Genomic DNA, 230,686 nt, shown 5'->3' with positions numbered 1-230,686 from the left:
ACTGACGCCACCGGCTTCTTCGATGAAGGTCCAGGCCCAGTCACTGGTATTGGCTTTGGTTATATCAGCCCCGGTATAATAGACAACCTTGCGCTCACTCTCCGGTACCTTGGCCAGCATTGTGTCCAGCGCAGCCAGTTTTTCGTCCCAGTAAGCCACCAGCTTTTTGGCCTGCTCTTCGTTGCCCATGATTGCCCCGATATTGAGAAATTCCTGCTTCAGAGTATCGATGGCTGCCCAGCCAATCCACATGGTATAGGTGGGAAATCCGGCTTCTTCAATCTTTTTGTTCCCCTCCGGAGAGCTGACTCCTACAAAGACCATATCCGGATCAGCCTTGATGATCTCTTCAATATTGACTTCATTGAAGGAGCCCGGGTCGATCACTGTTTCATATTGAGGGAACATCTTTTTCAGCTGAGGAAAACTCTTCATGGTGGGTTGGGCGACAATAGCGTCGGCAAAGCCGAGGACTGTCATTTCATGGGTGGCGCCTCCGTAACAGGTAATAGCTATCTTCTCCACCTTATCCGGGATCTTGACTTCTCTCCCTTTGGCATCGGTTGCGGTTCTTTCAGCTGCGGCGGGGGCTGGATTCCGGGCAGAATCCCCTGCCGGGCTGCATCCGGCTAAGGTGCTGACCATCAATAAGACGGTCACCAGCAAAACGGCAAAATATTTCCTCACACTCCACACTCCTTGTCTACTTGTTCTAAAACATCCTGATGGTGTACTTATAGGTACCGGACTCCCCCTCTCCTGCATACGGATTGCTCAACACCTGATAGAATCTGTCCCCATCCGTGATGCCGGAGGTTGTAATATAATTAATGCCACCTCCTTGCAAAAATTCCGGAATCAGCTGGGCACTGGGACCAAACATGCCGATCACCCGTGCTTTCCGGGCATAACGAATCAAATCCCTGTAAGTGCCGTTCACCAAGGTGGAGCCGCTTATCAGCACGATATCCGCATCCGCCAGCAAGGTTTGATTTTCCGCCGCCCCGTGAAAGCGGATTCCCGGCGGCCCATAGTCAATCGTCCTGCCAATGGACACGGTCCGCAGGCTGCTTAAGAAACGCATATCACAGATATCTATGACCGGGCAGCGGGCCAGGGTTTCTTTGATCAGTGCGCCATAGCCTACCAAAACCACCCGATCCTCAGCATTAATAAATTCCAAATTGTCGAATTCCACAGGTTGGAACCCCCGCTTTTTTAACTGTTCCGCCTGATTAAGGGGATAGGAAAGGGTATTCAGTACGGCCAGGCAGGCAGCCCGCATTTGAATATCTGTTTTCGCCAGAAGCTCTTCCGCTAAGGCCAACAAGCTTTTGCCCACGAAGCGCTGGAGAGGCAGCAAAACATCCGGATCGCGCAATGGGTAGACCGCATGCTCGCCGTCAAAATGAAAGGCCCTTCCGATTTGCCCATTATCCCCCATAGCTACCGTCCATTTAGGGAAGTAGCCCAGTTGGGTTAATCTGCCCGGCTTTAATCCCTCCTGCCTGTATAAGTCCAGAATTTGCAAGTATGCTTTCTCCATAATGAACTCCCTTCAAGCTGATCGATTCTCCTCCAGAAGTTTCTCAGTTTATAAGCGGGCCAGACAAGCATTGCGGGAAATCTGTTCAACATAGGGAATCTTGACCTCGGTTTGATACAATTCGGTCAAGGTCTCTTCATTGATTATTTCCTGGGCTTTGCCCACTGAAAAACGCCCGTTTTTCTCCAAGATTCCCACCAGCCCTTCCAGCATCATGGCCTGGTCGGGGTTATGGGTGGTCATGATGATGGCATAGCCCCGTTCCGCCAATTCCTTAATCATCCGGACAGTTCTTAATTGGTTGCCAAAGTCCAGGGCTGAAGTGGGTTCGTCCAGCATAATGATTTGGGGCTCCTGCACAATCACCCGGGCAATGGTGGCCTGCTGCCGCTCCCCTCCGCTCACATCGGTGTATGGCCGCTGAGCCAGATGGGAAATCCCCATGGCCGCAATGGCCGCATCCGCTTTGGCGAAGTCTTCCCGGCCCGGCATGCGGAAGGTGCTGATATAAGGAGCACGGCCCATCACCACAAAATCCCGTATGGAATAACCATAGGCCGGGTTATGGATCTGGGGAACATAGCCAATATAGCGGGCTATGGCTTTGCGGTTCATTTTCGGCAAAGGTATCCCTTCGATGCGGATACTGCCCCGATTCAAGGTATTAAACCCGGCGATACAGTTCAGCAGCGTCGATTTGCCGGCACCGTTAGGCCCGATAATGGACAGTATCTGCCCCGGGGAGATCGTAAAGTTAACATCTTTGAACACAGTCTTGCCGCCAGGGTAAGCGAAGGCTGCCTGATTGACTTCCAATAAGCTGTTCATTTTATTTTCATCCTCTGCTTAAATAATAGCCAACCGTAGAGAGGTGCACCGATGAATCCGGTGAGAATGCTCAGGGGGATTTCACCGCTGGTCACAGTGCGGGCAACCGTATCGACCACCAGCATAAATGAGGCTCCCACGAAGATGGATAAGGGAATGACCCGGGTATTATCCGGCCCAACCAGCATACGGCAGAGATGGGGAACAACCAGGCCAATCCAGCCTACAGTACCGCTGATGCATACCGCACAAGCCGTAGTGATGGTGGAACAGACAATGGCCAGGCCGCGGATCACCCTGATATTAATCCCTAAGGAACCGGCCTCTTCATCTCCTAGAGAGAGAATATTGATGCGCCACCGTACGGCTATCAATAAGGCCATGCTGATCAGCATCGCCGGCACAATCATCATGACGTCACCCATGGAGGTGGTGGCCAAGCTGCCCATTTGCCAGAAAACGATCTCCGGCAGCTGGGTTTCCGGGTCTGCCACATATTTCAGCAATCCTAGAGCGGAGCTCATAAAGCCGGCGACAATAATTCCCGCCAGCACAAGAATTAAGTTGGAGCTGTTTCTCAGCAACTTGGGAATGGTTGTGGTAATGGCCACGGCCAGCAGCCCGCCCAGGAGGGCACAGATCTGAATTCCCCCTGCATCCAGGCCGTTTAAGATGGCCAAGGCCGCTCCCACACAAGCGCCGGAGGACACCCCCAAAAGATCGGGAGAGACCAGGGGATTTTTGAATATTCCCTGATAGGTTGTCCCGGAAATGGAAAGACCGGCTCCTACTAATAAAGCGGCGAAAACCCGCGGCAACCGCACCTGAAAGACCACATCCGCCATGGCGTCGGTCCAGGTCTGCTGCAAATCCCCAAAGGCGGAAAGCAGTATTTTCACCACATCAATTATGGACAATTCATATCGGCCCAGGCAAAGAGCGGTCAGGCTTAAGGCAACGGTCAAAACACCGGTCCCCAGAATGGCACCCAGCTGCCAAGGCTGATTATTGGTTCCCTTCAATTCGATGATCAGCACCCCACATCAAATAGCTTTCAAAAAAGTAGTCATCTTATCCTGTGCCGGTGATTCCCTTTTGACTTCGCAAGACAGCATCTCAAAATAGTTCCGGTCAAAGCGCAGCAGACCGTCATCCCGCATCTTGCCCAGCTCTTTGGACATGGCACTGCGGTTTAAACAAAGAAAATCCGCCAATTCCTGTCTGGAAAAACGGATAGTGAAGCTGTTTTCTCCCTTTTCCTGAACACAGTAAGAGAAAAAAGCCAGCAATTTTCCCCTGATACTCCGTTGTGATAAGCATTTGAGTTTGCGGCTCTGAGTGACCGCCTCCGCCGCAATAATTTTCAGGAGATTTTCCAGCATCTTGCCGCGAATACTGCAGCTTTTATTGCAGTTCGTATAGATCGTTCCGCAATTCAGCAATAGAATCTCCGACGGCTCCGCGGCGATAAAGGAGGTGAGATAACTGGGCCTTTGGGCACAGACACAGCTGCCGGCCATGGTATCCCCCTGGTGCAGTTCCGCCAGAATGCTCCTGTTCCCGAAAGCATCATCATCCTCGATATACACCCTTCCCTGCAGAATAACGCCCATGGAAACAGCGGGTTGACCCGCCTCAAAAACTTTTTCACCCTTTTTGTACCTCTGCACCCTGGTCAGCAGGCATTTGCCAATCTCCTGGAGCTCATCATCGGAAAAATGACTCAGAAATTCCACCGAACGCATTGCGGAAAGACAGTCTGCCATCCTTTTTCCCCCTTCTTCTCCTCTAAGGCCTCTACGGAACCCTTGGTTACCAAAAGCAAAAACAATAGCAAAAGCGCACTTTCGCTCACAATCGAAAATGCGCCTAAAATCCCATCATTCTGGGTCTTTGCACCTTTCTTTCCTGAGGCATCCCAGACAGGATACCCCTTTGCGGGAGGCCGGTACATTTCTATGCCGACCCTGTGAGCCTTTGCTCAGATCGCCCCCGCATAGCATGGCTTTAGCGGGAAACGATTCGAAAGATTTCACTATTCTGTTGGGTCTCTATTCAATGGATTATGACACAACCGCTCATAACATAAATAATTATAACAGGAATGGTTATAAAGCTAACAAACTCAACACAATATTCTCTGATATAAGCAAGTATAACACAACTCCCGGTCCATGTCGGTTGCATTTCCAACAGATTTCCAGCAAATACCCCTGCATCCCTAAATATATTGCAAAATAAATTTAGCGATGCGCAGGGGCATTGAGAGCTAATCCTTCTCTCTTTTAAGGAACTCTTTCATCTGCTGTTCGCTTTCGGCAGATAAGGCATCCTTCAGATAATGCCGGGTCGGCGTTTGTTGTGCCTGATAAGCCTCGATGACCTGTTTATTGGCCATTATGACTTCTTCCTTCAAATCTCGGGCGGATAATAAGGCGCACCCTGCCCCTCTGATAATGATCTGCTGCAGGCCATCGGAGGTAGCCACGGTGATCTTATACTTTTTCTGATGATCATAAGCAAACCTTTCAATATATTGATCCGCGGTTTGCGCTTCTTTGGTATAGACCATCAGGATATTATGATAATCGATGGCTTCCTCGGGATGCCCCTGAACACGATAAGCATCGAAGACGACGATAATCCGGCACTTGCGAATCCCCTGATAATTGCTTAGGATATCAAGCAGCCTTATCCTGGCTCCATCCATATTATCCTGGGCAAGCTCTTTCAGTTCCGGCCAGTCAAAGATAATATTATAGCCGTCCACAAGAAGATATTCTTCCTGGCTTTCTTTAGGTTTGTTTAAATCGGCAGGTGGTCTATAATAGCTTTCCACAGCTTTTTTCCGTTTCTGCCAAAGGGATTTTTTGCCTTGGTTGGCATAATAGGTCTGGTTGAGGATCCTGTCGATCTCCTCCGGGTCGATCCACCTTTCCTCGGCATAGGGTATCTGCAGATGAGACTCTGCATCTATGAATTCACTCTCTTTGGCGAAATAGCTTTCCACATGCATATATTCCTTGACTTGATACCAGGGGACCAAATAGCCGGAACCCTGGGCACAAAATACGGAATCGGCAGGATTATCCACATCCCTTTCCGGGTCGTACCCGGCCATAGCTATGACCTCATCCGGATTATGGCAGGGTTCATAACCCTTCAGGCTGCAAAAAAGCCTGCCCAGACCTTTGCTGTAAGCCATGACCTCCTGCTGATAGTTTCTCATTGTCGCCACGGGGGCACTGCCGGTAAGAGTTGCCCGCTCCCCTTCTATCCGGGCAAGCTGGCAGGTTCCATGCATTTTTTCCACATCGTTCATGGCCCGTCCCACCATTTTTTCCGGCAATTCCAGCTGAAAAGCATAATAAGGCTCCAACAGGATGGACTCCGCTTCCATTAACCCCTGACGCACCGCGCGGTAGGTGGCCTCTCTGAAGTCGCCGCCGTCTGTATGCTTGGTATGGGCCCGGCCTGACACTAAAGTGATTTTTAGATCGGTAATCGGTGACCCTGTGAGAACACCCTTATGAACTTTTTCTTCCAGATGAGATAAAACGAGTCTTTGCCAGCTTTTGCTTAAGCTATCCTCACTGCATTGCGCTCCGAACTGAAGGCCGCTTCCCCGCTCACCCGGCTCCATTAATAGGTGGACCTCCGCATAATGCCGCAAGGGTTCAAAATGCCCTACTCCTTCCACAGCATTGCCAATGGTTTCTTTATAAACAATCCTCCCTGATCCGAAGGACACCTCCAGGCCAAACCGGCTCCGGATCAGGCTTTGCAGGATTTCCAGCTGGACCTCACCCATCATCTGCACCTGGATCTCCCTGAGCTCTTCGTCCCAGACCACCTGCAGGCCCGGATCCTCTTCCTCCAGCTGGCGCAGCTTAGGCATCATCACCCGGGGATCACAGCCTTCCGGAAGGATCATCTGATAAGCCAATACGGGTTCCAATAAAGGGGAGTGGGCGGCGGTCTCTGTGCCTAAGCCTTCTCCCGGTTTGGTTAGCGTAAGCCCTGTTACCGCACAGACCGAACCGGCTTCCACTTCATTGACTGCCTCGAATTTCTTCCCGGAATAGATGCGAATCTGGTTAACCTTTTCTTCCCATACACCATTGCTTAAACTCTCCCTTACCTTGAGCCTTCCGCCGGTGATCTTCAGATAGGTAAGGCGATTGCCCTGTTCGTCCCTGCCTATTTTGAATACTTTAGCCCCAAAGCTTTCCGGATAGGCCGGCAGATGAGCATAGTCCACAATACCCTGAAGCAATTCCTCTACACCCTCCAGCTTTAAAGCGGAACCGAAAAAGCAGGGGTACACTTTACGCTTCCTAATCCCTTCCCTGATCAGGGGAAGCTCAATATGTCCCGTATCCACATAGGCGTCCAGCAGCATTTCATCACACATGGCCAATTGATCATAAAAATCAGTGGATTCAGGTTGTCCAAAGTCAATGCAGCCGTCGCTGAGTTGGCTTTTTAATTCATTGATCAGCTTTTCTCTGTCTGTGCCCACCTGATCCATTTTATTGATGAATAAAAAGACCGGTGTCTGATAAATATCCAGCAAGTGCCATAAGGTTCTGGTATGACCCTGTACCCCATCGGCCCCGTTGATCACCAAAACGGCATAATCCAGCACCTGGAGGGTTCTTTCCATCTCCAGGGAAAAATCCACATGACCGGGGGTATCCAATAAAGTGATTTGAGTATGAGCCACTTCCAGTAGGGCCTGTTTGGAAAAGATGGTAATCCCTCGGGCCCGTTCCAGTTCGAAGGTATCCAGATGAGCGTCTTTATTATCCACTCGGCCCATTTTGCGAATGGCACCGCTCAAGTAAAGCATACTTTCCGATAGGGTTGTCTTGCCCGCGTCCACATGGGCACATAGGCCAATGACCAATTTTTTCATCTATATTTATACCCTTCGCTGTCCATAGTGTTATCTATATAATAACAGCAAGCGGGAATTAAATAAATTGTCTATTAGTCGCTAATATTTGGGGGAAGTTTCAAAGAGAGGCTATGCTAAACTTCAAGGCTTATGGGGATTTAGAGGTTTGGACGCTGTTTGCGTGGCAATCGGCATGCAGGCACTTTCCTGAATCAATAAGCATACGAATATTAGTGAATTCGTAATCACCTCGTTGAAAGGAGCCTACGGCAGATGAATGACAAGTATACTTCCAGGTTTATTACTACCTCCGATGCTCAAACTGACTCCATGATTTTCAAACTGCGTTCAACATGGTGGAGCCGGTTTTATGAATATGCCTGGGCGGCATCCTTTGCCGAACCGGAAGCAACCGTGCTCGATGCCGCCTGTGGTATCAGCCACCCTTTTAAGTTTTTCTTATCCGAAAATTGTGCCCATGTCTACGCCTGTGATATCGATGAACGCATTCTTCATCCTGGATCGATCATTCAGGAAATCACGGCTGACCTGGGCTATGAAGCTGCTCAAGCCATCCACCCCGGATATTTTGAACGTATTCACTTTAGTCAGGCAAACCTGGCTCAACTACCCTACTCTGAAAGCATGTTCGATACAATATTCTGTATTTCGGTTTTGGAACATCTTGATCTTCCTACCCTTCGGTCAGCACTGCAGGAATTCAAGCGTATATTAAAACAAGATGGTCTCATTATCCTGACCTTTGATTACCCTGTAATTAACCTGACCCTACTGCAAACTGAGATCCAGCAGCAAGGACTATCCTTTTATGGTTCCGTGGATTTCACCCTCCCTGCTGATGCTATCACCGGATATGACTTAAACTGTTTCCGGGCTGTTTTGACCAAAAGCCGCTGACAATCAGCGGATAACCTTCAGAGGCTTTTTCGGGGGCGGCCACACCTTAATCGTCTCGGCAATTGTCTCAAGCAGCTTCTGAGCCTCTTTTCTTTTTTGCTCTTTCAGATTCCCGTCAAGATAATGCAGATTGGTAAGGGCTGTGGTCAGGTCAAAAAAGGCGGTGCTAATGGTTTTACAGCAGGTGTCACAACGCTCCACATATTTAGCTGGAGCATTGGGATCTATTTCTGTTTTGAGGTTATGCGTCGGCATGGCGGCATTACTTTCCAGGGGAGCACTGCCGGTACTGCCGACTGAGGAGGATGCACCGGCAGCGGGGGATTCCCTTTGGGCATTCTCCGGAAGAAGAGACTGGACCATCAAACTGGAGATTGCATTGTTGATCCCCTCCAGCCCTTTTTTGAGGGCTTTATTTTCCTGCTGGATCTCCTCACTCTCCTGCTTGGCCAGATCTCTGTCTTTTAGAGCCTGCTGCAATTCCAGCTTGGTCATGCCGGTCACATCGTTCTGGGCCAGGAATTCTTCCCGTTCCTCTCCCGGCAGACCCAAGAGGAGGAGGGCCTGAGTGTAAGTCAAATCGCGCACTGGTGCGTGATTTGACAGACCCGGCTCGTCCGGGAAGCTTGCCCCATACTCTTCGTAGAGCTGCATCAGCCTTCTGGCAGTACTCAGGGAATATCTCACCGACTCCTCCAGCCACTTCTCCCATTCCCCGTGGTTGACCAAACTCTTCGCTTCCTTGAGCCGACGGCCGATTTCCACGGCGCTGGCCAGCAGAATTTTCCGGGTTTGCCGGGTAATCATAGTTATTTCAGCCGCGATCACCTGCGGCGTCCGTTCAGTGGATAAATCATTCACGATCCATTTCCCGCCCTTTCATCAATCAATCTAATCCAGAATATGCCAGGCGGTAATAAATCGTGAAGTTCATGGGCGAAAAGCAGGGCTCATCAGCCACTATGGCTGGGGCTGATTTTTTCTGCCGAGACCTTGTCCAGAATGTCCCAGATGGCTGCCGGCTGGGCCGGTTTAGTCAAGACGCGGAGCGGCGACACGGCTTTAAAATCCTCCTGCTCCTCCGACGCTGTTATAAAAACGATGTGACACACTTTATTGCGCTTCCTTATATAAGAGGCAGTCTCAAGACCGGTGATGTTTTTCATCCGGTGATCGAGAAAGAAAAGGTCAAATAGCTTAGGGTTCTGGTTGAATTTCTCCAGCAGTTCTTCCCCGCTGCTGAATTCATAAAGGTTAAACTTGATTCCGAATCTGCTTTCATAGTCCTGAATGATAAGTTTTACATACGCTCGCTGAAGTGCACCATCATCACATAGGCTAATAGTCAACCCGGCGCTCAGCATGGCTTCCGCCGGGCCTTTCTCCTTGGCCCTTGGCCGGTTCCTGCTCTGCTATCCATAACTCTATTTCCCCCTTTTCCGCCCAGCGCCGGACCGGACCCCCATCATGGGCCCGCTTCCGGCAGCCTGGCGGTGATCAGGGGAAATTAAAAGACGCATGCAAGGGTTTATCCCTACACATGCGCCTGAAATCATACTGTCTCATGTTTACTGCTCTCAAGTCGCACACAATCAGCACTCCCCTGAGCGGCAGTCCGATTATACCCCCTGGCCAACCGTACTGTTGTACTGGAGCGAAGGGCATTGTATAATGGATCTGTCGTCGCGGACAGCTTGCTGTTACGTGTAGGTGCTCCGACACCTTGCGCGTGCCTGGAAGTGTTGGTAGCACTTTCGGGCCGCGGCGGCCTTTTAATTTCCACCTGTATCCATTATAGGGGTATTGGGAGGGAATTACAAGCCACGTGATGGTGAGGCAGGAACTTTATATCTGCTTGCTTCATACCGGATAGCTCAGGCCCTTGCTGTAGAGCCCGACCGGCTTCTTGCCTTTAAATAATTATTGTGGTAAGAATTTAAAAATCAACGAAATCGATTCTTACTTCAATATGCTGGCTGCCGTTCCTGGGATTGTATTACAAATATTGTTATGGTAACATAAAAATTGGGAGGGATAAGCAATGGATAAGTTGGATATTATTTTGGAAAAGTTAGAAAAGCTAGAAGCTGGACAAAAAGAGCTACAAGCCGGACAAAAGGAGCTACAAGCTGAACAAAAGGAAATGCAAGCTAACCTGGATAGAATGGAAATTGATATCCTCTCACTGAGGATGGATAACAAATCTATCCATCGAAAACTTGATGTGATTGCGTCGGCGGTAGTCGATGCCCAGGAAGATATTACAATGTTAAACGCTCAATAAAATAGCAAAATAGCTATGTAATACATACCCGGCCAGGGACTCCCTGGCCGGCTTTTCTTTTCAAATTACAAATCATTGCCACCATAAATTTTGCTCCCGATTCCTTTTTATAAATTGCCATCTTTATAATTTCCGCTGGGTTCCCGCCAGTCACATCTTGTCAACTTAGCGAATATAATAAAGTAAATTACCAAAATATTACAATAGGAGGTCGACTCATGGCCACGAAATTATTCAAGCTTGCCATAGACGCCGTTACGACAACGGACACCGCGATTAATCCAGCCGTGGAAAGCTATTTTTATGAGTTAAGCGAAGATCAAAGAACCGGTGGAACGGTCACTATTCCGGCTACCGAATTTACTGATGATGCCGGTAATGTCATGACAGGCAACCTTACTCCTGTAACTACGGACAATGGCTATTATCTATTGTTTATCAACGGCGTGTTGCAGCAAACCAGCTTATACACGGTCAGCGGTGACGGTTCACAAGTAGTGATCACAGATGCCGATACAGTTCCTGTCGGCGCCCCCATTACCTTAGTCGTCACTAACTTCGCTCCGGTTTCCGATTCCGACACCACCGTAACAACCTAATTTTCAGAGTTAAGAATATGCAGCCATCCCACATCCGGACTGGCGGCAATAAGGAGCTTACGCAAAGGCACACCCCCAATAAGAGCGTACAGCAAGACGGCCTGGGCATTTTAGCCAGGCCGTCTTGCTGTTGTTTAATACACTGAATTAGTTTCATAACTTGAACCCATTGATATTTCTACTTTTTTTGACAACTAAAAAAGGAGTACCTCCCCAACATCTCGAAATTGTAGTCGTCCAAAACACAAACACCGAGAGGTGGGAAAGGAGTACTCCCTGATGTTTAATATTCGCCAAGAACGTCTATTTTCCTTGGAGGAAATTTTAGAAACTTCTCCAAGAGATTCATATTCTCTAATTCTTGGGTCTTTGGACATTATTCCTTTACTCAATGCAGTTTCTAAAAAGGCTATCTTTGGAGCCCCAACTCAACTAAACTATTCTGCTATGATCTACTCATTAATCATTCGAGTAATTGAAAGAATCCCTACAATTAAGGATTTGCGTAAGCGGTTAAAGAACAGCTTAGAGTTTCGATTCGACTGTGGATTCACTCTTGCTGACTCTGTTCCTAGTGAAGCATCCTATTGCCGGATGATTAAGAAAATCCAAGATTCCTCTGCCTTGGCAAATTCTCAGGATGATTTGGTGCTTCAGGCATTCAAAGAAGGGTTTATCGGTCCGAAATGTGCTGTTGCAATCGATGCTACCCATATCGAAGCCAGAGATCGCAAGCCTGAAAAAAAGAAGGAAAAAACAGTGGTTGAGCAAGCTCCCAAAAAGCGTGGTCGAAAGCCCAAAGCAGAACGCGAGGCTTGGCTCAAAGAACAGGAGGAGCTAGAAAAGAATCGCCCCATATTTGAAAAGAAGATTGAAGATCAACTTCCCTACAGCTTTACAGAATTAGTACAACACATCCCACTTGATCCTCAATGGGGTATTAAGAAGAATTCAGAAGGTAAAAACGTGTTCTGGTATGGCTTCAAAGGGCACCTCCTTGTCGATTGTAAGGGCCAATACGTTTTAAGCTCCTTACTCTCTTCGGGGAATATAAATGACGGAAAAATGGCCATTCCTCTAATTAAAGCTCTGAGTGAAAAGCACCCTTATTTGAACCCCTCCCATATCCTTGCGGATGCAGGATATGACTATGCTCCAATTTACGAGCAAGCTAGAAGTATAGGAGCACAAGCGCTGATTGATTACAATCGACGAAATGAGCAACTTCCAGAGGGCAAAGATAAATATTTTCGTCCAATATGCCAGAAGGGTTATTCATACCGCTACGACAGCTATGATCCATGCTATGACACTGTAAAATATACTCAACCCAAGGAATGCAAGGAGTGTTCACTTAGGGAAAGCAATACCTGTCAAAGGGTGTTTAAGATGAAGGTTTCATCAGATCCTAGAAAATACACTGTACCAGCTAGGGGAAGTGACCGTTACTTTGAACTTTACAAACAACGAACTGCTGTAGAGCGAGTCAATGCGTATCTCAAGGAGTATTTCCAGCTCAACAATATCCGTCATCGTGGAAAACGTGCCCAAGTAGATTTTCAGTTTTCAATCTTGGCCTATACCCTATGCAAATTAGCTGTCGATCGCCTAAATAAGTCAACGAGTATGGCCGCTTAGTTTTTTAAAAAACGGAAATTCCGAAATTCTGTTAGTCTGTTTTATTTTCGGACTAACATTATGAAATTAACTCACACTATGTAAAAGTTTGATAAAAGCAACGCCATAACCTTTCATCCTTCATAATTATATTTCTGTTGCACTTTAAAGAACCTGCTTCCCCTTATAAACATAGACTAAGGAAAGAATAAGGCAGAAACCATGTCTTCATTGCGGAGTGATGTCTGTGTTTAAAGAGGAAATAGGCTTCAATCCCACTAAAAAGCTACTGACTGCAGAGGCTTATCAATATAATGCACGGTCTGACGGCATTAAGAAAGTTTATACCAATGATGATGAGATAAAAGAATATGGGGATCAGGGCATCCTTGATCCTCATCAAGTCTCTTATTTTAATTTATTCATCAACGGTGTATTGCAGCCTAAGGTTAACTATGAGCTTCATGAAGGCCTGCTCGTCCTTAAAACAGAAGATGCTCCTTTACAGGGCTCTCCTATAATCATCACTTTCGTTACTTTTAGGGATGAGGAACCCGCTCTGCTCAATTCCGCCCTGGCTGAAGGGATCCTGCCTTCGGGGCAGCTATCCCGCGGCCCGGTGACCGATAGAGGGATTGAGGTAAGTGATACGGCCCGCCCTGATCTAAAGCTGGAAAAGCTGACCCTGTCCGGGCCCGAGTCTCTGGCCGCCGGTCAGGCGGCCACCTGGGTATTTACCATTACCGTAAGCAATCAAGGGGCTCTGCCTATTCGTGATATCGTGGTCAGGGAATTTATCCTCCTGGATTCTGTGCTGGCTATAGAAACTCTGTCTTTGTCTCAAGGGGATCTGGCTCTTGATGATGATCTGATCACCTGGACTATTGATCATTTAAATCCTGAAGAATCTGCCGCCGCAAGCTTCCGTGTGGAGGGTCTGTTTAAAGCCGCCGGCACCCGCTTCCTCAGCCGGGGTTCGGCTACAGGCCGCAGCTCAGCAGCGGCTGTACGAACCGACATAATCGGGGCAGGTCCCGTCGCTGTCAGTAAAGGATTGGAGCTTACCAACACGATTCTGTCCGGACCCACCCAGGTAACCAGGGGCCAAACCTGTACATGGCGAGTGGAGCTCAAACTGACTAATCTTAGTGGTGTTGAGCTGTCCGATCTTCTGGTCACCGATACCCTGTTGATTGAGAACATCAGCAATGTGAATGTGGTCAGCATCTCCCATGGTGATGCTCATCTGGTAAACAGGGAAATCCACTGGAGCCTTACTGGACTGAAACCTTTGGAAATGGCTGTTCTCGCTCTAGATATAACAGGGTCTTTTACCCAGGAAGGTTTGAGTAGCTTAGACACTGCATCCGGTTCGGGCAAGCTGGGAACCGGCAAACCAGAAACCGGCAGGCTATCCACAAATCTTGCCCGGGATGTTCAAATCATCGTTCTGCCGGAAATCATTCCGGTTCAGGAAGCGCTGTTCTTGCAAACCTCTGTCTTAACTATCCCTCTGAGCGGATCCTTAGGTACTCCCAAACGCTGGGAGCTATCTTTAGAGATCACCAACCTCAGCAATGAGGTGATCCGCACTATCCTGGTCACCGATACTATCCTGCTTGATGAATTTAAGTGGACGGACACGGTCTTTGTCTCCTCAGGGGAGGTGGCCACCGCCCATAATACCCTGCTCTGGACTATAGAAGAGCTCTTGCCCGGCAGAACCCTAACCGCCCGGTTTGCAGTCGAAGGGCTTTTTAATACCACCGGCCTGCGTTCGCTCAGCAGGGCTGTCGCCTCAGGATGGAGTCTGAATTCTTGTGTACTGTCCAACATTGCTTCCGGAGCACTCATCCGCATCTCAGGCTATATTTTTGCTTGTGTTATTGTCGACAAAGTCTTTTCTCAGTGTCAGGATCGGTACTGCTTTGAAGATATAGCCCTCCCCATCTCCGCTTTTCAGAGGATTCTCTTTAAACCGGGACGTATTATGGAAGACACTCTGGAGATCACTGCTATAAGAGATCGCCCCAATTTTAAAAGAGTTCAATTCCTTTTAAAGATACCCTTTACAATCGTTGCCGGAGGCACGACGCTGGGCCAGGACTCTCTGCCCCCTATCCCTATGGACCTCATCATGTTCATGCCGGAACCACGGGATGAGTTTTCTTATGATGTTGTGGTGGAAACCCGTTCTGAGCTGCTCGGCTCTCCCGACGGTTGTGAGGAAGGCCGGCATTGTACCGTAGGGGTATTTATCGTGATCAAAGCCGTGGGCAAAGTACAGTTATTGATCCCCAGCCTGGAGGTTGATCCTGAGCCTCCCCTGTGCGAGGAGTTTTTGCCGAATCAGCTCTGCGCTGGTTTTAAAACAGTGGTTTTCCCGGATTTTTATCCTTCGCAAAATACGGTGCAAAGTAGTTTTCAGGACAGACTCCAAGATAAGCTCCAGACGATACTCTCACCCCCTAACCCTCCGGCTCAGCTCAGGGAAGCTCTCCCCTGCCCCCCGGTCTTCGGCAACCTGACTCTGGAAAAATACATCACAGCAGGACCTTCAGTAGTAAATCCTCAAACGAATGGTACCTGGACCATCGAAATTAAGCTTATCAATGACGGTTATGGTCCGGTCAGCAATGTGGTTATGAGCGATACCATACTGGCAGATAGCTTAGCCGTCATTAACGTCCTCAGCCTTACCCAAGGCACAGTATTTCAAGAGGAGAATAAGTTGCTCTGGGATATCGGGACCCTCAATTCAATGGACACCGTTGTTTTGGCGGCAGAGGTAACAGGTTCTTTTAATGCCCAAACCAGTGCACTTCTCCAAGGCGAAAACCAACAGTACAATGCACTTGCCGATGGAGTTAAGACTGCTTTTACCGACAATGATGAGTTGCTCATCTACGGCAATCAGGGAATACCCGACCCTAGGGAAATTTCCTTTATTAATCTTTATATCAATGGGGTATTGCAGCCTCAAACTAACTATAAAGTAAGGCCAGGACTTCTCATCCTGACCGTAGACAGCCCTCCCCAAAAGGGAGTCCCCGTTATTCTTGAATCACTGATTATCAGGGACAGCAAGGATACTCTTTTAAAAGCGGAACTCTATCAATACAACACTCGGGCCAATGGTCAAAGAGAGTATACCAATGCCGATGAAATAACCATGTACGGTGATCAAGGAATCCTCGCCCCTCAGCAAACTTCTTATCACTACCTCTTTATCAATGGAGTTATCCAGCCTAAAAGCAATTATACCCTTGAAAAAGGTCTCCTTACCCTGAAGGTTGCCCACCTGCCTCTGGAAGGAGTACCCATGTCCATCCAGTTTGTTTCTTTATATTCATGAATCTGCCGGGATTATCAGTCGGCAATGCTATAAGGGGGTTTTTAGATGGGTGATAACACAAAACTCATGAGCATCGTTTTTAGTTTGGAAGATCCTTTGATTACCAGGGAGTATTCGTCGGGCATTGTCCTGTTCCGGACCTTCACCTCCGCTCAGACCAATACAGCGCTCTGGACACCGGCTTCCGGCAAAAGTGTCTTTATGACGGCCTGGCAAGCGTCCGCTTCTGTTCCCGTCACCATTCAACTGAACAGAGGAAGCAACGCTGCGTTTATGTCCATCATGCCTACCAGCACCCTGGCAACCTATGGGGCAAGCTTTCCTTCCCCTGTTCAGCTTAACCAGGATGAAGCCATCTCAGTGACGACAAGTGCCGCAGGAACAGTCAATATCACCCTTATAGGGTATGAATTTTAAGGCTATGTCCGCAAACCAAAGGAGTGCCGGATTATGAGACAAGTTCTGCAAACTCCCCAGTCTATTCCAGTGGCTATCGAGAAAAGCTCCAGCACGATCAAATATGACCGCTTTGGTGTTCTGCCCACCAGGCAGGGACTTTGGACTCCGGCAGCGGGGAAAAGTATTTGCCTGACAGCAGTGCAAGGAACGGCCCCCCTGGCTGTATCCATTCTCTTGAGCGACGGCAGTGACGATTTTCTTTCCCTGAGGATAACAACACCCTTCAGCACCGTTAATCAGAACTTTCCTTCACCCTATCAGCTCAAAGCTAACAACACCCTCATGGTGAGAACATCCGACGAGCAGATAGACTGCAATACTTCCGGGGCCGCTACAGCTACCCAGGCAGCTTATAACGGCCGCACGGATTTCACCAATGTCAATAATGCCGTCGGGCTTCGTAACGGCAGCGTTGCCTCTTTAGCCTCGGCATTGCTCACCCAAACCGGAGGAAATATCGTCCTGGGATACAACCTGCTCCCCGCCCTGGCTGATTATTTGGACATTGAACAGGTTGTGATCAAGTTCTATTGCCGGCTCAGCCTGACCCTTGCCGTAGGCGTCAGCTCGATGCTCCTTAATTGGCGGCCCAATCCTCAGGCAGCCTGGATTCAATTGGATCAAATCAGCCTTGCCATCATCGGCACTCTTAATTATTTAACAAACCCTCTTGAATTCGACATCACCACTGCTGTGCTGGGTGCCGCTAACCCCTGGGATGTCATCACAACCCTGCAAACCTCATTTATCGGCAGCCATACCGGGTTAGGCATAGGCAATACCATTCAATTGGACGCTGTGGAGATTGAGATTTGCACCACAGGCCAAAACCAGCTCACCCTTTTCGGATATGAGGTTTGAAAAACTCAGTCGAGAGACAGCTTTGTCAGTAACTTTTCCACTGTAGAGGCTGAGATATAGCTGTCATCCTGTTTAATCATCACACTGGTGAATTTAGCCGATACTTTTGCGGACAGGAATCCAGATTTCGCTTTTGTAATCGGGCTTGCTGGTATCCGGGGTTTCGTTCCACAATAACTCAGGCCCCCCGGTCATTTCATATCCTGATGCAGGGAACCATTCGGCATATATTTTGGCCCATGTATCCTGAAGAGCTTCCGGGAAAGTTCCCACCGCTTTAAACACCGCCCAGGTGGCTGCCGGAACATGCAGCAGATCATAGTGATTGGACATTGCCTGGGATGTGGCAACGCCAATGTACTGGTCAAGCTGGGAGCCTTCTGCGGTGCGCTCATCAAAATTCGCGGAAACACTAAGCATGCCTTTGGGTTCGGTATCGCACAAACTTTTCAATTCAGCGATGATTTGAGGTGTCAGTTTTTGTACTAAGGAATCCATTTCCGGATTAATGCCTTTGAATTGCATGGTAATCCGTTTTTTAAACCCGACGATATAGAATTCATCTTTTTCCACAAGGCGATAGTTCATTTCTGTTCCTCCTTTAATCGTTAATTGGAAGGTCATGGGGGGCATGACTTTAAGTTCCGCATTTGCTTTTTTGGCTTGAGAGGGAGCTACTCCATGCATGGCTTGAAAAGCCTTGCTGAAAGCTTCCGGGGACTCATAGCCCAGCTGCAATGCCAAATCGATAATCTTGACTTGTTCAGCTCTCAACAGCGTACCCGCCAATGACAGCCGTCTGCGGCGAATATATTCACCCAAGGGCATTCCGGCCAGAAAAGAAAACATTCTGCGAAAGTGATATTCTGAGCAGCCGGCTATACGGGAAATCTGCCCCGGCTCAATATCATCCAGCAAGTTTTTTTCAATATAAGCCATGACCTCATTAAATTGAGCCAACATATTCATTGCTTATCGCCTCCTTTCAAATGAATCATAGCAAAGCTTTAAAATGGATTCCTGATAATTATGTTGCGGATGATCACAGGTTTTTTACAGAGAAAGCGAGAGTCATTCCATATTTACTTACTACGAAAGAAATTATACAATGCGATTACATAGAGGGACAACTGTGCTCTCTGGTGTCATTTATTCTATGGTCATTTATATAAGGACAATGATAGAAAGAGTGGGTAAAAACATGAAAATTTCTATTTCAGATGAGGTCTATGCAGTTTGTCCGGGAGCTGCCTTAGGTGTTCTGTCTTATCAGGCCAGCGTTGCCCCGAGTACACAGGAATTGTTCACACTATTTGACGCTGCGGTGGCGGCATTATCGGAAAACTATTCAACTGAAAAAATAGCTCAGAATCCTCATATTGCAGCTGCAGCTGACCCTTGCCGGGCGGGACATTATGGAGAAAGCCATTCCTCTTGTCGATTCATTTACTGACTTTGAAGAATCTTTAAAGCCGGATTCAAAAAGTAAAGAAGTGGAATCAGAGGAAGTAGATCTGGGAATTCTGGGCTCATCTTCCGACAAAATCTCAGATTACAGCTATACATTAATTCAGAGCGGTCAGATTTATTTCCAGGTATCTATAGATAATCCTCTTGCGGCCCTTTGTTTCTTTGGGGGATGTCTGCGATATGCATCGTCTCTTTATGGAAAAATGCCATGAAGTTCATTCTTATCCTGACCTCTTTCTGGTAACCCACGATTCGAATGTCGCCAATACTATGGTGGTCAATAATTCAGCCGTGTCTTTTTGCCATATCCAGACTGTCAATTCTATATCTAATCCCTCTGTCCGGGTCCTTCCCCTGCAGCTTGAGGATACTGTTTGGGGTACCTATATTATCCAGAATAAAGATTCGGTCTGCACCCGGTGTAAAACTCAAATTTGGCAGCTTGGCCCTAAGTTCAGTAAAGCTCCAAACCTTTGACAAGCCGTTATAAAGCAAATAAGCGCCAGAAGCTCCGAAATTTCACCATCTGAAAACACTTCTCTTATCGCGCTGAAATCGTCGTCACTCATATGCGTTTTTTTACCGGACATATCCGCGATATGAACAGCCCCTTGTGTCCGCGGGTCCATGATCGTTTTTGCGGGAGCCCCCTTCGCTTTGCAGTATTCACAGCCGTTGTTGAAAGCCAGGATGCGACGAACCTCCTCTTTTAATTCTGGGGAAAATGTATCACTGGAAAAAAGGCAATCTTCCAGCGATATCCATTTTTCCAATAGATCCTTGTTATGTCCTAACAATTGTTGAAAGGGTGTAAAACCGTTCTGGGAAAAAGAAATCATTTCCATAGTGCTCCCTCCTATAATCATGCATTTCGTTGACGAAACAATTATAACAGAGGTATAATCAAACATATATTCCATATGCTACAATATCATCCTCTTCATGTTGCTATTGATATATTTTTTTGAAATAAGGTGTTCAAATGAAAATTGACGAAGTGGATATGCGGATTTTGCATGAATTACAAACTGATAGCCGTCTTTCCATAAGGGAGTTGTCAAAACGGGTTAATCTTTCACCACCTTCCGTTACCGAACGGGTAAGAAGGCTTGAGGAGCATAACATTATTGAGGGATATACCATCCGTTTAAACAAAAAGAAGCTTGGCTGCGCAATCGACTGTATCGTTGAAGTCACCATGAAAGACGGACAATACGAGACATTTAAAGAGTTTATGAAAGATTATGAATACAGCGAGTGGTGCTACAGAATTGCGGGGGCCGCGTGCTTTATCGTCAAATTGTCGGTTCCTTCTTTAGCGGATATTGAACACTTCATCAATGCCATATCCTCCTATGCCTTAACGGAGACATCCATCGTCTTTTCCCAAGTAGACGTCAATGATCGTATCATTAATCTTTTATAAATTGTTTTTTGGAAAGAGTGGTGAACACAATGAAGATTTCTATCTCAGACGAATTGGTTTCACTTTGTCCGGGAGCTGCCTTAGGTGTTCTGTTCTATAAGGCTGCCGTTATGCCGAGCACACCGAAATTGATCAGCTTATTTGACGATACGATTACGACATTAGCCAAGGACTATTCAACTGAGACAATAGCTCAAAATCCCCATATTGCGGCAACGCGTCAAGCCTATAAGGCCCTTGGCAAATCTCCTCATGACTATCGTAACGCTGCGGAAGCTATGCTTCGCCGTATCGTGCAAGGCAAAGGCCTCTATCGCATCAATAACATTGTCGAGATCAATAATCTCATTTCCATTTCCTCCGGCTACTCCATCGGCTCCTATGATACGAAGCAGCTCCAGGGGAACCTTGAGCTTCGGCGTGCCGAAAAGGGAACCCATTACGATGGGATAGGGAAGTCTGCTGTGAACATCGAATACCTGCCTACCCTCTATGATCAGTCAGGGCCTTTTGGCAACCCCAGCAGCGACAGCCGCAGAGCTATGATCCAACCTGGTGAGCATGAAATAGCGACCATTATCTATTCCTTTGACGGTACGGAGGAACTGGATTATTGGCTGGAAAGGCTTGCTTCGTATTTAAAAGATTATTGCGGAGTCGTTGAGGCGAAGACATTAATCGTAAAAAAATGCTGATGGCAAAGAATCGGCAATTCGCAATCGGTAAGGGTGCAGCCTCCAGAGGGAATAAGCGCTTGGCGTAGAAGACAGAAAAGGCTGGAGCAGTCAACTCACAGCCTTTTCTGTCTTCTATTCTAATCATTATAGGGTTCTCCAGCGTTCCAATCCACTGAAGGCAATGGATCTGAGAAAAATTAAGGTCATCAACTTTATGAGTCATAGAATCCATGTCAACAATCAGCAAAGGCGACTTCCAGCTTACACAACACTATTCTTTGCAAATAAGTTATTGCTTACCTTCTTTAAGTTGCTCCGGATCAGCACCTGCCTGTTCTACGCAGTCTTCCACCGCCGTAAGCATGGCCTGACTGGATAGGGTAGCTCCGGAAACGGTATCCACGCTTAAGGATTGCTGCCCTTTGATTTGCTCCGCTACTGTTTTCAGCGCCTCATCACCCAGTCCGGGAGTCTCCGTTTGTTCCAGAATATCGATTGCTGTAATTTCTGATTTACTGAAGGTGACTTTTACCTTTACAGGGCCATCCTTACCCTCGGCCTGAGCTATATAGTCTCCGGGAGTGTACAGTTGTTTCTTTTCCTTTGCCTGATTAGCAGAACCCTTTGCGCCTTCTGAGCAGCCTGCTAAGGACAATGTTAACATCACACATACAATCGCCGTCAGGGTCTTTTTCAACTTACTCATTTCAAATTTCACCCTCCATAATAAATAGGTTACCCTCTACTCTATTTCTGCAGGACAACTTTACAGAGCCGCGGCAGCATTTTTCGCTGCGATCCGGCCTGAATGACAATTGTTGGCATTGCAGGAGGCCGGTACATTCATGGTATACGTCTCTCTGTAGAGCTCACAGCCGTCTGTTCCCACAGCATACAAGCCGGGAATGGGCTCACCCATTTTGTTGATGACCTCCATTTTGCGGTTGGTGCTGATACCGCCGATAGATGTCCAGAAGGCCAGATCCTGTCTAAAGATATAGTAAGGAGCTTTGGTCATGCCGACCATTTTATCGGCCGGTTTGTTGAAGTCTTCATCTAAGCCTTTTTGGCAAAGTTCGTTATAGCGGGATACGGTTTCTTTCAATACAGCAGGGTCCAGGCCGGCTTTTTGAGCCAGTTCCTCCACGGTATCTGCTTTATAGATATTTTGGCTGGGGCATTTGGCCACGGCATCTTCCACATCTTCAACAAGGTTCTCCACCTTCTTGGCCAGGCCTTCCAATACTCCCCTGTCGAAAATCAGGAAAGATTTACGCTGAGTGTGCACAGCATTGGAGTTGTTCCCCGGCGTAAACGCACCACACGCTTCATTGGCATAGCGCTGAGCCTCTTCATTCACCCAGAGGAAAGGACCGCCCCGGTGCAACGCCTGTGTCATGGTGCCAAAGAAATCTATGCCATGGGAATAAGGCTCTCTTAAGAATCCTCTCTGCCGGGATACATCCTCCCCGCCTGCTGCTGAAGCCATTCTCAGCCCATCGCCATCATGCCCGGGCAGCCCCTGGTTAATGCTGTAGGTCAGGTCGTAGCCACGATCTTTCATCATTTCTTCATTGTTTGCATAGCCGCCTGAGGCAAGAATAACCGCCTTGCAGTCGATTTGCAAAATACTGCTATCCTCTTTGGTGGCATAAATTCCAACCACCTTACCCCCATCCAGAATCAAATCATTCGCAGGAGTTTTGGTCATAATTTTAACGCCTAACTCTTCGGCCTTAGCGATCATTGCGTCAATATAGTTCTTGCCTTTACCCTCTTTAAACCAGTGGAACGCTTTGATTTTGCCCAAACCATGATAATCATCCACTACTCCGGAAAAAGGAACGCCACAATCTATCAGCCAGTTCAGGTTATCTGCGGAAGCCTCGACCAAGTCCTTCCAGAACAGGGCATTCACACGATAATTAAAGAACTCTGCCTCGGTAGCAATGACATCGCGGAAGTTAATCTCCGTTCCCACACCCAGTTCTTGCTGCATCCGGCTTCCGATCGCAAACATTCCTTCCGTTCCGGCCCCATTTCCTCCGAGGAAGGCATTCTTCTCCAGCAAAACGACCTTGGCACCAAGTTGTGCCGCCTGCACCGTGGCGCAGACCCCCGAGGACCCGGCCCCGACCACGACTACATCGGCCGAGATTGTTTCTGATATATTCAGGGGCACCTCACCGGTTTCATTGTCATTGGTTTTCCCGGTGGGATTTGCAGAGCATCCCCCCAGAACTCCCATAGCGGCAATCCCCACTGCGCTTGCTGCGGCTCCCCTGAGAAAGTTTCTGCGACTGACGTTGACAGATAGTTTTTCCATGTTTGCGCCTCCCTAAATTCTACATTTTTTGATATAGTTGTATGTTTTTCGTCTTCTTGTTATAATTATATTATTCACAACCCACCTGGGGAAGCAGATGCTATTTTCACTTCCTGTCAACTAAAAGTTGCTCCCTTATTGAGGAGGTATTTATGGATATCCAACATTTGCGTTATTTTGTTGAAGTTTGCCAGACCTTAAACATTACGAAGACTGCCGACCGTCTCTTCATTACCCGCCAAGCACTTTCTAAGTCTATCCATGAGTTTGAGAAGGAATGCGGCGCCTCCTTATTTTTTAGGGATAAAAGCAAGCTGCAGCTGACTCTTGCCGGGCGGGACATCTTGGAAAAAGCACTTCCCCTCGTCGAGTCATTTACTGAATTTGAGGAATCCTTACAGCCGGATTCCCAAAACAAAAAAGGCCGAGTCCACATTGCTATTGGTCTCGGCTCCTTGAACGCCCTTTCTCCTGGTCTCTTTGTTGATTTTAAACGGGATTATCCCAATATCGCTCTGTCTTTTGAAGAAATCTTTGACAGTGAAGTCCGCAAAAAAGTGGAATCATGCGAAGCAGATATGGGGATTCTGGGCTCATCTCCCTCCCAAATCACGGATTATAATTATAAACTGATTCAGAGTGGAGAGATTTACTTTCAGGTATCCAAAGATAATCCTCTGGCGACAAAGGAATACCTTATCCCCGCCGACCTCCATCAGCAGCCCTTCGTTTCCTTAGGGGATGTCTGCGACATGCATCGTCTTTTTATGAAAAAATGCCATGAAGTCAATTCCTATCCTGATTTCTTTTTGGTAACCCACGATTCCAACGTGGCCAATAATATGGTAGCCAGCAATTTGGCCGTGTCCTTTTGCCATATCCAGACTGTCCATTCCGTGTCCAATCCTTCCGTCCGGATACTTCCCCTGCAGCTTGAGAATACCGCTTGGGGTACCTATATTATCCAGAACAAAGACACAGTCTGCACCCCTTCAACCTGTTTGTTAATCGACTATCTTACCCAACGAAAGTGATTGCACCCATTTCTTTTAAGCAAAAGACGACTTCCAGCTTCCGCCGGTTGTCGTCTTTTGCCGCCTTTTCACCTGTCCTGCCGGACAACTGCTATGAATCCGGAGTTGATTCAAAAGAATTCTTCCATGGGCTTATAGCTAATCTTCTCAAAGCCATAGTGGGAAGGTCCTAAGAGTTCAATTGCCTCTTTTGTGCGATAGCGCAAATTAGGTATCGCTACTACAGATACCTCCATGTCCACTGCCGTATCTGTGTTGGTGATAGGTTCTCCTGTCTGCCGATCCACAAGCTGTATCAGATCCGGACTTGTTATATAAGGATTGCCGTTCAACCAGCAGATATGATTCTCATTTTTCACCCATATTTTCAATACATTGCCCTTAAATTCATCTGCACCGGTAATTTCATTGGTGCAATACATATATCCTCCTTTACTCTCCCAATCATGAGCCGTTACGGTCCCTTTCATAATAACCTTTCCCCCGGCGGCCGAAGCAAAGGCTTCCGCCGGATCCGTCCCGTTCTCGCAGGCCATGCGCACCTCTGCACCCACCTGCAGGCATTTTGTAAGAGAACCATCGACAAGAGCCCTGCCCGCATCCTTGGCTTTCATGGCAAAGCAAGCCAACCCAATGGGTTCGTAGGCCGGAATACTCAGCATCTTTCCCAGCGCCTCGGCCATGTCATAGCCATGGGTCTTTTTAATGATCGTCACATTGCCCCAAGCATCACAGCAGGCAATAGGGCAAATTGGATATCCCCAAAGCCTGGGCAGGGTCTGAGCTACCTCAGGAACAGCTCTTCCCGCCAGATCGGCATCAATGACTTTTTTACCCATCTGAACCGCCGCATCAAGAGGGGCAGCAGAATTAAGTCCCCCTAACTCTACCGGAATCACAGCAGCAATATGAATACCAAGCTCCTTCTCCAATTCCTGTACGGCGGTTATCAGTACCCTTTTCTCTACCCTTTCTTCTAAGCCAAGCGCTTTCATCTCCTTTTTATCTTTGTCGGTAAGGGGGGCGATAGAGCCCATATAAAATGCCGTACATACCCAGGCATCCTCTCCAACATCCCCAATCCTTACCCATTCAATCGATCTGCCTTCTTCAAAGCTTTGGAGCAGCAAATTTTTCCCCATCTCCTGACTGCCACCCCCGCCGGTGCCATATAACGTGGCACCGCGGACAAAATCATCCAAATCCTGTCTTGTTTTAATTCCGGACATTGTAAACCCTCCTTTATCCTTGCTTTTATCCCTGATTGACTTTAGAAAATTTGATAACCCGGGCCGTCTCCTGCTCGACCTTTGAATTCTTTCCGCTCTCATCCAAAACCAGCTTGAACACAAAGGTTCCCGTGGTTTTCATCATCGGAACAAACCTCCCCAGAAAATCCGGCAGCATATCCTTAACTGCCACATAGCCGCTGGAACAGCACAGCAAGGCAATGGTATCCGCGTCCTGAAGCTTTTCCAGAATCCGTTCCCTTTCCGTATCGAACATTTCACAGGGAAACGCAACACTGATATGGGTCACCTTTTTGCCGTCCTCTTTCAGAACCCTATCCCATTGATCCCGGACCCTTTGCACTGCAACCGCACTCTCCTCCATGTCTTTACCTGACTCCAAAGCCCGGCAGGGCAGGCCCTCTGTATAAGAGAGGCTCTCGCAGGCACAGCCGGGACAGGTGATCATCAGCACATGCCCGGAGTCCTTAAAACCGTCTTTAATCCGTTTTTCATCCAGCATCTCACTGAATAAACCCATTCATCATCCTCCTTGTCACTCCGTTGTTAAGTTTCTTACCCCGGCCTTTTCTACAGCTTCTACACTTTGTGTGATCGACAGCATGAATTCCGTTAATCGAATCATCTCCTCAATGTCGACATACTCCTGTACCGTATGCATAGCGTAAAACGCCGATGACAAGGTTACGCAAGGAAAGCCCAGACTGTTCAAGATATTGGCATCACTGCCTCCTCCGGAGCTGTGGTAATCCATGGGCAATCCGATCTTTTCCGCAGCCTTTTCCAGAAGCTTTTGCAGGTCCGGATGCCGTCGCAAATCGATAGCACCGTAAAGCAGTTCATCCTCAAACTCAACGGCCCCTCCCCAATTCCGGGCAGCCTCTTCAAAACACCTTTGCATAGCCTTCAGCTGCTTCGCCAATTTCTCCGGGTTCCTGCTTCTTACCTCACCAAGAATCTCCAGCTGTCCGCAGACCGTATTGCCCGCCTCTCCGCCTTTTATCATCCCCAGGTTGGCCGTCGTTTCCTCATCAAGGCGGCCCAGCTGCATATGATATACCGCTTCGGCCATAATCCTGACCGCATCAATGCCTTTTTCCGGCTCCACGCCGGCATGAGCGCTTTTGCCCCGAATCGTGATGTGCCGCTTGACATGGGCAGGGGCCGCCGCCACCACCCCTCCTGCTTTTCCCGCATCATCCAGGACGAAGCCATAGTTTGCCTTGACTTTCTCCATCACAGCGGGGTTCAGATTCTTTGCCCCCTGAAGACCCATCTCTTCCGCCACGGTAAAGATCACATAGATATCTCCATGGTCCAGCTTATGCTCCCGCAAGCTTGCCGCCATTTCCAGGATACAGGCTATGCCGGCAGCATCGTCCCCTCCCAGAACCGTCGTTCCATCCGTATGAATCCGCTTTCCGCTGAGCAGAGGCGTTTTAGCGGTTCCGGGCTGCACCGTATCCATATGAGCGGTGAATAAAAGGGCCTCTTTTTCGACGATTCCTTTCAATTTGGCAATAATATTGCCTGCACTGCCCCCAATCTTGGGGCCGGCATCATCTTCCCACACCTCAAATCCCAACCGTTTTAAGCGTCTTAGCAATTCATCTGCCATATCCCTTTCCCGGTAGGACAAAGAGTCTATGGTAACCAAATCGCAGAACGAGGCGATCAGCCGTTTTTCGTTGATCCATCTGTTCATTCTATCATCCCCATTTTCCACTCCAACTTGCCGGTCATCCTTTTTTCACTTACCGCTCGCTTTTAAAGCTTTCTATCCTTCACTTTGGGAATCCACCATCCGAAACCTGACAATCTCTTTTTTCTGAATCAGCCCATAGACTTTCATCGCACCATAATAGAGCAATCCGGAGACAATCAGTGAGTTAATGGAGGGAATGCCGATTTGAACAAAATACCCCACTAAGGAGCCTACAGCCCAGGCTAAGATGGCTACGGGATTCCAGTTCTCCACTTTATCCGGCAATTCTCCTCTTTCCTTGGATTCGTCCAATATTTTTCTGTCTCTTTTGAGAATAAAGTAATCAATACTGATAATTCCGGCAATCGGCGGAATGGCAACCCCCAATACAACCAAAAAGTTTTCAAAATAGTTGATTACACCGATCACGGAAAGAGCCGTTCCGAACACACCCAGGATAATCGTCATCTGGCGCCGGTCAAAATCTTTCTTGAACAAGGCATTCAAGGCGTTGGTCATCCCCAGGCTGGCCGCATAGAGGTTAATATCGTTGACTTTGATCGTCGAGAAAATAACGATAATCACGCCGATCAACCCGGATAAGGAGACGATAATGGTCATCACATCAGCACTCTTAATAGCATGGGCCATCAAAACAGCCAGCATACACATGCTGAGTTCACCGACAAAGGTGCTTATTAAGGTCATCCAGAAGACATCCCGCCCCCTTTTTAAAAACCGGCAGATATCCGGGGATATGACTGCACCGATAATGAAGCTGCCGGCAACCATGGTGGCACCGGTGGCCAAGGACAACGCCGGCCCGGGTATGGGGGAGGCGATTAAGTCCGTCAGACTGTGCCCTCTGAACATCTGTATACTGGATATGCCGATGGCTACTAAAAACAGGGGCAGGGCAATATTAGCGGTCCAACTCAAGCTGGAAATACCGAAATAGACGATAGCGATAATCGAAGCCCCTGTAAGCACCGACCAAATCTGCAGATTCAATATACCTGTGGCCTGATACATTCCTTCGGCAAAAACGGTGTTCTGCATTCCAAACCAGCCGATGGAAGAAATTGCGATGATAACTCCGATCAGAGCCGAGCCTTGATTGCCGAAGCCGCTCCAGCGGGCCAGGAGACTGGTGGACAGCCCCTGCTGTGCCGCGATAACACCTACGGCCGCCCCGACTATCAGCAAGGCGATGCTTCCCAGGAAAACCGCCAGCAGCGCGTCATGAAAGCTCATACCGAACCCCAGCGCCGCTCCCGTCATCAACTGGGAGACGCAGGCAAAACAGCCCAGCCTTATTACGATAATCTGCCATAAGGGCTTTTTGGCATGCTGAGGAACCCGGCTTAACGAATAATCATCATGAGATGTGTTCTGAGTCGTTTCTGACATATCCTCTCACCTTTCTTTCTACCTTATTTGAGCGTGCATTTCTCAGAATCCTGAATCTTCTCTTCCTCAAACCCCCTTATACCGCCCACCGCGGACCTTGTGAAATTAATTCAATCATACCCCAGTGAAAAAACCTTTGTATATGTCCTAACTATCAAAATAACCCCCGATTCATTGACCCTTTGGATGAACGGAGGTTTTCGCCAGGTATTTTATAAGCTTGCAATCAGCCGCTTCACAGCCACTGCTACATATAAGCTGTAAGCTTCAGGAAGCTTGGCAATATCACAGCCTAATAATTCCTTAATCTTTTTAATCCGGTATTTTATCGTGCTTTTGTGCAGAAACAACAGCTTGCTCGTTTGTTCCACATTGGCTTCCGCATCCAGAAGAAAAACTTCCAACGTAGAGACCAATTCCTTGCCTGCAAAATCATCCTGAGCTCCCAAAGCGCGAAGTACTTTGAGTTTTTCGTCAATTGCCTCTTTTCCTTTTTCGGCAATCTCTCTGCATAAGCCGGAGAACTCAATTTCATGAGTGTTGATGATGCGTTTGCTTGGATAGATTGTCATAGCACTTCCATCATTATCCTGAATTTCAAAATAAGCCTTGCGAAAAGCCCCTGCCGCATTTTCTCCGGGACAGTTTACCGGAAAAGCCCTGACGGATTCATCTTGAACCGTCTTCATAAATTCTTCTAAAAAAGAGGTCATGGTCGTTTCCCCATAAGGAGGCTCAATCAGCGCCACCACATTATCTTCAAAATGATCGGCAATCGCATGAATATGGTGCTCATTAAAAAAATGTTTCAACAAAGCTAAAAGCCGGCTGTTCTTTAAGGTCAAGGCCTCCCTGGTCGGGGAATCCGCCTTGCTTTTCAACACCCACATAGTTTGAAGCCGATCAATGTCAATGTGCAGCCCATTGGCAATGCGCTTGAGCTTGATGGGTTCATCATAGAAAAAGGCTTTGAGCATTTCCCTATGGCCTTCCTGCCTTATATCGAAATTCCAGATACTGCTTGACAGCTGAATCAATTCCGCTGCCTGGGCAATAGCATCCCCCAAAACCTTTTTTTCCGGGAGATTCAAAAAAATCAGATTCATACTATACCCGTCATCAGTGGCAATCGGCTGGGATCTGGCAGCCATCACCTCATTGTCATAGGTGAATTCCAGGTTGTTCACTCCCGGCCTGGAAAGCACTGTATTTTTATACAAATTCAAGATCTCAGGCAGATTCAAATTCGCTGTAGTCGGCCATGTCGCCGCATCCAAAAGCTTGAATTCCCGATCACAAAGAATAATAGAGCAGTACAATCTGTCACTGAGCATGCGCAGAACATTGCCGATGGTCCGCTGTCTTTCCGGCAGCATCGCTAGACGTTCCAGCATATCCTTAACATAATATTTTTCCTTCATCTGATCTTTAAAGACCGCTTCCATAATTTCCGTGATTGCCTCACTATAACGATAATCGAAACGGTTTCTCGGCATACAGATCAAGGGGTACCCCAATTCGTCGGCAGTACGAATCAATCTTGCATCGATATCCGGCAGGACAATTCCCACATAATAAAGAATCATCCCCACCTCACCGGCTGCGCTGAGATCTCTGACCACCTGACATTGGGCATCAACATCGTCCTTGGCATAATGAAAGCAGGTAATAACAATCTCATTACCCAGAAAAATACCATTTTTCAAGGCTAAAGAGTTGGACCATTCTAAAACAGAAACATGGGCAACGATATTATTCAGCCCTTTTGCCCCTGCCACCACCTCTGCCTCCCGCAGCACCGAAAGCTGCAAACAATCCTCTACCGTTATGCTCATACTTCCACTCCCTATCCTGTTTTTGGTCTGACGAAGGTTGGCACCGGTCCATCAAGTGTCACAGAGCACTAGCCAAAATTCTTGAAACTATCATATACTATTCCTTCAGCAGCGGCAAACGGTTCTATCTTTTGCTTAGCTAAAAACCCTGATTAATCAACTTGTCAGTTCTTTAATCAGGGTTTGGTTTATTAAGGCCATTTATTCTGTTTTTCTGGAGCAGAGTTGATCATGAGCTGCACTGATTCAGCATAATATTGATAATTTCCTTATCGGTTTCCTTCATGCCTACTTTCCCCAAATATCCGATATTGGCAATGGTATTTTCTATGCCTTTGGCCACGATGCCATCGCCGCCCCTAAACTGCTGACCTTCCTTATACATCAGGTAGCCCAGAATACCGGCATCCACTGCCGCGGCAATTTTCCCCGCACAGGAAGGCTTGGCTCCGTCGCATACGATTCCTGAAACGATGGCCGCGGCATTGACAATGGTGTGGGCAATTTCATCATAGCCGCCTCCATGTAAATAGGCGATGCCAGCCCCGCTTCCGCATCCGGCACAGATTACTCCGCAAAAAGCAGACAGCCGGCCGATACCGGTCTTTAAATGCAGGGTAATCAGATTGGATACCACTAATGCCCGGTAGAGTTTTTCCTCACCTGACTGCAGTTCCGCCGCATATTCAATCACAGGAAGAGAAGCGGTCATACCTTGATTGCCGCTTCCGGAATTAATAATAACAGGCAGCTCACACCCGCTCATCCGGGCATCTGAACCTGCCGCCGCCATGGCTTTGGCGCGGATCTTAACATCATTTCCATAGGTTTTTAAGAGAACTCTGCCTACATTTGCCCCGTAATTCCCCTCCATACCGGCTCTGGCTATGGCTGAATTGTATTCTATTTGTTTATCCAGCAGTTCCTTTACGTCCTCGATCCGGACACTGTCGGCAAACTCGATAATTTTGCTTACAGACAGCAGCTTCCTGTCCGTCAGACTGCTAATGCCAGCGTCTAGATCACCGGTACCGAAAATAATCTCTCCGTTTTTTTCTATATGAACGATATGGGTATGATAGTCGGCAATACGCAGCTTTACATAAGAGTCCTGATGAAACATGGTGATCATAATATCAAAAATTATCTGGGAATCCGCCAATTTCACTTCTATATCCGTTTCACTCAGATATGTTTTAATCTGTTGCTTCTCCGCCTGGCAGACCTCTGCAATAACTTCCAGGATTTTATCGGAGCGGCCGGCTATAATCCCGGCCGCCGTAGCTGCTTCGATACCCTTTAACCCATCGGTGTTGGGCACCACGACACTTTTTACATTTTTAATAATATTTGAACTGACCTCAAGGACTACTTTATGGGGAACCGCCCCCAGCACTTCCCTGGCTTTAGCGGCACCATAAGCTATGGCAATGGGTTCCGTACATCCCATGGCTGCCACCAATTCCTCTTTTAATATATTCAAATAGGTCTGATAATACCGATCCTGTCTTTCCATAAACATTTACCCTCCCATAAACGCTTGTGATTTTTGAAGCTGATCAAGGTTTGCCGTACATAGACAAAAGCAAGCCTACACTAATCTTCAATACAGTATAGCTTGCTTTTGTCATTCTGTCCTCGTCCCGGCAATGAAAAAAACACGGCAGCTTTTATCCAAATGGACAAAGTCTTTGCCCCGCTACAACAGCTCCCTCATCAGCGCATCCGCACAGAGCCGTCGGCTAAGGCCTGGGCGCCATAAGCAAGAAAGGATTTTTCCCAGCTGTCCACATAGGACCCGGTGGCCCATTCCGCCATGATCACAGTGGCCCCTTCCGGCAGCTCCAGCTCCGCCAAATGGGTTTCTCCTAATTTATCCGTACCGATGGGATAAATGGTTAACTTAGTCTTGGTTTTGACCAGGGCGATATCCCGGTTGGGGGAAGTAAAAGCGTCCGTGGCATCGGGAACCCGGTCTTTGATATTGTACCAGCTTAACACCAAGGCATCATAAAAGATCAAATTGGCGGGAGGAATAATTTTCAGATCGAAATCTTTATATTCAAGATTACCGCCGCTTTGATAGTGAATTCTTCCCACTAAACTCCAGCGGCCGTTTTTGCGAATCAGGCCGAAATTTTCCCCAGATTCATCCTGGCTAACCGAGGTGATCCCTTTCTCCCTTAAGGCGGCGGCTGCCTGCTCTCTGGCATTTAAATAGGCGTTAAATCCCTTGTCTCCCAATAAATCGGAGACCTTTATTTCGGTGGGGGATAAAAGTTTATCCACAGGAAGCACCTGCAAGTGATTGATTCCGGCGGTTCTCTTTTCCATGGCTATATAATCATTACCGATATAATTGATCACTCTCTCCGCCTCGGCATTGGGTTGCTCTTCTGTTCCTGCTCCCCCTTCCCTTTCCCCATTCTCTCTCTTCAGGTCGGGGGCCTTGGCTGTTACATTGCGAGCGGTCAGTAGATTATCTGTCATGCCGTCAGCAGGGAGGTTCTGGACACTGAGTTCCCAAAAACCGCTGGTCCGCGGGAAAAAGATTTGTTCGGAAGCCAGGATCGGTCTGAGCTGCTGATGATCAGCGGCAATCCAAAGGGTCTGATAGGTATAGCCTGTAGCTGCAGGTATCCTCAGTCCCAGCAAGACTCCGGAAATTCCTTCTCTGCTGTCCTGGTTCAGCTCCTGGGCACTGGTATCTCCGGCCACTAGGGTGCTGTCTGCTTCCTCAGCAACTATCTTCAATAAAAGAGCTTTGTTTTCCACAAAAAAAATCATACTGGTATCATCCAGCTTCATAAATTCACCCAGATAATTGCCGGAGGCGTAAACCGTAATCACATCTACCTTCTGAGACTTCAATCCGGAACTACCGACAGATGGAATATACTTGGTCAACAAATAATCCTCTGCCTTGACCCTTTTGATTTTATAAGCAGGGTTATCCCAGACATGGCCGCCGAAAGAAACGACACCTGGAGCAAATTGGACATCACTTCCTAACCATGGCTGGCCCGCTCCTCCTTCGCTGCCGTTGCTGTCCAGTTCCTCAAGCACCGTCCATTTACCTCCTAAGGGGCTGACCTGAGCGGAGGGCGGAATAATCTTACCGGCCGATGCCCCCGAAAATTCGGCACAACCGCCCAGGAAAAGCAGCAAGAAAGCCAGCGGAAGCAGGAGGCTTTTTTTAACCATGGGCACACACCTCTCTGGGCAGAGTAATGACCACCGTTGTCCCGACATTGACTTCACTGTGGATTTCCAGCCGGCCTTTCATCAGGGTAATGATCTCTTCACAGATGGATAAACCAATCCCGTTGCGGGAACGAGAGCTCTTGCCTTTGTAAAACTTTTCTTTCACCATGGGCAGTTCACCGGCAGCAATGCCGCATCCGTTGTCGGAGATCGTAAAGGTGTAGTCCTTCTCCCCTACCTCGGCCTGAAAACGGACACTCCCCTCGGCAGCCGTAAAATTCAAGGCGTTATCCAGAATATTGATCAAGACTTGTTTTAACCGATTAGGATCTGTCAACAGGTCGGGGAGGTTTTCCGGATAATCCACTGTAAACTGGATAGTTTCCCTGGTGGCCCGGGGGGTCAGTTGTTTGCGGATATGCTCCATCAGTTCGGCCATATTGACCTCTTCATAACTCAGCTTAATCCTGCCGGAAACAAATTTGGAAAAGTCCAGGAGCTCTTCCACCATCCGGGTGAGCCGTTCGGATTCTTTGGCAATGATGCCAAGACCGTCGTTGAGCATTTCTTTCTGCTGGAATTTTTCGCTTTGCAGGGTTATGGCCCAGCCCATAATGGAGGTCAGGGGAGTGCGCAATTCATGGGAGACCGAAGAGATAAAATCATTTTTCAGCTTTTCTTTTTTGGTTATTTCTTCAGCCATATAATTCAAGGTATCGGCAAGCTTGCCGATCTCGTCATCCCGCTTTTTCCTGCTCTTGATTTGAAAATTGCCGGCAGCCATGCTTTCGGCAATGGCTGTCACTTCCTTCAAGGGAATAAGAATGGTATTGGCCAAGAAAATGCTGAGGAAACCCACCACCATGGCCACAAAAAGACCGATAGCGATAAAAATTTTGGCCGTGTCCTGAATATCCTGGTCGATTTCATGTGTAGAAGCAATAAACCGCAGGGCTCCGACAATCTCCCCTTCGGATTTTAAGGGATAGGCTACGGCCATGACCTTCTGGCCATTTAATTTTCCTATCCATTCCCCCATCTGATCATTGAGGGCATCCTGAATATCCTCTGTGGGCCCCTCTTGTTCCGAAATCGCTCCCAGAGAGTCCATGACGATCTTCCCGTCTCTATCGACAATTTCCACTTGAGCGTTGCTTTGATTCCAAAAGGCATCCACATTATAGAGGATGTTATCTTCCAAAGAGGTATCGGAATAGTATTTGGAATACATATCAGCACTGATTTTCACCTGATTGGTCAGGTTGCCCCTCAGGCTGCCGTAATAATTCTGCTGGACAGTATAAATCAGCAGCACTTCCAAAATGGCTACCGAAACCAGAATCACGATCATAAAATTAGCCGTCAATCTGCCGCGGATCCCTTTCATGGCAGCCTCCTGACCATCTCCGGCTGCCACCGGTAACCCGAACCCCAGATGGTTTTAATATACCGGGGATCGGAGGGGTTATCCTCGATTTTTTCCCGGAGCCGCCGGATGTGCACATCTAAAGTTTTGGTATCCCCAAAATAATCCTCTCCCCAGATCCCATTGAGCATTTCCTCTCTGCGCAGCGCTTTCCCCGGATTCTCCATAAACATTTTCAGCAGGGAATATTCCGTAGGGGTCAGCTCCACTTCCTGATTGTTTTTGAGGAGTTTATTGGCGGCGGTGTCCAGATGCAGGCTGCCGTAGGTATAGCCTGTTCTTCCGGCTTCATAGCGATCCCGGCGTCTTAGCATGGCTTTGATTCTGGCAATCAGCTCAAAGGGATTAAAGGGCTTGACCATATAATCATCTGCTCCCAGTTCAAGCCCCATAATTTTATCCGTATCCTGCCCTTTAGCTGTCAGGATGATGATCAGAGGGTCCGGCATGGTTTCACGAATGTGCTGGCAAACTTCCAAACCGTCTATCCCCGGCAGCATCAGATCCAACACCACCAAGTCGGGGAGAAATTCGGTAAGGAGAGCCAGGGCATCTTCCCCGCTCTCCGCTTCTCCCACCTCATATCCGGCCATCTCCAGGTTAAGGGTAATGAAACGCCGGATGGACGCTTCATCTTCCACAACCAATACTTTAACCTTTTTTTCGCGCATAGTCCCATCCCTTAATTTTACTTTAGGCCTTTATTATAACACGATTTTCATTTGATCATTTTAGTAATCATTTTCTCCAACAGCTAAGGCTTTGACCAACATTTCCCCGTAGGCTTCCACTCCGGTCTGGGTGAGATGGACCCCGTCTTTATAGAAGTAATCGTTGTGGCCCTTGCTGACCGTATGCCAATCGATCAATCTGGCCCCTGGGTAAGACTGGGCTACTTTATTCAAGGTCTCGTTGACCTCCCCTTCCCAAGGCTTGGGAACCCGGGTATTGACCAGGAGGATCTCCGTACTTCCCGGCAGGGTGTCCAAGGTCTCTTTGAGTTGTTTCTCACTGAAGGGCCCGTTGTTTCCTAGTTGAATCACGACGGTTTTCCCCAGCTTCCCTTCTTCCCGAAGCCCGGCAATAACCTCCGGGGCCTGGTACATTTGTCTGCCCAGCTGGGCGTCGATAACAATTCCCTTAAACTGTTCCTGCAATACGGGTGTTACATTGATCATGACGGAATCGCCGATGATGGTAATTTCATTTTCTTGCTCTGTCCCTATTGCTTCTCCGTTGGCTTTATTATCTTCCTGCTCCGCCCCTTGAGCCTGAGTCCCCTGTTCATCCTGATTCTGAGTCTGAGTCTGACTCTGAGCCTGATTCTGGTTCTGAGCCTGTTCCTGAGCCTGGCCCTGGGCCTGTTCTGTTGTTTCATGATTTTGGGCGATAGCTTTTGCTGAGATTCCTGTCCCTCCATTCGGGGTTACAAACAACAGCAAAACCATCAGCAGGATCCCCAAGGACATTTTGGCACCGACACCCAAAGGCTTCTGCCACCACTGAAGGGCTGGGACCCGCCTCCGCCCCCGTTTCCGCCTTCCGTAGCGGATGGGGTCCTCAATGAAATGGCGGGACAGGACAGCCAGAATGATACTTAAGCCAATTTGCCAGAAGGTGCGGGAAAGGTCCACGCCTCCCGTATTGACAGCCGGGTTGGTCAGAATGATCACCGGGTAATGCCACAGGTAGATCCCATAGGAACACTCTCCCAGCCAGCGCCAGGGCCCCCAACTAAAGAACCGGCCCAAACTGCTGGCCGGATGGGCCAGAACCGCTACCAAAACAGCCGCGGCAATGGAGAAAAGCAACAGCCCGCCCTGATAGAGAAAGGGTTGGTATTGGTTGGTTTTCAGGATCATCAGCAGAACCGCTAATAGCCCCAGGGCGCCTGTCCCATCCAGGAGCAATTTTTTAGAGCCGGTGAGCTCGCCGGTCATTTTCCCGCTGGGCCATACCATAGCCAGGGCAGCACCGACAAGCAGGGAGAAGGCCCGGGTATCCGTTCCGTAATAGACCCGGCTGGGATCCTGACCCGGACTATAGATCAAGGCCATAGCCGCAGCCGATGCAAAAGTGAGCGCAATTGTTCCCACAGCCAGCCATTTGCGCTGCCGAATCCAGCGCAGACCCAGTCCCAAAAGGAGGGGCCAGAGAAGATAGAATTGTTCTTCTACCGCTAAAGACCAGAGATGCCCCAGTGGAGATGGGGGGCCAAAGCTTTCAAAGTAGGAGACCTGATGGAAGATCAGATACCAGTTGCTGATATAGAAGACTGCGGCCAAGGCTTCCTGTTTCAGGGCGGCCAGACGTTCCGGAGCGAAAAGCAGCATCCAGACCATTACTCCCGCCAGCATCACAAAAACTGCCGGCAGAAGCCGCCGGGCCCGGCGCAGCCAGAAATCTTTCAGATCGATGGTTCCGGTGCTCTCCCATTGCTTGAGCAGAATATTGGTGATCAAATACCCTGACAGCACAAAAAATAAAGTTACCCCTAAAAGCCCACCCGGTGCCCATGATAAATTGAGGTGATAAAAAATCACGGCGAACACCGCCAAAGCCCTCAGGCCATCCAACCCCGGCATATAGCCGTGGTCAACCGTCCTCAATCTTCTTCCCCTATACTGCCGATTCGGCTGCTCATTGAATTGATTTGTTTTTGTGCTGTAATTCATATCCGCTCACTCTCCACTTTATGCCAGGCTGCGGTGCTTTCCGTCACGCCTCTTTCGTCCTCTTCACCTTATCAAGTTTTGAGCTGGAGTGCTTTACAAAAACCTTTAAAAATTCTTACGAAAAAGTTAAAAATTCGCGAATGATGGCAAATCATAAGGGAAAAAGAAAAAGGAGCAACTTCCCCTGCTGGGATGGCTAAGCATTATTACAATAAATTCATTTTGACAATATTGTGTATCACACAGTATAATAATGACGGGGTGATACGATGTCAGCGAATGAGCAAATGCAGAACTTTATCACGGAACTTCGCCGGGGCAGCTTAACACTGGCGGTTTTGGGATGTTTGAAACAACCTCACTATGGCTATGCATTGCTTCAAACAATGCAGGAAAAGCAAATAGACGTTGAAGCCAACACACTCTACCCCCTTTTGCGGCGGCTGGAAAATCAGGGCTTACTGGTCAGCGATTGGGATACAAGTGAAAGCAGGCCAAGAAAATATTATACCGTCAACGAAAAAGGCGAAATGGTGTATAGAGAATTGATGACAGAATGGAAAAAACTGCAGAGCAACATTGAATCCATTTGCGGGGAGGATAAATGTAATGGATAATCTGATTGAGCGTTATGTTTATGATGTTACACGCCGCCTCCCGGAAAAAGACCGGGAGGAAGTAAGTAAAGAATTGAAATCCAATATCTATGACATGCTGCCGGAGAATGCGGACGAAAACGAAAGAAAAATGGTGTTGTATAATTTGGGTTCGCCCGCTTCATTAGCGGAGAAGTACCGGCAAAAACCCCGCTACCTAATATCTCCGGCTGTTTACGAGGATTATGTGCGTGTACTAAAATGGGTTTTGCCTCTGGTTGGCGTTGTGGTTTTGGTTATCGGCATGATTCTGGGAGCTATCGATGCTATTAAAGACGGCATGGTTGATTTGCCTTATTTAATAAGCAATACTTTGTCAAAAGGTATTGTCATGGGCATATCTGCGGTTTTTCAAGCACTCATATGGACAACGGTTGGTTTTGTAATCGCCGATCGTACAGGTGCTAAGGCTAACAAAAGCAAAGAACAGGAGTGGAGAGTCGAAGATTTGCCGGATGCCTTGCCTGATGATAGAGGCAAAATAAAATTGTCAGACAGCATTGCAGAACTGGTGTTAACGGGTGTATTCTCTGTTTTGGGTATTTTAATATGCCGCGGAGTATTGCCCGTCGCTTTTGTTATCCAAAATGGTGATACACAAATACGCACCCTTTTCAGCCCCAGCTTCCTGGCGAGCTGTGTCCCCGCTATTGCCGTCATGGCTATATTAGCTGTGGGCGCATGTATTTTCAAAATCAAGGTTCGCAGATGGACGCCTATCGTTTGCGGTGCAGTTGTTATAAGCACTATAATCAACATGTGCATCATGATCTATCTACTAAATAGGCCGGATTTGTTTAGCACGGAGTTTACAGCCTTTCTGCAAAGTATTGATTGGGGCAGCTTTGACCCATTAGGCTTCATGGGAGTGGGCGGGGCGAACTTGTTTATTGTTTTTATTGCTATTGTTGTTGTAGTTTGTTCCTTGGCCGAATGTGGTCAGGCAATCTATAAAACCTTAAAATATAAAATACAGTAATAATCGCAATGCGAAAGTTAGAGGATGCCTTTTATCTGGCATCCTCTATCATATTTCAGAGATATAACACAATCCGAACTCTTCGCCACAGGGTTTAACTGTCGTAAACAGTTCGAATTATGTGCGCTTCACTCCCTCGCCTCTTGCGGAAAGAACGACTGTTTTTGTGCTTACCGCCGATCAAGAGCTTAGGCGATTTAAATCCTCGAGCCTCGCAGAGGCCTCGACGAACGTCGCGTAAAAAAGCTACATGACCATGTTGTATTTCAACCCTCGAGCCTCGCAGAGGCCTCGACTCGGAATTGGTATCAAGCCCACTCTCGAATAGAATTTCAACCCTCGAGCCTCGCAGAGGCCTCGACTTGCTGACGCTCTGCGGTATCGGGTAGTATGCGAATTTCAACCCTCGAGCCTCGTAGAGGCCTCGACGGGCGGATATCTGGTATTGGTCCCACGAAAACGGGATTTCAACCCTCGAGCCTCGTAGAGGCCTCGACGTGTCTGACGCTCAGAAGAATGATTAAATAGTTGCTATTTCAACCCTCGAGCCTCGTAGAGGCCTCGACCAGCGTATAATCTGGAAGACACAGCGGCTATAGGCATTTCAACCCTCGAGCCTCGTAGAGGCCTCGACAGTTGGGTAGATGAGTTGACTATGATTGAGCAGATTTCAACCCTCGAGCCTCGTAGAGGCCTCGACGCCAGAGTCAATATGATTGGCATTCCCAGTGCGGAATTTCAACCCTCGAGCCTCGTAGAGGCCTCGACGTGGCCTAACAGCCGGGGTGGTCACGACACTTCAATTTCAACCCTCGAGCCTCGTAGAGGCCTCGACTCTGCAGGCTATCATCAGGATTGGCAAGCCGGCAATATTTCAACCCTCGAGCCTCGTAGAGGCCTCGACTCTTATTGGCATTAGCTTTATCCATGAGTGTGGCATTTCAACCCTCGAGCCTCGTAGAGGCCTCGACGATGCCTTTGAGGCAGCTGTAATAGAGCTTTTCAATTTCAACCCTCGAGCCTCGTAGAGGCCTCGACTTAGTACACCAGTAGGAGTAAAGTAGATAAAGTATTTCAACCCTCGAGCCTCGTAGAGGCCTCGACTTAGTACACCAGTAGGAGTAAAGTAGATAAAGTATTTCAACCCTCGAGCCTCGTAGAGGCCTCGACTTAAAGGACTTCCGACCAACCAAAACCTATCAGGTGGATTTCAACCCTCGAGCCTCGTAGAGGCCTCGACATAACATAACCTACATCGATAACTTTATGTATCAATTTCAACCCTCGAGCCTCGTAGAGGCCTCGACGCTCCCCCATTTCCCCGGTCATAATAGCGTGTATATTTCAACCCTCGAGCCTCGTAGAGGCCTCGACCATAAGCAAAGATATGATGCCTGTAAACGGTATATTTCAACCCTCGAGCCTCGTAGAGGCCTCGACGTGCGTGTGCATCAGACATGTTTGTGGCTCATGCGGGATTTCAACCCTCGAGCCTCGTAGAGGCCTCGACCCAAGACAGGCCGACCCTATTCATACAAATGGGCTATTTCAACCCTCGAGCCTCGTAGAGGCCTCGACCTGTTTGGCTCCGCTAAGGTCCGCCTCTTGCCCAAATTTCAACCCTCGAGCCTCGTAGAGGCCTCGACCGCACTCGATAACGAGCTTTGCTACCCTATACGATTTCAACCCTCGAGCCTCGTAGAGGCCTCGACTCCTGATTTTGATAAATATAGACTTCCGGATCAGATTTCAACCCTCGAGCCTCGTAGAGGCCTCGACCAAATCTTCAGGCCGGCGCGGATTTGTCCCAACAATTTCAACCCTCGAGCCTCGTAGAGGCCTCGACCTCAGATTCTTGCTTTAACCAAGGCACGCCTGGATTTCAACCCTCGAGCCTCGTAGAGGCCTCGACATCATGCGGAGATTGTCAACTGGTTTGTAAAAATATTTCAACCCTCGAGCCTCGTAGAGGCCTCGACGGGACCTGCAAAGTAAGGTGTTCGAAGGAGGGCAAATTTCAACCCTCGAGCCTCGTAGAGGCCTCGACCTCTCCAGCGCCTTTCCATATTACAAGCAGCCTTATTTCAACCCTCGAGCCTCGTAGAGGCCTCGACGGAGCCCGCCGCGCCCTGACCACTCGTGCGATCCAATTTCAACCCTCGAGCCTCGTAGAGGCCTCGACAAAGAGATTTTTGCCTCTATGGACCAATCGATTATTTCAACCCTCGAGCCTCGTAGAGGCCTCGACCAATAGGATTCTTCATCTCTTCGGCCAGTCTGATATTTCAACCCTCGAGCCTCGTAGAGGCCTCGACCGTCCGATTCCCGGTATATGTTTGTTTGGCTTTGGATTTCAACCCTCGAGCCTCGTAGAGGCCTCGACTTCTTTGAGTCCCTTATTGCCGAGTATGCTGCAATTTCAACCCTCGAGCCTCGTAGAGGCCTCGACATGTCGCCTTGTTTGCTATCGTGTTGGCCTTTATATTTCAACCCTCGAGCCTCGTAGAGGCCTCGACTTGCGGATTGCGCTCATCACCTTTTGCAGATTGAGCATTTCAACCCTCGAGCCTCGTAGAGGCCTCGACAGAAACCCCGGCTGAGGTTGATAAAGACTGGAGGATTTCAACCCTCGAGCCTCGTAGAGGCCTCGACTTCTTTGATATTGCGTTTCTCAATCAGGTAGGACGATTTCAACCCTCGAGCCTCGTAGAGGCCTCGACCGGCGAGGATCGTGTCGGCATGGGCAGGAACCGGCAATTTCAACCCTCGAGCCTCGTAGAGGCCTCGACCCTTCTCGCATTCAAAAATCACCTTTGCGTATTCATTTCAACCCTCGAGCCTCGTAGAGGCCTCGACGAAAGATTAGAAAAGGCGTTACCACAAATTCTAATTTCAACCCTCGAGCCTCGTAGAGGCCTCGACATTGGCATTGGTGTGTAACGTACAATCCTGACAATATTTCAACCCTCGAGCCTCGTAGAGGCCTCGACTTTTGGAGATGCCTGTGCTTATTGTGGAATGACAATTTCAACCCTCGAGCCTCGTAGAGGCCTCGACTCTGAAAAACCTATAGAGTTAATGAAAAACATTATAATTTCAACCCTCGAGCCTCGTAGAGGCCTCGACCCGTATGGCCAACTTGGTGGGCAGCGAGGGTCAATTTCAACCCTCGAGCCTCGTAGAGGCCTCGACATATCGGAAAGCCTGTCGGCAAAGGCGCTGACGATTTCAACCCTCGAGCCTCGTAGAGGCCTCGACTATCCTTGACGGCTTAATCACTAAGCCCCCAGGATTTCAACCCTCGAGCCTCGTAGAGGCCTCGACAGGAGTTTTATGCGTGGCTTGCTGTGCAGAAAAAATTTCAACCCTCGAGCCTCGTAGAGGCCTCGACGTCAGGCCTCACGAGGCACCCGATTTGGACGAAAAATTTCAACCCTCGAGCCTCGTAGAGGCCTCGACCCAACAAATCCGAACTGTTACTGCTTGAGCGATTTATTTCAACCCTCGAGCCTCGTAGAGGCCTCGACAGATTTCAACAAGGCTTGGCAGTACGTCCCCGGGATTTCAACCCTCGAGCCTCGTAGAGGCCTCGACGTCGTTTTCGCCGTGTCTACGTATTCAGTCGTTTATTTCAACCCTCGAGCCTCGTAGAGGCCTCGACCTTAGCGGTAGTTGTCATGCTACCGTCCGAAATAATTTCAACCCTCGAGCCTCGTAGAGGCCTCGACACTTTACCGGAGCTGAAATCATGGAATCCCTCACGAATTTCAACCCTCGAGCCTCGTAGAGGCCTCGACTCACTGCTACTGAGACCAACTTCGTATCCGGACAATTTCAACCCTCGAGCCTCGTAGAGGCCTCGACCGCGCTGGATGGAGTACAAAGCCGGCACTGCCCGATTTCAACCCTCGAGCCTCGTAGAGGCCTCGACTACCCCTGCAGTGATAGTAACCGCTGATTCAGTGACATTTCAACCCTCGAGCCTCGTAGAGGCCTCGACAAATAAGTCAGGGCGGCAGATAGATTTTCAGCTATTTCAACCCTCGAGCCTCGTAGAGGCCTCGACCGACATGGTTAATTTATATCTGTCCATCCCATAGGATTTCAACCCTCGAGCCTCGTAGAGGCCTCGACTGCAAAAAGTAATCAAAACTATCTACCAAAGTCAACTTTTGTTCATTTCCTTAAACTTCTTCCCCTCACTACAGCATACTCCCATTATTTACTCACACATTTCAACAAATTTTCTCTCGTTTCACGGTGCGAACCTCCCGAGGATTTGCTGTGCACTATAGGTTCGCACTAAATAATCAACGTATCCTCAACATTAAACGAAGGTTTTGCCCCAATATGCTCAACCTTGTTCTTGTAATTATTCCCCAGCATATAGAACCTCAGACTATCCGTCTCCGTATCAATAATCTGCTCCAGCTTATGCTGAACCTCGCGGAATTTTGCCGCATCCAGCACACATTCAAAGACTGAATTCTGGACACGTTGTCCATAGTTCACACATTGCTTGGCAACCTGACGCAGCCGCTTTCTTCCTGCCGCGGTTTGAGTGTTAACATCATACGTGATCAGCACTAAAATCTCTCTCACCTACTTCCACATAAAAGCCGGATATCCGTCCAAATCCCCACGGATAAACCGGGCCAGCAACATAGCCTGAGCATAGGGCACAAGCCCCCACTCCATTTTCTCCTGCAGAAAGGGATGCTTGATCTCTTCCTGTTTCCTGCTTTGCCATGCCTTAAGGATATCTCTTCTGGTATCATCATCCATTACAACTGCTCCATTTTCCATTCGGGTGAACCCGCTGGGATTGACTTCCCTTCTATTGATTAAAGAAAGGACAAAACGATCTGCAAAAACTGCCCGCAGCTCTTCCATCAGATCCAGGGCCAGCGAGATCCTTCCCGGTCTATCCCGGTGCAAAAATCCTACATAGGGGTCCAGTCCCACTGTTTCCAGAGCAGCAGCGGCATCATGGGCCAACAAGGTGTAGATAAAAGAGAGCATAGCATTAACATTGTCCAGAGGAGGCCGTTTATTACGACATTTGAAGTAAAAATCCTCCTTCTGCTGGAGAATCAGATCATCCAGCACCCGGAAATATTGGGCTGCAGCCTCCCCCTCAACACCCCGCAGCTGGTCCAAATCCTTACTGTTCTCGACCAGTCTCAGAGCATTAGCCAAGGTTTGGCAGACTCCCTTTAATTTCTCTACATCCAGTCTTGCCCCGTGATCCCGGGTGGCCCGTTCCACCACCCAGCGGGAATTATATACTTTCCCCAAAATAAAACTCTTGGCAATTCTATGGCTTGTCGCTTCATCATCCGAAAGTCTGTATTGCGCTTTTCTTAAAGTGACATTCCCTCTGACTTCCCCCACTACTCTGCCCAGAAATTTTCCGTTGGATTTCATAAAGCTCAAGGAGATATTGCGCTTGGCACAAGCGCCCATCAAAGCCGGGCTGGCCCCGGTATAGCCAAAGGCAATGATGCTCTCCAGATTATGCAAAGGGACTCTCAAGGCCTCCACATCATCCTTCAAAATCACAATATTTTCTCCGTCAAGCGATAGATAAGTATTGGGCGAAGTCACGTAGAGGGTATTCAATAATTTTCTCATGGCTCAACCTCGATCTCTGCAATCATTTTCTTCATATAGTCCAGGGCCGATGGGTTCTTACACAGCTTGGGCAGACAGATTTCACTGAGGGAGCAGGCTCGGCATGCTTTCGTCGTTTTAACTTTAGGGGTATATCTCTTGGCATAAAGCTCATGCATCTCTTGACAAATCCTTTTGACTTCCTCCCGAATCTCCTCATCCAGGATAACTTTCGTTCTGCGTCTGGGTTCACCATAATACAAAAATCCTTCCGGTATGGTGCAGAGGAGCATCTCTTCCAAGCACATGGCCTGAGCACATAACTGCAGCACATCCGCATTATCCTGCTTGGGTTTGCCCCGCTTGTATTCCACAGGAACCGGCTGGTAAGTCCCCTCCCGGCCATAAAGGGTGACTCCGTCCCGGGACTTATGAAACTCCACCACATCACAGGCTCCGGTGATCCCCAGGGTACGGGAAAAAATCCCCATACCCCGGGAAATAATCAGCGCTCCCCGCTTTTCCTTGATCGTCGAGTCATGGGTTTTCTCGTGCAGGATTGCCCCTTCGATGGTACGGAAGTTTTCCTGCCATTGCTGTTCAATGTGGATCAAGGCCCATTGGCGTTTGCAAAACACATAGTGCTGGATGCCCGATAAGAGCAGGAAATCGTCTTCTTGATATTCCATTTAAACCCTCCAGATAATGTTGCGTCTTTTCGCCATTCACAATCTCCAGTAAATCAAATGATGATTGCCCCTCCGCTATACTTTTTTAATTTCACGATACCAGCCATATAACCGAGAAAGCCATCGTATTCCAGGTTCCACCTGTATATTTTATCCATGATCATAGGCGTTCTCAGTTCATCCAATTTATATTTGGCAATTTGAACCGAGACCTTTTGCAGTTCTTTCCAATCGACTTTTCCATATTGCAAGCGTTTTGCCATACTCGGGTCAACAACTACAAGACGAGTATCGCTGTCAATTACCTTGAAATCCTCTTCTACCTTACGAAAATTTTGCAATTTCTCATTGGTGACCAAGTTTCTATGTTTTCCAGACAGCCCATATAAAGCGATTTCATCAGTGAGGGATTGGGTGCTCAATTCCGGCACAATGGCACTGTTCCCTTCAAAAAACCTTTTAAGAACAGCGGCGGCCTCTTTTAAACCAGGATTAAGCCTCAGCATTCCATCTTCTAAAATACAAAATGTCCACATCTCCGCATTATCAAGAACCCCTTCCCGATTGACACGCCCTGAAGCTTGCAGCAGCGATACCAAGGCGCCAAGTTCACGAAATCCAGTTCTGAAAGACAGATTTACACCGGCTTCAATACATGATGTTGCGATCAGGGTCCAATTCGTATCCTTTTTATCCATCAAGCGCTTTTTTATCCGTTCGAGAGTATTGCTCCGATCATTTGGAGTCAAAGCCGTAGACAGATGCTCCACACATTCTCGGCCAAAGTGCTCTGAAAAATAGTCCGCTAATACAGCAGCACTTTGAACTGTGTTCAAGATAACCAGTCTCGGCCCCGGAAAACCGCTGATCCATTGAGCAAGCTCCGCCGTGCCTTTGGGGAATAAATCACAATGATAAGAAATCCGATTGTTTTCATAGACCGCAAGGCGTTTGCGCAGTTCATCGTCAATGATTTCTGGTACAGGGTGGAAACTTTCGTTGCCGATAATTTCCGGTATTGTCCAGAATCGATTCAGCGAACCGGACGCCAGAACCCAGTAGCAGTTCCATTCCGCGGCATAAACATTGATCCACTTCCAGGCAATAGGCAGCAGTTTGGCCGGCAACGCAGCATGGGATTCATCCACAAAAACAGCACTGCCGGGTAATTCATGCAAGCGGCGCAGGGCCGCGGTGGAATTCGAGGCCAGCGTTTCAAAAAAAGCAACAGCCGTTGTCACAATAATGGGCGCTCGCCATAGCGCGGTCAGGTGTCTGGCGTCCTTGCTCTCAAAGTCTGCCCGGTGATGCAGTTCCGCTACGACCTCCTCAGCGTTTTCCCCCGGCAAAACAAGTGTCTTCCGATAGATATCGACGGATTGTTTAATGATATTTGTAAAAGGCAGTACAACAAAGATACGCCGCAACCCTCGCTTCTCTGCCTGTGCAAGCAAATGAGCCATGATCGCCGTCGTCTTTCCGGAGCCAACCGGGCTGTCACAGGAAGTTATACCGGCATCGATGTCAGCATTTCGACACGCTAAATACATCTCATTGCGTAAAGCATTCCGAGCATCATCAGCTCCTGTTTGCTTCAGCCCGGCAATATGCCGGTCTAATTGGGCAAGCCGTTCCGCGGCGCGCAATCTGACCGGGCTCATTTCCGCCGGATACTTCCGGTAATGGATGGCCGTATCGGTGTGGTCCGCATCGACGAGGCATGATAAGAGCATCCGCAGGAAAACTGATTTATCTCCCTTGATTTCCTCCCTATCATACTCAAACCGGCTGTCAACGAGGTTGTTATGGATGGCTTCAAGCTCCGGCAGCTCTTTATCCACCTCAGACGCAATGGCTCTATCTCGAAAAGCCGCATCGTCCCTCTCCACTTCGACAGTAAAATCAGGAAAACCCTTGTGGTGAGCCTGGATTACAGCGGCGGAAAAAACAGACAAATGGCTGTTTCTCAGAAAATAGGCTGCTCCCGCGTCCCAATGATGTACCGGAAGCTTTTCATCCTGCTCTCTCCCGGCAAGTACATCCTGATTTTTCTTATTCAGTTTGCCCAGATCATGAATGGTGGACGCTTTTTCTATAATCTGTGACAGCAGTGTATTATCACATTTTGCATAGCAGCTTATCTCCTGAACATAATCGCGGCCCCACGACCTTACACCACAAACATGCTCCGCGTACGTCTGCTCAGGGATGTCGTCTTTGCGACTGTGCGCGTAGTAAATCATACCAGCATCAGGTCGGTTGCTGAGCTCACTTTGGCCTTCAATTCTTCCGGTAGATCTGTCTTATCTTCATAATCGGCCCAGCTTTTCGATGCTATGGTCACATCGCCAATCCGTTTTGGTGTAAGCGCTTCCAGGAGGAGATAATCCGGGCAACTGCCCAGAGCATTCAGATGCTCAATATACCAGGCATGCCGAATGCGCACATCGGGGCGAATGGCGGAACGATTCAGGTCATACGCTTTGGGAATTAATAGCTTAAGTAGATCAATATCTTCTTGAGTGCAGCCTGTCTTGGCTGCATAATTGGGATTCACAAAAAACGGCATACAATAAACACCGTGCTCCACGATGCGAAAGGCTAAGGGAGCCATTCCGGCATTTTTACCCTCTTGCACACCGGCCTTATTCGTATTGGTATGACGAATGATATTGACCGGAGAAATCGACGTACCTACACCAAACTGAACAACACCTGTTTTGATAAACCCTTTATTCGCTCCCTCTTCCAAAAAAGTGTTGCCAAAGATTCTTGCATCCCAATATTTTTTAACAAAAGTGCTCTCCAAGAAACTCTTCTGTTCGAAGTTTTTAATATCTTTTGACATCTCGCTTTGAATGGATTTCCTGTCACGCCCCCGCGATTCCAATATGCAGTAATGATCCGAGTTTTTAACGTAAACCTCCGGGAGATTTTGATAAAACACACTATCGTGATCCCCCACCAAATCACGCAGCTTGCGCTTGAAGGAAACTGGTGAAATTTCACCTATACCATTAGGACGCTGGCGGGGATCGCTCTCCCTGTCCGGGTCGCCGTTTGCATTTGAATTTACAACTTCAATGACCATTAAACCGGTTGCGCGCTTGATTTCACTGTTCATAATTAGCCCCTCCTACATTATTATCATTATCGCTCTCATCGGCCACAGTTACTGAAGACCCTCTTCTAGGAAAGGATGCCAGATAGCCAATAAAAAGCTGTGCCTTTTCAAAATCATTAAAACGTGTTGAATCTGTCATTGCAGGAAGCAATTTATTTGCCGCATCTTCATACAAATTGAGATACCAGCGTGCTCTCCAACTTTCTTCATCTTTAGTTGAAATATTTTTAAAGCGGTAGTGTTTGGCCCAGGTTATATAAGGATTCATGCGAAGGGACAACTGAGCTATCGTTTGGTAAGGCCTTTCGCCGGCCGCTGCAAACAAAGCGCTGCCCGCCAGTTGCGGAGGAACATCCCCACCCCGCACAACTTTGCAGTACAAAGTATGCAGCTCGTCGGATATTTTCAAGAGCTGTCCGACCAAATACGCCATATTTTCCATGTATTTCTCCTTTCTCTCACCCCGTTTGTACAGCAGCAGCCCTAAGACATCCAACAGAAGAGCTGCTTCATTTTTCAATTTCTCTAAAGCTTTCTCTTCTGTCTTGCTCTTACAGCTTGAACCGCCATGCACCCAGTTGCCAATATAGCTTACTAGCCCGGATGAATGGGTGAGTGTGACATGAAGATAATTACCAATCATATTTTCCTGCATAGGATCAAGAAGCAATTCCATGCCCTGATAATATTTCATTCGTTCAACGGCAGTCTGGCCCTGGGCCAATTCCCCGTTTTGCTTCCACACATTGTTGACGATTCGAGCCACTTGCAGCGGGAAAGGAGTTTCTCTTTTGCCCAGCTCTGTTTCCGGTATATTCCCACAACCAGCCTGCCAGTCCTCCGCCGCTTGAATAAGCTGATCCGGCGAACAATTTCGGGTAAATATCACTTTTGAGCGGGCCTTATCCAGTTTGCGGATCGTGAAAATTTGAATAAACTTGGGAGTTTCTTCTGGGAGAAGGCCTCTAAGCGTCCTAATAAAATCTTTGGCGATATTCTCAAAACGCGCTTCTGCCCGGGCCGAATTTTCTGCCTGACCGGAACCGAAGATTGAAACAAATTTTGGTGAAATTTCCAGCAGCTTGGAAGGATAGGCAAATACGATTTCGCTCTTATCAATTTTCCGCCATGTGATACCCTCCCGCTCCAGGTCGGCAGCCCATTCCAGTGATTTTTTGATAAGAGAGCGGTTTTCCATGGCAATGGGATAAGAGCCATCATCGATCTGTTCATAACGGTACTGACAAGGCTGTCCGTTGAACATCGAACGCAGGGTTACCTCAAAACCACTGAGCTTCACGCTTGGCATCGGTTCATCGGGATTGATAAAAGGAATACCAAAGGCATCACGTTCAACATCCTTAGATGGTTGGGACGCACTCCGCGAGCTGGATTTCAACAACATATCGTTGAGCCATTCGGTGAAGTGTTGGCTTGTTACTGGGTACCCATACTGTTGCCAATCAAATAAATCCAATACAACTGAAATTGAGCCTGTATCATCATTATGTTCCTTTTTAGGGTTGCCTTTATGGAATAGCACCGTAAGCAGAGTGCCAATGTCCTCTTGTTTTTGAAGCTTGGCGAAAACGCACTTTTCCAGGGCGGACTTAAAGCTTTTATCCGGCTCATTTCTAAAACCGGAGGCTAACTGGATCAGCTTGGAAATGAGCCTTCCTTCGGGTTGTTCTTGATTCCCAATTAGACCCGAAAGGGTCTGAGGAATCGTATGCAAGCTTCTATCGACTTTTTTGACAATGCTTCCTTTCCAGTTGTCATGGACACACCATGATTTAATTTTGTCAAGATCAAGCGGAATAGTGCCTTTTTCAATTTGTTCCAACTCGGTAAGCTGCTCTTCCTCAGTGATACGGTAAAGGGGAGCGATATTGAAAGCGGGAAAAGTTCCCTGGTTGTTCCCGTATTTTCTCAATGACTGGGCAAGTTCAGCACTTATGCTCTCGAGTCCACAGATCGAGCCGTCCTGAGCAAGCCATATTCTAATACAGGGTGATTTGGCTGTTACTTTAGGTAAAGATTTGTATTCCCTATGCCATTCCTTGGCGCTGATCCCTTTACTTTTCATGGCAGTGGACAAACTATACAATTCATTGAGCATAGTTTTCACTCCTTTGCGGATACTCCAGCACGCCATTCCGGATGACGAGATCATTGTCATAGACATAGGAAACCGGAGACCCATATCCTTTGGCAAAAACCCGCCTCAGCATCGATGGTATGACGATGGGAAGTGCATCGGAGAGCACCTGTGTTGTGTCCCGAAATTCGCCGAAATAAGAAGGGGTAAATTCTTTCCATCCCAATGTAGGAATGGAATAGCATTGACCTCGTTTAAGTCTCCTATTAAAAATACTTTGATAAGCATGACCGGGGGAGGTCGTTTTTTTATCCCATTGCACAGCACTTTCCGGTAATCGGCTTTTGTCTTTATAAGGAACAACTTCTGCGTAGAGTCTATAGCAGACATCAATTAACACGGTGGCATACAATTGATAATTATTTCCCTCTTTAATCGATTTAGTGCTTCGTAACGGTCCTCCATAGTTGGTGCAATAAGAGTGGTATTGTATAGGCGCACACAACTCTACTTTTGTAGGAATTATTTCCACGCCGGGCCCCCATGCCACAGATTCAAAAATAGCTTTGACTGCAGAATAGGTTGGAGCTGGATAGCTAACCGGACAGTCACCGCTATCCGGTCTTGTCCACATAGCGGTATTGCCGGCTATCTCCATGGCAATAGGATAAGATAATCGAACCATGAACATCCTCCTCTCTATTAAATTCGAGCTTGTCTTTAATTATAGCTCTTCTTTTACCATATTTTGTGTTGTATTTTGTCGTTTTTCAAACCCAATAAAGAAAAAGAACATCTTTACCAAATCTTATGGAAAGACATCCTCTTTGCACAAAAAAACATATATATTTCAATCCACAGACTTATCAGGTCTGACAATTTCATTATACCAATAAATGTAAATAATATCAATTACTCGCAGCCATGTTCATATAAGTTTAATTGAGCAAACAGATGTAATATGTCGTCGTGGAACATTATGTTATCCTCCAGAATATAATTAAATTAACTAAATTATGATTTTCCAAAAAGGAGGAAATATAAATAATGATAAAATGTTGTACCGAGATACTTTTAAACATTCTGAACTATAACCTAAATAGAATCTCTGATATCAGAAGATTGAGAGCGGAAAACGCCAAGCTCGTACAGCTTGTCATTGATCAAGCATTACACATCCAGATGCTAAGATACATTATTCGAAAATGATTTATGCTTCAAGTGAACTTACTATACCAAGTCGTCCTTCCCTGAAATCAGACCCAATTCCTCTTCCTTAATATTCCACAAAAACACTTTTTGCATATTATGGAATATAAAGCTAAAGGGGGCTTAGCCTATGTTTTTATGCGCAGCAGGAATTGGCATTATCGCCATTGCTATTCTGATCCTGATCGCTCTCGGCCTTGTCTTCTAAACTTCAAGAGATAGATTTCAGCACAGACTAACTGCAGTCTGTGCTGAAATTTTACTTCATAAGCTTCTTAAGCAGAGACAAATGATTTCTGAAGGGCGGATACCGAAGCGGGATATCCAGCTTATTGGATTTCTTCATAATGCTTTTCGTATGGGAAAAGGTGTCATAGCTTCCTTTGCCGTGATACTGCCCCATGCCGCTCTCCCCCACACCTCCAAAGCGCAGATTGGGGTTAGCCAGATGTATAATCGTATCATTGATGCATCCGCCGCCGAAGGACGTTTTGCTGATGGCCTGGGCCTCATGATCCTTGCTTCTGGTGAACAGATACAAAGCCAGCGGCTTGGGATGCTGATTGACCATAGCAAGGGCAGCGTCAAAGCTCTCAAATTCCAGCACCGGCAGCAGGGGTCCAAAGATTTCTTCCTGCATCACCGGGCTTTCCCAGGTTACATCATCCAGAATGGTGGGCGCAATCCGCCTGGTTTTCTCATCGGACCGGCCCCCCTCTACAACCCGCCCGCTTTTCAGCAAGCCTAGAAGCCGCTCGAAGTGCTTCTGATTGATGATTTTAGGATAGTCTTCGTTGCCTAAAGGATCATGGCCATAAAAGGCAGTAATGGATTTCTTGATCTCCTGGATGAGTTTTTCTTTAACAGTCCTATGCACAAGCAGATAATCTGGCGCAACACAGGTCTGTCCCGCATTCAGAAATTTTCCCCAGACGATTCTTTTGGCCGCCAATTCAAGATCGGCAGTGTCATCGATAATACAGGGGCTTTTCCCGCCCAATTCCAGAGTTACCGGGGTCAGGTGTCTGGCGGCGGATTCCATCACCGTTTTTCCCACCCCGACGCTGCCGGTAAAAAAGATATAGTCAAACTTTTCATTGAGCAGGGTTTTGTTGGCTTCTCTGCCTCCACGAACCACAGCCACAAAGGACTCGTCAAAGATTTCTTTGACTATCCTCTCGATCATTGCGGAAGTGTTGGCCGAATACTCCGAAGGCTTGAGGACGGCGCAGTTTCCTGCACTTATAGCCCCCACCAAAGGAGCCAAGGCCAGCTGAAAGGGATAATTCCAGGGTGACATAATCAGAACGGAGCCGTAGGGTTCTGTATAAAGATAGCTGGCGGAAGGAAAGTGCACCAGAGGAGTCCGCACACGTTTAGGTTTGACCCAGCTTGAGATATGTTTAAGCGTATAGTTGAGTTCCTCCAGTACCATGCCCACTTCTGTGGCATAGGCTTCAAAAGGCGCTTTATTCAGGTCAGCCTTCAAAGCCGCCATAATCTCCTCCTCATGGATTTTTATGGCTGACCGCAGTTTATTCAGCATATCCACCCGAAACTGAAGCTCCTTGGTTTTCCCGGTCTGGAAAAAAGCCTTTTGTTTGACTAAAATTTCTTTTATATCCGGCATCTTAGACCTCCTCCTTTTGGGCAGAACCGATCAAGTTCAGGATATTGTTTAGATCATTTCTGGACAAGAGCCTGGGGACGGGATAAAGCGGGGTGGCTTCCTTCCAGGCATGCTCTACCAGCAAAGGAATATCTTCGGCGAGAATACCGTCAATTTTTCGGGGAATGTTCATTTTCTTACTCAGTTCCTTGATGGCCTCAATGAATAGGGTTGCTTTTTGCTCATGGCTATCCCCAGGTGAACCCATTTCCAGAACATCGGCTAATTCAGCCAGCCGTTCATGGACCGCTTCTCCATAGTATTCCAGAACACAAGGAAGAATTACGGCATTAGCCAATCCATGGGGTACTCCGTAAAACCCTCCCAAAGCATGGGCCAGAGCATGAATATATCCCACATAAGCGCGGGTAAAGGCCACTCCGGCATAATAGGAGGCCTTGAGCATATTCTCCCGGGCTTTTACGTTCTCTCCCTGGGAATAGGCTATATAGAGATTATCAAAAATCAAGCGCACTGCTTTCCTGCTTAATTCCGTGGTCTCCTGGGTATTGCTTCTGCCGATATAGGCTTCCACCGCATGGGTAAGGGCATCCAGGCCTGTTGTGGAAGTGATGTGTTTCGGCAGACCCACAGTCAGCAACGGATCGAGGACGGCATAGTGAGGGATAAGAGCCGTATCGTTAACCGGGTATTTTTCACGGTTTCGGGGATCTGATATAACGGCGGCAAGGGTGGCTTCACTTCCTGTCCCGGCTGTGGTAGGAATGGCAAACAAAGGTGGAAGCTTTCTCCTCACTTTAAGAACGCCCTTCATTTGCGAGATGCTCTTATGGGGATTGGCTACTCTGGCACCCACCCCCTTAGCACAGTCCATAGGAGAACCGCCGCCAAAGGCCACAATGCCTTCGCACTGCTGTTCCTGGTACAATTTCAGGGCTTCTTCAATATTATCAAGGGTAGGATTTGGCACGGTTTTATCATAAACAGTATACCTGACTCCTGCCTTATCAAGATCTTGAAGAAAGCTATTCACCAGTCCTAAGGAGGAAATTCCCTGATCCGTGACAATCAGGATTTTGCTGATGCCCTTGCGGCTTATTACCTCAGGCAGCTTATTCAAACTGTTTGCGCCCTCCAGCAAGGTAGGTTTGCGCCAGGGAAGAAAATAAGATGCTAATTGTAAAGTCCTCTGATACAATCTGCAATACAAGGTATTCATCTCGATCGTCTCACTCTCTTTCACAATTTGTATATCTTATCAAAAAAGCTATTCGGCATTTACCAAGAGCTTGACGATTTCTTGCACAGGAATCTCTTCGGTTCCGAACAACCTTTGGATAATCAGCCCGTCAAGGGCAGCCAGGATTAAGTAGGAAAGCATTACGTTCTTTTGGTTCTGGGAGGGTAAGATCTTATCCAAACCATATTGCAAGGTTTTTCTCCACTCTTGATACTGTTCTTTGAATTTTTCTTTGAGAAGAGTATTGCTTGTTCCTGCATCGCTGAGAAGATAAAGATGAAGCTTTCCCCTGGTTTCAGCCCCCAATATTTGTTCAAATACTGTTTTCAGGACCTCCTCAGGGGCAACTTCTGTATTGGCATCTTCAATCCAGGCCAGCAAACCGTCCGTAATTTGTTTTAAGTTATGGTTGGCAATGTCATAAATAATGTCTTCTTTAGCTGAATAGTAGTAATATAATGTCCCCTTGCTAATCCCCGCTTCCTGGGCAATGTCTTTTAAGCTGGTTTCCTTGACTCCTTTTTCAATCATTAATCCACCGGCCACAGTGAGAATATGCCGGCGCATGTCGATGGGTTGTTCTGCCGCTTCTTTCTTGTCCGTCAAGTTGAAAAAACCTCCTTCTCAGTCGGCCAGCCGACCGATTAACTATAATTTATCAGAAAACTCTCAAAATCTCAATAGAAATCTATTTCTTAAGTAATTCACGCTCTCTCACAGGGAGCAACGTAGCTTAAATGACCCTCTTAATTCATTCAGCCAACGGCAGCTCCAAGCATTGTATTACAAATATCACTGTGGTACTATAAAACTCAGGAGGGATAAGCAATGGACAAGTTGGATATTATCCTTGAAAGGCTGAATATTCTTGACCGGATTGAATCCGATATCAAAGCATTGAAGGCTGACAATCGAGAAACATATAAAAAACTTGATAAGTTGGATGAAATCTCCGCTAAGCAGGAGATGACTTGGCAAGCAGTTAAGGAACTGAGAGACGATAAGACTGAAATAAATGAGCTTCGTAGAAGAATAGAAATATTGGAATCAAAAATAGCTATGTAATACAAAGCCGACCTGGGGATCCCAGGCCGGCTTTGTATTAGAAATCAAGGGACCAGTTGAAATAGTCCCTCCTATTTATTTCAATCCACACTCCTCATACGAGGATTGACGATTAAGAGCAAAGCGCCCATTAGTTCCTAACACGTTATTTCAATCCATACTCCTCACACGAGGAGTGACTAATCCGTAAGCTTTCCACTCGCGTTAATGGCCTTATTTCAATCCACACTCCCCATACGAGGAGTGACTTCACCCCTGCGGAGGCCACACCATGCTGCAAGGAATTTCAATCCACACTCCTCACACGAGGAGTGACTTGGCAGCTCTGCTTCCCTTTGCAAGACCACGCGCAATTTCAATCCACACTCCTCATACGAGGAGTGACTCCCTAGGCATCTAAGTCGGTCCACCCGAGAGGATTTCAATCCACACTCCTCATACGAGGAGTGACTATGGCCACTCCAGTCACCAGAGCAGGGAGGGCTGATTTCAATCCACACTCCTCATACGAGGAGTGACCTATTTGACTTAAGCCATCTATTAAAGTACTTTAATTTCAATCCACACTCCTCATACGAGGAGTGACTACCGGAGGCACTCCTACGCTATTGGGCTTTACTATTTCAATCCACACTCCTCATACGAGGAGTGACGTAGCTGATTTTGCCCATCGTTTGCTGTTCCCCCATTTCAATCCACACTCCTCATACGAGGAGTGACCCCCCAAGGGTGCATGCCCTAACCCGAGTCTCTTTTATTTCAATCCACACTCCTCATACGAGGAGTGACGTTGGCATCCAGGTAATCAACATAGCCTGAGTTAAAATTTCAATCCACACTCCTCATACGAGGAGTGACCGCACCTCCCTCAACGCCGCCTCAGCCTCATCCACGATTTCAATCCACACTCCTCATACGAGGAGTGACTTGCGGTTGCGCCCCATGCCGACACGATCCTCGCCGATTTCAATCCACACTCCTCATACGAGGAGTGACAGGAGTATGGTTCCATAAATCCTTCACTTTAGCTTCATTTCAATCCACACTCCTCATACGAGGAGTGACTGACATTGCTAGAAAGAATCCAATTGTACCAAAATTTCAATCCACACTCCTCATACGAGGAGTGACGTTCCAGCTGTAGACCTGTTCGCTGATCATGTGGATTTCAATCCACACTCCTCATACGAGGAGTGACATTCCCACTCATAATCAACGTTGATATTTCCATTATTTCAATCCACACTCCTCATACGAGGAGTGACCATAATTATTGGCAGTTGTCCCAACGAAGACAATATATTTCAATCCACACTCCTCATACGAGGAGTGACTGATAGAGGATTCGGAAGATTTCCTGAAGTATAATATTTCAATCCACACTCCTCATACGAGGAGTGACAAAAATGAAACCCTTCATTGTGTTGTCGCACTTAATTTCAATCCACACTCCTCATACGAGGAGTGACTCCAATTTTAAAATTAGACGTTGAGGAAAAGCTATTTCAATCCACACTCCTCATACGAGGAGTGACACCCATTGATTTTTAAAGTATATCTTAGCAGTGGATTTCAATCCACACTCCTCATACGAGGAGTGACTTGGCCGTAAAGCCGATGGGCAGGACGCCTTGATATTTCAATCCACACTCCTCATACGAGGAGTGACTCCAGTTCGGTTAAAGTATAGTGGCCGAGGGCCGATTTCAATCCACACTCCTCATACGAGGAGTGACGACATGAGGATGATAAGCCCCAGCGGACTGCCGGATTTCAATCCACACTCCTCATACGAGGAGTGACATGCCGTCTACTCCACTCACAGCCACAGGCTCCAATTTCAATCCACACTCCTCATACGAGGAGTGACTTAAGGAGGCCCAAACTGTGGCTAAAGTATCCGAAAATTTCAATCCACACTCCTCATACGAGGAGTGACGTTGAATTATTAACCAATCAAAATGATTCGCTTATTTCAATCCACACTCCTCATACGAGGAGTGACGTTGAATTATTAACCAATCAAAATGATTCGCTTATTTCAATCCACACTCCTCATACGAGGAGTGACAACATTGTGGAGCATTGGGATACAGCTAACCCGTTTATTTCAATCCACACTCCTCATACGAGGAGTGACTCTACTCTATCATAGAATATGCCGTTGCCCGCGATTTCAATCCACACTCCTCATACGAGGAGTGACGGAGTCGAGCCTGCAAAATTCGTCATCTCATTTAAATTTCAATCCACACTCCTCATACGAGGAGTGACCACTGCTACTGAGACCAACTTCGTATCCGGACAATTTCAATCCACACTCCTCATACGAGGAGTGACATCCCCAGGTGGCGGTATTTACATCGATCTGCCTATTTCAATCCACACTCCTCATACGAGGAGTGACACACGCTCTCCTCCACCCCAACATTTTCTACATATTTCAATCCACACTCCTCATACGAGGAGTGACGATGAGGTCAAGGCCGATGTGGCCGCACTGGTGGAATTTCAATCCACACTCCTCATACGAGGAGTGACGGTGAGGGTATCTCCATTCGCCGGGTTATCAGCATTTCAATCCACACTCCTCATACGAGGAGTGACTTACATAGTCATGCCACTCCTTTATGTACTGCGATTTCAATCCACACTCCTCATACGAGGAGTGACTCATGGAGTCAGTCACTTCCTCGTGGAATACGAATTTCAATCCACACTCCTCATACGAGGAGTGACGCACATTTGGATTGTAGGGAGGAGGTGCAAAGCATATTTCAATCCACACTCCTCATACGAGGAGTGACCAGCGGTGATGACCTGGACTACTTCAGGACAGAATTTCAATCCACACTCCTCATACGAGGAGTGACCTTAGCGGTAGTTGTCATGCTACCGTCCGAAATAATTTCAATCCACACTCCTCATACGAGGAGTGACTCCATTAGCTTTTGGTTGTCCTCAGACATGCCCGATTTCAATCCACACTCCTCATACGAGGAGTGACGATGCGCTTGTGACGGTGAGGGAGCTGCTTAGGGTATTTCAATCCACACTCCTCATACGAGGAGTGACTACGAATGGCGCGGGCCTCAGGATGCCGAGGAGGAATTTCAATCCACACTCCTCATACGAGGAGTGACCATCCCCCCGCGCCCTGACCACTCATGAGAACCAATTTCAATCCACACTCCTCATACGAGGAGTGACGTTTGACCGGAGCGACGACAAGGTTGCCAACGACCTATTTCAATCCACACTCCTCATACGAGGAGTGACAGCAAAAAGTAAACAAAAGTCACCCAACAGGTTCATTTTTGCTTACTTTTCAAAACTTTTCTACCAACAACCAAAGCCAGACCTACTACAATCTCCATATTACAACAATTTCCCTCATATTTCGCGGTGCGAACCCCCCATCATTTTCATGTTCACTACAGGTTCGCACCAGATAAGCGGCAAAAGGATTGTGTTCAGCTCGCCTTACTGGTTCTCAGGATCTCCACTCCTTGAGCGGCGCTGCCTTCTATGATATGGGTGACTTCATCCAATTTAGCAAAGATATTTTGAGAAAGTTCCTTCGTATGTAAAAACAGGTTCCTGGCCAATTCCGGTTTATTTTCTTTGACAGCCTCGATGACCTTACTGCCGCTGGTATGAAATTCGTCATGGACCTGATCGATGGCCCGCCAAGCGTCTTCCAAAACCGTTCCGGAAACATCCATGGAGTGATAAAAATGACCAAAGGCGCATTTCTTCGAGTTGGTTTGCAAAGGATAGGTTGTCATTTCCTCCACGATTCTGCTCAGGTTTTTAATCCAGTTGGCATGAGCCGCCTTGGCCTTGCTGATATTCTCCAGGAGTTCCTGATTGGATACAGCATTTTTGCCGCCGTTCAGGGCGGTGATCATTTCTCTGACCAGGCCGCTGAGTTCGTCATCGATCCTGGCTATCTCTTTGGCGTTGTCGGCGCTTTGGGTCGCATCATCCTGAATCCTCTGGGTCATCAGGTTGAGTTTTTCGGCATCCTGAGTGGAGGCCTCCATGGCCTGATTGATCTGACTGGCGGATTCCTTGATATGCCCCAAGGACTCTGTAATCAGATCAACATCACTGATCGTGTTCTTTAACATAGATACATTTTCAATGATGGTTTGAGATATCATATCCAATTTGGTGTGCATTTTAGCCGTGGAGTTCATGGTGTTTTCCATGCTGGACTGCCCGCTTACCGCTGCCTGTTGGATGTTATTGACAAAGGAGCGCATGTTTCCCAAACTGGTTTTGGTGCTGTCCGCCAGCTTTCTCACTTCATCCGCAACCACAGCAAAGCCTTTTCCCGCTTCTCCGGCCCGGGCTGCCTCGATGGCCGCATTCAAGGCCAGCAGATTGGTCTGATTGGCGATATTCTCCACACCGTCCACAATCTCATTTACCTTGACCGCCATCTCCACCAGCACCTTGATCTGTTCGCTCATCAAGGCCGCATCTTTGGAAACATCATTCTTCAGCACATCGATTTCCTCAATCCGGGCGATGCTCTCGTCGTTTTTGAGGACAAGTGCCCGGGAGGATTCCTGAAGGCTGTTCATCACTTCGGAAGTATTGCCGATAGTATCATTCACTTCACTCATACTGGCACTGATCTCTTCCACAATCGCCAGATTGGATTCGCTGATGGTTGACATCTCTCTGGCGAATTCAATCAATTTATGGGAAGAATGGGTCATCTCCACGTCAAAATTGCTTAAGGCCGAGGTAAGGCCAATCATTTTTTTGGAGCTTTTGGACATATGCTCTTCACTGGCCAAAAGTTTCTCGAAAATTTTCACAAGATTTTGGTGAATGGGATACTGCACATCCGGAAGCTCAACTTCCAGCCCATTTAAGCGGTCTTCTACACTCTTAATAACACACAATGCTTCTTCACAAGGTGCTTTCTTAAAAAAATTCACTTGCGAACTTCCCCTCCTTCAAATAATCCTTTCAACTTCTGAGTTAACTACGTCGATATTCACTTGATTAACCTTACATTCAGGTTAAACAAATCAAAGCAAGGCTTGGACTCCTTACCATCGTTCTATATCTATTGTTATTATGGACTGATGAAGGAATAATTTCAAATGGTATCCACACCGAAAATAAAATTTTACACCCTGCTATTCTTTCTTTAAAACAAAGTTAATTGGGCGTCTTTCCTGGAGCACATTTTCCGTTCCGTAATGATGGCGTTCTGGGGAAGAGCGCCGATCAGAACCGGTGACTTAGGATCATGGCGGGCTATATTGCTGCGAACCGTTTTAGGTGAAGATGTCCCATAACAGTAAAGGCAGCCATGGGGGCAGCTGTCATAGGTGCCGATCTCTACACTTTCTATACATCCACAGGAGGGCCTCTGGTTAGGGTCCTTTTTCACCTGGATTTTACACTTAAGGATCTCTTCAATCATACCTTGATCGATGCATGAAGCATGCTTAATTCCATATTGGCTCAACTTCACAGGCTCGCAGCAGGTAAAGAGGTCCAGATCATGCTTCCGGGCAATGGCGGAAAAGCCCTCGGCAATTCGGCCCATGGCTGTTTCATCCGCTTCCTTTGCTTCCTGGGCTAAGGCCAGACTCATGGCTCTGCCCACCTTAGGATACATATCCAAAAAGCTGAAAATGCAGCGCTGGGTGTAACCTGCCAGAGCCGCCGCCATGCGTTCAAATTGCCTCAGGTGATACTCAAGGTCCAGGCCCAGCTCCGGGGTCAGAATCACAGGATCATACCGCCATACCACCCGTTCTGGCCCCAGCATAGCACTCAGCTTCTGAAAGATGTTCAGTAAAGTTTCCTTAGGCGGCAGATTCTGCTCCAGGTCACGATCATAAGGGGTCAGGGTGAACTGAAAATAAAATGGGTAGCCCAGAGCGACGATCTCAGCCAACCTGGGAAGCATGGGGGATGGATTCTTGGTCCAGAAAACGAGACAATCCACGACCTGGGGGTTTAGCTCCACACGGCTGTAACGGGAGGGATTCCTGGGATTGGGCACCAGAACATACCCTTCCTGCAGGCGGTTGAGCAGCCATTGGGAATAAAAGGCGGGGATATCCGTACGGCGGCTGGCACTGATGATCATCGGCGCTTCATCAGGCGAATCTGCTTTTTGGTTTCCTGATCCACCCGGTAGGATTCCGTGATCTTTTGCAGGGCTTTGTTATAGGTGAAGTCATCCAGATGGTTATGCTGCAGATAAGGCAGGGTCTCTTCCGGCAGCTTGATATAGCAGATGGAAATGGCCCAGGCCACCGCCATTTTAACATAATATCCTTCGTGCCGGATGCCGTCCAATCCTTCCAGCACGGCTTTGATATACTCCTGGTCACTATAGTAGGTGAGCAGCATGACCACCCCAAAGCGTATTTCAAATTCCCGTTCCGAGCGCAGATAGGGCTGGAGAAACTCCCAAACCAGCTCCTTGTTTTCTTTCGTAAAATTCAGCCCGTTGCAGAAGCTGTCACACACCGACCAATTATCGATCTTCGGCACAAATCCCTGGATATAAGCAAGCCTTTCTGGGGCCGAACATTGAGCACAACCGATGACCATGCCCTGGAGCATGATCTCCTCAAAGGAATCCTCCCGGGCCGTCTTTAAGTATTCCCGCCAGTCTGCCTTGGTGATCTGCTTGGCCATTTTGCGCAAAAGGGGCAGACGGACCCCTAAGATATTGCCGATATTCGGAAGCAGGCCCGAGGAAAACACCCGGTATTCTTCTTCCGCCAGTTCCTGCATTTGCTTCTTGATTTCTGTTTGCATCGGACCACTCCTTTACTGAGGTGAATTTTGTTTTTCACTTTTATTATGCCATACTTCCCCTCTCATCTCTAACTATAACCGGCCTTTTTAAGACTGTCTTCCGATCTGGCATCTTTTAATTTTCCCAGAAAGCCAGATCGGGAACCGCCTACCTGAAAAAGGGCCGAATTCTATTCCTTGCCCAGGCTGTTGTACACGGCCAGGGCATCGCTAACATTGTACTGCTCGGAATCATGATTCCCTTTGGCCCCGGCTGTGATCAGAATGTATTGCTCCTTGCCTACTTGAGCGAGACTGGCGAGGCATAAACCCGCCTCATCGGTATATCCGGTCTTTCCCCCTAAAATTTCCCCTCCGGCAATCTTTGAGCTGCCCAGTACTGAGAACATGGTGCTGTAAAAGGTTATGCCGCCGGGGTGCTTATTGGTAGGCGGGGTGGAATGACGGGATGCAGTGAAAACTTCCCGGAACAGATCATTTTGCAGGGCATAACTGAGCAGAACCGCCAAATCCTTGACGGTTGTATAATGGTTTTCAGCATGAAGTCCGGTGGCATTTTCAAAATGGGTATGATTCATGCCCAGCTCTGCCGCCTTTTGATTCATCAGGAGAGCAAATTTCCTCTCTGAGCCGGCAATTCTCTCCGCAAGCCCGACACAGCTTTCCGCACCGCTGGGCAGCATAACACCGTATAACAGATCCATGACGCTGACCTGCTCCTCCGGCTGAAAGCCTGTCATGCTGGCATTGGCTTGGTACAATCCCTGAAAGGTTGCTTGGGAAAGTCGAATTTTCTCCTGGAGATTAGGCAGATTTTCTATAGCCAGAATGGCTGTCATGATTTTGGTCAAAGAAGCCGGATAGATTTTTTCTTCACTGCCCTTTCCCATAAGAATCTTTTGATCCTTTAAGCGGACCAGAATAGCCTGAGAACTGTTCAGTCTGCCGACGGATAAGGAAGTGGGCCGGGTCTCCGGCTTCAGCTGGGAAACTGTCCCTGTTCTATCCCCGGAGATTTTCTCTGCTAACTGCTGAGATTCAGGGAGGTACTTATATCCCAAGACGGCTATAACAACCAGGAGCAGAAGTAACAACAGCATGGGGGGTTTTGATTTCCGCTTTTTTCTCCTTGGTCTTTGGGCCATAAAAACAACTCCTTATTTTGTGCTGATATTATTCAAGCACAGAACAAGGAGCCATATAGGAATTCCAGCTTATGGATTCCTTAAGATTTCCTTATGACGGAAGCTTTTTCTTTAAAGCAATGATGGCATGGCTGATCAGTCCCAAGCCGATGCCGATGGTTATGCCTACGGCAGCTCCAATCAGGGTATCAATCCAACCGCCAGCCATGAACATTTCCCGGCCGCCGCTGCTGATAAACCCGGTCAGAGCGCCGATGGCAATGCCAAAGAACAGGAAGCCTGCGTAAAACAAACCCACGGCTTCATAATCGGCAGGATTCATATTGGCATAGTATTCGGCAAACCGCTCCTGCAAATCGCTGGACTTAGCCGTTTCACTGCGGAATCTGAGCTCCTCTTTGGCCTGCTTAAACGCATCCTGCTCGGAGTATCCTTCGGCAATCAAATCATTCATGTAATCGCTCATATAAAGAATCATATCGTTTTGCGCTTCCAGAGCAGTCCCCGAGCGGTTCTTCAGCTTGGCCAGCTTGGCTGTGACCTTGCTTTTCGTTTCACCGGTTTTACGGCGCAGCTTCTCCAGATAAGTCATCTCCGCTTCTTCCAGGTAGTGCTGGGATTGCTCTTCGGCAAACCGGCGGATTTTTTCCCTGATCTCTTTACTGAAGCTCATTACTCTTGCCCCCATTATTTCTTAAAATATGAATACGCTCACTTAAGAAATCCCATCTTGCCCAATAGGCTGCCAGTTCTTCAACCCCCCGCTCGTTGAGCGTATAAAATTTTCGGGGGGGACCCATTTCCGAGGGCTTCCTGGTGATGTGAACCAGCTTGTTTTTCTCCAGCCGTAAAAGCAGCGCATACACGGTTGCCTCCGCAAGGTCTTTAAAACCCATGGCATGCAGTTGTCTGGCAATCTCATACCCGTATATTTCACCGCGGCTGATAATCTCCAGCACGATCCCATCCAAAACGCCTTTGAGCATCTCGCTTAGGTTATCCAGAATACTACCTCCCTGGTCTTCAACAACATGGGTAATCTATAATGTTGACTACTGCTATATAATAACATAGAGTAGTGAGCTTGGCAAGCGTTCTCTTTTCTGCCTCAGACAGAACAACCGGCTAAACATGACCCATCACGAATTAACTGTAAAGAGCATAGTTTATGGAAGAAAAAGGTTTTTAAAGAGGTGGCCAGCCTTGCTTGAAGTCAGCGAACTCACGAAATCCTATCATGAAGTAAGAGGGGTTAAGAACCTTTCCTTTCAGGTCGAGTCAGGGACAGCTTTGGGCTTATTAGGACCGAACGGAGCCGGCAAAACCACCACCATCCGCCTGCTGATGGGGTTTATGAAACCCGACCTGGGCAGCGCCAGCATTTGGGGGCTGGATTGCTGGCGGGATCGGGCGGAGTTAAAGGAAATCACCGGTTATCTGCCTGGAGAATTGCATTTTATGGAACAGTTTACCGGCCAGGAATTTCTGGATCTTATCGAAGGCATGCATGGAACACAGCAAACGATCAGAAAAAGACAAAAAGACCTGCTCCGCGCTCTCGAACTCGATCCGAAGCAGAGGATTCGCAAAATGTCCAAAGGCATGAAGCAGAAGTTGGGCATCATTGCTGCATTAATGCTGGACGCTCCTGTTCTTATCTTGGATGAACCCAGCTCAGGGCTTGATCCTCTTATGCAGAAAACCTTTATCGAATTGATTCTCGAAGAAAAGAAACGAGAAAAAACCATCTTCATGTCTTCCCACCATTTTGCCGAGATCGAAAGAACCTGTGAGCGGGTGGGGATGATTCGGGATGGCGAACTGCTGGCCATTCAGGATATAACCCAGCTCAAGCAGAAGGAGCGCCAAACCTTTGACATTGAGGTAAGCGGAGAAGAGGATGCCGAATTGCTCCGGCAAAGCGGCCTCACCCTTTACCCCTTGGATCATCTTAAATTTACGATCCAAGTCACCGGTGAACAGGAATTACTATGGAAAACCCTGGCCCAAATCCGGGTCAGGCGTTTTCAGCAAGGCTCCCTGGAGCTGGAAGAAGCGTTTATGCACTATTACCACTCAAGCTTAAGGGGGGATAGCACTTGAACCGGGCCTTATTCCGAGCCATGATCAAGCAAAACCGCAAAAAAATAGCCAAACTTGCTGCCGGCATCGTCCTCTATGAAACTCTTTTAACCTGGGTCTACCCTGTGATTGCTGAGAATTCGGCCGTGACGCAGCTCACCGACTCCATACCCTCAGCTGTAAAAACCGTATTCGGAGTCGCTGAAGAGGCACGGGTGGATACCTTTGAAGCCTTTATCTCCGCCCAATTCCTGGCGCGGATTTGGGCCATGCTGATGTCTTTATACAATGTGGAGACAGCCAATGAGCTGCTGGCCAAATTGGCCGATGACGGCTCTCTGGCCCTGCTCCTCTCCACCCCGGTTCCCCGGGGTGACTATCTGCTCACTCAGGCTCTGGTGCTTTTCAGCGGGAATGCCCTGCTGGTTTTGGCCACCCTGCTGGGACTGTGCGGTGGAGCCTACCGCTTTGGCATTACTATCGACAGCTGGCGCTATTGTCGTTTTGGGCTGCTCAGCCTGGCCTTTTATTCATTGATTGGCGCTTACAGCCTGTTTTTTTCCGCCCTGACCGCCCAGGAAGATCTGGATCTCACTCTGGCGGCGGGAACAACCTTAACCTTTTACGCCCTGGATGTGGCCGGAGGACTCAGTGAGCAGCATTCCTGGCTGCGCAGGCTGTCTCTCTTTCAGTGTTACCAGCCCCAGGAGGTACTTGAAGGAACTTCCGATCCAGCCAGGAAGATCATCGGGCTGACAGCTGGCTCTGTCATTCTACTGCAGTTAGGGATCTATGCTTTTAATGAAAAGGATTTAGCCATTTGACTGCCCAGCTGGCTCATGACCATTTCATAATATCGGCCTTGCTTTTCCATCAGACTCTGGTGATTGCCGGATTCCAGGATCTGCCCCTCCCCGATCACCATGATGCGGTCCGCATCCCGGATCGTGGAAAGACGGTGGGCAATCAGAAAGCTGGTCCGGTTCTGCATGAGGCTGACCAGAGCTTTCTGGATATCTTTTTCCGTCTTGGTATCCACGCTGCTGGTGGCTTCATCCAGGATCAGAATCGGGCTGTCGCAGAGCAGCGCCCGGGCGATGGAGATCAGCTGCTTTTGCCCCTGGCTCAGATTATCATTAGCTGCGGAGACCCGGGTCCCATAACCTTGGGGGAGCTTAGTGATAAAGCCGTGGGCATGGGCGATTTGCGCCGCCCTGATCACCTCTTCCTCGGTGGCGTCCTCTTTCCCATAACGAATATTGTCCATGATCGTGCCGCTGAAAAGGCTGGTATCCTGCAGCACAACTGAGAAGCAGCGGCGCAGGCTGGCCCGTTTGATCCGGGTAACCGGCACCCCGTCAATCCTGATCTCCCCGCTGTCCGCATCATAAAAGCGGGTTAAAAGATTGACGATGGTTGTTTTCCCGGCACCGGTTTCTCCCACCAGGGCAACGACCTCCCCTGGATTGACCTGAAAACTCACCTCTTTAAGAATCGGCTGGGTCTTGTCATAAGAGAAGCTGACCTCGTCAAAGGTTACGGCACCGGCAGGATGTTCCATTTCCAGGGCATTCTCCTCATCTGCCCTCTCTTCCTCATAATCCAGAATTTCAAAAACCCGCTCCGCCCCGGCCAGAGCCGACTGGATGGTATTAAACATACCGGCTACGGAGTTAAGAGGGTGGGCAAATTGCTTGGAATAGGTTAAAAAGCTGACCACCGTTCCTACCGCCAGCCCCTGGCTTAAGGTCAGGATTCCCCCGCAGATGGCCACAGCTGCAAAGACCAGATTATTGATTACATTCATCAGGGGCATCATGCAGCCGGACCAAACCTGGGCCTTATAGCTGCTTGCACGCAAGCCCTGGTTGATTTCCTGGAATTGGCGGAGTACCTCCTCCTGCCTGTTGAAGGCTTTGACCATTTTCAGACCCAGAATATTTTCTTCGATGACCCCGTTCAGGGCCCCGAGGCTTCCCTGCTGAGCCAAAAAATAAGCCCGGCTGCGGGTGGCGATGGTTTTGGTCAATACGAAAACCAAAGGTACACAGAGCAGCACCACCAAGGTCAGAGGCACATTCAGACTGAGCATGACCGCCAGGGAACCGGCAAGGGTCAGGATGCTGGCGATGAGCTGGGTGGTGGTCTGGGCGATGGTGGAGCTGATATTATCCATATCATTGGTGATCCGGCTCATGGTATCCCCATGGGAGCGGGTATCATAAAACCCTAGTGGAAGCCTCTGCATTTTGGCAAAAAACTCCTGGCGCAGAGTATAGACCAGCTTCTGGGAGATCCGCAGCGTCATGGTCCCGTTGAGCAGATTGAGGAGCAGATTGCCGAGATACAGGCTCAAAATAATCAGCAGCAGGGAAACCAGCCTGGCCGTATCCACACTCCGGTCGGCAATATGAAAAGTATTGAAGGTTTGCCCCACATAATAGGGAATCGCCACCGCTACCAGAGAGGAAGCGGCTGTGAGCAAAATAACGGCGAAAATGCTCTTGGCCCAGCGCAGATAGATTTTGACAATCCGCCCCAGGGTCCCTTTGGTATTCTTGGGTTTGGCAGCCGGAACAAAGCGGTTCCCGGCTCCCGGCCGGTTGACAAGAGCGGGGGCTTTGGGCTGCTGAGTGCGAAATCCTCCTGCCATACCTTAAGCCTCCCTGCTGCTTTCCAGCTGTGTATGATAAATATCCTGATAAATAGCACAGGTCCTCATCAATTCCTCATGAGACCCCAAGCCCGCTGGCCGGCCATTCTCCATGACCAGAATCTGATCCGCCGACATGGCTGTTCCGCAGCGCTGGGTGATCATCACCAGCGTTTGCCGGTAGTCATTATGCTTAAGATTTTCCCTTACCTTAGCTTCGGTCACCGCATCCAGGGCACTGGTGGCATCGTCCAGGATCAGGATCGGGGCTTTTTTCAGGATCGCCCGGGCCAGAGAAAGACGCTGCTTCTGCCCTCCGGACAGATTGACCCCTTCGCTGCCCAGGAGGCTGTCGTACCCCTCCGCCATCTGCCCGATAAAGTCGGCCTGGGCCTTTTCCGCCGCCTGCCTGAGCTCCTCCGGGGAGGCCTGTTTATCCCCCCAGCGGAGGTTTTCCGCTACCGTTCCGGAAAACAGCAGGGGCTTCTGGGGAACGATAGCGATATTATGGCGGATTTCGTCGGCGCCCAGCTCCTGGATAGGGTAATCGTCCAGCATGATCCTGCCCCTGTCCGCATCATAAAAGCGCAGCAGCAGCCAGGCAATGGTTGATTTGCCGCTGCCGGTGGGACCGATAATGGCCAGGCTCCCGCCGGGATTGACGGTGAAGGAAAGTTCCCGGATGGCCGGGACCCCGCTGCCGTTAGGATAAGCAAAGGTAACCTTGTCAAAGGTGATCTTCCCCTGCAGCTTTCTCCCTGCCCCGCTGGGGGGAAAATCTTCGGCACAGTCCAGCACTTCCCCGATCCGCTCCATTGAAGCCTTGGTCCGTACGAACGTAGTAAAAACAGTGGTGAGCATAATCAACGAGGTCAAAATCTGGGCCATATAAATGGTAAAGGCCATCATATCGCCAAGATCAGCCAAATCCAGCATAAACAGGCGGCTGCCCAAAAAGATCACCGCGGCAGTTCCGGTCCCCACCACCAGAGTAAGAAAGGGAGAGATCACGGTAATCACCATCTGGGAGGAGATCCCCTTCTGCATGAGCTCCCGGTTGGCTTCGGCAAATTTTTCCGTCTCTTGCTCATAGGTCCCAAAGGCTTTCACCAGCCGGATCCCGATTAAATATTCCTGGACCTTCAGATTGACCCGGTCCACAGCCTTTTGCAATTGATAAAAGCGGGGATAGCTGAACTTCATGCTGGCATAAATCAATAAGGAAACCACAGCCACTACCCCATAGATAATAAGGCTGAGCCGGAAATTCAGCCAGCTGGCCAGGATCACACTGCCGATACCAGTCAGGGGAGCCTTGAGGAAAATACGCATCATCCCATTGACGAACTGAACGATTTGGGAAGTGTCATTGGTCATTCTGGTGATCAGGGACCCGCCGTCGATTTTATCTCCGCTCTGCTCGGCAAAGGAGATGATTTTCCCAAATAAATCTGCCCGCAAATCCCCGCCCATCCTTTGGGAAACATAGCTGGACAGATTGCTTCTGGTTACAGCAAAACAGGCCCCCAGCAGGGTTACCGCCAGCATCAAGGCCCCCCAGTAATAGACCTCGGCCAGGGAGCCCTTTTCGATTCCTTGATTGATAATGCGGGCCATCAGGGTAGGTCCCAGCAAATCACAGACTGCTTCCAGAGTCACACAGAGCACCGCAATCAAAAAGGGGATTTTATATTTTCCTAAATAGTTATAGTAAAGCGTCATTCTTCAACATCCTTAGTCTTAGCCTTTTCCTTTGCTTTGCTCCTTGCCCCCATCAAATTTGTCCCCACAACACCGGTGATAATCATCATGCCGCCAATGACATGATAGAAATGAAAAGCCTCCTGTAAAAATAAAATGCCGGCGAGAATGGTGATGAGGGTGGCAACATTGCTGAATACACTCATTTTGGCAGCTTCTATCTTGGATAAAACAAAGTTGGCCAGGAAGGAGGTTACCAGGGAGGATAATATTCCCAAATACAAAACAGCAACTACAAATTGCCAGTGGAGCAAAGGTTGAAAAAACTCACCCACTGTTCCTGCGAGCACACGGCTGCCAATGGCCAAACTATTAAAGGCGATAAAACCAAATAAGGTCATAATATAAGTCAGAGTCAATAAGGAATAGCGTTGGGTAAGCCTGCGTGCCAAAACATTATACAAAGCGTTCGTAAAAGCGGAAAGAATAATAAGGACACTTCCTACTATATTAGCTGTTTGAGATTCTGCTCCACTCATGGCAAGCAAATAAATAACGCCAAACACTGATAAAAATACCGAAATAAGCTGTCCCCGGCCGACCTTTTCCTTCAAAATGAAGACTGCTAACAGCAAAGTGAAAATAGGCACGGTGGATTGGATGATTCCCGCTTCTGAAGAAGTGGTTCGGGCCAAACCAAAGATTTGGAAGCCAAAAAACAAAATAGGATACAAGGTGGCCAGAGGCGCAATTTGGGCAACATCATGCCAACCTATGTTCACCTTGTGTTTAGTAAAGAAGATAAAAAGCGTTGCTGCCAAAAAGGCAACGGTAAAACGGTGTGCTAAAGTATCCAAGGGTGTCGCTACTGTTAAAGTCAATTTAACAAACATAAAGGATAGTCCGATAATGAAGGCATAGATTATCGCTGCCAGATAAGCCATTCTTTTCTCAGCCATAGTGATGACCCTTCCTTTCCGCTGTGCTGTCCTGCAACCCTGCGCCAAAACTCATGGTTTTCTTGCCCTTAAAAATAAGAACTGAGGTTTATAGGTCAATCTCCGGTAGGCATCCGGCTGTGCTGACTTAAACTCCTCGGTGGGCATGGGTTCCAACACTTTTTCGAGCAGGAATCCGGCTTCAAGTACCGCCGAAAGGATTTGGCTCAAGGGCCTGCGGTAAAACTGTACCTTTACTTTACCCTTCTGGGTCTCCCATTCATCATCCAGCAATTCCGTCAGAAAATAGTTGTCTCTTTGAAACACCGTAAAATCCATAAAAGGATGATGGACGGAGAAGATAAGCAGGCCGCCTTTGGCCAGTATCCGGTGGAATTCACTCATCACCAGGGTCCAGTCTTTCAAATAATGGAGAGCCAGGGAGGAAAGGACGATATCACAGGACTCCTTCGCCATAAAATCAAGGGGCTCATTCAGATCGGCTCTGATAATTTCCGCCCGCTCCCCCACCCGCTTGCGGGTCATTTCGATCATCCCGGCACTAAAATCCACGGCAGTTACTGCCGCCCCCTTATCCAGCAGCCACTGGGTATACCACCCGGCGGCACAACCCGCATCCAAAACCCTTTTGCCGGCTACATCCGGCAGCAGGGATAGAGTGGCCGGCCTTTCATAATAGGCGTTAAAAGGCTTCCGGTCCACATAGCTGAAATAGTATTCCGCCATTTCCTCATAAGAATTCAGGGATACGGAGTCCCTATGCATCTTCACATCTGCTCAAACCCTTCATCGTTTATCATCTACCTAGTTAAGATTCTTTAGCCATGGATTCAATTCCTCCATGTCCGGCTAAAAACGAACAGCCAAAAACGCCGGCTGGGCAGCCGGCGTTTTATAAAGAAGCCTATTCCTGATTATCACTCATGCAAATACGTATTGACCCTGTCCTGAATCAGCTTGGCGGTCATTTCCGCACTTTTCTGCCCGGTGAAGAAAGCCGTTGTTTCCTCCTGGACAATAGAGAGGATCTTTTGATTGGTGCCGTTATAGACATTGGCCTTGGTCAGCAGGCTTTCCACGAAATCTATATCTTCCTGAGCCAGGGGCTCCAGGGTTATATTCTGAGCCTGGCTCTCACCTGCCGATTTCATCATGATCTTTGCTCCGCGCTTCTGGGCGGTATCGTTAGCTTGGTTAATCATTTCGGGAACAACGCTTTTATTGACTGGCATTCCCAAAAACATTGACTGACTCATCATCTCATCGGATACCAAAAACTTGAGGAATTCCCAGGCCAGTTCCTGGTTAGCGGAGTTGTTGTTGATCCCGTACAAGCTATCAGTGGAAAAGGAAAGATCGCCTTCCTGGCCGGGAGGCTTCAACAGCTGAACTTCCCCGCCAAAAGTAGCTTTGAGTGTTTGCAGATTAACCAGCCCTTTAAGAGACGTTATACTAAAAACAAGATTACCCCTGGCCGCCAGCTCCATGGCTTTATTCTGACTCGGTTCCGTGTTCAGCAGGTTATGGTCAATCAGATAGCGGCATAAATTCAGGAGGTCCAGAAATTCCTGACTGTCAAAATAAGCCTCCTTCTTTTCCCCATCCACCAGTTTGCTGAAATTCTCCCGGACCAAAGAAGTGATCAGCATGGTTTCATTCATACCGGCCAAGGCGTAAATCTCCCCGTCCTCTCCCCCGTTTCTGTCTTCAATGACTTTTTCCGCTGCCTGCACAAAATCCTCCCAGGTCCAGGTGCTGTCATCAATCTCCACCTGGGAATTTTCCAGCAACGCTTTGTCGGCGGCCATCATATCCACACTGAAGCTGAGGGGCAGCCCATAGAGGCTGTCTTTATATTTCAAAGCCTCCAGTATGTTTCCGTAGTATTTGCTCAGGTCGAAGCCTGGGTCCGACTCCATCAATTGGCCTATATCGACCAGCAGATTTTTATCGGCATAAGTCTCATAGGGCAGATGGTTTAAGAGCAGAATATCGCTGCCCTGCCCGGTCATAAGTTGGGCATTCATAGCCGTCAGGTATTTTTCGATATCGGCGGGATCTTCCTTCCGGAGGATCATTTCCTGGTTTTTGCCTCCTGAGGACGCCGGCAGCGGGTTGGAGGTGTATTCCTCCACCTTAACCGTCACCCCCGGATGGAGTTCCTCAAATTTCTTCACGGCAGCATCCAGGTATATGTCCTTGGTCACCACGGAAATGGTCAGGGTATTGCTGCCCCCGGCAGCTCCGCTGACTTGTGAATTGCCGCAGCCAACCGCAAATACTCCCAGCAGCAGGACCAGCCCCAGGCTCAAAAGGAGATAAACTCTTTTTTTACTCAGCAGGCACGAAATAGTATTGTTCATCTTAGCCACCCCTTTATATAAAATCCGACGATAATTTGTTTACATAAGTCCACTATCCATTTGTTCCCTGGATACGCAGTGTTCCTGCCCCTCCGTTTCCATATTCACCCCGCTTTCCGGAGCAAAGAAATGAGCTTGGGCCAGATTAAAAACGATCTCCACTTCCTGCCCTGCTTCTCCCCGGTATTCCGGCTGGGCTCTGACCACAACCTCCCTTCCCTGAACCGTGACGTAGTGATAGTTCTCCGCTCCCCGCAGCTCGGTAAATTCCAGCCTTCCCCGCACCAAAGGCAGCTCCGGCGGGCAGGCCGGAAATCTCCCCTCCAGGGGGCGCAAGGCAAGATGTTCAGCTCTGATGCCCAGAATTGCCTTCCCGCCCTGCCGGCAGCCTTTTGCCCGAAGTGCCGCCCCCCGGACAGGGGGAACCGACAGGAGAACCCCCCCCAGACCGGCACAGAGGCCGTTCTTTTGTTCTTTAAAAGAAACTTCAAGGAAATTCATTCTGGGATTGCCGATAAAACCGGCGGCGAACCGATTGGCCGGGTGGTTATAGATGTGCTGGGGTGTGTCCACTTGCTGAACAAGGCCTTCTTTCATCACCACAATCCGGGTGCCCATGGTCATGGCTTCCGTTTGATCATGGGTCACATAGATAAAGGTTGTGGCCAGCTTTTTATGAAGCCTGGCGATCTCTATGCGCATCTGGGTTCTTAACTGGGCATCCAGATTGGACAGGGGTTCATCCATCAAGAACACCTGAGGCTTTCTCACCATGGCCCGCCCCAGGGCAACCCTCTGCCGCTGCCCGCCGGAAAGCTCCTTGGGTTTGCGGCCCAGCAGATCTTCCAGGTCAAGGATGCGGGCGGCTTCCAACACGTTTTGCCTGATCTCCCCTTTAGGCATTTTCCTTAATTTAAGCCCGAAAGCCATATTGTCGTAGACCGACAGGTGGGGATAAAGAGCATAATTCTGAAAAACCATGGCGATATCCCGGTCTTTGGGAGGGACATCATTGACCAGTCTGTCCCCGATATAGAGTTCCCCGGCGGAAATATCCTCAAGGCCGGCGATCATTCTCAGAGTTGTTGTTTTGCCGCAACCGGAAGGGCCTACCAAAACCAGGAATTCTTTGTCCTGGATCTCCAGGGAAAGATTCCTGACGGCGGTGACCTGGCCGGGATAGGTTTTCGATATGTTTTTGAGCAGCAGTCCTGCCATTCTTTGCTCAGCTCCTTAGTTTTTTATTGACGCGCCTTTCAGCACCGCGGCTAGAAATACGGCGGCAAATACCAGAAAGATTCCTTTGCCGTCGCTGGCCAATGGCATTCCTGCCGCCAGAAGAATCCCCGTGCCCAGGAGCAAGGCCATGATCAGGCAGGCACAGAAAAACAGTTCCATCTTCCAGGTACCTTTCTCCGGGATATTTAACCGGTGAAGCCCCCAACCCAGAAGGGGCCAGCCCAGAACCAGGCTTAGCAGCAGATTCCAGTTCTGGATCCCCTGAAGGAGATGCAGGTGAGCTTCTCCGGGAAAAGCCCCAGACCCGCCCCCCTGGAAAGAGGCTTTGAGCCGGTTTTCCAGCAGGTCGGCCCAGAAAGAAAGATCGATCAGCTCCTGGGGTATGTTTTCCGGCGCTATATAGAGGGGGAAGCGGATCAAAAACCAAAGAGCCAGCATGCCTCCCAAAGGAAGCACTGCTTTGACCAGGCCGGAAAAAAGCCGGCCCCCGTCCTTCCTGAAGATCTCTCCCCAGTATTTTTCCCTGAGCCGGGAACCCAGAAAATCATAAGTCTCCCGCACATTTTTCTTGAACAAGTTGAAAAGCAAGCCCAGCACCACTACTCCTGCCAGGAAATTGCGCAGGTGGTTTTTTTGATTCAGAAGCAGGAACTCCATCGTGTAATCGGTAATCCGGAAAGCTCCGGGGTCCTGACCGACTGCTGTCAAAGCCTCTTCCAGCAAGGCGGTATTATAGCCTGTGGTGCCGCTGTCCCTGGTTTCCGCTTCCAGAAAGGTTATGGCGGAACCTTCCTGCAATTCCAGGAGCTTGGTTATGGGTATATAGACCGTACCTGTTTCCTGGGCCGCTAAACTGCCGGTCAGGGAATTATCAGTGCCGGTTACCCCGATGATGGTAAACTTTCGTTCATACAGCTCGATCTCCAACCCGGTTACCTGGCAGTTTCCGAAAAGACTGCGGGCCAGCTGCTCATCGATTACGGCCACCTGTTGATTTTCATGGCCGGGAGTCAAGAAGCTGCCTGCCATAAGATCAATGGTGTGAAATTGCCGGTAACGGCCATTGACACCCAGCACCTGTACCAGGCTCTGGTTATTCCCGTAAACGGCCGTGGCGGACACCTTCGTGCCGTAAGCCAGATCATGGCCGTTCAGATAGTATTGAGCAAGTTGACCCATTTCGGCCAAAGTAAGGGGCCCGCTCCCCGCCGGGCCGGCATCTTCCTGCCGGACAGCGGTGATTTTATGGGTTTGGTGCAGGCCGTAAATTCCGGTCATCTGGGCGGAAAGGGACTCTCCCAGAACAGAACTTACGGTCAGCAGTAAAATTCCCAGAGCCAGCATCAGACAGGCAGCTTTAGCGGATTGGGGCCGGCTCGGCTGTGTATTGCCCGGTTTCAATTGGCTGCCTCCTTCAGAACTTTATCTCCATCTGCCAGGGGTTTATTGCTCTGGATGATGACTTCGTCTGCAATCATATTGGTAAGGGCCGATTTTTCATTGTCGCTGTCTTCCACATTGACCTCCAGTCTTTGCACATAGTTTTCCATACCCAGAGGACCTTTGCGGGATTTCAAGACATAGACAAAAGAACCGTCGCTGTCCGTATAGATGGCGCTGTTGGGCACCAGGGCCGGGTAGGGCTTGGTTTTTTTGCTGAGATATATTTCTCCCTTTTCGCCCCCGGCCAGACCTTCCCCGGCTAGGCCCTCCCCGGCCAGGTCAATCCATACATCCTTTTGTTCTCCCGGATGCTGGCTGTTGTCCGTGATTCTTTCGATTTTGCCCTCGATCCTTTGATCCAGGGAGTAAATATTGACACTGACCGTATCCCCAGGCTGGGCATATTCGGCCAGCTCCCCGGCTATGGGAACAACCAGACGGAATCCCTGGCCGGTATCGGCTAAACAGAAAAGGGGCTGTGTGCTGTTGGCCGATGAACCCGCGGCGAAATTCAGCTCGGTAATGATGCCGGCGGCGGGAGCCGTATATATCCCACCGTTGGCCACCTGTTCAGCCAGGCTCTGCACTTTTCGCTCCTGCATGGTCAGATTAAGCCGGGTAGTGTCACAGTTTCTTGCAGCCTCAGCCAGAGCTTTTTCAGCATTGCGCAGATTGATCTCCGCTTCCGCTCCATTTTCAACGAGAGCTTTGATGTTTTCATAATCCCTTTGTTTTTGTTCCAGAGTATCTTCGGCCCCTGCCAGAGAGAGCTCCAAAAGCTGGAGGCGGGTTTGTTCGTCCAGATAACTATCCTGAAGGCTGCGGATGTCAAGACTGAGGATGGTCTGGCCTTTGCTCACTCTGTCTCCCCGTTCCACCAGGACCTCCTTAACAGGCAGATTGGCCTTTGCATATTCCTCCCACATCTGCTTGACCTCCACCGTCCCTTCTCCGAATATTTCCTTGATCAGGACCCCGTTGGCCGGCCGTTCCGCTTCCACTTTGGGCAGGGTAAAGTGAAGCAGCGTATTGGAGAAAAAGGTCAAAACCATCATCATCATGAAAAACATCAGACTCAGGCGGCCGATGGTCTGCTTTTTTCGACCCTCATGAGGCGGGATAAAATCCGCCGGTTCTTCCTTGGGCATTTTCCGTCTCCCTTCTGTCTTTCTTCCCTGGTAAGCCGCGGTAAGCTGCCTGGCCGGGTCAGCCCTTAATCCCGGAAAGCCGGATTCCTTCCAGCAGGTATCGCTCGGCATAAAGGAAATTCAAAAGCATGGGCAGCATATAAAGAGTTGAGGCGGCAAAGGCCAGTCCCTTTTCCCCGTCGACGATCTTGGCCAGATAGAGGGAAAGGGGCTGCCGGGTCGCATCCTGCAGGAAGATCAGAGGCTGTTCCACCATATTCCAGTTATCGATAAAGACCAGAATGGCCATGGCGGCTATCCCCGCCCTGGACATGGGCACAATGATTTTCAGAAAGATCTGGAAGGGGTTGGCCCCGTCCACTTTGGCCGCTTCCAGATAGGAATCCGGTATCTGCTCCATATACTGTTTGAGAAGAAATACGCCAAAAGTGCTGAAAATACCGGGAAAGATAATGGATAAAGGGTTATTCAGCAGGCCCAGCTGGCCGGCGATGATATAATTGGGCACCAGGGTTACCTGAAAGGGCATAAGCATCACGACGATATACAAAAAGAACAGCACATCCCTCCCCTTAAACTTCATTTTGGCGAAGGCGTAAGCGGCCAGAGTGGCCACAAGGGTCTGCCCGATGACGATGGGAAAGGTAAGCAGCACCGAATTCCAGAACATAAAGAGGAACTGGGTCTTTTTCAGCAGCACGCTGTAGTACTGCTTGAGAGTCACCATATCGGGGATAAGCTCAAACCGGGCAAAAGGGTCTGCCCCACTGTCCTGATAACTGTTCAGACTCTTATCCGTGACCAGGCCATAATTGGCGGCGATTTCCTGTTCACTCATCAAGGAATTGGTAAGGGTCACCCCTAAAGGGAACAGAAAAAAGACGGCCAGAACCAGCAGAATCATGAAGTAAACTAATTTATGGAGAAAATGCTTTTCAAACATCCCTTTCCCTCCTTTCCTAGACTTTTTCGGAACCCGGACCCTGCCGGCGGCGGTTTTCAGCTTCTAATTAATCAGCCTGCTGATTTTTCTCTCCACAATGAACAAGAGCAGCACTACAGCCACAATAAAGGCCGCCATGATAAAGGCCGCGCTGGTCAGTTTCTGATAGTCCAGGGCCGTAAACATATTGTTCATATAATGCTGCAGCATATAGATGCTGCTATGGGGATATTCCCCGGCCATAAGATAAGTCTCCCGGAAAACTTTGAAAGAATTGATGGTGGAGATGACAAACACAAAGAAAGCCGTGGGGGTCAGATAAATCAAGGTTATCCGCAAAAACTCCTGCAGGCGTCCCGCTCCGTCGATCCTGGCCGCTTCGTAATATTCGACAGGTATGCTCTGCAAACCGGCCAGGAACAGGACCATGCTGTAACCGGTATTTTTCCAAAGGTAGGCCACGAGGATGGCGGCTCTGGCCCATTCACTCTTCAGCCAATCCACAGGCTGGAGGTTCAGGGCATGAATGAAGGAGTTCAGGACACCATTGATATCAAAGAAAGCCTGCCAGACCAAAACCACCGAGGCTACGGGAATGACCAGCGGGGTGATGAAGAGTGTGCGAAAAAAATTGCTGCCCTGGATCTTCTTGTTTAGGAGCAAGGCCACTCCCAGAGAGAAAAGCATATTCAGCGGAACGCAGACCAGGGTAAATTTGCCCGTATTGGCCAAGGCTGTCAGAAAACTCGGGTTCCTTAAGAGCTCCGAGTAATTGCGCAGCCCGACGAAATTGCCGTTCAAGGGGCTGTCCACCAGGGAATAGAAAAAACCGTCCATAAAGGGCAGCAGATAAAAAAGAGCAAAACCCGTCAGGCTGGGCCCCAGAAAGAGCCAGGGCAAAAGGTTTATTTTCCGCTTGGCGGAAATTTTCGGCCATTTCATTTTGTTTCACCTGCCTCTTCGCCGTCCACTTTATCTTAAGGGACGATTTGGGCGGTACCGTGGAGCCAATATGGCGGTTTGATGGCATTTTGATGGTAGTTTGATGACAAAGCCTTATTTTGTATTTCCGGCAGTCAGGCATATGGTAAACTATCTACAGAGGGGAATCGTGATTGTTTTAATAAGAATATCGCGAATGTCCCATACTAAACTCTTAAGGTGGCTATTGATGAAAAAGACAATATTGATTGTGGAAGACGAGCCTCGGATGCAGACTATTATTGCCGATTACCTTGAGGATGAAGGCTATCAGACTCTGGCCGCCGCCCACGGGGTTGAGGCCCTGGAGCTTTTTAAAAGCAAGCAGGTTGACCTGATTCTTCTCGATATCATGATGCCCAAGCTGGATGGACTGTCCGTCTGCCGGACGATCCGCAAGCAGGATTCCCGGGTGCTCATTATTATGCTTACGGCCAAATCGGCGGAAAACGATAAGCTTTTGGGTTATGAATATGGAGCCGACGACTACATTACCAAGCCTTTCAGCCTTAAAGTCCTGGTGGCAAAAATAAACGCCCTTTTAAAAAGGGCGGATGCCGGCGCTCAGGAAACACCGGAGCTCTATGAAGTTGGCCGCCTGGCCATTAACCAGCTGTCCCATACCGTCACCCTGGCCGGAGAACCCATCGAACTGACTCCCAAAGAGTTTGAGCTGCTGGTTTGTTTGGTCAGGAATAAGCAAAGGGTGCTTACCCGGGAAATGATGATGAACCTGGTCTGGGGCTATGAATATTACGGCGATTTGCGCAATGTGGACTCCCATATCAAAAGGCTCCGGCAAAAATTAAAAAGCGAAGGCCGGCTCATCACCACCGTCAGGGGCAGCGGCTATAAACTGGAGGCCGGTCAATGAAACAGCAAAAGAAAAGCATTACCTTTAAGCTGTTTATCATCACCTCCCTGTTCTTTATTTTTTTCACCAGCCTGACCATGCTGCTGCAGACCGTTTTTATCGAGAATTTTTACCTGAGCAAAAAAACCAAAGATTTTGAAGCCAATTTCCAGCAATTCAGCAGCGCCTATAGCCGGCTGGCCGAAAACAGCACCGATTCCTCGGCACTGCTAAGCGAATTTCAGGATAAAAACAACGCCAGCACTGCCATTATCAATCTATCCGGTTCTACCTTGCGTATTTTTGAGGATAAACGGCAATTGCTTCTCAAAATTGCCAAAAGGCCTGCCTCCGGTTCCGGCCCCATGTCGGAAATCACCGATGATATCATTACCTACAATATGGACAGCAAAATGAAAATGCTGATCAACGGGATGCGGCAGTGGACCTCGGACCCCTTGGCGGTGGCTATGGTTCTGGATGAAGGCAAACATCTCATCTATCATTCCGGTGTCAAAATTGACGGTCAGAACAGCCTGGTGGGGATTGCCCCCATCGTCAGCGGCGGCAAAGTGACCGGTGTTCTGACCGCTGCCGCTTCACTGCAGCCCATCGGGGAGGCGGCGGCGGTTATCCGGCAGTTTTATGTTTACTTCTATCTGATTGCTTTGGTCTTGATTTTCGCCCTCTCCTTCATCTACTCCAAAATTATCGCCAAACCCCTGGTCACCCTGAATAAAACAGCCATTAAACTGGCTGAAATGGATTTCTCCGCCAAGTGTCCCCTTAACTCCCAGGACGAATTAGGCAGTCTGTCCACCACCTTAAATTTTCTCTCAGACAAGCTGGATTCTTCCATATCGGAATTAAAAGCAGCCAACGAGAACCTAAAAGAAGATATTGAACGGGAGAAAAAGCTGGACCTGATGAAAAATGAATTTATCGCCGGGGTATCTCACGAATTAAAAACCCCGATTTCCCTGATCAGCAGCTATGCCGAAGGGATTAAGGACAATATCACCCATGGGGCCAAACGGGAATACTATGCCCATATCATCATGGACGAAAGCAAAAAAATGGCCTCCCTGGTGGAGGATATGCTGGATCTCTCCCAACTGGAGTCCGGCAGTTTCAAGCTTAAGGTTGAAGATTTTTCCCTGACCGGCTTATTAAACAGTATCAGTGAAAGGTATGCCGGGGATCTCCGGCGGAAAGGAAAAAACCTGGACCTGAGCATTCCCGCCTATGATCTGGAAGTCAGGGCCGATATGTTCCGAATCGAACAGGTTCTGACCAATCTGATCGACAATGGAATCAAGTACAGTCTGGAGGGCGGGATTATCAAGATTTCGGCCCATGATCAAAGCGATACCGTAACTATCGAAGTGGAGAATCCCGGGGAGCCCATCCCGGAAGCCGAGCTGCCCCATATCTGGAGCAAGTTTTACCGGATTGAGAAATCCCGGAATAAGGAGCTTGGCGGTACAGGACTCGGACTTTCCATTGTCAGGGAGATCCTGGATCGTCATGGCAGTGCCTATGGAGCGGAAAACACGGTGTCTGGGGTGAAATTCTTCTTTACCTTAGCAAAAATAAAAGGCCCAGCCGAAGGCTGGGCAGACAGGTAATGTTCATCATTCCAAAATGTCATCATTCCAATAAGAGTTTAAGCATTTTTTGCGGATGATTTAAAAAAGCGCGGGTTATCCGGTAATGCTCGGTTTCCTGATAACCAACCTGCTCAATGTCATCCGCTATTTGGTAGATCAGCGCGTCCGGATAGGCCATGATGATCGGGGAGTGGGTGGCAATAATAAACTGAGCCCCCTCCCCCACTAATTCATGCATCCTGCTGAGCATGGACATTTGCCGGGATGGGGATAAGGCCGCCTCAGGTTCATCCAGAATATAGACGCCGTCGCCGCTGAACCGGTTCAGAAAGACAGCGAAAAAGGATTCGCCATGGGATTGCTCATGCAAAGAACGGCCCCCGTAAGAATCGATTAAGGACGGCCCGAAAGCCATTTCCGAATCCAGATCATCAAGATTCGAGGCGAAATTGTAGAAACTTTCCGCCCGCAGGAAAAAACCGTTCCGAGGGGTTCTCGTCCCTTTCACAACTTTCACATAATCGCTCAAATCTGAATGGGTCCTTCTGGATGAAAAATTGAAGTTTTTGGTTCCCCCCTCAGCATTGAAACCATAGGCCACAGCGATAGCTTCTAAAATGGTTGACTTTCCGGAACCATTCTCACCGACAAGAAAAGTCACCTTAGGATGCAGCGCTAAGGTGTCCAAATTCCTTACCGCCGGCAAATGAAAGGGATACCGGGAAAATGACGGAACCCGGACCCGGTCCAGTTCAATATACTTGATGTATGGGCTTAGGTTTTTTGATTTCATGATAAAAACACTTCAGCCAGCTCCACCTTCAAACCACTGAAACAGGCCGATTCAGCATATTCATGAGCCCCCTTCTGAAAGGCCCTGATATCGGCGATTTCCTGCTGCTCCAGAACATAGACATTGATCAGCTTATTTTTCGGGTCAACCATCCAGTACTCCTTGACGCCGCATTGCCGGTAAAGCTCCAGCTTTTTAATAATATCCTTGCTTCTGGTGGACATGGAGAGAACTTCAACCACCAAGGCGGGAACTCCTTTGTACTTCCCCTTTTTGTCCATGTTATCCGGATCGCAGATCATGATGATATCCGGCTGAACCACACAGATGTTATCCTCTGTTTTAAAAAAGGTCACATCAAAAGGCGAAGTGAGGGGGATACACTTTTTATTCTTAAACCAGTTATAAAAGGTACCCATTATTTCGCGAACGGCATATTGATGTCCGTAAGAAGGGGAGGCCAGATTATAGATAACGCCGTCGATCAGCTCAAACCGCTGATCGGAAGACTCCACCAGTTCCAGAAACTCTTCATACGTCACCCTTCCCCCACGGGTTTGATACTCGGCGGCCTCCTCCGCCACCAGGCTTTTATGAGGCTCGTCACAGGGCAGGATTCTGGCAATATCCCTGCCGTTTTTGGTCACAATGATTTCTTCATGGACTTCCACAAACTTTAAATACTTGCCAAAATTGTTCTGGACCTCCGTCGAAGGAACTCTCATCGCCATCCCTCCCGATTAGCTATCTATAAACTATTATTCATAATTTTAGCTAATTTGTCAACCTAAGTTTTCAAATTAGCTAAATGCAATCACCTTCTGTCTCTGCTGCTCCCTGCCTTTTTAAATCCCACCGTCACCAGTGGAATTTAAAAACATAGTCTATAGCTGCTATAGGCTTTGGTCAATACCTTCCTGATTCATTCTTCGCAGGCAATGCCCGGAGTTTTTCGCAATTACTTTGTAATCACGTATTTAGCTTCAGTTTGCGATCCTTTTGAGGTTTCATTACAGGCTTGAATCTTGTAATAATAGGCTGTCTTGGAAAGCAGATTGTCGTCGTAATAGTGGGTATTGACAACTGTGCCTAAAATGCTATACGGTCCTGTTTTCGATGCAGATTTGTATATCGTATAGTAGGTAGCGTTGTCTACCTTATTCCAACCCAGATAAACTTCACCTGTCTCCAAGGAAATCACCTCGAAGCCCCCGGGAGTTCCCAGTGTATTCGTGTCTGAGATAGTATCCGTGGCAGAACCGGCACCAGCGCTTGAGGGGCTTCCCGGGTCCTTGTCCCCGCCGGTCTGAACAACTGCGGAATAAGGGCTTACAGATGAGGCGCTCACAGCCTGAATCCTATAATAATAAGCAACCCCGGAAGTCAAATCCGCATCCAGGTAGTAGGGATGCTCAACCGTTGCAATGCGCACAAATGCTCCATTGGCAGAGGCCGCCCTGTAGACATCATAATAATCTGCATGACTCACTGCATCCCAGCTGATGTTGGCTTGATGGGCATCCGCTACCGAGACCGCCACATTTTGGGGCTGGGATAAGTTTTCACTGACCGGCGGAGTTGTTCCGCTGATGATCTTTGAGTAGGGGCCGGACTCGGATTTGGTGTGTGCTTTTACTTTATAGTAATAAGTTGTTCCCGGGTTAAGAGAGGTGTCAATATAATAGGGAGAAAAAGCTGTGGCAAGCTCCATATACCTTCCGTCAGCGGCTGCAGCCCTGTAGACAGTGTATAAAGAAGCCTCGCTGTTATTATCCCAGGCAAGATAGATTTGTTTGGCGCTCACCGCTGTGGCTTTAAGATTGGACACGGCCAGTTCTCTGCTTTCGCTGCCTATTTCATTACCTATTGCATTACCTTTTGCATTATCTGCCACTCCTGCTTTCACGGCAATTGTATCCAGCAGATTATCCGCCAGGGCGCTTGTTCCGCCAAAGGCGACAATCTTCTGGATGTGGGGGCTGTTCTCCTGGAGGAAACTGCTGGTGACTTCTTTCAGCGGGCTGCCGACCAAAAGCACAGGTGAACCAGATGAGGCTGCCAGGGCTGAGCCTGCTAAAGTATCAGGATAGGACGAGCCGGCAGCGACAAAGCATAGGCTCATATCCAGTTCAGGGGCAAAGGCTTCGACAATAGCTACATTCAGCTCATACCAATCGGAACCTGTGAAGCGCCGGGGAGAAGGAAGCTGTCTGTAGACCGCGTCACTTATGGCATCATCGCTTCCCAGGACATAAGTATTCTCAATTTTTTGCTCCAGTAGGTTTTTCAGGTCTGAGGAAATGCTGTCTTGGGGTGTGAAGATAATCGGCATGCCTTTTTTAGCCGCTATGGAGGCAATGGATAAAACATCTTGAAAATGTTGGCCTGAAGCAATAACTGCCTCCTTAAAGTCACCCATAGCCTGGGCTACCTTCAGTGAGGTTTCATAGCGGTTTATTCCGGCTATTCTTGCTGCATCAATACCCAGATCCTCAATGCTCTTGATGACATTTTCGCTGATCACTCCTGGGCCGCCGATAATCATGACCTCTTTAACACCCTTAGCCAAAAGGATTTCTTCTGTCGCTTTTGCCAAGGTGTTTTTCGGTGTGAGCAGGATGGGAGCGTTATACTGCTTGGCAAGGGATGCCGCGCATAAAGCATCCGGAAAGCTCTCGCCACTGGCTATGATGGCATAGTGCGCAGTATCCCAGCCCGCTCTGGCTATTGCCGCGGCAGTTTCGTAGCGATCCTCTCCTGAAATTCGCTCCCCCGCTTCTATGGAGCCATCACTCAGTCCGGGGCTATTGGTGAGGGCTGACGGAGAACTCAGAGCATAGGTATTCAGAGGCACTATGCTCATGAATAAAATTAAGCAAAGGATGACAGTAAGCTTCAGCTTTTTCATGGTTCTTTCCTCCTGCGTCATATCGTCGTAATTGTTAAATAGTCTGCACATGGATTCAATCGTTAGGTCTCAGATAATATATTTCAACAGATAGATCCGATTTCCTCCAGCTTACCATGCACTTTATATGCCTTGAGGATATAAAAAGAGCCAATGAGAATATATGAATTTATCCTATGTGACTGATTCCTCTCGTTCTCTAAAATATTTTTACACTACTCTTATTGTAATCATTTACACTGCAAATCTCTCATGTTACCCTTAAGTGTAAATAGTTACAAAAAGAGTTCAGCCATAAAAGGGGTGTATTCATGGATTACTTTGAATTGCTGCGTTATAGGAAATCCACCAGGAAATTCAGGCAGGACCAAATATCACAGGACAATCAGTGATTTTTGTGTCTCACAGGAAACAGAATTTACAACCCGGCATTGAGTTCGCAAATGTCACATGCATTGCCTATTCTATGCACCTGGCCGCTGCATGCCTCGGCTTAGGCAGCGTCTTTATCTGGGGTTCTCTTGAAGCAATGCGCGAAATCCCTGAACTTGATAATACAGCGGTTCTGAACCTCCCCGATGACTTTGAACCCCTGTTAGGTATTGCCATCGGCCATCCGGAGCAGAAATTTAAGGCGCGGGATTTAAGAACAGATAAACTAGCCATTAATTACTTATGAGAATGCAAAAGAGAAGCTTAGACACAGACACTCTTCGGAGTGTCTCTATGCTTTGCCTCTCTTACTAAAAAAGATGCCGTCTAAAACCAGCATTCCCTTGGGTGGCAAAGTCACAATCTCCAATCCATCAACCACAGAAAAGTATCAACTGCCAAACCTCAGTCTGAGGGGGAATCAGATTTCCCGCAACAGCCTTTCTTCATAACGTGATAGCACAGATAATGGCCATTATCTGTTTTTATGCGATGATATTCAACCGGTACATACCCTCTGTGGCTGTACATCTCATAGGCCGGGAGTGAAGCATCCAATACAGCTTCCGGATATGCAGCGAAAATAAGCTCCTCCAATTCGTCCATCATGAAGGTTCCAAAACCTTTGCCCTGATAGGCCGGCAACACAAAAAGCCGGTTTATTTCATTCTCCTTGATGCTTCCTGTGCCGACGAACTCCCCTTCTGCTTCCAACAGGAATACTTCATTACCGGCAATTGCCTTTTGGATGGCCTCACGTGAATGGTGGCGCAGAAAAAAATCCACGGCACCCTGGGGATAATAGTTTGGATATGCAGTTCCAATGGTCTCGTTGACGATCTTTTGAACAATCTCAAAATGCTCATATGCAGCTTTAATAATTCTCATATTGGTCCCCTTTTTCACCTGCTGATTTTTTCCCTCCTAATTGCTTTAATAAATTCTTCGCATACTACCTTGTTTCCTTTTGACTTCCTGAATTTTTCATAACACTCTGTCAAAAACTGTGCCAACACGCACGACAGGCAGGACCCGGTAATCAGGCTAAGGACAAGATCTCATTACATTCAGCCGCACCACAACTCACCTACCATATCATTACAAATTTCTGTTGTGATATAAGCCATGATATTGACTTTTTAAAAACACTCTTCAGATAATGCATAATTATTAATTAAAATGATTATAAACATTAAGTTGCCAATGTTAAAATTGAAAATCTCTTATTAGTATTCTTGATATTCCTATAAATGGTATATTATAATTTTTATATTGCTTTGGTGAAAAAAAGTATTTTAATAATACTCCTGTTTTAAAGTCATAAACGTTGATTATAACCTAGGTAAGGAGGGGAAATTTGTTGTAAAAAGAAGTATTGGAACAAATATTTGGCATCAATGCAAAAAAAACATTGGAGGTTAAGCATCTTGAAGATTACTAAAGCAATTTCTTCAACTCTGTTAGTCACCCTATTTATGTTCACAGCCATCCCGTCAGCAGTTTTCGGTGTCTCCGCGGACAAGTATTCCTATTCTTTGACCGGTAAAATTGGCACCGAAACCGCAACCCTTCAGTTCGAACCCAGTCCAGCTGAGGAATACGAAGTTGTTCTTGTGGAAGCGAACGCTGAAGTAAAGTTCACACCCAAAGAAACAATGTCGGCCACTATCAGAGCCTATGACCCTGACGGTTTCTATGCAGGCAGCCTCATGTGGACCATAGACGGCCAGGAAGAAGCCGTAACCGAAATTGAAGCCAACCAAACAGCAACTGCAATTCTTACCGAGTATTTCTGGGGTATGGAACCTTACTATGTACTTAGTTTTGGTAATGCTGATGATACTACTACCAAAATCGTTTACAAGATTTCCGATGGCGTAGCAGCTCCGGCTCCGGAAACTACTCCTGCTCCGACCGAAGAACCTGCTCCTGCTCCAACTCCAGAGCCTGCTCCCGCTCCAACTCCAGAACCAGCCCCTGTTCCGACTCCGGAACCGACCCCAGCTCCAGCTCCGGCTCCAGCTCCGGCACCTGCTCCTGCCCCCACTCCGGCACCTGTAGCAGAATCTCAAGGAAATGTTACATATGCAGTACAAGCAGGGGATACTTTGGGAACTATTGCTTTAAACAATTATGGAAGCTATGAGTATCATACCAAAATCTATAATGCCAATAAGGAACTCCTTAAGAAAAACAACAATAACCTCACTGTCGGCATGAGCCTCGTTTTACCTGGTGATGGACTGTTGCCTGCTCTTAAAAGCGAAAGCGGAACAATTTATACTGTCCAAGCCGGAGACACACTTGGCAAGATTGCTGCGAAGCATTATGGAGATGCAAGCAAATATATGAATATTTATGAGGCCAACAAGGATAGAATTAAGAACCCCAACCTGATCTTTGAAGGACAAAAGATTGTTTTAACAAAATAGGCCTTTCTGATACCTGAAAGCCTTTACTTAACCTCCTATACAGAGATCGAATGTTAAAAAAGTAGTATAATGAAGCAGGCCGGCAGTGCAAAACGCCGGCCTGCTTCTACTTTCGCAAAAGGCCGATCTTAAATGGGGCAGCATTTTAAAAAATTTCCCTTTACTACTCTTAAATTCTAGTCTATTGTTATAAAAGATATAAGCTAGAAATATCAAGAGGCGAGGCGAATTTTTATGCCATTTATGTCGGTAGAAAAATCAGTTCACGTTAAGGCAACTCCTCAAAATTGTATTTTAGCATTTAAAGAAGCGATCTCTACTTTGGACAAATACTCTATCCGTTGTGAAAATACAAGTACAAATACTATTGAAGTGGATAAAAAATTAAGTTTTACTCGCGGTGGAAACGGTGAAAATGTAAGTTTTTCCGCCAAACCAGTTGGGAGTGGTTGCGACATTCTTATAACTGTGTCATCAAAAGGCCTGCCCTATTTGCTCTGGCAAAGGAATTGTGAAAAAGTTGCCCAGGACACTTTGTCGGCATTCTCGGAAAAGATTCAGAGCTATTTGACAAACGAACAAGACGAGAAAAGTGTTTTCTTAAGTGCAGCTGATGAAATTAAAAAATATAAGGAGCTTTTAGACATAGGTGCAATTTCTCCAGATGAATATGAAGCTAAAAAGAAACAATTGCTTGCATTATAAATTGTCATAACCAAATAGGCCATTTAGATTGGAAATCAGCGCTCTGCAATTTCTTTAGCCAATTTACTTCTTTTCAACTGACTATGTCTGAGTAAACTAATTAGTATTTTCGGATTCTTATATGAAAGTCGAACAAGAAAATAATTTATCCATTCCACAACGGCAAACAATGAAAGAAAAAAACCTAAAACAGTATACAGTAGATTATCATGACTACTCAATAATATAACCGGGATAGATAGGGCGATAAGAACTAAGTTAATATATTTAAAAATGTAAAATACCCTGCCAACGTTTTTTATAGTTTTACCTTTCAGTCTTTGTAAACAAAGAAACCAATACAAAGCTCCCTGCCAAAGAATAAAACATAAGATTGACAATGGATAGAGTACCGGCAGGACAAAACCCTCGAATTGCCAATAGTATAGAACCAAAAAAACTACTATACTTGCCAACTCTCCCGTATATAATTTGGTCAATTCAGCCCTTACTTTTTTCTTCATCATGCATTGCTCCCAGAAATTCCCGCTTATCGTTATGCCTATTTTACCACACAAGTCAACTTTGTCATTTCATTTTTCCCTTGTAGAAAAAACCGACCTTTTGGGGGAATCACTCCCGCAAAAGGCCGGTTTTAACATCATCTCCGTCCCCTGTTACTCGGCCATTCTCAGCCGTTCCACAATGCTTTGTTTAGCGGTTGCATAATAAACGGTATAGGGAACGAGGGCTCCCAGAACAAAGAGCAGGGGCAGAATAATCAGCAAGGGCCAAAATACGAAGCGATAGCTTAAAAACCAGATTTGTTCGCTCAAAGGACGCAGAATAAGCAGCGAGAAGCCTACGCTCAGCAGGATGGAACTTATCCCGGTCAAGGCCGCATAACAGCCCCCCTCGCTGCAGAGCATGCCCACCAGCTGCCGGCGGGTCATCCCGATGCTCTGCAGCATGGCCAATTCCCGGTGACGGGTCAGGATACCGGTTAAGACGGCATTGACAAAGTTGAGTACACCGATTATGCCGATAATCGCCGCCAAACTGCCGCCGATCAGAACGGCGGTGTTCCGCAGGCCTTCCAGAGAGGACAGGGCGGTAAATTTCGAGCTGTAGTTCATAGTAGGCTCAATTTCCGCCGTATATCTTTTCAGGAAGTTCTCCAGGTCCCGCTCCTGAGCTTCCGCCACGTTAAAGGCATAGCTCATGGGGAAGGAATTGCCGGTCAGCTCCCGGTAGATATCAGCCGGTAAAAAGAAGGCCGAGCCTATCCAGGAACCATTAGTATTGGTCTGAGGATTGGCCACCACATGGCCCAGAACCGTCATTTCCCATTCTGTACCGCCGCAATTCAAGGTGATCTTGTCCCCCACCTGGTGATTAAAGCGGCCGGTTTCCACCTTCCCCTGGTCATCCGCTTGTATGCCCTCCAGGACATAATCCCCGCCGGCCAGCTTTTCCCGATCCAGTTCACCATCCACAAGCTTCAAGCGGGAAAAGGGGAATTCCTCCAGCCCGTAAAGGGCAGTGGCCAAAGAACCGTCCGGCTGCCTGTTCATGATTTGAGCCGAAGTCCCGCTCTGATAGCTGGCCCAGGAGCCATAGAGGCGCCCCCCGGTTTCAAACCCTTCCTGAGCGCCGGCAGCAGAGATAAAACTCTCGCTGAGGGCACTGCTTTCACCGTCGTATTGATTGTTGAACAGATTAGCATGACCCAGCAGAAAGTCCGAATCGCTGAACTTCTCCAGCCCTTTGTTCAAGTCAACGCTTTGGGAAATCGTAAATACCGTGTTGGTCAGCACAATGCTCAGACTGAGACTGAGGATAACCAGCACAGTGCGGCGTTTGTTGCGCCCGAGATTGGCCATAGCCATCCGCCAGGGTTTAGCGCCATGGCGGGACTTTTTGAGCTTTTTGCCGCTGCTGCGCTCCTGATCCGTATAGCGCACCGCTTCCACAGGGGATATTCCGGCCGCCATTTTTCCCGGTTTATGGGCACTGATCCAAACCGTAAATAAAGCAAACAGGGCCGCCCCGGCGAAGATGAGGGGATCGGGAGATACGGAAACCCCGCTGCCGGCGTAGCTGGAGCGCTCCATCAAGTAGGGAACCAAGGCCTTCCCCACCAAAAATCCTGCCAGCAGCCCCAGAGGAATGCCGATCAAGGAGAGCCGCAGAGCTTGACGGCGGATGATGGCCCGCAGCTGACGGCCGGTGGTACCGATGGTTTTGAGCAGGCCATAAAAGCGGATATCCCGTAGGACCGAGATCTGAAAGATATTGTAAATAATAAGATAGCCTGTCAGGACAAACAAGAGCAGGGCACTGGCCAGAGCAGTCAGGGTCCCGGCATCCATCCCCACCACAGTGGACAGATACGCCCAGTTGACGCCGGTGGCCAGGTAGTTGGGGTCGCCCTCTTCCATGGAGAAGCCGCTTTCCGTCACAACCTTCTCCAGATTTTCCGCAATGTTCAGGCTGTTAGCAAACTTAAGGTAGCCTGTGACGGTACCTGTCAGAGATTTATCCTCGGGATAGGTGTAGTGCAGCTCATCCCGATGGGCATCCACATAAGCTCGGGAGGCAAAGATCTGACCAATATTGAACCCCGGATCGCTTTCCCACCAGCCGGCCAGGATGAAATCCCGCAGGACCTGCCGGCCATGAACCGTGATCTCCAGAGTAAGCGGTGCTCCCACTTCCAGCGGAACCCCTAACAGCTCCAGGGTTTTGGTATCGGCGATCACTTCATTCCCGGCCTGAGGTTTATGCCCGCCGGTGGGCTCCGCAAAACCGTACTTTAACCCCACATCGTCATAGTACCAGAATTCCGTATGCCGCCTGATCAGGGCCTGGTTATCCACGCTGTCGCTCAGTATTCGGCAGTAAGCCATTTCCTCGATCAGGGGATGCTCTCTGATCCGCTCATAAGCTTCATCTGTGACATATTTGACAGCGGCATGCCCATCTCCCCCGGACATGATCATGGAGGCCCGCTGGGTGCTTTCCACCAGGCCAAAGCCCATGGTAAAAACACTGGTGAAGAGAATGGCCGTCAGAGCGATGGCTATCACGGCAATCAGGTTGCGGGTTCCCGCTGTGCGGAAGTTGCGGTCGGCCAGAGTACGGATGGCTTTGTTGTTTTTCACCTTGATCATGTTCGCCCACCACCTGCTATTTTGCCATCCTCAATGCGGATGATCCGATCAGCCAGCTGGGCCAATTCTTCATTATGGGTAATCATGACGATGGTCTGCCTGAACTTTTCCCCGGTCACTTTGAGAAGCCCCATCACGTCCTGACTGGTTCTGCTGTCCAGATTCCCGGTGGGTTCATCGGCCAGGATAATGGCCGGTTTGGTTGCTATGGCTCTGGCGATGGCCACCCGCTGCTGCTGGCCCCCGGAAAGCTGGCCGGGAAGATTCTGCAGCTTGCTTTCCAAACCCAAGGTTTGAACGATTCGGGTCACATACTCCTCGTCCGGTTCATTGCCATCCAATTGGATGGGTAAAATAATGTTCTCATAGATATTGAGCACCGGCACCAGGTTATAGCTCTGGAAGACAAAGCCGATCTTGCGCCGCCGGAAAATTGTCAGCTCTTCATCCTTCAGGGAGAAAATTTCCTTGCCATCCACGGCAACCGTCCCGCCGCTGGGCCGGTCAAGCCCTCCCAGCAAATGGAGCAGAGTGGATTTGCCGCTGCCGGAAGTGCCCACCACAGCGACGAACTCTCCCTTGTCCACCGCCAGGTTCACCCCGTCCAGAGCGCGGACAGCCGTATCACCCTCGCCGTAATATTTGCGCAGGTCCGTTGTTTTTAAAATAACCATGCTCATTTCCTCCAAAAGAAAAGTCTGTATCAGTTTTTCCTTGATACAGACAGGATAACACAACAATCTTTCCTTATTCTTTCTCAGATCTAACAGTTTTGTAAGATTTCAGCGTTTTTTCGATGGGCAGAAACACCGAAAATACCGCTCCCTGCCCCGGCTTTGAGGACACCTTGATATACCCGCCGCCGGCGGCAAGAATTTCCCTGGCCAGAAACAAACCCAGCCCCACGCCCTCTTGTCCGCTTACTGCCGGTGAACGGTAAAAGCGGGCAAAGATTTGGCTTTGTTCTGCCTCGGCTATGCCCATCCCTTCATCAGAGATATCAATCCGGTAAAAGAGCTCATAGGGGATAGCCCGGATGCGGATCAGGCTTTGGGGAGGAGAATATTTCACTCCATTATCCAGGATGTTGTATAGCGCCTCGGCAGTCCATTTGGGATCGTAATAAGCCCTACCCGCTGCCCTCTCCGCTTCAATTCGTATCCCTTTCTCCTCGGCTTTTAATCTGATTTGGGCCAGGGCCGCCTCAATCAAGGCTTGCACCTCACCCTGCCGGGGTGTTACCGCAATGATTCCGGCTTCCAGGCGGGATGCTTTCACCAGGGCGCCGATCAGAAAATCCAGCTTTTGGGCCTGAGCAGACAGTGCCTTGACGCAGAGGGCACCTTCCTCCGGCAGCTCATGCTCCTCAAGCAGCTGGGAATACAGCAGAAGGTTGGCGATGGGTGTCTTGGTTTGATGGGAAATGTCCGCGATCAGGCCCTTTATTTTATCCTTTTCCGCAGCCAGGCTTTGGGAAGACACCTGGCACACCCCTAAGAAACGAGCCATTTTGGCTTCCGTGGCCGACAAGAGAGATTCATCGAAAGCGGTCTCGGCAAAGCTGCCCTCGATAGCCCTGTCCAGCATGGTATTCAAGGAGTCCATAATCCGCCGCGTCTTTCTCCGCTGCCAGAAAGTCACACCAGCTGCCAGGGCCGTCACAGTTACAGCAACAGCGGCTGCCCCCGCTGCCCAAATCCACGTATCCATATCAGGGCACCGCCCAAGTGTAACCGATACCATAAACGGTCTTGATGAAACGGGGTGAGGACGGCAGGTCCTCCAGTTTATTGCGCAGACGGTTTACCGTTACCGAGAGGGCGTTCTCATCCACATATTCGGCCCCCTCCGTCCAGATGGCATCCACCAGCTGGGCCCGGGTCAAGGTCTGCCCGCGGTTTTCCAGCAACAGGCGCAGCAGCTTTTGCTCTGTTTTGCTCAGCTCAATCGGAACACCATCCTTGGCAAACTCCATTTTGGCAAAGGAAAAGCAAAACCCTTCAATCTCCACCGTGTCGCCGGCTGAGGGATGAGCGTTTCTCAGTCTGGCGTTGACCCTGGCCCGCAGGATCATCAGGCTGAAGGGTTTGGTGATGTAGTCGTCCGCTCCCAGTTCCAGGCCCCTGACCACATCGGTCTCCAGGTCATTGGCGGTGAGGATGATGACGGGAACAGCCGAAGTTCTGCGCAACTCCTTCAGAAACTCCAGCCCGTTGCCATCAGGCAGGTTGAGATCCAGGATCACCAGCTGAATGGAAGTGTTCCGGACCGCTTGCCTGGCTTCAGTTAAGTTCCGGGTCTGCACAAAAGCAAAATTATTGTCTTTAAAGGCCAGAACGATTCCTTCGCTCAAGGCTAGATCATCTTCCACGATCAGAATCTTATTGATTGTGCTCACCTCCTGGGTGAAATTATGGATCAGCGTTGGTATAAAACCAACATTCAGCGGAATTTTGCTCCACTAAAATGCTGGCCTTTACCTTATTCTATGTAAAACCTGTTTCATTCATCTTGTGTCATGTTGTTTAAAAAAATGGTTTTGCAGAGGGGGTATTATACAAGATAATTTTTTCATTTTCGTCAATAACCATGATTCCTTGATCAGTCATACCCATAATGTATGCTCCTTCCAACTGTTCTCAGAGAAATCTTATTTTTCTTTTTTCCTCCCGATGATTTAATTATACCATCCAGACTGATTTAGCTGTTGGATCAATTTAATGGAAGAGGTCATTAAAAAGAGCATAAAAAACGGGGTAAACAAACCCCCTTTCAATACTTGAAAAAACGTTGGTACATGACAAAAATTAATAATAAGCTCCTTTGAAATTATAGTATTGCTTTTATAATAAACCACACAATCGGTACAAATAATGCAGGCAGCATATTCAATGCATTGCAATCCTTGATTTTCAAAATGGATAGCCCGGAGCTCAAAATCAGGAATCCGCCGATCAGAGAGACTTCATTGAGTAACTCAGCAGTCAGAAAAGAGGATAAATATCCTGAAAGGAGATAGATACTGCCTTGCCATAAAAACAATACTACCGCGGATAAAGCAATTCCAATGCCATAAGCAGAAGCTAAAACCAGTGATGTAACGAAATCCAAGGTCGCATTGGTATATAAATAAGTGTGGTTGTCATGAAGTGCACTTTCCATAGGCCCTAAGATGGATAACGTTCCGACGCAGAACAACAATATGGCGGTGGAGAGTCCTTGGCTCAAATTCCCTTTGGAGAAACGTTTTGTGAGCCTTTCAAACCGGTCATTCAAATTTATAAACGAGCCGGCAAGACTGCCAATTGCTAAACTGATGATAAACAAGACGGGAAAAGTGCTTTTAGGCATGCTTTGGACAATCGCGTTGATTCCTAAGCCACATGCAGCAAGCCCCATAGCATTATACAATGCGTTTTGATATTTTTCCCCGATGCCTTTTTTAATGCTGCCGCCCATCATACTCCCAACCAGAATAGCAAGGGTATTGACAATAGTACCTATCACAACAAAACCTCCTTCATGGTAAAATAATAAACCCTCCAATAGTTGGAGGGTCAAGGTTTTTTATATGGAATCTGAAGCTCGGTGATGAATTTCGAGGGATCATTGGTCAGGCCATAATCGATTAAGGCAAATTCAAGGGAATCTCCTGCCAGCTCATACCCATTTTCTTTCATATATTGAAGCATTTTGATATAGGAAGCCTCCGCGTCCGGATGGGTGCCTTGGAAGCGCAGTGTCAGGTAATTGCCCCCCGGCAGGCACGATAAGTTTTCCTGGCAGTTATCCTCCGGTTCAATGACGACAAAAACGGCCGAAAATTTATCGAAATTGCCTCTTTGCAGATTGGCGCTTGAAATGGAAACGCCTACTTTGCCAAGAAACATCACAGCGTGGAGAGAATTGCGTTTTGCCAGTTCACGGATCGGTTGTTCCAGATCGTCTGAAATGGCAAGCTCTTTTTTTAGTACAGCTATTTTCCTCTCCTTTAGGGTACGCTCTTCGATTTTATCGAATTCGGTTTGAAAGGCGTCTTCAATCTGCAATAACCTGTTTTCAATTTTCCTTTCGATTCGATCCAGTTGTTTGCGTTCTTCTTCCACTTGCCGTTTTTGCTCCCTGAGAATTTTAAGTATTTTCTTATCATCACGATTTTCCAAAAACTCACGGATTTTCGGCAGAGGCATATTTAAAGAGCGAAGATAATGAATGGTATTCAAACACTCAAATTGACGTGTGGAATAATAACGGTATCCGTTTTCTTCGTTGACGAATTCGGGCTTTAATAAAGCAATCTTATCGTAATGACGAAGGAGACGAACATCTATATTAAAAAGCTTAGAAATTTCTCCTATGGAAAACAATTCATTCATAATATCCTCCGCTTTCTACCATTGTCTCCCTGGATCATTGGCCATAGAGTTGACGGTTCCTTGAGGATAGAGTACCGAATAATGATCTAAGGCGGGGTCCGGGTTTGCACTGGTTGCCTTTGGGAAGACAAGCAAGATCTTAAACTCTTCTCCTGCAGTATAACCAATGATGTCCTCTTCTCCTACTGTAGCAGTGTAGGCAGGTGTCCCAAAACTATTCTTTACTTTAGAAAGAGTAATGTTTTGTAATTGTTTATCAAAAGACCGAACCTCGAAAATCTGGGACCCTTTGTTAAAGCCGAAAACCATGGCATGGTCAGCATAAACAGCATAGTTTCCTTTGGCAGCCGCAACCCAATCGACGCTATCAGGCTTACCCCATTTTTTCTCTACATCTTCAATAACCGTTAGTTTCGCCGCGAAATCACTATTGATAACTTTTCCTTTTTCAGCCAGCTCTCTTATACTCACTAATAAAGCCTGACTGGAATCTGTTTGATTCGAGGAAGACGGCGGGTTTGTTATCTGAGAATCTGGTGCTGTTTGCTCAGGCTCATTCTGTGGCTGGGGTTCAGATGAAGGTGATTGTTCTTGTAACCCGCTGCTCGCCTGCGGAGGGTTGCTCTGAGCAGAACACCCGACAGTAAAGGTGAAGGTGAATGCTATTACTGTAAATACAAGCAATAATTTTTTCGTTAATCTAAACATAAAAGATTCTCCTTTGATTGGATTTCGGAACCTAAAGTTAAACTCTAAGCTAGATAATTAGACGGAATTAGAGGCACTTTTCTAACGGTAAAAGCCAATATTTTAAAGATGGATTTCAACCCGAGGGCGACCTGGGAGCATGTCAAATTGGTCACCAGTGACCAATTTGACATGCTCTCTCCGTCAGAAAAGTTTAGTCCGTACTCTTCGTAAAGCTGTATCAGCCTTAGTAAGGGCTATGTTTTCAACCTTGAAAAACATAGCCCTTTATATTCCACCCACAAAGAAACACTGCTTTTTAGTTCAATGCCAATCCAATGACTTCATTGGTTGCAACATCTAAAGCCACTCTCCATTGTTCATTGATCCCCATCAACTGAGTACCACTTAAACTCCTCACTCCGAAAAACATTCGTATTCTTGGGGTACCTATATTCATAAAGGGGCATACCGTCTGTTGATAAAGCTATCGCATTTAATTCATTATTCGCTTGAATAGCCTTATGCCAGGAAAAGATTGCTGGGCTTCCTTCCGTAATTTCTTTTCTTACTCTATCGTCCTTTGGCCCGGCTTCGATAAAGGCAATTTGGGGATCCGTTGTCTCAACTGCCAAAACTGCTGCCTGTCCTCGATTGTCTGTATAACTCATCCAGCCCACAGTTTCTATCGGATCAGCTGATTTCTCGATGTGGACAGCAACTGGAGCCCTCCACAAGAGCGAAGACTTAATCGAAATGACTGTCCTGGGTCCCTTATCTGTATCAAGGATGTAAACCTTGCTCCAGCCGAAATCCACATCGCCAAGAGGCTCCGCGTTCTTGCCTACATCTGAATGAGCTTTGGCCGCTGCAAGTGGGGTAGCCCTATAATCCCCTGCAAAATAATAACCCAAAACAAGGACCATAACTAGAATTGCTGCCACTGTAATCTTATTAAAATTTCTCATGGTCTCCCCTCCTGACTAATATAAGTATTAACTCCTATTCGACAACCTTAATCGTTATTTTATCGGAGATACTTATGGGGTTTATATCTCCGTATTTCAGGGTTGCCGAAATACGAATCTTGTCTGTGCTTCTATAAATGGGGTTATCTGAGTACACTTTCAGCTCGAAAAGCTCATTGCTGTCATCATGCAGAGCATGGATGTCATTGAGTTGAACAAAGTCCACCCAGTCAATAATCACATGCTGGCCGCAGCCGCCGAGCAGCGACGCCATTGCAATGATAGCTATAGATACACATTTCATTCGCAACCCCCGCATTGAAATACGAACCTGTTCACTGAGCCTTACTACCTTCTTATATGTGACTTCTCCGCAATGGATAAATATCCTTCTCAGAGGCAAAAACAGCCCCTTCAGCAATTCCTCAATAAACCGCTTTGACGCTAACTAAAGAAAAACCGTTTCCAAGTCTTGTTTGAAAACAGTTTTTCTTTAGTCAGCCATTAGTGAGCCATCAGAGCTAATGCGTTCTTAGCAACGTTACGTCCAGAGGAGTTTATATTATTACCATTGCAAGTACCACCGACTTTGAAGGTGTACATATTTGCCCAAAGCATAGTACCCTCTATCCCGACTACATACAAACCTTTTATAGGATTCCCCTTTGTGTCTATTGCATTGAAATTATTGTCAGCCTTGATTGATCCGATCGCTGCGGTAATACTATATCCTGTATGCAGCCCATAGAGCGGACCCGGGTTGAAAGAAATAAGTGCAGAAGGATCCTTACCAAAATCAGCGCCATCGTGCTGCTCGCAAGATGCGTTATAACGTTCAAAGGTTTCATTAAATTGCAATTATTGTATTGAACAGTGGCATAGAGTTAAAAGCCCGCTTACGCGGGCTTTTAACTCTGATGATTCATGAATATATATAAATTTTCCTGGGGAGCTGTTATTTTTTCGCCTGCTCCAAAGCAAGATTGACGGCTTCTTTAATCGCTGCTGACGACAGGGTGGCACCGCTGATGGTTTCCACTTCCGTGGATTGTGCTTCGACGATTTTACCGGGCAGTTCAGCCACAGCGCGGGAGCCGATACCCTCGGTTTCATGATTTTCCACAACCGTGACGTCGGTAATTTTATCATCCTTAATGGTGACGGATACTTTCAGACCGAGCTGAATTCCTTTGTCGCTGGTTCCTTCGTAAGTTCCGTCCTTATACACGCTTGTGCTGGCTGGAGAGGTGCTTCCGCCGCAGCCGGCCGCTAAAAGCACAACTGCCAGCAACATGCATATTACAGTAAATAATTTAGTCTTTTTCATCTGTATCTCCTTAGATTATTAGATTTGCTTGACGGCATTTTCACCGGCAATGTATCCATAAAACATACACAGTGAGTGCGAAATGCCCTTGCAAGCAATTGGATAAGCCACATGGTAGCGGTTGCCCTGAATATTGCCGGCAACGTAAAGCCCGGGGATAATTTTGCCCTCTTTGTCATAAACATGACAATCTTCATCTGAAACCAGACCGCCGGCTACAATCAATGTCATTGACATACCACTCTCAAAAGTATAAAATGGCCCTTTTTCAATGGTGTGCAGACGGGTTGCAACTTTGCCAAAGTCCACATCCTCACCGTTTCTGGCTAACTCATTATAGCGTTCAATTGAGGCCTTAGCTTTTTCTTTATCGCGAATATCAGTTAAAGCCAAAAGCTCATCAATCGTTTCCGCCTTAAACATGGTGGCATTTTTTTGTGCTACCGCGTCTTCCACGGCATCAGGCATAATGTACGGACTAATACCGTCAATGGTCAGATTCTCAGGTGTTGGCTTATCAACCACATAAGACGGGCATCCGTGCATGGCTTGAAAATACGGCACAGATTCTGCCCAGGTAGAATCAAAGATTGTCCAGCATTTACGTTCCGGCTGGGCCTCAAGTTGATTTTGTACTGCTTGACCGCCTTGGTCTTCGTTCATAAAACGCTCGCCATTAAGATTAAGACGCAAAAACGGAGCTGTGCCGATGCCGCCCTTGGATGTACCAAAATGGCCCATATAGTGAGTCATTGGAGCGTGCTTTTGCTGAATGGCAGCATTCACGTACGAGCCCAAAATCAGACCATCGCCCTGGTTGGTACGATTACCTTCGACGTCCACAGCGGAGTGTCCAAACGCGACGAGTTGATTAAGTTGTTGCATTTGTAGGATTGTCTCATATATCTGCTGGGTTTCTATGCTTACCGCACACCTGCCAAAACAAATATAGAAGCTCGCTGACTCAGCGAGCACAGCCAAAGAACGGTGCGGACGAAATCCGCACCGTTCTTTGGCTGTGCACTCTATATGTTCTTACCCCCACATGCTGATGCTGGCGGGAGAAACGTAATCCTTGCCCATTGTCCTCTTTTTTGTATTTGCTCAGAAAGGTAGCACCGAGCTTTCTGGATATTGCGGAGCAGATTTTAGCTGAGTGCCGTGCGCCGTGAGGACCGAAAGGCTCCGCAATCAATGGATAATTTTTAGAGGCTTTTTAGCGGGCGGCCACTCCTTAATCGTCTCAGCTATGGTCTCAAGCAGCTTCTGGGCCTCTTTTCTTTTTTCTTCTTTCAGCTTCGCATCAAGATGGGTCAGATTGGTCAGGGCTGTCGTCAGCTCGAAGAAGCAGGATTTTTTTGGTCTGATGGGTAATCATATTGATTTCAGCCGCGATCACCAGCGGCGTCCGTTCAGTCACTAAATCATTCACTCCATCTGTCCGCCTTTCGTCAATTCGCCTAATGCAGAATATGCCGACGGCCAATGGATAGTGAGACTAGTAAGGGCTATGTTTTCAACCTTGGAAAACATAGCCCTTTATACCAACTCAGCAATTCCTTGATAAACCCATCAGATATTCAACTTTATTCAGCGTTGCTGCTGCTTTTCGGGCAGCTTTAGCTGCACCGGCAGTCAATATTTGATCGAGGTAGTCACTATGAACAAATTCATAATACCTTTTCTGGATGGGACGTGTGGTTTCAATAATGGCTTCGGCAAGGTCATTTTTAAATTGACCGTAGCCCTTGCCCTCATATAGTTGTTCGATTTCATCTGTGGACTTATCAGTAATTAAAGAATAGATGGCCATCAGATTCGATATGCCGGCCTTACCTTCTCGATCATAGTAAATTTTGTTTTCCGAATCAGTTTGAGCCCGTTTAATCTTTTTGAGGATTGTTTCCGGTTCGTCAAGCAGATAAGGCGTTGCCAGGGAATTGGCATCCGATTTGCTCATCTTTTTCTTTGGTTCCTGGAGGGACATAATTCTTGCGCCCACTTCCCGGGTATGAATAGCAGGGAGTTTAAATGCTTCCCCATAACGGCTGTTAAAGCGTTGGGCTAAATCTCTGGTTATTTCAATGTGTTGTCGTTGATCATCCCCAACCGGCACATAATCCGTTTGGTAAAGCAGGATATCCGCAGCCATTAAGGGCGGATAGGTAAGCAAGCCGGCGGGGATGGAATCGCCATTGCCGTGCCGCTGCGCTTTATCCTTATACTGAGTCATCCGTTCAAGCTCGCCAATCGTGGCTAAGGTGGTCATGATCCATCCCAATTTAGTATGTTCAGCTACTTCTGATTGAATAAATAAAGTTACTTTATCCGGGTCCAGGCCGATTGCCAGATACAGTGCGGCTAAATTCCTGCTGTTTTTCCTGAGTTGTTCAGGTTCTTGGGGAACAGTGATTGCATGTTGATTGACAATACAGAAATAGCACTCATGCTCATTTTGATAGCTTGTAAAGTTTTTCATTGCACCAAGATAATTCCCTAAGGTGATTGTTCCACTAGGCTGTACGCCTGAGAAAATTACTGCCATTGCTGTCACTCCTCATACTATAGTTAAAAAATAAAAAGTCCAATCATCCTCAAGGGACGATTGGACCGTGGTGCCACCCATATTTGTTTAATATATTGCCTATTGCCACATATTAAACACTCTTTCCATACTGAATCATACGGCACCTTTGTAACGTGTGGATGATCACGTCAACTCCTACTGCTAGTTCGGGTTGCTGCTCAAGAGGCCATTCCATAGTTATTCCGCGCTGATTCTCACCAACCATCAGCTCTCTGAGGCTTCCTAACTATTTACTCTTCTCTGTCATTGCTTTTCATCATTATTTATATGTTAACTCAACTTTCGCACCCCAGTTGAGGGAATAGAGCCTTGATATAACTGGGTAATGCAGCAATCCACTTTTGTAATTGACTGAGTGATTCGTTATTCTCTGGTTTATTGGGTAGTAGATTAAGAACAAACGTCATTAACTGACGTAGTGCTGTTTTCAAGTCTAAATCCATAACCTCATCAGCAAAAAGATAAAAGAGTCCCCCAAGAGAGCGTTCATCATTGTTTTCTCTTCGTTCCCACTCCAGGATGAGGTAACGGGTAAAGACTATGGTTGTGTGACTAACCATCATATCGAAGGATCGGCCCTGAAATTCAGTTCCTAGCTTCAAATGCGATTTGGCCATTTTGAAAAACGTTTCGATACTCCAACGCATCCCGTAAATTCTTACGACTTCAGTAGTTTCTAAGGAAAGATCGGTGGTTAAGATCGCTAACCACTCTCTTCGGTTGTTTCGATTCTGGACGAAAACAACTTTTAAAGCTAAGCCTGAAGGGGTATGAACACGCACTGAACCCAGTATTTCTGCTTTCGGGTTCTTTGGGACTCTCGCGTAGAGCTCTCGTAAACTGAGTGATTTTCCTTCAAAGAGATAACGCTGCTTAAGTTCTTTAACCATTCCAATAACGTGAAGCTCCTTATCCCTTAGCTTTTGCAAAAGTGGAGCATGGGTAAACCAACTATCCATTAGGACGTAATCCGCTGAGAATCCGGCTTTGAGAGCTCGTTCAAGCATTTGAACCACGGTGTCCGGTTTAGGGCTCATCGCTTCCAGGCGACGCTTATAGCCTACGGAGCGTTTGTCTAAGTCCTCTCTCATTTCACAAAGACGATTTTTAGCTTTTGCAGAACTCATCAATGTAAAATCAAGGGGTGCGAAGCTGAACCCGTCAGACCAGCCCAAGGTTAGTAAGGTGTAACCGCGAACAAAGCGGCCCGAAACATGGTCAAACACTCGGGCTAAGAGTTCAACTTTCTTGCTTCGTTCGCGCTCCATTACAGAATCATCTACGATAAAAACACGGATACGCTGCGCAGAGGTGAGCTTTTCAAAGCGTCCGACCATCTTGAGGCTGAGTAACTGGTAAAAACGCCTCCAGTTATACCGAGAGTCATTGAGAAACCGATAAACAACATCTTTACCTGGAAGAGATTCTGCCCGGCTTCCTTCTAACAGCCGAAACAGATTTCGACCTTGAAAAACGAGTTGGAAAATGATTTGGAAGACAACGAAGCTTGAAACCCCATAGGACTTGCGGATCCCAGCGGCTCGAAGCAGCTGACTAAGCTTAAGGGAAGAAAAAATTAAAGAAAGCTGATTTTGATGCTGTTCAGGCAGAGAGTTGTGTTGTAACATGGAGATACGCACCTTTCTGTTTTGGAAATTATGGTTGTTTGGTCACTTCCATTTTACCAATTCGAAAGGTGTTTTTCTGTCAATGAACAAAATATTTTTAGCCTAATCCAGTAGTAGACTGAGTTTGAACAGATTTTCGCGCTGCGAAAGTTGAGTATGTTAAGAAATAGTTTATCAGCTTTATGCCCTTAAATCAAGTTTCGCATCGTGCCGGGCTCTTCAGCTGAAATTCTCTTTAACTGAAGTTCCCTTAGCTGAAATTCGTCACCAGTGTCGTTTTTCAACTCTGCCAAAGCATTCACTTCTTCCCCTCTACATCCTGAACATGCCTACCTCCGCCGAAACAACTCCTCCTTCTTCAGCCCATTGGCCTTAACCATCTGCCGCCAGCCCGCTTCCGCCGCAAATTTATAGGCAAACCTGGGAAAGTTGGCCGTAATAAAAACAGGAGCCCCGCCGGTACGGTGAACAATATTCGCAGCCAGGGTTTGCAGTGCTTTGCCCAGATTCTTCTTCGGCCCGCTCCCTGCCGGGACATTCTTTAGCGTCGGAAGCATTCCCCCCGCTCCGATGCCCAGGCCCTGCCCCCATTGCCGGCCTGCTCTCGCACACCAGTTTTCCACCATTTCCAAAGCCAGGCCGCACTGCTCTCCCTCATAGAAACCGCAGTTCACCAGACAATACACCACAACCTCCGACCCAGGCTGAGCTTTAGCTTTGAAGTGATTCTCCAGCTGAGCCAAACAGCTCAGCAGATGAGAAGGGATCCCGTCCACATATAGAGGGAAGGCCAAAACCCAAACATCCTGCTCTTCCAGCTGCTCCAGATCTTCAAGGCTCAGCTGGGGCTTGCGAAAACCATATTCTGTAATCTTACTGTCCTCCACCAAAGTCCGCAATGCCTGCAGTACAGCCTCTGAAGCACTGTTTTTGGCTTTGGGACTCCCGTTGATCAAGGCTATTTTCAGCATAACTGTCCCTCCAATTCGGCCAATTCCCGGATGAAAAAAACCTTGACCCTTTGACAGTTCAGATTAACGGCATTGGCCCGAACTAATTTCTCCGCCGTCCGTTGCTCTTTTTCCGTGATCTCACCATAAAACCAAACGCTCAAATCCAAGGGCTGCTCATAACGGGGCCTGTGGTGCATCTCCCCGTTTCTTATTACAAAATAAGGATGAATATAGGAGATGCTCCGATCCAAGACATTTTTGACAAACGGGCTGTATCCGCCGTAGAAGCATTGGCTGATAATGATCAGCTCACTGCTGTGCCCCAAATCCGCTCCCATATCACCATACTCGTCCCGGATCACACAGGCCCCCGGTGTCTTGACCCAGCAGCCAAAGCAGCCGATACAGTGCCGGATTCTGCCGTTATTGGCGATGATTTTGGTATCTCCGCCCAGTCCGGGTCTGATTTTATCCAGCTCTTCCTGAGCAAGATCATGTATCAACAACCTCATAGCCTTCCACCGCCCCATACTGTTTTTAAGTTATATCCTGTGAATCAATTTAACCTATCTTCTTTGAATCTATCTTCATTATACTAACTTAAGTGGAAAACACCACCGTTGCCAAATTCAAATTTTCCTCCTGCTCCGATCTCGAAATGTTTCTTGGCAATCCCTAAATCAACCAGATCCATGGCATAGTCATCGGCAATTCCAGCGCTTAAACTGTTGTTCTCATACTTAAACATTGCCTTTTGGCTGTTTTTAGCACTTGGGGCAAGCAGTACGGCTTTCATTCCGTTTTCTGTCCATTGAGGCAATGGTTGATCGCTTATGATTCGTTCTGCCATGGCCTTTACTTTTCTATGGGTAGCTGACCGCACCATTTTTTCTGTCAGAGAGGGAGCGGCCACTCTCCCTACTAAAACAACACAGACCAATTCCTCGCCGTCATCTGCCATGAGTTCGTCTTTATCGAAGGTGCCCCCGACCCAGCAGGTTCCCAAGCCTAAATCAGTGATAGCAAGAACTAGCTCCTCTCCATAATAACCCAGCTTTTCCTTCAAGTCCTGGAGTTCTTTTTTCCCTTTCATCACTATCAGTGAACGCACATTGGTAAATAAACCATAGCTCTTGCTTAACTTCTGAAAGGCGTGGCTTCCGTCCGCCAGGAATGTCATAGCCAAGCCGGAGGCTGCATTGAATTCGTCAATAAGCGCAATGATTTTCTCTTTCTCCTGATCGGTAATGGGCTCTTTGGCAAACTTTCTCCGGGATATTCTCTTCTCCATGGCACTCCACATAACATTACCTCCCCATTATTCGTCATTTCCTGAATAGAATTCTTGCATTAAATCTTCGATATGCAAGACAAGGTTCTTAAGCAATGCAAATTTACCGGACATATTGATATAGTAAAAATTCTTCGCTCCTTCTTCCCGCATGAGTATGATCCCCGCATCCCGCAAAATCTTCAGGTGGTGCGAAACAGCAGGGCGGGAAAGATGGACCTGCTCTGTAATTTCACCGACACGCAGGCCCGTCTGGCAGGTAGTTTCCATCAAAACCATCAGGATCGCCTGACGGTTTTCATCGCCAATAGCCAATAAGAGTTTTTGACAGTTCAGGAAATCCTCTTTGATCAGCTGGAGCTGCTCGTGTTTGTCCATAGAGACACCTTCTTAATCTCGTTTAATCGTTCGAACCAATAAACCTTATATAAATCATAAATCAGCCTTCAGCCCTATGCAACATTGGGAAAGAAATTCAAGACCAATACACCTTAAATAAGCAAAAAAGACGGCTGACATTTGGACATTCCGCAAGAAATGCTCCAAATTATCAACCATCGTTCAAAAAAGTATACCGACGCTGCCATGAGACGCAGTGTGTGGTTTCTCCATAATTCCTCAATGGATAGCGGCATCTGCCCTCAGCTTGACGTCAGCCTTGTAAAATTATCCGCTCATCCTGTACTTCTCTCAGGAGTGAAGGTGATCGGGAGTTTTATCTTTTCGGTGAATTGGCCAGATGATGCGTGCTCCCTGATAAAGCGTTCGATTTCCGCCCAGGCGTCTTTCCCTTCTCTGAAGTGAGGTGTAACAATGTAAAAAGCATGGTACATTCCTTCGTAGGTAAGAAACTTCACCTCTGTGCCGGCTTCCTTCGCCTTGGCAGCGATTGTTTGGCTGTCGCTCAGAAGTATTTCATCCCCTCCCGCCTGGATGAGCATGGGCGGCATATTGGCGTAGTCGGCATAAACCGGGGAAAGGTACGGGTCATGAAGATCATGGTCACCGGCGTACAGGATGGGAATAGGATATTGTGGCTTCATATCAGCATCCGGCAGTCCAAAAAAGGCGTCCTTTTGAATATTGGTTGAATAGGATTCTCCTGTCTGGGCCAGATCGGCCCAAGGAGAAGAAAGAATCAGCAGTTCAGGGAGAGCCTGATTATGATCACGCAGATATAAGGTTGTGGCCAAGGCCAGTCCTCCTCCCGCCGAATCCCCGCACAGGATTATCTGGTCTGCCGGGTATCCTTGTTCCAGCAGCCATTGGTATCCTTCCAGGGCATCTTCCAAGGCGGCGGGATAAAGATGGTCGGGGGCTGTCCTGTAATCCAGGGAAAACACATCGGCACCGTCATAGCACGAGGAGTACTGGAGGGCCCTGTCGTTGTATATCTTGTTGAACACGCCGATATATCCCCCGCCATGGAGCTGATAGATGACCTTTTTATGATTGCCGTTATCCCTGGTCAACAAGTACCCGCTGGAGTTGCTGAGGGATATTTTGCTGTTCCGGTAGCCTTGGGGGGCTTGCCAGCTTTCGAAATCATAGGGTTCGCGCTGTCCGTTCAGCATGGTATCATGAAAAATCGCACTGCCATGGCTTCGGGCATAGACATGGTTGATGGCGCGAAAGCCTTTGTTAAACAGGTCGCCGGTTAACGATACGGATAAGGCGCTGCGCCCGAAAGCAACGGACAGGGCAAGCAGGCAGAGGCAGAGGAGCCACACTGCCCCATATCGAAGCCCTTGGGGAGACAGCTTGATCCGTATTGTGAGCAGAGCGGAAGCCACACCTCCTGTCACGGCGTAAGAATACCATCTGTTTTCCAGGATGATGGTCAGCAGCATCGCAACCAGGAAAGTCAGGACCAAAGCCGCCCAAAATCCGGGCTTGATAGGGCTTTTCTTTATTTCCGGATTTTCCATTAAAAGCTCCCCTTTCGGCAGGTAGTTTATTTCTCAAACCTTCGTCACGCTTCGACTGCCCATCCGGCTGTTTCCTGCTGGATGCCGAACAACTTTGCATAAAGCCCCCCTGCCCGCAAGAGCTCCGGCCCGGAGCCCTGCTCGGCGATCCGCCCGTTCTCCAGCACCACAATGTTGTCCGCCCCGGCTATGGTGCGCAGCCTGTGGGCGATGACCACCACGGTTTTGTCCTTGATCAGCTGGGAGAGGGCTTCCTGGATCTCCAGTTCATTTTCCGGATCGAGAGAAGCGGTGGCTTCATCCAGCAGGATGATGGGGGCATCCTTGAGCAGGGCCCGGGCAATGGAAATGCGCTGCCGCTCCCCGCCCGACAGAGTGCTGCCGTTTTCACCGACCAGGGTATCGTACCCCTCAGGCAGCCGGGAGACAAAATCATGGCAGTTGGCGCGGCGGGCCGCTTCCTCAACCTCCTCCCGGGTTGCTCCGCTTTTGCCGATGGCAATATTGTTGTAGATGGTATCATTGAACAGAACCACATCCTGAAACACAAAGGATATCCAGGTCAGCAGGCGTTCCGGGTCGATTTTGCGGATATCCGTGCCGTCAATGCGGATGCTGCCGGCGTCCACATTCCAAAACCGGGCAATCAGCTTGGATAGGGTGCTTTTCCCGCTGCCGGAAGGGCCCACCAGCGCCGTGACCTTGCCCTGGGGAATGGAGAAGCTAATGTCTTTGATCACCGCTTCTTCCTGATAGCCGAAGCTGACATGATCAAACTCAATGGTATAATGCTGCAAGACCACCCCATCACTTCCCCCCATGGGTGTTTCTTCGTAGACCTCATGCAGCCGTTTGATAGCAAGCAAGGAGTAGAGCAAGTCCCCCCATAAAGCCAAGGGGGTGGAAAGGCTGGTGTAGATGCGGCTGGAGAAAATAAGGAACAGGAGGAAGTAAAGGAGATCCAAGCTCCCCGCCGTGACCAGGCTCAGCCCTACGAAGATGGTGAGCGGGATACTAAAGCGCAGCATCATCATGGAGATGGTGGTTAGGGCGCCGTTGACCGTTTCCGTCTTTGTGCTGATCTTCATCAGTTGGCGGTAAGCTTCTTCCAGGCTTTTAAATTTGTCGCCACCCAAACCAAAGGCTTTAATGACCTTAATACCCTCCAGATATTCCTGCATCTGTTCGGAGGCGTCCAGCTTGCTCTGCAGATGAGCCCGCCCGATGCGGTCATGCATGGTCCGGCAAAGCAATAAAAAGCCGAAGGATACGGGAACGCTGATAAAAATAGCCAGGGCCATGCGCCAATCGAAAACGGCCAGCAGCACACAGGTGAACAGCAAGTTGATCAGGGTTCCGCCAAAGGCGGGGATGATGGAGGAAAAGCTCTGTTCGATGGTGCCGCAGTCGCTCATCATATTGACGGTGATTTCGGTCAGATCTTTTTTGCCAAAATAGGAAAGGGGCAGTTTCCGCAAATGCTCGGCAAGGCCGGTGCGCTTTTCTTCGGCGGCTTCATAGGCGGTCACATAGGTTTTCCCATATTCATAGCGATGGGCTATGAAAGCCAGCACCACAACCACCACCGAAGCAGCGGCGAGAATCCAAAGCTTGGGCCACTCCACTTCCCCTCCCCAGAAGGGCTGCAGAATCTCGATAAAGGTCATCATCAGGATCATGACCGGCAATGACAGGCTGAGCTGGGCGAGAAACGAGGCCAGGATGGATTTTTTCAGTTCTTTATGGGATTTATCCGTCAGCGCAAGCAATTTTTTTAGCATGTGATTCCCTCCTTAGGCCAGCTTCCAGTTAAGGGCTTTGCTGTAAACGTCCCACATGTGCCCGTACTTGGCGCCATATCGGATCAGTTCCTCATGGGTGCCTTGTTCGGCGATCCGCCCCTCGTCCACGACGATGATCTTATCGGCGTTTTTGATGGTGGACAGGCGGTGAGCGATGACAATGACGGTTTTATGCTTCATCAGCTTTTCCAGAGCCAGCTGGATTTTCTGTTCATTTTCCGGGTCAGCAAAGGCGGTGGCTTCATCCAGTATGACAATGGGAGCATTCTTCAAAATAGCCCGCGCGATGACGACGCGCTGGCGCTCCCCGCCCGAAAGGTAAGTGCCTTTGCTGCCCAATACGGAATGGTATCCATCCGGCAGGCGCTCGATAAATTCGTGGCACATGGCGGCCTTTGCCGCCCACACAGCATCCTCATCGCTGGCGGTTTCATTGCCGATCTTAATGTTTTCCAGAATACTTTTCTGGAAAAGGAAGACGTCCTGAAAAACAAAGCTGACCGATTGCATCAGGTCGTCAAGGGCTATATCGGTGATATTGACGCCGCCTATAGCGATTTGGCCGCTGTCAATATCCCAAAACCGGGGGATAAGCTGAGCAATGGTGCTTTTTCCGCTGCCCGAAGGCCCCACCAGCGCCGTCACCTGCCCCGGCTCCGCCGTGAAGCTGATATCATGGAGGGTCCCCTTTGCATCGTCTTTGTTATAGGAGAAGAAAACATGCTCAAAGGAAATGCCGTTCCCCCGGGGTTTTTCCCGATTCACCCCAACGCTGAGTACCGGCGTATCAAATACGCCCCGCACCCGCTTGATGCTCGACGATACCATAAAACCCTGCACGAACACATACATCAGCTTTGACACCGGCCCGGCAATGCCCATGCTGAAAATCAGGTAGAACAGGAAAGCTATGGCAAAGGCCTGGTAATCGGCGGCGCGGCTGCCAATCAGGATTCCTACCGGCAGCAGAAACAGAAACACCGAATTGAGCAGGACGAGGAAAGCGCAATAGGAGTTTTTTACCGAGTGGGTATAGCGGATGGCGCTGTCCTTATAGGCCAGGATGGTATCGTGGAATTTGCGGAAAGAAAACACCGTTTGATTGAAGGCCTTGACCACATAAATTCCCCGCACATATTCCACAGCCGAGCTGTTCATTTTATCCTGCAAATCCTGGAAGCTCTCCATAAATTCTTTTGATTCGGGGTTGGCTAAGCTGCCGGCCTGGGCCATAAAGCTCAGCACGATGGGTACAAGGCAGGCCAGCCCCATTCTCCAGTCGAACAGGAATAATACGACCAGCATTACGACCGGAGAAGCTAAGGAACCCACTGCATCCGGGAGCTGGTGGGCGATAAAGAGTTCGAGCTTCTCCACATTTTCATCCATCAGCTTACGCAGCTTTCCCGTCGAATTGCTGGTATGAAAGCCCATGGGCAGCTGGGAAATGTGCCCTGCAAATTTCATACGCAGCTCAAACAGGATTTTATAGGCGGCTCCATGGGAAAGAACCGACGAAAGGAAAGAAAACAAAAGTCCCAGGATGACTGTTCCCAGTGCCACCCAGGCGTAAATGCCCACGGAGCTGAAGGATATTCCTGCAAGGTTTCCGCTGTTTTCCAGGATGACTCTAAGAATAAAATACACGCAAACATACGGTGCAAAGGACAGCGCCGCACTGAAGACGGAAAGCAAACAGGCCAGGAGCAAGTTGGCTTTCTTTGTTTCAGCCAGCTGCAATAACCAGCGGATATCGCCGGTTTTTTTGTTTGTTGAATCAGACATTATACATCACTCCTCTATTCATTGAATTTCTAAGCAGATTCGTATAAACTATAGTTAGCTTCATCTAACTCAATTCGAGTATAGAGGAGCAGGCCATGGTTTTCAATGAAATGGGGGCAATGACTCCCGTATGTTCGGAAAAAGCTCCTTTTCGTTTCACTTTATTATAGAAGGGAGGCAAATTGCCGTGGAGATTCGGGGCATCAATCACTATATGGACCATATAGAGCAAACCTTCGGCTTGAAAAAAACGGCGGGAGCCGGCTATATCTGCTACACACTGCCGCCGGAGATTGGCGAAGGCAGCTTTGAATTGTACCAGGGGCAGGAGGGATTCCAAGTCTGGATTACCAATGCCCAAACTAAGCAAGATATTGATATGTCCTATGTGCAGGACGAAAACGCCTATATCGGCATGGCCTATATTGAAACCGACAGTTTCCGGGACACTATGAGCAACGGGCAGGCCTCCGCCATTCAGTCATGGCGGACCACCCGCTCCCTCCCTTCGGACGGCATTACCCATGGCGTATGCAGAGCCGATAAGGCATTGCACGCGGTTAATATCTTTTTATTTCCAGAGTTCTTTCAGACTTGTTCCGACACTACCGGCGCCAATCATTATTTCGATGTTCTGAACACAATTCAGAGCTTTGACGAACAAACCTTCATGCACGACCTTTACCCCATTCTTGCGGAAATTCTGCATTGCTCTTATAAAGAAACCGCCAAAAGGCTGTTTACGAAAAGCAGGGTTTATGCTATTGCCGCCCATCTGATCGCCCTTTGTGATTCGGAATCCGCTCAGCCCCATGTTAAGCTGAACAAGTTCGATATGCAGCAGATACGCAGCGTTCCTGCTATCTTGAGAAAACAGCTCAACAATCCGCCCTCCATTGCCGAACTTTCACGCATGGTCGCCCTCAACGAGTTCAAGCTGAAGGCCGGCTTTAAGAAGGTGTTTAAGACGACGGTTTATGAGTATTTACGTCAGATAAGAACCGAGAGGGCTATCGAACTTATGAAAGAAGATTTGCCTCTTGAGCAAATCGCAGCGCAAATAGGCTATAAAAGTATGCGCGGCTTCAGCCAGGCCTTTGCGAAATCCACTGGTGTATCTCCTGCCGAATGGCGTAAACAGAGCCATCATTTCCCGGCGTTGTAACAGGGCTTTTACTTCAGCGCGTCCGTGCAGCTTTAAGATTTCGGCTTGTTGTTGCCACCCATGCCGAGCGCACCATAAAAAATCGCCTCATGCTCGGCAGAAGGCGATTTTTTATGGTATTTCTATTCAGCGGGATCAGAACATCTCCCGGCTCATTCTGTCAATTTCCTGATTGACCTGGGCATAGACGCCGGGATAAATACTATCCGGCCCCCCCATGGTCAGACAGGGAATAAAGTAGTGCTTGCCGCATCTCCGGCAAGCTCTCTCCACTGCCTCCGCACACCGTTCAGGCTGCCAGTCAGGAAGATCAAGGTACCCGCTGTCGATATCTCCCATGAAGGTAATCTTCTCCCCATATTTCTCGATCAGTTCAGGGGTGTTGTTGGTGGTCATGACCCCTTGCCAGATATCGACTCCCATTTCAATCATAAAGGGAACCAGGTTAGCGGCATAGGAATCGCTGTGGTGGACGATCAATTCCACACCATTGGCTTTATAGAAGCCATAGATTTTTTTATAGGCGGGGAGGAAAAACTTTTTGAACATTTCCGGAGAAAGGAAAGAATTGATCTGGCTGCCCCAATCGTCATGATGAAAAAGAGCATCCGGATGGATTTTTTCGATGACGGTTTTGGCATATGCTAATTCGAATTCGGTAAGGTAGTCGATCAGTTCATGCATGGCTTCCGGTTCTTCATATAAGGCCATTAATGCGTCTTCCATACTCATCAGGTGATGAGTCATTTCAAACACTCCCGGCGCAGCCATCATCGTCACAAATTCCTCATTGCGGTCGACAGCCTGGGCATGGGCGATAGCCGGGGCCCAGGTTTCATCATCGGTGGGGATCACGGGCGCTTGGACGTACTTTCTCCACTCCGTGATATCTTTTAAAACCTTGTGCTCCTCATCATGTACCGGAAAGGGTCCGATTTGCCCTTCCGGCCACATCCAGGTTATTCCCCAGGCTGCTTTGGAAGTCTGCCCCGGGGCGGGAAAACCAGCCATCGTTACGCTGGCTTCCATGATGAGATTCATGAACTCATACTGCTTGACAAACCGGTCCGGGTTTCCGCCTTTTAAGGTTTCCCATAAATTCTGACGCTTTGTCAACATACAAATCTATCCTCCTTGTTTTTAAGCTTTCCTTAGTATAGCTATTAAACAAGCAGGTGGATAATTCCTCTTTGAATTCTGAATAAGCGGTTGACTTTTTAGTCTATATAGCTCGATACATGCCTCCAAATTTCCAGCCTTATCATTATTGACATAAATATTTATCATATGATAAAATAAAATATTTGTGTTCTATGATCATATATGGTATGCTCAATAAAGGTTCAACGATCACATAGGAGGTGAAGGCCATTGTTTCAAGTTGGCGATAAGATTTTTTATCCTTTGTATGGAGCAGGCATAATAGAGGCCATCAAAGAGAAGGAAGTCTTAGGAAAAAAACAGTTTTACTATTTCCTGAATATCCCTCACATTAAACTGAAGATCATGATTCCCATTGAAAGAACTCATGATATAGGAATACGGGAAGTTGTAAAGCCTGATGTCTTACAACATGTGCTCGACGACCTATATAATGGAACGACCGATCCCTTAAGTGATAACAACCAAAGATATCGCCGGGATATGAATAAATCCAAGATAAAAACAGGGGATATCTACAAAGGCACCGAAGTAATCCGTGATTTGATGCGAAAAAGCAAAGTGAAGAAGTTAAGCGCAGAAGATAAAGCCATGTTGGAAAATGCCCTCCAAATCCTGACCAGTGAATTCATCCAGGTCAGAGGTGTTTGCAAAGAGCAAGCCGTTCATTTACTGAATGAAGTCATCAATGTATAAGTTAGAGACCATCTCAACAGTATTGTTGGATGGTCTCTTTAAGTCTTATGCTATGTGGACCACCGAATCCGGCCTTTATCGTCACTTCAAAATCTTCCCGAAAAGCAAGGCATCATAATATTCACCATCAATAAAATAGTGGTCTTTTAGTCGTCCCTCCAGCTCATATCCGTTCTTTTCCAAAATCCGGGCTGAACCAAGATTGGCATCCACTACACCGGCCTGGACTTTGTGAAGCTTAAGTACGGTTAAGGCAAAATCAGTCATGAGGGCAACGCTCTCTGTGCCATAACCTTTGCCCCAATGCTCTTTATGCAGAACATAACCTATTTCAGCATGATTCGCTTTGGCGTTAAAGTTAAACATCATCGCCGTCCCAATCACTGCCTGGGTTGATTTTAGGACAATAGAGGCATAGAGATGAGTGCCTGCCTCCTCCCGTTTGATCATGGTTGCAATGTGCTCACGGGTTTCAGCCAAGGTATGCATTAAATTCCAGCCGATAAAACGGGCAACCTCCTCATCTCCCGCATAATTATGGATCTCCTGAGCGTCATTTGTGCTCAGCGCCTTAAAGCAGATATCTTTACCTGCCAATGAATGAAATAAATTGGTGTTCATCTTTTCTCTCCCTATCTATTGCAGTGACCTGCGTTATTTGCCCTTCAGCCTTTTATTTTGACAGCAATTTATCCAAATAAATGGATTTAAACTGTTTACTGGCCAGCATCTGCTTTAAAGGCGGTAATTTAAGAATAACCCCAAGTACTGCCGCCATGGCCCGATGATTGGCAAATGCCTGGTTATCAAAGATGAGATTTTGGAGGGTTCCTTTTTCGATGGCTTGCAGGACAAAGCGATGAGTACTGTTGACCGGCGTGATGACCTGAACCTCTCTGCGCACTAATTCAATGACCTTTTTGGGACAACTGCGCACACATATCCCACAACCAAGACAGACCTCATGATCCACCTGAGCTACCTTCTTACCCTCAGCGTTGGTTGACATGGAGATTGCCAGGACCGGGCATACCTTTTCACATTTGCCACAGCCTATGCATTCCTGGGCAATCTTCGGCAGATAATTTGTGGTGGCCACCGGCTGCATGGGGCTGAATTTTCTTGCTGCCTGCAAGGCTTCACAGCAACAACCGCAGCAATTGCAGATAAAGGCCGGGTCCTCGCGGACATTTTCCCCCATTTGCACCAGATTGGCTGCATAAGAGCGCTCCAATACATCCATGGCCTCTTGCTTATCAATCAATCTGGCATGCTGCCCATGTTCGGCAAGAGAGCGGGCAACATTGCCAAGGGTGAGACAAACATCCCAGGGGGCATCGATGGCACAGGATTGGCCTGTATGGGACATCTTATGCCGGCAATAACACGTTCCCAGGCCGATATGAGTTGCTTCCTCAATAATATGGCTGGCTCTTTCATAATCCAGAATATGAATGGTGTTATTATTGGTCAAAACCGGCTCTTGCACGTATACCCGCCCCAGACGGGTCTCCGTTGCGAAAAACAAGTCCTTGACAAAATCTTCTTCCACATTCATATACTGATAATACAATTCACTTAAGTATTTCTGATCAATGTCGCCTCTTGTCCGCATCAAGGCAAATTCAATAAACCCTGCCATAGGCGGTGGCATGACAAATTGACGGACCCCGTTATAAAATGAATCCACAAGCAACGCCTTCTGGCAAAGATTCTCTAAAAGGGCTTCTGCTTTTCCTTCGCTGATCTGCCAGATTTTCGCTGCTTTTTTGGCCGTAAAGGGACGAACCGGCAACAGGGCCACCCATTTGGCTTCAGTTTCCGTATAGAGAACCTGCAAAATTTTATACAGGCTTTCCGAGGGCGGAGCCCCTTGTGTAAACCAGTTGATTCTTTCTTCTAAATTCTTATAGGCATCTTTACTTGTAATATGTCCCATCAATTCACCTTCCTAATGTCAAAAAGCGCATGCAAGGTTTTTATCCTACACATGCGCCTGCTTCATTCTGTCTCAAGCTTCTGTTCCTCAAGTCGCACATAATCAACACAGGTGCTGCCAAGCTTTTAATTTCCACCTATACCCATTATAGCGTATCCGGATGGAATTACAAGCATGCCCGCTAACAGCGGGGATTTTTGTATTTTCAAAGGCCTCAGACCTCTGATTTCTTTTTCACCATCAACACCAAAGATTGGTTCCTTACCAAAGAGTGGCTCCTTATCAAAGAGGGCTTCCTTACTAAAGAAGGTTTCTTCAGACTTAGCCGCAATTCCTCCCAATTAGCATTATAAACCAGATCGAAAAGCAGACTGCCCAATACTATCGCTGCCAAGACATCTAACATGACATGCTGTTTGACAAAGAGAGTCGATAAAATGATCAGAACCGCATTTACATAGACCAGAGATGTATTCAGATAGTTTTTACTTTGGCACTTATTGATCCCTTTAACCATTAAAAAGGTTGATAGGACATGAATACTTGGAAAGGCGTTATAAGGCTGATCCTTACTATAAATCAGCGCGACCAGCTTCGTCAGAACATCATGGCCAACGAGTTCCGGCCTGGGAACATGGGTTTGGAAAACAAAATAGATCCCGTAACAGGCCAGCAAGCCAAGATTAAAAGCCAACAAGGTCCGGTAGTAAACCTTTTTATCCTTGAGGCAAAAATAAACCAGGGTTCCGAAAATGAAAAAATACCAAATGATATAAGGCACAATAAACCCTTTTAAAAAAGGAATCGTTTGATCTAAATCAGTCACCAGGCTATAAGCTCCGCGATCAGCATTATTGAGCAAAGCATAAAAAATATTCAAAATAGGAATGGACAACATGTAACTAAGAGGCCTGAGGTTTTTAATGATAGTTTGCATCTCTTTTAACTTCCTTTTCACTTAGTCATAGACTTTCTTTCTATGCAGAGGTACGCAAACTGTAAAAAACGCTTTTCCAAAAAATATGCTTGATCAAGCTTCACTGTAACCCTGCTAACTGCATTATAGGTCCTAGTTCTTAAAAATACGCTAAAGAATTCTTAGGAATTCATTAAATTTTTCTTGAATAAAGCTAAACTACCTCGTTTTAAAATATGAAGTTTTAACTTGATTTGCTTTTCAAAAAATCGATATATTCGGTTCCCCACTCCTGAATGGCATTTAAAACCGGCTGAAACCGCTCCCCCAGATCGCTGAGGGAATACTCGACCTTGGGCGGTATCTGATCATAGACAGTGCGGATAATCAGACCGTTGTCACTCATCATCCGCAGCTGTTTGGTCAAAGTCGCCTGGGTTAGACTGGGGAGAGCTCTTTGCAGTTCATTAAAACGCATCGTCTTAAGGCTTAAATGGTACATGATCAGCAGCGTCCATTTCCCGGTAAGCAGTTTTTGCGCCGTCACATAGGGACAAATTCCATATAAATCTTTTTCCATAAATCCTCCTTAGTATCCCAAAAGATACTTACTATACTAAATAATCGTACTTGAACTAACTATCCCATCATGGTTCAATAATAACGATAAGGGGATTAAACGTCAATCCCTAAGAAACGGAGGATTCAGCATGCAGGAAGTCTATGAATTTTTGAAACAGTGCGGAACTTATTACCTGGCCACTCAAGACGGGGATCAGCCCCGGGTCCGCCCTTTCGGCACCGTCGCTATTTTCGAAGACAAGCTCTATATTCAAACCGGCAAGGTCAAGGATGTGTACAAACAATTAAAAGCCAGCCCTAAGATCGAAATCTGCGGCGTGCAGGAGGGCGGCAAATGGATTCGTGTGGCAGCGGTCGCTGTTGAGGATGACCGCCTGGAAGCCAAGCAGCATATGCTGGATGCTTACCCATCCCTGCAGGGAAGGTATAAAGCCGATGATGACAATACCATCGTCTTTTATCTGCAAGATGCCACGGCTACCTTCTCCTCTTTTACAGAGGCTCCCAAAGTGATTACGTTTTAGCCTCGTTTTAGCCTTCTATAATCAAGCAGACCATAATTAAGCAGACCATTAACAAACGGCGGCCGGTTCAACAGTCCGGTCCGCCGTTTGTTTTACTATTAAGAGAAAATTCCAGCTGCAAAGAGGGGGCCGTGAAATGTGATATTGACCAGAATCCGGGCCATTTCCTCCGGTGATTCCTGCCTTCCTCTGTCCAGCCATTCCTGAATCACGCCAAAATGGGCGGATGCTATATAGGAAGCCAGGTACTCACCGGGTACCAGCATTTTTTCTCTTTTGACTAAGGAGATGCAATTCTTTTCGAAGATATTGCTCCACATTAATTTTTTCATTTTAGATTGCAAAGCATAATTTCCTTTGGTCGCCATAATGGCTTGCATTAAGGCGGCATTGTCATCGACATACTGGAACAGCCTGACAATTATAGCAGTGGGTATGCGGGTATCGGCAAAATCCGCTGTGGAAAGTGCGGTAATTTTCAGGATGATCCCTTCGATATCCTTGATCACTTCTTCCAGAGTCTGATCCAGCAGATCAAATTTATCCTTATAATGGAGGTAAAACGTCCCCCGATTAATATTCGCTTTTGTGGTAATATCCTTAACCGATAGTGCGGCAAAACCCTTTGCCTCGATTAGAGTCACTAAGGCGGCACGAATTGCTTCTTTAGTACGGATAATGCGCCGGTCTTCCGTCGAATTCATAGCCTGATCTCCCCTTTCCTGAAATATCTCTTACTTAAACTATCCCCTACACAAAATATTCTTACTTAAAAATGTCCTTACTTAAATTAATAAATGAACATATTAAAGCCCAGTGTTCACTAACCGTCATTATGCTTGATTTTGTTTATTGAAGACTCATTTTGATTTGATTATAATCGAATCAGGAAAATAATCAACTCACTGTCCAATAACTAAGATGAATTCAGGAGGACAGCAATGGAGCAACCGCATTGCATTGTTTTGCGTAAGGTCAATAAATTCTTTGGCAAAAAGCATGTCCTCAAAGAGATTGACCTGGAAATTCCCTATGGCCATATCTACGGCTTGCTGGGCCCTTCCGGCTGCGGCAAAACCACCATCGTGAAAATAATTGCAGGGATACTGGAAGCTACTTCCGGCGAAGCCTATGTCCTCGGTGAAAGGATGCCCCGGCTGAGCTTAATGAACAAGGTAGGGTATATGGCTCAGTCCGATGCTCTCTATGGTACCTTAACCGCAGCGGAAAATCTGCAGTTTTTTGGGGCCATTTATGGCATGGGCAAGGGAGAGATCAAAAAACGGACGGCGGAAGTCATGGAGTTGGTCAATCTTACCGAACACCTCCACAAACCGGTCCAGGCTTTTTCCGGCGGAATGAAACGGCGGCTTTCCCTGGCTATGGCTGTTATGCACAACCCGCCGGTGCTGGTTTTGGATGAACCTACGGTAGGGATCGACCCACTTTTAAGGAGAACGATCTGGGCGGAATTAAACACCTTGGCCAGGCAAGGGATTACGATCCTGGTCACAACCCATGTCATGGATGAAGCGGATAAATGCCACAGCCTTGCTATGATGCGGGATGGACGCCTGATCGCTAAGGGCACTTCCCGGGAGCTGCAGGATAGGATCGGTGTCAACGACATCGAAGAAGCTTTCATCTATTATGGAGGACAACAGGATGAGAGTTAGAGCTTTAACCTTCCGGATCTTAAATCAACTGCGCCATGATCGGCGCACTCTGGCTTTGATGCTGGCGGCCCCTGTTTTTCTCCTCACTCTGGTTTATTTTATTCTGGGGGACACCGTTCCTCTGGTGAAGGTAGCCGTTATCAATGCCCCGGCGGGGTTTGAGGATAAACTTGAGGAACTGAATGTCAGAAGCTTGCGCTACAGCGAGAGTGAAGCCCGCCGGGCCCTGGAGCAAGGAGAGATCATTGCCAGCATTGACATCAGCGGCGGAAAATCCGCCATCAAAGTGGACGGCAGCAATCCCGCTAAAGCTAAAGCCGCTCTGGCCGCTTTGGAGCAGGCCAAGAACTCCGCTCTGTTCTCCAGACCGGATCTTAAGTCGGAGGTTAGTTATGTCTATGGTCAGGAGGATTTGCCAACCTTCGATAATTTCGGGGCCACCTTAATCGGTTTTATTATTTTCTTTTTTGTCTTTTTGGTATCGGGAATTTCCTTCCTGCAGGAGCGCACTTCGGGAACTTTGGAAAAACTCCTTTCCACTCCCGTCCGGCGCTGGGAGATCGTAGTGGGCTATGTTCTGGGCTTTGGCCTCTTTACCGTTCTGCAATCCTTCCTGATCTCCTGGTACTGTGTCTATGTGCTCAAGGTCATGATGGTCGGTTCCTTTGCTTTGATCCTGCTCATTACCCTGCTCACCGCCATGATCGCCCTGACTTTGGGGATCCTGGCTTCCACCCTGGCCAATAATGAGTTTCAGATGATGCAATTTATCCCCGTGCTGATCGTCCCTCAGATCTTCTTCTCCGGTTTGTTTGATCTGCCTGCCGGGATGGAGGTCGTTGGTCACTTTATGCCTCTCTATTATATAGCCCATGCTCTGACTGAAGTGATGATCAAAGGCGGCGGCTTTGCCGCCATCGCCTGGGATTTAGGGATTATCCTGGCTTGCTCTGTACTGTTTATGATGGTGAATGCCCTGCTTCTGAAGAAATACCGAAGGATCTAAGATGCGAAGCCGGAGCAGACCGGATCGTGTAGCTTTACGCACAACACTCACTCCGTAGCTCCAGGGCTGGTCAACTCGCTTTCTTAACAGCTGCGCCAAACCTTGCTGCATTCTGCATGTCAACCATGGCTCCGCTACGTTAAGAAAGCCTCGTTGACCCGACCGCCCTTTCGCTAAATCCGTTCCCTTTTGTGCGTAAAGCTACGCTTACAGGGCCCGAAAAGCAGCCCAAGGATTTTACTTTACAAAAGGGAGCGAATTTAAGCGAGCGGAAACAAAACTTCGCGAAAAGCACGCAGCGGAGTCGGGTTGGAAACAGGACGTTTCCAACCCGCTATTGAGAACAAGTGCGAAAGCAAAATCCTGGAGACTACTCCATCGGCCCTTCCTATAAGACAGCTAATGTCTGCAAACTTAATCTAACTGAGGAGGAAATTGGGTTATGCAAAAAAGACCCATAAGCTTCGGCTTCTTATTCCTAGGCCTGATCGGGTTCATCTTAACCGCATCCGGCTGTTCTTCCCCATCGGGCCTGGTCTTGACCGGCATCGCGGAAACGGGCATCTACGCCCATTACAGCGAAGTGTCCGGGAAAATCAGTCAACTGAATGTGGAGCTTGGCCAGTCAGTCAAAGCCGGTGACATTCTGGCAGTGCTGGATGACAGCAATGAGCGGTATGCTCTGGAGCAGTTGGAGCAGGCCCTGGCCAGAAAACAGGCGGTTTTGGCTGAATTGACGGCAGGAGCGGACCCTGAGGAAGTGAAGCAGCGACAGAATAATGTCGCTTTAGCGGAAATAGCCTCGGCAAATGCTCAGCTGACCCAAGAGCGGACCAAAAAGGATTATGAAGATGCTCAGGTTCTGCAGGAAGCCGGCGCTCTGGCCCAGTCCGAACTGGATAAAATCAAATACCAGGCGAATTTAGCCGAAGCTGCGGTATCCACGGCCGCCATCCAATTGGATAATGCCCGCCGGCAATTAGCCTTAATCCAGAAAGGCACCCCCCAGGAAAAAATAGACGCGGCTCAGGCTGATCTGGCTTTGACGGAAGTGCAAATCCGCCAGACCAAGGATAATTTAAGCAAATACACCCTGCACGCTCTTCAGGACGGAACGGTGATCAGCAGGAATTATCTGCCCGGAAATATGATCTCCCCCGGATTTAATCTCGTCGATATCGCTTCTGAAACAGAGAAACACCTGGTAGCTTATATGCCCAAAGAATCTCTGCCGAAACTAAGCCACGGACAAAAGGTCGTCATCCGCTGGGGAGAGAAGGAATATGAAGGAACCGTCAGCTTTATCGATGTGAAGGCCCAGTATACCCCCAAAGACATGCAGACCTCTGCCAATAAGAATAAGGAAAGCATGAAGATCAAAGTTAACCTGACTCCCGAAATCCCCTTAAAAATTGGTGAAAAAGCGGAAATCATCATTCCCCAGTGATTGACTTCGCTAAAAGTGCCCTAAAGAAATGCCAGCTTCACAGTGCCTTAAACCCATGCTCACAAATGAGGCGAAGTCCGCTGGTTGCACTTATATTTTCTGACAATGTAAAAAGAGGAAGACCCGCCCTTAAACAGAGCAGGTCTTCCTCTTTTGCGATCAGACTTTCTACAGTATCCTGCACCGCACTGCTCAGACCCGCAAGACAAGTCCAGGAAGGTCTTAGTTCACGGTGCTGAGGTCTACGCTAATCGTCTTCATGATCCACTCCCCGGCATCGACCCCTTCCGGTAGCCCTTCATAGCTGAAATGAGTTTCCTTTCCGTTTGCATCGAATGCCACACCGCCGCCCTGGCTATGAACCAGCTTCAAGGTCGGGGTGATCAACAGGGTTTTTGCCTTGGGATCAAGACGTTTAAAGGTGATGATATTTTCCATCTCCGTGGTTTCATCACCGACTTTGCCCTGCCCGCCATTCGTTTCATGCTCATAGATATTGCCTAAATCGTCCTTGATCTCCCAATCCATCTGCACTGCATGAGAAAGATTATTAGGGACTATTTCAGAGTAGTAGAGAAGGGTATTAATCGGGGTCAGAGAGAGGCGGTTTAAGCTAATGGCCACATTCTGAGCCTGAGCCTGATTGTCATCAATCTTGACCACGGTATAATCCAGAGCATTTAAGGATACGCTGAAGTTCAGCTTGCAGTCTGTGGTTTTATAGTCTCCCGTTTCTGTGCTTTCCTCCATATTCGTCATCCCGGAAATCCTCCAACGGAAGGAAATAGCCTCCCGGGCTTCCTCCTCGCTGAAAAAAGTATAGTTGCTTTGCCCCACATAGACGCCGGGGCTAACTCGTTTTAATTGGGAGCTGCCAGTGGAACCCTGGGCAAAATCAACATTAATCCAGTCATCCAAGCGAGGCCTTTCTCCAAAATCCTTTTCCGTCTTGATGGTATAGGTGAAGGATAAGGTTCTGCCGTCGTAAATACCTTGATTCAGGGTCACTTCAATGCCATTATCCGCCTTGACCATATTGATGTCCAAGGCTTTTTCCGTATATAAATCATAAACTCCCGTACGTCCGTCATCTAAAAATCGGAAAATATCACCGATGACAGGAACTTCCCTGGCATAAGCGGGAAAGACCAAGCCAAACCCGGAGAGTCCTACGGTCATGAGCATAGCGGCGGCAACAGCCACCATCGCCTTGCTTTTGCTCCGTTTCTTCAGCCCGCCCGGCTGACCGGTTGCGGCGATACCTTCTCTCACCCTTTGTTTAACTCTCGACTTTTCCAACTCATCCACCTCCGCCTCTGCAAACTCATTTAAGTCAATGTCTATCTCATTAAAAAAATCGTAGAGATCTTTCATCCTTAACATCCCCCTTCTCCCAAGCTCAGGACACCCTTTACCAGTTGCTTTTTGCTCCTGTAAATACGATTATCCACAGCTGATTTGGTCAATCCCAGTTTCCTGGAGATCTCTTCCGAGGGCATCCCCCAAAAGAATTTCATGATGAATATATGGCGATCCGTAGCGGAGAAAGAGTTCAGCAGTTTGTTCATTTCCTTGGCATTCTCCATAAAAAGCACTTGTTCCTCCGCCGATTCTTGGGGCGGAAACAGGTCGATTGCTTCACGATCGGAAGCAGGAACTTCCAGGTTTTTTCTTTCCCGGCGGTAAAAATCTATGGCCTTGTATTTAGCGATGGCGCAAAGCCACTTGCGAAACTCCTCTTCTCCTTCGCCCTTGAACTTTTGGGCATGATGCCAAACGGCAAGAAACACATCACTGATGCATTCCTCCGTCAGTTCCCTGCTGCCGATAGGAAGCAGGACTTGACGGACAATCCCCTTCACTAATGGGAAGTATTCATCCATAATGAATTCCAGAGCATCTTCGTCTTTATTTTTCAAGCGGCCTATGTAATTGTCCTTGGTCTTCATGGTTTCCCTCTTTTCCTTGTAAGAGCTCTTACACTCTATACAACGAAATTAAAAGCAACTTTTCGCATAATTTCCTGAAATAATTTGCTGTTATCCGGCTCTATCATACCAGTAATCAAACAAAGCAAAAAGACCAGCCGTCAAAAGGTGCAAAAAACAGCGTCTTTAAAGAATCAATTGAATTCAATTGAAACCTAAAGACGCCTTTTAATGCTACTTAACACTATTTAACACTTTAAACACTCTTTAAAATCCTTGGAACCCTCTCCCCGATTTTCTATATCCTGAACTTCCTGACCGCACGCTGCAGCTCCTCCGCCATTTTAGCCAGTTCCTCGCTGGATGCCGCTACTTCTTCGATGGATGCGGACTGTTCCTCGGTAGCGGCTGAAACGGTCTGAGTCTGACCGGATGCTTCCTTGCTGACCCGGTCGATATCCCGTACCGAATCCACAATTTGCTGACTTCCGGAAGCCATCTGCTGAATTGCTGCCGAGATTTCCCTGACCTGAGTGGAAACGTCGCCGATCAGGCCGACAATCTCGTCAAAAGCCTCTCCGGCAGAGTTGACTACTTCCGAGCCGATCTTCACTTCATGGGTACCCTCGTTCATAGCCTTCACAGCACTAAGGGTCTCCTTCTGGATCTCCGCAATCAGGCCGGCAATCTGCTTAGCCGCTTCCTGGGATTGCTCAGCAAGCTTGCGTACTTCCTCGGCAACCACAGCGAATCCTCTGCCCTGCTCACCGGCACGAGCCGCCTCGATCGCCGCATTGAGGGCCAGCAGATTAGTTTGGGCGGCAATTCCGGAGATAGCATCCACAATCTGACCGATTTCTTTCGAGCGCTCCCCTAGCTGGGTAACGACCTGGGCCGTGCCTGCTACCGTTTTTTCGATGTTTTTCATCTGACTCACAGCCGCGTTTACCGCCTTGTCACCTTGACCGGCCGCATTGGCTGTCAGCTCGGCAGACCTGGAGACACTGTTGGCCGTAGCTGCAACCTGTTGAATACCGGCCGACATCTCTTCCACAATCGACGCTGCATTATCAACGGCAGCCTCCTGCCTGGCCGCTCCCGCCGCCACTTCGGTAATGGTTGCGGCAATCGAATTGGTGGCCGAGGCGGACTGCTCGGCACTGGCTGTCAGTTCCTCTGACGAAGCGGCTACTTGCTCCGCTGTGTGGGTTATGTTTTCAATTAAAAGCCGCAAATTCTCCGTCATAGCATTGATCCCCGCCGCCAGCCGGCCCACCTCATCTTCAGAATCTATCGCCATTTTTTCCACGGTCAGGTTCCCCTGAGCGATCTCCCGAACGGTGCCTTCCACCTGAATCAGAGGATTAGCAATCAGCCTGGCGATGAACCGGCCGATACCCAAAGCCAAAACGATGGCCACCAACGTGATGCCCACCATAACTTTACTGGTCATGGCTGCCTTTGCCTGGCTTTTTATCTCTTCCTCATCGGCAAGCTGGGCATTATAATCGGCAAGCTCCTTTAAAAGATCATTCACAGCGTCAACCTGGCTGGCTGCATGAGCAGAAAAATACCTGAACGCCTCATCCTGGTTTCCCGCTGTTGCCATATCGATGGCTTTATCTCTTTCCGTACGGTAGAGCTGCAGGGTATCCATCAGCTTCGCGAACTGCTCCTGCTCATGGGCATCCATATCTGCTTTGCTATAATCAGCAAGAAGAGTATCCACTTCCGCGACCCGTTCCTCCATCTCCTGCAGAATCTCCTGCTGCTTGCTTTGATCCTGAGTCATAAATACTTCAAGGGTCAGAGCCTCCACCGCTCTGGTTTGTCCCCGGGCCCCATTCACCCATTTGACAGGGAGCAGGTTATTCTGGTACATATTTTCCACCGCAGCGGCCAGGTTATAGGTGGAATAGATCCCCACCAGGCCGACAAGCCCGAGAAATACAGCCATGAACATTGTTAAGCTATTCAGTTTTGTGGCCGTTTTCAAATTGCGAAATTTTTGCATTGTTGCAGCTCCCTTTTGTTTCTGTCCGGCACCCCATAAGCACCTACAGTATCTTAATGAATTCCCCCACCAGCTCCGGATCAAATTGGGTCCCTGAATGCCATAGCAATTCCTGAATAGCCGCTTTTTTGGATAAGGCCTTGCGGTAGCTCCGGTTGTTTGTCATGGCATCATAAGCATCAGCCAGGCCAATCACCCGGGAGTACAGCGGAATCTCCCTCCCCTGAAGCTGCCGGGGATAGCCCTTTCCGTCCCAGCGCTCGTGATGATAAAGCACATATTCCGCCACGTTTTCCATTCCTTTGACCGAACTGAGGATTTGGGACCCTATTTCCGAGTGCCGTTTTATCTCCCTATACTCCTCCTCGGTCAGCTTGCCGGCTTTTTCAAGAATAGCTCTGCTGATAGCTATCTTGCCAAGATCATGAAAGAGTCCCGCCATACTGAGTTCTGTAAGAGCCATTTCCCTTAAGCCTAATTGTCTGCCCATGCGTTCACAAAGCCGGGAAACCCGGTAGCCGTGCTGGGCAATGACACTTGCCGAGAGCTTCAGGTTAAGCTTCTCCAGAGCGCAGCCTTTGGAGTCCGGCGAAGTTTTGTCCTTATTGGAACTTGTGTTTACAGTTGTGATCACAGTTTCCTCTTCCACGGTTCCCTCTTCCCTCTCCATCACCTTAATCATTAAAGCCAGCGAGAAGAATAGTTTTGCTTCATGTCGCTTCCCGACAAAATATGTCGTTAATCTCCATATAAGAATCATATTATAATGTTATTTGGAAGAAAGAAACAATCTTTCCACAGATGTCATAACCGTGGCTATGACATCTGAACATCTTTTTAAGACAAATATCCATAAATCTTTATAATGAAAAAGAAGGAAATAAAGAAGGTATATGCATGAACACATCCATTGATTTTGCCCATTGCCTGAAATACCTGCTTTCTGCACTGGGAGTAAGTATCAACAGGCTTTCCAAAGCCCTTAATGTGGATGGCTCCCTTGTTAACCGATGGGTAAATGGGAAAAGAATTCCATCGTATGATTCCAATTACATAGAAGCAATCACTCAGTTTTTATCAGCAAACATAAAAAACTCTTTGCAAATTCAGCTTATCAACGAGCTATTTGAAAGGGTTTTTGGTGTTGATGCTGAAACGGACTGCATCGAAATAAAGATTAAGAAAGTGCTTTTTGAAGCCCAGGGCATTTCCCTGAGCAATCATAAACTGCACACTAAGGAAGCCAAGAAATTGCTTAAATACAAAAAATCAATGGCGAATCCGCCTTTTTTTAATGAAGTGGGCAGTATGTCCCATGACGACAAGATTATTTCCGGAACCCCTAATGTGGCCGCAGCCTTCAGGCACCTTTTAGGCCTGGCGCTTCAAACCCATAAGAGAAGAAAAGCAATATACATCACTTATTTCAATGATGTATTTTTTTATATGTCCGGGGAAGATGAGCGGCGGCAATTCCAAACCATGCTGGTGGATTTAATGGCTCAGGGCTGCGAGATCCACTACCTGCTGCGAATCACCCATGATCTGCAGCGGATGATGGATTTGCTCAATTTCTTCAAACCACTCCTTGGCACAAATCAACTTTATCTCTACTATCTGAAAAGCTACGATTCCTTGACCCTTGGCAAGGATTATTTTATCGTGCCGGAAACCGGGGTCCTCTCTTGTTTTGTTGCCCAGGCCGATAAATCCTGCGCCCTGTATCTCCGCAACCCTCTGGCTATTTCCTTTTATGAAGAGTATTGGCTGGGGCTTACCCAGTCTTCCGCTACCCCTTTGCTTATTCACTATCCGGCGGACAAAGAAGAGAGTTTCCGCAACTCCCTGCTGGAAAGCGAAGCGGCTATCGGCAACCGCTTTCTTTTTAAGAATAGCTTCAGCATCTTTACGCTTCCCCTCCAGCTCTATAAAAAGCTGTTGCTGAAAAGGAACCTATCCAGCCAAGAAATGGCTTCAGCCCTGGCTTTCCACCAAAAATGCCTGGAAGCTTTCCAGACCAATATCAAAATCTACGAATACAAGGATATCTACACTATGGACAGCCTCCATTATCTCGTAAAAAACCGCCAATTCTACCTCTGGGATCCCGCCGGGCTCTATGCGGTGGATCTGGAAAGGGAAGAATTGGTCGATTTCCTCCAGCACCTCATTACCCTGCTGAAGACCTATGATCATTACTCAATGGCTTTTGTCCGGAAGAACACGCACCTTCCCGGGCTGGGTAAAAATGTATCTTGCGTGCTTAAAGCAAGACATGCCCTTATCGTCGAGATCTTAGGACCGGCCGGTACTGAGCCGGTGCGTTTTTCTATTAACGAGCCCATGGTTCTTAACAGCGCAGAAGCGTCTTTCCAAAAGCTCTGGCAGCAAATCGCTCCCGTGATGAAAAAAAAAGCGGAGGTTATCGCCTGGCTCCAACAGGAAAGCGATTTGCTCAAATCCGCCTTCTACCCGAATCCCGATTCCCAGTAATCCGGCTTTCCTAGATTCAACCTTTTCCAAAACCATTTTTTACCTTCTCTTTAACCGTCTTTTAACACAGGCGTAAAACCATGTTAACAATCTCCTGTTATAGTAAAAGCGGTAAATCATTATTGAAAAGGAGGACACTATGGTTTTATTGGATTATCACATGCATTCCTTAAATTCAACGGATGCCCATGACGAGATTTCCGCCCTCTGCGCCAAAGCCATCGCCCGGGGCCTGCAGGAAATCGCCGTCACCGATCACTTCGAACCCTCTGCCGGCCATGAAGAGTACTCTGAGTATGATGGCCGGAAGTATTTCACCGAGATTGCCGAAGCCCGCCGGCGCTTCGCTGGGAAACTCAGCATCAAGAGCGGCGTGGAGTTAGGCCAGCCCCATCTTTTTCCCAAGTATTCATTGCAGCTCCTGGAAGAGTACCCCTACGATTACGTGCTCGGTTCCGCCCATCGTATGCCCAACAATGTGGATTTTGGCGAAGTCCGCTACACTCCGGAAAACCTGGCCGCCTATTGTGCAAGCTACCTGACAGAACTCAAAGCCTTAGCCCAATGGGGCCACTATGATTGTCTCGGACACCTGGATCTGGTCAAACGCTATGCTGCCAAGTACCGACTGCGGGCCAATCTGATGGATTATCAGGAGCAGCTGGCGGAAATCCTCCGGATCGTCATTGACAAAGGCAAAGGTATCGAAGTGAACACCTCCGGACTCCGGCAATCCTCTCAGGAATGCCTGCCTGACTTGGATATTATCCGCCTCTACAAGGAGCTGGGCGGGGAAATTATTACCGTAGGTTCGGATGCCCACTGGGCTGAAGATGTGGGCAAAGGAATCCAGGAAGGCCTGGAACGCCTGAAAAAGGCCGGATTTAAGTACGTGTCCGTCTATACCAACCGCCAACCAGCCATGATCAAAATAGGGGATAAATCAGCACTCTTTACCAGAGGAGGTTTATCGGCATGAACTTATGGTCAACCTGAAAAAAACCCGCTCAACTTTCGTCGAGCCGGGTTTTTTCTATTAATCTCTCCGCAGCCTTACTTCGACCACACACCGGGCTGTACAAACCAGCGCAACTGAGCTGTTAAGGGAGATTCCTCATTAAGTTTATACCCCGCGATGGCTCCTTTTTTAAAAGGCAGGGGGGTAGCAGCCAGTTTCACGCTCCAGTCCGACAGATAGGGCTGATGACCCACGATGATTAAGCAATCGGCTTGCTTTTGCGGCAGCCACTCTTCGAGCAAAGCCATAAGATCGCCTCCTGTGGCCAGCATCTCGACCTTTTCCACCTCCGCTACATTCAGCTTCTTAGCGATGATCTGAGCCGTTTGCCAGGCTCTTTCCAGCGGACTGGTCCAAATACAGATTTTTTGCTTTACGTCCAGCAAATGATCGATCCCGAAGGCTACCCGTTTGATCTTCTTCTGCCCCTCTTTTGTTAAGGTGCGTTCCGCATCATTCTCCATATTCTCTTCAGCTTGTCCATGGCGCATTAATATCAATTCCATTGCAATTCCTCCCGGTATTTGTACTTTTCAGGATGACTATTTCATTCCGGTAAACCCCTGCATTTCCGCCCCGGCAGTCACGGGATGAAAACTCCCCTCCAGTCTTTCCTGCAACCTGGCTTTTTCCCTGGTGCTTTGAGCTACCGCTCGTTCACAGAGGGCGTCCTGGCTTTCAACTGATTTTTTCCGCCGTTTATCCACCTTTTTATAGATACCTTTGGCATTTAATATGCGGGCCTTTACCGTATCCTGCCAGGCTATGTCCAGTATGGCCTTTACTTCTTCCTTGGCATCGGGATTTTCGACAGGAAACAGTAGTTCAACCCGGCGATCCAGGTTTCTTGGCATCCAGTCGGCGCTGGACAAATACACCAGCTCTTCTCCGCCATGATAGAAATAAAAGATACGGCTATGCTCCAGAAATCTTCCCACAATACTGCGGACAGCAATGGTTTCGCTGACTCCCGGCAAACCGGGCCGGAGGCAGCAGACCCCCCGCACAATCAGCTTGATTTCCACACCCTGGCTGGAAGCATGATATAAAGCGAGAATGATTTGCTTATCAAGCAGAGAATTAACCTTGACGACGATGACCGCCTTCATTCCCTTTTGGGCGTTATGTGCTTCATCCTCAATAAGCTGGAGGAATTTCTCTCTCATCCCAGCAGGTGCCAAGGTGAATTTATTAAGATTGACCGGTTGGGAAAGTCCGGAAAGCATATTGAATAATGCTGAGGCATCAGCCCCAAACTGGGGATTCACTGTCATCAGCCCGATATCTGTATAGATTTTGGCAGTCACATCATTATAGTTGCCCGTGCTCATATGAACATAGCGCTTGATGCCATCCTCTTCCCGGCGCACAATCAAGAGGACCTTACAGTGGGTTTTCAGCCCCACTAAACCATAGATGACATGGCAGCCGGCCTCCTCCAGATGCTTGGCCCAATGAATGTTCTTCTCCTCGTCAAAGCGGGCCTTAAGCTCCACAAGAACCGTAACCTGTTTGCCAAGCTCCGCCGCCTGGGCCAGGGCGGCAATAATCGGCGAATTGCCGCTGACGCGGTAAAGGGTTTGCTTAATCGCCAGAACCTGAGGATCTCTGGCCGCCGTTTTCACTAACTCAACCACCGGTTGGAAGGATTGGTAGGGGTGATGAAGCAGAATATCCTGCTCCTGAATAGCCTTGAAGATGTCCTTTTCCCTGATCAGTTCCGGGACATCCTGAGGTTGAAAAGGGAGATAGCGTAAATGCTCACATCCCTTAAGCTTAATGAAGTCCGAGAGAAACGTCAGATCAATGGGTCCCCGTACTTCATAAATCTTGTCCTCAGTGATTTCCAATTCTTCCTTAAGGATGGCCAGAAGATCTTTATGAAACCCTTTGCCCACCTCCAGACGGATCACCGAACCCCATTTGCGCTGACGTATGGATAATTCAATGGCTTCTAATAAATCTTCCGCCCCCTCTTCGTCGAAATCCAGGTCGGCATTGCGGGTAATGCGGAAAAAGCCTGCGGCTGCCAGCTTATGCCCTTGAAAAAGATCCGGCAATTTTAAGGTGATCAGATCCTCCAACATGATAAATTCCCTGTCTTTGGTCGCCGAGGGAACTTCCACAAAGCGGGGCAGGACTTTCGGAACTTGAACCGTAGCGAAAAGATGAGTCTCCACTCCTTTAATCAATAAGGCAATATACAGCTCTCTGCTGCGCAGCAAAGGAAAAGGCCGGCCCTGATCCACCACCAAGGGGGTGAGCACCGGAAAAACTTTATGCAGGTAATAATCTTTCACAAATTTCTTTTGGTCCTTGGTTAAGGATTTAGGGTTGACAATATTGATGTTTTCCTTCCTGAGTTTTTTAAGCAGAGAGTTCCTGTAACACCGGTACTGACCCTCTACTATCCCATGGGCACGCTCCACAATTTGCGCCATACATTCCTGGGGAAGCAAACCGGAGGGATCACGTTTCTCCAGACCAGCCAGGATTTGGTCCCCCAAGGATGCGACTCTCACCGCAAAAAACTCATCCAGATTGGAGCTGACAATGGCCAGGAAATTAAGCCGTTCAAACAGAGGGTTAGCGGCATCCAGAGCCCCCTCCAAAACCCGCTGATTAAACTCCAGCCAGCTTAATTCGCGATTGATAAAATTCCCCGTGGTGTCGTAGATAGTTTTCATCATAAGCTTAATCCTTTTCGTTTCACTATGACTTGCATCCCCGTGACTTCCTCAAAAAGGGAACTGCAGTTCTGAAAGGTCCATTCTTCCAAAAAGGGGTCCTGCCAGGAATACATGGTGAAAATCAATTGTTCTCCCTTGCGATGAACCTCCACCTTCTCCACTTTGTTTTTATGGGAAACATCCAGGGCTTCAGCCAGCTTCAGGAGGGCCGCCAGCTTCGATACGACAATTTTATCCCTATCCATTAACCCTTCATAATTTTCGTCCTGATGACTGGGGGATTCCTGAGTGTTATAGCGCACGATATTGGCAATCAAGATCAGATCCCGGGCGGAAAGCCCCATAATATTGCGGTGCCTGATGATCCGATAGGCATGCTCCTGGTGATCTGTAAAGCTGATAAAATAGCCCACAGCATGGAGTATGGCCGCAACCTGCAGATACAGCCTTTCCTGATGGCCCAGCCCGTGGATCTTCCCGGTCTGATCAAACAGGGAAAGGGCCAGCTTTTCCACTTGCTCCGCATGCCGTCTGTCTGCTCCAAAACGATTGGCAATATACCAGACAGAGCTGATCATATCATTCAAGGAATCCTTGCTTTGCGGACTCTCAATCAGTCCATCCGCCAAATCATGGATGAGACCGTTCTTCAGGGAGATATCCGGGACATAAATCTGCCGGGCATGAGTCAGCTTCAAAAAACAATGCAAGGTGATGACCGTGGGCAGAAAGGTATCCGCCTGGTTCTTGACCAGACCATAGGTCCGGGTTATTTGATCGTCGGTCATGATTAAGAGCTTTTCATAGAGCTTCGTAAAGTCTTCAACCTCAATGCGCTGGTCTTCTCCGCATAGATTGGCTACGGTACGGACTTCATTGCCGATCATGATAAAGTTGGTAAATTTGATGTCCTGAAGGAATCTTTTTAACAAGGAGGTCTTGCTGTCGATGAATTCTTCCATCACAGCGGGAAAATTGATGCTTTTCACTTCTAAATCAGCCAGGGTTTCCCTTAAGCGCAGGGAGCCTATTTTTAAATACTCGGTAAAAATAAGCGCCCCCTTCTCATAAATTGAGGTTTCCACACCACCTGAAGCCAAATTGACGATCAGGGTGGTTTGCTCTGCCAGCAAAGGCCCGGGCAGACGGCTGCGCAGAGCCCGATACATAAAGAACCGTTCTTGAGCACTGTTGATGATTTCAACCTCTATTTTGGTTTTCAGCCGAATCAGCTCCAGCACATACTCCCGGTTTTCCGCTTCACGAATCCCGCTGGTGCCGACAGCATGGTAATCTTTTACCCGGTAATCCTTCAGCAATTGGCTGAAACCCTTCAGAATTTCACAGGTTTCCTGAATCGTTTTGCGATCAATTCTGCCCATGGTGAACGTATCCCGTCCGATGGAGGTAGGCTGGATAACATCTTCAAGGATCTTGACCTGCCCCTCAGGGTTGAGCTCAGCGATGATCATTTGTATGTAGTTCGATCCCACATCAATAGCAGCAATAAGCGGAAGCTTCAGCTCCATTTTTTTCTCCCCATATAAGCAAAACTTCGACACGTAAATAATAAGAATTGCAAAATCCTGCGTTAATATGGTAATTATAGCATAATCTTTTATGAATATTTTTTCTTTACAAATATTTTACATTTCTCCGAAACTGCACAGAGGATTCCACCTTGAAAGGCCCCCCAAATTATGTCATACTGATACATGTCCCAGATGAGCGGCTGAGGCCGGCTACTTAAACATTGAGGAGTTTACTATGAGGATATTGGGAATTATCGACATCGGTTCAAACTCAATGCGTCTCGTCATTGTTCAGCTTACTGACGATAATTCTTACCGGATTATTGACGATGTAAAGCATTCCGTCCGTCTGGGGAAAGACATCCTGCCCAACGGCAATCTTCACCCGATAAGGATGCAGCGGGCCATCGAAACCCTGCAATTTTATAAAACTCTTTGCGATGCCATACAGACCGACCAAATCATCGTCGTGGCGACGGAAGCCATTCGCAAAGCTGCCAATCAAAAGGAATTCCTGGAACTGGTTTACAGCTTAACCGGCCTTGCCGTGCGCGTGCTGGAGGGTGAAGAAGAGGCTTACTATGATTATTTTAGTGTGGCCAATGTCTTTGCTATGTCGGAAAATCTTATCATGGATATTGGGGGCGCCAGCACCGAGCTGATCTGGATGAAAGACCGCAAGGTCCGCAATATGGCCAGCCTGCCTTTTGGCACCATCAGCATAAGCGAGCAATTGAATCAGGCAGCCGGCAATATCTATGAAAAAGAAAAAACTGTAACCAACTCCTTGATCCATACTTTCCATCAACTGGGCTGGCTCCCCCACGGCAAAACACTCATTGGTATCGGTGGCAGCTTCCGCAATATTGCCAAGATAGATAAAAAGCGATGCGCTTATCCTTTAGAGCTTTCTCACAATTATTATCTTCCCGGTGAGCGCCTTCAGGATATCCACCAACTGATCATGACCACTCCCGCCGGTCGCCGCAAGGATATCCGCGGCCTGTCCTCAGAGCGTGCCGATATAATCTGGGGCGCCACCACAGCCATTAACGCCTTGCTTATGTATTGCGGAATCAGCGATATCTATATCAGTGGTTATGGATTGCGCGAAGGCATTATCTATGAAGAGATTCTCCATGATCTCAATCCGGTGGAAGACGTTCTCGATTACTCCATTAATAATTTGATGTCTAATATTAGCTTGAACAAAAAGCATGCTTTTCATGTCTGGCAGCTCTCCCGCTCACTCTTTGAGCAACTGGGCTCTGTTCATGAGCTGAATACTTCCACTGTAAACGTTCTGAAAACGGCAGCCTTATTGCATGATAGCGGCATTAGTATCAGTTACTATGATCACCACCTGCATTCCTTTTATATTATTCTTAACTCCCAAATCAATGGCCTCAGCCAGCAGGAATTACTAATGGCCGCCTATACAGCAGCCTCTCACCGCAAAAACAAGGTTAAGGTCGATCCTGCCCACAAAGGATTGCTGCGGGAGCAGGAGATTAATACTATCCGTAAACTAGGGGTTATTTTAAGAATTGCCGAGTCTTTAGATCGCCGGATGAATGATAATATCAACGCCGTGGATTGTTTAATCGAGCAGGAAGTGGTAACCCTCAAGCTGACCTCCAAATCTACCCATGAACTGGAAGCTAAAGAGACTATGGAAATTTCAGCAGCTTTCTTAAAAGAGTTTGGCAGACGGCTCCATATTATTTAACTCAAAAGCGCCCTTATCCCACTTTTATGGTGGGATAAAGGCGCTTTTTGTCAGCCTTGGCTTCTCCTGATATAAACCAGGAGATCCGCCAAGGGAATGGCCGGACTGTAAAGATAGCCCTGGTAGAGGTCGCAGCCCAGCTCATGAAGGATCTGCCGCTGCTCTTCCGTCTCCACGAATTCAGCCAAAACAGCATAATTCATGGAGCGGCTTAAATAGATGATGGAAGAAATAATGTCACGGCAGTTCATGTTGGTGGAGATTTCACGCACAAGGGAGCCGTCCAGCTTGACCGTATCGAAATTATATTCCTTCAGATACATCAGCGAACTGTGGCCCATTCCGAAATCATCCATCTCCAGCTCAATTCCCATCTCCTTGAGGGCATTGAGGGTATCCTTGATCCACTTGTTGTTTTCCAGGGCCACCTGTTCCGTAATCTCAATTTTTAAGGCCTTAGGGCTGATCTGATGTTTTTCGATAAGCTGCCTGAGCTTGCCGGGGAAGTCTTGGTTTTCAAGCTGGGAAGCGGTAATATTCACTGAAACGGCCATCTCGGTGAACCCAAGGGCAGCCATGATCTTAATCGTACTGCAGGCTTGGTCAATGATCTCCAGCCCCAGTTCATCGATGAGCTGATATTCCTCAGCCAGCGCAATGACCAGGGGCGGATAAATGGTACCGTAATGAACATGATTCCATCTCAGCAGGGCTTCGGCGCAGAACACCTTCCCCTCATAATCCACCTGGGGCTGATAAAACAAGGTCAGCTTCTTGGTTTCGATATCGTATTTCAGATCCTCAGCCAAGGCTTTGGCCAAGCTGCCGAGCATATCCTGCCGCTCCAAAAGACTATGCCTTTTGTTGCTTCTTTCCGATTTTTTGAACTCCGCGCAAAGGGTCTCAAAGTTCTTTTTCAGCCTGGATACCGAAACAGTCTGGGACAGCTTAACAAAGGGTATATAGCACAGGGTTCCCAGAATCAGGTTAAAGAGCTGCAATAGGCAGCCGCTCCAAAACCCTGTCGCATAGTAGCCGCTGATAAAAACCGGCGTCGTCCATTCTACCGTCTGAATCGTGAAAGGGACCAGCCCCAGGCTTACGGCGGCATACGAGGTCACGGTCAAAAGCAGGGGCACCAGCAGGAAGGGGATCAGATAGATGGGGTTCAGGACCAGAGGAAAGCCAAAGACAATCAGCTCATTGATGTTAAAAAGGAGGGGGAACAGAGAAAACTTAGCGATCCGGCGCTGATTTTTGTTCTTTTTCAGCATAAATACGGCAACGAGCAGGCAGAGGGTGCTCCCGCAGCCCCCCATCAGAACAAAAGTATCAAAGAAAGTCTTGGTGAAAATCTGGGTAGGTTCCCCGCCGGCCTGGATCAGCTCCTGATTAATGGCCAGGGCCGGTACATAGATGCTCTGGGCCACATGTTCCAGCATATTGCTGCCATGAATGCCGAAAAACCAAAGGAAATGGATCAGAAAAATAAACAGCAGCGCCCGCAGAAAGGAATTGTTGATATTGGCGAACAAATGATAGAGGACGTCGGCAAGGAAATCGTTGATATCGGTTATGTTCAGAAGGGCGGCTAAAATCTGGTTGACAGCGGCAAAAAGAGTGATCGTGATGGCCGCCGGAATAATCGAGGCTACGGCATGGCTGAAGGTGATGGAATCACCGTCGGAAAAGGGCCGGATCCTCAGCAGCTTAATGGAACTGAGCTTATAAAACAAAAGGCTGGCGGCTACCGCCACCAGTATGGAAACAAAGACCCCGGTCACTCCATAATTGGTGATTTTAAACCCATCTTTATTAATGCCAAAGAGAGCCACAAAAGAACACAAGGCCACAGTGGAGACGATCACGGGATTGATTCTGAGCTTATCCCGGTTCTCCAGCTCGGTGGCTAAGGAATAGGTGATGCAGGTGACCATGGCCAGAGATAAAATACCAATCGTACCATCGTGGACATAGATGAAAAAGTCCTGCCAATTCTGCCCGAACAGCCTTGCCATCAGCTCCTGATACTGGGGTACGGGAAAACTGGAAAACAGCAGCGCCAGAGAACCGATCAGCACCACTGGAATCATTAAAATAAGCCCCCGCCGGATCGATGCCAGCAAGAGGTTCTCACCCGCTTTTTCCATCAATTTAGTGTAGTCGCCGCTCATCTCAGCAACATTACTGAAGAGGCGCTTGTGCATCTTTTATCATCTCCGCTGCCATGAATCCCTAAAAAACAACTTATCTTTAAGTTAATTCTTTTTTCGAAAAAATGTCAAGAGATGACAGCTTAAATTGCATAGCCATGCCTGATTTACCTGATTTGACCCTAAAACAGCTTTCGGCAGTTAAGGTCCGCCTGTTCGAGCCGCAGCAAAGCTTGCTTCTTTTCCAGGCCTCCTGCATAACCGGTCAGACTTCCGCCGGCTCCCACCACTCTGTGGCAGGGTATGAGAATCGAGATGGGATTATGCCCCACCGCCCCTCCCACAGCCTGAGCGGACATGGAGGACAGCCCTCTGGAGGCGGCCAGCTTTCTGGCTATTTCACCATAGGTGGTAACACGGCCACGGGGAATTTCCAGAAGAATTTCCCACACCGCTTTTTGAAAATCCGTCCCCTTGGGCGCCAGCTCAGGAAATGGAGCGGAGCCTTCCCTTTCGGAAAAGTAATGGTCCAGCCAGGTCTGCAGAGACTTAAAAACCCTCTGCTCCGGCTCAGTGACCCATGCTTCTGTCTGAGCCGGATAGTATTTTTGCCCGATAAACCAAAGTCCGGTAAGGGCCTCTCCTTCAGCAGCCGCTGTGATGTCTCCCAGGGGAGTACTGAGAGTGCAGGTATAAATCATGATTGAATCAACTCCTTAGATTTGTTTGGGTCCTGCAGCTTTCCGCACATCGTTCAGGCTGCTGCAGTTATGGGTCCCTTTCGGCAGCCCGCACCGCCCCTCACCGGCTTCCTCCTTGCCCAGGGCTGAACAGCGGTATTCCTTGGGGGATACGCCGGTCAGCCGGCGGAAGTGAGTGTAAAAGGTAGAAAGGCTTTCAAAACCGCTTTGCAGGGCAATTTGCAGAGTGCTCTCCTGGGTATGGGTCAGGAGCTTTTGCGCAGACTCGATGCGCAATGTATTCAGATACTCCGCCGGAATCTTGCCGTAGTGCGCATAAAACACCTGGCCGGTACGGTTCCGGCCGACACCAAGCTTTTTCAGCTCTTCCCGCAAACGGCTGTGGTCAGCGAAATAAAGATCATAGATCCCTTTTATTTTTTCAGCCAGCTCTTTTTGGGGTTGAAATTCCGCCAAATCAGGCCGGCACCGTTTACATGGCCGCAGTCCCCAGGCACGTGCCTGAGCGGCGTTGTCAAAAAAAACCACATTCTCCCGCTTAGGGTTTTTCGATTTACAGGAGGGGCGGCAAAAAATCCCCGTGGTTTGTACTCCGTAAAAAAACTGTCCATCATAAGCCGGATCGCAGGCAAGGACAGCTTGCCACTTTTCTTCTGTACTAAGCGTCATCCGGACACCTCCTTAACTTACTTCCGGGAAAGGCAATAACTCATCTATTTCTACTATAATCGTTCTGGGAAAGGCTGTCTTCCGATATTGCATCATTTAATTTTTGAAGCGGATTTTAACCTTCTTTTCTAATTTTATCATTAGTTTCATCCTTCCGGTGCATACTAAACGCACTGATAAAATGAACGACTGTTTCAGCTAGAGGAGGATAAAAACATGTTTAATCTACAAGGCCGTGTGGCTGTTATTACCGGAGCGTCCAGCGGATTAGGCACCCAAATGGCTCATGGGCTGGCTGAACAAGGTGCCGATGTGGTGCTGTTGGCCCGCCGGGAGGAGCGACTGCGTAAAGTGGCCGAAGATATTGAAAGCCAATACGGTGTCCAAGCCTATCCCTTCCCTTGTGACGTAACTCAACTGGCCTCTGTTCAGGCCGCCGTTCAAGCTGCCCGGGAGCGATTCGGCAAAGTGGATATCCTTATTAATAACGCCGGCATCGGCTCCGTTGCACCTGCCGAAACAATGGACGATGAAGTATGGGAACATAATCTGTCCGTGGATCTGACCGGTGTCTTTCGTATCGCCCGCGAATTTGGCAAAGTCATGCTGGAAGCCGGTTATGGGCGTATTATCAATATTTCTTCCATGTACGGCATGGTGGGAAATTCAGCTACACCCGCTTCCGCCTACCATGCAGCCAAAGGCGGTGTGGTCAATCTCACCCGGGCTTTGGCGGCGGAATGGGCCGACCGTGGTGTCACCGTCAATTGTCTCTGCCCAGGCTATTTTGAAACGGAATTGACTGTCGATCTTCTGAAGACGGAGGAATTCAAGGCTTATATGGAGCGCACCGTGCCCCTGAAACGTTACGGCAATTCCGGTGAATTGAATTCCGCTGCCTGCTTCCTGGCGGCTGATGAATCATCCTATGTGACCGGAGCCATTCTACCCATTGACGGCGGTTACACCTGCGTTTAAATTCAGATCAGGGGCAGGCTTTGCCGGTGCCATGATATCCATAGTCAGGCATACTAATTCAATATTAATTAAACGAAAAGCATCTTTCCCGTATCCAGAAAGCGGTATGCCCATGCGGAAAGGATGCTTTTCATATTTCTATATAAATAGAACAAAAAGCATTGACACTCACGTAACGTGATAGGCTATTCTACAGACAGAGGCAACTTGATGGCATCTTATCTCAAAACCCGGAAAGGAGGACAATAATGAGGACTGTAAAACAGGTTTCCGCATTAACAGGTGTTAGTGTCAGAACACTCCAATTCTACGACGAAATTGATTTGTTCAAACCGACCCAAGTTAACGATGCAGGCTACAGATTATATGATGATGCTTCCTTGGAACTATTGCAGCAAATATTGTTTTTCAAAGAGCTTGATTTTACCCTGAGAGAGATAAAAGCCATCATGGCTAACCCCCACTTCGATAAAGTTGAAGCCTTCAAAAAGCAAAAGACTTTAATTCAACTCAAACGGGATAGGCTGAATAGGTTGCTCAGTCTATTGGCGAAACTGGAAAAAGGAGAAAAGATTATGAGCTTTAATGAATTTGATATGAGCGGTTACTTCCAGGCTTTAGAAGAGTTTAAAAAAACTCATGCCGATGAAATTCTTAAGAAATTTGGCGATATTGATGCATTTGATGAAATGGTCGGTGAGCTAAAAGCAAAGGCCTCGGATATTGCTGAACTTGCCGTCAAACAGTATGGCAGCATCGAAAACTATACTAGAGCTTCCGAAAAAAACTTGGAAAACTATCTGAAAAACGGTACGGAGACCATCGATGTCGAGGAATCCATGGCCAAGACAGATTCACTTACCCGGCAGCTTACAGCGGATTTAAGCAAAGATGTTTCCTCTCAAGAAATCCAAACAATGATTCTGGAACTTATTGATTTATGCAATCAAGGCCACAATGGTCTGGATATGGGAGAAAACTACTGGGCTTTTATGGCCGAAAATTACCTTACCAATCCCCTCTTTATCAGCACCACAGATCAAAAATACGGTGAGGGTGCCGCAGAGTTTATCGGCAAAGCCTTAAAGATTCATTTAGGGTAAAGGAGTCAGGCCTTGTCTACTCCGCGGGATAAGGCGGGAGCCCCTGCCCGCCTCCTCCTGTACCGATGCCTATGATGGCATAGATATCCTCGTAAGCATATTGCACTCTCAGTTCCCGATAATTATCCGGCCAGGTCCCCTTGCCTTGGGCACCCTCGGCAGGATTGAAATAGTCATCGTGATCGGTGGTAAAATCATAGTGCACAGCAACGGCAAACTCCTGGCTGTCGCCGGCCAGGATGGAGAGGTCATTAAGCTGATAGGAGGCAATGCGTTCTTCCACGGGAGTCTTTTCACTCATCCGCAAGGCCATATAGGTCTCAAAAGCGGCTTGCCCCAGTGCGAGCAAATCCGTTTCGACAGATGAAGAAAAGTTCAACGGTTCGGCAGATAAAAATGTCAGCGGCTCATCTGATGGAACGTCACTTGCATGAGCCTCTTCCCATGGATAAGGATAAGGCAAACTGCTCTCAGCCATCACCCAAATAAGACGATGGTTTATCCCGTCGGAGTCACCGTCTGTGTATACGAACCGGACCGTTGCCGACAATCTCCCCTCTTTCTGGCGGTATTCCAGATAGCGAAGTCCTTGCTCTCTGTCCTGCCACCCCCTCTTGCCTTGGCCAAACACTTCCATAACCTGCTCAATACTCTTTAGCTTATGGGGAATATCCGCTCCGTCATAGACGTTGACGAACAATTTAATCAACCGTCCGGTATTCTCGTCCGCACTATAACGCGCTTCCTCAAAATTAAAATCGTAACCGTCTTTAACCTGCAATGGTTCGATGGGCGTAAAAGCCGAGGTATCCATTTCCTGTGTATCCGCACCGAGCATAAAACCATTGACGCTGAAATTATAAAAATCATAATCGCCGGTGCCGCTGTTGACCTGATTCGCCGCCAGCCCTATACTCAAAGCCGCGACGAGCACTGTCGTCACCGTGACGACCCAGGTAGAGGGCTTTTTATAGTTCAGCACGTTCTTGATTCTCGCTTTCACATTCCCTTCTCCAAAAGCCAGGGGACTTCCGTTTATGAAACGCCGGTCCGCAGCCAGGGACAACAAGGACTGGGCATAGGGTTTCTTCATTTCCTGGTCCATTGTCTTCAACACCTTTTCATCACAGGAAAGCTCCATATCCCCACTCATCAGCAGGAACGCCACCCAGACCAGGGGGTTAAACCAATGGAGGGCTAGAATAAGGAAAGCGAAGGGTTTCACCAGATGATCAAACCGTTGGATATGAGTCTGCTCATGAAGAAGGATATATCTCCGTTCTTCTTCCCTCAATCCGATCGGTATGTAGATTTTCGGCCGGAAAACTCCCAGCACAAAAGGTGTCCTCAGATTGTCGGCTTCATAGATATTGCCCCTGGAAAACACCGCCCCCTGCAGCCGCCTCTTCAGCAGGACAATGGATACAATACTGTAAAGCAGTAAGGCGGCCATCCCTATCAGCCAGAGGTAGCTGCCGAACATCAGCCACACTTCAGAGTGATAAGCCTGAGTAGTGATAGGGTAGCCGTCGGCTGTCCGGCCGAGATAGACTGTAACCGTTCCCAGACCACCGTTGGCCGCATCGCCGGCGGCACGCAGGGCTGCACCGACGGCAGAGCCCAAAGAGACATTCTCTCCCAAAGGAGCTGTCTGAGGTATGGGCTGGGCTTTGAAGGGAATCAGGCTGAAGACACTCTCAAAGGAAAAGGGAAAGATCAGCCTGAAACCCGCTGTCCCCCAAAGAGCATAGGAAACAGCTTTCGGCGCTTTCTTCAGGAAAAGCCGCGCCAGCATAATAGCGGCAATGACATAGCTCCCGGTCAGGCTCATGTTCAACACGGTAAGGAACAGCTCTTCCATCATCACTCCTCCTTATGCTCGTCGATCAGCCTCTTCAATTCGTCAACCTGATCATCTCTCAATTTCCTGCCCCCGATAAATGCGGTCAGGAACCTGGGCAGAGAGCCGCCAAAAACGTCCTCCACAAACCGTCTGCTTTGCTTAGCATAAAAGGCATCTTTTTTGATCAGCGCAGTCACCACGGCCTGCTGATTTTGAAAGATGCCCTTTTCACACAAATTCTTCAGCACCGTATAGGTGGTGGACTTTTTCCAGTTCAGTTCTTTTTCGCACAGCTTTACCAACTCACCGGAGGGAATTGGCTCATGCTGCCAAATCAGCTCCGCAAATCTCCCTTCGCTCTGGGATAATTTATCCTCTTTCATGACAAAGCCTCCTCGGTCTATATTCTATAGACTTATATTTTGAGTCTATAGAATATAGACTTCTTTGTCAAGAAAATAATGCGCAAATGAATTGGAGACCCTTTGTCCAGACCCAATCGTTTATTCGCGAAAGGTATGGGTTTGAGTGTCAATGACTTGCCGTAGTCGATGAACGATCTGAAGGTAGCGGGGTTCCTCTTTTAAGGGGGTATATTCTTTATCTATTAAAATGCTTTGGGTCAGCACTTTTTTCACGTAGGAGGGGTCCTGGAACTTCTCTGTGACCCGGTTAAAAACAGGACTCTTAACATAATCATAGCTTAACTCCAGGATATGCTGTGTATATTCTTCCAGATAAGTGAGGGCGGCTTCCTTATCCCCTCTTGCCACCATAATTTTTATCATATCAGCATAGGCAATTTCCCTGGAGATGCCCAGGAGCTTGGTTATTTCCAGGTTTATTTGGGTAAGAGTGCAGGCCTTGTCCATATCTTCCTGCTCCCGGGCAAAAGCGCCTAAAAGACTTAACCCCTGGCTGACACGGGAAACATACCGCCTGATATTCTCCTGGGTCAGCTTCATGGCTTCCTCATTTTTTCCGCGCAAAGCATAGATTGAGGGATAGAGAAAATCAGGGTCTGTTTTTAACTTTGGCAAACTATCCAGCAATTCTTCTGCCCGGTCAAGCTCATTAAGCATGGTATAAAACCCCACCAGAATAAGAGTTGCGTGGTAAGTGAATTTCGGATAGCCCGACAACAGCACCTCCTCATACAGGATGGCGGCTTGACGGTAATAGCTTTGAATATCTTCTTTACCCAGATCAATCTTCATGATCATAAAGCTTTGAAATAAATTGCCCAGATAGAACTTTAGAGGAATGCTGTTGGGGAATTCCTGCAGAAGCTTTTGACAATACTTCCAGCCGGCATCAAATCCCTCCGCCTCGTATAGCGAGGTGGCTTTTTGGGTGAACCCGCTCACTTCGTTATCAGATAACTCGTTTTGGTAAGAAAACAATTCATCCACTGTCGTGTTCAGAGCGCGGGCGATGGGAGGAAGCAAGGTTATATCGGGATAGGTTGCTCCCGTTTCCCATTTACTCACCGCCGGTGTCGAAACCCCCACGGCCTGAGCCAGTTGTTCCTGTGTCCATGATTTCTCTTTGCGTTTGGCTGTGATCACCTTACCCATATCCAGTTCCATACCATTCTCTCCTTTTTATAAACATAAGCTTCTTTGATCTGCCTTTATTGTAGCAATGACAGCATTCTAAAAACAACGGACGCGTGTTTAACCTAAAGGCAGAAAAAGTTAACCATCAGGAACTATGGAGTTTTCATTAGCCAATTACTTGGACAAAAGATCATCACCGCTAAAAATCTGCTTCGCTCCCTAGAATGAAGAGGAGAATAAGCATGAAATGGAGAAGAAGTATAACTATTATTCAGTTTTAAGCTGATCTTTAATCTTGCAATCTTTATAGTTTCAGTTATAATAAATATATAATTATAATGATTATAATTTGCATTAATCTTCCACCTTAAAGATTAATGCACTTTTTCTCAAAAATCTATTATTGAAGGAGGTCATTTAATGGAAGAAAAGAAATGCCCCGTAACCGGCCATACCCAGCACACCCCTACTGGCGGTGGGACCAAGAACAAAGACTGGTGGCCAAATCAATTAAATCTCAACATTCTTCATCAAAACTCTGCTTTGGGCAATCCCATGGATCCGGACTTCAATTATGCTGAAGAATTTCAGAAACTTGACCTGGCAGCCGTAAAGAAAGATCTTTCTGCCTTAATGACCGATTCCCAGGATTGGTGGCCTGCCGATTACGGCCACTACGGGCCTCTCTTCATCCGGATGGCCTGGCACAGTGCGGGAACATACCGTTTGAACGACGGACGGGGCGGCGCCGGAGACGGAACCCAGCGCTTTGCTCCCCTCAACAGCTGGCCGGACAATGTAAATCTGGATAAGGCCCGCCGTTTGCTCTGGCCTATTAAACAGAAATATGGAAAAAAAATCTCCTGGGCCGATCTGATGGTCCTGGCCGGCAATTGTGCTTTGGAATCCATGGGCTTCAAGACCTTTGGCTTCGCCGGCGGCCGCGAGGATGTTTGGGAACCTCAGGAAGATATTTATTGGGGCTCTGAAGGAGAATGGCTGGGCGACCAGCGCTATTCCGGGGATCGGGATCTTGAGAACCCTCTCGCCGCAGTACAGATGGGCCTGATTTATGTTAACCCGGAAGGTCCCAATGGACAGCCCAGTGTCCTGGCTTCCGGCCGCGACGTGCGGGATACCTTTAAACGTATGGCTATGAATGATGAAGAGACTGTGGCCCTGGTGGCCGGCGGGCACACTTTCGGCAAATGCCATGGCGCCGGTCCTGCCTCCCATGTTGGTCCGGAGCCGGAAGCTGCTCCTCTGGAAGAACAGGGGCTGGGCTGGAAAAGCACCTTCCGCAGCGGCAAAGGTGGAGATACCATCGGCAGCGGCATCGAAGGGGCCTGGAAACCCAACCCCACCACCTGGGATATGGGTTATTTAGAGACCTTGTTCAAATACGACTGGGACCTGGTGAAAAGCCCCGCCGGAGCGTGGCAGTGGGTTCCCACTGACCCGGCTGCAGCAGATACGGTGCAGGATGCCCATGACCCTGCCAAGCGGCATGCGCCCATGATGACCACAGCAGACCTTTCCCTGCGGATGGACCCGATTTTTGGACCGATTGCCAAGCGATTCCGGGATAATCCTGAAGAGTTCGCCGACGCTTTCGCACGGGCCTGGTTCAAGCTGACTCATCGTGACATGGGACCCCGCTCCCGCTATTTGGGCCCGGAAGTTCCTGAAGAAGAACTGATTTGGCAGGACCCGGTACCTCCAGTGGATCATGAATTAATCGACGAACAGGATATCGCCGATCTCAAAGCTAAACTTCTGGCTTCCGGCCTTTCCGTCTCCCAGCTGGTCTCCACCGCCTGGGCTTCCGCTTCCACCTTCCGGGGTTCGGATAAACGGGGCGGCGCCAACGGAGCGCGGATCCGCCTGGCACCTCAGAAAGATTGGGAAATCAATCAACCGGCTCAGCTGGCCGAGGTATTGGCGGCACTGGAAGGGATCCAGACTGAGTTCAACAGCTCCCAATCCGGAACAAAGAAGGTTTCTCTGGCCGACTTAATCGTCCTGGGCGGTGCCGCCGCTATTGAGCAGGCTGCCAGGAACGCCGGCCAGACTCTGGTCGTTCCCTTTACGCCGGGCCGCACCGACGCTACTCAGGAGCAGACCGAGATCTATTCCTTCGCTGTTATGGAACCGAAAGCCGATGGTTTCCGCAACTACCTGAAAGGCAAATCTTCTGCACCAGCAGAGGAAATGCTGGTTGACCGGGCCCAACTGCTGACCCTGACCGCTCCGGAAATGACGGTTCTCCTCGGCGGCCTGCGGGTTTTGAATGCCAATTACGGCCAATCCAAGCACGGTGTCTTCACCCAACGTCCGGAAACTCTCACCAACGACTTCTTTGTTAATCTCCTCGACATGGGTACCGAATGGAAAGCCGTATCGGAAGAAAAGGCTCTCTATGAGGGCCGGGACCGGGCCACAGGCGAATTGAAATGGACCGGCACCCGGGTTGATCTGGTCTTCGGTTCCAACTCCCAACTGCGGGCCCTGGCGGAAGTCTACGCCTGCAGCGACTCTCAGGATAAATTCCTCCAGGATTTCGTATCCGCCTGGAATAAAGTAATGAATGCCGATCGCTTCGATCTGGCCTAAGACAACAGCAGATTAGATCTGAAATAACCGCCATCTGGGGCGGTTATTTCTTTTGGGCGATCTGTTGCTCCTCTTTCCTTCCTGCAGTAGAATTGGCTTATAAACAACCTTTTTACGGAAAGGAGCGCTGGTTTTCATGATCGACTTCAAGCTGCCGAAAAAGCTCATTGTTTTTTCTATGACTTTAATCCTTGTTTCAGGCTGTGCAGATATATCTATAAGCACTCTTCCCATTCCATCAACAGGCACGCCATTGGCCCGGCAGGACGGGGCCCAAGACAAGCCCCTTCTTACCTGGGAAGCCGTTAAGGAACTGACGGCCGGAAGCCTCAGCTACTCAGAAATCCGGAATTCCTTCTATTTCCAGGACATAGGCTCCGGTTTATATGTAATCAGCTTCCCTATTAAAGAGGGGCCTGAGTTTTCCCTCAGTGCGAGCTCCACCGGCAGGGCTCCACAGGAAATCCTTCGGGATTACCATACTATGCTGCTTCGCGACGGCTGGGAGCCGGCAGACACTCTCGGCCTGAAACAGTTTTATAAAAAGACCATCGATGGGAATGAGCTGCTTATCTCCGTAGCGTACATACCAGAAAACGGTTCTCAGGATACGGAGAACCTCACAGTGATCCGGTTTAATATAGAGCCTTTACCAACCGCGCCAAACCGTCTTATACACGATGAACAGGATGTGCAGGAACTGGTGGAAGCCTTCGGGAAAAGGATTCAGGCCGTCTCCATCACAGCCCCACCCAGCACTGCAGCTGCTGGCATTACTGAACATTACAGCGACTATGTAACACCCGAGCTGCTGCAACAATGGCAGACTGCTCCGCAAACGGCTCCAGGCCGCCTGGTTTCCAGCCCCTGGCCCGATCGTATTGATATTCTGGCAACAGAAATGTATAAGCCAGACCAATGCACAGTTCGCGGGGAGATCATCGAGGTCACCAGCGTAGAAATGGCACAGGGTGGAGCTGCCGCCAAGCGCCCGGTGGAAATTGCTTTGCGGCAGATAAAAGGCCGCTGGTTTATCAGCGGCGTGCGCATGGGCGAGTACATCCAGACCGGCCCTGTTGTTTATGAAAATACCCGCTACGGCTTTGCTTTCCATCTGCCGGAGACCTGGAAAGGATATAGCATCATCGCGGAGCAATGGCAAGGAACCCAAAACGACGAAACTACTGAAACCGGCCCCCTGCTTCTGATACGGCATCCAGAGTGGACCCGGGAACTTCCGCGCCAGGACATCCCGCTTATGGTCTTTACTCCCGAACAGTGGCAGGCCCTCCGGGAAGAAGGATTATCTGTCGGTGCAGCCCCCATCGGTCCCCGTAAGCTGGGAGGTAATTCCCGCTACATCTTCGCCATACCGGCCCGCTATAACTATGCCTTCCCTGCTGGTTATGAAGAAGTAGAGGACATTCTTCAAAGCAGTCCTCTGTGGCCTTTGCGACAATCTGCATTCCCTCAGTGAAAAATCCTCATCTGCCTGGGAAGCCGGTCAGGAGCTCTGAGCATGTTCCTCCTTCGGGGCGTCCGGCGGAACAGGCCTCTGTGTGTAACTCAGATTGGCAAGCGCTTGCCAATCTGGCAAGGGGGACTGTGGGGAGCTATACTCCCCTCTCTCCTTTAATCGGGAATTCCCAGCTCATCCATTATCCCTACCCTGAGGATTTCGAGGAAATTCACGTCATTTTCTTCCCCCAGCTCCTTTAACCATCTAGGGATCATGATACATTTGGGAACGGATTTCTTATCAACGTCCTGCCGTACCATCAGCGTATCAGCTTCCAGCATAATGATCTCAGCGCCCTCCCGCTTTGGCCAATTCGCGGAATCGGAGGCTTCCGGGATTTGTTTCTTGGCTTTTTCCATATGATAGAGATGCATCCCCAGAGAAAGTTCCGCCTGGTGAAAAGCGTCTTCCGGGGTTTCCCCCTGACAGATCAGATCCGGCAGATCCGGGAAAACGACGATATATCTGCCCGACAGGGTATTGTGCTCAACAATGGCCGGAAAAAGATAGTGCGTGATCATGTTACCGCGTCCTTTTAATTTTAATCGATTTACTTATAGACTATGTGGCCAAGGGCTTAAGTGTGACAAACTCAACAACGGATTGCTGTCCTGCGGAAAATTATTGCGGAAGTATGACAGGAAATGTAGTATAATTTTCCTGATAACAATGACAGCTGATGTCAGGAAAATCTATAGTTAGCCATATGTGTGCTGGAGGGAAAATGGTAAGTTTAAAAAGCTTCTTTCAAAAATATCTGTTTGCAATAACTGTCTTTATCGGTTGGATTATTACTGTTTATTCGCTCTATTTTATAAAATACAAAATGTTTGGCGGAGCGATCGAAGTTCTTCTCTTGTATGTGATAATTTTTCCACCAATAATTGCTATAACTGATTTCTTAGCAAAGCCCAAAGAAAATGAAAATAAAACAAAAAAGAAAATAGGCCTTGTTTTAGATGTGATTGCTGTATGTATCCTTACCTGGGCCTTCTTTATATCTCCGTATGCAGTAGGACTTTATGCTATTTCAACAATTGCCTTAATTTTAATCCTATTATCTCGTTTCCCGAGATTGCAGGCAAAGCTCAAAAACAAAGCTAATCAAAAGGAACGCTCTGTTTTCGTATTATCTATTTTTGCTATTTTGATTATTGTTCCCCTTGTTTTTACTTCTGCAGCAGGAATAAAAACGATCCGGAATACGCAAATCTTGCTGGAAAACACTCATTATACGGATACAGCGTATGTTGACATCATTAATAACAAAGCAGCTTTAGCTATTGTTTTTGAGGGAAAAACCACCGTAACTGATGGCACACAAGATGATTTGGGCTTCTATTTATTTAAAGCAAGCAAAGACAATAAGGAGTATGCTATCGCCGTGAATATTTTAGGGGGAGACATCGTCGGAGAAGTTTTGCTGGAGGGCAATCCCTACATACATTATTACCTTCGCTAGCCTTTACCTTATGAGCAAGTAATTCCCTTAATACAGCATGAGCAGATTGATCTAACTAGCAAAGGATATACTTTATGCACATTATCATTGAAAAAGGGCTTAAAACGGATATAGAAGAGCTGGCGTTGCTTTATGATGAATTGAATGATTATCTTGCCAGTGGTGAAAATTATCCAGGCTGGCGAAAAGGCATCTACCCTACTCGTGAAAATGCCATCGAAGGGATTGCCAACGGGCACCTCTACGTTGCCAGAGCATCCGGGAAAATAGCCGGGTCGATTATTCTCAACCATGAGCCGGTACCTGCCTACCACGGGGCGAACTGGGGAATTGACGCTGATTATTCGGAAATTTTTGTAGTCCATACCTTTGCCGTCCACCCTGCCTATTTGAAAAAAGGTATTGGCTCAAACTTAATCGAATTTGCGGTACAGCACAGCATAAATGAACATATCAAATCCATTAGGCTTGATGTCTATGAGCATAACCTTCCAGCGATCAGACTCTATGAAAAAAGCGGCTTTACCTATGTGGGTACCGTAGATTTAGGGCTGGGCCATTACGGACTGGATTACTTTAGATTATATGAAAAAGTGCTGTAGCGGCTCACTCAAACAAGGAAAGCTGCTCCAGCCGGCAAGGCCCTTTGTAACCCGCTATGATATCTGGCATGTTATAAAGAATCCCGTATTGGTCGCATTTATCCTGAAATAAACGCCACAATTCTCTGGCCTTAAGGGAACGGCACTCATAAGCGTTCCCATAGTTTTCTATGTACTTCTCTTTGAGGGATGGAAATAATTCATCCAATTTTTCATAGTACCATGCCCTTTGATTCTGTCTTAAGGTCACCCCGAAGGCGGGATAGATAAATTTTGCACCCTTTTGATGTGCAAGATCAATAATCCGGCTGATATTTTCCTCCGTATCCTCAATAAACGGCAGCACAGGCATTAATAAAATACCGGCAAAAATCCCTTCCTGAGTCAGCTTCTCGATTGCTTCAAGCCGCCGGGAGGAAAGAGCCGCATGGGGTTCAATTTTACGGCACAGCAAATCGTCGGCAGTGGTCACCGTCATCTTGACCAGCACCGGTGAATGCTTGCCTATCTCCTTAAGGAGTTCTCTGTCCCGGACAATCAGATCACTTTTTGTGGCAATTGCCGCTCCAAATCCGTACCGATGGATCAGCTCCAAGGCACCTTTTGTCAGCTCATGCTTTTTTTCAAATGGGTTGTAGGGATCACTCATGGCTCCTGTGCCGACAACACCCTTTTTGCGCTTTGACATGAGCTCGCGCTCAATTAAGGCAAGGGCATTTTCTTTAGCCCTTACCTCATCGAAATCATCCACTCTGTAACATTCGCTCCGGCTGTCACAGTAAATGCAGCCATGACAGCAGCCCTTGTAGATATTCATCGTATAATTGCAGCCGAACCAGGGGTTGTTTTCAGCATACCCGGATAGGATTGTTTTGGCGGGAATAAATTCCATCTTTATTGCAGCTCCTTAGGCAGTATCCTTGCCCTGCCCCATATCTATATCCTTTTAGATATATTACATAACATCATTATAGCTTTTTTACCTATGATGGAACAATAAGCAAACGGTCAAACGATACCTACAAAAAAACGAGCAATTTACCATGGGGAAATGATGAGTTATAATTGCCTTAAATAGGCTGATAAGGGGCTGATAAAGCATGATGAAAGATATAAAACAGACCATCGGCAATTTGATTGATAGATGGAAGTATTGGAAGATGCGGCCAGCAAGGAAATGATCTGGCAAGAGGGTGACACTATGTACTATCCTCAAGGTGTTGCCGATCCAGACTACTGCGTATTGAAATTTACGGCAAATACAGGACGGTATTATGCTAATTTTAGTTCGGAAGATTTTATTATTGAAAGCATAGGGGGATGAGACTATGGAAAGTTTCGAGTACAAAACATTGTTTACGGATGCAAAAGGAATATTAGGAGGTAAAGTTGACCAAAATGCCTTCCAAAATGAATTAAACCAATTGGGTTTACAGGGATGGGAACTGGTAAGCACCGTGGCTGCCGCTCAAAGTTACGGCAGTACAAGGTGGATTATCTCGACATTTAAACGCAGGATAAGGTAAGTAAGTTGTTTGCCAATTTGGAGCAGAAAATCCCTCAAACGCAGTGTTTTGAGGGATTTTGCTTTTTGATAACCAGAATATAAATCTTTACTTTAACCTTCTAAGCAGTGATATGATATCTTCCCCGCGGTACAATAAAGGGTGAACCGGATACCGGGTCCCGGGCCACCACACAGTCCAGTCCAAAGACCTGTTTCATCAAATCTGCGGTGATAATCTCCCCAGGAGCTCCCTGGGCAATCAGATTCCCTTGATGAACGGCAAAGATATAATCCGCATAGCGGGCCGACAGGTTGATATCGTGAAGGACCATGACGATAGTGGTCCCCCGCTTCCGATTCAGATCCGTCAGCAGATCCAGAATTTCCACCTGATAGGTGATGTCTAGAAAGGTAGTCGGTTCATCCAGGAGCAGAATATCTGTCTGCTGGGCGAGAGCCATGGCGATCCAGACCCTCTGACGCTGGCCTCCCGACAATTCATCCACACTGCGGTTGGCAAGTTCTGTGATTCCCATAATCTCCAGAGCCTCTTCCACAGCCTCATAATCCTTTTTCCCTAAGCCCTTAAGAAAGCCCTGGTAGGGAAACCTTCCCCGGGAAACCAGGTCCGCCACGGCGATTCCTTCCGGGACCACCGGAGACTGGGGAAGCAAGCCCAGAACCCGGGCCAGCTGTTTGGGGGGAATGGTGCTGATGGGCTTGCCGTCAAGAGCAACCTCACCGGAAACAGGTTTGATCAGCCTGGCCAGAGTTTTTAACAAGGTGGATTTACCACAGGCATTGGCTCCGATGATCACACTGATTTTATTGCTGGGAATCACCAGATCGATGGTATTGAGAATAATTTTATGATCATAACCGGCCACCACATGGCTGGCCGAAAGTAGAGGTGTTTTTTTCATGCAGCTCCTCCGGTTCGATTCATACGGATCAATAAATACAACAGATAAGGCGCACCCAGGATTCCAGTAATAATCCCCACCGGAAAACGAATGTCAAAGACAAACTGCCCAATACTATCTGCCAAAAGCACCAGGACTGCTCCTGTCAGACCTGCCGGCAGGATATTTGACGAACCCGGGCCTGCCAAACGGCCGGCGATGGGACCGGCCAGAAAAGCCACAAAGGCGATGGGACCCGTGACGGCTGTGGCATAGGCAATCAAGAAAACAGCGCTGAGCACCAGGGCCAAACGGATCCGGTCCGTCCTCAACCCCAGGGTGATAGCGGACTGGTCTCCCAGTTCCAGGATCTTCAGCTGCCTGCTCAGCAGAACCAACACACTGCCAAAGCTCAGCACCACCAGGAAAAGCCCCGGCATAGACTTCATTTGCATGCCGTTTAAACTGCCGCTAAGCCAGCGCAGGGCAGCTGGCACATCGTATTGATTGGCTCTCAGCAGCAAGAAAGAGATCAAGGAGTTCAGCATAGCCTGAACGCCAATGCCGATCAAAATCAATCGTCCCCCGGAAAAACTCCCTCTCCGGGAAAGCATGTAGATCAGGAAGGCCACAGCCAGCCCTGTGGTGACTGCCGCTAAAGAAACCAAGGGGCCGCTTATTTTCAAGATAATAATACAGAACACGGCGGCCAGACTGGAGCCGGAAGCCACCCCGATAATATCCGGGCTGGCCAGAGGGTTTCTGAGCATGGTCTGAAACGTCCTTCCCGCCATGCCAAAAGCCATGCCCGCCAGCAGTCCGGCCAGCATCCTGGGCAGCCGCAACGTGCCGATGGCAAAGGTAGCCCCTTTGATCTGTTCACCTAAAAGAACCCTGATGATCTCCCCCAAAGAATAACGGGTATTGCCCAGATAGAGCATCGTCCCGCACAGGAACAAGGTCAGGATTAATAAGAGCAGGGTCACCACGGCAATGCGGACCCGTCGGCGGTAAAAGCCCTCTTGGACAGGATTTGGTTGCTTTATACTCAACTCATGTTTAATCATAAGGAACGCACCTTCGTTCTCATGGCGATCATAATCAGAATCGGCGCTCCCAAAAAGGCCGTGACAATTCCAGCTTCCAGTTCACTGGGCTGACCCATGAGCCTGCCAATAATATCGGAAATCGTTAAAAGCATAGCCCCTCCCAGTGCCGACATGGGAATAATGACCTTCATATCCGGCCCGCAGATCAGCCTCATGGTATGGGGGATCATCAAACCGACAAAGGCGATGGGCCCCGCCAGAGCTGTTGTGGCACCACAAAGCAGCACTCCCGCCACTGCCCCGGCAATCCGGATCATTCCCGTATTTACCCCTAACCCTGTGGCCACATCATCCCCCAAAGCCAAGGCATCCAGGGCCGGGGCTGTCAGCATGCCAATGCTTAACCCCAGAGCCAGAAAGGGGGCCACTGCCAGAATTCCTTCCCAGGTAGCGCCACTGACACTGCCTACCTGCCAAAACCGGAAGGCATTCATAACCTCGGTCCGGGGAAGGATCACGGCGCTGACCAAAGAGGATAAAGCCGCGCTGGTAGCTGCTCCCGCCAGAGCCAGCTTGATAGGAGTCGCTCCTCCATAGCCCAGGGAGCCGATTCGATAAACAAAGACCGCCGTCACTAAAGCCCCCATTAAAGCAAAGCCAATATATTGACCGGCAGTGCTGATCTGAAAGAAAGCGATTCCGCTCACCACAAACAGAGAGGCACCGGTATTCACCCCTAAAATACTGGGATCGGCAATGGGGTTGCGGGTAATGGCCTGCATGAGAGCACCGGCCACCCCCAGAGAGGCCCCGGCAAGCAAGCTGAACACCGTGCGGGGAATCCGCTCCCGAACCACCAGAGCGTCAAAGGAATCACTGCCGGAGTAAAACAAAGCCTTGATCACTTCATCCAGACCCACATTGCGTGAACCCAAGGCCAGAGAAGCCCCTATGCACAACACTACACCCAGCACACCGGCGATCGCCAGGATCATTGTTTTTCTTAATTTCATCGCACCCAGTCAGCGGCTTTGCCAATGATGCTTAAGTAATCATCGATGGTAGCCGGAATGGACAGAGCACTGGGAGTACCGGAAGCAGCCAGGGGAGTTCCATCCTCAATCATAGCCACTGAACCTCTCTGAATGGCAGGCAATGTACCCATCAGCGGATCGGCCTGCAAGCTTTTCAGCAAGGCTTCATCACCATAGGCAATGATTATATCCACGTCCTTCAGGATATCCACATTCTCCGCACTCAGTTCAATGGCAAAGCTGGCAGAGTCTTTAGCAAGTTCAGCTACACTTTCCGGAACCTTTAACCCCAGATCCGTCAGATAAGCAGCTCGGGGATCCGTGGGCAGATAAACATAGAACTTGCCTAAATCGGTGGGGATAAAATAGAAGAAGGCCGCATTCTTGCCGGTCATCTGAGGATAGGCAGCAATTTTTTTAGTGATCAGCTTTTCCAGCTCAGAGACCAGCTCCTCGCCTTCTGCCTCCATGCCCATTCCAGTGGCATCCATAACGATCTGATCACGCCAGTAAGTCTGCCAGGCCACGGTGGGATAGGCAACAACGGGAGCGATTTGATTCAATAAATCGTATTCTTCCTGGGTGATTCCTGAGTAAGCCGCCAGAATTACATCCGGCTGGACATCACTGATCGCTTCAAAATCCAAGCCGTCGGTATCGTTAAACAGAACAGGGTTCTCTACACCCAGCTTTTTAAACCCTTCCAGCGTCCAGGGCAGCAAACCGCTGTCGTCGGTCACCCCATAATTGGCCTTGGACACCCCCACTGGAATCACACCTAAAGCTAAAGGTATATCCTGGTTCCCCCAGGAAATGGTGGCAACCCGTTCCGGTTTGCTTTCAATCACGGTCACACCAAAGGCATGCTTAATCCTTAGGGGATACGTCACTTCCCCCTGCTCAGAACCTGTGCCGGCTGATACCCCTTCGCCCCCCGGCAGGTTATCCTGCCCGGATAGACCACTTGTCGAACACGCAGTTATCGATAATGATAAGGCAATGACTAAAATCGAACCCATTAGTTTTTTTAATTTCATCATGTCTTAACTCCCCTCTTCGTTTCAGTCATATCTACTTTCCACACTAGTTAGCTTTCGCTAACTGATACAGATTATCATTCCCGATTATTTTTGTCAAGCCTCCTTAGCTACCGGCAAGGCCGCCGGAAAGGTTGCTAACGCCTGAGCATGAGCCGATAAGGTTGGGGAAGCCTGTGCAAACACTATAAAAAAACCGCTTGGAATGAGCTGTTCCAAGCAGTTAACCTGTTCTCTTCTAGCGGGGCGGGCAGGAGGTTTTATGAGAAGCTTTGCTCAAAGACCCTGCCAGCAAAGCAAATGTCTCCGAGATCGCCAGACGCTTTTCCGGCGCAATGCTGGCGAAGGCCTCTAACTCCATGGCTTTGAGTTCATCCAGCAGACCGCGGGCATAGCGGGCTCCTTGCTCCGTAAATTTGACAATCTTGTTCCTGCGATCGCTGGGATTGGGTTCCCGCACAATATATCCCTTTTTCTCCAGTCCGGAAAGGACAATGGAAACCGTTTGCTTCGGCAAAAAAAGCTTGCTGCCGATTTCATTCTGGGTACAAAAAGGTGCACCGGTATCAATGACCTGAAGTATGAATACCGTCGTCTCATTGGTATTATGTTTCTGCGCCCATATACGGTAGATATCGTTAATCTGGAACCAAAAATCATAATAGGCATCAATTTGTTCCAGCATTTTATCATCCACAGCAATCGTCTCCTTATCAATCGTCTCCTTCATAAATGATGCTCAACTGATTAATGAGCGGTACCGCCCAGGTTCAAACCCACTACTCCTGCTACAATCAGGACGATGGATACGACTTTCAGGGTAGTGACGGTTTCTTTGAACACTGCTATTCCTATGGCCGATATAACCACAATCCCCACTCCGGACCATACGGCATAGGCGACGCTGACCGGTATTTTCTTTAAGGCCAGGGCGAAGGAACTAAAACATAAAACATAGGCCAGAAACATCCCTAACGTTGGCAGCATTTTCGTCAGTCCCTCGGACATTTTCATCAGTGTTGTCCCCAAAATTTCCAGTAAAATAGCCAGGGCTAAATAAATCCATTGCATAGAAATCCTCCTCATACTATATAATAGTCCAGATATGGACCATTATATAGTATGAGTTTAAGACAGATTTGTCAATGTGCACTGCACTTTTTTCCACTTTGAGACTTTACACTTTAAATTTATGTATACTTGCCAGCAACTCCGCTGCCATGCTGGAAAGATTTTGGCTTGAAGCGGCTATTTGTTCCACCGAAGCAGTCTGTTCCTGAGTTGCCGCTGAGACGGTATGAAACATGTTCCGCAGTATCCACACTGATCTCTGAAATCTCGTGAACTGAAGCCGCGATTTGCTGGCTCCCATCGGCCACATGCTGGATTGCCAAAGCTATTTCTCTCATTTTCCCGGATACCTGATTGATTAGAGTTACAATATCTGCAAAAGCGACTCCCGCATTATTCACCACTTCCGTACCGATTTTCACTTCATGGCTACCGGCCTTCATAGCGGCCATAGCTTTTTTCGTACCTTCCTGAACTTCTCTGATCATTTCAGCTATCTGCTTGGATGCCTTCTGTGACTGTTCAGCCAATTTCCGGACCTCATCCGCCACCACTGCAAATCCTCTTCCGCTTTCACCCGCCCGGGCGGCCTCAATGGCTGCGTTCAAGGCCAATAGATTGGTCTGAGCAGCGATTTGGGATATTGCCGTAACAATCTGATCGATTTCATCGGATTTTTCTCCCAACTTGGCAACCATTTCTGCAGAGGTTTCCACTGTTTTTTCGATATTTCTCATTTGACTGACCGCGGAACTGATAGCTGTTCCTCCGTATGAGGCGGATTCATCTGTTTTATCCGATAATGTAACCACTTGGTTGGTGTTCACCGCTATTTGTTGTATATGGGCTGATATTTGCTCAAAAACTCTTGAAGTCTCATTGATTTGAGCTACCTGTTTTTCCGCTCCCCAAGCCACGTCTTTAATGGCATCGGCAATCTGGTTATTGGCATAGGCCGATTGTTCTGAGCTGGCCGATAGCTCTTCCGCAGAAGAGGACACTATATTGGCCGAATCAGCTACATGTGTGACAAGCTCTCTCATCTTAACCAACATAGTATTGACAGCTATCCCCAGTTGACCCACTTCATCGGCGGCGTTGACCTTCACTTGCTCTATATCCAGATTTCCCTCCGCTACCTGCCCTATTTGCTTTACTGCGGCAGCCAGGGGTTTGCTGATCGTCCTTGCTGCCATCAATCCTACCGTCAAGGATACGACGATAGCAATAAGCGTAATTATCAAAATCATTTTCTTGGCCATATCCCGGCCGGCAAGGGCGTTATTCATTTCCTGATCAGCCTTTTGGCTCTTGTAATCAGCTAATTCATTGAGAGCAGAATTTATGTCCATCATTAAGGGCGCCGCATTTTCGGTGAACTGGGCATAAGCAGTGGTTTTTTCCCCACTGGCCGCCAAATTCAGGACCTTTTCATGGACAGTCCCATAAGCATCAAGATTCTTGGTGATCGATGCAAGTTTTTCCGACTCAAAAGAATCAAGAGCGGTTCCTTTATATTGGCTAATCAAGGTTTGAATTTCCGCAATGGTTTCGTTTATTGTCTTCAATTCTTCGTCCTCTGTTGCCTGATCCTGATCGGTCAACATGATTTTCATGGACAATTCTTCAACCAACCTGTTGTCAGCCCGAACTTGATTAAGCCATTTCACGGGCAACAGATTATTACTGTACATATCTGTAATCTCTGAACTCACAACATGGGTATAACTATAGCCTACTCCCCCAACGCTAAGGATAAACAGACTCATGAGAAGGATTATGCTGATGATTTTTTTAGCAGTAGTTAAATTGCGAAGCATTTGCATAGGAAACCTCCAACTCTTTCATTTTTCCTGTGGATTTAACTTAAGTAAATTTCATATGATCCTGTGCGATGCAATCCTTCCTTTTTCCTTTATTTTCTTATTGTTAATTATACGATCAGAGGATAAATACTCCCTGAGCAGGGACTGAAGATTTGCTGAAGATATGGCCCTTCATTAAATGTCTCTCTATTCTTTCTATAAAATAAAGAAAACTCACCGTTCTTTCTCCCTCCGGTGAGTTGCAAATTTAATTTCATCTCAGTTAATATTAAAGCATAGATCGTATAGCATTCACCGAATAAACCTTAAGAAAACTTCAGAAGGAATTTAGAAGCAAAAAACAGAACTTACACATAAATATTTAGAACAGAGGGTGATAGCAATGAATGAAGCACTTTTCGATCCTGTCGCCGCACATTATGATTCCTGGTATGATACCGAGCTTGGCTCCCTGTCAGATCAGGTGGAACGCCGCTTGGCCCAGTCCATGTTCAAAGCCCCGGGGCCCCAGGTTCTGGAGATCGGCTGCGGCACCGGGCAATATACAAGCTGGCTCCTTCAGGAAGGCTACGAAGTCACTGCCGTGGATATTTCCGGGAAAATGATGGCTCTGGCCCAAAAGAAAATCGCGACCCTTCAGGAAACCACGCCCCAAGCCAAACCTGTGCACTGGTGGCATGGGGATATTACCGAAATTCTGGACCAACTGGGGACCTATGATGGGATTTTTTCCATGACCGCCTTTGAATTCGTCCCGGAACCGGAAACGGTCCTGAAAAAACTCTTCAGCCGCTTAAATCCTGGAGGCTGCCTGCTGATCGGGCTGATCGCCGGAGAAAGCGCCTGGAGCGACTACTATGAGGAAGCAGCACGACGGAAGCCTGCTTCCGTCTTCGCCCGTGCCGCCCTCTATACCAAAGAGGAGATAGCGTCCTGGCAACTCGGTGTCCCTGCTGAAATCGGAGAATGTCTTTTCTTCCCGCCCCATATTCTGACGGAGGCCGAGGCTCTGGCTCTGGAAGAGGAAAGAGCCGGAAATCCCGGGTTTGTGGTAGCCAGGTGGGTCAAGGGTTTCAAACAAAAAAGGGGGCCAGCAGCGGGATGCAGGTAATAATGATCAGCAAACGCACCAATTGCAGTATGCTGACCGTCACAGGATCGGCCTTCATCTCTTCCGCAGCCGCAAGCATTTGGCTCAGGCCGCCGGGAGCCGAAGCTAACAGGCATGTGATCATATCCCAATGAGTCAGGTGACGGATATACCAGCCGACGGCAAGATTGCTGAGAACAATTAAGAAGGAGAAGCCGATAATTGGCAGCAGCATCTCCTGAATCGTCCGGATTATCTCCGGTGAAAATTCCAGCCCAATGCTCATCCCAATTCCGATTAAAGCCATTTGCATGACACTATTCGGAAATATATACTGCTTTTTAAGCAGCACATTGGTTATAGCTAACGCGGCCATCGCTCCAACGACTCCACCCCCAGGAAAGTTCAAGGTCAGAAGGAGCAATCCCCCCAGGATGCCGTTCAGGTAAAGGGGCAGGATTTGCCTGGTTTTTAATGAGCATTGCGGCTGCTCCGGAGGATCAGGCTTTTCATCAGCAGCCATGCCTTTCTTTTGTTGACGTCTATGCAGCCAGCGGGCGCTTAAAGGTACCACAGTGATAATAACCACTAAACGCACAAACTGATAGGTGGACACAATGGGCACCTCGGACCCATAAACTAAGGCCAGCACAGTCATTTCCGAGATTCCGCCGGGAGCAGCGGCAAAAAGAGCCGTTGTCCCATCAGGTATGAATTGATAAATAACCAAAGCCATTCCGAATGTTGACAGCAAAGTCCAGGCTGCAATAATCAGAGATGGTCGTAACACCTTACGCAGATCCGCCAGCTTCTGATCATTGATTCTCGCACCTAAAGAAAGACCGATAGTGATTTGTAATATATTCACCACTGTCAGGGAGAATTCAGGGAGACCGCCCCCTAAAACCTGATATGTTCCCAGGCTCATCATCGGTCCCATAATAGATGGTGCCGGAAAATTGATCTTCTTAAACAAACCATAGCCTGCAACAGCCAGGCCAACCATCAAGCCCATTTTTGATAAAAAAAACATTCTTCTTCCTCATTTTACATCAAGCCTCACACCGGTTCTTCTTTCCGGTGTGAGGCCTGCAAAATTCTACGATAACTTGATCCTATTGATTGGCTTATTATCCAGATAAGCTTTAAGGTTCTCTATGGTCAGGGCCATAATTCTGGCCCTGGCTTCCTTGGTAGCCCATGATATGTGCGGCGTAATGATACAATTCTTAGCCTTTAGCAGTGGGTTGTCCCGTGAAGGCGGTTCCACGGCAAGCACATCCAGGCAGGCGCCTGCAATTCTACCAGTGCTTAGAGCTTCGTAAAGATCATCTTCCACAACAAGTTTTCCCCTGGAGGTATTGATTAGTATCACATTCCTTTTCATTTGAGCAATAGTGTCTTTATTGATAATTCCTGCGTTCTCAGGTGTGAGTGGGCAATGAAGTGAAATGACGTCTGCTTGTGCAAATAATTGGTCAAGCTCTACATACTTAAAGTCAATAGGGAGATTCTCCAGTTTAAACCGATCATAAGCCAAAACCTCCATACCCAGAGCATTAGCAACCTTAGCGGTTTGTTGGCCTATCCGCCCAAACCCGATAATACCCATCTTTTTGTTGGCTAACTCCATTAATGGGTATTTCCAAAAACACCAATCCAAACTTTCTGACCATGCCCCTCCCTTGACAAGATCATTGTGTTTTTGGACATTGTTGCACATTTCCAGCAGAAGGGCAAATACCGCTTGAGCAACGGAAGCGGTTCCATAGGTAGGTATATTGGTTACCAATATGTTATTGTCATATGCATATTTTATATCAACAATATCGTATCCTGTGGCCGTTACAGATATATATTTTAATTTCTCCAGCTTCGTTAAGACATTTTCTCTTAAAGGGGTCTTATTGGTCAATAATACTTCAGCATCTTTGGCACGTTCATAGATTAATTCTTCCGGTGTTCTGTCGTATACTGTTAGGTCGCCAAGGCGCTCTAATTCCTGCCAGGATAAATCACCGGGATTCAAAGTATAGCCGTCAAGCACCACTATATTCACTGGCGCACTCCTCCCATTCTTTATATTCATGATCGCCCTCAAAACCAGTGTGGAAAGGCGCCCAGCGAAGGACGCCTTTTGGGTTGTAAAATTTCGGCTGTAAGATTATTGCCCGAGGGTTACTTGATTAGGCCGAGGGCCTTAAGAACCTTGGCGTGGAATTCATTTTGTGCTTCCAACTCCTGGCTGAATTCAGCACGGCCCATAAAGCCAGGGCTGATAACATTGGCTTTTAAGTAACCTTCCTGCCACTCAGGGGAATCATACACCTGCTTGCAGACATCTTCCCAGTAAGCTATCGCTTCTTCGGGAATACCTCCCGGAGCTGCGAAACCTCTGAACATGGGGTAATCTACTTCAGGATAGCCTTTTTCAATAAAGGTTGGGGTATCCGGAGTCAGGGACAGTCTCTCGCTGCTGATGGTGGCCAGTAATTTGAGATCCCCGTTATCCACATAATCCTTAGTCTCAGCCAGGTTACCCCAGATAGCATCAACATGACCGCCTAAAGCTGCTGTTACTGTCTCACCGCCGCCACCGAAAGCGACATAATTGAGCTTGATACCTGTGCCCTCTTCCAGGACTTGAGTCATGATGCTGTCAGCAGAACCGATGTTTCCTCCACCAAGGTTTAGTTTCAGCGGATTGGCTTTAGCATAATCGATAAACTCTTCAATGGTATTAAATTGCGATTTGGCCGGTACCAGTAAACCGTTGGAGTTGTCAACACCCATGCGGGCAATCGCTTCGAATTTTGTGTAGTCTACTTCAGCCATACCTTGTAAAGGTGTGGTAAGGAAAGGTGTGACCACAATCGTAAGATAATGAGGATCGCCATGCTGTTGTTTGCCTACATAATTATAAGCAACAGCGCCGCCTCCCCCCGGTCTGTTTTCCACAACGATAGGTTTGGGACTCAGTCCTTTAGCAGTGGCAATTTCGGCAAATTTTCGGGCAAAGATATCGCTGCCCCCACCGGCACCGGCTTGAACCACGATGGTGACATTCTTAGTCGGAACCCAGCCCTCTGTCTCTTTGGCAGGATCTGAGGCTGCCGGAGCGGAAGAATTGCCGCAGCCTGCCAAGGCAACCATCACCAGAACCAAGCAAAGAAACACACTGATAGCCTTCTTACTCTTTTTCAATGTAGAACCTCCTTTTTTTATCTATTCAAATGGGCATTAAGAATTCTGCAGTTCTTCTTCAGCCAATTCCTTCAGAACTTTAGCGGCCAGAGGCACATTATAAAGTGCACAATGACAGGGTTGTGCCAGGAATTTGGCCGCCTTAACAGGATCCTTGCCCTTTTTGACATCCTCAACAGCTTTTTTTACCAAATTGAAAGATACCATACCATGACCGCACATCATGCTGAGCATAAGATGCCTGCCATCAGGCAATTTATCTGTTTTACCCCAAACGCCCAGTGAATGGTTAACCGTATGAGGCTTTAAGCCCACCTCTTCGCAAATATCTCTGGTCTCTCCATCGACACCACACACTACGATTGATATGCCAAGGTCTGCTTCTTTCAGCTCCTTCAGGAAAGCAGCAACACTTTCCCGGGAATTAAAGGTAGCTGTACAGGTAGAGTTTCTATCCTGAATCTTCTCCAGCAATTCCGCCAAGGTGTGCCTGTAGATATGCCCCAGACGCAAGCTGCCCACATTAACAGCCCCAACATTTGAAGCCTTTTCCAAAAAAATCTTAACCTTGGGGCCGGAACCCTCCACATTAATACACTTGGAAGGCATAATCAGGACCACAAAATCCTGTTGTCTCTCTTCTTCAGTACCCAATCTATGCAAAGTATGTGTCATGATCAGTTTCCTCCTTTAGCGGGAATTCTCCCCAATCCTACGTTAATCTTCGTTCTGTCAGCTACTGGAAATCCGCATTGCTTAGCTATGTCCTCTACAGGAGACTTGCCGTTTTCATCAAGAATAGAAATCAGTGAGACACTGAACACGGTATCGACTTCATCTGCCAGCTTCCTGAGCCTCTCCAGAACTTTAGGCAGAGCTTCAAGTGGGGCAGTAAATTCGACAATAGCGGATAAAACTTTTTCTCCTAGAGCATCGTCACGGAATTTACCGGTTTGGGTATCAACCATTAGCTGTGTCACAGGATTCACCGGCTCGAACTCTTCTGCATATTCGGCCAAAGCCATGGACACCTTTTCCACTTCAGTCAGTCTGGTTCCGATACCCGGTCTGCCCAGCTCGATACCCAGGCCAAACATTCCCGGCTTAAATCTGCCCGTAACGTCATTGGATTTCATTTCCTCAGTCCCACGGCCGGTAATACCGGTGGAGGCGTGGGGCACCAAAGGATTGCTGAATTCTGCCCTCAGGATCCGCGGCCAGGAAAGCTCATCCTGATAGAAGGCGCCTTTAGGGCATTTGGCACAATTGAGGCAGATACCACACTCCACACATTCGTCATGATCAATGGACATTGTTTCGCCGTCTTTGTATAGAACACCCATTGGGCAATAAGGTGCGCATAGTCCGCATCCGATACATTTATTAACATCAATTTTCATGTTATCGCTCCTTCATTGCTTGCTCTAAGCTTTTTTCTTTATACATCTTCCTTTAATTAAAGGCCAAATAACGACCAGGATACTGATGATAATCAAGGTGCAGCTGATCGGGCTTGTGAAAAATACACCGAAGTCACCATGGGAAAGGGCCAAAGATCTCCGTAAAGACTGTTCTGTGATAGGACCTAATACTAAGGCCAGAACCAAGGGTGCTCCCGGATAATCCATCTTCTTCATGAAGTAGCCGACGATGCCGAAGAAAATCATGATCCAGACGTTAATCATGGTAAACTCGAGGCTGTAAACTCCAAGAATCAAAAAGATGACGATACAAGGCATCAAAATGGAATAAGGAACCTTCAGGACGCTGGTAAAGGCAGGGATGCCGACAAGATTAAGAATGACCAGCATGATATTGGCGAAATATAAGGAAGCGATAATGGTAAAGACAAATTCAGGATTATCTCTGAACAAGAGGGGACCGGGGTTCAGTCCCAGCATTAATAATGCTCCCAGCATAACTGCCGTTGTCCCTGAACCCGGTAGCCCAAGAGTGAGCAAAGGAACCATAGCACCCGAGGCGGCCGCATTATTGGCCGATTCAGGAGCGGCAACTCCTTCGATAGCGCCTTTGCCGAACTTTTCAGGATGCTTGGAGATCTTTTTCGCCGTACTGTAAGAGATAAACGAGGCAATGGTGGCGCCTGCCCCCGGCAGAACCCCAATAAAGAAACCCAGTATGGAACCGCGGCTTAAAGCCCCTACAGAATCCTTCATGTCCTGCTTGGAAGGTAAGATATTGCGCAGGGTAAGTTTCATCTTTTGCATAGTAATCTTAATATCTTCCTCACAGTTAATTAAAACTTCCGATAAACCGAATAACCCCATAACCACCGGGATAAAATCTATACCAACCCACAAGGAAGGGATGCCAAAGACAAAACGCTGCTGACCGGTCATAATATCGGCACCGATTACCGAAAGAAAGAGACCGAGGAGAGCCATCATAAATCCCTTCGTCGCATCCTTTCCCGTCATACCGGCTAAGGTGGTCAGTCCCAGGACCATCAGACCAAAGTATTCCGGAGGACCGAATGAGACGGCAAACTTAGCAATGATCGGCGCTATCAGGGTAAGGGCGATCACTCCAACGGTCCCGCCTATAAAGGAGGCAATGGTTGACATCCCCAGGGCAGGTCCGGCCTTTCCCTGTTGGGCCAGGGGATAGCCGTCCAGAGAGGTCATCACCGCTGCAGAATCTCCGGGGGTATTGATAAGAATGGCACTGATCGCCCCCCCGAACATAGCTCCGAAATATATTCCACAGAGCATGATCATTGCCGTACTGGGGGGCATGCCAAAGGTCATCGGCAGTAAGATGGCAACACCGGCCGCGGGGCCGAAACCCGGTAAGGCACCAATGATAACTCCCACAACTATACCAAGCAGACATACCATAATATTAGTGAAAGAGAGTGCCAGCTGAAAACCCATTAACAAATTGCTTATATTCTCCAAAAGTATCACTCCCTTCTATTCTAAAAATGAGAAAATCCCCAGCGGTAACGGCACATTCAGGAATTTCTCAAAAAGCAAATAGACTGCGGCAAGGAAACCGATGGTAATCAGTATTGATTTCTTCCAGGTGTGTTTTCCCATAAAACGCAAAACATAGACCATATAAACAGCCATCACCGGTATGGCGCCCACCATCGGGAACAAAATACCTACGACAATAATCAACAAGATCATTAAAAAGACTCGGGACATCTGACTGGCTCTAAAGAGCTTCTCATCATTCTCAGCTTGAAGTTTGAAATATTTCTTATAGATATTCCAAGCAATAATTGCACAGCAGAGCAGCATGGCCATGCCGATCCAGAAAGGCATAAAGCCGGGGCCAGGGCCGAAATTGCTGCTATATTCCAACTGAAGGGAGTTGTAAATGATGAATAACGCCATAAGGGCTAAGATAATAACGGTAATAATCTCACCATTTTTCCTGCTTCCTTTTTTTTCCTCTGCCTGTTGAATAAAAGCCACCTTCTTTCCCTTAGATTTTGAGCTTTCCAGGCTTCACTCAGGGGTTGAAACCAGGAAGCTCTTTAATCGTTTTCACTCCCTTGGCGGTATAGGTCTGCAGAGCGGCAACATCCCCCGACCACAGCAGCATCTGTGCTCCCCGCTCCACAGCCCAGCCCATTTTGGCAGCATCTGCCGCAGTGAAAAAGCCTTTGACAACTCCTTGCCGGTCGGCGGCCCTATAGACCTTTTCATAGCACTCGTAAACCTTAGGATGTTCGGTTTGCCCGATGATTCCCAGATCATTGGAAAGATCCCGCGGGCCAAAAATTACGGCATCCACTCCCTGGACAGCGAGGATGCTGTCTATATCCTCCACTGCCTTGACATGCTCAATCTGGGCCATAATGAAGATTTCATCATTGCGCTCCTGTACCCATTCCGCCCAGTTAACAGGTTTGAAATCCGTGACAATACTGCCGCCTACTCCTCTTTCTCCCAGGGGAGGGTATTTGGCCAGACGGACGGTCTCTCTCATCGTCTCAGCCGATTGGACACCTGGAATCATAAAACCCTCTGCGCCAATGTCCAATAACCTCTGCACATGGGCCCGATCTACCTGAGGAATCCTGACCAATACAGAGACCCCGGCGTTCTTCGCCACAGAAACCAAGTGATTTATTTCGCGAAATGTATAGGCCGCGTGCTCGCAATCGACAATGAAATAATCGAGACCGGCTTCGGCGTAGATGCGGACGATATCAGGGTTGTAAACAAGATTGAGCATGGTTCCCACCACGGATTTCCCAGCGCTTAATTTTTTCTTTAAAAACATTCCGTTTTGCCCCCATTATTTTAATATTGGTTAAATTGGATACCGGCTGCTGCAAACACCCCTTTCGATGGATATCTTGCCGAAGACCCTAAAGCCTCCTCGATGCGCAACACTTCATTCCACTTAGCTGTTCTCTCACTGCGGGCTGCCGACCCTACTTTCAGCTGTCCGGCATTGGTGGCAATGGCAAGATGAACGATGGTGCAATCCTCCGTTTCTCCGCTTCTGGCCGATACAACCGGTAAATAACCATGGTTTTGTGTAAATTCGATGGTTTCGATGGTTTCCGTAATCGTTCCGATTTGGTTCATTTTGATCAGAACGGCATTGTCAACCTTCATCTCAACGCCTTTTCTAATGCGCTCTATATTGGTTGTGAACAAGTCGTCCCCGATTAATTGAATTTTTTTGCCCAGTTTTTGCGTTAAAAGAAGGTTGCCCTCCCAGTCCAGCTCGCTCATTCCATCTTCTATGGAAATGATGGGGTATTTATCCACCCAATCAGAGAGCATGCCCACCATCTCTTCCTTGGTCAGAGTTTTCTCTTCCAGCTCAAGACGGTAGGTGCCCCGCTCTGGATCATAAAATTCACTGGAGGCTATATCTAATGCTATCCCCAGATCCTGACCCGGCGTATACCCGGCCAATTCGATACTTTCACAGAGGAGTTTTAATCCTTCTTCGTTTGATTGGAACCCCGTAGGCCATAAACCACCTTCATCAGCTATAGAGACAGGTTTGCCGGCCCCCTTAAAGATCATCTTAGCGGCGTTATAGACATTGACCACCATCTCATAGCCCTCACTAAAGGTTGGGGCACTGGTTGGGATGACCAGAAAATCCTGAATATCTATGGCGTTGTCGGCATGTGCGCCTCCACCTATAATCTGAACCATGGGCACGGGCAGCTTATTCGCCGCCGAACCTCCCAGATATCTGTAAAGAGGTACTTTATAATAATTAGCACCTGCCCAGCAAGCAGCCATAGAACATCCCAGAATCGCATTGGCACCCAGGCGGGATTTGTTAGGGGTCCCATCAATTTCTATCAGCCTGCTGTCAATGGCTTTTTGGTCGCGAACATCTATATCCAGAAGCAGCGGTGCCAGCTGTTCATTAACATGATGGATAGCCTTGCTTACACCTTTACCGTCGAAGGTTTCCTCACCGTCTCTTAATTCCACCGCTTCAAAGAGACCTGTCGAGGCGCCGGAGGGGACGATGCCACGTCCGACTGTTTCATCCTTTAGGGTTATATCAACTTCTACAGTCGGATTAGCCCGGGAATCGAAAACCTGACGTGCCTTAACGCTTTTGATCTTAAACCCTTCCATTCTGTCAGCCTCCTAATATTTCTTAGACTTTCTTAATACAGCGGCAAGTTCACTCATAACATCGTCGTAACAGGAACTGTCCTGCTCGATGATTTTAAAGGCAACCGCCCTGACTATGTCCTTATCCAAGCTGTCGGTAATGTACTCGGCAGGGGATTTGCCATCTATGCGGGCAAGCATGTGGTAAGCCAGGATTTGTACTGCCTCATGTTCAAATTTCTTAGCATCCGCAAATTCAATCGCTTTAAGATAGCTTTGAGCAATGAAATCCAGCATAGTTAGATAGGCGTTATACCACCGGCTGTTTTTTACAGCTTTAAGTACGAAATGGTTTGTGAAGAAAGCAAGATCAAACGCAGGATTACCGTAATGGGAAACCTCGAGATCCAGTACATATAAGCGGTCCTGATCGACAAGTATATTTTTGGGACTATAATCTCCGTGAACTAAGGCAATTTTTTGATTCATAAGTCGATCCACGATTCTATCCGCATGCTCTTTGAGCTGGGGATGAACTTTAACAACGGTTTCTATATAAGGTTCGATTCTTAAATCGTAAAAGAACTTAATTTCTTTAAACTCTTCGGCCACCTGTTGGTCACCGGCAGTTCTGTTATGGATAGCGGATAAAGCTTGGGCCGCCTTTTCAGCAACTGAGAAATCCAACACTCCTTTTAGTAATTGCTCTTTCCACATGGAGCTGCTTCTCGGTGCGGCCTCACGCACCATGATATAGTTTTCTTCATCATAGAAAATTGGCGCCGGCACATACTCTTTAATGATCTTAGAGTAGGTAGTAAGCGCCTTTTGTTCAACCAGCATACGGCTTTGGTCACAAGCCCAATCCGCCGCTACATTGAGCTTTGCCAAGGCCTGTTTGGCAATAATGCTCTTTTTGTCATTTTCAATCATGGCCACCGTGGCGGAAACTCCATTGTTAAAGTATCTGACCGTGTAGTCCTTTCCCTCAATCAGTCCATTTTTTTGCAAATAATCGAGCAGTTCTCTTTCCTTCGAAATATCATACATAAGCCCTTAAAACCACCATTTCTATGTATATTCCTCATTGATTACCTCATCTTGTCAATCATTATACCTTTGTGAAGTCGTTTACGTACAGGGCTTATGGAAGACATAATTGTTATTTTTATCAGAAATTTTCGAAATAAATGTGCATATTGCACAAGATAAAATAATTGCCAAGTTAAACATGTCAATTTATTCTAATTATGAAGATAAAAATAAACGAAATATTGCAATTTCAGTTTATCTTTCTTATACTCAAGATCAGCAGGAAACATTTGGCGGTGATTGTTTGGACATCCTCTGGTACGTTTTGGAAGAGACAATTCAAAAATACAGTTCTTTTTTTGAAGCTACTGCTTACATGCTGGATCGTAACGGTACTGTAGTGATCAGCTCGGACGGCTCTCTTCTTGGCAGCAAGCTGTTTCGTTCCCATCCTCATGCCAACCTTAATCGTGTCATAGAAGGCGGGGCAAAAGAACTAGGGGTTGCTCAGGATTTTCTATACTGTGTCTCCGTTATGCAAAACGACATGTTCTATTGCTATATAGCTGCCAAAAGCGAAAAAGTTGCCGCAGTTTCACTCTGCTGCCAAACAGCCGCCATAGCTGTCGGGGAGTTGCTGGTTGCCAACCCGGACAGGCCATTGCCGGATATACTTAAGGTATCCGAAGGTTCCCGGCACAGTATGCTGGTGGATTCTTTACTGGCCCAACCCTATAATCACCAGAAAACTCTTGCCCTGTTCCAAACCGCTGAGCTGGATGGCACTTTACTGAGGTCAATCATCTGCATTGAAATGGTTTTTCAAACCAATCAATATTTTAATATCAACCTTAACCTTGGCTATCAGCCTATTATTGAAGATGCCCGTTCAAAGATCATTTCTATAGTTGAAGCCAATAAATACTTTAATACACAAGATATCTGTGCCTATCGGGGCGAAAATAAAATTGTCATCGTAAAATCCTTTATCAACAATCATGACATTTCCAAAGTTTATCTGGCCCTGGACAAAATTTGCGAGAGTCTATGCGAGGAATTATCGGGGGCTTATTTATTGGATTTCAAGATCGCCTATGGTAACCTTTACAACACTATCTCCAAGCTTCGCTGCAGCTACGAGGAAGCCAAGGAAATCATCTCCATCGGTAAAATAGAATACCCCGATAAGAATTTTTATAATGTTGACAGCATCATAACCGATATTATTTGCCGCTTTTTGCACCCCCAAGTTGTCAATAAGGTCTTTATCCCTTTGATAAAGCGCCTGACCAACTCCGAAGGGGTTCTGGAACATAACCTTCTTGAGTCCTGCGAAGCGTTTATCGACTCTTGCATGAATCTTAACCGGGCGGCCCATGATATTATGGTTCATCGCAATACTCTCAACAACAGAATCGCCAAACTCAATTCTTTAACAGGACTTGATCCTGCCAACTCTTTTCAGGATGCCTTAATTTTAAAATTACTGATTGTTTATCTAAGGCAGCAAAATAACCTGATGATCAATGAACCGTAACAATGGAGTTTACTGTTTCGTGCTGGCAGTACAGCAGACTGGAGCGATTTTATGTCATTAGGAGACATGACCCCCAAAGAACGGGTAATGGCAGCTATTTATGATCATGATCTGGACTTTTTTCCGGCAATCTGCCCTACATCAGTGGCAAACTTTGAGTGTATGCGACTGACCAATTCATTTTTTCCCAAGGCACACTTTGATGCCCAAAGCATGGCAGATCTTGCCGCATCCGCTCACCATGTATTGGGTTTTGATACGGTAATGCCTTATTTTTCGGTACATCTTGAGGCTGAGGTGCTGGGCTGTACTATATCTTGGGGGGACGGCACCGTTATGCCGGTCATAACTAAACGCCCTTTCGATCGGGTAGAACAGTTTGAACCCCCTGCCAATTTTCTGAATCGTCCCTTATGCAAACAACTTCTCAAGGCTATCCGCTTGTTAAAAAAGCAATCAGGCGGAGAAGTCGGGATCATTGGTAAAGTTGTTGGCCCCTGGAGCCTTGCTTATAATCTTTATGGAGCGGAAAACCTATTGCTCGATACCATACTTGAACCCAAACGGACCTTTAATTTCATCAATGAATTGTCCAGTATTCCCATCGAGTTCGCCAAAGCTCAATTTGAAGCGGGTGCCGATATGATCACCTGGGCGGATCATGTTACTTCCGACCTGATAAGCGCCAAGTTGTATGAGGAGTTCGTCTTGCCAATCCATAAAATTGCCGCAGCTAAACTTGAAAACCGGGGACCGATTATCTTGCATATCTGCGGCAATGTCATGGATCGTTTGGACTTAATCAAAAAGACAGGCTTTAAAATCTTCCATATTGATTCCCGCAACGATATCCAAAAAGCCGTAGAGATCTGCTCTGACAACATTTTGCTTACCGGCAGCATCAATAATCCCTATACCCTTACGAACGGTTCAACCAGTGACGTCAAAAAGGAAGTGAGGAGGAACATCGAACAGGGGATAAAGCTCATTTCGCCGGAATGTGCCATTCCCTTTAAGGTGCCCAATGCCAATTTACTCGAACTGGTTAATTCCATACACCGCGCTCCCTTATCATCCCTTGGCAAAACAAAGTCTTAGCCATGAACGATAGTCAACGAAGTGAAACAAACTCAAAAAGACCTGTAGAAAGCCCCTTCTCCGCAAGGGTTTCCACAGGTCCTTTTCTTATTGCAGGTCACCTTAAACTCTTAAAGATAATTTTAAGGATATTCTTAAAGGATAGCGCCAACTCGTCTTAAGTCTAAAATAGCTCTTCACTGGGAGTATGCTCCAGGCCTTGAGCCTCGGCAACCGTCTTAATCGTCAGCTTTCCTTTGTAGACATTCAGCCCTTTTCTTAGGGCTTCATCTTCCATCATAGCTTTTTCAGCACCCAAACTGGCAATTTTCAATACATAGGGCAAGGTGGCATTGGTTAAAGCCATGGTGGAGGTCCGGGGCACTGCCCCCGGCATATTGCCTACTGAATAGTGAATCACGCCATGCTTAACGAAATAGGGATCATCAAGGGAGGTAACCCGATCCATGCTCTCAATGGCTCCCCCCTGATCGATGGCCACATCCACCAGTACCGCACCGGGTTTCATGGTTTTGACCATCTCTTCCGTGACTACCTTAGGGGTCCTGGCCCCGGGAATCAAAACGGCGCCAATGACTAAATCCGCTCTCCTGACCGCTTTAGCGATATTATAATTATTGGACATCAAGGTGACCACCCGGCCGCCAAAAATATCATCCAGATAGGCCAGTCTGGCGCCGCTGATATCCAGCACGATAACCTGAGCACCTAATCCTACGGCGATCTTCACAGCATTAATGCCCACATTTCCACCGCCGATGATCACGACCTTAGCCGGCTCCACCCCTGAGACGCCGCCCAAAAGCATTCCTCTGCCGCCATTGGTCTTTTCCAGCAAGTGAGCCCCTACTTGAATGGCCATGCGGCCCGCTACTTCACTCATCGGTGCCAGCAGCGGCAAGGATTTATTCGAAAGCTCCACTGTTTCATATGCTATGCCGACGACCTTCGCTTCCAAAAGGGCTTCTGTCAATTCCTGATTCGGTGCCAAATGAAGATAAGTGAAGAGAATTTGATTCTCCCTTAGAAGAGAGTACTCAGATTTTAAAGGTTCCTTGACTTTAACGATCATCTCCGCCCGTTCATAGACTTCCTGGGCGGTCTCAAGAATAACGGCGCCGGCCTCTCGATATTCCTCATCTGTAAAACCACTGCCTAAACCCGCCGATTGCTCCAGATAACATGTGTGACCGGCCTTAACCAGAGCGTCAACACCGGCGGGAGGCATGCCTACCCGATTTTCATAGATTTTAATTTCTTTTGGTATGCCAATAATCATTTTACTCACCTTTTTATCCAGTTTCTTTTCTATAAGAAATAACACAACAATCTAATCATATATAATAGAAGAAAAATTGTAAATAGAAACAAAGAGAGTACGGCAAAACTAGATCCAATAGTCCTGCGGTACTCTCCTTTACCTTAAAGGCAGCCGTTTATAATTTGGGCAACCGGGTACGTTTTGATTGTTCTCCCCCCTTTCCGACAGGGCAGCGCTCACAGCGTTTTCGATGTCTTTTAGGTGGTTAATCATTCGTTGACAGGCTAATTCGGGATTGCGCTCCCGGATCGCCTCCACAATTTCCTGGTGATCGCGCACCGATAGACGCTGTCGCCCCGGTATCATCAGGACTTTTTCCCGGACCTCACCCAAAAGATCCAGAACATTAATCATGAGCCGGACCAGGACACGGTTTCCGGCAACTTCACAAATCTTAAGATGGAACTCGGCATCGAATAGGGCCAATTTCGAGTCATTCTCCGAATTTTCAGCACTCCGGATGATATCCTCAAGCTCAGCGATACCCTCATCCGTGGCATTTTGCGTGCACCAAAAGACTGCCTTGCTTTCCAATATGCCCCGGACCTGGAACAGCTCTTCCATGGTTCCCCAGGTTATTTGCAGCAATGATGCCAACCTGCTGATATCGCCCGGTTTATCCGCCACTTCATTGATGAAAGCACCCATCCCGTGCCTGATCGTTACTACGCCAAGACCGGCAAGGGTCTTTAAGGCGTCACGGATAACCGTCCTGCTGACCGAAAACATTTCACACATTTCCCTTTCGGGAGGAAGCTTATCACCGGGCTTCAGATTTCCCGTGTTTAAGGCCTGAATGATTTGACTGACGACGCTTTCAGATAAATTTCCATAAGGTTTAAGCGGCATAAACATACAAATCGATCCTTTGATCCTTTTGTTAATCCTTTTGCCTCCACCCGGCCACACTTTCGACCAAATCTTCCAGGCTTACGGCAATTCGTACTCCGGCTTGTCTCAGCTTATCCTCTTTGCTTTGGACTGTTCCTGCACTTCCCTGGATAATCGCACCCGCATGGCCCATTTTTTTGCCGGGGGGAGCGTTACGGCCAGCAATAAAGCAGAAGACCGGTTTTCCATAATCACAGCTTTGCAGGTATTCCGCTGCTTTCTCCTCACGGTTGCCGCCGATTTCCCCCAACATCACGACGGCTTCCGTATCTTGATCCTCTTTAAAGTCTTTTAAAGCGTCGACAAAGTCGGTGCCAATAATCTGGTCCCCGCCAATGCCAATCACCGTGCTTACCCCTAACCCTTTGAACATCAGATTGGAAGCGGTCTCATGGCTCAACGTCCCGCTGCGGGATATGAGTCCAATCCTCCCGGAACCGTAAAGGAAACCGGGCATAATCCCTATTTTTACTTTTTCCCGGCAATTAATGACGCCGATGGTATTGGGCCCCAGCAGCCTGCACCCCTTTTCCTGGGCCAGAGCATTTATCTTCATGGTATCTTTAACGGGTATATGCTCCGTTACGATAACGATCAGCGGCACTCCCGCGTCGATTGCTTCGATTGCCGCGCTTAATACAAAGGGAGCCGGTACCATAATCAGGCTGGCGTCAATTTTATGCCTTTCTTTGGCCTCTCGGACCGTATCATAAACGGGAAGACCCCCGACCTGATTCCCCCCTCTGCCGGGGGTTACCCCCGCTACCACTTTAGTGCCATACTCCAGCATGGCTTTTACGTGATAGGAACCCTGCTTCCCGGTCCCCCCCTGGACGATAACATGGGTATCCTTATTGATGATGAGTCCCACCGGCCGTCACCTCCTTCGCCAACACTTGCATTAACAGCCTGATTGCTACATCAGTCGTCTCGAATTTAACCGTCGGAATACCATACCGCTCCAAGATCCGCCAGCCTTCTTCCTGTTCATGTCCCCGCATTTTGACAACAATTTTAACATCGGTTGGCTTTTCATCCAGAAAATCCGCCAGCCCCGCGGCCATGGTCAGGCAATTATTGATCCCGCCGAATACATTGATGATGATCCCCCGCAGATTCGGGGTCTCCGTCATCAAAAGCAGGCTTTCTTTCATTCTTTCCCGGGATATCCCGCCGCCAAGATCGATGAAAGCGGCCGGCTTGGCCCCGATCCCATAGACCGCATCCATGGTCGCCATGGATAGCCCGGCTCCCCCGGCGATAATTCCGATATCTCCCCCTTCCTCAATGCTCACATAAGTCACATTTAAATCCCCGGCCCTCTTTTCCAGTGGATTGATCTCCGGGCGGGAAGCATTCCTGATGATTTCACTGCGGAAAGAAGCTTCATCGTCCAGGATCAATTTGGCATCCGCCGCTATGATCTTTCCCTCCTGTGTCATCACCAGCGGATTTATTTCTGCGGTCAGAGCGTCCGTTTCCAGAAAAACCCTTACCAGCCTGCCTAAAATATTCTCCAATTCAACAACCTGTCCGCCGCGAAAGCCTGCTCTGCGCCACAAATCCCTTAACCGGTGGCCGAACACCTCCCGCCAGGGATCGATATGCTCTTTGATCAGCAGCTCCGGGTTGGCTGCCGCCAAGCTCTCAATTTCCATCCCGCCTTGGGCCGATACCATCATAACGGGTTTCCCTTCAGTAAAGTCCATGGTAATGCTGGCATAAACCTCCCGGGCAATCTCAATCTGCTCTTCTATCAACAGCTTTTTGACTTGCTCGCCATGGTGCTCCTTGCCCAAAATTTGGGCCGCTGCCTTTGCGGCTGCTTCAGGGTCAGCTGCCGGAAGAATTAATCCCGCTTTGCCACGCCCGCCTGCCATGACCTGCGCTTTTACTACAACCGGTTTGCCGATTCCGGCACAGATCATTCCGGCTTCAGCAGGGTTGGTAGCTATGCCGTTTTGCCCAAGGGGTATGCCATACTTACTAAAAACCTCTTTGGCTTCATATTCATAAAGGTACATCGTTTTCTCCCCTTCTGCGGATCCTTAACTCTACCGGACACTTTGCACTTATAACTTTACATTTATAGCTCTGCATTTATATAACTGCGTTTATATGTAAGAAGGGGAACGAAGCCGTTCCCTTTCTTGGTCCGTGTCCGGCCTTAACCGATTATCTCCGCAATTTCTACCGGCCTTTTCTCGTGAACGGATTTTACCGCAGCCAAAACCACCGCTAAATTCCGCAGGGAGGCTTCCGCACCGATCTCGGTCTCTCCCCCGTTGCGGATAACGTCCGCAACTTCTTCCACTTCCACTCGCAAATGATCCACCGACTCGAAATCCACTTTGACATCCCGCAGAATCCGATTGTCGGGATCATCGCTCATGCTGGCGAATTCCCGTTTGATCAGGGTTGAGTGCTCGTCGGTGACATCCGAATTGCTCCACCAGCTGAAATCCAGCTGATAAAACAGGTTGGCCTTGGTGCCGTAAACATTGATGGAGAAGACGCCCGGGCAGGCCCAATTAGTTCCTAAATAAGCCTGTTTTCCATCTTCAAACTCCAGCAGGGTTTGATTTACCGTGATATTTTCCACCTCGGTATACATTGGTTTCCCGAAGTTAAAGACTCTGGCCACCGGTCCCAGCAGAAATTGCAGATTATCAATCTGGTGAACCCCCAGCTGGGTGAGGGGACCGCCGGGTGCCGTGGCGGGCTCTCCCCGCCAGTTCCCTTTTTTCAGCTCCAGACCCCGTTCATTGGAGAAAACGGCTTCAATGGAAGATACTTCGCCGATTTCCTTGGTATCAATCATCTCTTTCATTTTGCGCAAAGCGCCTAAGCGGCGGGAACTGTGACCGCAGAGAAACTTAACGCCTGTTTCTTTAATGACTTGATCAATACGTTGGGCATGATCCAGGGATACGGAAATCGGCTTTTCCACATAGATATGTTTGCCGGAGCGGGCACACTGCTCAATCACTTCGGCATGCTTGTCGTTGGGAACCGTTATGATGACCATCTCTACATCTTCACGGGCCAGCAGGGCTTCCATAGTGGCGTCACCGGCGCAGTTATAGCGTTTGCCGAACTTCTCCCTTTTGTCTTCTGTCCGGGAATAACAGGTAACAAGCTTTAATTTTTCACTCTTCGTATAGGCATCGGCCATAACATAGGCCCACCGTCCTAAACCGATTGCCGCAACTCCAACTGGATTGTACATAAAAGGACCTCCTTAAATTTCACATTGAATTTTGTCTTATCTTACTATTCTTGTTCCATATAATCTCAGATAAAGGTCATTGACGATCTGCTCTTCCGGCAGCGCATAATGCTTGCCGTCAAAACTTTCGTTATTGGTAACTGCCAGCGCACCGGAAGCGCAAACTCTCGCGCACTCCGGCTCCCCCCCGCAGCGGTCGCAGAACATGGGCAGGTTGGATACCGGATGATAGGCGATAGAATTACCCGGGCAGGCCCTTCTGCATCTCTGACAATCAATACCCCGGCTCCTGAAGCAAAACCCTTCTTGAACTCTGACAATGCCTTCCTCGTCCGCCCACAAGGCCTTATCCGCAGCCGGGCAAGCCTGAACACAGGGATGATCCGAACACTGGTGGCAAAAAACCGGAATATCAAGGGGCCCCGTTCCAACCTGCCGAACTCTGATCGAGGCTGTTTCCGTCCAAAAGGCTGCTTCCTTTTTTAACGCACAAGCCAATTCACAAGCCCTGCACCCTGTACAAAGATCGTAGCGTATGTGCAACTGTTTCGGCATTCTTCTTACCCCCGTTGTCCAAAGTTATTTAACCGGTAAACTCGGCAATCATGATGCCGCTGCCGGCCCTGTCTGTTAAATAAAGCAAACCGTTTTGACCGACAAAGACATCATTGACCTGAGTGGGAGGCATACCGGCAACCGGCGGCGGTATGAGCCGATCCATCTCCTTAGGCCGGCAGGGGTCGCTGATATCGACAACTCTTAACCCGCCGCCAAACCAGGTAACAAAAATTATTTCATCGCTTTGCCAGGAACCGGGGCGGTTTTCATGAAGATTATGCGGTCCGAACCGGGGCCCGTATCTCCCATAATCTTCATTCTCCACATAGAACTCGGACAGCACCCTGGGGTTCTTATCATCTTTGATGTCCAGGATTCTGACAGCCTTCAGAGATTCTTCCCCGGGCAGTCCTTTCGCCTCATCCGTTACCACAAGCAGATTGCGCCGGGGAAGCGGAAGCCCTGTGTGGGTATGCCCTCCCCTTTCCGGACCCCAATTGATGCTGCCCGCCACTTGCGGATTTGAGATTTGGGATATATCCAAAATATACATTCCGGCATCCCACATCCCCAAATAAGCCCGGTCCTTGTGCACCATGGCATGATGGAGCTTGTACTTCAGTCCCTGGGGTTGATCCGGCTTTTCTCCCCCTGCCGTCCACAGGCCCGGATACCACCAACGCCCGACCTCTTGGGGATGGGCCGGATCCTTGATATCCACAATCAGCAGCATCCGGTCACTGAACCCTTCCGGCACCGCCGTGACAAAGATATAAGGCTCCTCCCCGCTATACCAGGTGCGGTGAACCCCTTGTCCGCCCACATGGTAATAGGCAATCTCCCGCGGGTTTTTCGGGTCCTGCAGACTATAGATTGAAAATCCGAGCCTTTCGGCAGGTTTCCCCGTACGGCATTCATAGTTGATAATCATCAGGTCATCCACAATTTGGACTTTTGAGCAAAGAGCGTTTTTGTAAGCCGGCATTTCCCCGCACACCAGGGGAAGAGAAGGATTGGTAACATCGACAATGATGGTACCGATCCCTGGAACCATGTTTCCCACGTACAAATAGTCTTTGTATTTCATAACCTGCATGGTTTTGCCATGCCCCTGAAGGCTGTTTTGTCCTATCAGTTTAAGCGCCATGTTCAGTCCCCCCTGCCTTTGCTTTCAACCTGGCCCTTGGCTTTATAAGTTTGTAATGTCCCAATACTGTACCCTTATTTTGTTGCCTCAACAGCGGCTTTTAAGATGGGTACAATATTTTTGCCGGCTTCGGCAATAATCTCCACCTTACCCTGTTCTTCATCGCCCTTCAGGGGTACGATGGGCAATCCGGTCTGTTCCGCCTTAGCCTGCAATTCCGGATCGTTTAAGGCCTGGAAGATTGCTTCCCGTAAGGCTATGGTAGCTTCTTCATCCATATTGGGCGGTCCAAAGAAACTTCTGTGCATCTCGAGCATATTGACGATTGCCTGCAAGGACGCCTTCCCTGTTTCATCTTGAACCGCTTCAAGGGCTGTCGGCACCTCCGGGTACTCCGGCATTCTTTCCGGCGCAATAATCAGGATAGGGCGCTTATCTCCTTCTTTAATCATGGTGACTGCATCCATAGCGGCTGTGATATGTCCGTCGCCGTCCCCTTTGACCACGGCCAGGGCCGTATCGGCATTCCCTTCGTAACCAGTGATTGCTTTAAGCCCGAAGCCAAGACTATTGGCGATGACCGCCATGGTGAAAAAGTCTTCATCCGTACCTTGAGTAGGGAACTTAAAGTCACGTCCTAAGTCAGCTATATCCTCTATGCTTTTAATACTGCTGTTTCCCCCAACCGTCAGTATCCTCGCCTCAGTGGAGGCTCTTCCGAGATAAGTGAATTGAGTTGCGTCATACTTCACCCCTTCACCCTCGGAAAGCTGGGATAAAATAATTGTAGGTATACTGGTAAAAGCAATGGTCAACCCGTCAGGTTTGGCGTTCCATAGATCGTTAATACCGATAACCCCGCCGGCACCTGTAATATTCTTGACAATAATATTTTTTGCCCCGGAATATTTCTGAATATATGGGACAATCATCCTGGCGTAGGTATCCATTCCCTTGCCGGCAGTGTTAGGTACAATCAGAGTAATCGTTTTTCCCTCATAAAAAAGTTTCTCTCCTCCCGCAGGAGCTGTGGAACCGGCAGAACTGCTGCAGCCTGCAATACTGCTGACTAACAACGCCACAACCATGAACACTACAAACCATTTAGATCTTTTTAGCATCGCTCTTGACCCTCCTAAATTTTACTCTTGGATTCTTTGATGAAGATCATTCCCCACACTGAACCTTTTTTCACCCGGATATCCCTTCCCACAGGCAAGCTTTCGATTCAATCCCGTCTGATCACCTCCCTATCGGAATAACAATGTCAGCAGCAAACCCTCGTACATCTCCCGCTGCAAAAGCAGAACAAACAATACATACAGCACGATTGTGTTTATAGCGGCGAAACACGCCGCGACATGCCACTTCATCTTAGTAATCAAGAGGAGATATCCGAGGACAAACACGCACATCGCCGGTATAAGCCCAATCAGAAGAATCAGGAGCAAGATGATCACCAGCCAGGATAACGCCACCCATTGTGAACCTCCGGCCTGCTTCTTCCCGCCCGTTACCCCAATGGTTTCCTTTTTCTCGTCTTCAATTGTTATCCCGCTTTGAGAAGATTTGAATAAATCGGCCGGATTGACATTCAAATCGAGTTTTGTATTCGTATTCTGGATGATGAACTGGAGCAGGATCAAGAACAACGATGCAATCGCCACGGGTACCGGTATCATCCTGGCCCTTGATCCATAATCAAAGGACACCACCAGAAAGCCAACAAATATCAGGAACAAGATAATCGCTACAATATTTTCCTGTGTCCTTTGACTCACTGCCCGCTTACTCACTTTCAGATTGCTCATCAGCTTGCCCCTCCTGTCGTAGCTGATTTCCGCCACCGCTTAATAAACGGGTAGGCGGTTGTAACGATAATGATAAGCAGCATGATAAATGTGACCGGTCTGGTAATAAAGAAGGTGTTTCCATAAAGGGTGAGAGATATATGCATATAGCGCTCTATCATCATGCCGAGAACCATCCCAATCACCAGATCCGCTCTTGAATACTTGTACTTATCCAGGAAATAACCGATAACCCCGAAAACCGCAGTAACAACTACATCCCCAAACCTTCCCCGGATCGAGTATGCCCCTATGAAGCAAACGGCCAGAATCACCGGGATCAGGATATTGTGGGGAAGCATCGTCAATTTGGTTAACTTTTGCGCTATCCCCAAACCTACTCCCGTCGTTAAAATATTGGCAAAAACGATAATCCAAACCATCGCAAAAACGACGCTTAAATTCGTGGTCAGCAATTCCCGGCCCGGTTGAATACCCATGGTAAGAAAGGCGGACAGAAGAATGGTCATGCTCTCTCCCCCCGGCACACCGAACCCCAGAGTGGGGATCAAGCCCCCGCCCTCGTTGGCTGCATTGGTGGCTTCCGGGGCAATAACGCCTTCAACCATGCCGGTACCGAACTTTTCCGGATGCTTGGATGTTTGCACCGCTTGTCCATAAGCCGCTATACCCCCTACACTGGCGCCGACCCCCGGCAGTACGCCAATAAAAAGCCCCAGGATGCTTGATGAAATGACTAAGCGCCAGTGCCTGAAAACGTCTTTAACCCCGTCCCAGACCGTACATTTATTTTCCACGGTGGACAGCTGGGCGATGGTTTCACCTTTAACATAGAGCTTAATCATCTGCGACACCGCGAACAAGCCGATTACCGCTACTGAAAAGTCGATTCCGTCGAGCAAAAAGAGCAGGTCAAAGGTATATCTGGCGGTGCTCGTCACAGGGTCCATTCCTATAAAGGAAATCAAAAGTCCCAGGCCGGCGGCGACCAATCCTTTGAGCACGGAACCCTCACTGAAGATGGCAATGATGGTAAGCCCCCACACCGCCATCATGAAATATTCCGAAGGGCCCAGGGCCAGCATAACGGCCCTCATAAAGGGCAGGGAAAAGGTCAGAAAAACCGCTCCGATAATTCCGCCGAGCAGGGAAGCCATCGCTGCCGCTCCTAAGGCCCGGGAACCTTCACCCCTTTGGGACATGGGATAGCCGTCAAAACAGATCGTCACACTTTTGGCGGCACCCGGAACATTAAATAAAATCCCGCTGATTGAACTCCCGAAAATTGTTGCGATGTGTGCTCCCAACAGCAGGGCCAAAGCTGCCGTAGGTTCCAGCCCGAAGGTAAACGGCAGGAGCAACGCCATGGCCACAATCCCGCCGAGCCCCGGCAGAAAGCCGATCACCAATCCGAACGCCACCCCGATTGTCATATACAGCATGGCTTGAAATGTAAAAAGTGATAAAAGCCCGTCCAGTGAAGCCTGTAACATAACATCCCTCCTTTTCTATTCTTCTTATAAGGCAACTAAAGGGAACACAATCTTAATGCAATCTTTAGGACAATCCATGCGACAGGCTCCACATAACCAGCATTCTTCCGGATATCTAACTACCGGCATTTTTGTCCTTTCATCCATAAAAATCAGATCTCCCGGGCAATTCTTTTCACAAAGACCACACCCATTGCAACGGATATAGTCGATTTTAACTGGCTGCACCCTGCACCCTCCTCTCTGGGCGTAACTCAATGAAACAGATCAATGAAACAAGTCTCTTCCGGAAGTCAGCTGTCGGCGGGAACATAATGAACCTGCAGCTCTCCGTCCCGGCAGGTCAGGTGAGTTGACTTATGCCACTCCGCCCGGGTCTCCGGATAATCGCGGCGATAATGTGACAAGCCAAAACGGCTTTCTGTCCTGGTCAGGGCCCCGAAAGCAATACCCTTGCTGATTAAAAGAAGATCTCTCAGCTCATGAATTCTCATCAGATCGTGTCCATTCTCTGCTTTAACCAGACCGAAGGTTTCCTGCAGCTTATTCAATTCCTGCCAGCCGGTTTTCAGACCTTCCGCCGACCGGTTGATGCTGAGATAATCGCTCATAATCTGACGCAGCTTGTCTTCCGCTTCCTGATAGGTGTAATCTCCCCTGCTTTGATAAGGGGCGTAGACGGTTTGTTTTAATTCGGCAATCTGTTCCGGGGAAGGTTCGGCCCCTTTCCTGTTCTGCAGCGCGTACTGAGCGGCCTCGGCCCCTGCCGATTGCCCGAAGCACATGGAGCCGGCCAAACTGCCGATTCCTACGGCGCAGGCCCCGCCGGCGAAAAGGCCGGGCAGGGTTGTGCGGCAGCACTCATCCACGAAAATTCCGCTGACCGAACCCAGGAAGGCAGGATGCTGCCCTTCGCTGATTTGTATTTCCATCAGGTCCACACCAGGGTCGATGCCCTTTTGTTCACAATAATCCATGAAGGTATTCTTATCCACGGGCAGCAGATGCTCAAGCAGGTGCTTTTTATCCTTTTCCGAAAGATGCCTGACATCAAAATAGCATGGCCCCCGGCCTTCCTGCTCCTCTATATAAGTCCCCCATGGCATGGCCCAGCGGGGTCCCTGCTCCCCTTTTTCGTGGTATGTAAAGACGTAGCGCTCGCCCTTGGCATTAACCAGGTGTCCCCCCATCCCGACCACAGCGTTCAAGGCGGAAGCGCTGAAATTCTTCGGCGTAATCGTATAGTTGACAAATTCAAGATTTTTTACCTCGCCGCCCGCCCGTAGGGTCATCGCCTGGGCGGTCCCGGTATTGTACGGACTATGCCAGGTATTGAAGGCCATTCCCGACGGATTTTCATACATTCTGGTCGCATTGCCTGTGGCCAGAACAACCACTTTGGCCTGAAACACATAAAAATCTCCCGTTCTGATGTGAAAACCAACCGCCCCCACCGCCTTGCCTTTCTTTACCAACAGATCGGTTATAGCGATTTGAGCATAAAGCTTTACCCCGGCCTGCTCTGCTCTCTTGGAAATCATCGGTTTCAAGGCTCGTCCGTCAAAATTGATAAAATAATCTCCCGGCTGGGCAAAGGAGCGGGTGCGGATATACTCTTTATGTCCGGGATCTTTCATGGGAATTCCCATTTCTTCCAATTCTTTGACCAGGGATTTGATCCTTCGCACAAAAACCTTGTCCGCAATCTTAATGTCGCTCAGGCCCTGGGTAAGACGCTTATACCATTGGAGAAAAACCTCAGGGGTATCCCAATCCGGACCGGACTCCAGGACTGCCAGAAAGTGATCGTTCCCCGCCGCGCCACAGCCGCTGCGATAAATTCCGCCCTTGTCCACCAGGGCCACTTCCTGACTGGTCTTGCGCGCCTCCAGGGCTGCCATTGTCCCTGCCGAACCGCCCCCTACCACTAAAACATCTGTTTTAATCCAGCATTCATTCTTCACACTCATTCTCCCCTTAGTTACCTTTCAATACATCATTGGACCGAGTCCCGGCGGGAACTCTCCACAACAGGTACGGCAAACTCCAGCCCGTGCTCCTTAAGGGCCTCCGGGGTCGGAAATCCTCCGGCATCACAGCCCAGCTCTCCATACCATGCTTTTCTGTCCATGGAAAACTGCTCCCGCGGGTATACCTGGCCTGCTCCAATCCCCGTAGTCAGTTTGTCCACGTGAACTCTTTCCGGCGGGACATCGTCACGTAAAGGAAGCAACCCTTCCCGAATGTTATAAGCCCGGGCCAGCAGCAAAATCCGCCTAGCGGTCAATGGCCAGTCCCCGGCCTGCAACTGCCAGTCCGTCACGGCATTCAGCAGCTTCAGATAAACCTCCGGTTTAATCATCCGCCTTTGCCAGGTGCAGGCCGTCAACAGGTCTGCCCAGGTCCGCTGTTGGGTATGATCCGCTTTTCCTCCGAAATGATGGGCAGGCCCCTTATCGGAAACGGCATATTGCAACCCCTGCTTATGATCGGCCTGGGGTGTAAAACAGGCAAATTCACGTCCCTTCACCTGCATGGCATAATGCTCGGAGCCGCCGCCGATCTTTGCGGCAGCCTTTTTTACCCCTTCCGCGAAGAGGGCTCCGATGCCTTCCCGCTTAAGAATCTTGTTCCAAAGAGCAAGGACGCCTTCCACATTCCCCCAGCTGAGATCAATCCCCTCAAGTTCTGCCTCAGGAAGCAACCCGTTTTCATAACACTCCATAGCAAAGCCGGTGATGTTGCCGAGAGAGGTACTGTCAAAGCCATACTCGTCCGCCCAGCGCGTCAGGTATACCATAGCATTCAAATCATTGACCAGAATTCCCGACCCCATGGTAGCCGCTGCTTCAAGATCCGGGCAGACCACATTTCCTGAAAATTCCCCTTCCCGCACCACGCCCAAAGGCATACAGCCCATTGGGCAGCCAAAACACCCCCTCGATCTGGCGCGGCACAGCCTTTCGTAGGCCAGTCCGCCGATCTTGTTGATCTCCGGCCAATGTCCTTCCCGGTAATTGGCCACATCCAGATGCCCTTCATCAGAATGGGGCATATTGGTCATGCTGCCCCCCCAGCGCATCAGATCATAGGTGCGCCTTATGGTTGTCCGGCTGTCTTTGAGTATTTTTTCCATTTCATTTCTAATCGGAATGGCCTGGGACGGATTATGTACAGGAAGGGCCATGGTTCCCCTCACGGCAACCGCCTTTAAATTCTTCGACCCCCAGACCGCCCCGCTGCCGCCCCTGGCGGCCGAACGAAACATCTCCTGCTGTATTGAAGCATAAGGAATCATCTCCTCTCCCGCGGGGCCGATGTTCAGTATCCTCACCCGGCTGTCTTTCAGTTCTTCTCTTAACTGTCTTTCCGCTGCGAAGGTGGTCAGTCCCCATAGGTGTGAGGCATCCCGGAACTGAACGGCACCGTCTTCGATCAGAAGATAGACCGGTCTTTCCGATCTGCCGGTGATCATCAGACCTTCCCACCCCGCCGCTCGGAGTTCCTGACCCCACTGTGCTCCGGTGATCGAGTAATTCAGGGTGTTGGTCTGAGGGGACTTGAACACGAGGCAGGTATGGGCTCCCCCGGGCGCTATGCCGGTAAGAGGCCCGGTTAACAAATAGAGCTCGGCTTCCGGTGCCAAAGGATCGATTCCCTTAGGTGTCCTCTCCCACAGCAAGCGGATTCCCAAGCCGCGCCCGCCAATAAAATCCCGGGCCCACTTCGGATCTATGGCATATTGTCCATGGGTTTGTGTGGTCAGATTCACTTCCATGATCCGGTGCGTAAAAACCATATCCATCCTCCTGAAGACTTTAACGGTCCAATACCTGACGTGCGATCACCAAGAACTCCTCGTCTTCAAGCCAGTTGCGTTTGGCGATCCCGGCAGCTTTGGTGCGCGCAACAATTTCCTGTACCTGCTCTTCATTGGCCTTTAACCCTGCCGCCTCAAGCTTCATCAGAACGGATTCCTTGCCGCTTTTCTTGCCCATGACGATTTTCATTTTTTGACCCACAAAATCCGGCATAAAAGGGAAAACAGCCGTCGGGTAATCTTCCAGAACTTTCATTCCCAAGCCAATCTCCCGGGTAAAAGGCAGCAGCCCGACCACCGGCTTGTTTTGGGCCAGGGTCTTGCCGGACATCCTTTGCACTTCCTGGGAAAGCTCACTCAGTTTCTGGAAGTTGAATTTGGGCAGCTCTATGCCATAGAGCAGCTTTAAGCCCAGAGCTATCTCTTCCAGAGCAGTATTGCCGGTCCGCTCACCCAAACCGTTGATGCAGCTGTGCACGACCTGCACACCTTCCTCCACCGCGGCGAAGGTCGTGGCTGTGCCCAGCCCGAAATCGTTGTGGGTATGAACTTCCAGGGGCAGAGCGATGGTTTCCCTGACCTGCCTGACCAGAAAACGCATGGCGGTGGGAGTGATCGAACCTGTGGTATCGACCACCGTTACCGAATCCGGTTTGGCTTGAGTTGTTACATTGGTCAGAAGCCGCTTGAGAAAAGGAAGTTCCGCTCTGGTCGTATCAAAGGGGAAATAGTTGACAAACAGCCCCTTTTCCTTGGCGTAATTGATGGTATTGACGACGGCTTCGGTCAGGCTTTCTTCCGTCCACTTACTGGCAAATTGATATTTAAGCTTCGGATAGCCGCTGGGCGCTTCCAGAACGATCCCATCTGCTCCGCAATCCACGGCCCGATCCACATCCTCCCGCATCGCCCGGCAGAATACCATAATCTTGGGTCCCAAATTGCGTTTGGCGATCTCCTCAATCGCTTGGGCATCATCTTTGGATACCGCCGGCATGCCGGCTTCAATCCGCTCAACTCCCACTTCGGCCAGCAATTCGGCAATTCTTACTTTATCCTCTTTGCTGAACACCACGCCGGGAGTCTGTTCCCCATCCCGCAGCGTCGCGTCGTGTATCTCAATCTTTTGGGGAAGGTGCAAATCCTTGACTACTTCTTCGTGGTAATTGTATTCGCTTACCCACCAATCCTTCGTCCACCACTTTCCGTTCACCGGAGTCCCTCCTTTGCTTTTTAGTTCGTCTTAATGACCGATAGTGGTTCTTTTCCTGCCAAAACCCGGACAATGCTCTCCGCCAAGATTTCACTGACGGCTCCCATTGCCCCTTCTGTATAGGCGCCCATATGCGGCGCTACAATAACATTGTCCAATTCAAAAAACGGTGACTGCCGGGGCGGCTCTGTGGCAAAGACATCCAAAGCGGCTCCCGCTATCCTTTTTTCCTTCAGCAGATCATAGAGGGCTGTTTCGTCAACCACGCCTCCTCTGCTGGTATTGATGAGAAAGGCTGTGGGGCGCATTTTTTCCAGCAAACTGCGGTCGATGATATTTTTTGTGCTCTCCAGGAGGGGCAAATGGACGGAAATATAATCCGCCTCGGACATAATTTCCTCCAAAGTCGCAGCCCTCACCCGGTATTCCTTTTCAAATTGACTGTGATGGACCAGGTCATAGCCCAAGATGTTCATATCAAATCCGCTCGCCCTGCGGATCACTCCTTTGCCGATCTGTCCCAGCCCTAAAACGCCCAGGGTTTTGCCGTAAACATCTTTGCCCATGACAGTGCCCCAGAAGCCGTCCCGCGTACGCTTATCCGCCGAAACAATCTGCCTGGCCAGACTAAGCATAAAGCCGAAGGCCAGATCGGCAACTGAATTGGCGTTGGTCCCGGGGGCGTTGGCTACGGTAATTCCCCTGGCGGCAGCCGCTTTTAAGTCAATGCTGTCCACACCGGTACCATGTTTGATGATCAGCTTCAGATTGGGGGCGGCTTCCAGGTCCTCGGCGTATACTTTGTTAATACCCACCACCCAGACATGAGCTTCAGCCAAAACAGCTTTAAAGTCCTCCCTTTCGCGCAGTCCGTTGGGAGGAATCATGACCAGCCGACAACCCTTCTTTTCTAAAATGCCGGCAGCTTGAGGCGAATATTTTGTAAATGTCGGAGAAGTTGATAATACCGTGTATTGAGCCACTGCCCATCCTTCTTTCTTCATTAGTCGTTTCTTCATTAGTCGGTTCTGCAAATCTGAGTTAAGGAACCTCCACCCGGGCTTTCGGGAAAAAGCAAAGCAACCGGAGCCGCTGGCCCCCCGGGTTGATGATTCGGTGCTCCGTTTCCATGGGGACAACGATTAAGTCATCTTTTAAAATATCTTTTTCCTGTTCTTCTACCCAAATTTTCCCCTGCCCTTCCAAAACAAAGATCACTTCTTCCACATCACAGTGGGTATGGGGCTGGCGCGCTCCCCCTTGGTGCTCAGGCAGAACCTCGACAACCCGGCAGGTGACCCCTTCTGTTCCCGTTACCGCGGCAGAAACCAGCTCCGCTATCCTTCTTCCTGTGGCCTGCTGAAATTTTGCTTCATTAATATTAACCAAAGTAAACACCTTTTCTGCCTCTTTCTGCTATTGCATACGCTCAAATACTTGTTGGGCCGCCGTGATGATTTCCCCACTGACCCGCTCCACCAGTTCCGCCGCTTTTTCCTCGCTGACGATATCCAGGTCCCCGTACCAGCCGGTAGGCGCTATCTGCCGGATATCTTTCAGAATAGGATAAACCGATTTGGAACGGCGTAAGGCGTCTACTTCTTTGGCCGCCTCATAAGGAGACGGGTTGGTCGCCCGCTCCAGTTTAAGCAGGTCGGGGCGGTAGGCCATAACCGGCAGCACTTCCAAGGCGCCCGCATGGGTCAGATCCGCCTCTCCTTTATAAAGCTGTTCCGTAATGTAGCAGGCCTGAGCAACAACACAGGTTACCCCGTATTCTTTCTGCAATTGAGAGGCCGCGTAATTGATGGAGGTTGTATTTCCCTCATGCCAGTTGACAAAAAGTATCTTTTGGACGCCGTGGTTGATGACGCTTACCGCCGTGTCCAAAAGCAGATTGACGTAAGTTTCCTGACGCAAAGTCAGGGTTCCGGCAAAAGATGCATGAAATGGCGTAACTCCGGTGTGACTGAAGGGAAGCAATAAACCGTCCAGCCCTGAGGCAACCTTGCGGGCAATGGCCATAATGCAGTAATGATCCGTGCCGCAGGGAAGGTGCGGGCCATGCTGTTCCACACTGCCGTTAGGTATTATGGCCAATTGGGACCGCCTGAGGATCGCTTCCGCTTCCGGCTGGGTTAACTCCAGCAAATAATTGTTCGTTTCGCTTGTCACTTTTCTCACTCCATTTAAGATTTTTTTCTTAAGACTTTTCCCATAGTTCCACCTAAGAAACCCCCGGCTGATACCCGAAAGCCGTAACACTGGACTGCCCTTATCTGGTATGAAGGCCCCGGAGCAGGGTGCGGGACTACCCGCACCCTTTACTTTTCGCTTCAGGGGCAATGAGCCTTAAGCGCTTGGATAAAGACGGGTCAGAACAAACTCATTGTGATTGAGCGCTTCGGCATCCGTTAAGCGTCCGCGGGCGGTTTTCACAAGGCATTCCATAACTTTATCGGCTGCTTCTTCAAGACTTAACTCTAAAGTCAGGACCCCGCTGATATCCACATCGATATGTTCCGCCATATGCTTGCAGGTATTGGGGTTGGCGGACATTTTGATGACCGGCTCGATGGGATTGCCGACAATATTGCCCTGGCCGGTAATAAAGATATGGAGTACAGCGCCGGCAGCCATCATGACGGTGATGCACTCAGCCGCAGCGGAGGACGTATCCATAAAGTAGCGGCCGGGACCCTGGGGTTCTTCGCAGGGCGCCAGCACCCCGACGATGGGTGTCTTGCCGGCTTTTTGAATGTTGCCGAAAGCCTTTTCTTCAATGGTGGTCAAGCCGCCGGCAATATTCCCCTGGGTGGGCTGGGTTCCCAGCAAATCCGCACCCTTGGATTCAATCAAATCCAGATAATCCTTATGAACTTTCAGGAACTTCCCGGCAAGTTCCGGGGTGGCAAAATGCCTGGCCAGTACATGTTCCGCGCCGGTTGTCTCCGGGGTTTCCCCAAAGATAATCGTTCCGCCCATCTCAACCAGACGGTCTCCGACCACGCCGGCAGTGGGATTTGAGGCCAGTCCTGTAGTCGTATCCGACTCGCCGCATTTGAAGCTGACGACGAGCTCTTTTAATTCACACTCAACCTTTTCTAAGGAGGTTGCATATTGTACATACTCCTGAGCTTGGCGGGAAACCCGTTCAATGGTTTTGAGGTCGCCGTATCCTTCAATCCCGAAATAGGCAACAGGTTTGCCTGTCTCCGCAATGCCGTCGGCAATCTTTTTCGCCCAGTTGGGTTCAATACCCACGACAATGGCGGCTGCCACATTAGGGTTGCGGCCGGTGCCGATCAGCGTTTGAAAATGCAGTTCCAGATCGGCACCGAATTGCAAACGGCCATAGGGATGAGGTACGGCCATCGTGCCTCTGATATTATGCTCAACGGCCAAACAGACGGCATTGGACAAATCATCCACAGGAATAATCAAGACATGATTGCGGATCCCAATCCGCCCGTTTTCTCTGCGGTACCCTAAAATCTTAGTTTCCATAATCCCACCTCGCAGTCTTAAGGTTATGGGTATGTACCCAATCGCCAATCTTGATATCCTGGATAACCGTGCCGACGCTCTCACTGTATTTGATGAGAGCTTCTCCTTTTTTGACTGCCCTTAAGGCGATTTTATGGCCAAGGGGAATGTCATGATTGGATGTTACCTGAAACTTTTTGCCTGAGTGCAACTCTACTCCCATGACGTCTTCTCCGGCTTTGATGTCTTCAATGGCCACACCGACATAATCGCCGTCTTCATGCACCAGGAATTTGTGCTTGCCCATACTCTTCCTCCTTAAAAATGATGTATTTAAACAAGAGCATTGTTTAAACCTACATTAAATATCGTATATAATATATAATATGTGGTATTACCATTAGTTTACCCCATTCTTCACATTTGTCAACCCAGTTTCGTCCCAAAATTCTGATTAATTTATAAAAAGGTGCCTCTTTTTAAAAGTGTCTCTTTTATATGCAGCAAGGTAACCGCACAAAAGCGATTACCTTGAAGTTTTATAAGAACAGAATCCTTCTGCCGTCAGCCTGTTGTTCTGTTTTCTTAGAGCAGCCCAACCCAATGATACCAGGTAAAGCAGGATATCACCTGCACGATAATGGCTACGAAAGTGTAAGAGGAAAGCAGCTTGATGGAATCTTTGGTTGTAAAATAGCCCAACCCCATCAAGGCCAGAAAGGGCATCATCATATAGGGGAAAAAGGCGACGGTATCGGCGCTCATAATGGACATAAGGGTGGGACCCAGCGCCGGCAGCTGCATGGAGTCAAAATAGGCCGCTACGGCAGGGGTAAAGGCTGCCGCCGCTGTTTTGCTTTCGACCAGAGGAATATGAGCGACAACGCCAACCAAATAGGTGATGGCCCCCATCAGCTGGGTGCTCATATCCGGCCTGATAAAGGAGCCCAGAAAAACTTTGCCGATCCAGGCCGCCACTCCCGTCTTGCCCAGCACCGTGCCGATGGTGATGGCCGCCCCGGAAAAAATAACGATGGGAAACTGAATCTTCTTCAATTGTTCTTTGCTGATCACGCCAAAGCCCGGAGCACAGAACAAAGCCGCGGAAAATATGGCTACGCCCCAGGAAGGAAGGTGATGCCAGCGGTCGGTGGCCCATAACCCCAGGGTGATGACTAAGTACAGCAAAGCCCGTTTTTCGACGATGGTCATGGGTCCTAAATTCATAAAGTCTTGATTGGCATTTTCCTTTTTCGCTGTTAAAACATAGTCTTCCGGTGGAAACAGCTTCCAGGCCACAAAAATAGCGATCAAGGTCGTAATGACGGTGGGAACACCGAACCAAAGAATCCATTGGGACCAAAAGATCTCGATCCCCAGCATTTCTTTAATAATTCCCGCCCCGAGGATATTTACCGCAATTCCTGTCAAGATGCCGAAGCCAAAGGTATTTCCGGCCAGGTAGGTTATAGACATGGCCAGTTTTCCTGTATTTGTCCCCTGCACATTCCCTTTGACAAACACTGCCGCAACGCCAATGGCAATGGGATAGATGATTAAAAGTCGCTCTACTCCGGCCGGCGTCAGAAATGACAGCAAAGCACCGACCAGAACAATAATCCCCATCATGGATTTAAAGGAAGTTCCTGAAAAACGCATGAGGCTGCAGGCGATTCTTTTGCCGATACCGGACTGCTCAACCGCCGTTCCAAAGACCAAGGCCGCAAAAATAAACCAAACAATGGCGTCCCCATACCCGGAAAATGCTTCCACCGGGGTGGCCGAGCCTGTAAAAACAAAAAAAGTGCTTAAAAGAACAGCGGTTATCTCCACAGGGTAGACCTCAAAAATCCACAGCACAATAGCCGTCATGGTCAGGGCCAAAGCCATGCGCCCTTGGGGTCCCAGCCCTTCTCCCAGAAACCAGACCAGGATACCGAGGATAATTGCTCCGATCAATGCATAAACTTTTGTCTTTGTATCATTTTGTACTTTTACAACTATATCATTTTGCTCTTTCACAACAGGATCAAGGTTATCCATCTTCCATTACCTCCCATTCCATGCCTTTTACAATAAGGCATCCAACGAATAAGCACCCGGGCCCAATACAAACAGCACCAGGCAAATGGCTAAAGTACCCAGGGGTAAATCCATCCCGTCAAAAATTGCATGAGTATCCATATACTTTGCCCATGCAGCAACGATCATTTCCAGAGCAAGCAGCAAAGCAATCCATTGGGTCATAAAGCCCAGCACTAAAAGCGGCACCGCAATCAACTGGCTCCATGAAGTGATGTAAGAGGCCAGCAAAGGAAAGGGAATGCCGCGTTCGGCAAAGCGTTCGGCCGAGCCACGAAATTTTTGTTTTCCGAAGGATTTAAACCAGCCGTGGGAGGCAAAGACGATGGCGGCCAGGATACGAACGATCACCAGGGTCAAGTCGGAGAAACCTTGTACAAATGAGAAAAAATGCACTAAAGCAGACATGCAAAACGACCTCCTTGCTCCTTATCAATTTGCCTTCTGTCGATACTGACATATTACCCTGATATACTACGAATACGAATACCGGTTCAGCTTTAAATCCTTGTGCATTTGCCTTGGAGCGTTTTCACAGATCCGATTGTGCCCAGACCTCCCTCCTCTTAGCGAAGAAAGATTCAAATCCATCTTCTGACCTTTTTTCCGGGATATCGTTCATCGCAATATATCATATATAATATATCATATATAATATATTATATATGATATATTGGTTTATGCTCTTTGTCAACGTAAAATTCGAAAAAATGCAACCTTTCAGAAAACGGCTGTCAGGCCTGATATGCAAAAAGCTTATTCCAAAAAAAGGCTTATTCCAAGATACCGCCGGCAATCTTAGCATAAGCCTCTAAAGGTTTCCCTCTTTTAATTTTCCTACTGATTAAGAGAATGTTTAAGTACGATTCATTAAGCTGCATTTGGAGATAGCTGATTACCCGAATTATGAGTCCAAGGTCTCTTTGCGCTGCAGCTTTCGATAGATGGTCCGGCGGTTAATCCCCAGCTGTTCTGCGGCCGCGCTGATATTGCCATCCACAGAGTCCAGCACCCGTTCAATCATTTTTTGTTCAGCCAGAGCCAGCAGTCCGAATTTGTTTTCATGTTCCATAGCTTCCTCTACGATCTCTTCGGTGGTGTTATTCAGGTAGTAATCCTGTATTTTCTCAGGTAAATGTTCAAGCAAAAGTGAAGACTGCTTATCGAGCATGATTACCGCGTGCTCCATGGCATGCTCCAGCTCACGCACATTGCCCCGCCATTTATAACTGAGCAGGGCATTGATAAATGACCAGTCCATTTCAATAGAAGAGCGGGAATATCTTTTCTCCAGCCGTTGAATGAATTCTTCAGCCAGGAGTATTATATCTTCCTTGCGTTCTCTGAGCGGCGGAAGCTCAACTATGAAAGTGCTGATACGATAGTACAGGTCCTCACGGAATAAGCTTTCATCAGCCTGCTGCAGTAAATCGGTTTTGGTAGCGGAAATCAAGCGCACATTGACTGGAACTTCTTTCGTGCTTCCGATCTTCTGGACTTTTCCGGTTGACAAGACTCTCAGGAGTTTAATCTGGTCCTTCAATGGCATACTTTCAATTTCGTCCAGAAAAAGTGTCCCTCCTGACGCAGCTTCTATTTTTCCGACCTTGCCGCCTTTCGAAGCACCCGTGAAAGCTCCTTCCTCATAGCCAAAAAGCTCACTTTCCACCAGTTCTCCCGGGATCGCCCCGCAGTTTATCGCGATAAACGGACCGCCGCTGCGGCTGCTTGCGTTATGAATCGCCTGAGCAAACATTTCCTTGCCTGTTCCGCTTTCTCCATAAATCATAACCGGCACATACGTATCCGCGATTTTCTCGGCTGTATTTTTTGCTTTCTGAATTAAAGGGCTTTTTCCTTTAATATGATTGAATGTATACAGATCATTTTGGGCTTTCATGAATACCGGCAGGGATTTTTTCCGTCCCTGCCCGGTATTCTGTTTTTTTCTGATTTCAAATAGATCCACCATTTTTTCATTACAAAAATTGATCGTTTCTTTTTTGCTGCCCAGGGCTATCCCTTGCGGAAGGCAATTCATAATCTGCTCCAGTTGTCTTTCATGCCCGAACGCAAGCGGCCAGTATAGATAGTCGAATATTTTGGCAATCAAGGAAACCATATGAAACGCCTGCAGGCTTAATTCCGGATAATGATACAAAAGAACTACATCCCCGATCAACTCATTTTTTTCATTATGAATTGGCGCCGAGGCCCCGTGTATTTCTCCGAAATTTTTCCTGACATAGGTCTGGCGGTAATAAAAAGGCTGAAATATGACAGCGGGTTTATCTTCGTAAAGGACGATGCTGGAGCTGGTTGTTCCACTGTTCTTCTCCGAACAATCCATTAAAGTAAGTGTGGACTGGCCCAGAAGCTGGCAGATTCCGTCTCTGGTCTGCAGTTTAAATAAAAAGTCACTTAAATCAAAAATTTCAAAGACGCTTTGCAGATAAAACTCATATTTCTTCACGGTATTCAGGAAAAACTCTTTCTGCTTTGGGTTTTCCACGACGGAGAGTGTTAGGTCATAAGGATCAAGCCCGTAAGCTCTGCATCGTTTCCAAGAATCGAGATATTCCTGGGGAACGACAGAGTTGTCTACTTCCCGGCCTTCCTGAAAACGGTTCCATTGATCGTTCACCTTGGTAAAATATCGGGAATTGACTTCGCCGGATTGGATCATCTGTAATAAATCATACATCTGCATAATTTTCTTACTCCTTTTCTCCAATATTTTACAAAATATTTCCAAATATTATAGCATACTACAGTCATTCATGTGACAATTACTACTTTCACAAGCGAGGTTTGTACTTTTTGCCACACTTCGTTCATCATATATCTTAACTGCATCTCGGCGCAGAGCCCTGAATCCGCCTCAAAATCCGTCTCGTTAAATATGTGGCACAGGTTTTGCATATTTAACGAGACGGAAAGGGGGCGTGATGATTTATTGTAAAAATACAACTGGAGGTGATATCGTCTTATTTCACCATATATCGTACTTTTTCACAATATCATAAAACAATCACGAACACCATTATTAACTCCATTTTTTGTTATTATCATCCTATTTTTTATTATTAAGGAGGCTAAAAGATGTCAGAAAAAGATGGGAAAACCAATAGTAAAAACCTTTCCCGAAGAGATTTTTTACGCAATACCGGTATACTTGCAGGAGGTGCTGTTCTTGGTACAGGTCTCTTAGCCGGATGCTCGGAAGGTGCAGCAAAAGATACTCCAGCTCCGGCTGGTGAGGCGTGGGATTATGAGGCCGACGTCATCGTCTGCGGTACGGGCCCGGCCGGCCTCGCCTGCGCAGCGGCGGCAGCCGAAGCCGGGGTGAGCGTCATCGCCATTGATTCCAATGACAAGATAGGCGGCAAGGGCATCCTGGCGGGCGGCAACCTGGGTATCGGCGGCGGCACCCGGATGCAGATCGCAGCCGGTTTCGAGGAAACAGCGGAAATTATCTATGAGGACCGCACCGTCCCCAACCTGCGTACCGACAAGACCATGGTCGTTGAGACCGTGGATGGCCGCGAAGTGGAGATGGGCCAATGGCGCAAAATCTCAGGCGCTGAAGATGGCGAGGGCATGGCCCGTGCTTTCGCGGACAACAGCCTGGACACCTGGAACTGGCTCGACATTATGGGCGTTCCATTTATTAAGGCCAATGTCAGTCAGATGGCGGCAGTCTATCGCGGTTCGCGCTACTACACTACCACAAGCCCCCGTCTCGTGGATCGCGAGAATGGCAAAGACGGCGACATGCAGGCAGGCGGCGCCGGTCTGTGCTGGCCGATCTATGACACGGCGGTGGACAACGGCGCCCAGTTTATCCTGAGCTGCAAGATGACCAAGATCCTGCGTGCCGAGGGCGACCGTGCCGGCCGCGTCATCGGTATCGAGGCCACCCTTGACGGCAAGACCGTCCGCATGAAAGGCAACAAAGCTGTCTTCCTCGGCACCGGCAGCTGGAAGGGCTCCACGAAACTCAAACAGCTCTTCCTCCCCTGGCTCACCAAATACCCGCATATCAGCGGCGAGCCCTATGTGTGGAATGACGGCAACGGCATCGAAGCTGCCCTCGACGCCGGAGCATCGCTGTCCACTGACCGCGGCAGCGACTGGCACGGCTGGCACCGCCACCCCGGCACACTCTGGCACAGCATCAAAATGCCCTTCGGCCTGCCCGGCACCGCCGAACCTCTCGACAGTGAGTGCATATACGTCAACACCGAGGGTAAGCGCTTTATGAATGAAGAGATCGGCGAAGACAACCCGGCCTGGGTAGGCGGCTCGAAACCTTTCTATTTCGCTCAGCTTTGCGCCGCCCAGACCACGGATAAGGACGGCCCGGTGGTCTGGATTATTCTCGACGAGGCCTCCCGGGCCAAACAAGAACTTAAGTTCATTGTCGGTGAGACCGTCGAGGACTTCATGTACGGCACCGCCGACACACTTGAAGAGCTGGCAGCCGCCATTAAAGTGCCTGCCGATGCTTTGGTGGCCTCAGTGACCCGCTATAACGAGCTCGTGGACAAAGGTGCGGATGAAGATTTTGCGAAGAGACACCTTAACGCTAAGATCGCTGCCCCACCCTTCCACGCTGTTAAATGGGGGATCCAGAAGCACAACACCCTGGGCGGCGTGACCATCAACGCCAAGGCTCAGGTGGTCGACTGGGATCTGGAGCCCATCCCCGGCCTATATGCTGCCGGCGAAAGCGCGGGCAACATGGATCTCATCGGCCTGGCCAAACCCATCGTGTTTGGGCGCATTGCCGGCATGACCATTGCACATGAGGAGTAGGGTCCCCATGAAGATGACATCTGTAAAGAAAGTACCTGCTACCAAGACCATCGGCGTGGTTATGATTGTGATCATGCTGTTTGCCCTGACTGCCCTCGTCTTCGGCTGTGTGCCCAGCACCGAAACAGGCGCCAAGGGCAACTCCCCGGAAGCTCCGGCGAATGACCCGTATGCTGTCTCGTTCACCTGGGAGACCAATGCTGATTGCAGCGTGTGTCACCAAAAGGAACACAATTCCTTTGCCGATGCCACCACAAAGGCAGGGGTTCATTCCACCCTCCCCTGCTCGACCTGCCATACGGACAGCGCCCTTTCCACCGTTCACAAAGAGGTAACGAGCGCCTCAAAGACACCGATCCGACTGAGGTCAACGAAGGTTGAACAGGCTACCTGCCTGAACTGCCACGAAAACCTTGAGAGCCTTGCGCAAAAATCAGCCGGCACAACTGTTCTTACCGATGCCAAAGGTACGGTTGTCAATCCGCATGCACTGCCCGAAACCAGCGACCACGCTATCATTTCCTGTGTTAGCTGCCATAAGATGCATACCGCTGAAGCAGTGGAGAAAACTGCGCAGGATCTTTGTATAAGCTGCCATCACGAAAAGGTTTTCACATGCTACACCTGTCACGATTGATCTAAGCGCCCTAGAGCACGGGGTCCCACACGGACTCTCGTGCTCTCGCAGTCTCTCGTGCTCTAACAACGCTGCAGATGCGCTTTGGTGATTTCTGCAAAGCTTAATTTAGTCCGGTGTATCTTTAAATAAATCGTATACCTTTAAGGCAAAGTAAACACAAAGTAAACAGCTATCCGGAATTCATAATTATCCAAGGACTCAGGAAGCTTCCTTTGTGGAGATACCACAAAGGTTCAGCCCATTTTTTGTCTAGCCTCATTGGCCTTCAACATTTTACCGATACCACTGGCACTCTGGATAATCTGACGGATAAAAGAGGCTTATTCCAAGATACCAGACGGCAATCTTAGAATAAGCCTCTAAAGGTTTCCCTCTTTTAATTTTCCTACTGATTAAGAGAATGTTTTAAATACGATTCCAAACCTGCCCGGGTTTGAGTGGCAACGATATCCCCCGCCTTCTCTGCCTGGCCGGCTTTGATCGCCTCAACAATATCCTGATGCTCCTGAAAGGATTCCATCAAGCGTGAGTAGTCATAGCTGAAAACCGCCCGCGCCCGGTCCGTCCTGACAGTAATAGAGTCAATCAGCTTTGTCAGCTGCTCATTGCCGCAAGATTCATAAATCGTCTCATGAAATTCACGGTTCAATACACCATAACGCTTCGAATCTTCCTGATCCACGCATTCCTGCATTTTTGCCAAAATATCTTCGAGTTTTGCTATAAATTCCGGAGTTACTTGTTTCGTTGCACATTTTGTCGCCTCAGACTCCAGGATAACCCTTATTTCAGTGAACTCGCGAAAATCTTTTTCTGACAAACGGCTGACCACAGCTTCAGTATGAGCGGTCAGATCGATTAATCCTTCCGCCGCTAATTGCTTGATGGCTTCGCGAACCGGACTCGGGCTTACGCCGAGGTCGCTGGCCACTTTACTCAGAACAATTTTCTCACCGGTTTTAATATCGCCGGATACAATAGCTTCCCGAAGGGTGCTATAGATCATTTCGGTTTTTGTTCTCCAATTAATTTGCGTATTCATAATTGGCATTTTTCCACCTCAATTCATCAATTAAAAGCTATGCAATATATTATATATGATTAATGGCGTTATTCCAACTTCTTTTATATAACTAATTCATCTTAAGATTTCCTTTAGGATCCATCTTGAGATAATTATTTACTCATATAGTTGCCCGTCCAATCCGCTTTTTGCTTATCTAGATCCTTTTTCAATCCGGTAGTATAATCATATTATTGAGCTTTATTTAAACCCTATCCTCTTAAACCGCAATCATGATACCAGCCACCCTAAAATAACCATAGAAGGAACATCAGACAATGGATAAAGCAAAGCTAATCGACCTCATTAAGACTAACCCCAATGCCCTGGTCTATATCCCCAATCCCAGTGATGAGTTAAAGTTATTGGCCGTGCAGAAAAACGGCCTGGCCTTGAAGCATATTGAGCATCCCACCCCGGAGATGCAGGAGCTGGCCCTGGCCAATAACAGCCGGGCCATTCAATTTATCGATAACCCTACGGAAGAGATGATGAACAAGGCCATCCAGGATAGCTGGGTTAATTTAGAGTATCTTCAACACCCCAGTGAAACCATCATCAAATTGGCTATCACTCAAGCCGGCTGGGCGATTAAGTACGTTAAGCATCCCAGTGAAGAACTGCAGCTCCTGGCAGTGCGCAGGCATTACGACTCGATCAAATTCATCAAAGACCCTTGCCCCAAGGCCCAGGAGGAAGCTGTCCGCATCAACTATGACGCTTTAAGATATATTGATTCTCCCACTCCCCAGGCTGAGCTGCTGGCGATCAGAAATCATGAAAGCGCTATCGCCTTTGTCAAGGATTTGAGCAAAGAAAAAATCCTTCAATTCCTGGGCGTCAATTTTCTCGTGATTAAATATGTGCGGAACGACATCACCAAGGCCGAACTGGAACAAGTCCTCAAGGAGACTTTGGGCCAGGAAGATGTTGATGAAAAATATGTACGGGATTTTCTCAATTCCAGTACCATCCACAAAAACAGCGGCCAGATGTCCCTGGATAAGATCATGTTTATTTATCACTATGGCAGTAGAAAAGCAAAAAAAGTAGCTGTAGATGAAAAACTGAAGATATAGGAGATGGAGCACTTATGAATTACACCGACACCTTAAAAAGTGTTGACTTAGTTCTGGCCACGGGAGAGGTCCCTTTGATCATCGGGGAAAGCGGCATCGGCAAAACAGCCTTAGCCAAGGAACTGGCTCAGCAAAACCAGTGGAGCCTGGTGATTATCAACGGAAATCTCCTCAAAGAAGGTGAAATCGGCGGCCTGCCAACCATAGAATCCTACGTCTTTAGCGGGCCTGAGGCGGTTAATCCCCTGGCCGCAACAGCAGCAAAAACCGTTGGAAATGAGCAGGGCATTCTCCAGGAAAAGAAAAGCACGGTCTATGCCGTTCATCATAAACTGCGGGAGATCGACGAAGCCATCGCGCGTGGCCAAACCGTCCTCTTGTTTATTGACGAGATCAACCGCTGTGAACATACGGTCCAGCAGGAACTGATGAATCTCATCCTTAACCGGGAAATCAACGGCTATATCTTACCTGAAGGAGTTAAAATCCTGGCCGCCATGAATCCTTCCAGCAAATACGGCTCAGATTTCGATTATCAGGTGGTGGATATGGATGCCGCCCAGGAAAACCGCTTTGTCTGGCTTTTCATGAAGCCTGATCATAAACAGTGGATCGATTGGGCCATCGGGGCCGGAATTGAGCCCAAGGTGATTGAATTTATTTCCACCTTCCCTGACTATCTGCACAAGATCAACGAAGATGATCTCAGGGCCACCCCACGCAGCTATGAGCGGATATCCAGCAGTTATAAGATCTATCAGGAGAACAAGGACTCCATTCCCCGCTCCGTGTTCTTGAATGTAGTCAAAGGCAATGTGGGACGGGTAATCGCCGAGGAATTTGTCAACTTTGCCGAAGCCGATTATTCCCCTCTCATCGCTTATGACGACATTTTTTCCGGGACTTCCCTGCCGGAATCTCTCCGGGACAAGGTCAAAGAAGAAAGCCATACCCGGCTTTATCTCTCCGCCAGGAATATTCTCCAAACCCTGGAATCTCATCTTAGCAAGACTCCCGCCAATGCTCCTGACCATGCCCAGTCCTCTATGGATAGACTGGTGGCGTTTTTAAAACTTTACCCAGTAGATTTAAAGATCGGCATTATGAAGGATATTAGAAGCAGCTACCCGGAAATCTATCGGCAAGCCATTGAAAATGAAGGCTTTGTTGATTCCTATTTCGAATCCTATGGTTCCCTCAGGTGATCCTTATGATGAGTGAATTTGAGAACCAGGTTCAGGAGCTTTATGCACAAGCAACCCTGATTATGGAGGAATTTTATCGCTCCCAACGCCAGGGACATCAGGCGGTCATTCACATTCCCCAGGAATTCAAGGATGAGTTCTTCAGCCTTGTGGATCAAGTCAATCTCAGTCTGCTGGAAGATAAGGACAATTTCTACAGCTATTTTTTAATGCAAATGTCCCGGGAAATCCGCTTTGATATCACCAGCCCTACAGGCGTGAATTTCCAAGGGGCACACTATGTGATCCATTTTAACCCCATGCTTTTCCTGAATCTCAATCTCCAGCAGATGGCAAGCACCATCAAGCATGAAATACTCCATATCCTCTCCGGGCATTTATGGCGGGCCAAGGCACTGCAAGGCCGCTACAGCACTTTAGCCATCAATATGGCCATGAATATCGTGGTCAATACCTATTTGGATTATCTTCCTCCCTATTCCGTTACCTTGGAATGGGTTAATGTCCATTATGCTTTAAAGCTCCTCCCTTTTAAGCCTTTCGAATATTACGTGGAGGAGATTCAAGCCGCCCTGGACTTGCTGGCCGCTGATGAGGCTGCGGAAGATCAACGGGATGGGGATGAGGCGAATGAGTCTGATAAGTCTAAGGATGCTGAAAAGCCCAAGGAACCTGATCAGAACAATGATGAAAGTCAAATAAAAACAGCTTATGATCCGGAGAGAACCCATGACCTTTGGCAAGAGTCCAGTGCTGCCGATGAACAAACCCTTCAGGAATTTACAGAGAAGTTTATCGCTCATGCCCAGAAAGGCAGCCTTCCCGGTTATCTGGAAAACATGCTCTCCTCCTTGAGAAACAGCCAGGGAGAGCTGCCCTGGAATCTCTATCTTAAACGGTTGATGGGAACGGTTCCCAGCGACATTAAAAAAACGGTCACCCGCCGCAATAGAAGACAGCCTGAACGCTTGGATTTAAGAGGCCAACTGAGAAGTCATCAAGCCAAAATTCTCGTCGCCCTGGATATCAGCGGCAGCATCAGCGATCAGGAATTTAACCAAGCCATCAAAGAAGTTCTGGCCATGGTGAAGAATTACAATCATGAAATCATCATCGTGGAATGCGACAGTGAAATCAGGCGGACATATAAGATTAAAACGGTCCGGGATGTTCAGGAGCGGCTCAAAATCCGCGGCGGCACCCGCTTTACCCCGGTTTTTGAGTATGCTAATGAGCATAAGATCAACTTATTAATCTATTTTACCGATGGCCAAGGTGAAGAAAAGCTCCAGACCATCCCCCGGGGATATAAGACCCTCTGGGTCATTTCCGGGAGAGGGAAAGAGCTTTCCTTAGCCAAACCTTATGGCGCGGTGAAGAAGCTGAAGCAGATGGCAGTCAAAGATGATACCCTGAAGATGAGTGATGTGAAGACGGAAGGGTTCTCTATGCAGGATCAGGAGCGGTTGGATTGAACCTCAATCTGACAGATCTTCATTGCCTGCAGGGCATTTTGATGCCCTGCCAAAGTCGCACCTGCACAACAGGATGAGTCAACAACAATTGGAATCTCCGGCATTTTTGCTTTCAAAATCATGGCATTGGCAATAACACAGATATCCGTACAAAGGCCGATCAGCTCGATAGACTGTATTTCCTTCATCCCTGCCATCAATTCAGCAAGCTCGATTGAACCGAAAGAAGGCTTTTCAATCACCTGGCAGCCGCTTACATACACCCTTGGGGAGATTGCCCAGCCGGGAGTCCCTTTTATGCAATGCTCGACAGGCAGCCTTTGCCCTTCCTGGGTCTGAAGGTAGGCCTCAGTATGGGTGTCCTGGGTATAAATGACTGTGTCACCGGCAGCTAAATAGCTGTCAATCTTCTCTTTCACTTTATCAACGATGTTTACCGCTTCCTCCGTACCAAGGGCTCCATCAATAAAATCATTCTGCATGTCAATTACTATTAGAACCTTCATTCTTTAACTCCTCCCTATTCATTACTTTTTCTAAGATTACTTTTTCGCAAAAGTATTTGCAAGCTCTGACAAGCCCATTATACCATCTTGCCTCTTCCCCTGAGTGCCCCACTTTAAAATACTTAATCCAATTTAAGTCCGCTCAACACCCCTTTTTCCTTAAACTCAAAAACCGCTGACCAAGATCAAGAAAAGCCCCAGACCATCCCCCGGAGGCATAAGACCCTCTGGATCCTATCCGGGAGAGGAAAAGAGCTTTCCTTAGCCAAACCTTATGGTGCGTTAAAGAAGCTGAAGAAGATGGAAGTCAAAGATATACCCTGAAGATGAGTGATGTGCAAACAGCAGATTTTCCATGCTGGATCAGGAGCGGCCGGACAGTTGAGCCTCATGGCCGGTTTTACCCTGCGGACGCTGGCCCGGCTTGAGCAGCAGGGTGACCAGCATCCCGCTAATGATCAAGGCGCTGCCTGAGATTTGCTTCATCCCGATCACATCACCGACAAGGAGCCAGCCAAAAACGCCGGCGAATACCGGCTCCAAAACGAAGATCAACGCTGCCGTCGTGGCTGTTAAATAGCCCTGAGCCCAATTCTGTACAGCAGTATTGACCGCCGTGCCAAAAAGAATAGCGAAAAGAACCAACCCCAGCAAGGCGGGTGTAAATTGGGCTGGAGACAATCCGGGTTCGGTGAACATAGCCAGGACCAGGGAAAAAAGTGCTGTGACGCCAATTTGGATAATGGCCAGGACCATCGGATCATGTTTGCTGGCAAAGCGGCTGATTAAAACCATACTGACAGCAAAGAAAACGGCTCCTACAAAAACCAGGAGGTCACCAAAGCCGATGGTAAAATCTCTTTCCAGGCTTAACAGGGCAAGGCCTGCGGTAGCCAGGAACACCCCAAGGATCATATTGTATCTTGGCAGAGTCTTGCACAAAAAAGATTCCATAACCGGTACCAATACCACATAGAGTCCCGCCAAAAAGCCGGCTTTGGAGGCCGACGTGTAATTGAGACCCATGGTCTGCAAAACATAACCACAGGCTATGGCTAAACCAATGATCACCCCTGCCTGCAGGGTTTGCTTCGGAATATGCCTCAGGCGCTTATGGAAGCAGAGCGCTAAGACAAGAAAAGCTCCGGCAAAGCGCAAAAAGGTATAGTAATTAGGGGTAATGTCCGCCATGATCAGCTTACTGACGGCAAAGCTGGCCCCCCACAGAATGGTTACGATGAGTATACCCAGCTCAGGTTTATATTTCATATATACGCTCTGCCTTTCATCGAATAATGGGGGAACTAAAAGAGAAAAACCTTACAAAGCACCTTACAATGGATATGGTATCTTACCCTATCCATTTTGTCTGTATCGTTTTTCAGGGAAGGGATATCGGCAAAACCTTGAGCTAGTTATCACATGAAACAAGCCCAGCCTAAAGCAGGCTCGGCTCGGCGGAGAATCGGCAGACCCGTAAAAGCGGTCTGAAGGTTAAACCGTTTTATAGACGGTGTATCCCAGTCTGGTCAGGATCTTCCTGAAGTAATCCAAAAAAACAGTGTAATTTTTGGTCAGCTTATAGCGGGTATTCTCAATGTAACCAAACTGAGCCGCTAAATAAATATCGTCAATCCGCACCGGCTTCATCAAATTATGTTTAACATAGATATCGTCGGCCACCATAAAGCGCGGGAGAAGTGACACATAGGGGCCGTTGATGATCATCTTTTTCAAGGTGTTTAAATTGCTGACCTGGGATTCCACCTTGGGCATGGAGAAAGCCAGAATATCCTTAGCCCAATCACTGTTCGGGGTAGCGAAGTCATCCCCCAGTGCAATATAAGGCTGACTCAGCATTTGCTCCAAGGACACGCTCCCTTGCTCCCAAAAAGGAGAATGCTGACCAATATAGAGTACATACTCATCTTCAAAGAGGGGGGTGTACTTGAGATCGGCTGTGAGCAATTTGGGGATGTAGGCTACTATCCCTAAAACCGAACTCCCTGAGGCAACACGGGGATAGATCGCTTCACCCTCTAAAGATGCCACAGCTACCTTACAAAATACTTTGTCAGCCTCCATCTCCAAAAGCACCTGAGGCAGGATTTCTTCGCAGATACTCAACACGACGGCAATATTAATGGTCTCACAATATGAACTATTGCTGGCCAGCAGTTCAATTTCTTCAACCATGGCAAATATTGTATCTGCTCTATCCATAATTTCCATACAGATATCCGTGGGGGTGCAGCCACGGTTGGAACGGTTTAAAAGCTTGACACCCAGTTCTTTTTCTAAACCGGTAATGGCTGCGCTGAAGGAAGGCTGAGAGATAAAGTTCTCCCGTGCTGCAATAGACAAGGATCGGTAACGAATCGCTTCTTTTAAATAATGCAACTGTTCCAGCTTCATAATGATCGCTCCTTCTGGTCGGGACATTGATTAGGAAGTAAAATTCACAAGGCGCACTTGTACTAACTATATCATAATAGCGCATCCATTATGAAAAAATCTATAGCTGACAGGAGCGGCTTCCGGCGATGATAAAAAGGGATTGTCTTGCTACAAAACAATCCCAGGAGCTGATTTTTTAAAAGTGCTTAAGATGCACCCTTTCAGCGAATAAGATGCTGAAAGATCCGCTGCTCAAGCTGCTCCACCGGGGTTTCTATCAGCTTCCCGTCAATGGCGGCATACACTCCTTGGCCGGGATGATTTTCCTTTAAGCGGATGGTTCTGGCCGTGACAAAGGAGTCCATTTTCAGCTTCCGGATCTTCCCGGAAAGTGCCGCGAACAATTCTCTTGAACCTTGAGCCGTACATTTATCACAGGTACACAGAGTAAGCTCATGGGTTACAAAAGCGGAATCCGCCATTCTACGGTCATGTTTGGCAACAGGTTCCCTTTTCACAGCTTCATAATGGGTGTGCAGCAATTTGTGGGCCAGGGGTGAATTGGCTTCTCCGTAATACTCATCATAAAGGCGCAGGATATCGGGGTTTTCCTGAGATTTGCGATACCGGGAGGTTTGATCGATATTGACGAGAACCTGCTGCCGCTTCTCCAGAGTATCGATCTTCTCCGGCACCGGATGTCCCGCTCCGCAGATACAGCCCCCCGGGCAGGCCATCACTTCGATCAGATCATAGCCTACTTCCATACCTTCAATGATCTTCTCCAGAATCGGCTCAACATTGTGCAGTCCGCTGATCACCGCTACATTGACCTTCTTGCCTTTGGCTTCCACGGCAGCCTCTTTGATCCCCTGGAGTCCGCGCACTTCCTGATAATCCAGCTGGTCTGTCAAGACCTCCCCGGTCAGTTTCTCCACCGCCATCCGCAGGGCCGCTTCCGCCACGCCCCCTGAGGCCCCAAAGAGAATCCCCGCCCCGGATACCCGTTTATAGGGTTCGCAGAAATCCTGAGGCTCCACATCGGCGGGCTCGATCAACTTAATATCCGCCATTTCCAGCATTTCGGTAGAGGTCAACACAGCATCCACATCCCGGATTCCCTCTGACCTGAACTCCGGTCGGGCTGCCTCATACTTTTTGGCTATGCAAGGAACAATGGAAACCACATAAAGATCCTTGGGGTCGATTTCCGTCAGTTCCGTAAAGTGATTTTTCACCGTAGCTCCCATCATCATCTGGGGGGATTTGCAGCTGGAGAGATAGGGAATGATTTCCGGATAGCGGCGCTCCACGAAATTGACCCAGCCCGGACAACAGGAGGTGAACTGGGGGATCGGCTTATGGCTTTGCAGGCGGGTTAAAAATTCTGTGGTTTCTTCCACAATGGTCAAATCCGCCGCAAAGGTAAAATCAAAAACTTTATCAAAGCCGATCTTTTTCAGAAGTCCGGCAATAAACCGGGAAGCCTCCTGATAGGAAACCCCATACTGGGAAGAGACCACACTGCGCACTGCCGGAGCCACAAACGCTACGGTCGTTTTGCCCGGATCATTGATGGCTCTGAATACCCTGCCGATTTCACTGCGGTAATCCAAAGCGCCGCAAGGACAGGCATTCACACACTGACCGCAGCTGACGCAGTCGGTCTGATCCAGGGGCAGTCCGCTCTTCGTCCCCACCAGCTGACGGCCATGCTTCATATAGAAGCTCAAAATATCGGGACCTTCCACTTCTGCGCAGGCGGCAATGCAGCGGCCGCAGGAGATGCATTTATTGTGGTCGCGGATGATGATGGAATGATCCTCGACGATGGGGATATAAGGACGTTCATGGACCGGCTTCTTAAACTCAACATGGTGCAGGCTGGCTTCCTGGCGCAAGTCACAGTCATAACGCTCATAGCAGCCGCATTTTAAGCAGCGCCGGGCTTCCGCTCTTGCTGTCTCTTCACTGAGCCCTGTCTCCACTTCCCGGAAATTATCCCGTCGTTCCGCCGGTGGCAGGGCCGGCATGGGGGCCCGTTTCAGCCGCGGAATCTTCTCGAATTCCCACTGAGGCAGATCTTCCAGGGACCCACGGCTGCAGCTGTAATCCATAGGCTGCTCCTTGACATAGCCTTTCATCAAAAAGCTGTCCATGGCCTCCGCCGCATGACGTCCGGCCGCCACGGCCTGAATGACTGTAGCCGGACCTGTGACACAGTCGCCGCCGGCAAAGATATTCATCTCGGAAGTCTGCATGGTCTTGCCGTTGATTTCGATATCTCCCCACTTATTCAGTTTGACAGGAAGGTCATGATATAAGAACTGGGTATTGGTGCTTTGACCGATGGCCCCGATAATCGTATCCGCTTCAAAGGCCGTCTCGCTGCCTTCGATGGGAATGGGCCGGCGCCGGCCGGAACGGTCCGGCTCCCCAAGGGTCATCTTGATACAATGAAGCAGCTTGCGCCCGCCTTCGGCGACGATCTTATGGGGGGCGGTTAAAAAGTACATTTCAACCCCCTCGTGAATTGCTTCCTCCACTTCATAGGATTCCGCAGGCATTTCTTCCCGGGTCCGGCGATAGACCAGTTTGACGGAGCCCGCCCCTTTGCGCAGCGCGGTCCGGGCGCAGTCGATGGCCGTATTGCCGCCGCCGATGACGACCACATGCTCACCCAGCTTAATATCCGCTCCTTTCGTCACCTGCTCCAGGAAGTTGATGCCCAGCCAGACTCCTTCCAGATTATCTCCTTCGATCTGCAGGGGTGTTGCCCGCCAGGAACCAATGGCCAGATAGACTGCATCAAAGTCCTGATGCAGATCCTCCAACCGGATATGAGTGCCCAGGGCTTTGTTGGTCATGATTTTGACGCCCAGATCGGCAATCAGCCCGATCTCCCGATCCAGAGTCTCCTTGGGGAGGCGATATTCCGGAATTCCGTAACGCATCATGCCCCCGGCCCGGGGATGGCGTTCGAATACTGTGACATCATGTCCCTGAATGGCGCTGTAATAAGCAGCGCTCAGCCCGGAGGAACCGGCGCCCACCACGGCAATTTTTTTGCCGGTAGCCGCTTTTTTACGAGGGGCCCAGGGTTGTTCATGGGCAATATCCCAGTCGGCAATAAATCGTTTGACATGATTGATGGCCACCGGCTCATCGATTAAATTCCGGCGGCATTGGGCCTCACAGGAATGAGGGCAGACTCTTCCGCAAACGATGGGAAAAGGGTTGCGCTCCTTAATGACCTTAATCGCCGTCTCAAAATTGCCGTTGCCGGCATGGCTCAGGTAAGACTGGATATCGATATTGGCCGGGCAGGTCATGACGCAGGGTGCCACACAGTCGGCATTATGATCCGCCAGAATCTGCTCCAGACGAATTTTGCGGTAATGCTCCAGCCTCGGACTGTTGGTATGAATGATCATACCTTCCTGAATCGGAGTATGGCAGGCTTTCACATCCTGTTGTTCGCTGCCTTCTCCCAACTCCACCACACATAGCCCGCAGTTGCCGTTAGAACGCTCCAGTCGGATATCGTAACATAAATGGGGGATATGGATATCCTCCTGAAGCAAAGCCTGAAGAATCGTCAGATCACCATAGACTTCCATCTGTCGTCCATTGACAGTTACCCTGATTCGTTGCTGCTTCGTTACTTCTTTCATCGCTTGCTTCTCCTTTCTTGATGTGCCCTTTCCCTGTCTCTTTGCATTATTTGTGATTGAAATAATTTTCACCATTCTTGACTGTTTTGTCAAGACTCTATTTGCTGATTTCGTTTTTTGCCTATAATCTGGCTGAGTCAAACGTAATAAAGCTCAATTATTAATTATAATTGTAGAATGAATCCAGTCTCTGGTACCGTGATATTCACAGAACGCCTTGAACAGAGGATTTTGCTCTGTTTAAGGCGTTCTGTATATCTCAGATAACAAATTAACCTTTTTAATAGTCATTTAAAGCATCGCGTATATCGAGTGGATAATTAGTTTCTTGCAAAAGGCTAATTAATAATTCATGATACACAGGAAATTCTTTCTCAATCATGTGTGCTATTTGTTGAGAAAGTCTCCCCTGACTCTCCAATGAGCCTAGAATGCTCACAAGTATAGTTTGAGCTAAAAGGTTCTTCTTTTCGAGTGCAGTAATTAATATTAGATTCAATGAGTACATTTTTAGTCCAAGTTTTTCTGTCCCTTCATAAATTCCATTAAACCGCAATGAAACATGATTCCACTCCGCTTCACTACAATCTTTCGCTCTAGAAATATTTTCTTTTGCAATATGTAGAAAAGGAATCATGACAGTTTCGTTTTTTGCACATTCCGTCAGTACCTCAGTCGGAATAGCTATAAAAGGTCTAACAAATTTACCACAAACTTGACTTGGGCTTTCCACATTAACTGTAGGAAGACATTTTAAAACATGATCCACATCCCCGCAAACATTCCTAAACTCATAAGTTAGTAAGCTATTAAATGAATAACTATTTTGAGCTGAATTATAAATAGTCTGATCAATATCGTCCATTAATTCCTGAACGCTTTGATACCTCTTGGAACGCTCCTCCTCCATTGCTTTCCCAACAATGTGCTGATACCTAATAAATGATGTGAATCTTTGCTCTGGCGATTTTCCACTATATATGTAAAAAAGCAATGCCCCCAGTGAATAAACATCCGACAGAAAATCAGCGTTTTTCAAGCTTTTCCTTTGCTCTGGTGCGGTAAATGCGCCTCTACCATATGACATATTGGAATGTCTTGTTATTGAAGAAAGTGATCGATGGTCTTTGGCCAATCCAAAATCGGCAACCTTCGCCAGTCTAGTCTCATCACTTTGGGGAAATAACAAAATATTGTGAGGCGCTAAATCACGATGACTGATTTTATAATCATGAAGATAAAACACACCATTTAATATGTCCTTAAATATGCTTAGCTTTGTTTCTTCTGATAGGGATGGGTTTAGCTCTAACCATTTCTCTAAAGAAGTTTCCGCTAACGGCATTGTGAAAAAAGCGGGATCATGCTCCAGCTGCATTTTGTCAATTTCTATAATATTTTGATGAGATATCTTTTCACGTAAAAGTTTAACTTCTCTTTTAAACCGCTGTAAATAATCCTCCCCTTCTTTGCCATACCATTGTAAAAAAACCGCTTTTTCATAAAGCACTTTACAAGCCATTTCCTTTTTTGCAATCGGGTCAAAAACCATGTATACTTCTGCAAAACCACCTGTACCAATCTTGATCAACGGAATTAATTGATATCTATAATCTCCATTATTAGTGCTTTCTGATATCCACAGGCGATGAGCCAATTTGTTAGAATCTGGACAGAACCTGATATGGTACCCCTGCAAAATATCTGTAATCTGGTCTTCATCTGGTTTCGAAATGATATCTGCTCCATTATCCAAATGATTTAAAACTTGTAATGCAAATAATATCATCCTACCGCTATCCGATTTAGGAGCTAAAGCATGAAAGTTATCTGTAAGTTTATAAGATAGCATAGGTAAAAAGACATCACTATTTAAAGGCAACTGATCAAACAGTTTATTAATAAGTAAAAGCAACTGTCTAAGTACATCTGAATCCTTCTTATACATTAAATGAATAAATGGTGCATTTTTATAATGCGTTATAAACGAAATAAAGTTATAGAAAAAACTTCCTGATTTAGATTGACTCAAAAACAACTGAAAGAACTGCTCTTTCTTCCGATCAAAATTACATCTATCTTCGCCTTTGGATGTTAAATAGCCCCCAAAATACAGTTGCAGCAGATCATTCACATCATGGCCTTGAAAAAGTTCTTTGTATTTTGATTTCATAATAGCTCTCTCAAATTTTGCTGCAGTGACCATGATTGCATTATTACCCTTATAAGCTTCACCAAAAAAACCTGCTAACGTTTGCAATTCATGTACTGATGGATTAGTAATGATGACTTTGGTTCCCTTACTAATTCTTCCATAACTTCGATACTTTTCCCGAAAAAGAGAAAACAAAGTGTTAAACCCTTTCTCATTGCGAAAAACCTGAACGAGTTCCTGCAATGAAGACTCCATAAAAACACTTCCTCAATTTTAATTAACTTTCTTACTAAATCTAGGCAACTCTGAGTAGTGTCGCTTAATCATCTAGAAAGTTTTTCTGCAAAATACTCCTCTATTAAATGTCCAATGGGAAGATCGTGTTTATTTTCCCCATCCCAATAATATCGGCCTAAAACTAATGTTTTTTCGTGTACTCTTCTTAAAATTTCCACGATCGATAATTTATTTACGGTTTCATATGTTCCCCAAAGGATCTGAGAGTTCATTAAATAATCAAAATCAAATTGGGAGATCAACCCAAATATATTTTCAATATTATCATGGTCAATCCCAGCGAATGCCTCATCTAGCGAGAACAATCGAGGAGAATGAGAGGCTGCATGAGCGTATTTTGCAGCTGCTGCAGCGAATAATGGGCTGTACATCGAAATGCCTTTTTCTCCCCCGCTCATCTTCTCAAATTCTTTGTTAGAAAACTCATCAAAATCTGTTTGCCCTTCTTTCTGATAGTACAGCACAAACCGATACCATTTTCGATAATCCAGCAGTTCTTTCATCTTATCTGTTAACGAAAAGCGTGTGTCCGCCTTCGCCATGGCCCGCGCTTGATCAACTTTGGTTTTGAAATGCTCCGCAATCCGCTCTAGATCATGATTATTTAACCAACGAGTCTCCTTTGAAAGAAGTTCAACCAGTTTGTCTGTCGACAACTCTCCTTGTTCTTTAGCTGGAAGAGGCCTCCACTTGAGCTGCATCCGAATAGTAGTATCAATACTTGAAAGGAAATGATTAGCCTCCTCCACCCATTCTCTTGCTTTTTTGATAAGTTCACGGATTGTCGAACCGATATCATCAATCAGTACTTTTTCATACAATTGCCGCTCTTTTTCCTGAATAGCAAGTGCTGTCTCATCTCGAGTTTCTTGCAGCTCCCTAAGCAACTGAACAGGCTTCATCTCAATATAACTAGGCGTGAACGTAATAAACCGTCGATCAACCCAATGTTGAAGCTGTTCCCATTCTCGTCCTTTACCCATCTTCCTAATCTTTAATGTATGTTGGGTTTGCTTCATGTTTTGCTCTATTAATTCACGTTCGGCATCATAGCTCGTTCGATTCAATCTCTCTTGTATTTCACTGATCTTTGACTCCTTATATGTTAACTCTAAATTATTAACTGCCAGAGGGGCAGTCCAGTGAGCATCAATAAAACCAAAGCTTTTCTCCTCTTGAAATAATGATTCCCATGCTTGTTTTAGCTCTTCCAAATTTAAAATGTCCAAACCTTGAGCTTCTATCTGGGGCTTAAGCTTTGAAATATCTGATCGCAGATCAGATTGACGTTGAATTTTTTCTCTTAAGGCCCCTTCGTTCTTCTCTTTCATCAAAGCAATCTTATCAATCCGAGCCAAGATATTCTGTTCATCACTTTGGTTCATGATCAGGTTCAGAATCATGTCTCTTTTAGCTTTACTAGAATTCAGATCCCGCTGAGCCTCCATCTGCTTCTCTTTTAAATCGATCAGATCATTTTCTAGGTCATCAATTCTATTTGAAGCGTCATCCACTTTGTCCTCCAGTGTTTTTCTCTGCAGCATGAAATAAAAAAAGTTCTTGAGTTGGTTCCTGTATTCGTTAAGCTCATCGAGAATATTCTGGTAAGCGGCCGATGTTCCCTCAATACGGTGATAGGGTGCAGACTTTAACAGGAATTCATTGATAATTGGTTGGTTGCTTTGCTTCAAAGCTTGGAAATTTACTTTTTGTTGTTCTACTTGACTGTTGGCTAGTTTTTCTTCCGTGTCCAGACCCTTGCGCTGCCTCTCCATCTCTCTTATGGGTTCAAGAGAAGGAAAAGTTGAAAATTCAGTATTTAAGCGACGTTTTTGGTTTTCTAGAAATGATATTTGATCGTCTGCTTCTTCAATACGATTTTGCGAAGACTGTATCTCGTCTTGTAAACTCAAAATACGTTTTGCCCGAGTGGCTTCTCGCGCAGCTTTCCCGATGAATTGTTCCTCTTGAAACGGAGCATTACCATAAATAAACCCATTTTGAAACTCCCCAGTATCCAAAATATAGGATTCATCCAATTTCGAAATAGATATCCCTTGAAGTAAGCGCTCAATTTTGGCTCGTGAGATGGTCTCATCTGGCACAGCCACCAAATACTGCATTAGATTATGAGTCTTAATCTGCTGAGTACGGAGGATAGGAAGTTCAAGAATACGTTCCTCGTCTTCTTCAGAAACCAAAAGAGCCGTTAAAAGACCTGCTCTTGAAATGGCCGCCTCTAAATTCTCTCTCGCTTTGGCATCCAATTCAGGACGGAATTCAACAGCCTCATAAAAGTTTCTAAACATGACATTCTGTTCCCGAAGGGAGTTGCGGCGAGCTTGTTCGTCTTTGGAATAGACAGGTTCAATTTCAGGCTGACTTTGAATATCCTCGATTTGCTCTTTCCAAATAGTTTGCCGGCTCTTTTCTTGCGCTATGACAAACCGCTGTCCCTCCATCTCTTTAATGATCGAGTTTTCATATATTTGTTTCTGATCGCTGCACCAAATCTCAATTTCGCGCGAAGCATCCTCTATCTCTTCATAAAGAAACGATTCAAATAAGCCTATCAATTGTTGTTTTGCATTCTGTCCCAGCACGAACACTTGTACTTGGGTCTGCCAGGTTTCCATACTTTCACCTAAATCCCCATAAATGTATTCGGCTGTTTTTTGTAATTCTGTTCTTCTCTTTTTGACTATTTCTAACTGCTGTTCTACACGGTCCACTGCCTCTTCAGCATCCTTTTCACGCAGTCTGCAAGTCTCAACTTCTTGGGCCAATTGCCGAATTAAAGAAAGTTCCTTTCGGTGATTCAGTAAATCCTCTTCCCAATTTTTGTGAAAAATAGTTAATTCCGCATTTGGGTTTTGCTCCAAATGCAATAAGTACTGGTCATGGGATGAAAACAATGTCCTTTTGGCCAGGTCCCCTAATTCTTCAGCTATTTCATCAATAGCGTTCTTCGTCTTTTCTTTTTCGTAGTCATTGGCTGTTCGATCATGAGTTAGCCTATCAATCTTTATACGTTTGTTATTATATTGTTCTTCCAGTGATTTAAAGCTTTTATCAAATTTCGTAACATCCTCTTCCAGTTGAGTTTGTTGCTGCCGAAGACCAAATATCTCATGCCCCCTAAGCTGGCGCTCTTCCATATCCAATGTTTGCTTTTCTGTTTCAAGAATTGCTAACTGCTCTGGTAATTCTGCAAATTCAGTTTCGTATTGCTCCAACTGCCTGTGATCTATCCCAAGTAAATGATTCGATTCATGAATCTGTTTTTGAATCTTCGTATTCTCTTTTGCGATTTCATATAATCGGTATTCGTTGTAGGTTTGATAAGCCGATTCAAGTGCCCGAAGATAGGAAAGCGATTTTTCCAATTCTTCAAGTTTTTCTTGATGAGCATCAATCGTTCCGATCGTCAGGATCATTGGTAATAATTCATCATCAGTAAGCTCGGGAAGCGAATCCGACAATAGGTTAGACACATCCGTTGGCTTAGTATCCCGGGAAAGTTTGGGGCTCCTTAGTTGAATTAAAATATGAATCAATTCTTTAAATGTTTTAACACTATTAAATCCAAACAAATGCTCATTGACCATTTCGGTATAGCTTGCTTGGCTCGTTGTAAATTCTCCGCCCCATCCGATTTTTTCTTCTAACTGTGCCTTAGTGAGAGGAAATTTCCGAATCTCCCCACGGATATTTTCTTCATCATATAAAAGAAAGTCATACCCGATCCGCCTACCGTCGTTAATCATGAAATACCAATAATCGGGGGATCGTTGTTCTTTACGGTTACCATACATCCCAATTCCAAACGTCAAATACGAATCGCCTTTTTTGAATTCAAAATACAAGTACCCCGTCGCCTCTTCTTTTTGAGAGATATTTTTCTCACCAAGCAATAAATCAACCATCAGTCGGCTTTTCCCCCCAAAGGGATCCAGACGGCTTGGACTTTTATCTCCATCCAGCAATATCGGGACTGCCATCGTTGTCGTTACAGATTTTCCACTGCCATTCGCGCCACGAACGAACAATTTCCCATCTACAAACTCAAGCACTGAGTCTGTATGATACCAGAAATTAAAGAGCCCCAAGCGATTGGGCTGATAACGATGAACAGTCATTGATTCCCCTCCTCCTGATATTGGCCTGCAATTCGGCCTGCTATATCAAAACAATATAATTGCTTATCTCCAATCGATTTGACAATTGAAAATTGTTTAAGTGCTTCAAGTACCATCTTCCAAGCAGCCTCCGGAGATTTTATTTGTGTAAATTCCTTATTCCAGCCATATTGAAATTTCTCTTTCACCGTAAGAAAAACCTGAAATGCTTCGCGCTCATGCATCCGGATTCGGCCGTATAAATCAGGGATAACTTCACCCCTTCGAACCTGGTTAAGTACCTCAGTTGCCCACTGAATAGCAGTTCTCATCGTTTGGTTATTGCGAGCATCCGGGTAATACTCACCATATTGATATTCACTATGAACAATCATACTCATAGACTTATATCGCTCAACATGCATAAAATCGAACCGGCCTTCAATTTCCGCTTGCCATGACTCAAATCCACAATTCAAGGCATCGCGCTCTTCAGGTGTAAGATCTTCATGACGAAGGGCAGATTCTAAAAACCAAGTCCTCATAATCCGTTGCTTTGGCGTTGTGGCTTCTCCAATTTCCCTTTTAACCGCATCTTCAAATTCTTGGACTGTTTGGATCTGGGATAGATCGCTAAAATACAAGGTTAAAATACGGCGAAACAGCGGCGTGGTCTGGAGCAGTACTTCATGCTCCATTTGATCACGGAAGCCTTCAATTTGCTGATCAATCTCTTCGATTATATGTTGGTCTCGACAAAATTTAAGTGCTTCCACAAACGCCTTTCGCGTACTTCTATCTTCCCACCTAATGGGCCCCGCTTCCTCTGGTGCATAATTACGTATTGCTTCACAGGCATCCTGGAGAAGAAATTGTTGATCTTCTCCTTTATCTTCAAAGTAGGCAAGCAAACATGCAAAAAATATATAGCTTTTCTCTCTTTCAAACTCGAAAATGCCCATGGAAGGCTGTGCTTTAAAGGGGATTTTTTCGAGCTTTGCAAAAGTAGCCTCAACTATCAGATGATACCGAAATTGGGTTCGAAAATACGCTTCCAAATCCCTTTCCTGCTTCTTAATCGCATAAAACATTTCAGGATCATCCTCTTGGCGGATCCAATAATGATCAAATAGTGCTCGTACGCAGTCTTGAAATGGTATAACTTCATTCATGTGTTGCCGCCTCCGATTCGCTCAAGCTCCAAGTCCTTCATCATCAGTGTTCCATCCTTAAACCGAACCTTAATCCAACGATCTGAGCGCTCTTTTAAGCAAAATTTGATTCCATTATCCGTTCGTGCGGTTTTTTTACTCGAAGCGTTTGCTTGTCCTATGAGATCAAGCAAAGTATTCCTGATGATTGGATGAAGGATGGGTAATTCTTCAAAGACGATTTTTCGATCAGCTGAAAGTTCATCGAAATAACGCCGGATAATCGTTTGCAGCTCTTGATGCTGTTTTAAAAGTTCGTACTCTTTAAGCGGATTTTCATCAAGTGCCTGTTTGATTTTTCCTTCCCGCCGCCCGGGCCTATTTTTGCTGATAGTGATTTCGTGTGGATCATACTCCCAAACTGTATCATGATAGTCATCCGAACGTTTAGGGACAGTATAAAGATGAAAGGTTTGCTGTACACCAAACACATATGCAGAAAGGCGATGACACTCTTCAATCGTTCTTGCGCTGGCAAACAGTCGGGCTAGTTGTAAGCAATCGTTTTTGCGGCTCTTAAAATGATTGTAGCGATCAGTTACTTGTTCGGCAATTTTAACAACACGAACAATCGTGTTCTTAGCCTGATCAATTAGAAAGCGAACACCTGGTTTTTTCCCATTGATCTCAACGAACCACCCTTTTAACCCCTGCCATTCTAAAAGACGAGCCGCACGAGATTCTTCAGCACTAAAGTCACCAGTCAAATCTGACCCTGCCTCTTTAGTTACGATATGGTCAACAATACGTTGAATAGCATCATCAGGAATATCGAGGAAATAGTGCTTAACTTTCTCTTGCTTCTCCATAATAACTAAGACAAAGTTACGGAGCATTTGTACAAATTTTTCCTTATACGCTAAAAATGAGGCCGTCCGCATTAGCTCTTCATTTGAAGAAGCTCGGCTAATCTGAGCAAAGAAGTTCGAAGATTCGGTTTGAAGGGATTTAAACCGATCCATAAGCTCTTTCCAAACAATCCGCAAATCATAAGTTTGACCTTCATGCCAAGTTTTTAACTTAACGAGCTCCTCTATCATTCGATCAGGAATATGCCGTTCAAATTCTATCCCTCGAATGGACTGGAGGCTATTTTGAAGTCCTTCTATCATCCGTTCCAATTCGATTGTAATATCCGTAATACTATATAATGAACGTCGATTTTTCAGCTCTTCAATTCGTTTTGCTTTGGAGGTATCTTGATGACCTATTACGTTCCCCCATTTCTCCAAACTTTTCAATGCTTCATCAAGATCTCTGTCTGTAAGATCCATAAACCTGTCCTCAAATTCAGGCCGACGTTTCAAATCTGCTAAGATTTCGCCAACCGTGTACATACTGCCTTGAAACTCTTGTGCGGTTTTCTGGAACAAAAGATGACAAATTGGCCGATATATACCCGCCTTGCCTTCTGATAAGTATTTTGTTTCTTCAATTTTATCATAGAGAGAATACATCTCCTTAATTCCTTTCTCAAGCTAGTCCAATATATTAATAGAGACCTTTGGGGTTAGATTGTTTAATCCCGTTCACATCCAATCATCTTCTGCGCAATAAGAAAAGTTTCCAAAGAGGCTTACTACACTGAACAGCGTTTTTATATATGTTTAAAAATTTGAAATACACTCTGAAAAAGGATAAACGCTTATTAATCTCAGACAAAATTTACTCAGCAAGAGCCAGCTATTGATAAAAGATTGACTTATTCAATTCGAAAGATTGAATCTATCAAATGACCCTTTACATTTCTTTATATTCGTAATATTCGTCACATAATGACCCGTGTCCTTCTTTCGTTTCTCTAATCCATCAATCCATCCTTCGAATTCCAATCTTCCGATTATGATTTACTCAACTTTCGCACCCCAGTTGAGGGAATAGAGCCTTGATATAACTGGGTAATGCAGCAATCCACTTTTGTAATTGACTGAGTGATTCGTTATTCTCTGGTTTATTGGGTAGTAGATTAAGAACAAACGTCATTAACTGACGTAGTGCTGTTTTCAAGTCTAAATCCATAACCTCATCAGCAAAAAGATAAAAGAGTCCCCCAAGAGAGCGTTCATCATTGTTTTCTCTTCGTTCCCACTCCAGGATGAGGTAACGGGTAAAGACTATGGTTGTGTGACTAACCATCATATCGAAGGATCGGCCCTGAAATTCAGTTCCTAGCTTCAAATGCGATTTGGCCATTTTGAAAAACGTTTCGATACTCCAACGCATCCCGTAAATTCTTACGACTTCAGTAGTTTCTAAGGAAAGATCGGTGGTTAAGATCGCTAACCACTCTCTTCGGTTGTTTCGATTCTGGACGAAAACAACTTTTAAAGCTAAGCCTGAAGGGGTATGAACACGCACTGAACCCAGTATTTCTGCTTTCGGGTTCTTTGGGACTCTCGCGTAGAGCTCTCGTAAACTGAGTGATTTTCCTTCAAAGAGATAACGCTGCTTAAGTTCTTTAACCATTCCAATAACGTGAAGCTCCTTATCCCTTAGCTTTTGCAAAAGTGGAGCATGGGTAAACCAACTATCCATTAGGACGTAATCCGCTGAGAATCCGGCTTTGAGAGCTCGTTCAAGCATTTGAACCACGGTGTCCGGTTTAGGGCTCATCGCTTCCAGGCGACGCTTATAGCCTACGGAGCGTTTGTCTAAGTCCTCTCTCATTTCACAAAGACGATTTTTAGCTTTTGCAGAACTCATCAATGTAAAATCAAGGGGTGCGAAGCTGAACCCGTCAGACCAGCCCAAGGTTAGTAAGGTGTAACCGCGAACAAAGCGGCCCGAAACATGGTCAAACACTCGGGCTAAGAGTTCAACTTTCTTGCTTCGTTCGCGCTCCATTACAGAATCATCTACGATAAAAACACGGATACGCTGCGCAGAGGTGAGCTTTTCAAAGCGTCCGACCATCTTGAGGCTGAGTAACTGGTAAAAACGCCTCCAGTTATACCGAGAGTCATTGAGAAACCGATAAACAACATCTTTACCTGGAAGAGATTCTGCCCGGCTTCCTTCTAACAGCCGAAACAGATTTCGACCTTGAAAAACGAGTTGGAAAATGATTTGGAAGACAACGAAGCTTGAAACCCCATAGGACTTGCGGATCCCAGCGGCTCGAAGCAGCTGACTAAGCTTAAGGGAAGAAAAAATTAAAGAAAGCTGATTTTGATGCTGTTCAGGCAGAGAGTTGTGTTGTAACATGGAGATACGCACCTTTCTGTTTTGGAAATTATGGTTGTTTGGTCACTTCCATTTTACCAATTCGAAAGGTGTTTTTCTGTCAATGAACAAAATATTTTTAGCCTAATCCAGTAGTAGACTGAGTTTGAACAGATTTTCGCGCTGCGAAAGTTGAGTGATTTATATAATCAAAAGGGGAATTTTTATTATTGCTTTAAGCAGAAAATGTACTTGAAAGGTATAAAAACAGAAATCCGGCTAATGTCAGCACTTCTGTTTGAAAACTATTCTGTTGTTTAAAGTAATACAACCTTATGGCCACCATTTAAATTTATAGTGATCCTTTATGACTATGCTCTCCAAAAAATGGTGCGATCAGGTATGTCCATTAATTAAGTGGTCCCAACTCTTGATTGGCGCATAATTCCCGTCCAGAAACCTTAAATAGGTACCCTCCACCTCGTTGATAAACCTCAAGGTGTCATCATAAACGCCCAGCTCTTTTAACAACTTAACATCCTTTATCTCATAGAGTAATATCCTCCATCTGTCGTTGTCTTTTTTACATATCTTCTCCCCTTTTTGCAGTTCTTTCAGTCTTGTCCTTCTTATTTGACTCGGCAATTCAGTCCAAAACTCAGCGATTGACAAGTGTTCGATCATCACCAGCTCGTCACTAATCAGGCAGCCCAGAGAGCGGAAAACGCCCTTTTCCGTGTATTCAGCCTGCATCCTGCAAAGGGTAAGATGCTTTAAGACCTTACTATCGTCACCTCCATCACCCAGCTCATCCAAATAACGTTTTAGGGCAGGTTCCACATAGGTTTGATTAAAGTGAAAGGGATTCAGCTCCTCAAACAGCCGGTACATGCATCCTTCCCAATCATATCGTCGGAAATGATAGGTTCCCATATCCACATAGCTAATGCTTGCCTGACTTCCCCAATCATATTTTGTGACATACTTAATTTTACTGGAATTATCTCCCCATACATCCTGATAGTATTCTGCCAATTCTTTCTCATTGCATCCCATAACCATAATAGAAGCATGACAGAAGATAAAGAGTGGGATATGGAGAAAACGCACCCATTGCTCATCTCTGATCAGCAGATTCTCAAAAACAAGGTCATAAAATTCAGGGTCATGTTTCAGATAGGATAGATAAACATCCTCCGCCAAGAATTGATTGACCCGCAGCACAGGCTCATCCCGATACATAAAGATAATAAAGCTTTCCGTGCCAAAGTTTATGAGCTTTTTTATTAATTCCAGATCTTCCCGCCCAATATAGGACAAGAGCATCATATAAAGACTGCTTTCCCGTTCAGGAAGCTCATCTCCCGATGTTTCCAAAGCAGCCAGAAGCAGTTCCACAGATTCTTTGGTCTGCAGAAAGTTATAGATATAATAGGGCGTCCCCGTATTAAGGGTCTTTTTCAGTTCTTCTTTCAGCTCCGGATTGAGGCCGCTCTCAGCAATCATCTCCACAATCTGTTCATCTCCCAGGTCGGTTTCGCCTGGGCCCAAAAGCCAGGTCTCAGCATCTTCCTTAACGGCTTCGAGGGCCCGCTCTTCCTGATCCATACCCCCATGTGGCGGCTTTGCAAAGGCGGCTTTTCTTCTTTCTAAAGGCACCGGTTCTCTGCCGCATAAGTCGAGTACCTGCCGTCCGAATTCTTTGGTATAGCGCAGGCCGAATTCCTTAAGCAAGTCCGGGATATCATCGATCAACCTATCCAGCTGCATATCCATTGCGAATTCTTCGAGAAACTCCAATTCAGAAAGGATCGTATCCTTCAAATTCCTTTTTATGCGTGGAAAATAAGTCTCATAAAATACACCGTACTCTTCCGGAAACACGTCCCGGAATTTTTCCATAGCCCGATAATGATAGATGCTGGAGGCTTCCTCATAGTATTTACCAATCACGGCCTTGCCGCTGAAAACCATCCCTTTTTGGCTACAGCGGCCAATAATATCCGGCAGATTATGTAGGTCTGTGTATTGAGCTTCCGGATCACTGCTGCCCATAGTTAAGCAATAATCCTTTATCTCCCTTTCTAAAAACCGCCCAAGAGCAGGATGTCTTTCCGGGTTATAACAGCGCAGCAGATGAAAAAACCTCTGCAGGTGTTCGTATTCATAGGGGAAGGTGTCCACATCCCAATTCCAACTACCGTCATAGTCCCTATAGCTGTCACCATAGTCCTGGTAATGTAAGATACATTCCTCGACAATAAGATCAGCAACTCTCCTGCTGCACTTCATGGATAGATGTTCCAGGAGAAATTGCAGCTGGTTGTAGAACGTGCAGCGTTGTAAAAGGAGCGGAATATAGTGCTCACCGTTTTCTTCAAGGTGCTGATACAGAAAATCCTGTACGGCCGGCATACTGAACCTTAACATGACGGCTTCTTCTTCCTCATCATAAAACGATTTAAGCATCGTCTTCTCCAGCTCCGCTATGGTCTCGCTCAAATTCTTTACCGTGGTTTGCTTGGTGCAATCATGAATATATTTTTGGTAGCAACGAGCCATATCCGTCAAAAGCATGGGGGTCGAAGAAATCAGCAAAAGCATGGCCACCATTTGGGCTTCCGGAGAGAGATCAACGAAAATAGCTTTCCAGAAAGCACTGGGGTTGTCAAAGTAGTCACATAACTCCTCATAATAGTCTTGAGGAGAACACTCTCTGTCAGGTTCCCTGGCCAGAAATAGCGCCAGCACACGCGGGTTATAATTCCGGTGACTTACAATATCACTGGACTTGGCGAACAAATAATCCACATAGTGATAATCAAGATGCGAGGCATAAAGATGGCGAAACAGGATGCTGGCTTTTTCATCCTCGCCGTACTCTTCCATAGTACAGATTAATGCATATTGAGCCAGGGTTTCTCTGAGGGCAGGATGTTTTTGCAAGCCTTGTTGGAGAATATATTCTCTTGTGGTAAGAATCAGACGCTTCTGGCCCTTGGACTCAATAATACGCCTGATCAGCTTGTCCAGGCGATTTTCATCGTTTCTTCGTGTATAGTCATCATGAAAGATGCTGCCCCAAAAGTCATCCAGGATGATGACTTGCTTTTGCTGATCATCCATCATCGCGTAGACATCATGAATGGAATTGGCCCAGATGAATCCGGCCAGATTGTCCGGCTGCAGGTAAGCCAGAGCCAATAGGTAGGCCATGGTCGTTTTGCCTACGCCGGGCTCCCCCGAGATCACAATGACCTGGTTCTGAGACCACTCCCGCAATGCCTGGCGGTAAATCCTGGTGGGGGCAAAAACTTTTGACGCTTTAATAGCATCCTTCAGATCTTCTGACGACTCTTTATAGGCAGCCCGGTGCACAGATTCTTTTAACACCTTTTCCAGAACAGCAAGGTTAGGTGACCAGAGCTTCGGATAGGCATACTGGATGTGCTTATAGGAGGGATCTCTAAGCAGGCGGTTGATATCCTTTCGGCTTAAAATATCCCTGGTGTTGGTGATGTACCCTGCAAACAGTTCCACAATCTTTGTCTTCTGTTCGGGGTTAAAGTCCATTGAGACACCCAGGATATAACGGTCCGGATTCAACTTTTTTACTTTGGGCAATTCCTTATGCTGCAGGCCGCGATACAGCTTATTAAAATCCTGTGGGCAGCGTTTGGCCTGAACAATGATCTTTTGCGTGTTATCCGTATATGAACCATCAATCCCGGAATCCCGCCCTTCTTTATAGGTTTCCAGAAAGATGTTATCCCGGAGCTGAACGATATCGCAAACCAGATCTTGAAATTCCAGCGGTTCCAGCAAAGCATGAAAATCATAGTTGGACATGTTTTTTCCTCTCCAATCGAGTTGCCTTAGATTATTGTCAGAAAATTCAAAATAGTTCTCCCTAAAGTAAGAAAAAAACCCCTTTATTCGAATATTATACCATTCGAACCAAGGGATTTTCATGCTGTTCTATTTTTTTATTGATTTTGCCAGATTGTTCCCTTCGCCGCTCAAATTGGCAAGCGTTTGCCAATTTGGCAGGGGGACTTGCCAAGACTCCGTCTTTCCGGAAGTTGTATTGACTACCTTCTCCGCCGTCGCATCTCCAGCATCATACTAAATTTCACTTCAGCCTCTCTCAGTTTTTTCGTCAGCACCGACTTCTCATCAGGGTCTGTGCTGCCGACCAGCCGTTCCCGCAATTCCTCCGTATCCTTTAACAACTGCACTTCTTCCGGCACGTAACCCGCATTCCTCAGCAACATAAGCCCCATCCGAATATCCTCCGGCAAACTGGCCCAATAATTCAAATTGATGGGTTTGCCATAAGGAAGGTTATCAAATTCACCATTTTTCATAGCTTCCTGAATTTTCGCTTCCACCAGTTCATCAAACATCCCTTTCAACTCCTTTAAATACATTCCCTAAAAGCTATCATCACCTAATTGCTCTTTCCTTACCAGATCAACGGCAACAACCGGAAGCGGGTCTTTGAGCAGTACTCCTGATACCCCGGCAATTTTTGAAGCAGTACCTCTTCTTCCCATTTGATCCTCAGAACCAGGGAAGGAAGGATGAGCAGCGCCGGAATCACCGCCCAAAAAGAGCCCAGAGCCAAGGGCGAAAACAGCCCTATCACAGCCATGCCCAAATACATAGGGTGGCGGACCAGAGCATAGGGGCCGCTGCTGATCACCGGCTGCTCCTGCTCCACCTGAATCACTGTTGAAGCATAGCTGTTCTCCCGGAAAACCCGGAGAATAAAGATATAGCCCAAGAAAACCAAGGCATTGGCGGCCAGCACCAGCCAGACTGGCACCGTCGACCAGTGCAAACGAAAATCAAAGCCAGGCAGGATAAAGCCCAAAAAATATAGGTTCAGGATGACGGGAGGTTTGGACGTCGCTTCCTTTTCCCTGGTCATTTCTCTGTTTTCCGCCATAAAAACCACCTCCGCTTTTCCATTTTGTGAGCTATAGAAAGCCCCAACAGCATTGAATACACCGCAACCAATTAAAGCGTATAGCCGAACAAACTATCCCATCTCTAATCCCTTCAATTTTCCTGTAAGTACTTCTGGAAAAGCTCCATATGTTTTAGCCTGGCCGGCATAAAATCCCCTGCTACCATCTCCTTGTAAAGACCGGCCTGGGGCTCCTTCAACCATGGACCCCCGCATAACAGCGTCTGCAGCCGGGGTATGCTTTTAATAAAATCCGTGGCTTCTCGCGCTAGGTTTTCCACATCCGGATCATCTTCGGCCATCTGAGCCAGATTGGACAAACGCACACCCCAAGCCAGGGCCTTTTGATAGTGCTCTGGCTGCTCCTGGAAATACTCAGCTAAGGCCCTGAGGGTCTCCCGGTACTCCCCTCCCCACGCAAAGTCATCCAACAGGGCAAAAACTTTCCGCTGCTCCGCCAAAAGCTCCGGATTAGTCCGGGCATAATCTTCCACTTGCTCGGGTCGGAGAATCCCAGTGATTACCTGAAAGGACATTGCCTCCCCGATAGCTTCATCCAGACTCCCCTGCTTTTCACTGAGGAGCTCTTCAACTCGGCTCAACCGCTCCTCCAGGCTTTTGATTTCCCTGAGCAGATCCAAGCGCAAGGATTCCAGAACCTCCTGCAAAGTCCGGTCCTTGGTTTGAGCGTCAGCTTGGTCATTGGCTGAACTATTGGCTTTATCCTTCAGTATATCTTTAACCTGTTTCAGGTCCAGCCCTAAGGCTTTCAAGTGCTTAATCGACTGCATGCGCCCCAGCTCCGCTGCCCCATACAAGCGGTAACCGCCCGGGGAACGCTCCGGCTCCGGCAACAAACCCACCTTATGATAATAGAGAACGGTCTTTAAAGTGCTTCCCGTCAACTTTACAAAATCGCCAATTTTTATTTGCTTTTGCACCATAATCCCACCTTCAGAATCATTATAAACTCCACCCTAAGGGGCGAGTCAATTGTTATCCGGCAAAAGTCCGCAATCAATAGCAGTCTTTTTTCCACTCCACACCTCAAACTTCAAAACACCTTTTTCTATCAATAAATCTTTTTTTAATATCCATATAAATCAATTCCTGCCTTCTTGAAGTCGCAAAAAATAATATTAGGGTGCAAGAATTCTCACACCCCTCAGCCAGGAATACTCACCCGACACTAGCCTTTTTGCAATTTCTTAGCTATGGACTTTGTCAGGTTGTTCCGTTCGCCGCTCAGATTGGCAAGCGCTTGCCAATCTGGTAAGACTGGCTCTTTCTGGAACTCTGTCTTCCCTCCACGATCTGGTCTGCGGTAAACCGGGCCCGTTCCTCTCCGGAAATGTCCCGGAGGAATGCTCCCTGAGTGTAGTCCAGATCGGCAAGCGCTTGCCGATCTGGTAAGACAGACTGTGGAACCTATACTCCATCAACATTCCTGCCTTTACTCGGAAATTCCCAACTCAGCCATTAGCCCTTCCTTGAGGATTTTGGCAAAATTCACCTTATTTTCTTCCCCCAGATCCTTTAACCATTTAGGAATCATGATATTTTTAGGAACCTTTTTCCTATCAATGGCCTGCCGGACCTCCAGCGTATCAGCCTCCAGCACAATAACCTCGGCACCCTTCCGCTTCGGCCAGTCGGCGGGATCAGAAGCTTTCGGGATGGGTTTATTGTCTTTTTCCATATGGTACAGATGAATCCCTAAAGAGAGTTCCGCATCATGATAAGCATCTTCCTGAGTTTCCCCCTGACAGATCAGACCCGGCAGATCCGGGAAAATGACGATATATCGGCCCGACAGGGCATTGCGCTCCATGGTGGCCGGAAAAACATAATTCATGATCATAATTACCAGTCCTTTTCGGTCGCTTTACTCATAGTCTATGTGGCCAAGATATTAAGTGTGACAAACCCGGTAGACAAATTCCAGGAGCAATTATTTTTATTAAAACAAGGGGCGGCCCACTGACCACCCCTTGCTCCTCCGAATTATTTTATTTATCACCGTAATGCGTACGACAGCTTGCTATAACGATTATCCCATCAGTCATACGATAGACAAGCCGGTTCGTGTTATCGATACGGCGGGACCACCACCCACCTAAATCACCACGCAACTGTTCCGGCTTACCAATTCCATCATAACCATTGCGCTCAATATCCAGTAAAAGTTGGTTTACTCTTTTCAGCGTTTTTTTATCTTGGCTTTGCCAGTATAGGTAGTCTGCCCAGGCTTGGTCAGTCCATAACTTTTTCATTACTTAATCACCAAGTAAATCATGAGCGGTCAGCTTACCTTCGTTGGCATCCTGAATGGATTGTCGTAGCATTTTCATATTCGCTGGATTATAAAAGCCATCCGTATTCAACGTAATATCAAAAGGTATTCCTCCTTGCCGAAGGGATTGCCGCACAAAAATATTAAACGCGGTTGTCATATTCAGGCCTAACTCATTGAAAAACACTTCAGCCTGCTCTTTCAGCTCTTTATCAATCCTGATATTCAAGTTGGTCGTTTCAGCCATTTTTGTCTAAACCTCCTTACCAATATTTATTGACTGTTACTTATATTTTACTTCATTTTATGTTGTAAATCTAATCTTTGCCCATAAATTTATGGGCAAATTCATCAAACCGTTATAAACAATGTCTCTATGGACTATCTTTTCAATTTACAGCCGATTCACATTCAGATATTCTTTAGAAGTTGCCTGAATAATCCGGGGACATTCATAAGTTGCCGTCAACCGGCCATCACGCCGTAAAATCACTTCCTGCCCCGCTTCCCTCGATCTCCAAGTAAAATGTCATGATAGCAAAAACAACAGCTGTACCAAAATAGGCATACAAGGCAATCGCTAACACTGCCAAAATAGACGAAGCAGCAATCAGGGCATTGGCGATGATGCCTAATAAAGCTGTAATAAGGGCAATCGGTATCAGGAATAAGAACACCTTGCCTAAACCGGATTGAACCCGGGCCAAAGAAATTTGGGCCGCTTCAATAAGTCCCGCATTTTCAGCAACGATCACATAATCCCAAAAAGTCAGGTAAAAGGCTAAAATAAAAAAACCTATCATGAGGATTAGTGCAAGAGGCCCTATAGCAATCAAGAACAGGGCGACCGCCAGTAGTAGAGCGACCATGAGCAAGGACTGTGCCAAAAAACGGCCAAAATACTGTTTTCCCGCTTGTATATAGGTGCTCACACTGACTTCCTGCTCATTAATTCCTGCCAGGATACACCCCAGGAATCCTCCTTTGAAAAAAGCACCGGCCAGCAGATAAAGTATAACTATCAATACAGCAAAAAAGCCGTGGCCCGAATAGCCATAAGGTAGATTGATGTTAAAGATATCCGTGCCCTGATTTGCAGTATTCATCAC

At 47.8% G+C, this 230,686-nt stretch carries 197 protein-coding genes, 3 pseudogenes, 2 CRISPR repeat arrays, 1 riboswitch and 1 other annotated feature (2 of these 204 cut by a window edge); of the genes and pseudogenes, 47 read left to right on the top strand and 153 right to left on the bottom strand.

Annotated features, from left to right (window positions below):
* From DHAF_RS11050 to DHAF_RS11025, 6 genes are all read right to left on the bottom strand, one after another.
* A protein-coding gene (locus DHAF_RS11050; RefSeq protein ID WP_015943935.1) for an ABC transporter substrate-binding protein crosses the window boundary here: on the bottom strand, nucleotides 1-687 show its 5' portion. The gene continues 360 nt to the left of window position 1, outside the view; 687 of the gene's 1,047 nt are visible here — the first part of the coding sequence; the start codon lies at nucleotides 685-687; its stop codon lies beyond the left edge, outside the window.
* Nucleotides 688-712: 25 nt separating this feature from the next.
* Complete coding sequence (locus DHAF_RS11045) at nucleotides 713-1,546, bottom strand: DUF364 domain-containing protein (protein ID WP_015943934.1); 834 nt, start codon at nucleotides 1,544-1,546, stop codon at nucleotides 713-715.
* Between the two features lie 48 nt (nucleotides 1,547-1,594).
* Nucleotides 1,595-2,374 (bottom strand): ABC transporter ATP-binding protein, encoded by a 780-nt coding sequence (locus DHAF_RS11040; protein WP_015943933.1) that lies wholly within the window; start codon nucleotides 2,372-2,374, stop codon nucleotides 1,595-1,597.
* Nucleotides 2,371-3,411, bottom strand: a complete 1,041-nt coding sequence (locus DHAF_RS11035; protein WP_015943932.1) for a FecCD family ABC transporter permease — start codon at nucleotides 3,409-3,411, stop codon at nucleotides 2,371-2,373. The genes DHAF_RS11040 and DHAF_RS11035 overlap by 4 nt, the downstream gene beginning before the upstream one ends.
* Before the next feature lie 6 nt (nucleotides 3,412-3,417).
* Nucleotides 3,418-4,140 carry a Crp/Fnr family transcriptional regulator gene (locus DHAF_RS11030; protein ID WP_015943931.1) on the bottom strand — a complete coding sequence of 241 codons (723 nt, stop codon included), beginning with the start codon at nucleotides 4,138-4,140 and terminating at the stop codon, nucleotides 3,418-3,420.
* 132 nt (nucleotides 4,141-4,272) lie between these two features.
* Nucleotides 4,273-4,404, bottom strand: a riboswitch (molybdenum cofactor riboswitch).
* Nucleotides 4,405-4,643: 239 nt separating this feature from the next.
* Entirely contained in the window at nucleotides 4,644-7,292 is a 2,649-nt protein-coding gene (locus DHAF_RS11025; protein WP_015943930.1) for a translation factor GTPase family protein, read from the bottom strand.
* Nucleotides 7,293-7,547: 255 nt separating this feature from the next.
* Between DHAF_RS11025 and DHAF_RS11020 the strand changes: the two genes are divergently transcribed.
* A complete protein-coding gene (locus tag DHAF_RS11020; RefSeq protein ID WP_005814360.1) occupies nucleotides 7,548-8,192 on the top strand; it encodes a class I SAM-dependent methyltransferase in 645 nt (214 codons plus the stop codon).
* Nucleotides 8,193-8,195: 3 nt separating this feature from the next.
* On the opposite strand, the gene DHAF_RS11015 is transcribed toward DHAF_RS11020, so the two are convergent.
* Complete coding sequence (locus tag DHAF_RS11015; RefSeq protein ID WP_015943929.1) at nucleotides 8,196-9,053, bottom strand: DUF3102 domain-containing protein; 858 nt, start codon at nucleotides 9,051-9,053, stop codon at nucleotides 8,196-8,198.
* A gap of 92 nt (nucleotides 9,054-9,145) precedes the next feature.
* Nucleotides 9,146-9,556 (bottom strand): LytR/AlgR family response regulator transcription factor, encoded by a 411-nt coding sequence (locus tag DHAF_RS11010; protein WP_015943928.1) that lies wholly within the window; start codon nucleotides 9,554-9,556, stop codon nucleotides 9,146-9,148.
* Nucleotides 9,557-10,233: 677 nt separating this feature from the next.
* On the opposite strand from DHAF_RS11010, the gene DHAF_RS11005 reads away from it, so the two are divergent.
* The 6 genes from DHAF_RS11005 to DHAF_RS10980 all read left to right on the top strand — a co-directional run bounded on the left by DHAF_RS11005 (nucleotide 10,234) and on the right by DHAF_RS10980 (nucleotide 17,367).
* Nucleotides 10,234-10,476: a hypothetical protein gene (locus DHAF_RS11005; protein ID WP_015943927.1), complete on the top strand. Its 243-nt coding sequence runs from the start codon at nucleotides 10,234-10,236 to the stop codon at nucleotides 10,474-10,476.
* A 218-nt stretch (nucleotides 10,477-10,694) separates the two neighbouring features.
* Nucleotides 10,695-11,075 (top strand): DUF4183 domain-containing protein, encoded by a 381-nt coding sequence (locus tag DHAF_RS11000; RefSeq protein WP_005814352.1) that lies wholly within the window; start codon nucleotides 10,695-10,697, stop codon nucleotides 11,073-11,075.
* A 279-nt stretch (nucleotides 11,076-11,354) separates the two neighbouring features.
* Entirely contained in the window at nucleotides 11,355-12,713 is a 1,359-nt protein-coding gene (locus DHAF_RS10995) for an IS1182-like element ISDha11 family transposase (RefSeq protein WP_015942619.1), read from the top strand.
* Between the two features lie 220 nt (nucleotides 12,714-12,933).
* Nucleotides 12,934-16,047 carry a DUF4183 domain-containing protein gene (locus DHAF_RS10990; protein WP_041271960.1) on the top strand — a complete coding sequence of 1,038 codons (3,114 nt, stop codon included), beginning with the start codon at nucleotides 12,934-12,936 and terminating at the stop codon, nucleotides 16,045-16,047.
* A 45-nt stretch (nucleotides 16,048-16,092) separates the two neighbouring features.
* Entirely contained in the window at nucleotides 16,093-16,464 is a 372-nt protein-coding gene (locus DHAF_RS10985) for a hypothetical protein (protein ID WP_015943925.1), read from the top strand.
* Between the two features lie 33 nt (nucleotides 16,465-16,497).
* On the top strand, nucleotides 16,498-17,367 hold the full coding sequence (locus tag DHAF_RS10980; RefSeq protein ID WP_015943924.1) for a hypothetical protein: 870 nt from the start codon (nucleotides 16,498-16,500) through the stop codon (nucleotides 17,365-17,367).
* 93 nt (nucleotides 17,368-17,460) lie between these two features.
* Here DHAF_RS10980 and DHAF_RS10975 read toward each other — a convergent pair whose 3' ends face one another.
* The gene (locus DHAF_RS10975) at nucleotides 17,461-18,336 is read right to left on the bottom strand and encodes an AraC family transcriptional regulator (RefSeq protein WP_015943923.1); all 876 of its coding nucleotides are present in this window, start codon (nucleotides 18,334-18,336) and stop codon (nucleotides 17,461-17,463) included.
* A gap of 232 nt (nucleotides 18,337-18,568) precedes the next feature.
* Between DHAF_RS10975 and DHAF_RS25740 the strand changes: the two genes are divergently transcribed.
* Nucleotides 18,569-18,820: a hypothetical protein gene (locus tag DHAF_RS25740; RefSeq protein WP_187374457.1), complete on the top strand. Its 252-nt coding sequence runs from the start codon at nucleotides 18,569-18,571 to the stop codon at nucleotides 18,818-18,820.
* Nucleotides 18,783-19,049: a hypothetical protein gene (locus DHAF_RS26420; RefSeq protein ID WP_242659970.1), complete on the top strand. Its 267-nt coding sequence runs from the start codon at nucleotides 18,783-18,785 to the stop codon at nucleotides 19,047-19,049. The genes DHAF_RS25740 and DHAF_RS26420 overlap by 38 nt, the downstream gene beginning before the upstream one ends.
* Nucleotides 19,050-19,265: 216 nt before the next feature.
* Here DHAF_RS26420 and DHAF_RS10965 read toward each other — a convergent pair whose 3' ends face one another.
* On the bottom strand, nucleotides 19,266-19,682 hold the full coding sequence (locus DHAF_RS10965; protein ID WP_011459521.1) for a carboxymuconolactone decarboxylase family protein: 417 nt from the start codon (nucleotides 19,680-19,682) through the stop codon (nucleotides 19,266-19,268).
* Between the two features lie 137 nt (nucleotides 19,683-19,819).
* Here DHAF_RS10965 and DHAF_RS10960 point away from each other — a divergent pair, with 137 nt between their 5' ends.
* Together DHAF_RS10960 and DHAF_RS10955 are read left to right on the top strand one after the other, a co-directional pair.
* On the top strand, nucleotides 19,820-20,263 hold the full coding sequence (locus tag DHAF_RS10960; RefSeq protein WP_015943921.1) for an Lrp/AsnC family transcriptional regulator: 444 nt from the start codon (nucleotides 19,820-19,822) through the stop codon (nucleotides 20,261-20,263).
* Nucleotides 20,264-20,292: 29 nt separating this feature from the next.
* A complete protein-coding gene (locus tag DHAF_RS10955; protein WP_015943920.1) occupies nucleotides 20,293-20,958 on the top strand; it encodes a B3/B4 domain-containing protein in 666 nt (221 codons plus the stop codon).
* A 271-nt stretch (nucleotides 20,959-21,229) separates the two neighbouring features.
* On the opposite strand, the gene DHAF_RS10950 is transcribed toward DHAF_RS10955, so the two are convergent.
* The gene (locus DHAF_RS10950) at nucleotides 21,230-21,646 is read right to left on the bottom strand and encodes an FMN-binding protein (protein ID WP_015943919.1); all 417 of its coding nucleotides are present in this window, start codon (nucleotides 21,644-21,646) and stop codon (nucleotides 21,230-21,232) included.
* A 60-nt stretch (nucleotides 21,647-21,706) separates the two neighbouring features.
* A complete protein-coding gene (locus DHAF_RS10945; protein ID WP_015943918.1) occupies nucleotides 21,707-23,266 on the bottom strand; it encodes an FAD-dependent oxidoreductase in 1,560 nt (519 codons plus the stop codon).
* Between the two features lie 152 nt (nucleotides 23,267-23,418).
* On the opposite strand from DHAF_RS10945, the gene DHAF_RS10940 reads away from it, so the two are divergent.
* Nucleotides 23,419-24,300: a LysR family transcriptional regulator gene (locus DHAF_RS10940; protein ID WP_005814323.1), complete on the top strand. Its 882-nt coding sequence runs from the start codon at nucleotides 23,419-23,421 to the stop codon at nucleotides 24,298-24,300.
* 110 nt (nucleotides 24,301-24,410) lie between these two features.
* Here DHAF_RS10940 and DHAF_RS10935 read toward each other — a convergent pair whose 3' ends face one another.
* From DHAF_RS10935 to DHAF_RS10890, 10 genes are all read right to left on the bottom strand, one after another.
* Nucleotides 24,411-25,529 (bottom strand): DUF917 domain-containing protein, encoded by a 1,119-nt coding sequence (locus DHAF_RS10935; protein ID WP_015943917.1) that lies wholly within the window; start codon nucleotides 25,527-25,529, stop codon nucleotides 24,411-24,413.
* Nucleotides 25,530-25,554: 25 nt separating this feature from the next.
* The gene (locus tag DHAF_RS10930; protein WP_005814318.1) at nucleotides 25,555-26,070 is read right to left on the bottom strand and encodes a hypothetical protein; all 516 of its coding nucleotides are present in this window, start codon (nucleotides 26,068-26,070) and stop codon (nucleotides 25,555-25,557) included.
* 15 nt (nucleotides 26,071-26,085) lie between these two features.
* Nucleotides 26,086-27,255 (bottom strand): M20/M25/M40 family metallo-hydrolase, encoded by a 1,170-nt coding sequence (locus DHAF_RS10925; protein ID WP_015943916.1) that lies wholly within the window; start codon nucleotides 27,253-27,255, stop codon nucleotides 26,086-26,088.
* Between the two features lie 72 nt (nucleotides 27,256-27,327).
* Nucleotides 27,328-28,665, bottom strand: coding sequence for a purine-cytosine permease family protein (locus DHAF_RS10920; RefSeq protein ID WP_005814314.1), 1,338 nt, complete (start codon nucleotides 28,663-28,665; stop codon nucleotides 27,328-27,330).
* Nucleotides 28,666-28,877: 212 nt separating this feature from the next.
* Entirely contained in the window at nucleotides 28,878-30,500 is a 1,623-nt protein-coding gene (locus DHAF_RS10915) for a PucR family transcriptional regulator (protein WP_005814312.1), read from the bottom strand.
* Nucleotides 30,501-30,729: 229 nt separating this feature from the next.
* On the bottom strand, nucleotides 30,730-32,022 hold the full coding sequence (locus tag DHAF_RS10910; protein ID WP_005814309.1) for an L-cysteine desulfidase family protein: 1,293 nt from the start codon (nucleotides 32,020-32,022) through the stop codon (nucleotides 30,730-30,732).
* A 194-nt stretch (nucleotides 32,023-32,216) separates the two neighbouring features.
* Nucleotides 32,217-33,704, bottom strand: a complete 1,488-nt coding sequence (locus DHAF_RS10905; protein ID WP_015943914.1) for a hypothetical protein — start codon at nucleotides 33,702-33,704, stop codon at nucleotides 32,217-32,219.
* A complete protein-coding gene (locus tag DHAF_RS10900) occupies nucleotides 33,697-35,091 on the bottom strand; it encodes a sensor histidine kinase (protein WP_005814305.1) in 1,395 nt (464 codons plus the stop codon). The genes DHAF_RS10905 and DHAF_RS10900 overlap by 8 nt, the downstream gene beginning before the upstream one ends.
* Complete coding sequence (locus tag DHAF_RS10895; RefSeq protein WP_005814304.1) at nucleotides 35,088-35,801, bottom strand: response regulator transcription factor; 714 nt, start codon at nucleotides 35,799-35,801, stop codon at nucleotides 35,088-35,090. The genes DHAF_RS10900 and DHAF_RS10895 overlap by 4 nt, the downstream gene beginning before the upstream one ends.
* 60 nt (nucleotides 35,802-35,861) lie before the next feature.
* Nucleotides 35,862-37,805 (bottom strand): acyltransferase family protein, encoded by a 1,944-nt coding sequence (locus DHAF_RS10890; RefSeq protein WP_005814302.1) that lies wholly within the window; start codon nucleotides 37,803-37,805, stop codon nucleotides 35,862-35,864.
* A gap of 269 nt (nucleotides 37,806-38,074) precedes the next feature.
* Between DHAF_RS10890 and DHAF_RS10885 the strand changes: the two genes are divergently transcribed.
* Complete coding sequence (locus DHAF_RS10885; RefSeq protein ID WP_005814298.1) at nucleotides 38,075-38,422, top strand: PadR family transcriptional regulator; 348 nt, start codon at nucleotides 38,075-38,077, stop codon at nucleotides 38,420-38,422.
* The gene (locus DHAF_RS10880) at nucleotides 38,415-39,440 is read left to right on the top strand and encodes a hypothetical protein (protein ID WP_005814297.1); all 1,026 of its coding nucleotides are present in this window, start codon (nucleotides 38,415-38,417) and stop codon (nucleotides 39,438-39,440) included. Before DHAF_RS10885 ends, DHAF_RS10880 begins: the two co-directional genes overlap by 8 nt.
* A gap of 195 nt (nucleotides 39,441-39,635) precedes the next feature.
* Nucleotides 39,636-43,574: a CRISPR direct-repeat array (repeat unit 33 nt; unit sequence ATTTCAACCCTCGAGCCTCGTAGAGGCCTCGAC).
* Nucleotides 43,575-43,742: 168 nt separating this feature from the next.
* Here the strand turns inward: DHAF_RS10880 and cas2 are convergent.
* The 10 genes from cas2 to DHAF_RS10830 form a co-directional block, all read right to left on the bottom strand.
* Entirely contained in the window at nucleotides 43,743-44,033 is a 291-nt protein-coding gene (gene cas2, locus DHAF_RS10875) for a CRISPR-associated endonuclease Cas2 (protein ID WP_026184041.1), read from the bottom strand.
* 9 nt (nucleotides 44,034-44,042) lie between these two features.
* Nucleotides 44,043-45,074, bottom strand: a complete 1,032-nt coding sequence (gene cas1c, locus DHAF_RS10870) for a type I-C CRISPR-associated endonuclease Cas1c (protein WP_015943912.1) — start codon at nucleotides 45,072-45,074, stop codon at nucleotides 44,043-44,045.
* Complete coding sequence (gene cas4 / locus DHAF_RS10865) at nucleotides 45,071-45,742, bottom strand: CRISPR-associated protein Cas4 (RefSeq protein ID WP_015943911.1); 672 nt, start codon at nucleotides 45,740-45,742, stop codon at nucleotides 45,071-45,073. Before cas4 ends, cas1c begins: the two co-directional genes overlap by 4 nt.
* Nucleotides 45,743-45,795: 53 nt before the next feature.
* The gene (locus tag DHAF_RS10860; RefSeq protein ID WP_015943910.1) at nucleotides 45,796-47,985 is read right to left on the bottom strand and encodes a CRISPR-associated endonuclease Cas3''; all 2,190 of its coding nucleotides are present in this window, start codon (nucleotides 47,983-47,985) and stop codon (nucleotides 45,796-45,798) included.
* Nucleotides 47,982-48,866: a type I CRISPR-associated protein Cas7 gene (locus DHAF_RS10855; protein WP_015943909.1), complete on the bottom strand. Its 885-nt coding sequence runs from the start codon at nucleotides 48,864-48,866 to the stop codon at nucleotides 47,982-47,984. The genes DHAF_RS10860 and DHAF_RS10855 overlap by 4 nt, the downstream gene beginning before the upstream one ends.
* Nucleotides 48,856-50,985, bottom strand: a complete 2,130-nt coding sequence (locus DHAF_RS10850) for a hypothetical protein (RefSeq protein WP_015943908.1) — start codon at nucleotides 50,983-50,985, stop codon at nucleotides 48,856-48,858. The genes DHAF_RS10855 and DHAF_RS10850 overlap by 11 nt, the downstream gene beginning before the upstream one ends.
* Nucleotides 50,975-51,649 (bottom strand): CRISPR-associated protein Cas5, encoded by a 675-nt coding sequence (cas5, locus tag DHAF_RS10845; protein ID WP_015943907.1) that lies wholly within the window; start codon nucleotides 51,647-51,649, stop codon nucleotides 50,975-50,977. The genes DHAF_RS10850 and cas5 overlap by 11 nt, the downstream gene beginning before the upstream one ends.
* Before the next feature lie 783 nt (nucleotides 51,650-52,432).
* Entirely contained in the window at nucleotides 52,433-53,803 is a 1,371-nt protein-coding gene (locus DHAF_RS10840) for an aldehyde dehydrogenase (protein ID WP_015943905.1), read from the bottom strand.
* A gap of 1 nt (nucleotide 53,804) precedes the next feature.
* Nucleotides 53,805-55,022: an iron-containing alcohol dehydrogenase gene (locus DHAF_RS10835; protein ID WP_015943904.1), complete on the bottom strand. Its 1,218-nt coding sequence runs from the start codon at nucleotides 55,020-55,022 to the stop codon at nucleotides 53,805-53,807.
* A 48-nt stretch (nucleotides 55,023-55,070) separates the two neighbouring features.
* Nucleotides 55,071-55,610 (bottom strand): TetR family transcriptional regulator, encoded by a 540-nt coding sequence (locus tag DHAF_RS10830; RefSeq protein ID WP_049769596.1) that lies wholly within the window; start codon nucleotides 55,608-55,610, stop codon nucleotides 55,071-55,073.
* Between the two features lie 261 nt (nucleotides 55,611-55,871).
* Between DHAF_RS10830 and DHAF_RS10825 the strand changes: the two genes are divergently transcribed.
* On the top strand, nucleotides 55,872-56,108 hold the full coding sequence (locus tag DHAF_RS10825; RefSeq protein ID WP_015943902.1) for a hypothetical protein: 237 nt from the start codon (nucleotides 55,872-55,874) through the stop codon (nucleotides 56,106-56,108).
* Between the two features lie 77 nt (nucleotides 56,109-56,185).
* Nucleotides 56,186-59,387: direct repeats of the CRISPR family, unit length 33 nt; unit sequence ATTTCAATCCACACTCCTCATACGAGGAGTGAC.
* 194 nt (nucleotides 59,388-59,581) lie between these two features.
* Here the strand turns inward: DHAF_RS10825 and DHAF_RS10820 are convergent.
* The 6 genes from DHAF_RS10820 to DHAF_RS10795 form a co-directional block, all read right to left on the bottom strand.
* The gene (locus DHAF_RS10820) at nucleotides 59,582-61,063 is read right to left on the bottom strand and encodes a methyl-accepting chemotaxis protein (protein WP_005814289.1); all 1,482 of its coding nucleotides are present in this window, start codon (nucleotides 61,061-61,063) and stop codon (nucleotides 59,582-59,584) included.
* A gap of 215 nt (nucleotides 61,064-61,278) precedes the next feature.
* The gene (locus tag DHAF_RS10815) at nucleotides 61,279-62,232 is read right to left on the bottom strand and encodes a DUF1848 domain-containing protein (RefSeq protein ID WP_005814288.1); all 954 of its coding nucleotides are present in this window, start codon (nucleotides 62,230-62,232) and stop codon (nucleotides 61,279-61,281) included.
* On the bottom strand, nucleotides 62,229-62,912 hold the full coding sequence (locus DHAF_RS10810) for a DNA alkylation repair protein (RefSeq protein WP_005814285.1): 684 nt from the start codon (nucleotides 62,910-62,912) through the stop codon (nucleotides 62,229-62,231). The genes DHAF_RS10815 and DHAF_RS10810 overlap by 4 nt, the downstream gene beginning before the upstream one ends.
* Before the next feature lie 170 nt (nucleotides 62,913-63,082).
* On the bottom strand, nucleotides 63,083-64,057 hold the full coding sequence (locus DHAF_RS10805) for a D-alanyl-D-alanine carboxypeptidase family protein (RefSeq protein ID WP_011459514.1): 975 nt from the start codon (nucleotides 64,055-64,057) through the stop codon (nucleotides 63,083-63,085).
* A gap of 91 nt (nucleotides 64,058-64,148) precedes the next feature.
* On the bottom strand, nucleotides 64,149-64,730 hold the full coding sequence (locus DHAF_RS10800) for a hypothetical protein (protein ID WP_005814277.1): 582 nt from the start codon (nucleotides 64,728-64,730) through the stop codon (nucleotides 64,149-64,151).
* Nucleotides 64,717-65,043 (bottom strand): PadR family transcriptional regulator, encoded by a 327-nt coding sequence (locus DHAF_RS10795; protein WP_015943901.1) that lies wholly within the window; start codon nucleotides 65,041-65,043, stop codon nucleotides 64,717-64,719. Before DHAF_RS10795 ends, DHAF_RS10800 begins: the two co-directional genes overlap by 14 nt.
* Nucleotides 65,044-65,260: 217 nt before the next feature.
* Here DHAF_RS10795 and DHAF_RS10790 point away from each other — a divergent pair, with 217 nt between their 5' ends.
* Together DHAF_RS10790 and DHAF_RS10785 are read left to right on the top strand one after the other, a co-directional pair.
* On the top strand, nucleotides 65,261-66,160 hold the full coding sequence (locus DHAF_RS10790) for an ABC transporter ATP-binding protein (protein WP_015943900.1): 900 nt from the start codon (nucleotides 65,261-65,263) through the stop codon (nucleotides 66,158-66,160).
* Nucleotides 66,157-66,963 carry an ABC transporter permease subunit gene (locus tag DHAF_RS10785; RefSeq protein WP_015943899.1) on the top strand — a complete coding sequence of 269 codons (807 nt, stop codon included), beginning with the start codon at nucleotides 66,157-66,159 and terminating at the stop codon, nucleotides 66,961-66,963. Before DHAF_RS10790 ends, DHAF_RS10785 begins: the two co-directional genes overlap by 4 nt.
* Here the strand turns inward: DHAF_RS10785 and DHAF_RS10780 are convergent.
* From DHAF_RS10780 to DHAF_RS10735, 10 genes are all read right to left on the bottom strand, one after another.
* Nucleotides 66,930-68,792 (bottom strand): ABC transporter ATP-binding protein, encoded by a 1,863-nt coding sequence (locus tag DHAF_RS10780; protein ID WP_015943898.1) that lies wholly within the window; start codon nucleotides 68,790-68,792, stop codon nucleotides 66,930-66,932. The genes DHAF_RS10785 and DHAF_RS10780 overlap by 34 nt on opposite strands.
* A gap of 3 nt (nucleotides 68,793-68,795) precedes the next feature.
* Nucleotides 68,796-70,514 (bottom strand): ABC transporter ATP-binding protein, encoded by a 1,719-nt coding sequence (locus DHAF_RS10775; protein ID WP_015943897.1) that lies wholly within the window; start codon nucleotides 70,512-70,514, stop codon nucleotides 68,796-68,798.
* The gene (locus DHAF_RS10770; RefSeq protein ID WP_015943896.1) at nucleotides 70,511-71,452 is read right to left on the bottom strand and encodes a DMT family transporter; all 942 of its coding nucleotides are present in this window, start codon (nucleotides 71,450-71,452) and stop codon (nucleotides 70,511-70,513) included. Before DHAF_RS10770 ends, DHAF_RS10775 begins: the two co-directional genes overlap by 4 nt.
* 51 nt (nucleotides 71,453-71,503) lie before the next feature.
* Complete coding sequence (locus DHAF_RS10765) at nucleotides 71,504-72,217, bottom strand: class I SAM-dependent methyltransferase (RefSeq protein ID WP_015943895.1); 714 nt, start codon at nucleotides 72,215-72,217, stop codon at nucleotides 71,504-71,506.
* A 152-nt stretch (nucleotides 72,218-72,369) separates the two neighbouring features.
* A complete protein-coding gene (locus DHAF_RS10760) occupies nucleotides 72,370-73,815 on the bottom strand; it encodes an ABC transporter substrate-binding protein (protein ID WP_015943894.1) in 1,446 nt (481 codons plus the stop codon).
* 39 nt (nucleotides 73,816-73,854) lie between these two features.
* Complete coding sequence (locus DHAF_RS10755) at nucleotides 73,855-75,033, bottom strand: ABC transporter ATP-binding protein (protein WP_015943893.1); 1,179 nt, start codon at nucleotides 75,031-75,033, stop codon at nucleotides 73,855-73,857.
* Nucleotides 75,034-75,048: 15 nt separating this feature from the next.
* Complete coding sequence (locus tag DHAF_RS10750) at nucleotides 75,049-76,455, bottom strand: ABC transporter permease (RefSeq protein WP_015943892.1); 1,407 nt, start codon at nucleotides 76,453-76,455, stop codon at nucleotides 75,049-75,051.
* Nucleotides 76,452-77,645, bottom strand: coding sequence for an efflux RND transporter periplasmic adaptor subunit (locus DHAF_RS10745; protein WP_015943891.1), 1,194 nt, complete (start codon nucleotides 77,643-77,645; stop codon nucleotides 76,452-76,454). The genes DHAF_RS10750 and DHAF_RS10745 overlap by 4 nt, the downstream gene beginning before the upstream one ends.
* A 58-nt stretch (nucleotides 77,646-77,703) precedes the next feature.
* A complete protein-coding gene (locus DHAF_RS10740) occupies nucleotides 77,704-78,588 on the bottom strand; it encodes a carbohydrate ABC transporter permease (protein WP_015943890.1) in 885 nt (294 codons plus the stop codon).
* Between the two features lie 63 nt (nucleotides 78,589-78,651).
* Nucleotides 78,652-79,530 carry a carbohydrate ABC transporter permease gene (locus DHAF_RS10735; protein WP_015943889.1) on the bottom strand — a complete coding sequence of 293 codons (879 nt, stop codon included), beginning with the start codon at nucleotides 79,528-79,530 and terminating at the stop codon, nucleotides 78,652-78,654.
* Between the two features lie 229 nt (nucleotides 79,531-79,759).
* Here DHAF_RS10735 and DHAF_RS10730 point away from each other — a divergent pair, with 229 nt between their 5' ends.
* A complete protein-coding gene (locus DHAF_RS10730; RefSeq protein ID WP_015943888.1) occupies nucleotides 79,760-80,443 on the top strand; it encodes a response regulator transcription factor in 684 nt (227 codons plus the stop codon).
* Nucleotides 80,440-82,050, top strand: coding sequence for a sensor histidine kinase (locus DHAF_RS10725; protein ID WP_005814241.1), 1,611 nt, complete (start codon nucleotides 80,440-80,442; stop codon nucleotides 82,048-82,050). The genes DHAF_RS10730 and DHAF_RS10725 overlap by 4 nt, the downstream gene beginning before the upstream one ends.
* A 22-nt stretch (nucleotides 82,051-82,072) precedes the next feature.
* Here the strand turns inward: DHAF_RS10725 and DHAF_RS10720 are convergent, their stop codons facing one another.
* The 3 genes from DHAF_RS10720 to DHAF_RS10710 form a co-directional block, all read right to left on the bottom strand.
* The gene (locus tag DHAF_RS10720) at nucleotides 82,073-82,825 is read right to left on the bottom strand and encodes an AAA family ATPase (protein ID WP_015943887.1); all 753 of its coding nucleotides are present in this window, start codon (nucleotides 82,823-82,825) and stop codon (nucleotides 82,073-82,075) included.
* On the bottom strand, nucleotides 82,822-83,550 hold the full coding sequence (locus DHAF_RS10715; RefSeq protein ID WP_015943886.1) for a type II toxin-antitoxin system Phd/YefM family antitoxin: 729 nt from the start codon (nucleotides 83,548-83,550) through the stop codon (nucleotides 82,822-82,824). The genes DHAF_RS10720 and DHAF_RS10715 overlap by 4 nt, the downstream gene beginning before the upstream one ends.
* 233 nt (nucleotides 83,551-83,783) lie before the next feature.
* Nucleotides 83,784-85,733 carry a cell wall-binding repeat-containing protein gene (locus DHAF_RS10710; RefSeq protein WP_015943885.1) on the bottom strand — a complete coding sequence of 650 codons (1,950 nt, stop codon included), beginning with the start codon at nucleotides 85,731-85,733 and terminating at the stop codon, nucleotides 83,784-83,786.
* Nucleotides 85,734-86,130: 397 nt separating this feature from the next.
* Between DHAF_RS10710 and DHAF_RS10705 the strand changes: the two genes are divergently transcribed.
* Complete coding sequence (locus DHAF_RS10705) at nucleotides 86,131-86,412, top strand: nitroreductase family protein (protein WP_202796165.1); 282 nt, start codon at nucleotides 86,131-86,133, stop codon at nucleotides 86,410-86,412.
* 158 nt (nucleotides 86,413-86,570) lie between these two features.
* Here DHAF_RS10705 and DHAF_RS10700 read toward each other — a convergent pair whose 3' ends face one another.
* A complete protein-coding gene (locus DHAF_RS10700) occupies nucleotides 86,571-87,053 on the bottom strand; it encodes a GNAT family N-acetyltransferase (protein ID WP_041272078.1) in 483 nt (160 codons plus the stop codon).
* Nucleotides 87,054-87,562: 509 nt separating this feature from the next.
* Here DHAF_RS10700 and DHAF_RS10695 point away from each other — a divergent pair.
* Nucleotides 87,563-88,597 (top strand): LysM peptidoglycan-binding domain-containing protein, encoded by a 1,035-nt coding sequence (locus tag DHAF_RS10695; RefSeq protein WP_041271958.1) that lies wholly within the window; start codon nucleotides 87,563-87,565, stop codon nucleotides 88,595-88,597.
* 234 nt (nucleotides 88,598-88,831) lie between these two features.
* Complete coding sequence (locus DHAF_RS10690) at nucleotides 88,832-89,302, top strand: SHOCT domain-containing protein (protein WP_015943881.1); 471 nt, start codon at nucleotides 88,832-88,834, stop codon at nucleotides 89,300-89,302.
* Between the two features lie 35 nt (nucleotides 89,303-89,337).
* On the opposite strand, the gene DHAF_RS10685 is transcribed toward DHAF_RS10690, so the two are convergent.
* The 22 genes and pseudogenes from DHAF_RS10685 to DHAF_RS10580 form a co-directional block, all read right to left on the bottom strand.
* Nucleotides 89,338-89,808: a hypothetical protein gene (locus DHAF_RS10685; RefSeq protein ID WP_015943880.1), complete on the bottom strand. Its 471-nt coding sequence runs from the start codon at nucleotides 89,806-89,808 to the stop codon at nucleotides 89,338-89,340.
* 150 nt (nucleotides 89,809-89,958) lie between these two features.
* A complete protein-coding gene (locus DHAF_RS10680) occupies nucleotides 89,959-92,454 on the bottom strand; it encodes an ABC transporter permease (protein WP_015943879.1) in 2,496 nt (831 codons plus the stop codon).
* Entirely contained in the window at nucleotides 92,451-93,128 is a 678-nt protein-coding gene (locus DHAF_RS10675) for an ABC transporter ATP-binding protein (protein WP_015943878.1), read from the bottom strand. Before DHAF_RS10675 ends, DHAF_RS10680 begins: the two co-directional genes overlap by 4 nt.
* A 73-nt stretch (nucleotides 93,129-93,201) precedes the next feature.
* Nucleotides 93,202-94,164 carry a sensor histidine kinase gene (locus DHAF_RS10670; RefSeq protein WP_015943877.1) on the bottom strand — a complete coding sequence of 321 codons (963 nt, stop codon included), beginning with the start codon at nucleotides 94,162-94,164 and terminating at the stop codon, nucleotides 93,202-93,204.
* Between the two features lies 1 nt (nucleotide 94,165).
* Nucleotides 94,166-94,852 carry a response regulator transcription factor gene (locus tag DHAF_RS10665; protein ID WP_015943876.1) on the bottom strand — a complete coding sequence of 229 codons (687 nt, stop codon included), beginning with the start codon at nucleotides 94,850-94,852 and terminating at the stop codon, nucleotides 94,166-94,168.
* A 431-nt stretch (nucleotides 94,853-95,283) separates the two neighbouring features.
* The gene (locus tag DHAF_RS10660; RefSeq protein ID WP_015943875.1) at nucleotides 95,284-95,961 is read right to left on the bottom strand and encodes a DUF554 domain-containing protein; all 678 of its coding nucleotides are present in this window, start codon (nucleotides 95,959-95,961) and stop codon (nucleotides 95,284-95,286) included.
* Nucleotides 95,962-96,011: 50 nt separating this feature from the next.
* A complete protein-coding gene (locus DHAF_RS10655) occupies nucleotides 96,012-96,830 on the bottom strand; it encodes a MerR family transcriptional regulator (RefSeq protein WP_005814219.1) in 819 nt (272 codons plus the stop codon).
* A 15-nt stretch (nucleotides 96,831-96,845) separates the two neighbouring features.
* A complete protein-coding gene (locus DHAF_RS10650; RefSeq protein ID WP_005814217.1) occupies nucleotides 96,846-97,538 on the bottom strand; it encodes a YjgB family protein in 693 nt (230 codons plus the stop codon).
* Between the two features lie 359 nt (nucleotides 97,539-97,897).
* A complete protein-coding gene (locus tag DHAF_RS10645; RefSeq protein ID WP_005814215.1) occupies nucleotides 97,898-98,485 on the bottom strand; it encodes a hypothetical protein in 588 nt (195 codons plus the stop codon).
* A 34-nt stretch (nucleotides 98,486-98,519) separates the two neighbouring features.
* Complete coding sequence (locus DHAF_RS10640; RefSeq protein ID WP_005814213.1) at nucleotides 98,520-98,789, bottom strand: hypothetical protein; 270 nt, start codon at nucleotides 98,787-98,789, stop codon at nucleotides 98,520-98,522.
* Nucleotides 98,790-99,440: 651 nt separating this feature from the next.
* A complete protein-coding gene (locus tag DHAF_RS10630; RefSeq protein ID WP_005814210.1) occupies nucleotides 99,441-99,812 on the bottom strand; it encodes an FMN-binding protein in 372 nt (123 codons plus the stop codon).
* An 18-nt stretch (nucleotides 99,813-99,830) separates the two neighbouring features.
* Complete coding sequence (locus DHAF_RS10625) at nucleotides 99,831-100,697, bottom strand: FAD-binding protein (protein WP_242659969.1); 867 nt, start codon at nucleotides 100,695-100,697, stop codon at nucleotides 99,831-99,833.
* Nucleotides 100,698-101,003: 306 nt separating this feature from the next.
* Nucleotides 101,004-101,165, bottom strand: a pseudogene (locus DHAF_RS26415) (DUF3102 domain-containing protein); the annotation flags it as partial.
* A gap of 196 nt (nucleotides 101,166-101,361) precedes the next feature.
* Nucleotides 101,362-102,357 (bottom strand): tryptophan--tRNA ligase, encoded by a 996-nt coding sequence (gene trpS, locus DHAF_RS10620; protein ID WP_005814203.1) that lies wholly within the window; start codon nucleotides 102,355-102,357, stop codon nucleotides 101,362-101,364.
* Between the two features lie 49 nt (nucleotides 102,358-102,406).
* Nucleotides 102,407-102,655 (bottom strand) — a binding site (T-box leader).
* Between the two features lie 19 nt (nucleotides 102,656-102,674).
* The gene (locus DHAF_RS10615; protein WP_005808317.1) at nucleotides 102,675-104,027 is read right to left on the bottom strand and encodes an IS4-like element ISDha5 family transposase; all 1,353 of its coding nucleotides are present in this window, start codon (nucleotides 104,025-104,027) and stop codon (nucleotides 102,675-102,677) included.
* Between the two features lie 329 nt (nucleotides 104,028-104,356).
* Nucleotides 104,357-104,998: an NADPH-dependent FMN reductase family protein gene (locus DHAF_RS10610; protein WP_005814201.1), complete on the bottom strand. Its 642-nt coding sequence runs from the start codon at nucleotides 104,996-104,998 to the stop codon at nucleotides 104,357-104,359.
* Nucleotides 104,992-105,492, bottom strand: a complete 501-nt coding sequence (locus DHAF_RS10605; protein ID WP_015943873.1) for a flavodoxin family protein — start codon at nucleotides 105,490-105,492, stop codon at nucleotides 104,992-104,994. The genes DHAF_RS10610 and DHAF_RS10605 overlap by 7 nt, the downstream gene beginning before the upstream one ends.
* 83 nt (nucleotides 105,493-105,575) lie before the next feature.
* The gene (locus DHAF_RS10600; protein WP_015943872.1) at nucleotides 105,576-106,283 is read right to left on the bottom strand and encodes a nitroreductase family protein; all 708 of its coding nucleotides are present in this window, start codon (nucleotides 106,281-106,283) and stop codon (nucleotides 105,576-105,578) included.
* Nucleotides 106,284-106,298: 15 nt separating this feature from the next.
* Nucleotides 106,299-106,649 (bottom strand): ArsR/SmtB family transcription factor, encoded by a 351-nt coding sequence (locus tag DHAF_RS10595; RefSeq protein WP_005814195.1) that lies wholly within the window; start codon nucleotides 106,647-106,649, stop codon nucleotides 106,299-106,301.
* Nucleotides 106,650-106,945: 296 nt separating this feature from the next.
* Nucleotides 106,946-108,199: an alpha/beta hydrolase gene (locus DHAF_RS10590; RefSeq protein WP_015943871.1), complete on the bottom strand. Its 1,254-nt coding sequence runs from the start codon at nucleotides 108,197-108,199 to the stop codon at nucleotides 106,946-106,948.
* A 44-nt stretch (nucleotides 108,200-108,243) separates the two neighbouring features.
* Nucleotides 108,244-109,980, bottom strand: a complete 1,737-nt coding sequence (locus DHAF_RS10585) for an ABC transporter ATP-binding protein (RefSeq protein ID WP_015943870.1) — start codon at nucleotides 109,978-109,980, stop codon at nucleotides 108,244-108,246.
* A 12-nt stretch (nucleotides 109,981-109,992) separates the two neighbouring features.
* Nucleotides 109,993-111,786, bottom strand: coding sequence for an ABC transporter ATP-binding protein (locus DHAF_RS10580; RefSeq protein WP_015943869.1), 1,794 nt, complete (start codon nucleotides 111,784-111,786; stop codon nucleotides 109,993-109,995).
* 187 nt (nucleotides 111,787-111,973) lie between these two features.
* Between DHAF_RS10580 and DHAF_RS10575 the strand changes: the two genes are divergently transcribed.
* On the top strand, nucleotides 111,974-112,951 hold the full coding sequence (locus DHAF_RS10575; protein ID WP_015943868.1) for a helix-turn-helix domain-containing protein: 978 nt from the start codon (nucleotides 111,974-111,976) through the stop codon (nucleotides 112,949-112,951).
* A 135-nt stretch (nucleotides 112,952-113,086) separates the two neighbouring features.
* On the opposite strand, the gene DHAF_RS10570 is transcribed toward DHAF_RS10575, so the two are convergent.
* On the bottom strand, nucleotides 113,087-114,070 hold the full coding sequence (locus DHAF_RS10570; RefSeq protein ID WP_005814186.1) for a uroporphyrinogen decarboxylase family protein: 984 nt from the start codon (nucleotides 114,068-114,070) through the stop codon (nucleotides 113,087-113,089).
* A gap of 252 nt (nucleotides 114,071-114,322) precedes the next feature.
* Between DHAF_RS10570 and DHAF_RS10565 the strand changes: the two genes are divergently transcribed.
* On the top strand, nucleotides 114,323-114,808 hold the full coding sequence (locus DHAF_RS10565) for a CarD family transcriptional regulator (RefSeq protein WP_005814184.1): 486 nt from the start codon (nucleotides 114,323-114,325) through the stop codon (nucleotides 114,806-114,808).
* Between the two features lie 81 nt (nucleotides 114,809-114,889).
* Here the strand turns inward: DHAF_RS10565 and DHAF_RS10560 are convergent, their stop codons facing one another.
* The 4 genes from DHAF_RS10560 to DHAF_RS10545 form a co-directional block, all read right to left on the bottom strand.
* Nucleotides 114,890-115,429 (bottom strand): GNAT family N-acetyltransferase, encoded by a 540-nt coding sequence (locus DHAF_RS10560; protein WP_015943867.1) that lies wholly within the window; start codon nucleotides 115,427-115,429, stop codon nucleotides 114,890-114,892.
* Between the two features lie 52 nt (nucleotides 115,430-115,481).
* Nucleotides 115,482-116,747 (bottom strand): 4Fe-4S dicluster domain-containing protein, encoded by a 1,266-nt coding sequence (locus tag DHAF_RS10555; protein WP_015943866.1) that lies wholly within the window; start codon nucleotides 116,745-116,747, stop codon nucleotides 115,482-115,484.
* A 214-nt stretch (nucleotides 116,748-116,961) separates the two neighbouring features.
* Nucleotides 116,962-117,684 carry a phosphatase PAP2 family protein gene (locus tag DHAF_RS10550; RefSeq protein WP_015943865.1) on the bottom strand — a complete coding sequence of 241 codons (723 nt, stop codon included), beginning with the start codon at nucleotides 117,682-117,684 and terminating at the stop codon, nucleotides 116,962-116,964.
* Nucleotides 117,685-117,907: 223 nt separating this feature from the next.
* A complete protein-coding gene (locus DHAF_RS10545) occupies nucleotides 117,908-118,243 on the bottom strand; it encodes a winged helix-turn-helix transcriptional regulator (protein ID WP_015943864.1) in 336 nt (111 codons plus the stop codon).
* Between the two features lie 130 nt (nucleotides 118,244-118,373).
* Here DHAF_RS10545 and DHAF_RS10540 point away from each other — a divergent pair, with 130 nt between their 5' ends.
* Nucleotides 118,374-118,769, top strand: coding sequence for a pyridoxamine 5'-phosphate oxidase family protein (locus tag DHAF_RS10540; protein WP_015943863.1), 396 nt, complete (start codon nucleotides 118,374-118,376; stop codon nucleotides 118,767-118,769).
* Nucleotides 118,770-118,867: 98 nt separating this feature from the next.
* On the opposite strand, the gene DHAF_RS10535 is transcribed toward DHAF_RS10540, so the two are convergent.
* Nucleotides 118,868-119,473 carry a TetR/AcrR family transcriptional regulator gene (locus DHAF_RS10535; RefSeq protein ID WP_015943862.1) on the bottom strand — a complete coding sequence of 202 codons (606 nt, stop codon included), beginning with the start codon at nucleotides 119,471-119,473 and terminating at the stop codon, nucleotides 118,868-118,870.
* A 237-nt stretch (nucleotides 119,474-119,710) separates the two neighbouring features.
* Between DHAF_RS10535 and DHAF_RS10530 the strand changes: the two genes are divergently transcribed.
* The 3 genes from DHAF_RS10530 to DHAF_RS10520 all read left to right on the top strand — a co-directional run bounded on the left by DHAF_RS10530 (nucleotide 119,711) and on the right by DHAF_RS10520 (nucleotide 122,898).
* A complete protein-coding gene (locus tag DHAF_RS10530; protein ID WP_015943861.1) occupies nucleotides 119,711-120,445 on the top strand; it encodes an ABC transporter ATP-binding protein in 735 nt (244 codons plus the stop codon).
* Complete coding sequence (locus DHAF_RS10525; RefSeq protein ID WP_015943860.1) at nucleotides 120,435-121,451, top strand: ABC transporter permease; 1,017 nt, start codon at nucleotides 120,435-120,437, stop codon at nucleotides 121,449-121,451. The genes DHAF_RS10530 and DHAF_RS10525 overlap by 11 nt, the downstream gene beginning before the upstream one ends.
* Nucleotides 121,452-121,893: 442 nt before the next feature.
* Nucleotides 121,894-122,898, top strand: coding sequence for an HlyD family secretion protein (locus DHAF_RS10520; protein ID WP_015943859.1), 1,005 nt, complete (start codon nucleotides 121,894-121,896; stop codon nucleotides 122,896-122,898).
* Nucleotides 122,899-123,120: 222 nt separating this feature from the next.
* Here the strand turns inward: DHAF_RS10520 and DHAF_RS10515 are convergent, their stop codons facing one another.
* The 4 genes from DHAF_RS10515 to DHAF_RS10500 form a co-directional block, all read right to left on the bottom strand.
* A complete protein-coding gene (locus tag DHAF_RS10515; protein ID WP_015943858.1) occupies nucleotides 123,121-124,272 on the bottom strand; it encodes a DUF4179 domain-containing protein in 1,152 nt (383 codons plus the stop codon).
* Nucleotides 124,273-124,274: 2 nt separating this feature from the next.
* Entirely contained in the window at nucleotides 124,275-124,847 is a 573-nt protein-coding gene (locus DHAF_RS10510; protein ID WP_015943857.1) for a sigma-70 family RNA polymerase sigma factor, read from the bottom strand.
* 277 nt (nucleotides 124,848-125,124) lie between these two features.
* The gene (locus DHAF_RS10505) at nucleotides 125,125-126,840 is read right to left on the bottom strand and encodes a methyl-accepting chemotaxis protein (protein ID WP_015943856.1); all 1,716 of its coding nucleotides are present in this window, start codon (nucleotides 126,838-126,840) and stop codon (nucleotides 125,125-125,127) included.
* Between the two features lie 43 nt (nucleotides 126,841-126,883).
* The gene (locus DHAF_RS10500; protein WP_015943855.1) at nucleotides 126,884-127,489 is read right to left on the bottom strand and encodes an HD-GYP domain-containing protein; all 606 of its coding nucleotides are present in this window, start codon (nucleotides 127,487-127,489) and stop codon (nucleotides 126,884-126,886) included.
* Between the two features lie 248 nt (nucleotides 127,490-127,737).
* On the opposite strand from DHAF_RS10500, the gene DHAF_RS10495 reads away from it, so the two are divergent.
* Nucleotides 127,738-129,333 (top strand): helix-turn-helix domain-containing protein, encoded by a 1,596-nt coding sequence (locus DHAF_RS10495; RefSeq protein ID WP_015943854.1) that lies wholly within the window; start codon nucleotides 127,738-127,740, stop codon nucleotides 129,331-129,333.
* A 139-nt stretch (nucleotides 129,334-129,472) separates the two neighbouring features.
* Nucleotides 129,473-130,312 carry a histidinol-phosphatase HisJ family protein gene (locus tag DHAF_RS10490; protein WP_015943853.1) on the top strand — a complete coding sequence of 280 codons (840 nt, stop codon included), beginning with the start codon at nucleotides 129,473-129,475 and terminating at the stop codon, nucleotides 130,310-130,312.
* Between the two features lie 74 nt (nucleotides 130,313-130,386).
* On the opposite strand, the gene sixA is transcribed toward DHAF_RS10490, so the two are convergent.
* Genes sixA through DHAF_RS10475 form a run of 3 tightly spaced genes read right to left on the bottom strand, consistent with a single transcriptional unit; the run spans nucleotide 130,387 to nucleotide 134,570 of the window.
* Nucleotides 130,387-130,857: a phosphohistidine phosphatase SixA gene (gene sixA, locus DHAF_RS10485; RefSeq protein ID WP_015943852.1), complete on the bottom strand. Its 471-nt coding sequence runs from the start codon at nucleotides 130,855-130,857 to the stop codon at nucleotides 130,387-130,389.
* Nucleotides 130,858-130,893: 36 nt separating this feature from the next.
* Nucleotides 130,894-133,041 carry an RNA degradosome polyphosphate kinase gene (locus tag DHAF_RS10480; RefSeq protein ID WP_015943851.1) on the bottom strand — a complete coding sequence of 716 codons (2,148 nt, stop codon included), beginning with the start codon at nucleotides 133,039-133,041 and terminating at the stop codon, nucleotides 130,894-130,896.
* Nucleotides 133,038-134,570: a Ppx/GppA phosphatase family protein gene (locus DHAF_RS10475; RefSeq protein ID WP_015943850.1), complete on the bottom strand. Its 1,533-nt coding sequence runs from the start codon at nucleotides 134,568-134,570 to the stop codon at nucleotides 133,038-133,040. The genes DHAF_RS10480 and DHAF_RS10475 overlap by 4 nt, the downstream gene beginning before the upstream one ends.
* A 238-nt stretch (nucleotides 134,571-134,808) precedes the next feature.
* On the opposite strand from DHAF_RS10475, the gene DHAF_RS10470 reads away from it, so the two are divergent.
* On the top strand, nucleotides 134,809-136,302 hold the full coding sequence (locus DHAF_RS10470; RefSeq protein WP_015943849.1) for a Ppx/GppA phosphatase family protein: 1,494 nt from the start codon (nucleotides 134,809-134,811) through the stop codon (nucleotides 136,300-136,302).
* 50 nt (nucleotides 136,303-136,352) lie between these two features.
* Here DHAF_RS10470 and DHAF_RS10465 read toward each other — a convergent pair whose 3' ends face one another.
* The 3 genes from DHAF_RS10465 to DHAF_RS10455 all read right to left on the bottom strand — a co-directional run bounded on the left by DHAF_RS10465 (nucleotide 136,353) and on the right by DHAF_RS10455 (nucleotide 139,825).
* Entirely contained in the window at nucleotides 136,353-138,509 is a 2,157-nt protein-coding gene (locus DHAF_RS10465; protein WP_015943848.1) for an EAL domain-containing protein, read from the bottom strand.
* A gap of 128 nt (nucleotides 138,510-138,637) precedes the next feature.
* The gene (locus tag DHAF_RS10460) at nucleotides 138,638-139,156 is read right to left on the bottom strand and encodes a methylated-DNA--[protein]-cysteine S-methyltransferase (RefSeq protein ID WP_005814144.1); all 519 of its coding nucleotides are present in this window, start codon (nucleotides 139,154-139,156) and stop codon (nucleotides 138,638-138,640) included.
* Between the two features lie 15 nt (nucleotides 139,157-139,171).
* Nucleotides 139,172-139,825, bottom strand: coding sequence for a bifunctional transcriptional activator/DNA repair enzyme AdaA (locus DHAF_RS10455; protein WP_005814142.1), 654 nt, complete (start codon nucleotides 139,823-139,825; stop codon nucleotides 139,172-139,174).
* A 216-nt stretch (nucleotides 139,826-140,041) separates the two neighbouring features.
* Between DHAF_RS10455 and DHAF_RS10450 the strand changes: the two genes are divergently transcribed.
* On the top strand, nucleotides 140,042-140,803 hold the full coding sequence (locus DHAF_RS10450) for an SDR family NAD(P)-dependent oxidoreductase (RefSeq protein WP_015943847.1): 762 nt from the start codon (nucleotides 140,042-140,044) through the stop codon (nucleotides 140,801-140,803).
* Nucleotides 140,804-141,051: 248 nt separating this feature from the next.
* On the top strand, nucleotides 141,052-141,906 hold the full coding sequence (locus DHAF_RS10445) for a MerR family transcriptional regulator (RefSeq protein ID WP_015943846.1): 855 nt from the start codon (nucleotides 141,052-141,054) through the stop codon (nucleotides 141,904-141,906).
* A 16-nt stretch (nucleotides 141,907-141,922) separates the two neighbouring features.
* On the opposite strand, the gene DHAF_RS10440 is transcribed toward DHAF_RS10445, so the two are convergent.
* The 3 genes from DHAF_RS10440 to DHAF_RS10430 all read right to left on the bottom strand — a co-directional run bounded on the left by DHAF_RS10440 (nucleotide 141,923) and on the right by DHAF_RS10430 (nucleotide 145,338).
* Nucleotides 141,923-143,770, bottom strand: coding sequence for a M56 family metallopeptidase (locus DHAF_RS10440; RefSeq protein ID WP_242659968.1), 1,848 nt, complete (start codon nucleotides 143,768-143,770; stop codon nucleotides 141,923-141,925).
* Nucleotides 143,770-144,132 (bottom strand): BlaI/MecI/CopY family transcriptional regulator, encoded by a 363-nt coding sequence (locus tag DHAF_RS10435; RefSeq protein ID WP_015943844.1) that lies wholly within the window; start codon nucleotides 144,130-144,132, stop codon nucleotides 143,770-143,772. Before DHAF_RS10435 ends, DHAF_RS10440 begins: the two co-directional genes overlap by 1 nt.
* 120 nt (nucleotides 144,133-144,252) lie before the next feature.
* The gene (locus DHAF_RS10430) at nucleotides 144,253-145,338 is read right to left on the bottom strand and encodes a helix-turn-helix domain-containing protein (RefSeq protein ID WP_015943843.1); all 1,086 of its coding nucleotides are present in this window, start codon (nucleotides 145,336-145,338) and stop codon (nucleotides 144,253-144,255) included.
* Between the two features lie 390 nt (nucleotides 145,339-145,728).
* Between DHAF_RS10430 and katG the strand changes: the two genes are divergently transcribed.
* On the top strand, nucleotides 145,729-147,921 hold the full coding sequence (katG, locus tag DHAF_RS10425) for a catalase/peroxidase HPI (protein WP_015943842.1): 2,193 nt from the start codon (nucleotides 145,729-145,731) through the stop codon (nucleotides 147,919-147,921).
* Nucleotides 147,922-148,057: 136 nt separating this feature from the next.
* A complete protein-coding gene (locus DHAF_RS10420; RefSeq protein ID WP_015943841.1) occupies nucleotides 148,058-149,398 on the top strand; it encodes a hypothetical protein in 1,341 nt (446 codons plus the stop codon).
* Between the two features lie 155 nt (nucleotides 149,399-149,553).
* Here DHAF_RS10420 and DHAF_RS10415 read toward each other — a convergent pair whose 3' ends face one another.
* Nucleotides 149,554-149,961: a type II toxin-antitoxin system HicB family antitoxin gene (locus tag DHAF_RS10415; RefSeq protein WP_015943840.1), complete on the bottom strand. Its 408-nt coding sequence runs from the start codon at nucleotides 149,959-149,961 to the stop codon at nucleotides 149,554-149,556.
* Between the two features lie 203 nt (nucleotides 149,962-150,164).
* Here DHAF_RS10415 and DHAF_RS10410 point away from each other — a divergent pair, with 203 nt between their 5' ends.
* Together DHAF_RS10410 and DHAF_RS10405 are read left to right on the top strand one after the other, a co-directional pair.
* Nucleotides 150,165-150,902, top strand: a complete 738-nt coding sequence (locus tag DHAF_RS10410; protein WP_015943839.1) for a hypothetical protein — start codon at nucleotides 150,165-150,167, stop codon at nucleotides 150,900-150,902.
* Nucleotides 150,903-150,976: 74 nt separating this feature from the next.
* Complete coding sequence (locus DHAF_RS10405) at nucleotides 150,977-151,504, top strand: GNAT family N-acetyltransferase (protein WP_015943838.1); 528 nt, start codon at nucleotides 150,977-150,979, stop codon at nucleotides 151,502-151,504.
* Between the two features lie 4 nt (nucleotides 151,505-151,508).
* Here the strand turns inward: DHAF_RS10405 and DHAF_RS10400 are convergent, their stop codons facing one another.
* Nucleotides 151,509-152,396: an SPL family radical SAM protein gene (locus DHAF_RS10400; protein ID WP_015943837.1), complete on the bottom strand. Its 888-nt coding sequence runs from the start codon at nucleotides 152,394-152,396 to the stop codon at nucleotides 151,509-151,511.
* 252 nt (nucleotides 152,397-152,648) lie between these two features.
* Between DHAF_RS10400 and DHAF_RS10395 the strand changes: the two are divergent.
* A pseudogene (locus DHAF_RS10395) lies at nucleotides 152,649-152,828 on the top strand (pyridoxamine 5'-phosphate oxidase family protein); the annotation flags it as partial.
* Between the two features lie 4 nt (nucleotides 152,829-152,832).
* On the top strand, nucleotides 152,833-153,030 hold the full coding sequence (locus DHAF_RS10390; protein WP_015943836.1) for a DUF4177 domain-containing protein: 198 nt from the start codon (nucleotides 152,833-152,835) through the stop codon (nucleotides 153,028-153,030).
* Nucleotides 153,031-153,130: 100 nt separating this feature from the next.
* Here DHAF_RS10390 and DHAF_RS10385 read toward each other — a convergent pair whose 3' ends face one another.
* The 7 genes from DHAF_RS10385 to DHAF_RS10355 form a co-directional block, all read right to left on the bottom strand.
* Nucleotides 153,131-153,934 (bottom strand): ABC transporter ATP-binding protein, encoded by an 804-nt coding sequence (locus tag DHAF_RS10385; protein ID WP_015943835.1) that lies wholly within the window; start codon nucleotides 153,932-153,934, stop codon nucleotides 153,131-153,133.
* Nucleotides 153,931-154,980, bottom strand: coding sequence for a FecCD family ABC transporter permease (locus tag DHAF_RS10380; RefSeq protein WP_015943834.1), 1,050 nt, complete (start codon nucleotides 154,978-154,980; stop codon nucleotides 153,931-153,933). The genes DHAF_RS10385 and DHAF_RS10380 overlap by 4 nt, the downstream gene beginning before the upstream one ends.
* Complete coding sequence (locus DHAF_RS10375) at nucleotides 154,977-155,975, bottom strand: FecCD family ABC transporter permease (RefSeq protein ID WP_011459473.1); 999 nt, start codon at nucleotides 155,973-155,975, stop codon at nucleotides 154,977-154,979. The genes DHAF_RS10380 and DHAF_RS10375 overlap by 4 nt, the downstream gene beginning before the upstream one ends.
* The gene (locus DHAF_RS10370; RefSeq protein ID WP_015943833.1) at nucleotides 155,972-157,036 is read right to left on the bottom strand and encodes an iron-siderophore ABC transporter substrate-binding protein; all 1,065 of its coding nucleotides are present in this window, start codon (nucleotides 157,034-157,036) and stop codon (nucleotides 155,972-155,974) included. The genes DHAF_RS10375 and DHAF_RS10370 overlap by 4 nt, the downstream gene beginning before the upstream one ends.
* 235 nt (nucleotides 157,037-157,271) lie before the next feature.
* A complete protein-coding gene (locus tag DHAF_RS10365) occupies nucleotides 157,272-157,763 on the bottom strand; it encodes a MarR family winged helix-turn-helix transcriptional regulator (RefSeq protein ID WP_015943832.1) in 492 nt (163 codons plus the stop codon).
* A 17-nt stretch (nucleotides 157,764-157,780) separates the two neighbouring features.
* Nucleotides 157,781-158,104, bottom strand: coding sequence for a DMT family transporter (locus DHAF_RS10360; RefSeq protein ID WP_015943831.1), 324 nt, complete (start codon nucleotides 158,102-158,104; stop codon nucleotides 157,781-157,783).
* Between the two features lie 119 nt (nucleotides 158,105-158,223).
* The gene (locus tag DHAF_RS10355) at nucleotides 158,224-159,930 is read right to left on the bottom strand and encodes a methyl-accepting chemotaxis protein (protein WP_015943830.1); all 1,707 of its coding nucleotides are present in this window, start codon (nucleotides 159,928-159,930) and stop codon (nucleotides 158,224-158,226) included.
* Between the two features lie 382 nt (nucleotides 159,931-160,312).
* On the opposite strand from DHAF_RS10355, the gene DHAF_RS10350 reads away from it, so the two are divergent.
* Nucleotides 160,313-161,041, top strand: a complete 729-nt coding sequence (locus DHAF_RS10350; protein WP_015943829.1) for a class I SAM-dependent methyltransferase — start codon at nucleotides 160,313-160,315, stop codon at nucleotides 161,039-161,041.
* Here the strand turns inward: DHAF_RS10350 and DHAF_RS10345 are convergent.
* The 10 genes from DHAF_RS10345 to DHAF_RS10300 all read right to left on the bottom strand — a co-directional run bounded on the left by DHAF_RS10345 (nucleotide 161,004) and on the right by DHAF_RS10300 (nucleotide 170,844).
* Nucleotides 161,004-162,053, bottom strand: coding sequence for an AbrB family transcriptional regulator (locus tag DHAF_RS10345; RefSeq protein WP_015943828.1), 1,050 nt, complete (start codon nucleotides 162,051-162,053; stop codon nucleotides 161,004-161,006). The two genes, DHAF_RS10350 and DHAF_RS10345, sit on opposite strands and share 38 nt — an antisense overlap.
* A 66-nt stretch (nucleotides 162,054-162,119) precedes the next feature.
* The gene (locus DHAF_RS10340; protein ID WP_041271954.1) at nucleotides 162,120-163,109 is read right to left on the bottom strand and encodes a D-2-hydroxyacid dehydrogenase; all 990 of its coding nucleotides are present in this window, start codon (nucleotides 163,107-163,109) and stop codon (nucleotides 162,120-162,122) included.
* A gap of 89 nt (nucleotides 163,110-163,198) precedes the next feature.
* A complete protein-coding gene (locus DHAF_RS10335) occupies nucleotides 163,199-164,224 on the bottom strand; it encodes a tripartite tricarboxylate transporter substrate binding protein (protein WP_015943826.1) in 1,026 nt (341 codons plus the stop codon).
* 36 nt (nucleotides 164,225-164,260) lie between these two features.
* Complete coding sequence (locus DHAF_RS10330; protein ID WP_005814087.1) at nucleotides 164,261-164,899, bottom strand: hypothetical protein; 639 nt, start codon at nucleotides 164,897-164,899, stop codon at nucleotides 164,261-164,263.
* A 2-nt stretch (nucleotides 164,900-164,901) separates the two neighbouring features.
* Nucleotides 164,902-165,624 (bottom strand): 4Fe-4S binding protein, encoded by a 723-nt coding sequence (locus DHAF_RS10325; RefSeq protein ID WP_011459465.1) that lies wholly within the window; start codon nucleotides 165,622-165,624, stop codon nucleotides 164,902-164,904.
* A 24-nt stretch (nucleotides 165,625-165,648) separates the two neighbouring features.
* Nucleotides 165,649-167,118 carry a tripartite tricarboxylate transporter permease gene (locus tag DHAF_RS10320; RefSeq protein ID WP_420794934.1) on the bottom strand — a complete coding sequence of 490 codons (1,470 nt, stop codon included), beginning with the start codon at nucleotides 167,116-167,118 and terminating at the stop codon, nucleotides 165,649-165,651.
* Between the two features lie 39 nt (nucleotides 167,119-167,157).
* Nucleotides 167,158-167,667, bottom strand: a complete 510-nt coding sequence (locus tag DHAF_RS10315; RefSeq protein WP_011459463.1) for a tripartite tricarboxylate transporter TctB family protein — start codon at nucleotides 167,665-167,667, stop codon at nucleotides 167,158-167,160.
* Between the two features lie 37 nt (nucleotides 167,668-167,704).
* Nucleotides 167,705-168,481, bottom strand: coding sequence for an HpcH/HpaI aldolase family protein (locus DHAF_RS10310; protein WP_011459462.1), 777 nt, complete (start codon nucleotides 168,479-168,481; stop codon nucleotides 167,705-167,707).
* Between the two features lie 20 nt (nucleotides 168,482-168,501).
* Nucleotides 168,502-169,815 (bottom strand): phosphopyruvate hydratase, encoded by a 1,314-nt coding sequence (gene eno, locus DHAF_RS10305; protein WP_015943824.1) that lies wholly within the window; start codon nucleotides 169,813-169,815, stop codon nucleotides 168,502-168,504.
* A 12-nt stretch (nucleotides 169,816-169,827) separates the two neighbouring features.
* On the bottom strand, nucleotides 169,828-170,844 hold the full coding sequence (locus DHAF_RS10300) for a phosphotransferase (RefSeq protein ID WP_015943823.1): 1,017 nt from the start codon (nucleotides 170,842-170,844) through the stop codon (nucleotides 169,828-169,830).
* 286 nt (nucleotides 170,845-171,130) lie between these two features.
* Here DHAF_RS10300 and DHAF_RS10295 point away from each other — a divergent pair, with 286 nt between their 5' ends.
* The gene (locus DHAF_RS10295; protein WP_041272076.1) at nucleotides 171,131-172,363 is read left to right on the top strand and encodes a PucR family transcriptional regulator; all 1,233 of its coding nucleotides are present in this window, start codon (nucleotides 171,131-171,133) and stop codon (nucleotides 172,361-172,363) included.
* A 51-nt stretch (nucleotides 172,364-172,414) separates the two neighbouring features.
* Complete coding sequence (locus tag DHAF_RS10290) at nucleotides 172,415-173,461, top strand: MtaA/CmuA family methyltransferase (RefSeq protein WP_005814073.1); 1,047 nt, start codon at nucleotides 172,415-172,417, stop codon at nucleotides 173,459-173,461.
* 163 nt (nucleotides 173,462-173,624) lie between these two features.
* Here DHAF_RS10290 and ald read toward each other — a convergent pair whose 3' ends face one another.
* The 23 genes and pseudogenes from ald to DHAF_RS10180 all read right to left on the bottom strand — a co-directional run bounded on the left by ald (nucleotide 173,625) and on the right by DHAF_RS10180 (nucleotide 197,222).
* Nucleotides 173,625-174,740 carry an alanine dehydrogenase gene (gene ald, locus DHAF_RS10285; RefSeq protein ID WP_011459459.1) on the bottom strand — a complete coding sequence of 372 codons (1,116 nt, stop codon included), beginning with the start codon at nucleotides 174,738-174,740 and terminating at the stop codon, nucleotides 173,625-173,627.
* A gap of 138 nt (nucleotides 174,741-174,878) precedes the next feature.
* On the bottom strand, nucleotides 174,879-175,637 hold the full coding sequence (locus tag DHAF_RS10280) for a FadR/GntR family transcriptional regulator (RefSeq protein ID WP_015943821.1): 759 nt from the start codon (nucleotides 175,635-175,637) through the stop codon (nucleotides 174,879-174,881).
* 25 nt (nucleotides 175,638-175,662) lie between these two features.
* A complete protein-coding gene (sucD, locus tag DHAF_RS10275) occupies nucleotides 175,663-176,544 on the bottom strand; it encodes a succinate--CoA ligase subunit alpha (protein ID WP_005814068.1) in 882 nt (293 codons plus the stop codon).
* Entirely contained in the window at nucleotides 176,525-176,968 is a 444-nt protein-coding gene (locus DHAF_RS26855) for a hypothetical protein (RefSeq protein ID WP_476580415.1), read from the bottom strand. Before DHAF_RS26855 ends, sucD begins: the two co-directional genes overlap by 20 nt.
* Before the next feature lie 111 nt (nucleotides 176,969-177,079).
* Nucleotides 177,080-177,700: pseudogene (locus DHAF_RS26850) on the bottom strand (ATP-grasp domain-containing protein); the annotation flags it as partial.
* Nucleotides 177,701-177,840: 140 nt separating this feature from the next.
* On the bottom strand, nucleotides 177,841-178,902 hold the full coding sequence (locus DHAF_RS10265) for a Gfo/Idh/MocA family protein (RefSeq protein WP_005814065.1): 1,062 nt from the start codon (nucleotides 178,900-178,902) through the stop codon (nucleotides 177,841-177,843).
* A 36-nt stretch (nucleotides 178,903-178,938) separates the two neighbouring features.
* Entirely contained in the window at nucleotides 178,939-179,457 is a 519-nt protein-coding gene (locus tag DHAF_RS10260; protein WP_005814063.1) for a 4Fe-4S dicluster domain-containing protein, read from the bottom strand.
* Between the two features lie 28 nt (nucleotides 179,458-179,485).
* Nucleotides 179,486-180,607, bottom strand: a complete 1,122-nt coding sequence (locus DHAF_RS10255) for an LVIVD repeat-containing protein (RefSeq protein WP_011459457.1) — start codon at nucleotides 180,605-180,607, stop codon at nucleotides 179,486-179,488.
* 74 nt (nucleotides 180,608-180,681) lie between these two features.
* Complete coding sequence (locus DHAF_RS10250) at nucleotides 180,682-181,728, bottom strand: Bug family tripartite tricarboxylate transporter substrate binding protein (RefSeq protein ID WP_015943820.1); 1,047 nt, start codon at nucleotides 181,726-181,728, stop codon at nucleotides 180,682-180,684.
* 129 nt (nucleotides 181,729-181,857) lie between these two features.
* Entirely contained in the window at nucleotides 181,858-182,418 is a 561-nt protein-coding gene (locus tag DHAF_RS10245) for a tripartite tricarboxylate transporter TctB family protein (protein WP_005814056.1), read from the bottom strand.
* Entirely contained in the window at nucleotides 182,418-183,911 is a 1,494-nt protein-coding gene (locus DHAF_RS10240; protein ID WP_005814055.1) for a tripartite tricarboxylate transporter permease, read from the bottom strand. The genes DHAF_RS10245 and DHAF_RS10240 overlap by 1 nt, the downstream gene beginning before the upstream one ends.
* Nucleotides 183,912-183,935: 24 nt before the next feature.
* Entirely contained in the window at nucleotides 183,936-184,139 is a 204-nt protein-coding gene (locus DHAF_RS10235; RefSeq protein WP_015943819.1) for a 4Fe-4S dicluster domain-containing protein, read from the bottom strand.
* Between the two features lie 65 nt (nucleotides 184,140-184,204).
* On the bottom strand, nucleotides 184,205-185,881 hold the full coding sequence (locus DHAF_RS10230) for an FAD-dependent oxidoreductase (protein WP_242659967.1): 1,677 nt from the start codon (nucleotides 185,879-185,881) through the stop codon (nucleotides 184,205-184,207).
* A 26-nt stretch (nucleotides 185,882-185,907) separates the two neighbouring features.
* Nucleotides 185,908-187,710 (bottom strand): aldehyde ferredoxin oxidoreductase family protein, encoded by a 1,803-nt coding sequence (locus DHAF_RS10225; protein ID WP_015943817.1) that lies wholly within the window; start codon nucleotides 187,708-187,710, stop codon nucleotides 185,908-185,910.
* Nucleotides 187,711-187,729: 19 nt separating this feature from the next.
* Nucleotides 187,730-188,944, bottom strand: a complete 1,215-nt coding sequence (locus tag DHAF_RS10220) for a LeuA family protein (RefSeq protein ID WP_015943816.1) — start codon at nucleotides 188,942-188,944, stop codon at nucleotides 187,730-187,732.
* A 20-nt stretch (nucleotides 188,945-188,964) separates the two neighbouring features.
* The gene (locus tag DHAF_RS10215; RefSeq protein WP_049769571.1) at nucleotides 188,965-189,963 is read right to left on the bottom strand and encodes a phosphoglycerate dehydrogenase; all 999 of its coding nucleotides are present in this window, start codon (nucleotides 189,961-189,963) and stop codon (nucleotides 188,965-188,967) included.
* 22 nt (nucleotides 189,964-189,985) lie between these two features.
* Entirely contained in the window at nucleotides 189,986-190,342 is a 357-nt protein-coding gene (locus DHAF_RS10210; protein WP_005814045.1) for a cupin domain-containing protein, read from the bottom strand.
* An 18-nt stretch (nucleotides 190,343-190,360) separates the two neighbouring features.
* Entirely contained in the window at nucleotides 190,361-191,119 is a 759-nt protein-coding gene (locus DHAF_RS10205; protein ID WP_015943814.1) for a creatininase family protein, read from the bottom strand.
* 177 nt (nucleotides 191,120-191,296) lie between these two features.
* Entirely contained in the window at nucleotides 191,297-192,451 is a 1,155-nt protein-coding gene (locus DHAF_RS10200; RefSeq protein WP_005814041.1) for a UxaA family hydrolase, read from the bottom strand.
* On the bottom strand, nucleotides 192,441-192,737 hold the full coding sequence (locus tag DHAF_RS10195) for a UxaA family hydrolase (protein ID WP_005814039.1): 297 nt from the start codon (nucleotides 192,735-192,737) through the stop codon (nucleotides 192,441-192,443). The genes DHAF_RS10200 and DHAF_RS10195 overlap by 11 nt, the downstream gene beginning before the upstream one ends.
* Before the next feature lie 278 nt (nucleotides 192,738-193,015).
* Nucleotides 193,016-194,473: an SLC13 family permease gene (locus DHAF_RS10190; protein ID WP_015943813.1), complete on the bottom strand. Its 1,458-nt coding sequence runs from the start codon at nucleotides 194,471-194,473 to the stop codon at nucleotides 193,016-193,018.
* Between the two features lie 27 nt (nucleotides 194,474-194,500).
* Entirely contained in the window at nucleotides 194,501-194,920 is a 420-nt protein-coding gene (locus DHAF_RS10185) for a DoxX family protein (RefSeq protein WP_015943812.1), read from the bottom strand.
* Between the two features lie 496 nt (nucleotides 194,921-195,416).
* Entirely contained in the window at nucleotides 195,417-197,222 is a 1,806-nt protein-coding gene (locus DHAF_RS10180) for a sigma-54 interaction domain-containing protein (RefSeq protein WP_015943811.1), read from the bottom strand.
* 392 nt (nucleotides 197,223-197,614) lie between these two features.
* Between DHAF_RS10180 and DHAF_RS10175 the strand changes: the two genes are divergently transcribed.
* The gene (locus DHAF_RS10175) at nucleotides 197,615-199,330 is read left to right on the top strand and encodes an FAD-binding protein (RefSeq protein WP_015943810.1); all 1,716 of its coding nucleotides are present in this window, start codon (nucleotides 197,615-197,617) and stop codon (nucleotides 199,328-199,330) included.
* Nucleotides 199,331-199,343: 13 nt separating this feature from the next.
* A complete protein-coding gene (locus tag DHAF_RS10170; protein WP_242659966.1) occupies nucleotides 199,344-199,967 on the top strand; it encodes a cytochrome c3 family protein in 624 nt (207 codons plus the stop codon).
* A gap of 388 nt (nucleotides 199,968-200,355) precedes the next feature.
* Here DHAF_RS10170 and DHAF_RS10165 read toward each other — a convergent pair whose 3' ends face one another.
* Nucleotides 200,356-201,012: a GntR family transcriptional regulator gene (locus tag DHAF_RS10165; RefSeq protein WP_018305291.1), complete on the bottom strand. Its 657-nt coding sequence runs from the start codon at nucleotides 201,010-201,012 to the stop codon at nucleotides 200,356-200,358.
* 299 nt (nucleotides 201,013-201,311) lie between these two features.
* Between DHAF_RS10165 and DHAF_RS10160 the strand changes: the two genes are divergently transcribed.
* From DHAF_RS10160 to DHAF_RS10150, 3 genes are read left to right on the top strand one after another with little or no spacing between them, the layout of a single operon-like run.
* Nucleotides 201,312-202,112, top strand: a complete 801-nt coding sequence (locus DHAF_RS10160) for a hypothetical protein (protein ID WP_005814027.1) — start codon at nucleotides 201,312-201,314, stop codon at nucleotides 202,110-202,112.
* A 14-nt stretch (nucleotides 202,113-202,126) separates the two neighbouring features.
* Nucleotides 202,127-203,317 (top strand): ATP-binding protein, encoded by a 1,191-nt coding sequence (locus DHAF_RS10155; protein ID WP_015943808.1) that lies wholly within the window; start codon nucleotides 202,127-202,129, stop codon nucleotides 203,315-203,317.
* A gap of 5 nt (nucleotides 203,318-203,322) precedes the next feature.
* On the top strand, nucleotides 203,323-204,792 hold the full coding sequence (locus tag DHAF_RS10150; RefSeq protein ID WP_015943807.1) for a vWA domain-containing protein: 1,470 nt from the start codon (nucleotides 203,323-203,325) through the stop codon (nucleotides 204,790-204,792).
* Here DHAF_RS10150 and DHAF_RS10145 read toward each other — a convergent pair.
* The 17 genes from DHAF_RS10145 to DHAF_RS10065 form a co-directional block, all read right to left on the bottom strand.
* Nucleotides 204,774-205,298, bottom strand: a complete 525-nt coding sequence (locus DHAF_RS10145; RefSeq protein ID WP_015943806.1) for a cysteine hydrolase family protein — start codon at nucleotides 205,296-205,298, stop codon at nucleotides 204,774-204,776. The genes DHAF_RS10150 and DHAF_RS10145 overlap by 19 nt on opposite strands.
* A gap of 363 nt (nucleotides 205,299-205,661) precedes the next feature.
* A complete protein-coding gene (locus DHAF_RS10140; RefSeq protein WP_015943805.1) occupies nucleotides 205,662-206,567 on the bottom strand; it encodes a DMT family transporter in 906 nt (301 codons plus the stop codon).
* Between the two features lie 225 nt (nucleotides 206,568-206,792).
* The gene (locus tag DHAF_RS10135) at nucleotides 206,793-207,713 is read right to left on the bottom strand and encodes a LysR family transcriptional regulator (RefSeq protein ID WP_015943804.1); all 921 of its coding nucleotides are present in this window, start codon (nucleotides 207,711-207,713) and stop codon (nucleotides 206,793-206,795) included.
* A 203-nt stretch (nucleotides 207,714-207,916) separates the two neighbouring features.
* Nucleotides 207,917-211,369, bottom strand: a complete 3,453-nt coding sequence (locus DHAF_RS10130; RefSeq protein WP_015943803.1) for an NAD(P)-binding protein — start codon at nucleotides 211,367-211,369, stop codon at nucleotides 207,917-207,919.
* A gap of 280 nt (nucleotides 211,370-211,649) precedes the next feature.
* On the bottom strand, nucleotides 211,650-213,779 hold the full coding sequence (locus DHAF_RS10125; protein ID WP_015943802.1) for a protein kinase domain-containing protein: 2,130 nt from the start codon (nucleotides 213,777-213,779) through the stop codon (nucleotides 211,650-211,652).
* A 68-nt stretch (nucleotides 213,780-213,847) separates the two neighbouring features.
* Nucleotides 213,848-217,960 (bottom strand): TIGR02680 family protein, encoded by a 4,113-nt coding sequence (locus DHAF_RS10120; protein WP_015943801.1) that lies wholly within the window; start codon nucleotides 217,958-217,960, stop codon nucleotides 213,848-213,850.
* Entirely contained in the window at nucleotides 217,957-219,111 is a 1,155-nt protein-coding gene (locus tag DHAF_RS10115; protein WP_015943800.1) for a TIGR02678 family protein, read from the bottom strand. The genes DHAF_RS10120 and DHAF_RS10115 overlap by 4 nt, the downstream gene beginning before the upstream one ends.
* A complete protein-coding gene (locus tag DHAF_RS10110) occupies nucleotides 219,108-220,607 on the bottom strand; it encodes a TIGR02677 family protein (protein WP_015943799.1) in 1,500 nt (499 codons plus the stop codon). Before DHAF_RS10110 ends, DHAF_RS10115 begins: the two co-directional genes overlap by 4 nt.
* Nucleotides 220,608-221,001: 394 nt before the next feature.
* On the bottom strand, nucleotides 221,002-222,354 hold the full coding sequence (locus DHAF_RS10105; RefSeq protein ID WP_005808317.1) for an IS4-like element ISDha5 family transposase: 1,353 nt from the start codon (nucleotides 222,352-222,354) through the stop codon (nucleotides 221,002-221,004).
* A gap of 354 nt (nucleotides 222,355-222,708) precedes the next feature.
* On the bottom strand, nucleotides 222,709-226,161 hold the full coding sequence (locus DHAF_RS10100) for an nSTAND3 domain-containing NTPase (protein ID WP_015943798.1): 3,453 nt from the start codon (nucleotides 226,159-226,161) through the stop codon (nucleotides 222,709-222,711).
* Between the two features lie 242 nt (nucleotides 226,162-226,403).
* The gene (locus DHAF_RS10095) at nucleotides 226,404-226,718 is read right to left on the bottom strand and encodes a DnaJ family domain-containing protein (RefSeq protein ID WP_015943797.1); all 315 of its coding nucleotides are present in this window, start codon (nucleotides 226,716-226,718) and stop codon (nucleotides 226,404-226,406) included.
* Between the two features lie 59 nt (nucleotides 226,719-226,777).
* Nucleotides 226,778-227,263, bottom strand: coding sequence for a methyltransferase family protein (locus DHAF_RS10090; protein WP_015943796.1), 486 nt, complete (start codon nucleotides 227,261-227,263; stop codon nucleotides 226,778-226,780).
* Nucleotides 227,264-227,376: 113 nt separating this feature from the next.
* The gene (locus DHAF_RS10085; RefSeq protein ID WP_015943795.1) at nucleotides 227,377-228,228 is read right to left on the bottom strand and encodes a MerR family transcriptional regulator; all 852 of its coding nucleotides are present in this window, start codon (nucleotides 228,226-228,228) and stop codon (nucleotides 227,377-227,379) included.
* A gap of 509 nt (nucleotides 228,229-228,737) precedes the next feature.
* Complete coding sequence (locus DHAF_RS10080; RefSeq protein ID WP_015943794.1) at nucleotides 228,738-229,145, bottom strand: type II toxin-antitoxin system HicB family antitoxin; 408 nt, start codon at nucleotides 229,143-229,145, stop codon at nucleotides 228,738-228,740.
* Between the two features lie 148 nt (nucleotides 229,146-229,293).
* A complete protein-coding gene (locus DHAF_RS10075) occupies nucleotides 229,294-229,557 on the bottom strand; it encodes a Txe/YoeB family addiction module toxin (protein WP_015943793.1) in 264 nt (87 codons plus the stop codon).
* A 3-nt stretch (nucleotides 229,558-229,560) separates the two neighbouring features.
* The gene (locus DHAF_RS10070; protein WP_015943792.1) at nucleotides 229,561-229,824 is read right to left on the bottom strand and encodes a type II toxin-antitoxin system RelB/DinJ family antitoxin; all 264 of its coding nucleotides are present in this window, start codon (nucleotides 229,822-229,824) and stop codon (nucleotides 229,561-229,563) included.
* 229 nt (nucleotides 229,825-230,053) lie between these two features.
* Nucleotides 230,054-230,686: the 3' portion of a hypothetical protein gene (locus tag DHAF_RS10065; RefSeq protein ID WP_242659965.1), read on the bottom strand. It continues 159 nt past the right edge of the window; 633 of the gene's 792 nt are visible here — the last part of the coding sequence; its start codon lies beyond the right edge, outside the window; the stop codon is at nucleotides 230,054-230,056.

This window comes from Desulfitobacterium hafniense DCB-2 (genome assembly GCF_000021925.1).
Classification (GTDB): domain Bacteria; phylum Bacillota; class Desulfitobacteriia; order Desulfitobacteriales; family Desulfitobacteriaceae; genus Desulfitobacterium; species Desulfitobacterium hafniense.
The sequence above is the reverse complement of the archived record's forward strand: the minus strand, read 5'-3'. Positions and strand labels throughout refer to the sequence as shown.

Excerpts from the sequence above, each read along its gene's own strand:
- DHAF_RS11045 (WP_015943934.1), bottom strand. The coding sequence starts at position 1,546 with ATGGAGAAAGCATACTTGCAAATTCTGGACTTATACAGGCAGGAGGGA.
- DHAF_RS11040 (WP_015943933.1), bottom strand. The coding sequence starts at position 2,374 with ATGAACAGCTTATTGGAAGTCAATCAGGCAGCCTTCGCTTACCCTGGC.
- DHAF_RS11030 (WP_015943931.1), bottom strand. The coding sequence starts at position 4,140 with ATGGCAGACTGTCTTTCCGCAATGCGTTCGGTGGAATTTCTGAGTCAT.
- DHAF_RS11025 (WP_015943930.1), bottom strand. The coding sequence starts at position 7,292 with ATGAAAAAATTGGTCATTGGCCTATGTGCCCATGTGGACGCGGGCAAG.
- DHAF_RS11020 (WP_005814360.1), top strand. The coding sequence starts at position 7,548 with ATGAATGACAAGTATACTTCCAGGTTTATTACTACCTCCGATGCTCAA.
- DHAF_RS11010 (WP_015943928.1), bottom strand. The coding sequence starts at position 9,556 with ATGCTGAGCGCCGGGTTGACTATTAGCCTATGTGATGATGGTGCACTT.
- DHAF_RS11005 (WP_015943927.1), top strand. The coding sequence starts at position 10,234 with ATGGATAAGTTGGATATTATTTTGGAAAAGTTAGAAAAGCTAGAAGCT.
- DHAF_RS11000 (WP_005814352.1), top strand. The coding sequence starts at position 10,695 with ATGGCCACGAAATTATTCAAGCTTGCCATAGACGCCGTTACGACAACG.
- DHAF_RS10995 (WP_015942619.1), top strand. The coding sequence starts at position 11,355 with ATGTTTAATATTCGCCAAGAACGTCTATTTTCCTTGGAGGAAATTTTA.
- DHAF_RS10990 (WP_041271960.1), top strand. The coding sequence starts at position 12,934 with ATGTCTGTGTTTAAAGAGGAAATAGGCTTCAATCCCACTAAAAAGCTA.
- DHAF_RS10985 (WP_015943925.1), top strand. The coding sequence starts at position 16,093 with ATGGGTGATAACACAAAACTCATGAGCATCGTTTTTAGTTTGGAAGAT.
- DHAF_RS10980 (WP_015943924.1), top strand. The coding sequence starts at position 16,498 with ATGAGACAAGTTCTGCAAACTCCCCAGTCTATTCCAGTGGCTATCGAG.
- DHAF_RS10975 (WP_015943923.1), bottom strand. The coding sequence starts at position 18,336 with ATGAATATGTTGGCTCAATTTAATGAGGTCATGGCTTATATTGAAAAA.
- DHAF_RS25740 (WP_187374457.1), top strand. The coding sequence starts at position 18,569 with ATGAAAATTTCTATTTCAGATGAGGTCTATGCAGTTTGTCCGGGAGCT.
- DHAF_RS26420 (WP_242659970.1), top strand. The coding sequence starts at position 18,783 with ATGGAGAAAGCCATTCCTCTTGTCGATTCATTTACTGACTTTGAAGAA.
- DHAF_RS10965 (WP_011459521.1), bottom strand. The coding sequence starts at position 19,682 with ATGGAAATGATTTCTTTTTCCCAGAACGGTTTTACACCCTTTCAACAA.
- DHAF_RS10960 (WP_015943921.1), top strand. The coding sequence starts at position 19,820 with ATGAAAATTGACGAAGTGGATATGCGGATTTTGCATGAATTACAAACT.
- DHAF_RS10955 (WP_015943920.1), top strand. The coding sequence starts at position 20,293 with ATGAAGATTTCTATCTCAGACGAATTGGTTTCACTTTGTCCGGGAGCT.
- DHAF_RS10950 (WP_015943919.1), bottom strand. The coding sequence starts at position 21,646 with ATGAGTAAGTTGAAAAAGACCCTGACGGCGATTGTATGTGTGATGTTA.
- DHAF_RS10945 (WP_015943918.1), bottom strand. The coding sequence starts at position 23,266 with ATGGAAAAACTATCTGTCAACGTCAGTCGCAGAAACTTTCTCAGGGGA.
- DHAF_RS10940 (WP_005814323.1), top strand. The coding sequence starts at position 23,419 with ATGGATATCCAACATTTGCGTTATTTTGTTGAAGTTTGCCAGACCTTA.
- DHAF_RS10935 (WP_015943917.1), bottom strand. The coding sequence starts at position 25,529 with ATGTCCGGAATTAAAACAAGACAGGATTTGGATGATTTTGTCCGCGGT.
- DHAF_RS10930 (WP_005814318.1), bottom strand. The coding sequence starts at position 26,070 with ATGGGTTTATTCAGTGAGATGCTGGATGAAAAACGGATTAAAGACGGT.
- DHAF_RS10925 (WP_015943916.1), bottom strand. The coding sequence starts at position 27,255 with ATGAACAGATGGATCAACGAAAAACGGCTGATCGCCTCGTTCTGCGAT.
- DHAF_RS10920 (WP_005814314.1), bottom strand. The coding sequence starts at position 28,665 with ATGTCAGAAACGACTCAGAACACATCTCATGATGATTATTCGTTAAGC.
- DHAF_RS10915 (WP_005814312.1), bottom strand. The coding sequence starts at position 30,500 with ATGAGCATAACGGTAGAGGATTGTTTGCAGCTTTCGGTGCTGCGGGAG.
- DHAF_RS10910 (WP_005814309.1), bottom strand. The coding sequence starts at position 32,022 with ATGTTTATGGAAAGACAGGATCGGTATTATCAGACCTATTTGAATATA.
- DHAF_RS10905 (WP_015943914.1), bottom strand. The coding sequence starts at position 33,704 with ATGGTTAAAAAAAGCCTCCTGCTTCCGCTGGCTTTCTTGCTGCTTTTC.
- DHAF_RS10900 (WP_005814305.1), bottom strand. The coding sequence starts at position 35,091 with ATGAAAGGGATCCGCGGCAGATTGACGGCTAATTTTATGATCGTGATT.
- DHAF_RS10895 (WP_005814304.1), bottom strand. The coding sequence starts at position 35,801 with ATGCGCGAAAAAAAGGTTAAAGTATTGGTTGTGGAAGATGAAGCGTCC.
- DHAF_RS10890 (WP_005814302.1), bottom strand. The coding sequence starts at position 37,805 with ATGAATTACAGCACAAAAACAAATCAATTCAATGAGCAGCCGAATCGG.
- DHAF_RS10885 (WP_005814298.1), top strand. The coding sequence starts at position 38,075 with ATGTCAGCGAATGAGCAAATGCAGAACTTTATCACGGAACTTCGCCGG.
- DHAF_RS10880 (WP_005814297.1), top strand. The coding sequence starts at position 38,415 with ATGGATAATCTGATTGAGCGTTATGTTTATGATGTTACACGCCGCCTC.
- cas1c (WP_015943912.1), bottom strand. The coding sequence starts at position 45,074 with ATGAGAAAATTATTGAATACCCTCTACGTGACTTCGCCCAATACTTAT.
- cas4 (WP_015943911.1), bottom strand. The coding sequence starts at position 45,742 with ATGGAATATCAAGAAGACGATTTCCTGCTCTTATCGGGCATCCAGCAC.
- DHAF_RS10860 (WP_015943910.1), bottom strand. The coding sequence starts at position 47,985 with ATGATTTACTACGCGCACAGTCGCAAAGACGACATCCCTGAGCAGACG.
- DHAF_RS10855 (WP_015943909.1), bottom strand. The coding sequence starts at position 48,866 with ATGAACAGTGAAATCAAGCGCGCAACCGGTTTAATGGTCATTGAAGTT.
- DHAF_RS10850 (WP_015943908.1), bottom strand. The coding sequence starts at position 50,985 with ATGCTCAATGAATTGTATAGTTTGTCCACTGCCATGAAAAGTAAAGGG.
- cas5 (WP_015943907.1), bottom strand. The coding sequence starts at position 51,649 with ATGGTTCGATTATCTTATCCTATTGCCATGGAGATAGCCGGCAATACC.
- DHAF_RS10840 (WP_015943905.1), bottom strand. The coding sequence starts at position 53,803 with ATGCCGGATATAAAAGAAATTTTAGTCAAACAAAAGGCTTTTTTCCAG.
- DHAF_RS10835 (WP_015943904.1), bottom strand. The coding sequence starts at position 55,022 with ATGAATACCTTGTATTGCAGATTGTATCAGAGGACTTTACAATTAGCA.
- DHAF_RS10830 (WP_049769596.1), bottom strand. The coding sequence starts at position 55,610 with ATGCGCCGGCATATTCTCACTGTGGCCGGTGGATTAATGATTGAAAAA.
- DHAF_RS10825 (WP_015943902.1), top strand. The coding sequence starts at position 55,872 with ATGGACAAGTTGGATATTATCCTTGAAAGGCTGAATATTCTTGACCGG.
- DHAF_RS10815 (WP_005814288.1), bottom strand. The coding sequence starts at position 62,232 with ATGATCATCAGTGCCAGCCGCCGTACGGATATCCCCGCCTTTTATTCC.
- DHAF_RS10810 (WP_005814285.1), bottom strand. The coding sequence starts at position 62,912 with ATGCAAACAGAAATCAAGAAGCAAATGCAGGAACTGGCGGAAGAAGAA.
- DHAF_RS10805 (WP_011459514.1), bottom strand. The coding sequence starts at position 64,057 with ATGGCCCAAAGACCAAGGAGAAAAAAGCGGAAATCAAAACCCCCCATG.
- DHAF_RS10800 (WP_005814277.1), bottom strand. The coding sequence starts at position 64,730 with ATGAGCTTCAGTAAAGAGATCAGGGAAAAAATCCGCCGGTTTGCCGAA.
- DHAF_RS10795 (WP_015943901.1), bottom strand. The coding sequence starts at position 65,043 with ATGCTCAAAGGCGTTTTGGATGGGATCGTGCTGGAGATTATCAGCCGC.
- DHAF_RS10780 (WP_015943898.1), bottom strand. The coding sequence starts at position 68,792 with ATGGCAGGAGGATTTCGCACTCAGCAGCCCAAAGCCCCCGCTCTTGTC.
- DHAF_RS10775 (WP_015943897.1), bottom strand. The coding sequence starts at position 70,514 with ATGACGCTTTACTATAACTATTTAGGAAAATATAAAATCCCCTTTTTG.
- DHAF_RS10770 (WP_015943896.1), bottom strand. The coding sequence starts at position 71,452 with ATGGCTGAGAAAAGAATGGCTTATCTGGCAGCGATAATCTATGCCTTC.
- DHAF_RS10765 (WP_015943895.1), bottom strand. The coding sequence starts at position 72,217 with ATGCATAGGGACTCCGTATCCCTGAATTCTTATGAGGAAATGGCGGAA.
- DHAF_RS10760 (WP_015943894.1), bottom strand. The coding sequence starts at position 73,815 with ATGAACAATACTATTTCGTGCCTGCTGAGTAAAAAAAGAGTTTATCTC.
- DHAF_RS10755 (WP_015943893.1), bottom strand. The coding sequence starts at position 75,033 with ATGGCAGGACTGCTGCTCAAAAACATATCGAAAACCTATCCCGGCCAG.
- DHAF_RS10745 (WP_015943891.1), bottom strand. The coding sequence starts at position 77,645 with ATGCCCAAGGAAGAACCGGCGGATTTTATCCCGCCTCATGAGGGTCGA.
- DHAF_RS10740 (WP_015943890.1), bottom strand. The coding sequence starts at position 78,588 with ATGTTTGAAAAGCATTTTCTCCATAAATTAGTTTACTTCATGATTCTG.
- DHAF_RS10735 (WP_015943889.1), bottom strand. The coding sequence starts at position 79,530 with ATGAAATGGCCGAAAATTTCCGCCAAGCGGAAAATAAACCTTTTGCCC.
- DHAF_RS10730 (WP_015943888.1), top strand. The coding sequence starts at position 79,760 with ATGAAAAAGACAATATTGATTGTGGAAGACGAGCCTCGGATGCAGACT.
- DHAF_RS10725 (WP_005814241.1), top strand. The coding sequence starts at position 80,440 with ATGAAACAGCAAAAGAAAAGCATTACCTTTAAGCTGTTTATCATCACC.
- DHAF_RS10720 (WP_015943887.1), bottom strand. The coding sequence starts at position 82,825 with ATGAAATCAAAAAACCTAAGCCCATACATCAAGTATATTGAACTGGAC.
- DHAF_RS10715 (WP_015943886.1), bottom strand. The coding sequence starts at position 83,550 with ATGAGAGTTCCTTCGACGGAGGTCCAGAACAATTTTGGCAAGTATTTA.
- DHAF_RS10710 (WP_015943885.1), bottom strand. The coding sequence starts at position 85,733 with ATGAAAAAGCTGAAGCTTACTGTCATCCTTTGCTTAATTTTATTCATG.
- DHAF_RS10700 (WP_041272078.1), bottom strand. The coding sequence starts at position 87,053 with ATGAGAATTATTAAAGCTGCATATGAGCATTTTGAGATTGTTCAAAAG.
- DHAF_RS10695 (WP_041271958.1), top strand. The coding sequence starts at position 87,563 with ATGCAAAAAAAACATTGGAGGTTAAGCATCTTGAAGATTACTAAAGCA.
- DHAF_RS10690 (WP_015943881.1), top strand. The coding sequence starts at position 88,832 with ATGCCATTTATGTCGGTAGAAAAATCAGTTCACGTTAAGGCAACTCCT.
- DHAF_RS10685 (WP_015943880.1), bottom strand. The coding sequence starts at position 89,808 with ATGATGAAGAAAAAAGTAAGGGCTGAATTGACCAAATTATATACGGGA.
- DHAF_RS10680 (WP_015943879.1), bottom strand. The coding sequence starts at position 92,454 with ATGATCAAGGTGAAAAACAACAAAGCCATCCGTACTCTGGCCGACCGC.
- DHAF_RS10675 (WP_015943878.1), bottom strand. The coding sequence starts at position 93,128 with ATGGTTATTTTAAAAACAACGGACCTGCGCAAATATTACGGCGAGGGT.
- DHAF_RS10670 (WP_015943877.1), bottom strand. The coding sequence starts at position 94,164 with ATGGATACGTGGATTTGGGCAGCGGGGGCAGCCGCTGTTGCTGTAACT.
- DHAF_RS10655 (WP_005814219.1), bottom strand. The coding sequence starts at position 96,830 with ATGAATGAATTGTTTTCCATAGGAGAAATTTCTAAGCTTTTTAATATA.
- DHAF_RS10650 (WP_005814217.1), bottom strand. The coding sequence starts at position 97,538 with ATGTTTAGATTAACGAAAAAATTATTGCTTGTATTTACAGTAATAGCA.
- DHAF_RS10645 (WP_005814215.1), bottom strand. The coding sequence starts at position 98,485 with ATGAGAAATTTTAATAAGATTACAGTGGCAGCAATTCTAGTTATGGTC.
- DHAF_RS10640 (WP_005814213.1), bottom strand. The coding sequence starts at position 98,789 with ATGAAATGTGTATCTATAGCTATCATTGCAATGGCGTCGCTGCTCGGC.
- DHAF_RS10630 (WP_005814210.1), bottom strand. The coding sequence starts at position 99,812 with ATGAAAAAGACTAAATTATTTACTGTAATATGCATGTTGCTGGCAGTT.
- DHAF_RS10625 (WP_242659969.1), bottom strand. The coding sequence starts at position 100,697 with ATGCAACAACTTAATCAACTCGTCGCGTTTGGACACTCCGCTGTGGAC.
- trpS (WP_005814203.1), bottom strand. The coding sequence starts at position 102,357 with ATGGCAGTAATTTTCTCAGGCGTACAGCCTAGTGGAACAATCACCTTA.
- DHAF_RS10615 (WP_005808317.1), bottom strand. The coding sequence starts at position 104,027 with ATGTTACAACACAACTCTCTGCCTGAACAGCATCAAAATCAGCTTTCT.
- DHAF_RS10610 (WP_005814201.1), bottom strand. The coding sequence starts at position 104,998 with ATGCTGAAAATAGCCTTGATCAACGGGAGTCCCAAAGCCAAAAACAGT.
- DHAF_RS10605 (WP_015943873.1), bottom strand. The coding sequence starts at position 105,492 with ATGAGGTTGTTGATACATGATCTTGCTCAGGAAGAGCTGGATAAAATC.
- DHAF_RS10600 (WP_015943872.1), bottom strand. The coding sequence starts at position 106,283 with ATGTGGAGTGCCATGGAGAAGAGAATATCCCGGAGAAAGTTTGCCAAA.
- DHAF_RS10595 (WP_005814195.1), bottom strand. The coding sequence starts at position 106,649 with ATGGACAAACACGAGCAGCTCCAGCTGATCAAAGAGGATTTCCTGAAC.
- DHAF_RS10590 (WP_015943871.1), bottom strand. The coding sequence starts at position 108,199 with ATGGAAAATCCGGAAATAAAGAAAAGCCCTATCAAGCCCGGATTTTGG.
- DHAF_RS10585 (WP_015943870.1), bottom strand. The coding sequence starts at position 109,980 with ATGCTAAAAAAATTGCTTGCGCTGACGGATAAATCCCATAAAGAACTG.
- DHAF_RS10580 (WP_015943869.1), bottom strand. The coding sequence starts at position 111,786 with ATGTCTGATTCAACAAACAAAAAAACCGGCGATATCCGCTGGTTATTG.
- DHAF_RS10570 (WP_005814186.1), bottom strand. The coding sequence starts at position 114,070 with ATGTTGACAAAGCGTCAGAATTTATGGGAAACCTTAAAAGGCGGAAAC.
- DHAF_RS10560 (WP_015943867.1), bottom strand. The coding sequence starts at position 115,429 with ATGAACACCAATTTATTTCATTCATTGGCAGGTAAAGATATCTGCTTT.
- DHAF_RS10555 (WP_015943866.1), bottom strand. The coding sequence starts at position 116,747 with ATGGGACATATTACAAGTAAAGATGCCTATAAGAATTTAGAAGAAAGA.
- DHAF_RS10550 (WP_015943865.1), bottom strand. The coding sequence starts at position 117,684 with ATGCAAACTATCATTAAAAACCTCAGGCCTCTTAGTTACATGTTGTCC.
- DHAF_RS10545 (WP_015943864.1), bottom strand. The coding sequence starts at position 118,243 with ATGGAAAAAGATTTATATGGAATTTGTCCCTATGTGACGGCGCAAAAA.
- DHAF_RS10540 (WP_015943863.1), top strand. The coding sequence starts at position 118,374 with ATGCAGGAAGTCTATGAATTTTTGAAACAGTGCGGAACTTATTACCTG.
- DHAF_RS10535 (WP_015943862.1), bottom strand. The coding sequence starts at position 119,473 with ATGAATTCGACGGAAGACCGGCGCATTATCCGTACTAAAGAAGCAATT.
- DHAF_RS10530 (WP_015943861.1), top strand. The coding sequence starts at position 119,711 with ATGGAGCAACCGCATTGCATTGTTTTGCGTAAGGTCAATAAATTCTTT.
- DHAF_RS10525 (WP_015943860.1), top strand. The coding sequence starts at position 120,435 with ATGAGAGTTAGAGCTTTAACCTTCCGGATCTTAAATCAACTGCGCCAT.
- DHAF_RS10520 (WP_015943859.1), top strand. The coding sequence starts at position 121,894 with ATGCAAAAAAGACCCATAAGCTTCGGCTTCTTATTCCTAGGCCTGATC.
- DHAF_RS10515 (WP_015943858.1), bottom strand. The coding sequence starts at position 124,272 with ATGAAAGATCTCTACGATTTTTTTAATGAGATAGACATTGACTTAAAT.
- DHAF_RS10510 (WP_015943857.1), bottom strand. The coding sequence starts at position 124,847 with ATGAAGACCAAGGACAATTACATAGGCCGCTTGAAAAATAAAGACGAA.
- DHAF_RS10505 (WP_015943856.1), bottom strand. The coding sequence starts at position 126,840 with ATGCAAAAATTTCGCAATTTGAAAACGGCCACAAAACTGAATAGCTTA.
- DHAF_RS10495 (WP_015943854.1), top strand. The coding sequence starts at position 127,738 with ATGAACACATCCATTGATTTTGCCCATTGCCTGAAATACCTGCTTTCT.
- DHAF_RS10490 (WP_015943853.1), top strand. The coding sequence starts at position 129,473 with ATGGTTTTATTGGATTATCACATGCATTCCTTAAATTCAACGGATGCC.
- sixA (WP_015943852.1), bottom strand. The coding sequence starts at position 130,857 with ATGGAATTGATATTAATGCGCCATGGACAAGCTGAAGAGAATATGGAG.
- DHAF_RS10480 (WP_015943851.1), bottom strand. The coding sequence starts at position 133,041 with ATGATGAAAACTATCTACGACACCACGGGGAATTTTATCAATCGCGAA.
- DHAF_RS10475 (WP_015943850.1), bottom strand. The coding sequence starts at position 134,570 with ATGGAGCTGAAGCTTCCGCTTATTGCTGCTATTGATGTGGGATCGAAC.
- DHAF_RS10470 (WP_015943849.1), top strand. The coding sequence starts at position 134,809 with ATGAGGATATTGGGAATTATCGACATCGGTTCAAACTCAATGCGTCTC.
- DHAF_RS10465 (WP_015943848.1), bottom strand. The coding sequence starts at position 138,509 with ATGCACAAGCGCCTCTTCAGTAATGTTGCTGAGATGAGCGGCGACTAC.
- DHAF_RS10460 (WP_005814144.1), bottom strand. The coding sequence starts at position 139,156 with ATGATTTATACCTGCACTCTCAGTACTCCCCTGGGAGACATCACAGCG.
- DHAF_RS10455 (WP_005814142.1), bottom strand. The coding sequence starts at position 139,825 with ATGACGCTTAGTACAGAAGAAAAGTGGCAAGCTGTCCTTGCCTGCGAT.
- DHAF_RS10450 (WP_015943847.1), top strand. The coding sequence starts at position 140,042 with ATGTTTAATCTACAAGGCCGTGTGGCTGTTATTACCGGAGCGTCCAGC.
- DHAF_RS10445 (WP_015943846.1), top strand. The coding sequence starts at position 141,052 with ATGAGGACTGTAAAACAGGTTTCCGCATTAACAGGTGTTAGTGTCAGA.
- DHAF_RS10440 (WP_242659968.1), bottom strand. The coding sequence starts at position 143,770 with ATGATGGAAGAGCTGTTCCTTACCGTGTTGAACATGAGCCTGACCGGG.
- DHAF_RS10435 (WP_015943844.1), bottom strand. The coding sequence starts at position 144,132 with ATGAAAGAGGATAAATTATCCCAGAGCGAAGGGAGATTTGCGGAGCTG.
- DHAF_RS10430 (WP_015943843.1), bottom strand. The coding sequence starts at position 145,338 with ATGGAACTGGATATGGGTAAGGTGATCACAGCCAAACGCAAAGAGAAA.
- katG (WP_015943842.1), top strand. The coding sequence starts at position 145,729 with ATGGAAGAAAAGAAATGCCCCGTAACCGGCCATACCCAGCACACCCCT.
- DHAF_RS10420 (WP_015943841.1), top strand. The coding sequence starts at position 148,058 with ATGATCGACTTCAAGCTGCCGAAAAAGCTCATTGTTTTTTCTATGACT.
- DHAF_RS10415 (WP_015943840.1), bottom strand. The coding sequence starts at position 149,961 with ATGATCACGCACTATCTTTTTCCGGCCATTGTTGAGCACAATACCCTG.
- DHAF_RS10410 (WP_015943839.1), top strand. The coding sequence starts at position 150,165 with ATGGTAAGTTTAAAAAGCTTCTTTCAAAAATATCTGTTTGCAATAACT.
- DHAF_RS10405 (WP_015943838.1), top strand. The coding sequence starts at position 150,977 with ATGCACATTATCATTGAAAAAGGGCTTAAAACGGATATAGAAGAGCTG.
- DHAF_RS10400 (WP_015943837.1), bottom strand. The coding sequence starts at position 152,396 with ATGGAATTTATTCCCGCCAAAACAATCCTATCCGGGTATGCTGAAAAC.
- DHAF_RS10390 (WP_015943836.1), top strand. The coding sequence starts at position 152,833 with ATGGAAAGTTTCGAGTACAAAACATTGTTTACGGATGCAAAAGGAATA.
- DHAF_RS10385 (WP_015943835.1), bottom strand. The coding sequence starts at position 153,934 with ATGAAAAAAACACCTCTACTTTCGGCCAGCCATGTGGTGGCCGGTTAT.
- DHAF_RS10380 (WP_015943834.1), bottom strand. The coding sequence starts at position 154,980 with ATGATTAAACATGAGTTGAGTATAAAGCAACCAAATCCTGTCCAAGAG.
- DHAF_RS10375 (WP_011459473.1), bottom strand. The coding sequence starts at position 155,975 with ATGAAATTAAGAAAAACAATGATCCTGGCGATCGCCGGTGTGCTGGGT.
- DHAF_RS10370 (WP_015943833.1), bottom strand. The coding sequence starts at position 157,036 with ATGATGAAATTAAAAAAACTAATGGGTTCGATTTTAGTCATTGCCTTA.
- DHAF_RS10365 (WP_015943832.1), bottom strand. The coding sequence starts at position 157,763 with ATGAAGGAGACGATTGATAAGGAGACGATTGCTGTGGATGATAAAATG.
- DHAF_RS10360 (WP_015943831.1), bottom strand. The coding sequence starts at position 158,104 with ATGCAATGGATTTATTTAGCCCTGGCTATTTTACTGGAAATTTTGGGG.
- DHAF_RS10355 (WP_015943830.1), bottom strand. The coding sequence starts at position 159,930 with ATGCAAATGCTTCGCAATTTAACTACTGCTAAAAAAATCATCAGCATA.
- DHAF_RS10350 (WP_015943829.1), top strand. The coding sequence starts at position 160,313 with ATGAATGAAGCACTTTTCGATCCTGTCGCCGCACATTATGATTCCTGG.
- DHAF_RS10345 (WP_015943828.1), bottom strand. The coding sequence starts at position 162,053 with ATGTTTTTTTTATCAAAAATGGGCTTGATGGTTGGCCTGGCTGTTGCA.
- DHAF_RS10340 (WP_041271954.1), bottom strand. The coding sequence starts at position 163,109 with ATGAATATAAAGAATGGGAGGAGTGCGCCAGTGAATATAGTGGTGCTT.
- DHAF_RS10330 (WP_005814087.1), bottom strand. The coding sequence starts at position 164,899 with ATGACACATACTTTGCATAGATTGGGTACTGAAGAAGAGAGACAACAG.
- DHAF_RS10325 (WP_011459465.1), bottom strand. The coding sequence starts at position 165,624 with ATGAAAATTGATGTTAATAAATGTATCGGATGCGGACTATGCGCACCT.
- DHAF_RS10320 (WP_420794934.1), bottom strand. The coding sequence starts at position 167,118 with ATGGGTTTTCAGCTGGCACTCTCTTTCACTAATATTATGGTATGTCTG.
- DHAF_RS10310 (WP_011459462.1), bottom strand. The coding sequence starts at position 168,481 with ATGTTTTTAAAGAAAAAATTAAGCGCTGGGAAATCCGTGGTGGGAACC.
- eno (WP_015943824.1), bottom strand. The coding sequence starts at position 169,815 with ATGGAAGGGTTTAAGATCAAAAGCGTTAAGGCACGTCAGGTTTTCGAT.
- DHAF_RS10300 (WP_015943823.1), bottom strand. The coding sequence starts at position 170,844 with ATGTATGATATTTCGAAGGAAAGAGAACTGCTCGATTATTTGCAAAAA.
- DHAF_RS10290 (WP_005814073.1), top strand. The coding sequence starts at position 172,415 with ATGTCATTAGGAGACATGACCCCCAAAGAACGGGTAATGGCAGCTATT.
- ald (WP_011459459.1), bottom strand. The coding sequence starts at position 174,740 with ATGATTATTGGCATACCAAAAGAAATTAAAATCTATGAAAATCGGGTA.
- DHAF_RS10280 (WP_015943821.1), bottom strand. The coding sequence starts at position 175,637 with ATGTTTATGCCGCTTAAACCTTATGGAAATTTATCTGAAAGCGTCGTC.
- DHAF_RS10265 (WP_005814065.1), bottom strand. The coding sequence starts at position 178,902 with ATGTACAATCCAGTTGGAGTTGCGGCAATCGGTTTAGGACGGTGGGCC.
- DHAF_RS10260 (WP_005814063.1), bottom strand. The coding sequence starts at position 179,457 with ATGCCGAAACAGTTGCACATACGCTACGATCTTTGTACAGGGTGCAGG.
- DHAF_RS10255 (WP_011459457.1), bottom strand. The coding sequence starts at position 180,607 with ATGGCGCTTAAACTGATAGGACAAAACAGCCTTCAGGGGCATGGCAAA.
- DHAF_RS10250 (WP_015943820.1), bottom strand. The coding sequence starts at position 181,728 with ATGCTAAAAAGATCTAAATGGTTTGTAGTGTTCATGGTTGTGGCGTTG.
- DHAF_RS10245 (WP_005814056.1), bottom strand. The coding sequence starts at position 182,418 with ATGAGCAATCTGAAAGTGAGTAAGCGGGCAGTGAGTCAAAGGACACAG.
- DHAF_RS10240 (WP_005814055.1), bottom strand. The coding sequence starts at position 183,911 with ATGTTACAGGCTTCACTGGACGGGCTTTTATCACTTTTTACATTTCAA.
- DHAF_RS10230 (WP_242659967.1), bottom strand. The coding sequence starts at position 185,881 with ATGAGTGTGAAGAATGAATGCTGGATTAAAACAGATGTTTTAGTGGTA.
- DHAF_RS10225 (WP_015943817.1), bottom strand. The coding sequence starts at position 187,710 with ATGGTTTTTACGCACCGGATCATGGAAGTGAATCTGACCACACAAACC.
- DHAF_RS10215 (WP_049769571.1), bottom strand. The coding sequence starts at position 189,963 with ATGAAGAAACGACTAATGAAGAAAGAAGGATGGGCAGTGGCTCAATAC.
- DHAF_RS10200 (WP_005814041.1), bottom strand. The coding sequence starts at position 192,451 with ATGGAAACTAAGATTTTAGGGTACCGCAGAGAAAACGGGCGGATTGGG.
- DHAF_RS10195 (WP_005814039.1), bottom strand. The coding sequence starts at position 192,737 with ATGGGCAAGCACAAATTCCTGGTGCATGAAGACGGCGATTATGTCGGT.
- DHAF_RS10190 (WP_015943813.1), bottom strand. The coding sequence starts at position 194,473 with ATGGATAACCTTGATCCTGTTGTGAAAGAGCAAAATGATATAGTTGTA.
- DHAF_RS10185 (WP_015943812.1), bottom strand. The coding sequence starts at position 194,920 with ATGTCTGCTTTAGTGCATTTTTTCTCATTTGTACAAGGTTTCTCCGAC.
- DHAF_RS10180 (WP_015943811.1), bottom strand. The coding sequence starts at position 197,222 with ATGCAGATGTATGATTTATTACAGATGATCCAATCCGGCGAAGTCAAT.
- DHAF_RS10175 (WP_015943810.1), top strand. The coding sequence starts at position 197,615 with ATGTCAGAAAAAGATGGGAAAACCAATAGTAAAAACCTTTCCCGAAGA.
- DHAF_RS10170 (WP_242659966.1), top strand. The coding sequence starts at position 199,344 with ATGACATCTGTAAAGAAAGTACCTGCTACCAAGACCATCGGCGTGGTT.
- DHAF_RS10165 (WP_018305291.1), bottom strand. The coding sequence starts at position 201,012 with ATGAATACGCAAATTAATTGGAGAACAAAAACCGAAATGATCTATAGC.
- DHAF_RS10160 (WP_005814027.1), top strand. The coding sequence starts at position 201,312 with ATGGATAAAGCAAAGCTAATCGACCTCATTAAGACTAACCCCAATGCC.
- DHAF_RS10155 (WP_015943808.1), top strand. The coding sequence starts at position 202,127 with ATGAATTACACCGACACCTTAAAAAGTGTTGACTTAGTTCTGGCCACG.
- DHAF_RS10150 (WP_015943807.1), top strand. The coding sequence starts at position 203,323 with ATGATGAGTGAATTTGAGAACCAGGTTCAGGAGCTTTATGCACAAGCA.
- DHAF_RS10145 (WP_015943806.1), bottom strand. The coding sequence starts at position 205,298 with ATGAAGGTTCTAATAGTAATTGACATGCAGAATGATTTTATTGATGGA.
- DHAF_RS10140 (WP_015943805.1), bottom strand. The coding sequence starts at position 206,567 with ATGAAATATAAACCTGAGCTGGGTATACTCATCGTAACCATTCTGTGG.
- DHAF_RS10135 (WP_015943804.1), bottom strand. The coding sequence starts at position 207,713 with ATGAAGCTGGAACAGTTGCATTATTTAAAAGAAGCGATTCGTTACCGA.
- DHAF_RS10130 (WP_015943803.1), bottom strand. The coding sequence starts at position 211,369 with ATGAAAGAAGTAACGAAGCAGCAACGAATCAGGGTAACTGTCAATGGA.
- DHAF_RS10125 (WP_015943802.1), bottom strand. The coding sequence starts at position 213,779 with ATGGAGTCTTCATTGCAGGAACTCGTTCAGGTTTTTCGCAATGAGAAA.
- DHAF_RS10120 (WP_015943801.1), bottom strand. The coding sequence starts at position 217,960 with ATGACTGTTCATCGTTATCAGCCCAATCGCTTGGGGCTCTTTAATTTC.
- DHAF_RS10115 (WP_015943800.1), bottom strand. The coding sequence starts at position 219,111 with ATGAATGAAGTTATACCATTTCAAGACTGCGTACGAGCACTATTTGAT.
- DHAF_RS10110 (WP_015943799.1), bottom strand. The coding sequence starts at position 220,607 with ATGTATTCTCTCTATGATAAAATTGAAGAAACAAAATACTTATCAGAA.
- DHAF_RS10105 (WP_005808317.1), bottom strand. The coding sequence starts at position 222,354 with ATGTTACAACACAACTCTCTGCCTGAACAGCATCAAAATCAGCTTTCT.
- DHAF_RS10100 (WP_015943798.1), bottom strand. The coding sequence starts at position 226,161 with ATGTCCAACTATGATTTTCATGCTTTGCTGGAACCGCTGGAATTTCAA.
- DHAF_RS10095 (WP_015943797.1), bottom strand. The coding sequence starts at position 226,718 with ATGTTTGATGAACTGGTGGAAGCGAAAATTCAGGAAGCTATGAAAAAT.
- DHAF_RS10090 (WP_015943796.1), bottom strand. The coding sequence starts at position 227,263 with ATGGCGGAAAACAGAGAAATGACCAGGGAAAAGGAAGCGACGTCCAAA.
- DHAF_RS10085 (WP_015943795.1), bottom strand. The coding sequence starts at position 228,228 with ATGGTGCAAAAGCAAATAAAAATTGGCGATTTTGTAAAGTTGACGGGA.
- DHAF_RS10080 (WP_015943794.1), bottom strand. The coding sequence starts at position 229,145 with ATGATCATGAATTATGTTTTTCCGGCCACCATGGAGCGCAATGCCCTG.
- DHAF_RS10075 (WP_015943793.1), bottom strand. The coding sequence starts at position 229,557 with ATGAAAAAGTTATGGACTGACCAAGCCTGGGCAGACTACCTATACTGG.
- DHAF_RS10070 (WP_015943792.1), bottom strand. The coding sequence starts at position 229,824 with ATGGCTGAAACGACCAACTTGAATATCAGGATTGATAAAGAGCTGAAA.